Origin of the sequence: Streptomyces sp. Rer75 (assembly GCF_013414305.1) — a bacterium.
In the GTDB taxonomy this organism is placed as follows: domain Bacteria; phylum Actinomycetota; class Actinomycetes; order Streptomycetales; family Streptomycetaceae; genus Streptomyces; species Streptomyces himastatinicus.
In genome coordinates, this window is sequence record NZ_CP058693.1 from 5,009,403 (window position 1) to 5,235,003 (window position 225,601).

Annotated in this window: 211 protein-coding genes, 4 tRNA genes, 2 pseudogenes and 1 riboswitch (2 of these 218 only partly in view); of the genes and pseudogenes, 113 read left to right on the forward strand and 104 right to left on the reverse strand. The window is 71.1% G+C overall.

Translation table 11 applies throughout. The features are described from left to right. Both HYQ63_RS21175 and HYQ63_RS21180 read left to right on the forward strand, forming a co-directional pair. Positions 1-25: the 3' end of an SSI family serine proteinase inhibitor gene (locus HYQ63_RS21175; protein WP_179935372.1), read on the forward strand. It extends 425 nt beyond the left edge of the window; the window shows 25 of its 450 coding nt (coding positions 426-450); its start codon lies beyond the left edge, outside the window; its stop codon occupies positions 23-25. Positions 26-237: 212 nt separating this feature from the next. Beyond that, positions 238-4,638: a PAS domain-containing protein gene (locus tag HYQ63_RS21180; protein WP_179935373.1), complete on the forward strand. Its 4,401-nt coding sequence runs from the start codon at positions 238-240 to the stop codon at positions 4,636-4,638. A gap of 126 nt (positions 4,639-4,764) precedes the next feature. Here HYQ63_RS21180 and HYQ63_RS21185 read toward each other — a convergent pair whose 3' ends face one another. The 8 genes from HYQ63_RS21185 to HYQ63_RS21220 form a co-directional block, all read right to left on the reverse strand. Next, a complete protein-coding gene (locus HYQ63_RS21185) occupies positions 4,765-6,417 on the reverse strand; it encodes a long-chain fatty acid--CoA ligase (protein WP_179935374.1) in 1,653 nt (550 codons plus the stop codon). Positions 6,418-6,569: 152 nt separating this feature from the next. After that, on the reverse strand, positions 6,570-7,100 hold the full coding sequence (locus HYQ63_RS21190; RefSeq protein WP_179935375.1) for a SigE family RNA polymerase sigma factor: 531 nt from the start codon (positions 7,098-7,100) through the stop codon (positions 6,570-6,572). 189 nt (positions 7,101-7,289) lie between these two features. After that, positions 7,290-8,138, reverse strand: coding sequence for a DUF1906 domain-containing protein (locus HYQ63_RS21195; RefSeq protein ID WP_179935376.1), 849 nt, complete (start codon positions 8,136-8,138; stop codon positions 7,290-7,292). A gap of 53 nt (positions 8,139-8,191) precedes the next feature. Next, positions 8,192-9,358 (reverse strand): lipid-transfer protein, encoded by a 1,167-nt coding sequence (locus HYQ63_RS21200; protein ID WP_179935377.1) that lies wholly within the window; start codon positions 9,356-9,358, stop codon positions 8,192-8,194. Then, the gene (locus tag HYQ63_RS21205; RefSeq protein WP_179935378.1) at positions 9,355-9,774 is read right to left on the reverse strand and encodes a MaoC family dehydratase; all 420 of its coding nucleotides are present in this window, start codon (positions 9,772-9,774) and stop codon (positions 9,355-9,357) included. Before HYQ63_RS21205 ends, HYQ63_RS21200 begins: the two co-directional genes overlap by 4 nt. Further along, positions 9,771-10,949 carry an acyl-CoA dehydrogenase family protein gene (locus tag HYQ63_RS21210; protein ID WP_179935379.1) on the reverse strand — a complete coding sequence of 393 codons (1,179 nt, stop codon included), beginning with the start codon at positions 10,947-10,949 and terminating at the stop codon, positions 9,771-9,773. Before HYQ63_RS21210 ends, HYQ63_RS21205 begins: the two co-directional genes overlap by 4 nt. Then, on the reverse strand, positions 10,949-11,926 hold the full coding sequence (locus HYQ63_RS21215) for a bifunctional MaoC family dehydratase N-terminal/OB-fold nucleic acid binding domain-containing protein (protein ID WP_257231996.1): 978 nt from the start codon (positions 11,924-11,926) through the stop codon (positions 10,949-10,951). The genes HYQ63_RS21210 and HYQ63_RS21215 overlap by 1 nt, the downstream gene beginning before the upstream one ends. Continuing rightward, complete coding sequence (locus HYQ63_RS21220) at positions 11,923-13,203, reverse strand: acyl-CoA dehydrogenase family protein (protein ID WP_179935380.1); 1,281 nt, start codon at positions 13,201-13,203, stop codon at positions 11,923-11,925. The genes HYQ63_RS21215 and HYQ63_RS21220 overlap by 4 nt, the downstream gene beginning before the upstream one ends. A 382-nt stretch (positions 13,204-13,585) precedes the next feature. Here HYQ63_RS21220 and HYQ63_RS21225 point away from each other — a divergent pair, with 382 nt between their 5' ends. Continuing rightward, positions 13,586-14,515: a bifunctional DNA primase/polymerase gene (locus tag HYQ63_RS21225; RefSeq protein WP_257231997.1), complete on the forward strand. Its 930-nt coding sequence runs from the start codon at positions 13,586-13,588 to the stop codon at positions 14,513-14,515. A 67-nt stretch (positions 14,516-14,582) separates the two neighbouring features. Continuing rightward, positions 14,583-15,457, forward strand: a protein-coding gene (locus HYQ63_RS21230) for an IS5 family transposase (protein WP_373689008.1) whose coding sequence is annotated in 2 segments (ribosomal slippage) — positions 14,583-14,976 and positions 14,976-15,457 — 876 coding nt in all. Because the reading frame shifts where the segments join, the coding sequence is not laid out codon by codon here. Positions 15,458-15,478: 21 nt separating this feature from the next. On the opposite strand, the gene HYQ63_RS21235 is transcribed toward HYQ63_RS21230, so the two are convergent. Beyond that, complete coding sequence (locus HYQ63_RS21235) at positions 15,479-16,048, reverse strand: TetR family transcriptional regulator (RefSeq protein WP_179935381.1); 570 nt, start codon at positions 16,046-16,048, stop codon at positions 15,479-15,481. Between the two features lie 126 nt (positions 16,049-16,174). Here HYQ63_RS21235 and HYQ63_RS21240 point away from each other — a divergent pair, with 126 nt between their 5' ends. Together HYQ63_RS21240 and HYQ63_RS21245 are read left to right on the forward strand one after the other, a co-directional pair. Continuing rightward, positions 16,175-17,077, forward strand: a complete 903-nt coding sequence (locus tag HYQ63_RS21240) for an SDR family oxidoreductase (protein ID WP_179935382.1) — start codon at positions 16,175-16,177, stop codon at positions 17,075-17,077. Between the two features lie 267 nt (positions 17,078-17,344). Next, the gene (locus tag HYQ63_RS21245) at positions 17,345-17,656 is read left to right on the forward strand and encodes a hypothetical protein (RefSeq protein WP_179935383.1); all 312 of its coding nucleotides are present in this window, start codon (positions 17,345-17,347) and stop codon (positions 17,654-17,656) included. A 105-nt stretch (positions 17,657-17,761) separates the two neighbouring features. On the opposite strand, the gene HYQ63_RS21250 is transcribed toward HYQ63_RS21245, so the two are convergent. Then, on the reverse strand, positions 17,762-18,235 hold the full coding sequence (locus HYQ63_RS21250; RefSeq protein WP_179940348.1) for an ArsI/CadI family heavy metal resistance metalloenzyme: 474 nt from the start codon (positions 18,233-18,235) through the stop codon (positions 17,762-17,764). A gap of 78 nt (positions 18,236-18,313) precedes the next feature. Between HYQ63_RS21250 and HYQ63_RS21255 the strand changes: the two genes are divergently transcribed. From HYQ63_RS21255 to HYQ63_RS21265, 3 genes are read left to right on the forward strand one after another with little or no spacing between them, the layout of a single operon-like run. Next, positions 18,314-18,733, forward strand: a complete 420-nt coding sequence (locus HYQ63_RS21255) for a helix-turn-helix transcriptional regulator (RefSeq protein ID WP_179935384.1) — start codon at positions 18,314-18,316, stop codon at positions 18,731-18,733. Further along, on the forward strand, positions 18,733-19,857 hold the full coding sequence (gene arsB, locus HYQ63_RS21260; protein WP_179935385.1) for an ACR3 family arsenite efflux transporter: 1,125 nt from the start codon (positions 18,733-18,735) through the stop codon (positions 19,855-19,857). Before HYQ63_RS21255 ends, arsB begins: the two co-directional genes overlap by 1 nt. Next, entirely contained in the window at positions 19,850-20,269 is a 420-nt protein-coding gene (locus tag HYQ63_RS21265; RefSeq protein WP_179935386.1) for an arsenate reductase ArsC, read from the forward strand. The genes arsB and HYQ63_RS21265 overlap by 8 nt, the downstream gene beginning before the upstream one ends. A gap of 246 nt (positions 20,270-20,515) precedes the next feature. On the opposite strand, the gene HYQ63_RS21270 is transcribed toward HYQ63_RS21265, so the two are convergent. Together HYQ63_RS21270 and HYQ63_RS44835 are read right to left on the reverse strand one after the other, a co-directional pair. Then, positions 20,516-21,754 (reverse strand): hypothetical protein, encoded by a 1,239-nt coding sequence (locus HYQ63_RS21270; RefSeq protein WP_179935387.1) that lies wholly within the window; start codon positions 21,752-21,754, stop codon positions 20,516-20,518. Between the two features lie 506 nt (positions 21,755-22,260). Beyond that, positions 22,261-22,341, reverse strand: a pseudogene (locus HYQ63_RS44835) (XRE family transcriptional regulator); the annotation flags it as partial. Between the two features lie 207 nt (positions 22,342-22,548). On the opposite strand from HYQ63_RS44835, the gene HYQ63_RS21275 reads away from it, so the two are divergent. From HYQ63_RS21275 to HYQ63_RS21290, 4 genes are all read left to right on the forward strand, one after another. After that, positions 22,549-23,091, forward strand: a complete 543-nt coding sequence (locus HYQ63_RS21275) for a hypothetical protein (RefSeq protein ID WP_179935388.1) — start codon at positions 22,549-22,551, stop codon at positions 23,089-23,091. A 139-nt stretch (positions 23,092-23,230) separates the two neighbouring features. Beyond that, complete coding sequence (locus HYQ63_RS21280) at positions 23,231-23,479, forward strand: helix-turn-helix transcriptional regulator (RefSeq protein ID WP_009716589.1); 249 nt, start codon at positions 23,231-23,233, stop codon at positions 23,477-23,479. Next, complete coding sequence (locus tag HYQ63_RS21285) at positions 23,476-24,003, forward strand: hypothetical protein (protein ID WP_179935389.1); 528 nt, start codon at positions 23,476-23,478, stop codon at positions 24,001-24,003. The genes HYQ63_RS21280 and HYQ63_RS21285 overlap by 4 nt, the downstream gene beginning before the upstream one ends. A 94-nt stretch (positions 24,004-24,097) precedes the next feature. After that, positions 24,098-24,310 (forward strand): hypothetical protein, encoded by a 213-nt coding sequence (locus HYQ63_RS21290; RefSeq protein WP_246097813.1) that lies wholly within the window; start codon positions 24,098-24,100, stop codon positions 24,308-24,310. 626 nt (positions 24,311-24,936) lie between these two features. Here the strand turns inward: HYQ63_RS21290 and HYQ63_RS21295 are convergent. From HYQ63_RS21295 to HYQ63_RS21350, 12 genes are all read right to left on the reverse strand, one after another. Beyond that, positions 24,937-25,353, reverse strand: a complete 417-nt coding sequence (locus HYQ63_RS21295) for a hypothetical protein (protein ID WP_179935390.1) — start codon at positions 25,351-25,353, stop codon at positions 24,937-24,939. A 280-nt stretch (positions 25,354-25,633) separates the two neighbouring features. After that, the gene (locus HYQ63_RS21300; RefSeq protein ID WP_179935391.1) at positions 25,634-26,740 is read right to left on the reverse strand and encodes a site-specific integrase; all 1,107 of its coding nucleotides are present in this window, start codon (positions 26,738-26,740) and stop codon (positions 25,634-25,636) included. Continuing rightward, a complete protein-coding gene (locus HYQ63_RS21305) occupies positions 26,740-26,949 on the reverse strand; it encodes a helix-turn-helix domain-containing protein (protein WP_179935392.1) in 210 nt (69 codons plus the stop codon). The genes HYQ63_RS21300 and HYQ63_RS21305 overlap by 1 nt, the downstream gene beginning before the upstream one ends. 2 nt (positions 26,950-26,951) lie before the next feature. After that, positions 26,952-28,331, reverse strand: a complete 1,380-nt coding sequence (repSA, locus tag HYQ63_RS21310) for a replication initiator protein RepSA (protein ID WP_179935393.1) — start codon at positions 28,329-28,331, stop codon at positions 26,952-26,954. Further along, positions 28,306-28,491, reverse strand: a complete 186-nt coding sequence (locus tag HYQ63_RS21315) for a hypothetical protein (protein ID WP_179935394.1) — start codon at positions 28,489-28,491, stop codon at positions 28,306-28,308. The genes repSA and HYQ63_RS21315 overlap by 26 nt, the downstream gene beginning before the upstream one ends. A 90-nt stretch (positions 28,492-28,581) precedes the next feature. Next, the gene (locus HYQ63_RS21320) at positions 28,582-28,905 is read right to left on the reverse strand and encodes a SpdD-like protein (protein ID WP_179935395.1); all 324 of its coding nucleotides are present in this window, start codon (positions 28,903-28,905) and stop codon (positions 28,582-28,584) included. Positions 28,906-28,926: 21 nt separating this feature from the next. Further along, entirely contained in the window at positions 28,927-29,082 is a 156-nt protein-coding gene (locus tag HYQ63_RS21325) for a hypothetical protein (protein ID WP_179935396.1), read from the reverse strand. 14 nt (positions 29,083-29,096) lie between these two features. Beyond that, a complete protein-coding gene (locus HYQ63_RS21330) occupies positions 29,097-29,288 on the reverse strand; it encodes a mobile element transfer protein (RefSeq protein WP_179935397.1) in 192 nt (63 codons plus the stop codon). A gap of 1 nt (position 29,289) precedes the next feature. Further along, a complete protein-coding gene (locus tag HYQ63_RS21335; protein ID WP_179935398.1) occupies positions 29,290-29,484 on the reverse strand; it encodes a hypothetical protein in 195 nt (64 codons plus the stop codon). Positions 29,485-29,507: 23 nt separating this feature from the next. Continuing rightward, on the reverse strand, positions 29,508-30,188 hold the full coding sequence (locus tag HYQ63_RS21340) for a DUF2637 domain-containing protein (protein WP_179935399.1): 681 nt from the start codon (positions 30,186-30,188) through the stop codon (positions 29,508-29,510). A gap of 84 nt (positions 30,189-30,272) precedes the next feature. Then, entirely contained in the window at positions 30,273-31,625 is a 1,353-nt protein-coding gene (locus HYQ63_RS21345; RefSeq protein WP_179935400.1) for an FtsK/SpoIIIE domain-containing protein, read from the reverse strand. A gap of 2 nt (positions 31,626-31,627) precedes the next feature. Beyond that, positions 31,628-31,975, reverse strand: a complete 348-nt coding sequence (locus tag HYQ63_RS21350; RefSeq protein WP_179935401.1) for a hypothetical protein — start codon at positions 31,973-31,975, stop codon at positions 31,628-31,630. A gap of 425 nt (positions 31,976-32,400) precedes the next feature. Between HYQ63_RS21350 and HYQ63_RS21355 the strand changes: the two genes are divergently transcribed. Continuing rightward, entirely contained in the window at positions 32,401-33,444 is a 1,044-nt protein-coding gene (locus HYQ63_RS21355) for an XRE family transcriptional regulator (RefSeq protein ID WP_179940350.1), read from the forward strand. On the opposite strand, the gene HYQ63_RS21360 is transcribed toward HYQ63_RS21355, so the two are convergent. The 5 genes from HYQ63_RS21360 to HYQ63_RS44840 all read right to left on the reverse strand — a co-directional run bounded on the left by HYQ63_RS21360 (position 33,428) and on the right by HYQ63_RS44840 (position 38,257). Beyond that, positions 33,428-34,222, reverse strand: a complete 795-nt coding sequence (locus HYQ63_RS21360) for an NUDIX domain-containing protein (protein WP_179935402.1) — start codon at positions 34,220-34,222, stop codon at positions 33,428-33,430. The two genes, HYQ63_RS21355 and HYQ63_RS21360, sit on opposite strands and share 17 nt — an antisense overlap. A 510-nt stretch (positions 34,223-34,732) precedes the next feature. Next, entirely contained in the window at positions 34,733-36,871 is a 2,139-nt protein-coding gene (locus HYQ63_RS21365) for an SIR2 family protein (RefSeq protein WP_179935403.1), read from the reverse strand. Positions 36,872-37,091: 220 nt separating this feature from the next. After that, positions 37,092-37,382: a hypothetical protein gene (locus HYQ63_RS21370; RefSeq protein ID WP_179935404.1), complete on the reverse strand. Its 291-nt coding sequence runs from the start codon at positions 37,380-37,382 to the stop codon at positions 37,092-37,094. 268 nt (positions 37,383-37,650) lie between these two features. After that, on the reverse strand, positions 37,651-37,965 hold the full coding sequence (locus HYQ63_RS21375; RefSeq protein ID WP_179935405.1) for a hypothetical protein: 315 nt from the start codon (positions 37,963-37,965) through the stop codon (positions 37,651-37,653). Between the two features lie 13 nt (positions 37,966-37,978). Next, entirely contained in the window at positions 37,979-38,257 is a 279-nt protein-coding gene (locus HYQ63_RS44840; protein WP_257231999.1) for a hypothetical protein, read from the reverse strand. A 79-nt stretch (positions 38,258-38,336) separates the two neighbouring features. Between HYQ63_RS44840 and HYQ63_RS21380 the strand changes: the two genes are divergently transcribed. Next, complete coding sequence (locus HYQ63_RS21380) at positions 38,337-39,092, forward strand: GntR family transcriptional regulator (protein ID WP_179935406.1); 756 nt, start codon at positions 38,337-38,339, stop codon at positions 39,090-39,092. Positions 39,093-39,238: 146 nt separating this feature from the next. On the opposite strand, the gene HYQ63_RS21385 is transcribed toward HYQ63_RS21380, so the two are convergent. Together HYQ63_RS21385 and HYQ63_RS21390 are read right to left on the reverse strand one after the other, a co-directional pair. Next, positions 39,239-39,325: transfer RNA gene (locus HYQ63_RS21385), tRNA-Ser, on the reverse strand. A 39-nt stretch (positions 39,326-39,364) separates the two neighbouring features. After that, entirely contained in the window at positions 39,365-40,939 is a 1,575-nt protein-coding gene (locus HYQ63_RS21390; RefSeq protein WP_179935407.1) for a S1C family serine protease, read from the reverse strand. A 218-nt stretch (positions 40,940-41,157) separates the two neighbouring features. On the opposite strand from HYQ63_RS21390, the gene HYQ63_RS21395 reads away from it, so the two are divergent. The 3 genes from HYQ63_RS21395 (at position 41,158) to HYQ63_RS21405 (ending at position 43,945) form a co-directional block, all read left to right on the forward strand. Then, entirely contained in the window at positions 41,158-41,991 is an 834-nt protein-coding gene (locus HYQ63_RS21395; RefSeq protein WP_179935408.1) for a glycerophosphodiester phosphodiesterase, read from the forward strand. Positions 41,992-42,131: 140 nt separating this feature from the next. Beyond that, on the forward strand, positions 42,132-42,797 hold the full coding sequence (locus tag HYQ63_RS21400) for an ATP-binding protein (RefSeq protein WP_373689129.1): 666 nt from the start codon (positions 42,132-42,134) through the stop codon (positions 42,795-42,797). Between the two features lie 179 nt (positions 42,798-42,976). Continuing rightward, complete coding sequence (locus HYQ63_RS21405; RefSeq protein ID WP_179935409.1) at positions 42,977-43,945, forward strand: DUF5926 family protein; 969 nt, start codon at positions 42,977-42,979, stop codon at positions 43,943-43,945. A 371-nt stretch (positions 43,946-44,316) separates the two neighbouring features. Here the strand turns inward: HYQ63_RS21405 and HYQ63_RS21410 are convergent, their stop codons facing one another. Then, positions 44,317-44,991 carry a bifunctional DNA primase/polymerase gene (locus tag HYQ63_RS21410; RefSeq protein ID WP_179935410.1) on the reverse strand — a complete coding sequence of 225 codons (675 nt, stop codon included), beginning with the start codon at positions 44,989-44,991 and terminating at the stop codon, positions 44,317-44,319. A 574-nt stretch (positions 44,992-45,565) separates the two neighbouring features. Between HYQ63_RS21410 and HYQ63_RS21415 the strand changes: the two genes are divergently transcribed. From HYQ63_RS21415 to HYQ63_RS21425, 3 genes are all read left to right on the forward strand, one after another. Beyond that, positions 45,566-47,152 (forward strand): PP2C family protein-serine/threonine phosphatase, encoded by a 1,587-nt coding sequence (locus HYQ63_RS21415; RefSeq protein WP_179935411.1) that lies wholly within the window; start codon positions 45,566-45,568, stop codon positions 47,150-47,152. A 131-nt stretch (positions 47,153-47,283) separates the two neighbouring features. Next, positions 47,284-48,792, forward strand: coding sequence for an aminopeptidase P family protein (locus tag HYQ63_RS21420; protein WP_257232001.1), 1,509 nt, complete (start codon positions 47,284-47,286; stop codon positions 48,790-48,792). Between the two features lie 151 nt (positions 48,793-48,943). Continuing rightward, positions 48,944-50,506: a PLP-dependent aminotransferase family protein gene (locus HYQ63_RS21425; RefSeq protein WP_257232002.1), complete on the forward strand. Its 1,563-nt coding sequence runs from the start codon at positions 48,944-48,946 to the stop codon at positions 50,504-50,506. Here HYQ63_RS21425 and HYQ63_RS21430 read toward each other — a convergent pair. After that, on the reverse strand, positions 50,493-50,996 hold the full coding sequence (locus HYQ63_RS21430) for an ATP-binding protein (protein ID WP_179935413.1): 504 nt from the start codon (positions 50,994-50,996) through the stop codon (positions 50,493-50,495). The genes HYQ63_RS21425 and HYQ63_RS21430 overlap by 14 nt on opposite strands. 201 nt (positions 50,997-51,197) lie before the next feature. Here HYQ63_RS21430 and HYQ63_RS21435 point away from each other — a divergent pair, with 201 nt between their 5' ends. From HYQ63_RS21435 to HYQ63_RS21475, 9 genes are all read left to right on the forward strand, one after another. Beyond that, positions 51,198-52,010 carry a hypothetical protein gene (locus HYQ63_RS21435; protein WP_179935414.1) on the forward strand — a complete coding sequence of 271 codons (813 nt, stop codon included), beginning with the start codon at positions 51,198-51,200 and terminating at the stop codon, positions 52,008-52,010. A 95-nt stretch (positions 52,011-52,105) separates the two neighbouring features. Further along, on the forward strand, positions 52,106-52,849 hold the full coding sequence (locus HYQ63_RS21440; protein ID WP_179935415.1) for a YcnI family protein: 744 nt from the start codon (positions 52,106-52,108) through the stop codon (positions 52,847-52,849). A gap of 135 nt (positions 52,850-52,984) precedes the next feature. Then, on the forward strand, positions 52,985-53,644 hold the full coding sequence (locus HYQ63_RS21445; RefSeq protein WP_179935416.1) for an SCO family protein: 660 nt from the start codon (positions 52,985-52,987) through the stop codon (positions 53,642-53,644). Then, positions 53,641-54,105, forward strand: a complete 465-nt coding sequence (locus HYQ63_RS21450; protein WP_179935417.1) for a copper chaperone PCu(A)C — start codon at positions 53,641-53,643, stop codon at positions 54,103-54,105. The genes HYQ63_RS21445 and HYQ63_RS21450 overlap by 4 nt, the downstream gene beginning before the upstream one ends. A gap of 6 nt (positions 54,106-54,111) precedes the next feature. Next, a complete protein-coding gene (locus tag HYQ63_RS21455; RefSeq protein ID WP_179935418.1) occupies positions 54,112-56,211 on the forward strand; it encodes a copper resistance CopC/CopD family protein in 2,100 nt (699 codons plus the stop codon). After that, complete coding sequence (gene efeB, locus HYQ63_RS21460; RefSeq protein ID WP_179935419.1) at positions 56,208-57,503, forward strand: iron uptake transporter deferrochelatase/peroxidase subunit; 1,296 nt, start codon at positions 56,208-56,210, stop codon at positions 57,501-57,503. The genes HYQ63_RS21455 and efeB overlap by 4 nt, the downstream gene beginning before the upstream one ends. A gap of 78 nt (positions 57,504-57,581) precedes the next feature. Continuing rightward, a complete protein-coding gene (gene pheA, locus HYQ63_RS21465) occupies positions 57,582-58,517 on the forward strand; it encodes a prephenate dehydratase (RefSeq protein ID WP_179935420.1) in 936 nt (311 codons plus the stop codon). A gap of 618 nt (positions 58,518-59,135) precedes the next feature. After that, the gene (gene serS, locus HYQ63_RS21470) at positions 59,136-60,413 is read left to right on the forward strand and encodes a serine--tRNA ligase (RefSeq protein WP_179935421.1); all 1,278 of its coding nucleotides are present in this window, start codon (positions 59,136-59,138) and stop codon (positions 60,411-60,413) included. Continuing rightward, positions 60,410-61,219 (forward strand): HAD family hydrolase, encoded by an 810-nt coding sequence (locus HYQ63_RS21475; RefSeq protein ID WP_179935422.1) that lies wholly within the window; start codon positions 60,410-60,412, stop codon positions 61,217-61,219. The genes serS and HYQ63_RS21475 overlap by 4 nt, the downstream gene beginning before the upstream one ends. Before the next feature lie 76 nt (positions 61,220-61,295). On the opposite strand, the gene HYQ63_RS21480 is transcribed toward HYQ63_RS21475, so the two are convergent. Together HYQ63_RS21480 and HYQ63_RS21485 are read right to left on the reverse strand one after the other, a co-directional pair. Beyond that, positions 61,296-61,745 carry a phospholipase gene (locus HYQ63_RS21480; RefSeq protein ID WP_179935423.1) on the reverse strand — a complete coding sequence of 150 codons (450 nt, stop codon included), beginning with the start codon at positions 61,743-61,745 and terminating at the stop codon, positions 61,296-61,298. A gap of 264 nt (positions 61,746-62,009) precedes the next feature. Beyond that, positions 62,010-63,032, reverse strand: coding sequence for an Lrp/AsnC family transcriptional regulator (locus HYQ63_RS21485; protein ID WP_179935424.1), 1,023 nt, complete (start codon positions 63,030-63,032; stop codon positions 62,010-62,012). A gap of 136 nt (positions 63,033-63,168) precedes the next feature. On the opposite strand from HYQ63_RS21485, the gene HYQ63_RS21490 reads away from it, so the two are divergent. The 4 genes from HYQ63_RS21490 (at position 63,169) to HYQ63_RS21505 (ending at position 67,296) form a co-directional block, all read left to right on the forward strand. Further along, entirely contained in the window at positions 63,169-64,713 is a 1,545-nt protein-coding gene (locus HYQ63_RS21490; RefSeq protein WP_179935425.1) for an MFS transporter, read from the forward strand. A 161-nt stretch (positions 64,714-64,874) separates the two neighbouring features. Continuing rightward, positions 64,875-65,585: a FadR/GntR family transcriptional regulator gene (locus HYQ63_RS21495; protein WP_179935426.1), complete on the forward strand. Its 711-nt coding sequence runs from the start codon at positions 64,875-64,877 to the stop codon at positions 65,583-65,585. A gap of 38 nt (positions 65,586-65,623) precedes the next feature. Further along, on the forward strand, positions 65,624-66,946 hold the full coding sequence (locus HYQ63_RS21500) for an MFS transporter (RefSeq protein WP_179935427.1): 1,323 nt from the start codon (positions 65,624-65,626) through the stop codon (positions 66,944-66,946). A 125-nt stretch (positions 66,947-67,071) separates the two neighbouring features. Continuing rightward, entirely contained in the window at positions 67,072-67,296 is a 225-nt protein-coding gene (locus tag HYQ63_RS21505) for a hypothetical protein (RefSeq protein WP_179935428.1), read from the forward strand. A 15-nt stretch (positions 67,297-67,311) separates the two neighbouring features. On the opposite strand, the gene HYQ63_RS21510 is transcribed toward HYQ63_RS21505, so the two are convergent. From HYQ63_RS21510 to HYQ63_RS21525, 4 genes are read right to left on the reverse strand one after another with little or no spacing between them, the layout of a single operon-like run. Further along, the gene (locus HYQ63_RS21510) at positions 67,312-68,037 is read right to left on the reverse strand and encodes an ABC transporter permease subunit (protein ID WP_179935429.1); all 726 of its coding nucleotides are present in this window, start codon (positions 68,035-68,037) and stop codon (positions 67,312-67,314) included. A gap of 14 nt (positions 68,038-68,051) precedes the next feature. Continuing rightward, positions 68,052-68,978, reverse strand: coding sequence for an ABC transporter ATP-binding protein (locus HYQ63_RS21515; protein WP_009716558.1), 927 nt, complete (start codon positions 68,976-68,978; stop codon positions 68,052-68,054). Then, positions 68,975-69,877 (reverse strand): ABC transporter permease subunit, encoded by a 903-nt coding sequence (locus HYQ63_RS21520; protein ID WP_179935430.1) that lies wholly within the window; start codon positions 69,875-69,877, stop codon positions 68,975-68,977. The genes HYQ63_RS21515 and HYQ63_RS21520 overlap by 4 nt, the downstream gene beginning before the upstream one ends. Next, positions 69,867-70,889, reverse strand: coding sequence for an ABC transporter ATP-binding protein (locus HYQ63_RS21525; RefSeq protein WP_179935431.1), 1,023 nt, complete (start codon positions 70,887-70,889; stop codon positions 69,867-69,869). The genes HYQ63_RS21520 and HYQ63_RS21525 overlap by 11 nt, the downstream gene beginning before the upstream one ends. Positions 70,890-71,003: 114 nt before the next feature. On the opposite strand from HYQ63_RS21525, the pseudogene HYQ63_RS21530 reads away from it, so the two are divergent. Further along, positions 71,004-71,939, forward strand: a pseudogene (locus HYQ63_RS21530) (alpha/beta fold hydrolase); the annotation flags it as partial. A gap of 55 nt (positions 71,940-71,994) precedes the next feature. On the opposite strand, the gene HYQ63_RS21535 reads toward HYQ63_RS21530, so the two are convergent. The 4 genes from HYQ63_RS21535 to HYQ63_RS21550 all read right to left on the reverse strand — a co-directional run bounded on the left by HYQ63_RS21535 (position 71,995) and on the right by HYQ63_RS21550 (position 75,279). Further along, the gene (locus HYQ63_RS21535) at positions 71,995-72,558 is read right to left on the reverse strand and encodes a hypothetical protein (protein WP_179935433.1); all 564 of its coding nucleotides are present in this window, start codon (positions 72,556-72,558) and stop codon (positions 71,995-71,997) included. A gap of 175 nt (positions 72,559-72,733) precedes the next feature. Beyond that, the gene (locus HYQ63_RS21540; protein ID WP_179935434.1) at positions 72,734-73,324 is read right to left on the reverse strand and encodes a hypothetical protein; all 591 of its coding nucleotides are present in this window, start codon (positions 73,322-73,324) and stop codon (positions 72,734-72,736) included. 6 nt (positions 73,325-73,330) lie between these two features. Next, positions 73,331-74,239: a zinc metalloprotease HtpX gene (gene htpX, locus HYQ63_RS21545; protein WP_179935435.1), complete on the reverse strand. Its 909-nt coding sequence runs from the start codon at positions 74,237-74,239 to the stop codon at positions 73,331-73,333. 131 nt (positions 74,240-74,370) lie between these two features. Continuing rightward, positions 74,371-75,279, reverse strand: a complete 909-nt coding sequence (locus HYQ63_RS21550) for an LLM class flavin-dependent oxidoreductase (protein ID WP_179935436.1) — start codon at positions 75,277-75,279, stop codon at positions 74,371-74,373. Positions 75,280-75,389: 110 nt separating this feature from the next. Between HYQ63_RS21550 and HYQ63_RS21555 the strand changes: the two genes are divergently transcribed. After that, a complete protein-coding gene (locus tag HYQ63_RS21555; protein ID WP_179935437.1) occupies positions 75,390-76,271 on the forward strand; it encodes a Cof-type HAD-IIB family hydrolase in 882 nt (293 codons plus the stop codon). Between the two features lie 52 nt (positions 76,272-76,323). Here the strand turns inward: HYQ63_RS21555 and HYQ63_RS45670 are convergent, their stop codons facing one another. From HYQ63_RS45670 to hisC, 6 genes are all read right to left on the reverse strand, one after another. After that, positions 76,324-77,169 (reverse strand): hypothetical protein, encoded by an 846-nt coding sequence (locus HYQ63_RS45670; protein WP_179935438.1) that lies wholly within the window; start codon positions 77,167-77,169, stop codon positions 76,324-76,326. A gap of 329 nt (positions 77,170-77,498) precedes the next feature. After that, positions 77,499-79,184 (reverse strand): GAF domain-containing sensor histidine kinase, encoded by a 1,686-nt coding sequence (locus HYQ63_RS21565; RefSeq protein ID WP_179935439.1) that lies wholly within the window; start codon positions 79,182-79,184, stop codon positions 77,499-77,501. Positions 79,185-79,254: 70 nt separating this feature from the next. Further along, a complete protein-coding gene (gene cydD / locus HYQ63_RS21570; protein WP_179935440.1) occupies positions 79,255-82,902 on the reverse strand; it encodes a thiol reductant ABC exporter subunit CydD in 3,648 nt (1,215 codons plus the stop codon). Between the two features lie 28 nt (positions 82,903-82,930). Further along, positions 82,931-83,932, reverse strand: a complete 1,002-nt coding sequence (cydB, locus tag HYQ63_RS21575) for a cytochrome d ubiquinol oxidase subunit II (RefSeq protein ID WP_179935441.1) — start codon at positions 83,930-83,932, stop codon at positions 82,931-82,933. A 25-nt stretch (positions 83,933-83,957) separates the two neighbouring features. Beyond that, a complete protein-coding gene (locus tag HYQ63_RS21580; RefSeq protein WP_179935442.1) occupies positions 83,958-85,544 on the reverse strand; it encodes a cytochrome ubiquinol oxidase subunit I in 1,587 nt (528 codons plus the stop codon). Positions 85,545-85,774: 230 nt separating this feature from the next. Next, a complete protein-coding gene (hisC, locus tag HYQ63_RS21585; RefSeq protein ID WP_179935443.1) occupies positions 85,775-86,854 on the reverse strand; it encodes a histidinol-phosphate transaminase in 1,080 nt (359 codons plus the stop codon). A gap of 403 nt (positions 86,855-87,257) precedes the next feature. Here hisC and HYQ63_RS21590 point away from each other — a divergent pair, with 403 nt between their 5' ends. The 3 genes from HYQ63_RS21590 to HYQ63_RS21600 all read left to right on the forward strand — a co-directional run bounded on the left by HYQ63_RS21590 (position 87,258) and on the right by HYQ63_RS21600 (position 90,763). Continuing rightward, the gene (locus tag HYQ63_RS21590) at positions 87,258-88,319 is read left to right on the forward strand and encodes a LacI family DNA-binding transcriptional regulator (protein WP_179935444.1); all 1,062 of its coding nucleotides are present in this window, start codon (positions 87,258-87,260) and stop codon (positions 88,317-88,319) included. Between the two features lie 272 nt (positions 88,320-88,591). Beyond that, complete coding sequence (locus HYQ63_RS21595; protein ID WP_179935445.1) at positions 88,592-89,704, forward strand: metallophosphoesterase; 1,113 nt, start codon at positions 88,592-88,594, stop codon at positions 89,702-89,704. A 189-nt stretch (positions 89,705-89,893) separates the two neighbouring features. Beyond that, complete coding sequence (locus HYQ63_RS21600) at positions 89,894-90,763, forward strand: hypothetical protein (protein ID WP_179935446.1); 870 nt, start codon at positions 89,894-89,896, stop codon at positions 90,761-90,763. Here the strand turns inward: HYQ63_RS21600 and HYQ63_RS21605 are convergent. Further along, complete coding sequence (locus tag HYQ63_RS21605) at positions 90,760-91,293, reverse strand: TIGR03086 family metal-binding protein (protein WP_179935447.1); 534 nt, start codon at positions 91,291-91,293, stop codon at positions 90,760-90,762. The two genes, HYQ63_RS21600 and HYQ63_RS21605, sit on opposite strands and share 4 nt — an antisense overlap. A 116-nt stretch (positions 91,294-91,409) precedes the next feature. Continuing rightward, entirely contained in the window at positions 91,410-93,173 is a 1,764-nt protein-coding gene (gene thiC, locus HYQ63_RS21610; RefSeq protein ID WP_179935448.1) for a phosphomethylpyrimidine synthase ThiC, read from the reverse strand. After that, positions 93,166-93,282: riboswitch (TPP riboswitch) on the reverse strand. Its footprint overlaps the gene before it by 8 nt. A gap of 69 nt (positions 93,283-93,351) precedes the next feature. On the opposite strand from thiC, the gene HYQ63_RS21615 reads away from it, so the two are divergent. Beyond that, positions 93,352-94,803 (forward strand): YibE/F family protein, encoded by a 1,452-nt coding sequence (locus HYQ63_RS21615; RefSeq protein ID WP_179940354.1) that lies wholly within the window; start codon positions 93,352-93,354, stop codon positions 94,801-94,803. 36 nt (positions 94,804-94,839) lie between these two features. Here HYQ63_RS21615 and HYQ63_RS21620 read toward each other — a convergent pair whose 3' ends face one another. From HYQ63_RS21620 to HYQ63_RS21630, 3 genes are all read right to left on the reverse strand, one after another. Beyond that, complete coding sequence (locus HYQ63_RS21620) at positions 94,840-95,274, reverse strand: SsgA family sporulation/cell division regulator (protein WP_179935449.1); 435 nt, start codon at positions 95,272-95,274, stop codon at positions 94,840-94,842. A gap of 393 nt (positions 95,275-95,667) precedes the next feature. Next, entirely contained in the window at positions 95,668-95,880 is a 213-nt protein-coding gene (locus HYQ63_RS21625) for a DUF5326 family protein (protein ID WP_179935450.1), read from the reverse strand. A 150-nt stretch (positions 95,881-96,030) separates the two neighbouring features. Continuing rightward, positions 96,031-96,348, reverse strand: a complete 318-nt coding sequence (locus HYQ63_RS21630; RefSeq protein WP_179935451.1) for a cupin domain-containing protein — start codon at positions 96,346-96,348, stop codon at positions 96,031-96,033. A 66-nt stretch (positions 96,349-96,414) separates the two neighbouring features. On the opposite strand from HYQ63_RS21630, the gene HYQ63_RS21635 reads away from it, so the two are divergent. The 5 genes from HYQ63_RS21635 (at position 96,415) to HYQ63_RS21655 (ending at position 100,153) form a co-directional block, all read left to right on the forward strand. Then, complete coding sequence (locus tag HYQ63_RS21635; protein WP_179935452.1) at positions 96,415-96,795, forward strand: phage holin family protein; 381 nt, start codon at positions 96,415-96,417, stop codon at positions 96,793-96,795. Between the two features lie 24 nt (positions 96,796-96,819). Beyond that, positions 96,820-97,356 carry a low molecular weight protein-tyrosine-phosphatase gene (locus HYQ63_RS21640; protein WP_179935453.1) on the forward strand — a complete coding sequence of 179 codons (537 nt, stop codon included), beginning with the start codon at positions 96,820-96,822 and terminating at the stop codon, positions 97,354-97,356. Next, positions 97,353-98,486: a cystathionine gamma-lyase gene (locus HYQ63_RS21645; protein ID WP_179935454.1), complete on the forward strand. Its 1,134-nt coding sequence runs from the start codon at positions 97,353-97,355 to the stop codon at positions 98,484-98,486. The genes HYQ63_RS21640 and HYQ63_RS21645 overlap by 4 nt, the downstream gene beginning before the upstream one ends. 221 nt (positions 98,487-98,707) lie before the next feature. After that, positions 98,708-99,604 carry a LysR family transcriptional regulator gene (locus HYQ63_RS21650; RefSeq protein WP_179935455.1) on the forward strand — a complete coding sequence of 299 codons (897 nt, stop codon included), beginning with the start codon at positions 98,708-98,710 and terminating at the stop codon, positions 99,602-99,604. A gap of 60 nt (positions 99,605-99,664) precedes the next feature. Continuing rightward, on the forward strand, positions 99,665-100,153 hold the full coding sequence (locus tag HYQ63_RS21655; RefSeq protein WP_179935456.1) for an NUDIX domain-containing protein: 489 nt from the start codon (positions 99,665-99,667) through the stop codon (positions 100,151-100,153). Positions 100,154-100,203: 50 nt separating this feature from the next. Here HYQ63_RS21655 and HYQ63_RS21660 read toward each other — a convergent pair whose 3' ends face one another. The 3 genes from HYQ63_RS21660 to HYQ63_RS21670 form a co-directional block, all read right to left on the reverse strand. Continuing rightward, positions 100,204-101,088, reverse strand: coding sequence for a pyridoxamine 5'-phosphate oxidase family protein (locus HYQ63_RS21660; RefSeq protein ID WP_179940355.1), 885 nt, complete (start codon positions 101,086-101,088; stop codon positions 100,204-100,206). Positions 101,089-101,196: 108 nt separating this feature from the next. Continuing rightward, positions 101,197-102,768, reverse strand: a complete 1,572-nt coding sequence (locus HYQ63_RS21665; RefSeq protein ID WP_179935457.1) for a globin domain-containing protein — start codon at positions 102,766-102,768, stop codon at positions 101,197-101,199. A gap of 350 nt (positions 102,769-103,118) precedes the next feature. After that, complete coding sequence (locus HYQ63_RS21670) at positions 103,119-103,751, reverse strand: HAD family phosphatase (RefSeq protein WP_179935458.1); 633 nt, start codon at positions 103,749-103,751, stop codon at positions 103,119-103,121. 106 nt (positions 103,752-103,857) lie between these two features. On the opposite strand from HYQ63_RS21670, the gene HYQ63_RS21675 reads away from it, so the two are divergent. After that, positions 103,858-104,394: a DUF2269 domain-containing protein gene (locus HYQ63_RS21675; protein ID WP_179935459.1), complete on the forward strand. Its 537-nt coding sequence runs from the start codon at positions 103,858-103,860 to the stop codon at positions 104,392-104,394. Then, entirely contained in the window at positions 104,391-104,849 is a 459-nt protein-coding gene (locus HYQ63_RS21680; protein WP_179935460.1) for a GNAT family N-acetyltransferase, read from the forward strand. The genes HYQ63_RS21675 and HYQ63_RS21680 overlap by 4 nt, the downstream gene beginning before the upstream one ends. A gap of 14 nt (positions 104,850-104,863) precedes the next feature. On the opposite strand, the gene HYQ63_RS21685 is transcribed toward HYQ63_RS21680, so the two are convergent. Next, on the reverse strand, positions 104,864-106,246 hold the full coding sequence (locus HYQ63_RS21685; RefSeq protein WP_179935461.1) for a serine hydrolase: 1,383 nt from the start codon (positions 106,244-106,246) through the stop codon (positions 104,864-104,866). 55 nt (positions 106,247-106,301) lie between these two features. Between HYQ63_RS21685 and HYQ63_RS21690 the strand changes: the two genes are divergently transcribed. Beyond that, complete coding sequence (locus tag HYQ63_RS21690) at positions 106,302-106,724, forward strand: MerR family transcriptional regulator (protein WP_179935462.1); 423 nt, start codon at positions 106,302-106,304, stop codon at positions 106,722-106,724. Positions 106,725-106,755: 31 nt separating this feature from the next. Continuing rightward, positions 106,756-107,094 (forward strand): thioredoxin, encoded by a 339-nt coding sequence (trxA, locus tag HYQ63_RS21695; RefSeq protein ID WP_306664834.1) that lies wholly within the window; start codon positions 106,756-106,758, stop codon positions 107,092-107,094. 54 nt (positions 107,095-107,148) lie between these two features. On the opposite strand, the gene HYQ63_RS21700 is transcribed toward trxA (HYQ63_RS21695), so the two are convergent. From HYQ63_RS21700 to HYQ63_RS21710, 3 genes are all read right to left on the reverse strand, one after another. Further along, positions 107,149-107,796 (reverse strand): class I SAM-dependent methyltransferase, encoded by a 648-nt coding sequence (locus tag HYQ63_RS21700; RefSeq protein WP_179935463.1) that lies wholly within the window; start codon positions 107,794-107,796, stop codon positions 107,149-107,151. Positions 107,797-107,872: 76 nt separating this feature from the next. Further along, positions 107,873-108,475: a bifunctional 2-polyprenyl-6-hydroxyphenol methylase/3-demethylubiquinol 3-O-methyltransferase UbiG gene (locus HYQ63_RS21705; protein WP_179935464.1), complete on the reverse strand. Its 603-nt coding sequence runs from the start codon at positions 108,473-108,475 to the stop codon at positions 107,873-107,875. A gap of 129 nt (positions 108,476-108,604) precedes the next feature. Continuing rightward, a complete protein-coding gene (locus HYQ63_RS21710) occupies positions 108,605-109,162 on the reverse strand; it encodes a winged helix-turn-helix domain-containing protein (RefSeq protein ID WP_373689131.1) in 558 nt (185 codons plus the stop codon). A 61-nt stretch (positions 109,163-109,223) separates the two neighbouring features. Between HYQ63_RS21710 and def the strand changes: the two genes are divergently transcribed. Then, positions 109,224-109,832, forward strand: coding sequence for a peptide deformylase (gene def / locus HYQ63_RS21715; protein ID WP_179935465.1), 609 nt, complete (start codon positions 109,224-109,226; stop codon positions 109,830-109,832). On the opposite strand, the gene dnaB is transcribed toward def, so the two are convergent. Beyond that, positions 109,799-111,289, reverse strand: coding sequence for a replicative DNA helicase (gene dnaB / locus HYQ63_RS21720; protein ID WP_179935466.1), 1,491 nt, complete (start codon positions 111,287-111,289; stop codon positions 109,799-109,801). The two genes, def and dnaB, sit on opposite strands and share 34 nt — an antisense overlap. Before the next feature lie 460 nt (positions 111,290-111,749). Here dnaB and HYQ63_RS21725 point away from each other — a divergent pair, with 460 nt between their 5' ends. Next, positions 111,750-113,090: an MATE family efflux transporter gene (locus tag HYQ63_RS21725; RefSeq protein WP_179935467.1), complete on the forward strand. Its 1,341-nt coding sequence runs from the start codon at positions 111,750-111,752 to the stop codon at positions 113,088-113,090. Positions 113,091-113,263: 173 nt separating this feature from the next. Here the strand turns inward: HYQ63_RS21725 and rplI are convergent, their stop codons facing one another. The 4 genes from rplI to rpsF form a co-directional block, all read right to left on the reverse strand. After that, positions 113,264-113,710, reverse strand: coding sequence for a 50S ribosomal protein L9 (gene rplI, locus HYQ63_RS21730; protein ID WP_123102847.1), 447 nt, complete (start codon positions 113,708-113,710; stop codon positions 113,264-113,266). 18 nt (positions 113,711-113,728) lie between these two features. Then, positions 113,729-113,965 (reverse strand): 30S ribosomal protein S18, encoded by a 237-nt coding sequence (gene rpsR, locus HYQ63_RS21735; RefSeq protein WP_003978893.1) that lies wholly within the window; start codon positions 113,963-113,965, stop codon positions 113,729-113,731. Between the two features lie 96 nt (positions 113,966-114,061). Further along, positions 114,062-114,646 carry a single-stranded DNA-binding protein gene (locus tag HYQ63_RS21740; RefSeq protein WP_179935468.1) on the reverse strand — a complete coding sequence of 195 codons (585 nt, stop codon included), beginning with the start codon at positions 114,644-114,646 and terminating at the stop codon, positions 114,062-114,064. Positions 114,647-114,723: 77 nt separating this feature from the next. Continuing rightward, positions 114,724-115,014, reverse strand: a complete 291-nt coding sequence (gene rpsF, locus HYQ63_RS21745; protein WP_123106135.1) for a 30S ribosomal protein S6 — start codon at positions 115,012-115,014, stop codon at positions 114,724-114,726. A gap of 229 nt (positions 115,015-115,243) precedes the next feature. On the opposite strand from rpsF, the gene HYQ63_RS21750 reads away from it, so the two are divergent. The 3 genes from HYQ63_RS21750 (at position 115,244) to HYQ63_RS21760 (ending at position 117,907) form a co-directional block, all read left to right on the forward strand. Then, a complete protein-coding gene (locus HYQ63_RS21750) occupies positions 115,244-115,561 on the forward strand; it encodes a hypothetical protein (protein ID WP_179935469.1) in 318 nt (105 codons plus the stop codon). A 117-nt stretch (positions 115,562-115,678) separates the two neighbouring features. Next, a complete protein-coding gene (locus HYQ63_RS21755; protein ID WP_179935470.1) occupies positions 115,679-116,797 on the forward strand; it encodes a peptidoglycan bridge formation glycyltransferase FemA/FemB family protein in 1,119 nt (372 codons plus the stop codon). Between the two features lie 78 nt (positions 116,798-116,875). Continuing rightward, positions 116,876-117,907 carry an alanine racemase gene (locus tag HYQ63_RS21760; protein WP_123106129.1) on the forward strand — a complete coding sequence of 344 codons (1,032 nt, stop codon included), beginning with the start codon at positions 116,876-116,878 and terminating at the stop codon, positions 117,905-117,907. 34 nt (positions 117,908-117,941) lie between these two features. Here HYQ63_RS21760 and HYQ63_RS21765 read toward each other — a convergent pair whose 3' ends face one another. After that, complete coding sequence (locus tag HYQ63_RS21765; RefSeq protein ID WP_179935471.1) at positions 117,942-119,429, reverse strand: glycosyltransferase family 87 protein; 1,488 nt, start codon at positions 119,427-119,429, stop codon at positions 117,942-117,944. 206 nt (positions 119,430-119,635) lie between these two features. Further along, entirely contained in the window at positions 119,636-122,311 is a 2,676-nt protein-coding gene (locus tag HYQ63_RS21770; RefSeq protein ID WP_179935472.1) for a transglycosylase domain-containing protein, read from the reverse strand. Between the two features lie 357 nt (positions 122,312-122,668). Here HYQ63_RS21770 and HYQ63_RS21775 point away from each other — a divergent pair, with 357 nt between their 5' ends. The 3 genes from HYQ63_RS21775 to HYQ63_RS21785 all read left to right on the forward strand — a co-directional run bounded on the left by HYQ63_RS21775 (position 122,669) and on the right by HYQ63_RS21785 (position 125,960). Continuing rightward, positions 122,669-123,379, forward strand: a complete 711-nt coding sequence (locus HYQ63_RS21775) for a PadR family transcriptional regulator (RefSeq protein WP_179935473.1) — start codon at positions 122,669-122,671, stop codon at positions 123,377-123,379. 50 nt (positions 123,380-123,429) lie between these two features. After that, a complete protein-coding gene (locus tag HYQ63_RS21780) occupies positions 123,430-124,512 on the forward strand; it encodes an inositol-3-phosphate synthase (RefSeq protein WP_179935474.1) in 1,083 nt (360 codons plus the stop codon). Positions 124,513-124,622: 110 nt separating this feature from the next. Next, a complete protein-coding gene (locus tag HYQ63_RS21785) occupies positions 124,623-125,960 on the forward strand; it encodes an MFS transporter (RefSeq protein ID WP_179935475.1) in 1,338 nt (445 codons plus the stop codon). Between the two features lie 18 nt (positions 125,961-125,978). Here the strand turns inward: HYQ63_RS21785 and HYQ63_RS21790 are convergent, their stop codons facing one another. Beyond that, complete coding sequence (locus HYQ63_RS21790) at positions 125,979-127,469, reverse strand: CCA tRNA nucleotidyltransferase (RefSeq protein WP_179935476.1); 1,491 nt, start codon at positions 127,467-127,469, stop codon at positions 125,979-125,981. Between the two features lie 179 nt (positions 127,470-127,648). Between HYQ63_RS21790 and HYQ63_RS21795 the strand changes: the two genes are divergently transcribed. The 7 genes from HYQ63_RS21795 to trxA (HYQ63_RS21825) all read left to right on the forward strand — a co-directional run bounded on the left by HYQ63_RS21795 (position 127,649) and on the right by trxA (HYQ63_RS21825) (position 137,403). After that, positions 127,649-129,985, forward strand: a complete 2,337-nt coding sequence (locus tag HYQ63_RS21795; protein WP_179935477.1) for a DUF6049 family protein — start codon at positions 127,649-127,651, stop codon at positions 129,983-129,985. A 48-nt stretch (positions 129,986-130,033) separates the two neighbouring features. Then, positions 130,034-132,382: a murein biosynthesis integral membrane protein MurJ gene (gene murJ / locus HYQ63_RS21800; protein ID WP_179935478.1), complete on the forward strand. Its 2,349-nt coding sequence runs from the start codon at positions 130,034-130,036 to the stop codon at positions 132,380-132,382. Positions 132,383-132,492: 110 nt separating this feature from the next. Then, positions 132,493-134,229 (forward strand): protein kinase family protein, encoded by a 1,737-nt coding sequence (locus HYQ63_RS21805; protein WP_179935479.1) that lies wholly within the window; start codon positions 132,493-132,495, stop codon positions 134,227-134,229. A 38-nt stretch (positions 134,230-134,267) separates the two neighbouring features. Then, positions 134,268-134,957, forward strand: coding sequence for an RNA polymerase sigma factor SigM (gene sigM / locus HYQ63_RS21810; protein ID WP_009716495.1), 690 nt, complete (start codon positions 134,268-134,270; stop codon positions 134,955-134,957). Next, positions 134,954-135,922, forward strand: a complete 969-nt coding sequence (locus HYQ63_RS21815) for a hypothetical protein (RefSeq protein ID WP_179935480.1) — start codon at positions 134,954-134,956, stop codon at positions 135,920-135,922. The genes sigM and HYQ63_RS21815 overlap by 4 nt, the downstream gene beginning before the upstream one ends. Positions 135,923-136,078: 156 nt before the next feature. Continuing rightward, positions 136,079-137,032 (forward strand): thioredoxin-disulfide reductase, encoded by a 954-nt coding sequence (gene trxB / locus HYQ63_RS21820; RefSeq protein WP_179935481.1) that lies wholly within the window; start codon positions 136,079-136,081, stop codon positions 137,030-137,032. A 41-nt stretch (positions 137,033-137,073) separates the two neighbouring features. Then, on the forward strand, positions 137,074-137,403 hold the full coding sequence (trxA, locus tag HYQ63_RS21825) for a thioredoxin (protein ID WP_009716492.1): 330 nt from the start codon (positions 137,074-137,076) through the stop codon (positions 137,401-137,403). Positions 137,404-137,466: 63 nt separating this feature from the next. On the opposite strand, the gene HYQ63_RS21830 is transcribed toward trxA (HYQ63_RS21825), so the two are convergent. From HYQ63_RS21830 to rpmH, 9 genes are all read right to left on the reverse strand, one after another. Further along, on the reverse strand, positions 137,467-138,084 hold the full coding sequence (locus tag HYQ63_RS21830; protein WP_009716491.1) for a GNAT family N-acetyltransferase: 618 nt from the start codon (positions 138,082-138,084) through the stop codon (positions 137,467-137,469). Positions 138,085-138,420: 336 nt separating this feature from the next. Further along, complete coding sequence (locus tag HYQ63_RS21835; RefSeq protein ID WP_179935482.1) at positions 138,421-139,566, reverse strand: ParB/RepB/Spo0J family partition protein; 1,146 nt, start codon at positions 139,564-139,566, stop codon at positions 138,421-138,423. Continuing rightward, positions 139,563-140,654: a ParA family protein gene (locus HYQ63_RS21840; protein WP_179940361.1), complete on the reverse strand. Its 1,092-nt coding sequence runs from the start codon at positions 140,652-140,654 to the stop codon at positions 139,563-139,565. Before HYQ63_RS21840 ends, HYQ63_RS21835 begins: the two co-directional genes overlap by 4 nt. 248 nt (positions 140,655-140,902) lie before the next feature. Next, complete coding sequence (gene rsmG, locus HYQ63_RS21845; protein ID WP_009716488.1) at positions 140,903-141,616, reverse strand: 16S rRNA (guanine(527)-N(7))-methyltransferase RsmG; 714 nt, start codon at positions 141,614-141,616, stop codon at positions 140,903-140,905. A 117-nt stretch (positions 141,617-141,733) separates the two neighbouring features. Continuing rightward, entirely contained in the window at positions 141,734-142,243 is a 510-nt protein-coding gene (locus HYQ63_RS21850; RefSeq protein WP_009716487.1) for a R3H domain-containing nucleic acid-binding protein, read from the reverse strand. A 15-nt stretch (positions 142,244-142,258) separates the two neighbouring features. Beyond that, positions 142,259-143,398, reverse strand: a complete 1,140-nt coding sequence (gene yidC / locus HYQ63_RS21855; protein WP_179935483.1) for a membrane protein insertase YidC — start codon at positions 143,396-143,398, stop codon at positions 142,259-142,261. A 3-nt stretch (positions 143,399-143,401) separates the two neighbouring features. Further along, the gene (gene yidD, locus HYQ63_RS21860; protein WP_009716485.1) at positions 143,402-143,719 is read right to left on the reverse strand and encodes a membrane protein insertion efficiency factor YidD; all 318 of its coding nucleotides are present in this window, start codon (positions 143,717-143,719) and stop codon (positions 143,402-143,404) included. Beyond that, a complete protein-coding gene (rnpA, locus tag HYQ63_RS21865; RefSeq protein WP_009716484.1) occupies positions 143,716-144,099 on the reverse strand; it encodes a ribonuclease P protein component in 384 nt (127 codons plus the stop codon). Before rnpA ends, yidD begins: the two co-directional genes overlap by 4 nt. Before the next feature lie 24 nt (positions 144,100-144,123). Then, complete coding sequence (gene rpmH / locus HYQ63_RS21870; protein WP_003956500.1) at positions 144,124-144,261, reverse strand: 50S ribosomal protein L34; 138 nt, start codon at positions 144,259-144,261, stop codon at positions 144,124-144,126. A gap of 434 nt (positions 144,262-144,695) precedes the next feature. Between rpmH and dnaA the strand changes: the two genes are divergently transcribed. The 11 genes from dnaA to HYQ63_RS21925 all read left to right on the forward strand — a co-directional run bounded on the left by dnaA (position 144,696) and on the right by HYQ63_RS21925 (position 159,317). Then, the gene (gene dnaA / locus HYQ63_RS21875; protein WP_179935484.1) at positions 144,696-146,672 is read left to right on the forward strand and encodes a chromosomal replication initiator protein DnaA; all 1,977 of its coding nucleotides are present in this window, start codon (positions 144,696-144,698) and stop codon (positions 146,670-146,672) included. Positions 146,673-147,581: 909 nt separating this feature from the next. After that, positions 147,582-148,712, forward strand: a complete 1,131-nt coding sequence (dnaN, locus tag HYQ63_RS21880; RefSeq protein WP_123102369.1) for a DNA polymerase III subunit beta — start codon at positions 147,582-147,584, stop codon at positions 148,710-148,712. Between the two features lie 112 nt (positions 148,713-148,824). Next, complete coding sequence (gene gnd, locus HYQ63_RS21885) at positions 148,825-149,703, forward strand: phosphogluconate dehydrogenase (NAD(+)-dependent, decarboxylating) (protein WP_179935485.1); 879 nt, start codon at positions 148,825-148,827, stop codon at positions 149,701-149,703. 50 nt (positions 149,704-149,753) lie between these two features. Beyond that, positions 149,754-150,905 (forward strand): DNA replication/repair protein RecF, encoded by a 1,152-nt coding sequence (gene recF, locus HYQ63_RS21890; protein WP_179935486.1) that lies wholly within the window; start codon positions 149,754-149,756, stop codon positions 150,903-150,905. Further along, entirely contained in the window at positions 150,902-151,426 is a 525-nt protein-coding gene (locus tag HYQ63_RS21895) for a DUF721 domain-containing protein (protein ID WP_009716477.1), read from the forward strand. Before recF ends, HYQ63_RS21895 begins: the two co-directional genes overlap by 4 nt. A gap of 367 nt (positions 151,427-151,793) precedes the next feature. Continuing rightward, a complete protein-coding gene (gyrB, locus tag HYQ63_RS21900; RefSeq protein WP_179935487.1) occupies positions 151,794-153,824 on the forward strand; it encodes a DNA topoisomerase (ATP-hydrolyzing) subunit B in 2,031 nt (676 codons plus the stop codon). Positions 153,825-153,868: 44 nt separating this feature from the next. Then, complete coding sequence (gene gyrA, locus HYQ63_RS21905; protein ID WP_179935488.1) at positions 153,869-156,481, forward strand: DNA gyrase subunit A; 2,613 nt, start codon at positions 153,869-153,871, stop codon at positions 156,479-156,481. Between the two features lie 3 nt (positions 156,482-156,484). Then, the gene (locus tag HYQ63_RS21910) at positions 156,485-157,315 is read left to right on the forward strand and encodes a DUF3566 domain-containing protein (protein ID WP_257232005.1); all 831 of its coding nucleotides are present in this window, start codon (positions 156,485-156,487) and stop codon (positions 157,313-157,315) included. Between the two features lie 71 nt (positions 157,316-157,386). Next, positions 157,387-157,460 (forward strand) — tRNA-Ile (locus HYQ63_RS21915). 179 nt (positions 157,461-157,639) lie between these two features. Then, a complete protein-coding gene (locus tag HYQ63_RS44040) occupies positions 157,640-157,774 on the forward strand; it encodes a DLW-39 family protein (protein WP_003958712.1) in 135 nt (44 codons plus the stop codon). A gap of 142 nt (positions 157,775-157,916) precedes the next feature. After that, positions 157,917-159,317, forward strand: a complete 1,401-nt coding sequence (locus HYQ63_RS21925; RefSeq protein ID WP_257232007.1) for a hypothetical protein — start codon at positions 157,917-157,919, stop codon at positions 159,315-159,317. A gap of 51 nt (positions 159,318-159,368) precedes the next feature. Here HYQ63_RS21925 and HYQ63_RS21930 read toward each other — a convergent pair whose 3' ends face one another. Next, positions 159,369-160,937, reverse strand: a complete 1,569-nt coding sequence (locus tag HYQ63_RS21930) for a serine/threonine-protein kinase (RefSeq protein ID WP_179935490.1) — start codon at positions 160,935-160,937, stop codon at positions 159,369-159,371. A gap of 48 nt (positions 160,938-160,985) precedes the next feature. Further along, positions 160,986-161,531 (reverse strand): DNA-binding protein, encoded by a 546-nt coding sequence (locus HYQ63_RS21935; RefSeq protein WP_179935491.1) that lies wholly within the window; start codon positions 161,529-161,531, stop codon positions 160,986-160,988. A gap of 118 nt (positions 161,532-161,649) precedes the next feature. Here HYQ63_RS21935 and HYQ63_RS21940 point away from each other — a divergent pair. Beyond that, positions 161,650-161,722, forward strand: a tRNA-Ala gene (locus HYQ63_RS21940). Positions 161,723-162,084: 362 nt separating this feature from the next. Then, the gene (locus HYQ63_RS21945) at positions 162,085-163,230 is read left to right on the forward strand and encodes a two-component system response regulator (RefSeq protein WP_179935492.1); all 1,146 of its coding nucleotides are present in this window, start codon (positions 162,085-162,087) and stop codon (positions 163,228-163,230) included. Positions 163,231-163,324: 94 nt separating this feature from the next. On the opposite strand, the gene HYQ63_RS21950 is transcribed toward HYQ63_RS21945, so the two are convergent. Beyond that, the gene (locus HYQ63_RS21950) at positions 163,325-164,050 is read right to left on the reverse strand and encodes a DUF5324 family protein (protein WP_179935493.1); all 726 of its coding nucleotides are present in this window, start codon (positions 164,048-164,050) and stop codon (positions 163,325-163,327) included. 283 nt (positions 164,051-164,333) lie between these two features. Between HYQ63_RS21950 and HYQ63_RS21955 the strand changes: the two genes are divergently transcribed. Next, positions 164,334-164,867 (forward strand): peptidylprolyl isomerase, encoded by a 534-nt coding sequence (locus HYQ63_RS21955; RefSeq protein WP_179935494.1) that lies wholly within the window; start codon positions 164,334-164,336, stop codon positions 164,865-164,867. A gap of 94 nt (positions 164,868-164,961) precedes the next feature. Continuing rightward, the gene (locus HYQ63_RS21960; protein ID WP_179935495.1) at positions 164,962-165,840 is read left to right on the forward strand and encodes a rhomboid family intramembrane serine protease; all 879 of its coding nucleotides are present in this window, start codon (positions 164,962-164,964) and stop codon (positions 165,838-165,840) included. A gap of 298 nt (positions 165,841-166,138) precedes the next feature. Here HYQ63_RS21960 and crgA read toward each other — a convergent pair whose 3' ends face one another. Next, on the reverse strand, positions 166,139-166,396 hold the full coding sequence (gene crgA, locus HYQ63_RS21965; protein ID WP_179935496.1) for a cell division protein CrgA: 258 nt from the start codon (positions 166,394-166,396) through the stop codon (positions 166,139-166,141). 145 nt (positions 166,397-166,541) lie between these two features. Between crgA and HYQ63_RS21970 the strand changes: the two genes are divergently transcribed. The 6 genes from HYQ63_RS21970 to HYQ63_RS21995 all read left to right on the forward strand — a co-directional run bounded on the left by HYQ63_RS21970 (position 166,542) and on the right by HYQ63_RS21995 (position 171,072). After that, a complete protein-coding gene (locus tag HYQ63_RS21970) occupies positions 166,542-167,312 on the forward strand; it encodes a DUF881 domain-containing protein (protein WP_179935497.1) in 771 nt (256 codons plus the stop codon). Between the two features lie 21 nt (positions 167,313-167,333). Beyond that, complete coding sequence (locus HYQ63_RS21975; protein WP_179935498.1) at positions 167,334-168,017, forward strand: class E sortase; 684 nt, start codon at positions 167,334-167,336, stop codon at positions 168,015-168,017. A gap of 84 nt (positions 168,018-168,101) precedes the next feature. Beyond that, on the forward strand, positions 168,102-168,278 hold the full coding sequence (locus HYQ63_RS21980) for a hypothetical protein (RefSeq protein ID WP_179935499.1): 177 nt from the start codon (positions 168,102-168,104) through the stop codon (positions 168,276-168,278). Further along, positions 168,275-168,925, forward strand: a complete 651-nt coding sequence (locus tag HYQ63_RS21985; protein ID WP_063734566.1) for an aminodeoxychorismate/anthranilate synthase component II — start codon at positions 168,275-168,277, stop codon at positions 168,923-168,925. Before HYQ63_RS21980 ends, HYQ63_RS21985 begins: the two co-directional genes overlap by 4 nt. Next, positions 168,922-170,298: a class E sortase gene (locus HYQ63_RS21990; protein WP_179935500.1), complete on the forward strand. Its 1,377-nt coding sequence runs from the start codon at positions 168,922-168,924 to the stop codon at positions 170,296-170,298. The genes HYQ63_RS21985 and HYQ63_RS21990 overlap by 4 nt, the downstream gene beginning before the upstream one ends. A gap of 33 nt (positions 170,299-170,331) precedes the next feature. Then, the gene (locus tag HYQ63_RS21995) at positions 170,332-171,072 is read left to right on the forward strand and encodes a class E sortase (RefSeq protein ID WP_179935501.1); all 741 of its coding nucleotides are present in this window, start codon (positions 170,332-170,334) and stop codon (positions 171,070-171,072) included. Positions 171,073-171,163: 91 nt separating this feature from the next. On the opposite strand, the gene pknB is transcribed toward HYQ63_RS21995, so the two are convergent. The 6 genes from pknB to HYQ63_RS22025 form a co-directional block, all read right to left on the reverse strand. Next, entirely contained in the window at positions 171,164-173,143 is a 1,980-nt protein-coding gene (pknB, locus tag HYQ63_RS22000) for a Stk1 family PASTA domain-containing Ser/Thr kinase (RefSeq protein WP_179935502.1), read from the reverse strand. A gap of 171 nt (positions 173,144-173,314) precedes the next feature. Then, positions 173,315-174,787, reverse strand: a complete 1,473-nt coding sequence (locus tag HYQ63_RS22005) for a penicillin-binding protein 2 (RefSeq protein WP_179935503.1) — start codon at positions 174,785-174,787, stop codon at positions 173,315-173,317. Next, positions 174,784-176,211, reverse strand: a complete 1,428-nt coding sequence (locus HYQ63_RS22010) for an FtsW/RodA/SpoVE family cell cycle protein (protein WP_179935504.1) — start codon at positions 176,209-176,211, stop codon at positions 174,784-174,786. The genes HYQ63_RS22005 and HYQ63_RS22010 overlap by 4 nt, the downstream gene beginning before the upstream one ends. A gap of 22 nt (positions 176,212-176,233) precedes the next feature. Beyond that, positions 176,234-177,811 carry a PP2C family serine/threonine-protein phosphatase gene (locus tag HYQ63_RS22015; protein ID WP_179940365.1) on the reverse strand — a complete coding sequence of 526 codons (1,578 nt, stop codon included), beginning with the start codon at positions 177,809-177,811 and terminating at the stop codon, positions 176,234-176,236. A gap of 75 nt (positions 177,812-177,886) precedes the next feature. Beyond that, positions 177,887-178,408 carry an FHA domain-containing protein gene (locus HYQ63_RS22020; protein ID WP_179935505.1) on the reverse strand — a complete coding sequence of 174 codons (522 nt, stop codon included), beginning with the start codon at positions 178,406-178,408 and terminating at the stop codon, positions 177,887-177,889. A 10-nt stretch (positions 178,409-178,418) separates the two neighbouring features. Then, positions 178,419-179,246 carry a DUF3662 and FHA domain-containing protein gene (locus tag HYQ63_RS22025; RefSeq protein WP_179935506.1) on the reverse strand — a complete coding sequence of 276 codons (828 nt, stop codon included), beginning with the start codon at positions 179,244-179,246 and terminating at the stop codon, positions 178,419-178,421. Between the two features lie 308 nt (positions 179,247-179,554). Between HYQ63_RS22025 and HYQ63_RS22030 the strand changes: the two genes are divergently transcribed. After that, positions 179,555-179,641 (forward strand) — tRNA-Leu (locus HYQ63_RS22030). Between the two features lie 395 nt (positions 179,642-180,036). Here the strand turns inward: HYQ63_RS22030 and HYQ63_RS22035 are convergent. Further along, a complete protein-coding gene (locus HYQ63_RS22035; RefSeq protein WP_179935507.1) occupies positions 180,037-180,690 on the reverse strand; it encodes an FMN-dependent NADH-azoreductase in 654 nt (217 codons plus the stop codon). Positions 180,691-180,809: 119 nt separating this feature from the next. Between HYQ63_RS22035 and HYQ63_RS22040 the strand changes: the two genes are divergently transcribed. The 4 genes from HYQ63_RS22040 (at position 180,810) to HYQ63_RS22055 (ending at position 184,170) form a co-directional block, all read left to right on the forward strand. Next, positions 180,810-181,190 carry a helix-turn-helix domain-containing protein gene (locus HYQ63_RS22040; RefSeq protein ID WP_179935508.1) on the forward strand — a complete coding sequence of 127 codons (381 nt, stop codon included), beginning with the start codon at positions 180,810-180,812 and terminating at the stop codon, positions 181,188-181,190. Positions 181,191-181,352: 162 nt separating this feature from the next. Then, a complete protein-coding gene (locus HYQ63_RS22045; RefSeq protein WP_179935509.1) occupies positions 181,353-182,798 on the forward strand; it encodes a DUF2252 domain-containing protein in 1,446 nt (481 codons plus the stop codon). 39 nt (positions 182,799-182,837) lie between these two features. After that, the gene (locus HYQ63_RS22050) at positions 182,838-183,773 is read left to right on the forward strand and encodes a hypothetical protein (RefSeq protein WP_179935510.1); all 936 of its coding nucleotides are present in this window, start codon (positions 182,838-182,840) and stop codon (positions 183,771-183,773) included. A 43-nt stretch (positions 183,774-183,816) separates the two neighbouring features. After that, complete coding sequence (locus HYQ63_RS22055; RefSeq protein WP_179935511.1) at positions 183,817-184,170, forward strand: rhodanese-like domain-containing protein; 354 nt, start codon at positions 183,817-183,819, stop codon at positions 184,168-184,170. Positions 184,171-184,172: 2 nt separating this feature from the next. On the opposite strand, the gene HYQ63_RS22060 is transcribed toward HYQ63_RS22055, so the two are convergent. From HYQ63_RS22060 to paaA, 6 genes are all read right to left on the reverse strand, one after another. Continuing rightward, positions 184,173-185,327: an acyl-CoA dehydrogenase family protein gene (locus HYQ63_RS22060; protein WP_179935512.1), complete on the reverse strand. Its 1,155-nt coding sequence runs from the start codon at positions 185,325-185,327 to the stop codon at positions 184,173-184,175. Between the two features lie 158 nt (positions 185,328-185,485). After that, complete coding sequence (locus tag HYQ63_RS22065; RefSeq protein WP_179935513.1) at positions 185,486-186,595, reverse strand: 2Fe-2S iron-sulfur cluster-binding protein; 1,110 nt, start codon at positions 186,593-186,595, stop codon at positions 185,486-185,488. Beyond that, complete coding sequence (paaD, locus tag HYQ63_RS22070; protein ID WP_179935514.1) at positions 186,595-187,110, reverse strand: 1,2-phenylacetyl-CoA epoxidase subunit PaaD; 516 nt, start codon at positions 187,108-187,110, stop codon at positions 186,595-186,597. Before paaD ends, HYQ63_RS22065 begins: the two co-directional genes overlap by 1 nt. Then, on the reverse strand, positions 187,104-187,805 hold the full coding sequence (gene paaC, locus HYQ63_RS22075; protein WP_179935515.1) for a 1,2-phenylacetyl-CoA epoxidase subunit PaaC: 702 nt from the start codon (positions 187,803-187,805) through the stop codon (positions 187,104-187,106). The genes paaD and paaC overlap by 7 nt, the downstream gene beginning before the upstream one ends. Further along, a complete protein-coding gene (paaB, locus tag HYQ63_RS22080) occupies positions 187,802-188,098 on the reverse strand; it encodes a 1,2-phenylacetyl-CoA epoxidase subunit PaaB (protein WP_123101151.1) in 297 nt (98 codons plus the stop codon). The genes paaC and paaB overlap by 4 nt, the downstream gene beginning before the upstream one ends. Beyond that, positions 188,095-189,051, reverse strand: a complete 957-nt coding sequence (paaA, locus tag HYQ63_RS22085; protein WP_179935516.1) for a 1,2-phenylacetyl-CoA epoxidase subunit PaaA — start codon at positions 189,049-189,051, stop codon at positions 188,095-188,097. Before paaA ends, paaB begins: the two co-directional genes overlap by 4 nt. A gap of 258 nt (positions 189,052-189,309) precedes the next feature. On the opposite strand from paaA, the gene HYQ63_RS22090 reads away from it, so the two are divergent. Next, positions 189,310-189,990, forward strand: coding sequence for a DUF5819 family protein (locus HYQ63_RS22090; RefSeq protein WP_257232008.1), 681 nt, complete (start codon positions 189,310-189,312; stop codon positions 189,988-189,990). Positions 189,991-190,034: 44 nt separating this feature from the next. Further along, entirely contained in the window at positions 190,035-191,234 is a 1,200-nt protein-coding gene (locus HYQ63_RS22095) for an HTTM domain-containing protein (protein ID WP_257232638.1), read from the forward strand. Positions 191,235-191,296: 62 nt separating this feature from the next. On the opposite strand, the gene HYQ63_RS22100 is transcribed toward HYQ63_RS22095, so the two are convergent. Next, a complete protein-coding gene (locus tag HYQ63_RS22100) occupies positions 191,297-192,190 on the reverse strand; it encodes a sigma-70 family RNA polymerase sigma factor (protein ID WP_179935519.1) in 894 nt (297 codons plus the stop codon). A gap of 153 nt (positions 192,191-192,343) precedes the next feature. Here HYQ63_RS22100 and HYQ63_RS22105 point away from each other — a divergent pair, with 153 nt between their 5' ends. Next, positions 192,344-193,519 carry an alkene reductase gene (locus tag HYQ63_RS22105; RefSeq protein WP_179935520.1) on the forward strand — a complete coding sequence of 392 codons (1,176 nt, stop codon included), beginning with the start codon at positions 192,344-192,346 and terminating at the stop codon, positions 193,517-193,519. Positions 193,520-193,614: 95 nt separating this feature from the next. Next, a complete protein-coding gene (locus tag HYQ63_RS22110; RefSeq protein WP_179935521.1) occupies positions 193,615-194,391 on the forward strand; it encodes an RNA methyltransferase in 777 nt (258 codons plus the stop codon). Here HYQ63_RS22110 and paaN read toward each other — a convergent pair. Beyond that, positions 194,388-196,109: a phenylacetic acid degradation protein PaaN gene (paaN, locus tag HYQ63_RS22115; RefSeq protein ID WP_179935522.1), complete on the reverse strand. Its 1,722-nt coding sequence runs from the start codon at positions 196,107-196,109 to the stop codon at positions 194,388-194,390. The two genes, HYQ63_RS22110 and paaN, sit on opposite strands and share 4 nt — an antisense overlap. 134 nt (positions 196,110-196,243) lie before the next feature. Between paaN and HYQ63_RS22120 the strand changes: the two genes are divergently transcribed. Further along, a complete protein-coding gene (locus HYQ63_RS22120) occupies positions 196,244-197,785 on the forward strand; it encodes a 3-hydroxyacyl-CoA dehydrogenase (RefSeq protein ID WP_179935523.1) in 1,542 nt (513 codons plus the stop codon). A gap of 2 nt (positions 197,786-197,787) precedes the next feature. After that, on the forward strand, positions 197,788-198,384 hold the full coding sequence (locus tag HYQ63_RS22125) for a TetR/AcrR family transcriptional regulator (protein ID WP_179935524.1): 597 nt from the start codon (positions 197,788-197,790) through the stop codon (positions 198,382-198,384). A 29-nt stretch (positions 198,385-198,413) separates the two neighbouring features. Here the strand turns inward: HYQ63_RS22125 and HYQ63_RS22130 are convergent, their stop codons facing one another. Next, positions 198,414-198,902 (reverse strand): Lrp/AsnC family transcriptional regulator, encoded by a 489-nt coding sequence (locus tag HYQ63_RS22130; RefSeq protein WP_009716435.1) that lies wholly within the window; start codon positions 198,900-198,902, stop codon positions 198,414-198,416. Positions 198,903-199,083: 181 nt separating this feature from the next. Between HYQ63_RS22130 and pdhA (HYQ63_RS22135) the strand changes: the two genes are divergently transcribed. From pdhA (HYQ63_RS22135) to HYQ63_RS22180, 10 genes are all read left to right on the forward strand, one after another. Then, complete coding sequence (gene pdhA, locus HYQ63_RS22135) at positions 199,084-200,211, forward strand: pyruvate dehydrogenase (acetyl-transferring) E1 component subunit alpha (RefSeq protein WP_179935525.1); 1,128 nt, start codon at positions 199,084-199,086, stop codon at positions 200,209-200,211. Continuing rightward, the gene (locus HYQ63_RS22140) at positions 200,208-201,242 is read left to right on the forward strand and encodes an alpha-ketoacid dehydrogenase subunit beta (RefSeq protein WP_179935526.1); all 1,035 of its coding nucleotides are present in this window, start codon (positions 200,208-200,210) and stop codon (positions 201,240-201,242) included. Before pdhA (HYQ63_RS22135) ends, HYQ63_RS22140 begins: the two co-directional genes overlap by 4 nt. Continuing rightward, positions 201,242-202,585, forward strand: coding sequence for a dihydrolipoamide acetyltransferase family protein (locus HYQ63_RS22145; RefSeq protein WP_179935527.1), 1,344 nt, complete (start codon positions 201,242-201,244; stop codon positions 202,583-202,585). Before HYQ63_RS22140 ends, HYQ63_RS22145 begins: the two co-directional genes overlap by 1 nt. A 32-nt stretch (positions 202,586-202,617) precedes the next feature. Then, positions 202,618-203,436 (forward strand): NTP transferase domain-containing protein, encoded by an 819-nt coding sequence (locus tag HYQ63_RS22150; protein ID WP_179935528.1) that lies wholly within the window; start codon positions 202,618-202,620, stop codon positions 203,434-203,436. A 353-nt stretch (positions 203,437-203,789) separates the two neighbouring features. Next, the gene (locus HYQ63_RS22155; RefSeq protein WP_179940367.1) at positions 203,790-205,310 is read left to right on the forward strand and encodes a molybdopterin molybdotransferase MoeA; all 1,521 of its coding nucleotides are present in this window, start codon (positions 203,790-203,792) and stop codon (positions 205,308-205,310) included. Then, the gene (locus tag HYQ63_RS22160) at positions 205,307-206,365 is read left to right on the forward strand and encodes a TrkA family potassium uptake protein (RefSeq protein WP_179935529.1); all 1,059 of its coding nucleotides are present in this window, start codon (positions 205,307-205,309) and stop codon (positions 206,363-206,365) included. Before HYQ63_RS22155 ends, HYQ63_RS22160 begins: the two co-directional genes overlap by 4 nt. 10 nt (positions 206,366-206,375) lie before the next feature. Further along, on the forward strand, positions 206,376-207,353 hold the full coding sequence (locus HYQ63_RS22165) for an NAD(P)H-quinone oxidoreductase (RefSeq protein WP_179935530.1): 978 nt from the start codon (positions 206,376-206,378) through the stop codon (positions 207,351-207,353). Positions 207,354-207,522: 169 nt separating this feature from the next. Beyond that, the gene (locus HYQ63_RS22170; protein WP_179935531.1) at positions 207,523-208,005 is read left to right on the forward strand and encodes a hypothetical protein; all 483 of its coding nucleotides are present in this window, start codon (positions 207,523-207,525) and stop codon (positions 208,003-208,005) included. A 161-nt stretch (positions 208,006-208,166) separates the two neighbouring features. After that, the gene (locus HYQ63_RS22175) at positions 208,167-208,733 is read left to right on the forward strand and encodes a bacterial proteasome activator family protein (RefSeq protein WP_179935532.1); all 567 of its coding nucleotides are present in this window, start codon (positions 208,167-208,169) and stop codon (positions 208,731-208,733) included. Positions 208,734-208,914: 181 nt separating this feature from the next. Further along, complete coding sequence (locus HYQ63_RS22180) at positions 208,915-209,820, forward strand: NAD(P)-dependent oxidoreductase (protein WP_179935533.1); 906 nt, start codon at positions 208,915-208,917, stop codon at positions 209,818-209,820. A gap of 88 nt (positions 209,821-209,908) precedes the next feature. Here HYQ63_RS22180 and HYQ63_RS22185 read toward each other — a convergent pair whose 3' ends face one another. Continuing rightward, positions 209,909-211,597 (reverse strand): protein kinase, encoded by a 1,689-nt coding sequence (locus tag HYQ63_RS22185; protein WP_179935534.1) that lies wholly within the window; start codon positions 211,595-211,597, stop codon positions 209,909-209,911. A gap of 310 nt (positions 211,598-211,907) precedes the next feature. Here HYQ63_RS22185 and HYQ63_RS22190 point away from each other — a divergent pair, with 310 nt between their 5' ends. After that, positions 211,908-213,503, forward strand: coding sequence for a protein kinase (locus HYQ63_RS22190; RefSeq protein WP_257232010.1), 1,596 nt, complete (start codon positions 211,908-211,910; stop codon positions 213,501-213,503). A gap of 121 nt (positions 213,504-213,624) precedes the next feature. Here HYQ63_RS22190 and HYQ63_RS22195 read toward each other — a convergent pair whose 3' ends face one another. Together HYQ63_RS22195 and HYQ63_RS22200 are read right to left on the reverse strand one after the other, a co-directional pair. Further along, complete coding sequence (locus tag HYQ63_RS22195; RefSeq protein WP_179935536.1) at positions 213,625-214,662, reverse strand: phosphotransferase; 1,038 nt, start codon at positions 214,660-214,662, stop codon at positions 213,625-213,627. 83 nt (positions 214,663-214,745) lie between these two features. Next, complete coding sequence (locus HYQ63_RS22200; protein WP_123106691.1) at positions 214,746-215,402, reverse strand: response regulator transcription factor; 657 nt, start codon at positions 215,400-215,402, stop codon at positions 214,746-214,748. Between the two features lie 324 nt (positions 215,403-215,726). On the opposite strand from HYQ63_RS22200, the gene pdhA (HYQ63_RS22205) reads away from it, so the two are divergent. The 5 genes from pdhA (HYQ63_RS22205) to HYQ63_RS22225 all read left to right on the forward strand — a co-directional run bounded on the left by pdhA (HYQ63_RS22205) (position 215,727) and on the right by HYQ63_RS22225 (position 221,316). Beyond that, positions 215,727-216,890: a pyruvate dehydrogenase (acetyl-transferring) E1 component subunit alpha gene (pdhA, locus tag HYQ63_RS22205; RefSeq protein WP_123106692.1), complete on the forward strand. Its 1,164-nt coding sequence runs from the start codon at positions 215,727-215,729 to the stop codon at positions 216,888-216,890. A gap of 1 nt (position 216,891) precedes the next feature. Further along, positions 216,892-217,872 carry an alpha-ketoacid dehydrogenase subunit beta gene (locus HYQ63_RS22210; protein WP_179935537.1) on the forward strand — a complete coding sequence of 327 codons (981 nt, stop codon included), beginning with the start codon at positions 216,892-216,894 and terminating at the stop codon, positions 217,870-217,872. 22 nt (positions 217,873-217,894) lie between these two features. Next, entirely contained in the window at positions 217,895-219,289 is a 1,395-nt protein-coding gene (locus tag HYQ63_RS22215; protein WP_179935538.1) for a dihydrolipoamide acetyltransferase family protein, read from the forward strand. Between the two features lie 75 nt (positions 219,290-219,364). Beyond that, the gene (locus tag HYQ63_RS22220; RefSeq protein ID WP_179935539.1) at positions 219,365-220,024 is read left to right on the forward strand and encodes a GntR family transcriptional regulator; all 660 of its coding nucleotides are present in this window, start codon (positions 219,365-219,367) and stop codon (positions 220,022-220,024) included. Next, a complete protein-coding gene (locus tag HYQ63_RS22225) occupies positions 220,021-221,316 on the forward strand; it encodes a nitrate/nitrite transporter (protein ID WP_179935540.1) in 1,296 nt (431 codons plus the stop codon). The genes HYQ63_RS22220 and HYQ63_RS22225 overlap by 4 nt, the downstream gene beginning before the upstream one ends. Before the next feature lie 29 nt (positions 221,317-221,345). On the opposite strand, the gene HYQ63_RS22230 is transcribed toward HYQ63_RS22225, so the two are convergent. Beyond that, positions 221,346-222,170, reverse strand: a complete 825-nt coding sequence (locus HYQ63_RS22230) for a maleylpyruvate isomerase family mycothiol-dependent enzyme (RefSeq protein WP_179935541.1) — start codon at positions 222,168-222,170, stop codon at positions 221,346-221,348. A 236-nt stretch (positions 222,171-222,406) separates the two neighbouring features. Here HYQ63_RS22230 and HYQ63_RS22235 point away from each other — a divergent pair, with 236 nt between their 5' ends. After that, positions 222,407-224,227 carry an NHL domain-containing thioredoxin family protein gene (locus HYQ63_RS22235; protein ID WP_179935542.1) on the forward strand — a complete coding sequence of 607 codons (1,821 nt, stop codon included), beginning with the start codon at positions 222,407-222,409 and terminating at the stop codon, positions 224,225-224,227. 19 nt (positions 224,228-224,246) lie between these two features. Here the strand turns inward: HYQ63_RS22235 and HYQ63_RS22240 are convergent, their stop codons facing one another. After that, positions 224,247-225,074, reverse strand: coding sequence for a helix-turn-helix transcriptional regulator (locus HYQ63_RS22240; RefSeq protein WP_179935543.1), 828 nt, complete (start codon positions 225,072-225,074; stop codon positions 224,247-224,249). 111 nt (positions 225,075-225,185) lie between these two features. Beyond that, positions 225,186-225,601, reverse strand: the 3' end of a protein-coding gene (locus HYQ63_RS22245) for a C40 family peptidase (RefSeq protein WP_257232011.1). It continues 577 nt past the right edge of the window; only the last 416 of its 993 coding nucleotides appear in the window; its start codon lies beyond the right edge, outside the window — the gene reads right to left on this strand; the stop codon is at positions 225,186-225,188.

Genomic DNA, 225,601 nt, shown 5'->3' on the forward strand with positions numbered 1-225,601 from the left:
CGTTTTGCGTCTGCCTGGGAGCTGACCTGGGGATTGGGCCGGGAGTGTGCGGCGGAGGGGGCCGAGAGGTTTGTCCGGGCGTGCGCCGAGACGTGCACGTCGTGCTGCGACCTCCCTCTCATCTACCGCCGCGCCCGCCCTTGGTGCCCGTAGACTCCCCTGAGACACTCCACGGACGGGCGGCACAATGACCGCGGGTGTCAGCAAGGTGCGGTAAGTCAGGGAGGAAGCGTCGTCGTGAGCAGCAGGCCATCCCGAGGCGCTGCTCGCCTCGCAGCGATACTCGACGCCCTTCCCGACGCGCTGCTGTTGGTCAACTGCAACGGCACGATCGTCAACGCCAACCACATCGCGCTGGAGTCCTTCGAGACGCCGGGCACCGCGCTCGTGGGCCGTGGTCTGCTCGACCTCCTCCCCTCCTTCGATCCCAATCGGATCCCCGGGTCGATGCGCAGGCCCGCGGACGCGGAACGGACCAGCGGCACCAAGCCGACCCGGATGATCGCGCGGCGCACCGACGGGACCCAGGTCCCCGTTGAGGTGACCAGCGCGAACGTGGAGGACGGGCGGACTCCGTACGCCGATCAGTACAGCTATACGGGCGACGAGCTGCTGATGCTCATCGTCCGCGACCTGACCGGGACGCTCGACACCGAGGCCGAACTCGCCCGCCAGCAGCGCCAGACCGAGATGATTCTGCGCGCGGCGGCGGAGGGCGTGGTCGGCGTGGACACCGAGGGCAAGGTGGTCCTCGTCAACCCGGCCGCGGCGCAGATCCTCGGTTTCCGGGCCAGTGACCTGGGCGGTCAGGAACTTCACTCTCTTGTACACCACTCGCGCCCGGATGGTTCCCCCTTCCCGTACGAGGAGTCCCCGCTCGCCGACACCCTGCGCTCCGGCCGCAAGCACCGGGTGCGCGGCCAGGTGCTGTGGGCCAAGGAGGGGAGCGCGGTACCGGTCGACCTGACGACCGCGCCCGTACGGGACGGCGAGCAACTCGTCGGCGCCGTCATGACCTTCACCGACCGGCGCGCCGAGGAAGCCCTCGTCTCGAAGCACGCCGAGGAGGTGGAGAGCCTCACGGCGCAGCACGGCAAGGAGCTGGAGGAGCTCCGCGACGAGCACGCCAAGGCGATGGAGGAGCTTCAGGCGCAGCTCGACCGGGAGCGGCAGACGTACGCGGAGCGGCTGGACGCCCTCGCCGCCCGCAACGGCCAGCTGCTCGCGGTGCTCGACCAGTCGCTGCGCGGTCCGCTCCAGGAGCTGCGCAGCGAACTCGGCGTCCTGGCCGACGACCCGGCCGGGCAGCTGTGGCCCGAGGCCAACCAGATCCTGCACCACCTGGCCGCCGGGTACACCCGGATGACCACGCTCGTCGACAACGTCCTGAGCTATCAGCGGCTCGACGCGGACGGCGAACCGCTGGCCCGGTGCGCGGTCTCGATGGACGAGGTCGTGGCGGCCGGTGTGGAGGGCGCGGTCGAGCTGATCGGCCCGGGGCGCGCGCAGTTCGCCGTGCACGCCCCGCCGATCGAGGCCGAAGTGGACCCGCAGCGGGTGGCCCAGGCGCTCGCCCATCTGATCGCGGACGTGGCCGGGGTCGACTCGACCGGCAAGACCGCCTCGGGCGGGGGCGGCGCGTCCGGGGACTCGACGATCGTGGTCGCGGCGGCGCAGCGCGGCAACGTCGTACGGTTCGAGGTCCGCGGTCCGTACGCGGGCGGCGACCCGGTGCACGAGCCGATCGTGCGCGGGATCGTGCGCCGCCACGGCGGTGTGCTCCAGACGCACGAGATGCCGGGCATGGGCGGGCACGCCTATGTCCTGGAGGTGCCGATCTCGGCGGCGGCCGCGGACCAGGAGCGCGCGAAGGCCGACGCCCAGGCGGCGTCCGGGAGCGCGGACGGCACGCAGGGTACGCAGGGCCAGGGCACCTCCGGCGGCGGAACCGGCGCGTCCACGAGCACGTCCGGCGGCGGTGCGGACAGCGATCCGAACGGCGCCCCCGGCTCCGGCGATCCGCAGGGCGGCGGCCCGGCGGCGGACACGAGCGGCGCGCAGAACCGTTCCGTATCCACCGCGCTCCCCGCGGAAGCCGGTGCCGATCCGCAGCAGCAGAACGCGCCGGGCGAGCAGGACCAGCCGCGGCCGACCGGGCGGCGCCGGGCGCGCCCGGCGCCCGACGAGGCCCCCTCGGCGGTCGCGGGCGACGGTACGGACGGCCAGGGCGCCGGTGCCGGTCCGCACGGTGCGCAGGGTTCGCACGGTGCGCAGGGTCAGCATGGTCCGCAGCCGGTCGGCCCCGCCGCGATGGGCGTCGTACCGCCGCAGGGCATGGCCGCTCAGCCGCAGCCCCCGGCCGCGGGCGGTCGGCGGCGCGGCTCCCCGGCCCAGGAGGCCGGGGGTCCGTATCCGGCCCAGTCCCAGCAGGGTGGCCAGGTCGGAGGCCGCTCCCCGTTCGCCCTGCCTCCGGCGGCGGCCGACGCGAACGGTCAGGGCGCGGCCGGTTCTGGCGAATCCGCCATGCCCGCGCTCCCCGCCGCCCGCACCCCGGAACAGCAGCAGCCCGCGTGGGGCGACGCGCCCCAGGACTCCACCGAGGGCGAGCAGGCGGGCCAGCCCACCGGGCGCCGCCGCGCCCGGCGCCCGCTGTCCGAGGCGCCGAACCGGTCGGTGCCGGAGCAGGGTCGGCCCCAGCCTCAGTCCCAACCGCAACGCCAGGCGCAGCCGCAGCCCCAGCCGCAGCCCGCGGGGGAACCCGGCGTGGCACGGTCCCCGTTCGCGCTGCCGCCGGCCGCGGCCGACCGGGCCCAGCCCGGTGCGCTGCCACCCGAGCTGGGCCCTGCGGGGCCCGCCGGGCTGGTCCCGGCGCAGCCCGGCGGCCGCGACCCGCGCATCGGCGCCCCACAGGCGCAGGCCCAGCCGCAGGGCGGTGGCCTGGCCGTACGGGGCGAGCCCGTGCCCCCGGGCGGCACCGCGCGGGGCGGACGCTGGCCGTCCAGTCCCGGTCAGAGCCCGCAGCAGGCCCCGCAGGCACCGGCCCAGCAGGGCCAGAACCAGGGGCAGGGCGGGCCGCAGGCGCCGCGTCCGGGCACGGCCGGGCCGGGCGCCGGACCAGGTGCCGGTACAGGTGCCGGGCCGGGCGCCGGTACAGGTGAGTCCGCCATGCCGTCGCTCCCCGCCGCCCGCACCCCCGAACAGCAGCAGCCCGCCTGGGGCGAGGCCCCGCAGGACTCCCTCGGCGGCCAGCAGGCTGCCCAGCCCACCGGGCGCCGCCGCGCCCGGCGCCCGCTGGCCGAGGAGCAGCCGGAGCCCGCGCCCGGGGCACAGCCCCCTCCGCAGCAGCTGCCTCCCGAGGCGCCGCGCACCGCACCGCCCCAGGGTCCGCCCCAGAACGCACGCCAGGCCCCCCAGGCTCCTCAAAGCCCTCAGCAGGGCGCTCCGCAGGGCGCGGACACCACTCAGGGGCGCGCGTTCAGCGTGCGCACGCTGGGCCAGGGGGTGCCGTTCGCGCAGCAGGTCAGCGAACACCAGCGCACTCCCCAGCCGCAGCAGCCCCAGACGCCTTCCGGTGGTACGTCCACCGCGGGGTCCGGCAGGCGGCGCAAGCTGGCCGCCCGGCCCGACATGGCGAGCCAGAACACCTCGGCGGAACTGGAGCCCGCAGGCACCCGCGCCCACCCCCAGGCCCCGGCACAGGCCCCCGGCCAGGCCGGGCCCCCGCCCGGAGCACAGCCGCGCACCCAGCCCGGCCCGGGGCCGCAGCCGCCCCGCCCGGCCTCGCCGCAGAGTTCGGGGCGCGCCTTCGCGATCGGCGCGCCGGACGAGGGCGCGGAGGGGCCGGAGCCGCTGGACGGGCCCAACGGGGCCATCGAGATCGTCGACGACCGCACCCCGCCGCCCGACGACGAACTGCCCCCGGAGCCGCTGGACAACCCGCGCCGCCTCCTGGTGTGGCCCGCGCCGGACATGTCCACGCAGCAGGCGCTGAGCGACCGCGGCTACCGCCCGGTGATCGTGAACTCCCGTGAGGAGGTGGACGCGCAGATCGCCGCGTATCCGGCGGCGCTGTTCGTCGACCCGCTGACCGGGCCGATCACCCGGACGGCGCTCCAGTCGCTGCGGGCGGCGGCGGTCGCCGCCGAGGTGCCGGTGCTGGTGACGGCGGGTCTCGGCCAGGCGACGCGGGAGGCGGCGTACGGGGCCGACCCGGCCGTCCTGCTCAAGGCGCTCGCCCCGCGCGACAGCGAACAACATCCGCCGCGCGTCCTGCTGATCGAGGAGCACGAGCCGATCGCGGCGGCGCTGACGGCGGCGCTGGAGCGGCGCGGCATGCAGGTCGCCCGGGCCGCGACGGACGCGGACGCGGTGGCGCTCGCGGGACGTATGCGGCCGAACCTGGTGGTGATGGACCTGATGCAGGTACGCCGCCGCCGGGCCGGGATCGTCGACTGGCTGCGCGGCAACGGGCTGCTCAACCGCACCCCGCTGGTCGTCTACACCTCCGCGGACATCGACCCGGCGAACCTGACGCGGCTCAGTTCGGGCGAGACGGTGCTGTTCCTCGCGGAGCGCTCGACGAGCGCGGAGGTGCAGGCCCGCATCGTCGACCTGCTGGCGAAGATCGGCACCAACTGAAGACCCGGCAGCACCTGAAAACCGGCTGACGGCGCGGAACCGGCGGGAGACGCGGAGTCGGCGGGAGGCGCGGAACCGGCGGGAGGCGCGGAGCCGGCCGAGGAGAACGGCCGTCGGCGCACGCCCTCAGTCGAGCGTGGTCACCTCCAGCTCCCCGTCCGCGTACCGCTTCCGGATGACCTTCTTGTCGAACTTCCCGACGCTCGTCTTCGGCACCTCCGGGATCAGGGCCCAGCGCTCCGGCAGCTGCCAGCGCGCGATGCGCTGGGCGAGGAACTCCCGCAGCCCCGCGTAGTCCACGGTGGCGCCCTCCTTCAGCACCACCGTGGCGAGCGGGCGCTCGTCCCACTTCTCGTCGGGCACCGCCACCACCGCCGCCTCGGCGACCTCCGGATGGCCCATCAGGTGGTTCTCCAGCTCGACCGACGAGATCCATTCGCCGCCCGACTTGATGACGTCCTTCGCCCGGTCGGTCAGGGTCAGATAGCCGTCCGGGGAGATCGTGCCGACGTCGCCGGTCTTCAGCCAGCCGTCCTGGGTGAACTTGTCCTCCGGCCGCATGGGCTCGCCCGCCGCCCCGCCGTAGTACGCGTCCGCGATCCACGGTCCGCGCACCTCCAGCTCGCCGACCGCCTGCCCGTCCGGGGGCACGACCGCGCCGTCGGGCGCGATCAGCCGGTACTCCACGGAGGCCGGGAACCGGCCCTGCGTCACCCGGTACGGCCACTCCTCCTCCGCCGTGAGCCCGGCGGGCGGATGGGCCATGGACCCGAGCGGCGACAGCTCCGTCATGCCCCACGCGTGCACGACCCGGATGCCGTGCCGCTCCTCGAACGTCTTCATCAGGGACGGCGGACAGGCCGACCCGCCGATGTAGACATGGGTGAGGCTCGATACGTCCCGTGGCGTGGTGTTGAGTTCGGTGAGCAGTCCCTGCCAGATGGTGGGGACAGCGGCGGCGAGGGTGGGCCGGGCGGCCTCGATCATGTCGGCGAGCGGCGCGGGCTGGAGGAAGCGGTCGGGCATCACCATCGAGGCGCCCGCCATGAACGCGGCGTGCGGAGTACCCCACGCGTTCGCGTGAAACATGGGCACCACGGGCAGCAGGGTGTCCTTCGCGGACATCCCGAAGGCCTCGGCGCTGTTGACCTGCATCGAGTGCAGATAGATGGAGCGATGGCTGTAGGCCACGCCCTTGGGGTCGCCGGTCGTGCCGGAGGTGTAGCACAGGGCCGCGGCCCGGCGCTCGTCGGTCACCGGCCAGGGGTAGCGCTCGGGACGGCCCTCGATCAGTTCCTCGTAGTCGTGCACGCCGGCCCGGCACCCGTCCAGCACGGAACGGTCGCCCGGCCCGGTGACGACGATGTGCTCCACGGAACCCAGCTCGGGCAGCAGCGGGGCGAGGAGCGGCAGCAGCGAACCGTTCACCACGATCACGCGGTCGGCGGCGTGGTTGATGATCCAGGTCAGCTGGCCGGTGGGCATCCGGAGATTGAGGGTGTGCAGCACGGCGCCCATGGAGGGGACCGCGAGATAGGCCTCCAGATGCTCGCAGTTGTTCCACAGGAGCGTGCCGACGGTCTGCCCCTGCTCGACCCCCAGCTCGTCGCGCAGCGCGTTCGCCAACCGGGTGGCGCGCAGGCCCACATCGTGGAAGCTACGGCGCTGCGGCTCGCCGCCACCGGTCCAGGTGACCACCTGAGCCGTGCCGTGGGCCAGCGCTCCATGCTCGAGGATGCGGGTCACGGTCAGCGGTACGTCCTGCATCGTGCTGAGCACCGTGGCCTCCAGGGTTTTACGGTTACGCGCGGGTAGTCCGCCGATTGTGCAAGCGACCGGCCGGTATGTCACTACCCAGCTTGGCCCCGGAGACCCCCGGTTCCCTGGAACACCTCGCCCCGGCGCCCCCGTCGCCGTCGGAGCGCTCGCCGTCAGGCCGCGCGGCACACCTCGGGGTCCTCGCGGAGCTTGCCGAGGGCGCGGGAGACGGCGCTCTTGACCGTGCCGATGGACACCCCGAGCACCTCCGCCGTCTGGGCCTCGCTCAGGTCCTCGTAATACCTGAGGACGACCATGGCCCGCTGACGGTCCGGCAGCCGCAGCACCGCGCGCCACATCATGTCGCGCAGGACCTGCTGCTCGGCGGGGTCGGGGGCGGGGACCGGGTCCGGCTCGGGCAGCTCCTCGCACACGAACTCGTCGACCTTGCGCTTGCGCCACTGGGAGGTCCGGGTGTTGACCAGCGCCCGGCGCACATAACCGTCCAGCGCCTTGTGGTCCTCGATCCGCTCCCACGCTATGTACGTCTTGGTCAGCGCGGTCTGGAGCAGATCCTCGGCGTCACAGGCGTTGGGCGTCAGCGAGCGGGCGGTGCGCAGCAGCATCGGCCCCCGGGCCCGTACGTACGAGGTGAACGACGGGAACGCGGCGGGGGAAGCCCCTGGGCACACGGTCGTGGTCATGTCCCAACGCTAGGGAGTGAGCGGCTCACCGCGGATCGGCCACAAGTGCCGAAGCCGAATCAGCCTGAGGTTGTAGGGGTAGGGCTGGCAACACCTCCTGCGGATGGAGAGGGTGGGACTTCCGTCAGGGTTGTGCCGTCAGGGTCATGCCGGAGAGGGCCCTCCTCCGGCCGACGGTCCGCCGACGGCTCAGCTGATGATCGCGACCGGCGCGTCCACCTTGTTGCGGTCGATCTGGAGCGTCCGGCCGCCGTGCTTCTCCTTCACATTGCCCACGTACTGATGGATACGGCGGTGCGGATGCCAGGCCGTCTTGGCCAGCACCGGCTCACCGGCCAGCGCCGCCTTCCCGTTCCAGCGCGCGAACCACATCACGGAGGGGAGATCACGGACCCCCGCCTTCCGGGACTTCTCCAGATGGCGCACCCCTGACTCGGCGCTGCTGTAGAAACCGGGGAAGAAGCCGTGCGACCGCACCTCGCGGTTCCAGCCGCGGATGAAGGAGAGCGTGGTGGCCGCGCAGCTCGCCTTCCCCTGGTCGTACGCCTCCATGTCCAGATAGAGCGCGCTGCGCTTCTTCATCGCCAGCGCCTTCGCGCGGGCCACCGCGTCCTTCCCCTCCTTGCGCCCCTGTGCCCAGGGCGTGCTGCCGATGGCGACGTGCTTCTTGTTCTTGTTGCGGACGCAGGGGGACTGGGACCCCACGAAGATGGGCAGCACATGCCACCCCATGCTCTTCACCCCGCGCATCCAGGAGACGCTGAGGTTGGGCTGGCTGGGGCAGGCCCGGCCGCGGCCCGCGTAGTAGACGCCGACGGCGCGGTACCGGGAGACGTTCCACGCGCGCAGGGCGGCGAGCGTGGGGGCGTGGCAGGTGTCGAAGCCCCAGCCCTGGAAGACCTTGGCGCCCAGGGGACGGGGGTCGGGGAGAGCTTCCGCCGAGGCGGAGGCGGGACCGCTGATCGAAGTGGCCAGCACCGCGATCAGACTGGCAGCCCAGCCCATGAACATCCATCTGCTCTTCTTTCCTCGGTTCATATGAGGAGTGAATGTGGACACCGGACGGCCGGGGCCGCAGACACGCGCGTGGTTCAGCCGTCTGCGCCGAGGAGAAGCCCGGATGTCGGTACCCCGGTGCCCGCGGTGACCAGTGCACGGGCGGCGTGCGGCACCTGGTTGACGGCGGTGCCGCGTATCTGGCGGACGGCCTCCGCTATTCCGTTCATCCCGTGCAGATAGGCCTCGCCGAGCTGACCGCCATGGGTGTTGAGCGGCAGCGCGCCCTCGGCGACGCATCCGGCCGCCTCGCCCCGCCCGCAGAAGCCGAACTCCTCCAGCTGCATCAGCACGAACGGCGTGAAGTGGTCATAGAGGATGGCCACATCGATGTCCGCGGGGGTCAGCCCGCTGCCGCTCCACAGCTGCCGCGCGACCACGCCCATCTCCGGCAGCCCGGAGAGATCGTCCCGGTAGAAGCTCGTCATCTGCTCCTGCGCCCGGCCCGAGCCCTGCGCCGCCGCCGTGATCACGACGGGCGGGCGCGGGAGATCGCGGGCCCGCTCGACGCTGGTGACCACGATCGCCTGGCCGCCGTCCGTCTCCTGACAGCAGTCGAGCAACCGCAGCGGCTCCACGATCCAGCGGGAGGCGGCATGGTCGGCCAGGGTGATCGGCTTGCCGTGGAAATACGCGGCCGGGTTGGTGGCGGCATGACGGCGGTCGACGACGGCCACCTGACCGAAGGCCTCGGGCGTCAGACCGTAGGTGTGCAGATAGCGCTGCGCGGCCATGGCGACCCAGGAGGCGGGGGTGAGCAGACCGAAGGGCAGCGACCAGCCGAGCGCCGCGCCCTCGGCCGACGGCTCGCGGTGCTGCACCCCGGATCCGAAGCGGCGCCCGGAGCGCTCGTTGAACGCGCGGTAGCAGACGACGACCTCGGCCACCCCGGTGGCGATGGCGAGCGCGGCCTGCTGCACGGTGGCGCAGGCGGCGCCCCCGCCGTAGTGCACCCGTGAGAAGAACGTCAGCTCGCCGATGCCGCATGCCTGGGCCACGGTGATCTCGGGGCTGGTGTCCATGGTGAAGGTGACCAGCCCGTCGACCTCGGCCGGGGCGATCCCCGCATCGTCCAGCGCCGCCCGGACGGCCTCGGCCGCGAGTGTCAGCTCGCTGCGGCCGGAGTCCTTGGAGAACTCGGTGGCGCCGATGCCCACGATGGCGGCCCGCCCTCCGAGCCGGTCCGGTCGGCGGGCGCTCATCGGACCGCTCCGGTCGGGGAGCCGATGGGCAGCTCCACGGTGACCGTGCCGGTCACATGGCGGCCAAGGGCGTTCGTCCCGGTCACCGCGACCTCCGCCGTGCCGTCGGCGACCGAGGTGACCTCGCCGGTCAGCACCATCTCGTCCCCGGGATAGTTGGGGGCACCGAGCCGGATGGCAACCTTCCGGAGGCGGACCCGCGGCCCGAAGTGGTCGGTGATGTACCGCCCGACCAGGCCATTGGTGGTCAGGATGTTCATGAAGATGTCCGGGGAGCCCTTCTCCCTGGCCGCCTCGGCGTCGTGGTGCACATCCTGGTAGTCCCGTGAGGCGAGGGCGCCGGAGACGATGAGCGTCCGGGTGATCGGGATGCGCAGCGGGGGCAGCGACTCGCCCGCACGGACCGTGACCGTCATGCGGCCGCCTCCTCCGTGAGCAGGGTGCCCAGCTCGGCCAGCAGGGCGGGGGCGGGACCCAGATACGCGTCCAACTGCCGCCCCCACAGGAAGTGCCGGTGCACCGGGTGCTCCACGTCGGCGCCGATCCCGCCGTGCAAATGCTGCCCCGCGTGGACGACCCGCCTGCCCGCCTCACAGGCCCACCAGGCGGTGGTGAGCGCATGGGTGGCCGCGGGCAGATGCTGGTCGTGGCGCCAGGCCGCCTCGTAGGCCGTCACCCGGATCGCCTCGGTGTCCATGTGGGCATCCGCCGCGCGCAGCAGCACGCCCTGCTGGGCGGAGAGCGGGCGCCCGAACTGCTCGCGGACGGAGGTGTGGTGGACCACCCGCGCGACCGATCCCTGGCAGACGCCCGCCTGCAACCCGGCGAAGGCGGTACGGGCCCTGCCGAGCACATCGGCCCAGACGCCGTCGTCGCCGAGCGGCTCGGCGGGTGCGTCATGGAGCCTGAGCCGCCCCGCCGCCCAGGGGGCGGTGGTCTCAACGGATTCGGTCCGGACGGGGGCTTCGGTCCGCACGGGCGCGCCGGAGGTGTGCGCGGCAGGGCTGGGCGGGGCGGAGGCAGGCGGGGCTGAGGTGGTCGGGGCAGGGGCAGGCGGGGCTGAGGTGGTCGGGGCTGGGACCGTCCGGGTCTCGACCAGGAAGCAGCGGGTGTGCCCCTCCGCCGTGAGCGCCGGGACCAGCACATGGGTCGCCGCCCGCAGCCAGGGGACCACCGGGAGCGTGCCGGTCAGCACCCACCCCTCGGTGGTCTTGCGCGCCGAGGCCGTCGGCCGTGAACTGGCCCGGTATGCGGCCGTCGCCACCGCCGTACCGTCCCGCAGGGCGGGCAACAGCCGCGCGCGCTGCTCCGCGGTGCCATGGACGGCCACCGGCAGCACGCCGTACGCACAGCTCGCCGCGAGCGGCACCTGGGCGGTCACCCGGCCCTGCTCCTCCAGCAGCAGCACCAGACCGACCAGGCCGATCTCCTCCACGGCGGCGGGCAGCCCCGCCGCGCAGAGCGCCTTCCACAGCTCGGCGTCGACACCGGTGCCGAGCGCCGACAGCCGCTCATGGGTGGACAGATCGCCGAAGATCTCCGCCGCCAGGTCCCGGGCGGCCTGCTGCTCCGGGGTGGGCGTGAAGTCCATCAGGCCACCGCCCCTCGGAAGACGGGCAGCTCCAGCTCCTCGTCGGCCCGCAGGAACTCCAGCTCGACGGGCATCCCGATGCGCACCTTGTCGTACGGCACCCCCGTGATGTTGCTGACGATGCGGACCCCCTCGGCCAGCTCGATCAGGCCCACCGCATACGGCGGATCGAAGGCGGGGAAGGGCGGATGGTGCATGACCACATAGCTGAAGACCGTGCCCGCGCCGGACGCCGCGACCGTGTCCCACTCCGGCGAACCGCAGCCGCCGCACCCCGGCAGCCAGGGGAAGCGGAGGGTCCCGCACCCGGTGCAGCGCTGGATGAGCAGCTGGTGGGCGGCGACTCCCTCCCAGAACCCCGCGTTGTCCCGGTTGATGACGGGACGCGGGCGCCTCGCCTTGGGCTCCTGCTTCGCTTTCTGCTTCGGCTTCTGATCCGGTTCCGGCTTCGGTTCCCGCTTCGGCTTCCGCCGCACCGGTGCGTACTTGAGGATGCGGAAGCTATGCGTCCCGACCAGCTCACCGCCCGCCCGGATGTCCATCCGCGTGGTGACGAAGTGGCCCGTGCCCAGCTTGGTGGTCTTGCGCGGCGACACCGACTCGATCACCGCGTCGAAGGTGATCCGGTCTCCCGGGCGCAGCGGCCGCAGATACTCCTGCTCGCAGTCCGTGGCGACGACCGCGGTGCAGCCCGCCTCGTCGAGCAGCGCCAGCAGTTCGTCATACGCCTCCGACCGGGCCGAGCCGCCGGGGTGTCCGCCGAGCCCGCCCATCGTCCACGCCTGGAGCATCGTCGGCGGTGCGATGCCCGGATAGGCGGGGTTGGTGTCGCCCATTGCCTCGCACCAGTGCCTGATCATGGGCTCGTTGACCGGGTCCCTGCCCTCGCCGCCGCTCGCCGCCACTCGGCCCTCGTACGCCCTCAGCCTCTCGTACAACTCCTCCGGCTCGGCGCTCATCGCCGCCTCAGCTGTCATCGCCGCCCCCGCCGCATGCCGAGCCGCATCGTCGCCACGATCTCCCTCTGCACCTCACTCGCCCCGCCCCCAAAGGTGTTGATCTGCGCGGCCCTGTTCATCCGCTCCAACTCGCCGTCCCCGAAGGCTCCCGGCGACCCCGACCGGATCACTCCCGCCTCTCCCGCGATTTCCTGACATAGTGAATACACCGCGACCGCGCTTTCGGTTCCGGCGAACTTGACGCCGCTCGCGTCGCCCGGGCTCAGCGTCCCCGCCCCCACGTCCCCGACCAGCCGCCAGTTGAGCAACCGGGTCGCCGCCAGCCGGGCGTGCGCCTCCGCCAGCCGGGCCCGTACCCAGTCCTGGTCGGCGGGGCGGGCCCCGGTGTCCGGGTCGGGGGTACGGGCGTGGGCGAGGACGGCCTCGTAGAAGTCCTCGGCCTGCATGCCGATGGCGGCGAGCGCGACCCGCTCGTGGTTGAGCTGAGTGGTGATCAGCCCCCAGCCGCCGTTCTCCTCGCCGACGAGATGGCTGGCCGGGACGCGGATCGCGTCGTAGTAGGTCGCGGTCGTGGTCAGGCCCGCGACCGTCTCGATCGGCGTCCAGGAGAAGCCGGGGGCGTCGGTCGGCACCAGGATGATCGAGATGCCCTTGTGCTTGGGCGCCGCCGGGTCGGTGCGGCAGGCGAGCCAGATCCAGTCGGCGTTCTGGGCGTTGCTGGTGTAGGTCTTGGCGCCGTCGATCCGCCACGATTCGGCGCCCGCCCCGCCGGGACCGGCACCGGGACCGGCATCGGCACCGGGACCGGGATCGGCGCCGAACCCGGTCCGGTGCTCCTCGTTCCGCCCGCTTCCGTTCGCCCCGTTCACCTCGCGCACGGCCTTCGTACGCAGCGAGGCGAGGTCGGTTCCGGCCTCAGGTTCCGAGTAGCCGATAGCGAAGACGATCTCCCCGCTGAGGATGCGCGGCAGAAAGAACCGCTTCTGCTCCTCGGTGCCGTACCGCATCAGGGTCGGGCCGACCGTGTTGAGCGTGACCATGGAGACCGGCGCGCCCGCCCGGTACGCCTCGTCGAAGAAGACGAACTGCTCGTCGGGGCCGCGCCCTTGGCCGCCGTACTCGACCGGCCAGCCGAGGCCGAGCAGCCCGTCGGCGCCGATGCGCCGCAACAGCCGCCGCTGGGCCGCCGGGTCGCCGGGCAGGGCCGCACGGATCTCCGGCGTGATCAGCTCGCGGAAGTAGGCGCGGAGTTCCTCGCGCAGCTGCCGCTGGCGGGGTGTGGGGGCGAGGTGCATGAGCAGCGGACTCCCCTGGGCTCGACGGTGTCGTACGACCGCACGGGAAAGCTTTCTGACTATCCGTCAGATAAATTGACGCTGTCAAGCGCTGGCAAGCACGACCGCGCGGCGGCACCGAAGCGCCGCCGCGCGGTCGTAAACGACCTCACCCGTCCCGTTCACTCAATGAATCACCACTACTCACTCGTGCCGGTCATGCGCGAACACCTGCCATGACGGAAAGTTGCCCACGCATCGGCAGACGAAGCGCACCGAACGACGTATTACCACGCAAGCATGATGAACTCCGTTCAAACCCTCGACGCGCCCTCGCGCCCCGGACTGCCGCGACACGCCGACCCCCTTCCCCTTATCGGACAGTTGTCCGAAAATGGAGGACATGGCGAACACCGCACTCGCCCACGCTCTCGCCGCCGCGGCCCATGGCTTCCGCGTCATCCCACTGACCCGCGCGAAGCTGCCCGCCGTGCGCTCCCCTCACCACCACGACCCCGTACCCCTGCCCTGCCGCGGCGCCTGCGGGCGGCTCGGCCACGGCGTCCACGACGCGTCCGCCGACCCGGAGGCGATCCGGGCGCTGTTCGCCGCCGCCCCCTGGGCCACCGGCTACGGCATCGCCTGCGGCTGCGCACCGCACCACCTCATCGGCGTCGACCTCGACCTCAAGCACGAACCGCGCGTCGACGGCGCCGCCGCACTCGCACGGCTGGCCCGCCGGTACGCCTTCACCGTCCCCCGCACCGTCACCGTGCTCACCCCCGGCGGCGGGCGCCACCTGTGGCTGTGCGGGCCGCCCGGGCTCGCCGTCCCCAACTCCGCGGGCCGGATCGCCCCCGGCATCGACATCCGCGGGACGGGCGGCTATCTCGTCGGCCCCGGCTCGGCCACCTCACGCGGCCGCTACCGCCTGGCGCCCGGCTCCCCCGCCTGGCGCCCCGCCCCCGTCCCACCCGAGCTGCTCAGCCTGGTGCAACCCCCGGTGCGTACGCCGCCGGAGCGGGCGACGGCCCGCCCGAGTGCCGCCGGAACGCCGGGGCGCGACGCCGCCCTCGTACGGTTCGTCCGCGAATCCCAGGAGGGGCGGCGCAACGACCGGCTGTTCTGGGCCGCCTGCCGTGCGTACGAGGCGGGCGCGGGGGACGCACTGGCCCCGGCCCTCATCGAGGCCGCGCTCCACACCGGCCTGACCCGGCGCGAAGCGGAGGCCACGGTCGCCTCCGCGGCCCGTAGCACCACTGGCACCACTGGCAGCACCGGCAGCACCGGCAGCACCGGCAGCACCGGCAGCACCCTGCCGCCGGTCGCATGACCGCCGCATGGATGTGCCGCTAGGGTCTGTTGCGAAAGTGGATCTTGTTCGTTGATGATCACTTCCTGTGGGACGTGGGGATCTGACGAACGGCCAGTGGGCCCGGCTTGAGCCTCTGCTGCCGACGGGCATCAAGCCGGGGCGGCCGCAGGTGTGGACGCGGAGGCAGCTGATAGACGGCATACGGTGGCGGACCCGGACCGGTGCTCCCTGGCGGGACGTGCCCGAACGTTATGGGCCGTGGGACCGGGTCTATGACCTGTTCCGGCGCTGGCAGCGGGACGGCACCTGGGCAAGGATCCTCACCCAGCTCCAGGCCGAGGCGGACGCGAAGGGCCTGATCACCTGGGAGGTCAACGTCGACTCCACCGTCTGCCGGGCTCATCAGCACGCCGCGGGAGCGGCGAAAAAGGGGACCTCCAGAAGGAACCGCCCGGCGGGATCTTCGTCGAGCCGGCCGACCACGGCCTCGGACGCTCCCGCGGCGGACTGACCAGCAAAATCCACCTTGCAGTCGAGCAGGGGCAGAAGCCCTTGTCCCTCGTGATCACGGCCGGGCAGCGGGGCGACTCCCCGCAGTTCGAAGCGGTCCTGGAAGCCATCCGGGTTCCGAGGCTGGGGCTCGGCAGGCCGCGCAAGCGCCCGGACCGGGTGCGGGCCGACAAGGCGTACGATTCCCGCGGCAATCGCTCCTACCTGCGCAGACGCGGGATCAAAGCCACCATTGCGGTTCCGGCGGACCGAGTCCGCAACCGCCTCAAGCGTGGATCGCGTGGCGGGCGGCCGCCGAAGTTCGACAAGGACGACTACAAGCAACGGCACGCGGTCGAGTGCGGGATCAACCGGCTCAAGCGGCACCGGGCCGTTGCCACTCGGTACGACAAACTCGCCGTCCGCTACGAAGCGACAGTGCTGGTCGCAGCCATCAACGAGTGGCTGTGACCAGCACTTTCACAACAGGCCCTAGTCGTCGGTCGCGGTCGCGGCCTTGAGGTGGTCGAGGGAGTCCTGGATGACGTCGGCCAGCGTCCGCCCGCCGGGCTCGCCGATCCAGCGCTCGAACGCGATCTTGAAGACCGCGATCCCGGCCTCGGCGGCCAGGCTCGCGGTCGGCTCCGTAACACCGCGCCGACGTAGCGCCTCGGCCGTCGCGGAAGCGAGCGCGGCGAGCTTCAGCAGTTCGCGTTCCTGAAGTCCGGCGTTCGCGGTGATCACGGTCTGGCGTTGCCGGGAGAACTCGCGACGCTCCTCGAATCGGGCGGAGATGGCCTGGAGAGCCGCGGCCACCGCATCGAGAGGAGCCGTGGTTTCGGGCGCGCCGACGATGGTGTTCACGCAGGTTTCGAGCAGCTCGTCCTGGCCCGAGAACAGCACTTCGCGCTTGTCGGCGAAGTGGCGGAAGAACGTCCGCTCCGTGAGGCCCGCCCGGTTGGTGATCTCCGCAACCGTCGTCTGCTCGAATCCCCGCTCGACGTAGAGCTCCAATGCCGCCCGTTGAAGTCGCTCACGCGCGCCCGGCTCCCATCGACCCATGGCCTCGATCCTACGTGATGACAGCGACTGACATCGCAGTGGTACGCTGCCGATGACAGTGACTGACATCGACTTGTCCGGACGCGCCCTGCGCCGAGGACGGGCCACCACTGGGAGATCTCACTGATGCGTGTTTTCGTCACCGGCGCGTCCGGTTTCATCGGCTCCGCCGTCGTTCCCGAACTCCTCCGCGCGGGCCACCGGGTCCTCGGACTCGCCCGCTCGAACGCCTCGGCCGAGGCCATCGCCGCAGCCGGCGCCGAGGTGCACCGCGGCGCCCTCGACGACCCCGACAGCCTGCACGCGGGCGCCTCCGCGGCGGACGGGGTCGTGCACCTCGCGTTCATCCACGACTTCTCGGACTACGAGGGCGCCGTCAAGGCCGATCTACGCGCCATCGAGACCTTCGGCGCCGCGCTCGAGGGGACCGATCGCCCCCTCGTCGTCGCCTCCGGCCTGCTCGGAATCGCCCCGGGACGGGTGGCGACCGAGCGGGACCGGCCCGACCTCTCGACTGCGGGCCCCCGGGAGGCCAGCGCGCGGGCGGCACTGGACCTCGCCGAACGCGGCGTCCGCTCATCCATCGTGCGTCTCGCGGCGTCCGTCCACGACGAGGGCGACCACGGCTTCGTCCCCAGGCTGATCGACATCGCCCGCGAGAAGGGCGTCTCCGGCTACATCGGCGACGGGACCAACCTCTGGCCCACGGTCCACCGCCTCGATGCCGCGCGGCTGGTCCGGCTTGCCGTGGAGAAGGCCCCGGCGGGATCGGTACTGCACGGCACCGCCGAAGAGGGCGTACCGCTGCGCACCATCGCGGAGGTGATCGGCCGTCACCTCGACCTGCCGGTGGTCTCCATACCCGCCGAGGAGGCGGACGCGCACTTCGGCTGGCTGGCCCGCTTCCTCGCCGCAAGCGTCGCGGCGTCCAACGCCCTGACCCGCGACCTGCTGGACTGGCACCCGACCGGCCCCGGCCTCATCGACGACCTCGACCAGGGCCACTACTTCGGAACCCGGAGCACCTGACCCGACGCCTCCGCCACATGCGGGTGGGGCCTCCGGTCTTCTGGCCCCACCCGCATGTCGCGTACGGAGCCACCCGCCCTCGTCCGAGACCCGCCCAGGCCGTCCCCCAGAGCACGCACCTGGTCTCCGATGGCGTCGACTTCTGCGGCGGACAGGACGCACGCGCAGAGCCCTTCGACCCTCACCGCACTCACGTGAGCCGTGAGTGCCCGTCAAGCGACGGTCGCTAGCAATGGGTCAGGAGGCGGTTGGCGTCTCCTCCGGATCGTGTCTGAGCAGGAGGCAACGATGCGTCGTATCGGGCTTGTCGCGGCGTCGGTGATGGGTGCAGTGGCCCTCGCCCTGTCGTCCGCGGGGTCGGCCGCGGCCGCCGAGGGCACCTTGACCGTCGGCCTGAACACGTACACCAACCCGAGTGGCTGTTACACGACGAACGTGTGGCCCATGTTCGTGGTGAACCACACCAACCAGACCGCCAGCGTCTTCGACCTTCCGAACTGTCAGGGGCACCGAATCGCTCAGGTCGGGCCGAACCAGACCCGCACGTTCGAGTTCGGCACCAGCGTCTCCATCCCCTGACGTGCGACAGCGGACATGCGGAAGGGGTGCCCCTCGACTCGGGGGGCACCCCTTCTGACCAGCTACGTCGCTGACCTCGGCGTTGCTGCGCGGCCTCGCTGCGGCTCAGGAGCCGCACGCGCAGCCTGCTGCGGCTACGGCGCCTTCCGAGGCGGGTTGGTCCGTGCGGCAGGTGCCGTCGGCATCGGTGGCTGCGCTCTTGCCCATCTGGTCGGCGTCGCCCTTGACGACGTAGACCTCCCAGGGTTCCTTGCCGGGGCCGTGGACCCAGACCTTGTCCTGGAGGGCGTAGCAGCAGGAGGTGTCGTTCTCCTCGAACGTGGCGAGCCCGGCGACCTTGAGCCGGTCGGTGGCGGCATTGACCTGCTCGGTGGAATCGACCTCGACGCCGAGGTGATCCAGACGAGTTTCCTGGCCTGCTTCGCCTTCGATCAGGACGAGCTTCAGCGGCGGCTCGGTGATCGCGAAGTTGGCGTATCCGGGGCGGCGCTTGGCCGGCTCGACGCCGAAGAGCTTGGAGTAGAACGCCACTGAGGCGTCAAGGTCGGGCACGTTCAAGGCGAGCTGCGCGCGGGACATGGCGGTCTCCCGTCTGGCTGTATCGATCTCTTTCAATACAAGCTTGCGCCTTGGATCGAAGAACGTCAACATAGAAGAATGTCGAAACAAGAGCTTGCGGTGCTCGGTCAGGACAGCGTGCTCGGTCAGGACAGCGTCGACGGCTGCTGCCCCGGCCTGCTGACCGCCCCGATGGACGAGGCGCAGTCCGTCGAGCTGGCGAAGGTGTTCAAGGCGCTGGGTGATCCGATCCGGCTGCGGCTGCTGTCGATGATCGCCTCGCGGGCCGGAGGCGAGGTCTGCGTCTGCGACCTCACCCCCGCCTTCGACCTCTCCCAGCCGACGATCTCCCACCACCTGAAACTGCTGCGACAGGCCGGGCTGATCGACTGCGAGCGCCGGGGCACATGGGTCTACTACTGGCTGCTGCCGGAGATGACCGACCGGCTCGCAGGAATCCTCACCCGACCCGCCGGGCAGCCGCTGCCCGAGCCCGCCGGTACGGCGGACGGCATCTGATGGCCGCCGACTCCACGACCGCGTCCCCCACCGCCCCGGTCGCCGCGCGCCTGTCGTTCGTGGACCGGTTCCTCGCGGTATGGATCCTGCTCGCGATGGCTGCCGGACTCGGCCTGGGACGGCTCGTTCCGGGCCTGGGCGACGCCTTGGCGAAGGTGACCGTCACCGGCGTCTCCCTGCCCATCGCGCTCGGCCTGCTGGTGATGATGTATCCGGTGCTGGCCAAGGTCCGCTACGACCGCCTCGACACGGTCACCCGGGACCGGCGCCTGCTGATCCCCTCGCTCGTCCTCAATTGGGTCCTGGGCCCGGCGCTCATGTTCGCCCTCGCCTGGCTCCTCCTGCCGGACCTGCCGGAGTACCGGACGGGCCTGATCATCGTCGGCCTGGCCCGCTGCATCGCCATGGTCATCATCTGGAACGACCTGGCCTGCGGCGACCGGGAAGCCGCCGCCGTCCTCGTCGCCCTGAACTCCGTGTTCCAGGTGATCGCCTTCTCCGCGCTCGGCTGGTTCTACCTCACCGTGCTGCCCGGCTGGCTCGGCTTGGAACAGACCGGCCTCGACGTCAGCGTGTGGGAGATCGCCCGCAGTGTCCTGATCTTCCTCGGCATCCCCCTGGTGGCCGGGTTCCTCACCCGGCGCCTCGGCGAGAAGGCCAAGGGCCGCGCCTGGTACGAGACGACGCTCATCCCGCGCATCGGGCCGTTCGCCCTGTACGGGCTGCTGTTCACGATCGTCGTCCTGTTCGCACTCCAAGGCGATGCGATCACCTCGCAGCCGATGGACGTGGCCCGGATCGCGGTACCGCTGCTGGTCTACTTCGCCGTGATGTGGGCCGGGTCCATGGCGCTGGGCAAGGCCGCGGGCCTGGACTACCCCCGCGCGACCACGCTGGCGTTCACCGCCGCGGGCAACAACTTCGAACTCGCCATCGCCGTAGCCATCGCGACCTTCGGCGCCTCCTCCGGACAGGCCCTGGCCGGAGTCGTCGGCCCGCTCATCGAGGTCCCCGTACTGATCGGCCTCGTCTACGTGGCCCTGGCCGCCCGCCGCTACTTCCCGCCGTCACCCACCGTGGCCGCCGACCCCAGGCCCGCCCAGGAAGGTCCCGCCCGTGCCTGACTCCCAGAGGCCGTCCGTGCTGTTCGTCTGCGTCCACAACGCGGGCCGCTCCCAGATGGCCGCCGCCTTCCTCACCCACCTCGCGGGCGACCGCGTCGAAGTCCGCTCCGCCGGTTCGGCACCCGCCGAGCACGTCAACCCCGCCGTGGTGGAGGCGATGGCTGAAGTCGGCATCGACATCGCCGCAGAGATCCCGAAGGTGCTGACCGCCGAAGCCGTGCAGGCGTCGGACGTCGTCATCACCATGGGCTGCGGCGATGCCTGCCCGTACTTCCCCGGCAAGACGTACCGGGACTGGAAGCTCAACGATCCAGCCGGGCAAGGTGTTGCCGCGGTACGGCCCATCCGCGACGAAATCCGGGCCCGCATCGAAAGCCTCGTCAGCGAACTCATCGCAGGAGGCCGCGGGTAAGCCCTCGCGCCGAGCAGGGCGGTGCCAGGAGCGGGCGGCGGCCACGGGCCGAATGAGCAGATCGAACGAGCCTGTTGGACGCTGACGCAGAGCCTGACGAAGCGTGACATCGGCCCAAGAACACGCCGCCCGCGTCGGGGCACCGCCTACCAAGGAGAGGTCGTCGCACGGGGCTGCGGTGAAGTCGTCCGGGCCCCGCACGCGCTCAGGCGCGACACACGTACCCAGGCGTCGACCGCTTGTTCCTCACTGGCGTCCGTCGCTCTTTATCAGAGGATCACTTCGCGCAGGCAGCGCGTCGGAGGACCCGCCGCTCATGCGCAGCCGCTCGACCAGGAGGGGCAGCCCGACGACGACTACCAACCACACCTGCACGTAGAGCCTGTCGCCCTCCATCGCCACCGGGTGGGCTGCGGACGTCAGCAGGCCCGTACCCCCCACGGCGATCAGGCAAAGCGCGATGGGCACCGAGCGGCTCATCGCGCCCCAGACGCCGAAAACCAAGAGCAAGAGCAGAGAGGGAGCCAATGCCTCTCTCTGTAGCCACTGCCACCAGTAGTTGGCATCAAGCTGGACCAGCAGCCGCCATGGGTTGGTGACTTCGGAATAGGTCCAGTGGAGGGAGAAGGTGTCCTGGAGCGAAGCCTCCAATCCGGGCAACCGGAGCACCCTGCTCATCGCAAAGGCGGCCAGGGACTCGAAGAGCGAGACGATGAGCAGGCAGCGCGTGCCCTTGTGCCGGGCCTGTGGAACGAACATCAGCGCCATGACACCCGCCACCACCAGGCATGGCCCTACCAGGACGAAGCTTGAGTACTTGACCGCGAAACCCAGCGCGAAGGCCCCCACGGACAGCAGAGCCCCCGCCACCGACCGCCCCTGGCACAGCCACACCGCACCGAGCAGCATGGCCACCATGAGGGCAAGCACCGGACCTTCCGTCATAGGCCGACTGCCCCACAGCCCTATGGGCGTGACGTAGTACAGGCACTGACCGAGCCATGCCACCGGAGGCGGTGCACGCAGCGCGCGCAAGAGCACCAGGACCAACAGCCCTCCGAGCGCCGTGAAACCCAGGGCAACGGCCGTCAGCCCCGCCTTGGCCCCCAAGAGCCAGACGAACGGTGCGGCCAGCAGTGGATAGGCGGGACGAGCGTGAAAGAGCGCCTCGTACCGCGGATTGCTGGGGTTAAGGCCATCCGCATACTGAGCCAGGCAGTCCTGGAACTCATGACGGCGCACCGGGGCCCGGAACTCGACCTGATGCAGCATGCGGTTGCGCTGAAGCATCGCCGCGGTGTCCGCGCAGTAGGCCCGCAGCGCTTTGTCCTGGGCTTTCCGGTAGGGGGCGCCCAAGAACTCGTACGCCGAGCGAGCGTAGCGGTATGAGTCATTGGCGAAGCGCGTGCTTGGATAGGCGAAGACGTGCAATAACACGAATACGACGACCGTCAGTAACGGGATGATCTTGCGTATTCGACCCATGACACACACCCTAAATGCGGACAAACCAGGCAACATCTCGAGTCGTCCACCAGGGTCTTCCTTCGGATCCGAACCAGGCTGCATCGGTAGTCGCAGGGGCCGCACCAGAGGCGCACCAAAAGGAGCAGTCGACCACGGCGAACAGCGGTGACACGACCCCGGCCACAATCACTGCCAACTGCTCGTTTCCGCAGGTCAGAGACCAGACCTACGCTCAAGCAGCGGGGATTCCCAATCTCAGGTCCCGCTTCTTGCTCGGAGATGGCGCGGAGCTGGCACAGTCCAGGCAGAAGAGGGAGCCGGGCCAGGGAGAGCAGTCAGCCGACCCCGCGTCGCCAAGAGAAAGCAGGGAGATCTCGGAACGTATCCGAGGCTCCCTGCTGTACTGCACATGGCTGCCAGCCAGAACCCGCGGTGACAAGTCGACCGGGCGTTCCTCTGAGGGTGCTACTCAGGCGTTTCCAAACGGTGCCCGCGGCTGGTCGCCACGCGCAGCACGTCCCGCAGTGGAGGACCGGAGCCAGATAGGCGCCCACACCGTAGACGTGTCCGTTTGCGAGGAGTTCGTTGTCCGCCCGGTAGATCGCCCTGCGCTACGCGATCGAGCGGGGCCTGCTCACCGTCAACCCGCTGAGCCGGATCGACAGGGACCCGCCGGAGACGGACGACGAGGTGGACTTCCGCTACGTTCCCGGCCCGGAGCTGATGCGAGAGCTACTGGAGGCCGTGAGGGGCCAGGGGCCACGTGGGGAACACCTTCACGCGTTCTTCGGGTGCCTGTACTACGCGGGGATGTGCCTTCCGAGGCGGCCGCGCTGACTAAGCGGGACTGCAAACTACCGGAGTCCGGCTGGGACGAACTGATCCTCGCGGGGAGTCGGCCGGAGGTGGGATCCGGGTGGACGGACGACGGCAAGTCGTACGAGGTGCGGGGGTTGAAGCGACGAGCCCAGAAGACCACCCGGCCGGTGCCTATTCCGCCCGTGCTCGTGCAGCTGCTGCGCTGGCACCTGGACACGTACGGGGCCGCCCCGGACGGGCGGCCGTTCCGTGCTGTGCGCGGTGGTCGGGTGCGCTCGACGGAGTACACGGAGGTCTGGCAGGAGGCCCGGCGCGCGGCTCTTCCGGCGGCCGAGGTCCATACGCCGCTCGCCGAGGTGCCGTACGCGGCGCGGCACGCGGGTATCTCGCTGTGGATCAAGGCGGGCGTGGATCCGGTAGATGTCGCCCGGCGAGCCGGGCACAGCATCGCCGTGCTCTGGAAGTTCTACGCGAGGCTGCTACGGGGGCAGCAGAACCGAGCGAACCAGCTGATTGATGATGTGCTCAACCTTTGACAACAGATGTGATTGAGCGCTCCGGTCGGCCCCTGAGCGCTTAGTTGGCCTGGCTGAGCGCAGAGGTGACCCGACGACCCCCCTCAGGGAGCGCCGTCGATGGTTGCAGCTCTCCGACGAAATGTAGTACTCCTTATACATGAGTGAGCAGGTGCACAACCGACTGGCCATGGTGCGCGCTGAACGGAAGGTGTCGCGGCAGCGCCTGGCCGAGGTGGTGGGGGCGCATTACCAGACCATCGGCTACATCGAGCGAGGACAGTACAACCCGAGCCTCGACCTGGCACTGAAGATCGCGAAGTTCTTCGAGCTGCCGGTTGAGGCGCTGTTCTCCCTCGAACCGTTCCGGCCACTCACGGATGAGATCTACGGGAGGAAAAGGTCATGACGACGGCACTGACGCGCTACGACCGCAGCATGCTGCGGCTGATGAACGACCGCAGGGGACGGCCGCTGTACGCCACAGCCGCGCGTCGGCACCTGGCCGTCTCCGCGCATCTGATGCTGACGGCGGCCATCGGCGGACTCATGACCTACTTCTACCTCGCGGAGGGGGAACCGATCTGGGCCCTCATCGTCGTGGCGGTACTGCTGCTGCCATGGATGGTCGCGACCGGAGTGATCAATGCCGCTACCCGTGGTCTGCTCGAACTGCGCGAACGAGCGCTGGACGAGCGGCAATCAGCGGAACGCGTTCGGGTGCAGGCCCGCGCCCACCGGGCTATGACCCTGCTCCTTGCCGCAACCGCCGCTGGTCTGTTGATCACGGGTGCGGCCGCTGACGAGGCTCCCACGGCGTATGCGGCACCGGCGCTCATCGCGGTCCTTGCAGTGCACTGGCTGATGCCCTTGTGGGTGGCCGGCCTGATGGCTCAGGACGAGCCAGCCGAAGACGACGGCCTCGCGGCCTGAGTACTTACTGTCCACGCTCACGCCAACGCAGTGAACGTATTGTGTCGGCCTTCACATGCGTACCCGGGGCAGCCGCGTGGGCAGGCATTGCCCCATGTCGACGTACGTGCCCTCTCCTGACGAAGTCGCCGCCGCACAGACGCCGAAGGGCGGCTGGACGAAGAAGCAACTCGCCGAGTGGGGCGTGCCGTGGCCACCGCCGCAGGGTTGGCGCAAACACCTTGATGCGAAGTGGCGAGGCGAAGACGTGCCGCCGCTGGAGATTCCAGAGACGCCGGAGACGCCTGACCAGGACACCTTGTTCTGAGGCAGCGCCAAGCCGAGGCCACGTCAGTGTTGCGCTGCGCTGACATGAAGAAGTTGCGGCCCCCCTACGAACACTGGCTCGCCAGCCACGAGGGCATCGACCAAGCGTCAGGATCGGACTGGACGAGCTGATCATCGCGCGGGTTCGGCCGTAAGTAGAAGCCGGTTGGACGAGCGACGCCGAGCCGTGCACAGTGCCGGTGCCCGCCTGGCCACAGGTTGGCCGCACGCGCTGGTCAACGCTGGGATTCAGGTGGGACAGGGTGAGACAGGAAGCAGGTGAGAGGGGGCTCCGGATTACCCGGAACCCCCTCTCACTTGCGCTTTTCCTACTGCGCGGAGGCTGAGGGATTTGAACCCTCGGTGACATCGCTGCCACGACGGTTTTCAAGATCTCTCGACGGTTTGCCGGGCCGGACGCTCCGCCGCAGGTCAGACGCGCGCAAGCATCCCGGCGGAACCGTCCTCATCGTCATCGTGCCCGCTACGTGCCCCAGGAACGGAGTCGTGCCCGCTGAGCCAGGAGTCGGCCGCTTGCCGAGGTGCCAGAAAGACCGCCACCATCTACCTGGCCGGGCTCCTCATCGCAGGCATCTTCCTCTGGTCCGCCCGGTGATCCAGTCGGGACTACGATCTGGCGATCTCTTGCCGGAGCTGGTGGGTGAAGCGACGCAGGAGGTCCAACGTCTCTCGGAACTCGGCCCGGCGGTCGTCCCTGCCGTCGGTGGGCCGGGTGCTCCATACCCGACGCGCGAGGGCATCGGCGAGATCGACGGTGTCGTTGGAGCAGAGCAGGTAGAGGGCTGAGCGTGCTTCCTGCAGCCGGTTCGCCAACTCGTTGGCTCCCGGACCGTCGTCACTCAGCTGTGTTTCCTTCAGGTAGTCCAGTAGCTGAACTACAGCCGTGTTGAAGCCGATCCCGGCTTTGAGCTTCTGTTCGCGGAGCCACATGCGGTCCTGTCGGCGCGCGGTGAACCACGACCCGAACACCACCCCTATGAGGCCGATAGCGGCCCCGATGGCCACGGACAGTATGTTCTCCACGGTCAGCTCCCCCCGACATACAGCGACGCCAGGTTTCAGAGGCCGTCGGAGGCGCCGCACCCGATGAGCGCGCTCACATGCCAAGGGTTCGGTGATCCGAACGAAACGGCCTCGTCAGTGCGATGCATATCGGAACCGGTGATCCCCCGCACTGCGGCGGCCCTGCCAGCGGCAGGAGCGGACAGCAAGATCACCGGCCCATGTCCCCAAACTGGTCAGCACCCGGGGCAGCAGCAGCCTAGCTCGATGCCACCAGCCCGACAGCGGATTTTCCGCAGCCTCACGTCTCGTCCAACCACTCGTCCGCAGCAGCGGCCACCTGGTCATCGCGTCCGGCGACCGGTCGGGCGTAGTGCCGTGTGGTGACGCTCGCGTTGGAGTGGCCGAGCCGGTGGGCAGCGGTCATCACGCCGTACTGGTCGGCGACCCACGTTCCGTGTGAGGCGCGCAGGTCATGTGGGGTCACATCGGTCAGTCCGGCGGCCGACACGGCAGGGTCGAAGTACGCCTTGCGCCACTGGTTGTAGCGCAGCGGCTTGCCACCGGGCGTCGTGAACAGGAGCGCGTCATCTCCGCCGCGCAGGGTCTCCAGATGTCGCCCGAGCCGCTTCGCGAGCGACGGGCCAACTCGCAGGAGCCGCTTCTGGTGGGACTTCGGTGTGTCGAAGACCAAGGCGCCGTTGGCCTCCGCCAGGTTCTCATCGACCAGGACGAAGCCGCCGGGCACATCGATGTCCACGCGGCGGAGGGCGAACGCCTCACCGACGCGCAGTCCCGCGTACGCGAGGAGCGCGATCAACAAGTCATGCGGCTTGGCGGCACTCCGTACGATCCGGGAGGCTTCAAGCGGCGTGAGGATGTGCGGCTCGGTCTGCGGCATCCGAGGCAGCTTCACGCCACGGCACGGCGTCTGCGGGATCATGTCGTTGTCGACAGCCGCCCTCATGATCTGCGACAGGACCCGGTACGCCTGCCGGATACGTGAAACGCTGAGCCCCTTGGTCTTCATCGCACCGACCCACTCAGCGATCGTGATCGGCCGGAGGGTCGACAGTTCGCGGTCCCCGAGAGCCGGATTGATCAACGAGTTGATCAGCGAGCGGTACGAAGCCTGAGTCTTGTGCTTGAGCTGCGGCGAGACGGCAGCGAGCCAGCGGGCCGACCAGTCACGCACGGTCGTCTGTCCCTCAGCCGGATCGAGCCAGCGATCCTCTTCTATCTCGATGCGCTTCCGCATCAGCCAGCGATCAGCGTCCGTCGACGTCGCGAAGGTGCGATCCGCCGGACGCAGGACACCGTCAGGCCCCGGATACCGAGCCTGGAACCGGCCGGAAGGCAGCTTGCGGACGCGTCCGAAGTTCCGGCGGGACTTTCGCTTGCCAGCCATCAGGCAGCCCTCCTGAGCCCTGTCGACCGAAGGGCGATCGGTTCCACGGTGTTAGCGCCCACGAACGCCTCTACGGCGCTTTCAGGTATGCGGACGTGCCGACCGACCTTGACGAAGGTGATGCGGCGTTCCTCGATGAGTCGGCGGGGGAAACGGACGCTCGTACCAAGCCGCTCCGCGACCTCGTACACGGTGAGGAGTCGGTCCATGGTCACCCCTCCCCCTCGTTCGCCAGCGCCTCACGAGCTGTCTCGCGGTTGAGTTGCAGGTCGCGTTGGATGGTGGCGGCGAGAGCGGATTCGCCAGGGGTGTGGCCGTGTCCGGCGTACTGCCAGTCGGCCAGGACGAGAACGGTGTCCGGCTCAACGTCCTCCAGCCCGAGGGCGGCGGTCTCCTGGGCGGCCCGGTAGTCGGCGCGTGCCTGGCGCAGGGCACCCAGGGTGGTGGAGTAGCGGCGGGACTTGGAGGAGAAGTGGCCCCGGAAGCCGAGCATGTGCGCCCAGGCCCACAGGCGGCGGTCAGGGTAGAGCGGGTCGAGCCACTTGCAGGCTTCGATCAGGCGACGGGTGTGGTCGGGGACCTGGTGGCGGTCGAGTTCGGAGAGTTCGGCAATGCGGCGGTCCACGGTGCCGGTGGTCTCGGCGGCTTTGGTGGCGTACTTGGCGACGTAGGAGGCGACCGCCTGTTCAGTGATGTCGGAGCCGTCCCCGAACGCCTTCACGGGCCGTACGTCGAGCTGGGCGCCCCAGCGGAAGGTACGGGCGGGCTGATCCTCGGCGGCCGGGACCGAGACGGAGGTGTAGGCGTGCGTGGCGGCGGCGTGGATGGCATCGGTGAGGAGCCGCACGGTGGCCCAGGACGGTGGCTCGGTGTTGGGCCCGCCGGGGCCGTCGAGGCGGATGACGGCGTGGAAGTGGATGGCGCCGCGCTTCTGGAACTCGGCGACCTTGCCGTACGAGAGGCGGGCGCACCCCTTCAGCTCTCGCTGGGTGATGCCGGCACGGGCGGCGATCTCGCGGCGTAGCCGGTTGGTGAAGCGCTGCCAGAGCTGTCCCGCGTGGTTGTTGAACAGCACGGCGCCCGCGTAGTCGTAGGTGGCCGGATCGAGAGCGGTGCCCAGCTCAAGTGCGTCTGGAGCGTGGTGGGTACCGCAGCGGCAAGCGCCACGGTCCGGGCGGTTGTGGACCGGGCCGAAGGAGGGGGCGGTGAGGGTGGCGAAGACGCGGGGGTGGTTGCGGACGGTGGCGCGGATGTCTCGGCGGTCGTCCCCGGCCAGGCCAGCGCGGATGAGGTGGTAAGTGTCACCCGCGTAGGTCCAGGCGCAGGCAGGGCAGCGGGAGGCGCGACGGTTGCCGCAGGCGACGCGGAGCCGTCCGCCCGGCTCGTCAGCGGTGGTGTAGTGGTGCAGCGTGGCACCGCTCGTCTTGTCCTTTTGGGTCACCCGGCCGCGCAGGTGGATGGGGTCGGCGCAGCCGCCGGTACGGCGGATCTGGTCTTCCCAGCGGGAGTGGTCGGAGGCCGAAGCCACCCTCAGCAGGTCGCCGAGGGTGGTCGGGTCGAGCACGTCAGACACGGGCGCCCTCCTGGTCACGACGGACGATGCGGGTGCCGGTGCCGTGGCAGGCCGGGCAGTCGGCAGCGATGGTGTGAAGGTGGCCGTACTGATCGCGTCCGCCGGTAGTGATCGCGGCGGAGGCGAAGCCGTCGCAGTTCGGGCAGCTGCGGGGCGTCGGGCCGGTGCGCTGCGGCATGCTGGGATTTCCTTCCGGTTCAGTGGATCGGACAGGGACGGCGCCCGGGCGGCGGATGCTTGGCGGTATCGGAGCCGCCCGGGGGCCGGTTCAGCGACGCTTGGTGTCGGAGGCGAGCAGGGAGCGCAGGACGACGGCGCAGACGGCGGCCGAAGCGCCGGTCACGGCGACGGCCAGGAGCATGGAGACCAGCACGGCGCCGACGACCAGGACCACGGCCGTGCCGCCGCCGACAAGGGCCATCGCGGTGCCGGGCGTGAGCTGCACGACCGGCCGGGTAGAGGCCGGGGCGTTGGGCGTGGGCGGCGGGGCCGGAGTGCCGGGGGTGATGGTGGTCGGCTGGACGACGGTCGGCGTCTGCGGGGTGACCAGGCCGGTGGGCTGGGGCATGGTCGGGTGCTTGGGCCGGAGCATGGGCGGTTCTCCCTTCAGGGGTTACTTGACGGCGGGGTCGATGACGGAGGCCAGGAGGCTGTCGGCGAGGAGGTAGCCGCCGAGGAGGAGTACGGCGATGAGCCACCAGGGCGGACGGATGAGCTTGACGCCGAGCCAGCCGACGACGATCAGGGCGAGCCAGAGCGGGACGTCCATGGCAGAACCTCCGGTCAGTTGATGCGGCAGCGGTGGGTGCGGGCGGCGAGCTGGGCGGCGGAGCGGCTGGAGTAGTCGGCGGACCAGCCGCAGCGGTCGTTGGTGCACACGGCGGCGTGCACGGTGCGGCCGTGCCGGTCGCGGTGGGTGCCGATCTGCACCGGGCCGATCCGCATCACCGAGTGGAAGTGGTCGCGTGCGGGCATCTCAGTCGGTCTCCGTTCGTGTGGCCGTCGGGTCGGGGAAGCTGGCGCGGATACCGGCAGCGGTGGCCGGGTCGGTGGTGCGCTGGGCGGCTTCCTCGGCGAGCAGGTGGGCGAGGAGGGGCCGGTCGGCGGCTGCCATCTCGCGGGCGCCGTCGAGGTAGTCGGCAGCGGTCAAGTCAGCCGGGTCGCGGGTCATGGGGCGTCGCTTCCTTTCGGGAGTCAGGCGAGCTGGGCCGCGATGGCGTCGGCGAGCTGGGGCGGCACGCCGAGACGGCCGCGGAGGGTGTCGGTGTCGATCGGGACCCCGGTGCGGGCGTGGTGGTCGTCGGCGACCTTGCGGGCGTGGTCGACCAGCGCGGCCGGGACCGGCGCGACGGGAGCAGCGGGCGGGTCCGGGATGGGCTGGGGCTCGGAGGCGGGAGGCGCGGCCGGTTCCTCGACGTCGGCCACCGGCGCGAGTGCGGGTTCGGCCTTTTGGTCGTCCTCGACGGCCGGGGGCTGGGGTGACGAGTCGGGGTGCGCCGACGCTTCCGGCTCCGCGTGAGCGGTGGTGTGGGCAAGGAGAGTTCCGCCCATGAAGGCGAGGGCGGGCCAGGCGGCGACGAGGATGCGCAGCCAGGCGGGGACGCGGTGCATGTCAAGGAGCCCGGCGGTGGCGACGTTGGCGCCGAGGGAGGCGGCCAGGGCAATGAGGAACCAGCACCAGGCCAGCCGGGTGGGTCCGCCGGTGCGCAGTCGTCGCCAGGCGGCGACCAGGAGCAGGTCGACGCTGATCGGGTAGGCCCAGGCTTTCCAGCCGTCCTGTCCGGCAGCGGCGGCCAGATCATGCAGGTGGGCGAAGGACAGCGCCCCGGCGATGACGGCTTGGACCAGGACGGCGTCGACACGCGGGCGGGCCATCACGGGTTCCTTCCTGTCGTCGGGCATGGGAGGGGTAGGGACCTGGCGCGAAGACGGTCACGCCGACCGGAGAAGAGGTGAGAGTCAGGCGGTGGCGGGGGCTGTCTTGGACAGCCGGTCCCAAGCCGAGGGCACCGCTGCGGTGGCGGGCTGGAAGGCCGCCAAGGCGGGCACGTCAGGGGTGCGATGGGCGTGCTTGTTGCAGATGTTCACGGCCTCTCGCAGCGAGGTGTGCGGGGCCCGGATGCGGTGCCAGCCGCCGGTCGAATCGCCTGCGATGGCCAGGCCGCGGTTCTCGGCCGGGATCTGAATCGCGGCCAGCACGGCGTCGGGGGCGATGTCGCCGAAGGCCATGTTGGCGGACGTTTCATCGTTGACGCGGTGGGCGGTGCGCCCGGTCAGCTGGGCGCGGAGCATGGTGATGCCCTTGCCGAGTTCGGAGCCGAAGCGCTGCCCGCAGATCTCCAGGTAGATGCCGGACGCGCGGCCGAGCTGGGCCAAGCGAGCCAGGGCAGTGATGATCCGATCCCGGCGCCTCTCCTCATCCTTGGTGGCGTACAAGGCGAGTTCGGCGACCTCGTCGACCAGGACCACGACCGGAACGGGCCGGATGTCCTCGGGCAGGTCCCAGATGTCGGCGGCGATCTCCGCATCCGGCACGGCGATGCTGATCCTCTGCTCGGCCCGGATGAGCTGGTACACCTCCTCCATGTGCGTCACCAGCGCCTCCAGCAGTTCCAGCGCGGTGTCGGCGTTGTCGGCGAGCGCGGAGAACCTTCGGGCCAGCGGGAACAGCTCCACGCCCTGCTTGCAGTCGATGCCGACCAGGGCGACATGGTGCGGGGCGAGCCCGGCGACCAGGTTGCGCTGGTAGACGGACTTGCCGGACTCCGTAGCCCCGAGGGTCAGCCCGTGGGGGACGGCGCGGTAGTCGCGGTAGTGCACCGAACCGTCCTCGCGCAGGGCGACCGGGATGCGCATCGGCCGGGTATCGAGCCGGGCAGGCATCTGCACCCGCTTGAGCACGTCGTAGCCGGTCATCCGCACCTCCACCACACCCGAGCGGATCTCACGGGAGGTGACCCCGTACAGGCCGAAGGAGTGGCGGAGCCGGTCGGTAGCGGCGGCGACGTCGAAGGTGTCCTGTCCAGGCTTGAGCTTGAGCCGCAGCACCAGGCCGGTGCGGGTCGGACGCAGACGAAGGATGCGCGGCGGACGGGACTCCGGCACCTCCCGACCAGTCATCCGGGCCAAGGCCAGACGCCAGCGGGCGGGCGGGACGGTCAGCCCGCAGGCGTCCATGACCGAGGCGTAGCGGACCAGGACCCGCACGGTGGCGAAGGTGACGCCGAGGGAAAGCCAGTACCAGGCGGGGCGCCGCCACCGCAGGAGACCCGCAGCAGCGACGACCACCACAGCGACCATGAGCCAGGTCATGATCAGGCCGCCTTCGCGCCCGAGGCGGCGAGGGAGGTGACCGCGACGGCGCGGAAAGCGATCCCGTGCCGCTTCTGACCGTTGAACTCGTTCTCCCATGGCCGGGCGATCAGGCCCGTGAGCGCGACCGGGGTGCCCATGGCCAGGTCACCGGAGATGCCGGTCTCCGGGACGGCGACGGACAGGATCTCGACGTCGTCGTTGGCCGCGAACATCACGTCCACGGTCATCAGCTTCACACCGTCCGCGTCCAAGGCGATCTCACCGGTACGGCGGTCACGGATCTTCGGCTGGGCGGGCTTGGCGACCATCACGGTCGCGGCGGACGTGTCGACGGGAATCTGACGCATGATGGATGTCCCTTCAGGGGCGGGAGCGGCGTACTTGCTTGGCGGTGGGTCGCCGCTCCTGAACGTTGATTGAATGCCGCAGCAAACCTGCGGAGTGTTCGCGCTTCCAACTGGTGCGCACCAGAAGGTTGCATCTGGTGCGCACCAGATGTCAAGCATCGTCGTTGGTCCGGCGTCTCAACTCGCCTGACTGCGACAGTTCCAGGGAAGCGCGCCGAGCAACGTCCCGGTAGACAACAGGGGTTAACAGCGGACCCGTTAACCCCTGCCGACCTGGGCCGATGTAAGGCATGCTGCTGTTACGGCTCAACACCCCCGACGCGGAGCGGCAGTACGCGATGAGTGGACTCAAAGCAGCGAGGACGGCACGGGCGTGGTCACAAGAGCGTCTTGTGCGGGAGATCGAACGTCATGCGCGCCAGCACATGATCACCGTCGCCTCAACCGCGAGTTTGCGAGTGTACGTATCCGAGTGGGAGAACGGCCGACGGACGATCTCCAGCCACTACGCCAAGATCCTCCGCGCGTTGCTCGGGATCACCGACGACGAGCTGGCGGGCGGATCACAGTCGCCTCTGGCGCTCGCCACGGCTGACGGGTACGACGAGCTGATAGGCCGGATCGACGAGGCCAAGAACGTCAGCCTGACGATGGTCAAGACGTTCATGGACCAGACCGAACTGCTCCGGACCATCGACCGGCAGATGGGCGCCGCCAGCCTGGTCGACCAGATGACTTCACACCTGACACGGCTGGAAGACGCCCTCACCTTCGCGGTACTCCCGGACACCCGACGCCCGGTCGCCCTGGCTCTGGCCGGAGCAGCCACCTTGGCGGCTTGGCAGGCCCTTGACGTCGGAGCCGTGGAACGAGCCTGGCGTCACTACGAGCTGGGGAAGCGCGCCGCCCAGGAGGCCGAGGAGCCCATGTACCTCGCGCACGCCACCGCCGAGCAGGCATACGTGCTGTGCGACGCCGGACGTCCTGAAATGGCGGTGCATCTGGTTCGAGACGCACAGCGTCTCGGCGGAAAGGGCATGTCTCCGCGCCTCAGGGCTTGGCTGTACGCGGCCGAGGCGGAAATCTGTGCCCGAGCTGGGCTTCAGACCGAGTGCCAGCAGGCTCTTGAGCTCGCGATGCGACACCTGCCCGCAGGAGAAGACGCCCGCGACCCGGACATGCTGAGCATCTTCCTGAACGAAGGCCACCTCACCAGGTGGCGCGGGAGCGCTCTCGCCCTGATCGGCGACGCGGGAGCAGTGGACAGCCTGTACGCCGCACTGGAGACGACCGACCCCACGTTCATCAGGTCCTCGGCCGGGCTCCACTGCGACTTGGCCCAGGCCCACCTGGCCCGCGGCGAGCACGACCAGGCGCAGAAGCACCTACGGCAAGCCCAGCTGGTGGCAAGCCGCACCAAGTCAGTGCGTCACAGGCGCCGGATCGAGCAGCTCACTCAGCGGCTGTAGGCGACGCGCCGGCACCCCGTGAAGCGAGCACATGCAGGAGGGCGACCAAGGTGCCGGACCCCATCAGCTCACCACGAGCCATCAGCCCGGGAACGTCGGACAGAGGCACCCAAGCGATGTGCCCGGCCTCTTCCAGATCGGTCGGCTCGCCAACGAGCTTCGCCCCCTGACCGACGAAGATCTCGTGCGGCGAGTCGACCATGCCGACCATGGGCTGGTAGGTGACCACATGCTGCAAGGCGTCCGGCCGCCAGCCAGTCTCTTCCTCAACTTCGCGCAAGGCGGCCTGAAGGGGCTCCTCCCCCGGATCGACGATGCCGCCCGGCAGCTCCCAGCCGAAGGCATCAGGGACGAAGCGGTACCGCCACATCATGAGCACCCGGTCCTGGTCATCGATCACGGCGGCGATGGCCACATGGTGCAGCTTGACGACGTGGTGCTCGAAGCGCTTCACGCCGGGAGGTTCCACGTCGACGAGGTTCAGCTTCACCCATCGGTTGTCATACACCGTCCGCTCACCGTGGATCTGCCAGGGTTCGACATCTGCCGGCGCTTCAGTGGTCACTGACCGATCCGGGACCCGGTAGGAGCTACGACCGTGCACCTCGACGACGCCCTCAGCAACGAGCTTGGCCAGCACCTGACGCAGGGCCGTACGGCCGATCTCCAGATCCTCCGACAGCGTCCGCTCGGACGGGAGCTTGGAACCTGGCGAGTACTTGCCCGCAGCGATCCACTCGCGAATCGTGAGGTAGACCCGCTCCGACTTCGGTCCCATCCGGTGAGCACGCTCCTGCCGTCGTTGGTTTTAGTTGCGTACGTAGCTAAAACCAGGGTATCCGCGTGCCTACTCACGTGAGTAGGCATCGACCGACCAAGGCGATCAACCAGGCGATCAACCAGAGCGCGGTAGAACTTTCCCTACTCGATCAAGGCGGCTCGCTCCGCTCCCCGCGCGCAGGCCCGGCCCCCGGCCGGGCCTGCGCTCCTGTCTCCGCCCCGCTCCAGCCCGGCCGCCGCCCGTGCCGCGCTCACAGCAATCAGCCGCCTGAGGTCAGAGAGGGGGTACGTCGTGGCTGGGGCGGTCGGCTCCACGGCTTTAGGCAGCCACTTTGGGGCGAGCCTCTAAGATCATGGCCCCAACGTCGTGCTTTAGCGGGCAGGTCCACAGACTGCCCGACGCGCTGGAAGCTTACGGGGCCATGATCTCTCGCCCCAAAGCAGCTCCAGCCCAAAGCCGCTCCGCCGACCTAATTGGGGAACGAGATCAGGCCAATCACCCGCACGGTCAATAATGCTTTACCTTTAGACCCTTCCAACGCTCGAATTCATTTGCGATTTCCGCCAAGCTTTCATCTACAGTAGGCTGCCTCAGCTTGATGAGCGCCGCCCTGCTCGCCACACTGCACAACGAGTTCATGAATTCAGAATCCATGACTAGCGATAGGCGATCTCGGCCAATCGAATGATCAACCCACAAGAGTCCAGCCATCACGATTCCCCTAAACACACTTGCCGAGGAGTTTGCGTAGCGAACATTTTCATTGAAGCATTCTTCATTTAGTTCAAAAGATCGCGAGTCGACATTTATCCACAGGCTCGTTTCACCATCCTGAAGCGTCATCACGATAATCCTGGGTTTGCTCTTACGCATCCACTTGGAAGCCTCTTCGATTACCAAGTTCAAAAACTCTGGGTTCTTGCCATCGATGATCTCTTGCGCTACTTCCTCTTCTCGTTTGTAACCTATCTGACCATTTCGCTTCCGGAAAAAGTTCCACACAAAGTCGAACGGGGCTTGCAGAATGTTAACCATGCCTTGCAAGCTAGCTTCAATCAGATATTCCTCTTGATGCCTTCTTGTATCCGCTCCGTAAACAGTCCACGTTTCTTCAGAAAATAGACGCTCATCGGAATTGAAAGCCCTACGAACGATATCCGCGTAAGCCTTACTGAAGTAAATAAGAGACGGCCGATCGAGTAGAATCTCGGCGATCACCTCATCTGCTTTTTCGCCAAGACCGGTCAGTGATCGGTCAGCCTCGATACTGATGGCACGATCCAGGAATACCCGAGTTCGGGAGGTAAGCAGAACACAACTGCTCCACGTGCGAAAGACGTCAGGCTGAGTCTCCGCCCCTGGAGGAACCTGGACGCGAAGCGCATGCGATACCTCTATTGGTTGTTGTTTCGCACCTTCCTTCGTTCCATCACTCGAAAATGGCACTAGCGTCTTCTTGCTGGCTGTTCCCGTAAGTTTCGACCAAACGAATCTTCCATCGGCGTCTGTCCCGATCCGAGAAACGAGAGAGGCACGTTCCTGACAGGAAGACATAACTCGGCATATGACACCGCCGGGGCCGCCCACCTCCTTCCACTCCTTCGACGGAATGCTGCATCTTGCCTCTGGTGGGAAGGTTGCAGGAAGCAAAATTCTATGCACTCCTGCATGGCCCATAATTAGCGCTGTCTCTTTTGCCCGTTTCTCGTGGTAATCATGCAATTGGCCCAGTCTCTCTCTCACTTCAGCTGGAGGCGGACCCCCGCGAAGATCTAGGAGGGCTTGGCCGAGCGCCCACTCACGAGTTTCTGGTTCGGGACTCACGGGAAGCTGAAAAAGGACCGGTTGAATTCCCATGTGCTGAAGGCGATGCGTTATAACCGGATCGGTATATTCATCTGATCCGAGGAGGCTGAACACGCCATTTTCCTGAAGATCTGACCGACTCCGCAACAAAAAAGCTCTAATATCGATATCTGCCCTACTGTGGCCGTATCCTACGAAAAGAAGCGCCCTGCGGCCAATACACTCATTCAACTTACCGACTACCTCAGTTACCCGGTCGGCGTAATGCCTGTCGGTGAAAATGCAGCTCGAAAAATCAGGGAGCTTGCCGTGTATATGCTCGATTGGAGGGTCTGCATCCAACCTCCACTTCTCAGCCACCCGATGAAGTTCAATAAATTCGTCGAAAACAGTATCCATGTTGACCGTTACTATGCGACTCGGTCTTACCGAGTAGGCGAGCGCAACATAAGGAAGATGCGGCTCAATGCTCCCGTTGAGAAAACCTTTCCGGGTGTCGTTATTCCATTTACTTAGGAGGCGCAGGAGTTGCTGGTATGAGGCAGGTTCGTAATCTTCTAGAATTTGCATCATCTCCAGCTCTGATGCACCCGTTGCCAGCTTTTCTCGAATATCCACTCCGTGCCGTCTAAAGGCATCTTCCTGACGGCGCAAGAAGTCACCCCAGGCAGGCGCGCCAAGAAGCCTGGATAGCCCATTACCGAGAAATATAGCGAGGTTGTCGCTTCTGGCTGCATCAATCAAATCTGCATGCCGGGATACCTCGTTAGCTGGCTTCCACATCGCCTGTGCCCCCATCAAATCAGGAACGCCCTTAATTCCTACGGTAGTCACAGCCACCGATCTCGCATCTTGGGAACCGTCCACCTGCCCGAGAGCTTCTCGCCCCTGTAGGACGGAGAGGATGCACAGCCCTCCCAGCGTCCTCTGTCGTGCCCGTTGGGTGCCCGATCGGGCGGTTAACTCAGCCGACCCTGCGGTCGCCAAGAGAAAGCAGGGAGATCTCGGAACGTATCCGAGGCTCCCTGCCGTACTGCACACGGGCGTTCCGCTGAGGGGGCTACTCAGGCGTTACCAGACGGTGCCCGCGGCTGGTCGCCACGCGCAGCACGTCCCGCAGTGCGCCAGCCAACTGCGCGGCGACGAGCTTCAGTTTCTCCGGGTCTTCAGTCTCATCGTCGAGTACCTCAACTGTCTGCCCGAGCAGTTCGGCCGCCATCCCGAGTTGCACCGCCTCGATATGGTCCGCCAAGCGGGACATGTAGCCCTCCCGGTCGTCGGTGTCCAGGTAGCACGGCTTGCCCTCTGGCCCAGCCCACGGGAGAAGCCTCAGTTCGTTCTGTGCCGTCATTCCTGCGTCTGCCTCTCGGTGGGTCTCGCTACTGGATGTCGGCGCGCCGCCGGGTGCCCAGTCGCTCATTTCTTCGCCTCTGCTGGTCGGGCCTGGCCGGACGCCGAGTGACACGGGCAGTCACACGCCTCGTAGATCAACGGCACGTCGACCGGTGCTGGAGATGGAGAGGACTCCGCGCAAGCCTGGTGCGTGCCGATCCGGCAGGCGGGCGAGCGGTAGGGGACGGCCGAGGCGGCCGGGCGGTGGGTGTGCTGTCGAGAGGGCATCAGCAGACCCCCAGGAGAGCCGACCGGGCCTCGGTCGACAGATGGGGAGCAATGACAACCGTCGGGTGCTTTCGTGCGCGCCTTTCCCAGGCCAGCACGTACGGGCGGACGAGCGCGATTTCCTCGCCTGCGAGCGAGTAGCGGTGCCTCGCCCAGTCGGTGGCCCGCTCCAGGATGAGCGTCGGTTCGTCAGCGCGCGCAGAGCAGGCGGGAACGACCGGCGGCCGGGAGGGCGTTAAGGGGCGGCAATGCCTGCCCTTGGAGAAGTGCCGCGCCCTGGTGAGGGAGAAGGCACGGCGGATACGGTTGAGCACGCTGAATCAGCTCCTATCGCTGATGGCTCGGTCCCCCGACATCGCCCGTCGTGGGGACCGGTTTTTCTACGACCGCCCGGAGAGTGCGGCCGTTCTGGCAGCTGGCGAGGAGCCCGAACCGATCGGCCTCGGCCACCGCCGCCAGGACCTCCTTCCATGTCTCGGCGGAGAGTGATTCCGGCACCTCCGCTTCGACCGATGTGAATCGGGCGTACTCCTCCACGCGCGTGGGGAGCCCGACGGCGGACAGCCGGGCGGCGATGGCCGCCGCGCTAACTCCCGAAGCGGGCACAGGGCAGCCTCCGTCAACTGGCGATCACTTTCAGTAAAGCTAGTTAACTAGATTAGAGCTAGTGGACTAGATTTTCCATATGCCTGAGCAGCCGCCCTATCTCCGCGTCGCCGACGAACTCCGGCGGCGGATCGCGGAGCACGTATGGGAGCCGGGGGACCGCCTGCCGTCCCGCGCCCAGATCGGCCAGGAGTGCGGGGTGGGCGAGAACGTGGTCCGCCGGGCACAGGAGCTGCTGATCTCCCAGGGCGTGCTGGAGGGCCGAGCCGGATCGGGCACCTACGTCGCCGAGCCCCGGCAACGGGTGCGGGTCGTCCGGTCATCGGCGCGCGAGCAGCCTGAAGGGTCGCCGTTCCGCGCGGACATGAAGGCCGTCGGCAAGCACGGCGACTGGGAAAGCCGAACCGACGCGAAGGTGCCAGCCCCAGCGGACATCGCGGCGCGGCTCGGTATCGCCGAGGGCGAGTTGTGCGTCCGGACGTCGTACGAGTTCCTGGCCGACCGCAGGCCCGTGCAGCTGTCGACGAGTTGGGAGCCGTACGACCTCACCGCAGGCACGCTCGTCGTCCTCCCCGAGGGAGGGCCGCACGCCGGGGCGGGAGTTGTGAACCGCATGGCCGCTATCGGAATCACCGTCAGCCATGCCGTAGAGCAACCGGAACCCCGGCAGGCGACCGCCGAGGAAGCCTCGCTTCTTGGCATCCAGAAGGCCGCTCTCGTCACGCACATCCGGCGGACGTACTACAGCGACCAGGGGCGGCCCGTGGAGACGGCGGACATCGTCGTACCCGCCGCTCACTGCGAGATCGTGTACGAGATTCCGATCAATCGGTAGTCGGCAAGGGCCCTCTCAGCAGGTGTCCGGCCGTGCCCCTTCCGTGCCCGATCGGTGGGGGAATCACAGGAAGTGGCGGTGCCCGGCGGGCAGCCCGCATGGCAACGGCCCCCGACCGTCATTCCTGGTCAGGGGCCGTTAACCTGCGGAGGCTGAGGGATTTGAACCCTCGGTGACATCGCTGCCACGACGGTTTTCAAGACCGTTCCCTTAGGCCGCTCGGGCAAGCCTCCCCGCGCCACCTTTGGTGGCGCGGGGATCAGCCTAGCGTGTCAGCTGTCTCCCTTGCGCTGCCCCAGGGTGACGTCGACCGTTGACGTCTTGCCGTCGCGCTTGTAGGTGAGGGTGACCTTGTCGCCGGGCTTGTGGGTCCAGATCTCGCTGATCAGGGTCGGGCCGCTGTCGATCACGGTGTCGTCGAGCTTGGTGATCACGTCGCCGGACTTGAGGCCCGCCTTGGCGGCCGGGCCGCCGGGGACGACGGCGGGGCTGCCGCCGGCGCCGTTGGCGGCGATGGTGGCGCCCGCGCTGGTGTCCTTCATGCTGACCGTGGCCTCGATCACCGGGTAGACCGGCTGACCGGTCTTGATCAGCTGCCGGGCGACGTTCTTCGCCGTGTTGATCGGGATGGCGAAGCCGAGGCCGATGCTGCCGGACTGCTGGGACTCGCCGAGGCCGCTGCCGCTGCCCGCGGACTGGATGGCCGAGTTGATGCCGATGACGCCGCCGTCCGCGTTGAGCAGCGGGCCGCCGGAGTTGCCGGGGTTGATGGAGGCGTCGGTCTGGAGGGCGCTCATGTAGGAGGCGCTGCCACCGCCGCCGTCGCTGGAGGCGACCGGCCGGTTCTTGGCGCTCACGATGCCGGTGGTGACGGTGCCGGAGAGGCCGAAGGGGGCGCCGATGGCGACCGTGGCGTCGCCGACGACGACCTTGTCGGAGTCGCCGAGCGGCAGCGGGTTGAGCTTGGCGCCGGAGGCGTTCTTGAGCTTGATGACGGCGACGTCGTAGCCCTGGGCCTTGCCGACGACCTCGGCGGTGTACCGCTTGCCGTTGGAGAAGGTGGCCGTGAGCTTGCCGTTGTCGGCGGCGGAGGCGACGACGTGGTTGTTGGTGAGGATGTGGCCCTGCTTGTCGTAGACGAAGCCGGTGCCGGTGCCGCTCTCACCGTTGTTGCCCTGCGCCTCGATGGTGACGACGCTGGGGAGGGTCTTGCCCGCGATGTTGGACACGGAGCCGGGGGCGCGGCTTCCCGCCTTCGGGTTGCCGACGGCGGAGACGGTGGTGGTGTCGCCGCTGTCGTTCTCCCGGTCGGCGGCCCAGAAGCCGACGCCGCCGCCGATGCCGCCCGCGACCAGCACGGCGGCCAGGACGGCGGCCACGAGCCCGCGCGGCTTGCGCTCAGGCGTACCGGGAGGGGGCGGTACGGGGGCGGTTCCCCACGGGCCGCCGCCCTGGCCGCCGGCGCCGGGGCCGACCGGGCCGCCCGGCTGTCCGCCGTCGGCGGGCCACTGCCCGGCGCCGGAGCCGGGGGCGCCGTAGCCGGGGGTACCGCCGGGGTCGCCCGCACCGGTCGACGCGAACGCCGCCGGGGGCTGGGTGGGGGCCGGGGGCTGAGCCGGAGGGGTGGGGGACGGCGCCGGGTCGCCCGCCTTCGCCATCTGGTCCGGGGCCGGGCTTATCGGCGCGTCCGGCGCCTCCGGCCGCGCGTCCGGCGCGTCCGGCTTCGCGCCCGCGGTGGGCTCGAAGTCCGGGGCGGGCGGCACCGCGGGGTTAGGGTGCGGCGCCGGAGGGGCCGGTTGCGGCCCGGCCGCAGGCGGTACGGCAGCGCCCTCGTTCTCGGTGCTCACAGCTGTCTCCTCAGGTGCACGACAGTTTTTCCATGACGGCCCACGCGTACGTATTACCGTTGTCAGCTTTTCCCACAGCGCGTCAGACCGCCGTAAGGAGCGGCGGCCGTGTGGACTACCACCCTTTATCCCGGACAATTCGCCCTATCGCCATTCCGGGCAACGGCCGGAAGAGGAACCTTCCACCGATGGACACCGGGCGGTGGCACCATAACGCGGTGACCTATGCGCGTTCTGACCGGGACATCCGCCCGGGTCCGCACACCGTGTCCGTCGTGGCCCACCGCGGGGCCTCCGAGGACGCGCCGGAGCACACCCTGGCCGCGTACCGCAGGGCGATCGAGGACGGCGCCGACGCCCTCGAATGCGATGTCCGGCTGACCGCCGACGGTCACCTCGTCTGCGTCCACGACCGGCGCATCGACCGCACGTCCAACGGCCGCGGCGCGGTCTCCGGGCTGGAGCTGGCCGATCTCGCGGCCCTCGACTTCGGCTCCTGGAAGGGGCAGGCCACCGACAAGGAGGCGCCGGACCGGAGGAGCCGCGACAGTACGTCCGTCCTCACCCTCGAACGGCTGCTGGGGCTGATCGCCGACGCCGGACGCCATGTCGAACTGGCTATCGAGACCAAGCACCCCACCCGCTGGGCGGGTCAGGTCGAGGACCGGCTGATCCAGCTGCTGCGCCGGTACGGGCTCGACGCGCCGCCGCCCGGCGAGCCGCCGTCCGTGCGCGTGATGAGCTTCTCGGCGCGCTCGCTGCACCGGGTGCGGATCGCGGCGCCGGCCATCCCCACCGTCTATCTGATGCAGTTCGTCCTGCCGCGCCACCGGGACGGGCAGCTCCCGCCGGGGGTGCGGATCGCGGGGCCCAGCATCCGGATCGTGCGCAACCACCCGACGTATGTGGCGCGACTCCAGCGCGCGGGGCACCGAGTGCACGTGTGGACCGTCGACGAACCGGCCGATGTCGAGCTGTGCGTGCGCTTGGGCGTCGACGCACTGATCACGAATCGCCCCAAACAGGTACTGTCCCAACTCGGACGCTCATAGTGGGCATTACAAGGCGTGCACCGGCGCGTTCGTTACGTATTCGATCGTGACGAGTGCGTCACACGATGCCACTTGGCCGGTTTCCGCTCCAGCCCATCGGGGCATCCATCCCCTGGCGTGGGGCTAAGGAGGTCTCGGGGGTGGCGTTGGTGGTGGCACAGAAGGTGCCGACGTCGTCGACCATGGCCGTACCCCATGGTCCTGCGGGCGTCCGCGCGGCAAGACAGTGGATGCGCGGCGATTTGGGCAGGACTGGGGTATCGGATTCGGTCATAGACGACGCAGTGTTGATCCTTTCGGAACTACTCAGCAATGCGTGGCGGCATGGCAGCCCATGGCGCTCCGGCCCTGGCGGCGGGACGGTTCTCGCGGCGTGGAGCGTCGATGAAGACGATCGGGTGACGGTCGAAGTCACCGATGGCGGTGGCCCCACAAGACCACTTCCGGCCAAACCTTCCGTGACGGCCCGCGGTGGCCGTGGGCTGAACATCATCAGGTCCCTGGCCGACGAGTGGGGCGTGCGGGACGGCAGGGGCGAGGTCACCGTCTGGGCCCTCCTCCCGGCCGACGCCGGCTTCTCCGGCCGGGTCATGTTGCCGACCGGCCTCGGCGCGGAGCTGCGCGCGGAGCTGGAGCCCGGTCTCCGTACGAACGGCGGCGCGAAGAGCGGCGCGAACGGCGGCGCGAAGAGCGGCGCGAACGGCGGCGCGGGCGCCGGTGCAGGTCTCGTGGCGAATATCGACACGAACATCGATCCTGATTTCGATCGCGAGCTGGGCTTCGCCGATCTGGACGAGCTGGCGTGACCGACGCGGCGCATCTGGCCGACGAGGTTCGGCCGAAGGGCTAGGCTCCCGCCCGTACGCGTAGCCGTACGACGACGTACGCGCCGATACGAGCCCGTAGCCGATACGAGCACATCTCGAGCCGCATCCGAGCCGTACGCACGAGCCCTGAGCCGCCACGATCGGGAGACAGCCACACCATGGCCAAGAAGCGCCGCCCCCAGACGAAGGCCGCAGGACCACGGGGCGCCACGGGCGACATCCCCGTGGTCGGTGCGCGGGAGCCCTGCCCGTGCGGTTCGGGCCGCCGCTACAAGGCCTGCCACGGCCGGGAAGCCGCCCACGCCGTCACCGAACTGGTGCAGCGGCCCTTCGAGGGGCTCCCCGGCGAATGCGACTGGGTGGCGCTGCGCGAGCTGGTGCCCGCCGCGACCGTCCGCCTGGCCCTCGCCGAGGGGCTGCCCGAGGGTGTGCCGTCCGTCACCCTGGCGACCGTGCTGCCGATGGCCTGGCCCGCGCTGCGCCGGGACAGCGGCGCCGTGCTGCTCGGTCTCCAGAACGACACGGCCTCCGGCGACCTCAGCCGCGATCTGGCCGACACGCTGCGGCGCGCGCTGATCGCCGAGCCCGGCACGCCGGTGTCGGCCCAGCGGGCACCCGGCGACGGTCCGCGCCTACAAGATCTGCTCGACCCGAAGGGCGCTTTCACGCCGACCCTGCACGAGGGGTTCGAGTTCTGGCTGGAGGACGCCGCGAACGCGACCGGGGAGGTCGCCGCGTCCCTGGAACGGGCCAATGCCGCCGCGATCCCGACCGCCCGGCTCACCGGTGTGGAGGCCGCCTACTGGTGCGAGACGCCGGAGAAGAACCACCTGCGCTGGGTGATGCCCCACCCCGAGGAGAAGCTGCTCGACGCGCTCGCACGGCTGCATGCGGCGGGGGCGTCCTCACTGGGCGAAGGCACCCGTCTGGTGGGCTCTTTCCGGGCCCACGGGCTCACCGTGCCGGTGTGGGACCTGCCCCGCGGCATGGGCGCCGAGGAGACCGAGAAGCCGGCCGCGGAGCTGGCGGAGCGGCTGGGCGAGGCCCTCGCCTCGGACGAGCCGCTCACCGCCGAACAGCGGCGCGCCCGGGGTGGTCTCACCAACCGTCAGGTGACGCTCAGCTGAGCACCCCGGCGGGTAGACCGAGCGGTCGAGAGGCGTGACCCTGCTCACAACTCGCGGTTACGCCCTGGAAATACGCGTCCGGAAATCCGCGATCGAATTTGCTTAGGGCCGATCTCTTGTTACGGTTCTAAAAGCCCGGTCGCTGGTGCATCCCCCGTCGCCAGCGACCGGGCGCTTCCATGTCCGGAACCGGAACGCACGGGTCCGGTACGGCCCAACGGGCCGCGGCGGCGCGGGAGTTGCCCCTGCCGCGGACAGGGCCTCGGATCGGCACCGGGCCCCCGAAGATCACCCGAACGCACGACACGCGGCGAGGCCGTGGGCCGCGCCGCGTGTGCAGATGCATCGGATGGTGCGAGGGACGTCCCGGGTCAGTACGCGAGCCGGCTGCCCCCGTCGGGCGCGCTGCTGCTCGCCTCGACGAGCGCGTCCACCACGGTGGCCACCTCCGGCAGCCAGGGCCGCCCGCGGCGGCGCTGCGGCGCGCGCTCCCAGCGCACCCGGCCCAGCCCGGTCTGCGACGGCGGCAGCACCAGATAGCCGCCCTCTCCGTGGAACCGCAGCGAGCTGGGCACCCAGTCCTGGCGGTTGAGGAGCTCCCCCAGCTCTTCGAGGGAGTACGGGGCCACCAGCAGCGACCAGCGGGTGGGCGTGGCGACCACCGGGCCGAGCCGGACGCCCGCCCGGTCGAAGGCGGCCAGCGCCCGGGCCCCGGCGACTGCGGGCAGGCTGAGCGCGCACGGGGCCGTGCCGCCGGTGGCGAGGAGGAGCGGCGCACCGGGGCGGTTGGTCCACCACCAGCGCACCATGCGCGGATCCGTAGTGGCCGCGAGGAGAACGGGGTCGAAGGGGTGGGCGCCCGGCACCGCGCAGTCCGGGTCGGGACAGCCGCACACCCGCATGCGTCCGCCGCCGGATTGGAGGCCGATGCCCGGCAGGACGGGCCACTGCCACTCGGTGGCGCAGGTGAGCGCCGCGCGGAGCAGCGGCGAGCGTGCGCCGCGCCGCAGCGAGAACTTGCGTCGCCTTCCGAGGATCTCGCGCATGAGCGCTCGTTCCTTTCCGTTAACGCCGAGGGCTGTATCCGTTCGCACTACATGGCACTTCACATGGCACTACGTGGCGCTGCCGGGCGTCGTTCGGCCACTCACAGCACGTGGATCACAAGTCACTGCGCGTACAAGGCAGCGCATCACGCCGCGGGCCGAGCGTGGAACGTGGCGAGGGGTGGCGCGCGCATGGCGCTTACCGTCCTGGGTGGTGCGTTTCCTCGCCACTCGGGGAGGGGCGCGGCCGTTGTGGTCTATGACGCCTGGACCGGCCACGGGGTTCCGGGGCGGTCCGATCTGCCCCAGGCCCTCTCCGAATGTGTACCCGCCGCGATGGAGACGACGCGCTGTCGAATGACGTCAGTCGACCTCAAATTGACAGCGTAACGACTTTTTTTCAGCCAAGTTCAATTCCCCACAGACACTAACAAGACCACCGGGACAATGCTGGACATCGCCTCTCCCGTGCGTGTACATCTGGAGACAGTAGCGGCACAGTAGCGGCGCAGCATGACAGGGGGTTTGCGATGCTATTGAGCAAGCTGGGCGCGACGGGTGAAGGCAGCGGTCCATGAACTCGCCCCATCCGCCGAAAGTGGCTGGAATCGATTCTTCCCTCCCCGCACCCACGCAAACTGCCGACCCCATCGGCCAGCCCCTCGCCGCGCCCGAACCCGGTGTTCAGGACCGGCTCGCCGGGTGGGTCTCGGACCTCACGACGCTTCACGAACTCACCGAGCGGCTGGTCCACACCAGCACCCTCGATGAGGCGCTGAGGGAGCTGCTGCGCGCGGGCGCCGCGCTCGTGGGCGCGCAGCGCGGGCTGGTCGCGCTCGAACCGGCGGACGGACAAGGCCCTGTGACCACCGTCGGCCTCGGCCTCGGCCGCGCCGACCTCGGTCAGATCGAGACGATCCCGGGCAGCTCCACGCCCGGCGGCCATCTCCTCGACGGGCTGCCCGAGCCGGGCGGCAAGCGGCGCGCCGATGTCGCCCACCCCGACATCGCGGGCGAGACCGGTCTCCACCCACGCCACCGCGAGGTCGCCGCACGCCTCGGCTTCGCCGCCAGCTACGCGGTCCCGCTGGACCCGTTGCCCGGCCCCGGCCCCCGCCCCGGACTCACCACCGTCCCCGCCCCCGCCGCCGAGGACGCGTCCCCGGGCGCGGGCGGCCGTACGGCGCCTGGCGCGGGGCAGGGCGCCGCGCAGGCCCCCGCCCCGGCCGGTGCCCCCGGCATGGCGGGCGTGCCCGCGGGGCGCCTCGGCGCGGTCGCCTGGCTCTACGACGAACCGGCCGAGCCCGAGGAGCACCAGCGTCATCTGGTGGCCCTGTACTGCCGTTACGCCGCCGCCCACATCACCCGGCTGATCGAGCTGGCCCGCGCCCGCGCCACCGTGGCGACCGTCCGGGAGGAGCTGCTGCCCACCCGGCTGCCGCGGCTTCCCGGGGTGCGCCTGGCCGTGCGCCACCGCCCCGGCCCGCGGGGCGGCGGGGACTGGTACGACGCGCTGCCGCTGCCGGACGGCGCCCTCGGCCTCTCGGTCGGCGCGGTCACCGGTTCCGGGCCCGGCACCATCGTCGCGATGGGGCGGCTGCGGGCCTCGCTCCGCGCGTACGCCGTGATGGAGGGCGAGGATCCGGTCGCCGTGCTCTCCGATCTGGAGCTGCTGCTGCGGCTCACCGAGCCCGCCCGCTCCGCGACCGCCCTGTTCGCCTACTGCGAGCCCGGGGCGCGCCGGGTGCTGCTGGCGGGGGCGGGGCACTGTCCGCCGCTGATCACCGGGGAGCGGCGCACGGAGTTCGTGGAGACCACGCTGTCCGCGCCGCTGGGCATGCTCTCCTGCTGGGAGGCGCCGAGCGTGGAGATCGAGCCCGCCTGCGGAGAAACGCTTTTGTTCTACAGCGACGGGCTGCTCCACCGCACCGGTGAGCCGATGGACCGGGCCTTCGCGCGGCTGCACGCGGCCGCGGCGGGCGCCCCCAGGGCGGTGCGCGCCGATCCGGACGCCTTCGCGGACCATGTGCTGCTGGCGATGTTCCCCGGCGACAGCGGCGAGCCCGGCGAGACCCGTGACGCGGGGAACGGGCCCCGCGCGGGGATGGGCGGGGAGGACGGCGGGGAGGACATCGTCCTGCTCGTCGCCCACTTCGACTGAGCGGCGGCCGATCGAGCGGCCCGTCCAGCGGCCCCCTCCAGCGACCCCTCCAGCGACTGATCAGCGGCTGATCGGGCGGCTGATCAGGGGTGCCCATAACGTCTCCCGGGGCCCGTATCCCCGGACCTACCATGGGAGAGGTCCAGTTCGAGGAGGATGACGTGACCGAGGAGCCCACTCCTGACGCCCTGGAGACCCCGGAGGCCGAGGGGCAGCCCATCAAGCAGCGGAAGAACGGCCTCTACCCGGGCTTGTCCGACGAGCTTGCCGAGAACATGAAGTCCGGCTGGGCGGACACCGAGCTGCACGACCTGAGCCCCATCGAACAGGCCCCGAACACCGCCCGCCGCCGCGCCGCGCTCTCCGCGCGCTTCCCCGGCGAGCGCCTGGTCATCCCCGCGGGCAACCTCCGCACCCGCTCCAACGACACGGAGTACAGCTTCCGCGCCGCGACCGAGTACGCGTACCTCACCGGCGACCAGACGGAGAACGGCGTCCTGGTGCTGGAGCCGGACGCGGGCGGCGGCCACAAGGCGACCGTGTACCTCCTGCCGCGCTCCAACCGGGAGAACGGCGAGTTCTGGCTGGACGGCCAGGGCGAGCTGTGGGTCGGGCGGCGGCACAGCCTCGGCGAGGCCGAGCGGCTCCTGGGCCTGCCCGCCAAGGACGTGCGCGAGCTGGCCGACCGGCTCGGCGCCGCGACCGGCCCGGTGCGCGTCGTGCGCGGCCATGACGCGGGGATCGAGGCGGCGCTGACCGACAAGGTCACCGCCGAGCGCGACGAGGAGCTGCGGGTCTTCCTCAGCGAGCAGCGCCTGGTCAAGGACGACTTCGAGATCGCCCAGCTCCAGGCGGCCGTCGACTCGACCGTGCGGGGCTTCGAGGACGTCGTGAAGGTCCTCGACAAGGCGGAGGCGACCTCCGAGCGCTACATCGAAGGGACGTTCTTCCTGCGCGCCCGCGTCGAGGGGAACGACGTCGGCTACGGCTCGATCTGCGCCGCCGGTCCGCACGCCACCACCCTCCACTGGGTGCGCAACGACGGCCCGGTCCGCTCCGGCGACCTGCTCCTCCTCGACGCCGGGGTCGAGACCACCACCCTCTACACCGCGGACGTCACCCGCACCCTGCCGGTCAATGGCAGCTACAGCCCGCTCCAGCGGAAGATCTACGACGCGGTGTACGAGGCGCAGGAGGCGGGCATCGCGGCGGTCAAGCCGGGCGCGAAGTACCGCGACTTCCACGACGCCGCCCAGCGCGTCCTGGCCACCAAGCTCGTCGAATGGGGCCTGGTCGAGGGCCCGGTCGAGCGCGTTCTGGAGCTGGGGCTCCAGCGCCGCTGGACGCTGCACGGCACCGGCCACATGCTCGGCCTGGACGTGCACGACTGCGCCGTGGCCCGCACCGAGACGTACGTGGAGGGCACGCTGGAGCCCGGCATGTGCCTCACCGTCGAGCCCGGCCTCTACTTCCAGCCGGACGACCTGACCGTGCCCGAGGAGTACCGGGGCATCGGGGTCCGGATCGAGGACGACATCCTCGTGACGGAGGACGGCAACCGCAACCTGTCGGCGGGGCTGCCGCGGACCGCCGATGACGTCGAGGCGTGGATGGCCCGGATCATCGGCCGGCGGAGCTGAGACGAGGCGGGACCTCGACGCAGCAGGACCCTGGCGGGGGAGCGGCGGGCGCGCCGCTCCCCCGCCGTCGTTGACCGCCTGTCGTTGATCGCCCGTCGTTGGCCGCCTGTCATTGGCCGCCTGTCATTGACCGCCGATAGGGTGCGTGTCCATGGCGGAATCATGGGTCAATTCGGCGGAGGCCCTGGGCAGTGATCTGCATCTGGAGCTGGCCGCGGCGGGCGGCCGCCGCGGCGCCCTGATGCGCGCGCTGCGGGACGCCATACGAGGCGGGCGGCTCGCTCCCGGCACCCGGCTGCCGCCCTATCGCTCGCTCGCCGCCGACCTCGGCATCGCCCGCAACACGGTCGCCGCCGCGTACGCGGAGCTGGTCGCCGAGGGCTGGCTCACCGCCCGCCAGGGCTCGGGCACGCGCGTGGCGCCCCGGGCCGACCCGCCCCCGGCCCGGCGCACCCGGCAGTCCGCGGCGCGGGCGGACGGCAGCCGGACCGGCGGCCACCAGCCCCCCGTACGCACCGGGCGCGCCCCGGAGGACGCCCCGCGCCCCGTCCACAACCTGCTCCAGGGCAGCCCGGACGCCGCCGCCTTCCCGCGCACCGCCTGGCTGGCCTCGACCCGGCGCGCGCTGACCGCCGCGCCCAGCGAGGCGTTCGGCCCCGGTGATCCACACGGCCGCCCCGAGCTGCGCCGCGCCCTGGCCGACTACCTCGCCCGGGCCCGCGGCGTGCGCACCGACCCGGACCGGATCGTGATCTGCTCGGGCTTCGCGCACGCCCTGCGGCTGCTGAGCGGAACCCGCGCACTGCGCCACAAGGCGGCCGTCGAGGCGTACGGCCTGGACTTTCACCGTTCGCTGCTGGCCGACGCCGGAATCCGGACGGTGCCGCTCCCGCTGGACGAGGACGGCGCCCGCACCGAGGAGCTGGCCACCCGCCGGGAGCTGCGGGGCGTGACGACCGTGCTGCTCACCCCCGCCCATCAGTTCCCGACCGGTGGACCGCTGCATCCGGAGCGGCGCGCCACGGCCGTCGACTGGGCGCGGGCGCGGGGCGGGCTGATCGTGGAGGACGACTACGACGGGGAGTTCCGCTACGACCGGCGGCCGGTGGGCGCCGTCCAGGGCCTCGACCCCGACCGCGTGCTGTACGTCGGCTCGGTCAGCAAGAGCCTTTCGCCCGCGCTGCGGCTGGGCTGGATGGTCCTGCCGGACGCGCTGGTGGACGAGGCGCTGGCCGCCAAGGGGGAGCGCGAGGGGTGGGTGAGCGCCCTCGATCAGCTGACGCTCGCGGACTTCCTGGAGTCCGGCGGCTACGACCGCCATGTGCGCCGGATGCGTCAGCGCTACCGGCGCCGCCGCGACCAGCTGGTGGCCGCCCTCGCCGAGCGCGCCCCGCACATCCGGGTCTCCGGCATCGCCGCCGGGCTGCACGCGGTCCTCGCGCTACCGCCCGGCACCGAGCGTTCCGCCGTGCGGGCCGCCGCCCGCCAAGGGCTCGCCCTCGACGGGCTGGCCGACTACCGCCACCCCGATGCCGTCGGCCCGGCCCCTGAGGGCCTGGTGGTGGGATATGCGACCCCGCCCGACCACGCATTCGCGGGGGCCTTGGAGGCGCTGTGCCGGGCGCTGCCCGACGGCGCACCGGGGGCCGACGGCGCCCGGGGTGCCGGTTCGGCGAGGACGACGAGGCGGGGTTCTCCGCTCACGACGCTCTGAGCAGCGAGTCCTCGCGCCACTTGAGGATCTTGTCGAAACTCACCACCACCCCGCCGCGGCCCGGTCGGTCGCGGTAGCGGACGTGGTCGGTGAGGGCCTCGATGAGAAAGAGCCCCCGCCCGTGCTCCGCGTGCGCGGGAGCCGGACTGTGCGGGTGCTGCGGCCTCGGCGCCGATGCCGGACGCCGCTCGCTCCGGGTGCGCGATTCACGGCGCACGGTGCCCCGGCGGGCGAAGCCGGGACCCGAGTCGGTGACCTCGATGCGGCAGGTGTCGCCGTCGATGAAGGCCGTGACGCGGTAGTCCCCGCCCGTACCGTCGCTGCCGCCGTGCTCCACCGCGTTCGCGCATGCCTCGGAAAGGGCGACCGACAGGTCGTAGGAGATCTCCGGATCGACTCCGGCCGTCTCCATGGTGCCGAGGAGCAGTCGTCGTGCGAGCGGAACGCTCGCCGCCTCGCGGGGCAAATGGAGTGACCACCAGATGCTCATGCTCCAGCCTCCCGGCCGCGGCTCGACATACCGTTACGTATTGCCTGGGTCCATGGTCCGTAAGCGTCCGATTGACGTGACTCCGCTCATTCGGCGGACGCGCGCGGTAGGCGCACCGGTGTATAGGCCTGTCCCGGTGTGCGCCGGTACGCCCTACCCGCCGTAGGGAACGCGTTTACCCAGTGGGATGATGGCGCGGCCATGGCTTCCCCTGTCGCCCGTGCGGGTGCCGATCTGCGCATGTTGCGGGCCGCGGTGTTCACCGCGGTCTGTGTCGTGCTGTCCGCGGCGGGGCATGTGCTGGCGTCCTGTGCCACCGTGCCGCTGTGGACGCTCGGCGTGGGCGCCGCGGCGATGTTCGCGGTGGCGCTGCCGCTGGCCGGGCGGGAGCGGTCGCTGCCCGGGATCGCGTCGGTGCTGGCCCTGGGGCAGCTCGCGCTGCACTCCCTCTTCGGCTACGGGCAGCAGGCGGCCGCCGCAGCGGAGGCCGCCCACCGCGCGGACGCCGCCGACGGCCGCGTCATCGGCATGGCGGCGAAGCTGCTGTGCACCACGCTCCCCGGCCGCCTCGACGCGGCCACGGCGCACCGGATCGTCGCCCGGTCGGGCATCGACCCGTCGTCCCTGCACGCCGCGCCGTCCACCGCGACGCCCGACCCCGCGCACCCCATGGGCCTGACGGCCCTGCTGCCGTCGCTGCCGATGACCCTGGGCCATCTGCTGGCCGCGCTCGCCGTCGGCTGGCTGCTGCGCCGCGGCGATCAGGCCGTGTGGCGGGCGGTACGGCTGTCGCTGGACGGGGCGCGCGGGGTCGCGGAGGCGGCGCTCGTACGGTCGCTGCGCGCCGCGCTGGGCCTCGTACGGACGCTGCTCACCGGGCTCATGGACGCCGCGTCCGGCGCCGCGCCGCCCCGCCCGCGCACGGACGGGGCGGACGAGGGCGGGGCGACGGCCGTCGCCCTCCAGCACAGCGTGATCCGGCGGGGACCGCCGGCTTGCGACCTCGCGGCCTGAGCGACGCGACACTCCTCCAGCGGGACCGGAGGGTGGCCGCGCCGGAGCCGCACGCGCGCCACCCCACCGATCACTCCTCATCTGGAGCGTTTGACATGAACGCCAAGCGTCGTCGCCGTCTGCCGGTTCTCGGAGGTCTCACCGCGGGCGCCCTGGTGCTGCTCGCGGGCCCCGCCTTCGCGCACGTCACCGTGCAGCCGGAGCAGGCCGAGAAGGGCGGCTACAGCACCGTCGACTTCAAGGTGCCCAACGAGCGGGACGACTCCTCGACCGTCAAGCTCGAGGTCAACCTGCCCACCGACCATCCGCTCGCCTCCGTGATGCCCCAGCCGGTGCCCGGTTGGGACGTGAAGGTCACCAAGTCCAAGCTGCCGAAGCCCATCGAGACGGACGACGGCAAGGTGACCGAGGCGGTCACCAAGATCACCTGGACCGGCGGCACGATCGATCCGGGCATGTTCCAGCAGTTCCCGGTCTCGGTCGGCCCGCTGCCGGAGGACGCCGACCAGCTCGCCTTCAAGGCCCTCCAGACGTACGACGACAAGCAGGTCGTGCGCTGGATCGAGGAGCCCGAGAAGGGTGCGCCCGAGCCCGAGAACCCGGCGCCGGTCCTCAAGCTCGCCGACGCGGCCGAGGGCTCGCACGGGCACGGCTCCGCGGGCGCGGGCGACGCCGAGGGGACGAAGGCCACGGCGTCCGGCGACACGGCGAAGACCGCGTCGGAGTCGGGCGGCGACGGCACCGACACCACCGCACGGGTGCTGGGCATCGCGGGCATCGTCATCGGCGCCGCCGGAGTCACCTTCGGTGTCCTCGCGGGCCGCCGCCGCTCCGCCTGACCAGCCGGTACCCCGCGTGACGGCACGGCGTGTCCGCGCGTCCCGACCCGGCGCCGCGGAACGCCCGGCGGCGGGCCGCGGACCCGCCGCCGTCACGCACCACCGATCCAACGATCTCTTTTGGAGAACAGCTCCATGCGCACCAAGATCCTGGGCTCCGCCCTCGTCGTCGCCGCAGCGCTCACCCTCACCGCCTGCGGCTCCGGCGACGGCGGTGACAAGGGGAACAGCGCCGCCAGCGTCTCGGGCGGCCGGAAGACGGGACAGGCGATCGTCCTGAACAACGACGCCAAGACCAAGCCCGACCTGGTCCTCACCAACACCGAGGGCAAGAAGTACGACCTGCTCAAGGAGACCAAGGGCCGCCCGACCCTGGTCTTCTTCGGCTACACCCACTGCCCGGACGTCTGCCCCCTGACCATGAGCAACCTCGGCATCGCCGTGTCCAAGCTGTCCAAGGCCGAGCGGGAGAAGCTGCGGGTCGTGTTCGTCACCACCGACCCGGAGCGCGACACCCCGGAGCGGATGCGCAAGTGGCTGGACGCCCAGGGCGGCAAGGATTTCGTCGGGCTGACCGGCGACTTCGACACCATCCAGGCCGGGGCCAAGCCGCTCGGCATCTTCATCGAGAAGCCGAAGAAGGAGAAGGACGGCAGCGTCCTCGTCAACCACGGCGCCCAGGTGATGGGCTTCTCGCCCAAGGACGACAAGGGCCACTGGATCTACACCACGTCGACCTCGCCCCAGCAGTACGCCAAGGACCTCCCGAAGATCATCAAGGGGGAGAACCCGTGACCGCGCGGCACCGGGCCGCCGCCGCGGCCGCCCTCGCCCTCGGACTGACCGGCACGCTCACCGCCTGCGGCGGCGACGACGGCGGCGGGGACCGCCCCGAGCTGTCCGTCGGCGGCGCGTACATCCCGCGGCCCGCGATGGCCGACATGGCGGCGGGCTTCCTGACCGTGACCAACAAGGGGGGCGGCGCGGACAAGCTGACGTCCGTCACCACCCCGCTCGCCCGCGACGTCACGATGCACACCACCAAGGGCACCCAGATGAAGCAGGCCGGCTCGCTCGACGTGCCCGCGAACGGCGAACTGAAGCTGACCAGCGGCGGCGATCATCTGATGCTGACAAAACTGGTCCACCGCCCGAAGGTCGGTGAGAAGGTCGAATTCACCCTGCACTTCGCCACCTCCGACCCCGTCACGATCAAGGTCCCGGTCGAGCCGACGACGTACCGTCCCAAGGACTGACAGCCGATGCCCTCGCTGACCTCCCCGACCGCCCGGCCCCGGTCCGGTGCCCGGACCTCCGTCACCGCCCGGCGCCTGCTGTCGGTCCTCGGCACGCTGCTCGCCGCGCTGCTGTGCGCGCTGAGCTTCGGCGCCGGGCCCGCGTCCGCGCACGCCGCGCTCGCCTCCACCAGCCCCGGTGAGGGCGCGGTGGTGAAGTCCGCGCCGTCGGACGTCTCGCTCACCTTCACGGAGGGCGTGCTGCTCGGCCGGGACGCGGTGCGCGTCCTGGACCCCAAGGGCAAGCGCGTGGACGCCGGGAAGGCGGCACACGTGGACGGCAAGTCGTCGACCGCGTCGGTCGCGCTGCGCTCCGGGCTGTCCGACGGCACCTACACGGTGGCGTGGAAGGCGGTCTCGGAGGACAGCCACCCGGTGAGCGGCGCGTTCACCTTCTCCATCGGCGCCCCGTCCAAGACCTCGGTCAAGGCGCCGACGGGCGAGAGCGGCGACAGCACGGTCACGACCCTGTACGGCATCGGGCGGTACGCGGCCTACGGCGGCTTCGCGGCGCTGGTCGGCGCTTGCGTGTTCGCCGGGGTGTGCCGCTCCTCCCGCCCGGTCCGGAAGATCGCGGTCGGCGGCTGGGCGACGCTCTTCGGCGCCACCCTGATGCTGTTGCTGCTGCGCGGGCCGTACGCCAACTCCGAGGGGCTCGGCGCGGTCCTCGACCTCGGCGGGCTCGGCGACGTCCTCGACACCAAGCCGGGCGCGGCGCTGCTGGGCCGGCTGCTGCTGCTCGGCGTGGCCGCCGTCTTCCTGGCCGTGCTCTTCGGCTCGTACACCCGCCGCTCCGAGGCGCCGGAGGAAGACGCCAAGCGGCGCCAGGACCTCGCCTTCGGGCTCGGCTTCGGCGGCGTCGTCGTCACGGTCGGCCTCGCCGCGACCTGGGCGATGGCCGAGCACGCCTCGGTCGGTATCCAGCGGCAGCTGGCCATGCCGGTCGACGTGATCCACCTGGTCGCGGTCGGGGTGTGGCTGGGCGGTCTGGCCTCGCTCGCGGTGACGCTCCGCGCGGGCGTGCCGATCGAGCGGGCGGCCGTGGTCCGCTTCTCCCGGCTCGCCTTCGGCTCCGTCATCGCCCTGGTCCTCACCGGGCTGTACCAGTCGTGGCGGCAGGTCGGTTCCTGGAAGGCGCTGACCGGCACCGAGTACGGGCGATGGCTGCTGATCAAGGTGGCCCTGGTGGCGGTGCTCGTCGGCATCGCCGCCGTCTCGCGCCGCTGGACCGGCCGCCTGACGGACGCCGGGAGCGCGGAGAAGCCACAGGTGGCGGCGGAAGCGGAGGTCCGGACGGAGGCCAAGGCGGTGGTGAAGGAGCCGGTCCGCACCGGCGCCGCCGGAGCCGACTCCGGCTCGGACGACGGCTCCGGCGAGGGTTCCGGCGAGGAGTCCCACGCGGACTCCGCATCCGGTGACGCGGCCGCGTCCGGCGACGAGGACGGTGGCCCGGCGAAGGCCGGGGACAGTGCGGGGGCCGACGACGACCCCGTACGCACCGCCCAGCTCGCCCGCCAGCGCGCGGCCAAGGACAAGACCGCCGCCCAGCGGGAGCGCGACGCCGACCCGCAGCGCAGCGGACTGCGCCGCTCCGTGATCGCCGAGACCGTCGTGGCCGCCGTGCTGCTCGCGGTGACCACCGTCCTGAGCGGCACCCAGCCGGGCCGGGCGGAGACCGGGAAGCCCGCGGCCCCGGCCGCGGACCCCGGTGGGCTGAACGTCGATCCGGTGAGCGTGTCGATCCCGTACGACACCGGCCCCAAGAGCGGGCGCGGCAAGGCCATCGTCATGCTCGACCCGGCGCTGCCCGGCGACAACGCCCTCAACGTCTTCATCAGCGACTTCGCCGACCGCCCCATCGACGTGCCCGAGGTGAAGGTCTCCCTGACCCTCAAGCAGAAGGGCCTGGGCCCGCTGTCGATCCCCCTCAAGCACCGCTCCACCGGACACTGGAGCGCCCAGAGCGTGCAGCTCCCCATGGCCGGGAAGTGGCTGCTCTCCCTGACCGTACGCACCTCCGACATCGACCAGGTGACGGAGACCAGGAACGTGAAGGTCGCACAATGACCACTCGGCAGGCCCCGAAGGCCCCCGACACCCCCGAAACTCCCGAAACACCGCAGGACCAGCACACCGCCCCCGCCGGGGTGTCCCGGCGCCGCCTCCTGGGCACGGCCGGCGCCGCGGGCGCGGCCGGGCTCGTCGTCGGCGGGGCGGCCGGCGCGTACGCCGCGGAGGCGACGCGGAACACGCCCTCGCCGCTCAGTTCGGTCGGCTCCACGGCCGTCCCCTTCCACGGCAAGCGCCAGGCCGGGATCACCACCCCGCTCCAGGCCCACGGCCATCTCATCGCCTTCGACCTGGCGCCCGGTGCGAACCGCAAGCAGGCCGCCGCGCTGCTGCGCCGGTGGTCGAGGACGGCGCGCGAGCTGACCGAGGGCAAGGCCCCGGCGGACGACACGGGCATCGCGCTCGACGCCGGACCGTCGTCCCTCACCGTCACGTTCGGCTTCGGCCGCACCTTCTTCGCCAAGGCGGGGCTGAAGGACCGGCTCCCGGAGGCGCTCGCCCCGCTGCCCGACTTCGCCTCGGACGCGCTCGACAGGAAGCGCAGCAACGGCGACCTGTGGATCCAGATCGGCGCCAATGACGGACTCGTCGCCTTCCACGCGCTGCGCGCGCTCCAGCGGGAGGCCGGGGAGGTGGCCCGGCTGCGCTGGCAGATGAACGGCTTCAACCGCACCCCCGGAGCCACCGGCCACCCCATGACGGTGCGCAACCTGATGGGCCAGGTCGACGGGACGAACAACCCCAAACCGGAGGAGCCGGACTTCGACCGGCGGATCTTCGTACCGGACAGGGGGGAACCGGCCTGGATGGCGGGCGGCTCGTACGCCGTGGTGCGCCGCATCCGGATGCTCCTCGACTCCTGGGACAACCTGTCCCTGGAGCGGCAGGAGAAGGTCATCGGCCGCCGCAAGTCGGACGGGGCCCCGCTGTCCGGCGGCACCGAGACGACCCCGGTGCGGCTCGACAAGATGGGCGCGGACGGCGGGCTGGCCATCGGGGGCGCCGCCCACGTACGGGTCGCGGCACCCGAGTCCAACCAGGGCGCGGCGATGCTGCGCCGCCCGTTCTCGTACCACGACGGCTTCCGCGACGACGGGGCGCCGGACGCGGGGCTGCTGTTCATCGCCTGGCAGGCGGATCCGATGAAGGGGTTCGTACCGGTGCAGCGGAAGCTGGACCTCGGGGACGACCTGTCCCGGTTCCTGCGGCACGAGGCGAGCGCGCTCTTCGCGGTGCCGGGCGGCTGCGCCCCGGACGAGTACGTGGGTCAGGCACTCTTGGAAGGGTGAGCGAGGGATGACCAGCCTCGCCCCCGGCCGCCGCTGGGTATCGTGGCGGCTCTCATACGATCACAGGGAGCCACCGTGATGTCGGCCAGCCACTATGTCTACCTCGGCCCCGAGGGCACCTTCACCGAGGCCGCGCTGCGGTCCCTGCCGGAGGCTGCCACGCGCGAGCTGGTCCCGATGGTCTCGGTGCCGGCGGCGCTGGACGCCGTGCGCAGCGGCGCCGCGGCGGCCGCCCTGGTGCCCATCGAGAACTCGGTCGAGGGCGGGGTCACCGCGACCGTCGACGAGCTGGCCACCGGCGAACCGCTGATGATCTACCGCGAGGTGCTGCTGCCGATCAGCTTCGCGCTGCTGGTGCGGCCGGGCACCACGCTCGCGGACGTCAAGACGGTGACCGGGCACCCGGTGTCCCAGCCGCAGGTCCGCAACTGGCTCGCGGCGAACCTGCCGGACGCGCTGTGGGAGTCGGCGGCCTCGAACGCGGACGGCGCGCGGCTGGTGCAGGAGGGGCGCTACGACGCGGCGTTCGCGGGCGCGTTCGCGGGGCCGAAGTACGGCCTGGAGCCGCTGGTCACCGACATCCACGACGCGCAGAACGCGATGACCCGCTTCGTGCTGGCCGGGCGCCCGGCCCGGCCCGCCGCCCGGACCGGCGCGGACAAGACGTCCGTGGTGATCTGGCTCGGCGACGACCACCCGGGCGCGCTGCTGGAGCTGCTCCAGGAGTTCTCGGCGCGCGGCGTCAACATGATGCGGATCGAGTCGCGCCCGACCGGCGAGGGCATCGGCCGCTACTGCTTCTCGGTGGACTGTGAGGGGCACATCACCGACCGGCGGGTGGGGTCGGCCCTGATGGGGCTGAAGCGGATCTGCCCGAAGGTGCGCTTCCTGGGCTCGTACCCGCGTGCGGGGGTGGAGGCGGCGGACCTGGCTCCGCTGCGCGCCGGCACCTCGGACGAGGCGTTCGCGGAGGCGTCGGAGTGGCTGGCCCGCTGCCAGGACGGGCGGGGCTGAGCACGGGGCGCACGGGCGGGGCTGAGCACGGGGCGCACGGGCGGGGCTGAGCGCGGGGCGCACGGGCGGGGCTGAGCGCGGGGCGGCGGGCCCGTCAACCACGGGCCCGGGCGGCCGTCGCCAAAAGTTATCCACAGGCTCGGCTCCGCGCTGGGGACAAGTCGACAACACCAAACCGGCAATGTCGACACATCACCACAGTCACCTCATCGGCTCACAACACCGGACATTGCGCATCCGTCACCGCAATTCCATTGATCCGCTCTTTGGAGTGAGGGATTCCTCTCTCAATGCGTGTGTGAACGCGGTTCGATAGGGGAATCCATCGCCGAGCACTCGGCGGACCAAACGATCAACGCGACATCCACAGATCTCACACACAGGCTGTGGATAACTCATGGGTATCCCAACAGCCCTGTGGACAACGAACCGCCAACTCGCCCCGCACACACGGGAAGCCGGTCATCTCTTTGCCCCTTTTCGGGGAATGCGCACGCATTCCTTGACGCCGATCCCCACAGGAATTCCCAGGTTTTCCCACAGCCCTAAATGGGGGCAAAAAGGGGCACACCGGAATATCGCGTCGAGCCCCCGAGGTCACACCGGTAACCTGGGGGGGTGATTGACCTTCGCCTGCTCCGTGAGGACCCCGACCGTGTGCGCGCCTCCCAGCGTGCCCGTGGAGAAGACGTCGGCATCGTCGACGCACTCCTGGCAGCCGACGAGCGGCGCAGGTCCTCCAGCGTCCGCTTCGACGAGCTGCGCTCCGAACAGAAGTCGCTCGGCAAGCTCGTCCCCAAGGCATCCGGGGACGAGAAGGCCGAGCTGCTGAAGAAGGCGGGCGAGCTGTCCGCCGCGGTCAAGGCGGCCGACGCCGAGCAGGACGCGGCGGCCGAGGAGACCCAGACCCTGCTGCGCCAGCTGGGCAACCTCGTCCACCCGGACGTCCCCGTGGGCGGCGAGGACGACTTCACCGTCCTGGAGACGGTCGGCACCCCGCGCGACTTCGCGGCCGAGGGCATCACCCCCAAGGACCACTTGGAACTGGGCGAGCTGCTCGGCGCGATCGACACCGAGCGCGGCGCCAAGGTCTCCGGATCGCGCTTCTACTACCTCACCGGCGTCGGCGCGCTGCTGGAATTCGCCCTGGTGAACGCGGCGATGGCGCAGGCCACCGCGGCGGGCTTCACCCCGGTGCTCACCCCCGCGCTGGTCAAGCCGAAGGCCATGGAGGGCACCGGCTTCCTGGGCCAGGCCGCGGAGGACGTCTACCACCTGGACAAGGACGACCTCTACCTGGTCGGCACCTCCGAGGTCCCGCTGGCCGCGTACCACATGGACGAGATCCTGGACGCGGAGCAGCTGCCCCGGCGCTACGCGGGCTTCTCCTCCTGCTTCCGCCGCGAGGCCGGGTCGTACGGCAAGGACACCCGGGGCATCTTCCGGGTGCACCAGTTCGACAAGGTCGAGATGTTCGTCTACACGACGCCGGAGGAGGCCGAGGCCGAGCACCAGCGGCTGCTGGAGTGGGAGAAGCAGTGGCTGACCTCGCTGGAGCTGCCGTTCCGGGTGGTCGACCTGGCCTCGGGTGACCTGGGCTCGTCCGCGACGCGGAAGTTCGACTGCGAGGCGTGGATCCCGACCCAGGGGAAGTACCGCGAGCTGACCTCGACGTCCAACACCACCGAGTTCCAGTCGCGGCGGCTGTCGATCCGGATGCGCGAGGGCAAGCGGGTGCGTCCGCTGGCGACGCTGAACGGCACGCTGTGCGCGGTCACCCGGACCATCGTCGCGATCCTGGAGAACCACCAGCAGGCCGACGGTTCGGTGCGGGTGCCCGAGGTGCTGCGGCCGTTCCTGGGCGGGCGCGAGGTCCTGGCACCGGTCGCCCGGTGAGCGCCGGCGCCTTTCCGTACCGCCTGGTCGCGACGGATCTCGACGGCACCCTGCTGCGTCCCGACCACACCGTCTCGGCCCGTACCCGCACCGCGCTCGCCGCGGCCACCGAGGCCGGTGCCGCCCACATCGTCGTCACCGGGCGCACCGTGCCGGTGGCGCGGCACATACTGGACGACCTCGGTTACGAGGGGCTCGCGGTGTGCGGCCAGGGCGCGCAGCTCTACCACGCGGGCGAGCACCGGCTGCTGACCTCCGTCACGCTGGACCGCCAAGTGGCGATGCTGGCGCTGGAGAAGATCGCGGCGGAGACCGGTCCGCTGCTGCTGGCCGCGGCCCGCGACGGCCTCGACGGCCAGGTGCTGTTCGGCCCGGGGTACCGGGTCGGGCACGGGGAGATGCCGGTCACCTCCTTCAGCGACCTGGACGAGGTGTGGTCCGCGCCCATCAGCAAGCTCTACATCCAGCACGCCCAACTGGGCGATGACGCGCTCGCGGACGCCGCGCGGGCCGCCGCCGGGGGTCTGGTCGGCGTGACGATGGCGGGCGCGGGGCTCGTGGAGCTGCTGCCACTGGGGCTGACGAAGGCCACGGGCCTCTCGCTGGCCGCCCGCAGGCTGAAGGTGACGGCCGCGGACACCATCGCGTTCGGCGACATGCCCAATGACATCCCGATGTTCGGCTGGGCGAAGCACGGGGTCGCGATGGCCAACGCGCACGAGGAGTTGAAGGGCGTCGCCGACGAGATCACCGCCTCCAACGAGGAGGACGGCATCGCCGTGGTGCTGGAGCGGCTCCTCGGCTGAAGCCTCGGCGGATGACGCGTGACGGACGGGCGGCCCAGGCCCATGGCGGGCCGCCCGTCGTCATGCGGGGTCCGGCTCAGCCGAGGTTCTTCACGGCCTGGTAGTAGGTCCAGGCGGTGCCGTCGCAGGCGGTCTTCTTCGCACCGGTGTAGGCGGCGCACACCCGCTTGAGGTCCTCGTAGAAGGCGCTGTCGATACGGGCCTTGTTGGCGTCGAAGATGCCGAGTGCCTTGTGGTTGCGGTACCCGAAGTCATGGCGGGCGCACGAGGTCTGGAAGGGGAAGCCGAAGGGGTTGTCGGGCGAGGTGCTGCAATAGTCGGTGGACCAGTCGAAGGCGTACGCGGCCCACGCGGCCTGGTTGTTGCGGGCGGCGAGCCAGGCGTTGTAGCTGGCGGCACTGGTCTGGGTCCAGTTCGCGAGCACTTGCGCCTTGTCGGCGGGGACGGCTTGGGCGGGGGCGGCCAGGGCGACGGTGGCGGCTGCGGTGACGGCGGTGGCGGCAAGACTCGTGGCAAGACGACGCATGACGGTTCCCTCCGTTGAGTTGTGACGGCACCTCAAACCGCCCGCGTGCGGTGCGGGTTACGGGACGGTGTGAGGTGGCGCACACCCAGAGTTCGGCAGGTTCCTGACAAGCGTCAAGATCTGGACAGGCGTATGCATGAACAGAGTTCAACCAGCGGGGATTCGGAGGTTCCTCCAAGGAGGAGGGGAAAACGGCCAGTTCATGCAGGCAGTTCGGACGGCCGGTTCAGACGACGGTTCAGGCGGCCGGTTCAGTCGACCGGTTCAGGAAGGAAAGCGCGACGGGTCGTGCGGCGTCGGGGGCAGCGGCCCCGGCCCCTTGATCCGGCGGATGACCGGCGAGGTCTCCATGTGCCGCACGGCGGACAGCGCGGCGATCCGCGTCGTCAGATAGGTGTACAGCGCGGGGACGTCCTCGCACACCACCGTCGCCATCAGGTTGTTGGGCCCGGTGGTCGCGCACGCGAACGCGATCTCGGCGTGGTCCGCTAGCGCCTGACCCGTGGCGGCCAGATCGGACGGCGACACCGACAGCCAGAGCACGGTCGCCATGTTGAGTCCGAAGATTCGCTGGCGCTGATCGACGTCGAAGTACAGCGTGCCGTCTGCGCGCAGCGCGGCGAGCCGACGGCGCACCGTCGACTGCGACCAGCCGGTGGCGGCGGCGAGTTCGGCCAACGGCGCCCGTCCGTCGCGCGCGAGGACCGCCAGCAGCTTCCGGTCCTCGGCGGTCAGGGGCCCGGCGGAACCCGCGGACCCCTCGGAACCGGCTGAACGGTCCGACTCGGGCACGGCGAGCCGTGCCACCTGATCGGGGCTCAGCACACCGGACTTGTTCACCAGACCCAGCGGACCGCCGAAGAACTGATGCAGGACACAGCGCGCGCTCACCCCCACCACCCGGGGCGTATGGGGCAGTTTGCGCAGCAGCAGCGCATCGCTGTCCTGGCCGGACGCCGCCCGCGTCGTCGCGACGACCTCGGTGCCGTCGGACAGCACATGCACCCAGGAGGTGTCGGTGCGGCGGGCCAGCGCCTCGGCGACCGGCACCGCGGCGTCCGGCAGGCACTGCACCCGCACCATCCACACCACCTCGCCGACCGCCGCCGGGTCGGTGAGGCCCAGCACCCGGACCGCCCCCGTCGTCCGCAGCCGGGTGTAGCGACGGGCCACGGTCTGGTCGGAGACGCCGAGCACCTCGGCGATGCGGCTGAAGGGGGCGCGGCCGTCGAGCTGGAGGGCGTGCACCAGTGCCCGGTCCAGCTCGTCGTACGCGTCGGATTTCACCGCTCAAAGCTAACCGGCGTCGATTTATGCCACCAGGCCCGGTTCCGGCTGGAGGTGAAACCGGTGCGGTGGCGACCGTGAGGGCCACGGGGCAGCGGCGTCGGGCCGGCCCCCTGGTGCCTCTCGGAGATTCCCCATGCGCAGCACATGGTGGCCACTGGCCGCCATCACACTCGGCAACTTCATGCTGCTGATAGACGTGACCATCGTGAACACCGCGCTGCCCCAGGTGGCGCACGGACTGGACGCGTCCTTCACCTCCCTCCAGTGGGTGATGGACATCTACGCGCTGGCGCTCGCCGCGCTGCTCATGGTGGCCGGGTCGGCGGCGGACCTCTTCGGCCGTCGGCGGCTGTATCTGCTCGGCCTCACCGTCTTCGCGCTCTCCTCGCTGATCTGCGGGCTCGCCCCCGACGCCGGGGTGCTGATCGCCGCCCGCGCGGTCCAGGGCATCGGGGCGGCGGCCATGTTCGCCACCAACACCCCGCTGCTGATGGCCACCTACTCCGGGCGCGCCCGCGGCGTCGCCTTCGGGGTGTGGGGCGGTACGAGCGGGGCGGCCGCGGCGGTCGGCCCGGTGCTGGGCGGGGTGCTCACCGAGTACGTCGACTGGCGGGCCATCTTCCTGGTCAACCTGCCGCTGACGGCGATCGCGGTGTGGATCACGCTCCGTACGGTCGGCGAATCGCGCGGTGCTCCGGGAGCGCGCATCGACTGGCCGGGCGCCGTCTCCTTCACCGTGTGCGCCGGTGCGCTGACGTACGGGCTGATGCGGGGCGGCGAGGAGGGCTGGTCCGACACCCGAGCGGTCGTCGCCCTCACCGGTGCCGCGCTCGCGCTGATCGTCTTCATCGTGGTGGAGCGCGGCGCCCGACAGCCCCTGCTCGACCTGCGGCTGCTGCGCCGCCCGTCCTTCGCGGTGCTGATGGCGGCGGCCCTGCTGCTCCAGGCGGCGGCCTTCCCCTACCTCACCTACGCCGGGCTGTGGCTCCAGTCCGTGCTCGACATGAGCCCGGTACGGGCGGGGCTCGCGGTGACACCCATGGCGGGCGTCGCCCTGGTCGTCGGCGCGGCGGGCGGGCGCCTGCTGGAGAAGGTCGCGCCGGGGCGCACGCTCGGCGGCGGACTGCTGCTCGTGGGCGCGGGCGCGCTCGTCAACGCCACGCTGGTGGACGCCTCTTCGCACTGGGCGGCCCTCGCCCCGGGCCTGGCGCTGTCGGGCCTCGGCATCGGCCTCGCCATGCCCGTCCTGGTCTCGGCGGCCCTCGGCGCCGCCCCGCCGGAGCGGGCGGGCATGGCCAGCGGCGCGGTGAACACCTTCCGCCAGCTGGGATACGCGCTCGGCATCGCGGTCCTGGGCACGGTCTTCTCGGCCCGGGTACGGGACGCGGTCAGCGACAGCGGCGCCATCCCGCCCCAGTCCTCCGGCCGGGCGGCCGACGCGATCACCGGCGGCCACGCCGACGCCGTCATCGCCGCCGCCCCACCGGACCACGCAGCCGCGGCCCGCACGCTGGTCCACGAGTCGTTCGCCGTCGGCCTCGACCGGATCTTTGTGATCTCCGGCATCACGGCCCTGGCGGCGGGCCTCCTCGTCCTCGCCGTCGTCCGCGGCCGCCCGAAGCCCCCGGCACCGGAGCGACAGCCCGGCCCGTCCCCGACCGAGCCGGTCGCGGCGTAGTCGGTAGGCGCCTGATCGGCCGGCCGGCGCCCGCTCGTGGGGGCCGGCCGGCCTGGCGCGGTCGCGGACGGAGAGTTAGATGGCATAGGCAACTATGTTGTAGGATGACTGGGCAACCGGTTGAGTCGTAGGAAAGCAACGGAGACAGGGAGCCCCAGGACATGGCCTTGCGTGCCGCCGGGCGGCAGTCGCTCGTCGACACCGTCGTGGAGCAGCTGCGTGCGCAGCTCGCCGAGGGCGAGTGGAGGGTCGGCGATCGCGTTCCGACCGAGCACGCGCTCGCCGAGCAGCTCCAGGTCGGCCGGAACACGGTCCGTGAGGCGGTTCGGGTCCTCGTGCATGCCGGAATGCTCCAGTCCAGGCAGGGCGAGGGCACCTTCGTGCTCTCCACCACCGACCCGGCCGAGGTCATGCGGGACGTACGGCGCGCCGGGATCCGGGACGTACTGGAGCTGCGCATCGCGCTGGAGGCCGAGGGCGCCCGGCTTGCCGCGCTCCGGCATGGGCCCGATGACCTGGAGCGGATGCGCGCGGCGCTGGCCTCGCAGGCGGCCCTGGAGGACGCCGAGGGGCAGCCGGAGTCCGGCAGCCATGAGCTGTACGCGGCGCATGACGTCGCGTTCCACACCGCCGTGGTCGACGCCGCGCACAACGCCGCGCTGAGCGCCACGTACGGCTGGTTCAGCAGCTCGGTGCGCGAGGCGCTGGTGGCGTCGCTCGGCGACCGCGAGATGCCGCGCATCGTGCCCGGCGACCACCACGCCCTCATCGACGCCATCGCGTCGGGCGACCCCGTGGCGGCCGAGGACGCGGCGCGGGCCCTGCTGGAGACGCCGAAGCGCGCCGTCGAGACGTTGCTCGACGCGGGCTGACCCACCCCCACCCCCTGTACCACCGAACGGAGTTCTCCTTGTCACGCCCGCACACCCCCGGCCCCGAAGCCGAGGCCGAGCCGCTGCTCGTCGACGCCGAAACGGATCTGCGGCCGACGCCGGAGGTGACCGCCGCCCGGCGTACGCTGCGCGCCCACCCGGCCCTCGTCCTGGTCGGCATCGTGCTGGCGTCCCTCAACATGCGTGCCTCGCTCGCCGGGGTCTCCCCGCTGCTGGGCGAGATCAGCGGCGACTTCGGGCTGAGCGCGACCATGGGCAGCCTGGTGACGACCATTCCGCTGATCTTCATGGGGCTGGCCTCGCCGCTCGCGCCGCGGCTGGCCCGGCGCTGGGGCACCGAGACGGTGCTGCTGGCGGCGCTGGTGCTGCTGGGCGCCGGGGTCCTGCTGCGCGTCGCACCGCCGCTGGTCGCGCTGTTCACCGGCTGTGCCCTGGTCGGCAGCGGGATCGCGCTGCTCAACGTGCTGATGCCGGGCCTGATCAAGCGGGACTTCCCGGACCGTGCGGCGGCGATGACCGCCCTCTACACGACCGCGATGATCGCCGGAGCGACCACCTCCGCCGCGGCCGCCGTCCCGCTGGAGAACGCGCTCGGCGGCTGGCGCGGCTCGCTCGCCTCCTGGTCGCTGCTGGCCGGGGTCGCGGCGCTGCTGTGGATCCCGCAGGCGGTGCTCGCCCGGCGCGGTACGCACCCCGGCCGGGCCGCGGCGACGCCGGTCCGGACGGGGAACAGGACCGGGGACGGCAAGGGGAGCGGGGACGGCCGGGCGCTGTCCCGTTCGCCGCTGGCCTGGCAGGTGACGCTGTTCATGGGGCTCCAGTCGCTGATCGCGTACGTCACCATCGCCTGGATGCCGACGATCCTCACCGACCACGGCATGGCCAAGGCCACCGCCGGCCTGGTCTTCGCCTTCAGCACGCTGGTGCAGATGGCCGGTTCGTTCGTGGTGCCGCTGCTGGCCGGGCGGATGCGCTCGCAGCGGCTGCTCGCGGTCGCGGTGGCCGGGCTGATGGCGTCCGGGATCGCCGGACTGCTGGTGGCGCCGGTGCCCGGGGCCTGGGCGTGGGCGACGCTGATCGGTGTGGGACAGGGCGGTTCGGTGGGGCTCGCGCTCACCATGATGGTGCTGCGGACCGGCGATGCCCACACCTCGGCGCGGCTGTCGGGGATGGCGCAGACCTGGGGTTATCTGCTGGCCGCTGCGGGCCCGCTGGCGCTCGGCGCGGTGCACCAGGCCACCGGCGGCTGGACGCTGCCGATCGTGCTGATGCTCGCGGTGTGCGCGGCGCTGGCGCTGCTGGGCCTGGGTGCCGGGCGCGACCGCAAGATCGCGGCCTGACGCCGGCCCAACGGCGCCGCCGCGTCCCCGCGTTCACAGCTCATCCGCAGGCGGCGCAGGGGAACCGGACAACTCCGGCCGTCACGCTCGCTGTCATCGGGTAACGGCGAGGATCGGAGGACGAGATGAACGGCAGGGACGTGACAGGAACGCGGTCGTGGCGGCGGATGCTGCGGGCGCCGTGGATCGTGGCCGGTGCGGTCGCGACCGTACTGCTCGGCTCGTCCGCGTCCGTGGCCTCGGCCCTCGACCAGGCCAATGCCGCCCCCGGACACACCGTGGCGGCGGTCGTCACGCCGACCGCCGCCACGGGGGATACCGGCCGCTTCGTCAACCGCTGGCGGCCGTAGGTGCCTTGAGGACGCTCACTCCTCCCCGGCGAGGGTCAGGGAGCGCATCTTGTGTCCCGCGTACCAGGTGGCGGCGCCGGTCACGACGATCAGCAGGATCACACCGGTCGTGAGGCCCACGTCCGAGGTGACCGTCTCGTCCGTGATCTTCTGGGCGATCGCCAGCGACCACTGCTGGACGCTGAGGGTCTTGGCCCCGGCCACCAGACTGCCGAAGAAGGTTTCCCAGACCAGGGCGTAGACCAGGCCGAACACCACCGCGTGCCGGGTGATGGTGCCCAGCAGCAGGAATATGGCGCTGTAGGCGATGGACGCCACGGCGGCGGCCACGGCGTAGCCGACCGCCATGTTGTGCGCGTTGCCGTTGAGGATGAAGCCCGCCAGCAGCGTGGGCACGGCGGCGAAGGCGACCGTGACACCGATCGCGACGATCAGCTTGGTGACGATGATCGTGGGCCGCTTCACGGGCTTGGCCAGCAGATAGATGACCGAGCCGTCGTCGATCTCCGGGCCGATCGCCCCGGTCCCGGCGATCACGCCGATCAGCGGAACCATGGTGGCGATCGCGAAGCCGCCCAGCAGGGAGTTGGCGGTGGCGTCGTCGACGCCGGTCAGCAGCCGTACGGCGAGCGAGATGACCACCAGCAGCGCGGGCAGCAGGAAGAGGATCATCGCGCGGCGGCGGCCGAGCAGGGCCCGGTAGGTGAGCCGGGCGACGGTGGGATGGTAGAGCGCGGACATCGCAGGGGCTCCTTTCAGGCCGCGACGAGGTAGGAGAACACGCTCTCCAGGGACTCGTCGGAGGGCGAGACCGTGAGGAGCCGGATGCCCTGTTCACGGGCCACGCGGGGCAGCAGTTCGGTGAAGCGCGTGAAGTCGACGGCCTGGATGTGCAGTCCGCCGTCGGCGCCGTCGCTCGCGTCCACCTGGATGCCGGTGGTCGACGGGTCGGCGATGAGGGCGGCGGCGAGCGCGCGGTCGTCGCTGGACCGTACGAGATAGCGGTGCGGACGGTCCGTCATCAGCCGTCGGATCTTGCGGAAGTCGCCGGAGGCGGCGTGCCGTCCCGCGACGATCACCTCGATGTGCGCGGCCAGTTGCTCGACCTCCTCCAGGATGTGCGAGGAGAACAGCACCGTACGGCCCTCCGCGCCCATCCGCCGCAGCAGTTCCATCAGCTGCATCCGCTGGCGCGGGTCCATGCCGTTGAACGGCTCGTCGAGGAGCAGCACCGACGGCTCGTGGACCAGGGCGGAGGCCATCTTCACGCGCTGCCGCATGCCCTTGCTGTACGTGGAGATCTTGCGCGACCCGGCGTAGTCCATCTCGACGGTGTCGAGCGCCTTGCGGGCGGCGGCGCGGGGGTCGGGCAGCCCGTGCAGCTCGGCGTTGGCGATGACGAACTCGCGGCCGGTGAGGAAGTCGTACATCCCCTCGCGCTCGGGGACGATGCCGATGTGGCGGTACGCCTGCTCGTTGCGCCAGATCGCGGCGCCGTCGAGGGTGACGCTCCCGGTGGAGGGGGCCAGGAAGCCGCCCATCATGTTGATGAGGGTGGACTTGCCCGCGCCGTTGGGGCCGAGGAGCCCGGTGACCCCGGGGCCGATGGTCATGGTCACGTCGTTGACGGCCACGACGTTCCCGAACCAGCGCGAGACGTTGTCGATGGCGATCGTGGTCACAGCCCGACCTTTCGGTAGCGGCGCATGAGCAGCCCGAACGAGCCGACGATCAGGCCGAGGAGGACGAGGACGTAGACGGCGCCGGGCCCGGCACCCGGGCCGAAGCCGCCGGGGAACGAGGAGTCGGCGCCGAGGAACGCCGTCTGCACCCCGTCGATGATCGTGATCGGCGAGAACAGCCCGAGCCAGCGCACCACGCCGGTGGAGTCCTGCTCGAACGCGATGGCCTGGACGGTGGACACCGCGCCGTAGGAGATGGTCAGGACGGCGATGACGGCGGCGACGCCGAAGCCGCGCCGCGGGGTGACCGCGGCGATGACCAGACTGATGCCGGCGAAGAGGAGCGAGAGCAGACCCACGGAGACCAGTCCTTGCGCGAAGCCCTTCGTCTGGTCGGCGAAGTCGAGCTTGGCGAGCAGGGCCCCGGCGTACAGGATCACCAGGGGTGCGGCGGTGATCAGGAAGAGGGCGGAGGCCATGGCGCCGAACTTGGCCACCACGTAGTCCACCGTTTCGATGGGACGCGAGAAGTAGAGCGGGATCGTCTTGAACCGCAGATCGCGGGAGACGGCCTGCGGCGCCTGGGCGGCGATGTAGAGGCCGATGACCGCCTGAAGCATGATCGCGTAACGGGTGTACTCGACCGGGAGCTTCTTGAGGTCCGTGGCGATGGCGACCGAGACGATGATCGCCGCGGGCACGCACATGACGGCGAACAGCAGCATCGGCGCGACCTTGGACTTCGCCGAGCGACCGAGGCCGTAGGCGCCGCGCAGGCTCTGGGCGAAGAGCGAGCGGCGGGCGTAGGCCCGGCCGAGCCGGGGGCCCTCGTAGTGGCGGTAGCCGATGTTGTGAATGACGTCGGCGCGCTGTTGCTGGGGCACGGTCTCAGACGGCATCGACGGCACCTCCGTTTCCGTTGCCTTCGCTGTCGCTTTCGCTGTCGGAGCTGAAGATCTCCGCGATGCGGTGGCGGCGCTGTTCCATGCGGACCAGGCCGAGGCCGAGACCGGCGATGGCGTCCCGGACCGTGTCGTACGTCTCCTCGCCCGCGACGTCCACGAGCAGTAGGTGGTCGGAGGCGGGCGCCCCGTCCGCGCCGCGGCGCGCGGGCGAGGCGGTGAGCCCGGCCCGGTCGAGTGCGGCGCGCAGCGCGGCGGTGCCGTCCGGGTGCTCGTCGGTGTCGGTGACCTCGACCGCGAGGGAGGCCGTCACCTGAGTGAAGTCGCTGGTGGAGCTGGAGCGCAGCAGCTTGCCGCCGTCGATGACCACCACGTGGTCGCAGGTGCGCTCCAGTTCGCCGAGCAGATGCGAGGTGACCAGGACCGAGATGCCGAAGTCGGTGTGGATACGGCGGATCAGGCCGAGCATGTCGTCGCGGCCGACCGGGTCGAGGCCGTTCGTCGGCTCGTCCAGCAGGACCAGCTTCGGGTCGTGCACCAGCGCCTGGGCGAGCTTGACGCGCTGCTTCATGCCGGTCGAGTAGCCGCCGATGGGGCGATATCGCTCCTCGTACAGACCGACGTGGCGCAGCGTGTCGGCGGTGCGCTCGCGGGCGGCGGACGGCGGCAGCCCGGACATGCGCGCCATGTGGACGACGAACTCCGTCGCCGACACGTCGGGCGGCAGGCAGTCGTGCTCGGGCATGTAGCCCACGCTCTCGCGGATGGCACTGCCCTCGGTGGCCACGTCGAGGCCGAGGACGGCGGCGCGGCCCTCACTGGCGGGGGACAGCCCGAGCAGGATCTTGATCAGAGTCGACTTGCCGGCGCCGTTGGCACCCACCAGGCCGGTAACGCCCGGTGTGATGTCGACGGACAGCCGGTCGAGTGCGGTGACCCTGGGGAACCGCTTGCTCAGGCTTTCGGTGGCGATCACAGTCACGTGTTCGACGGTAGTGGTGTGAGCCACAGCCCACGTCACCCCAGACGGCTGGATTTCCCTACTCCTCGGGTCTGACACGCCCGTAGGGGGAAGGCCGACCCTGGGACGGAGGAGACCCCGTCTCCGGAAGGGGAGGACGCCATGACGGACGGCGTGACGGACGGCACGAGGGGCGGGATCGCGGGAGCGGCCGAGCGCACGGTCCATACGGACGGCGTGGAGCTGTGCGTCGCCGAACTGGGCGACCCGGCGCGGCCCACGGTGGTGCTGCTGCACGGCTATCCGGACAGCAAGGAGGTGTGGGCCGCGGTCGCGTCCGGGCTCGCCGCGCGCTGGGGCTTCCATGTCGTCCTGTACGACGTCCGCGGCTGCGGCCGCTCGACGGCCCCGGCGCCGCTGCGCGGCGGCTTCACCCTGGAGAAGCTGACCGATGACTTCCTGGCGGTGGCCGACGCCGTCAGCCCGGACCGGCCGGTGCATCTCGTCGGCCATGACTGGGGGTCGGTGCAGGGGTGGGAGTTCGTCAGCGTGGGGCTCACCGAGGGGCGGATCGCCTCGTTCACCTCGCTGTCCGGCCCGTCGCTCGACCACTTCGGGCACTGGGTCAGAAGGCGGCTGACCCGGCCGACCCCGCGCCGGGCCGCCCAGCTGCTCGGCCAGTCCGCCCGGTCCTGGTACGTGACCGCGCTGCACCTGCCCAAGATCCCCGAGGCGCTGTGGCGTGGCTGGCTCGGCAGGCACTGGCCCCGGCTGCTGGAGCGCATGGAGCGGGTGCCGAGCGACGGCTATCCGACCGCGTCGCTGCCGGATGACGCCGCCCACGGCGCCTGGCTGTACCGCGACAACATCCGGAAGCGGTTCCTCCGGCCCCGCAGCGCCCCGTACGCCCATGCCCCGGTCCAGCTGATCGTCCCCACCCGGGACCCGTTCCTGTCGGTGCGGCTGTACGACGAGCTGGAGACCTGGGTGCCCCGGCTGACCCGGCACACCCTGGCCGCCCGGCACGGAATGCCGCGCTCCCGCCCCGGTCAGCTCACCGCGTGGATCGGCGAGTTCGTCACCTCGGTCGAGGAGGGCGCGTCGGTCGAGGAGGGCGCGTCGGTCGAGGCGGAAACGGGGCCGCCGGGCGGGGTCACGCCCGGGCGGCGTCCGGGGCGAGACGGGCCCGGGCGCGCTCCGGGTAGCGGGCGGTGAACAGGGCGGGCAGGACGAACCCGGCGGCCTGCACCGCCAGCGGCACCCAGCTGTCCAGACCGGCGGCCACCGAGGCGGCCAGCGCCGCGGCGGTCAGGGTGAAGGCGACCGCCCAGACCGAGGAGATCACCACGTTGATCCGCCGGAACACCGCGGTGTGCCACACCTCGCGCGGCGCCTGCCGCCGGGCGATACCGGTGGTGAAGGGGTGTCCGATCACGAGCGTCGCCCAGGCGGTGACGGCCAGCCAGCCCATCGCCAGCCCTCCGCCGTAGTCCTTGAGGCCGCTGTCGGGGCGGGCGAAGGCCCAGGCGGTGAGCGCCGCGAAGAACAGCACCGTGCTGGCGTCCAGGATCAGGGCGTCCGCGGCCACCCCCTCCCTGCGGCACTGGATCAGCAGCCAGCCGCCCAGCACCAGCCCGGCCAGCGCGCCCCACTGCCAGCCCAGCATCGCCACGACGGAGAAGGCGATCCATGGGGCGAAGCCACGCAGGTAACCCATGTCCGCTCCCCCTCGATCGCTCGGTCCCGGTGAGCACGCCGCCGTGCGGCTGTAAGCGCGCGTGCCCGCGACCAGCACGAAAAAACCCACGTCGTGGGCCCGCCGCAGGAGCCGCCCTTGAGCCACTCGCCCGCGCCGAGTTGGAGCACGTCGTCGCCGAGGGGCTACGGAAGCGTCAGGTGTGGAGCCCGGGCGCGCCCCACACCGGGAACCACCGGCTCAGGTCCTGCTCGATCCGCAGATCGTCCCCGAGCAGCGCCCGCACCTGGAGTTCCAGCGCGTTGTCCCGCTTCTCGGCGGCGCCCGGCAGCGGTGCGAAGGGGTAGAACGTACCGCGCTTGTACAGATAGACGAGCGCGAGCGAACGCCCCGCCGCCTCGTGGAACCCGAGCAGCGAGCACAGCAGCTGCGGGCCGAACCCCCCGTCCTGGAGCAGCGTGTTGACCGCGTGCAGGTCGTTCACCAGGGCCGCCACGTCGTCCGGCGGCTGCCGGGCAAGCAGCCAGGTGTAGCCGTATCCGTCCTGGCTGAACTCCACCGGCACCCCGCCCCGGTCGGTGTCGGCGTCCAGCAGTTCCCGTACGTCGCTCTGGAGGCGGCCGAAGGCGCCGCCCTCGACGCTGGCGAAGCAGACCGACCCGAGCCCCGTCGGGGTGAACCCGGCCCCCGCCTCCAGGGTGACCGCGGCCGACGGCAGCCCGAAGAGCTGGTCGAGGTCGGGCCGTACGGGCTTGCTGCGGCCGAGGATGACGTCGAGGAGTCCCATGCGCCCTCAGCCCCTCCCCGGCCGGCCCAGCTGGGCGGAGATGCGCCCGAGCTGCCCGAGCCGCTGCTCCAGCGTCGGGTGGGAGGACAGCAGGCGGCTGAAGCTCTGCCCGGAGAGCGCGGGGGCGAAGAAGAAGGCGTTGAACGGCTCGGCCTTGCGCAGATCGCGGGTCGGGATGCGGGCCATCTGCCCGGTCACCTTGGTGAGGGCGGCGGCGAGCGCCGAGGGACGGCCGGTCAGCAGGGCACCGGCCCGGTCGGCGGACAGCTCGCGGTAGCGGGACAGCAGCCGGGTCAGCAGAAAGCTGATCGCGTACACCACGGCGCTGACCAGCGGAATCAGCAGGACCGCGATGCCCACGTTGTTGTTGCGGCTGCCGCGGGACAGCCCGCCCCACAGGGCGGCCCGGGTCATGATGCCCGCCAGCACGCCGAGGAACGAGGCGATGGTCATGACCGCCACGTCGCGGTGCGCGACATGGGACAGCTCATGGGCGAGGACGCCCTCCAGCTCGTCCGGTTCCAGCCGCCGCAGGAGCCCCGTCGTCGCGCACACCAGCGCGTTCTTCTGGCTGCGGCCGGTCGCGAACGCGTTCGGCACATCGCTGTCGGCGATCGCCACCCGCGGCTTCGGCATGTCGGCCAGCGCGCACAGCCGGTCCACCACGCCGTGCAGCTCGGGCGCCTGCTGCGGGGTGACCTCCCGGGCGCCCATGCTGAACGCCGCGATCTTGTCGCTGAACCAGAACTGCGCGATGAACAGCCCGCCCGCGATGAGCAGGATCAGCGGCCAGGCACCGCGTAGCAGCGCGATCAGCACACCGACGAAGACCACGTAGAGCAGGCCGATGAGGAACATGGTCACGACCATGCGGGTGGTCAGCCCACGGTCGGGGACGTAGCGGGTATGCGGCATGGGTGCCTCCACAGTCACTGCGGCAGCGGGAGCCTCTCTACCCGATTCTGCTCCTCATTCCGGCCTTCGCGGCATCTGCGGCGCATACGACATAACGGAACGCGGTGTCCCCCGCGGCCTCGGAGCGCGGTTCAGAGGTCCGCGACCCGCTCGGCGCCCTCCGTGGCGATCTTCTCGAAGACCGCGGGGTCGGCCTCGAAGACCGAGCCGGCGATCGGCCAGTGCAGCACGATCTCGTCGATGCCCAGCCGCGCGTGCTCGCCCGCGAAGTCGACGAAGGCATCCACCGAGCTGAGCGGACGGGTCCCGTCCGGGGTGAAGCCGGTGAGCAGGATCTTGTCCGGCTCGTCCGCCCGCCCGGCGTCGGCGCAGGCCTTGCCGAGCCGCTCGACCTGGCGGCCGATGGCGGCCAGCGAATCGGCGGGCGTCCCCGTCTCGAAGAGCTTCGGATCGCCCGTGGTCACCCACGCCTGCCCGTACCGCGCCGCGAGCCGCATCCCGCGCGGGCCGGTGGCCGCGACCGCGAACGGCAGCCGGGGGCGCTGCACACAGCCGGGGATGTTCCGCACCTCGCGCGCGCTGTAGTGCTCGCCCTCGTAACTCACCACGTCGTGCGTCAGCAGCCGGTCGAGCAGCTCGACGAACTCGCCGAACCGGTCCGCCCGCTCCCGCGGCGTCCACGCCTCCTCCGCGCCGCGCAGCAGCGCCGTCGCGTCGAAGCCGGACCCTCCCGCGCCGATGCCGAGCGTGACACGCCCGCCGGAGATGTCGTCCAGCGAGATCAGCTCCTTGGCGAGCGTCACCGGGTGCCGGAAGTTGGGGGAGGTGACCAGCGTGCCCAGCCGCAGCCGGGAGGTCGCCGCAGCGGCCGCCGTCAGCGTCGGCACCGCCCCGAACCAGGGCCCGTCACGGAAGCTGCGCCAGGACAGGTGGTCGTAGGTGTACGCCGCGTGGAAACCCAGCTCCTCGGCGCGCTGCCATAGCTCCCTGCCGCCGTCGGCCCAGCGGTGGACGGGCAGGATCACGGTGCTCACTCGCATGGCGTCGAGCCTAAGCGCTGCATCTGACAGCCGCGCCCTCCGGCCGCCGCGGTGGGAGCGGACCCCGGTCGAGCGCCCTTCCCTCACCGATGAGCGGCCCATACGGGAGGATGGTGGCCGTGACCCCAGCCATCGAGCAGCCCGAGAACCCGGCCCCTGACCGTTCCGCCTCCGCCACACCCCGCCCCCGGCTGATCGCCACCGACCTCGACGGCACCCTGCTGCGGGACGACAAGACGGTCTCGGACCGCACCGTCGAGGCCCTCGCCGCGGCCGAGCGGGCGGGCATCGAGGTGTTCTTCGTCACCGGCCGCCCGGCCCGCTGGATGGACGTCGTCAGCGCCCATGTCCACGGACACGGCCTGGCGATCTGCGCGAACGGCGCCGCCGTGGTCGACCTGCACCAGGGCGGGCTGCTGGTCGAGGTCCGCCCGCTGGCCGCCGGCCCGGCGCTGGCCGTCGTGGAGGCGCTGCGCCGGGCCGCCCCCGGCACGTCCTTCGCGGTCGAGCGCAGCGGCGGCATCTTCTACGAGCCGGAGTACCCGCCCTTCCACCTCGACCCGGGCGCGATCATCGCCCCCGCCGAGAAGCTGCTCGACGACGGCTTCCCGCACGCCGACGCCCCCGTCCTCAAACTGCTCGCCCACCACAAGGAGCTGGCTCCGGACGCCTTCCTCCAACTGGCCCGCACCGTCGCGGGCGAGCACGGCGCCTTCACCCGCTCCAGCCCGTCCGCCCTGCTGGAGGTCAGCGGGCCGGGGGTCAGCAAGGCGTCCACGCTGGCCCGGTGCTGCGCCGAGCGCGGCATCGCCGCGGAGGAGGTCGTGGCGTTCGGCGACATGCCCAACGACCTGGAGATGCTGACCTGGGCGGGCACCTCGTACGCCATGGCCAACGCCCACCCGGACGTGCTCGCCGCGACCACGCACCGCACCGGCGCCAACACCGAGGACGGCGTCGCCGCCGTCATCGAGCGGATCCTGGCGCGGTGAGAACGACACCGCCCCCGGCCGCACGGCCGGGGGCGGACTCGCCTGACCCGGTTTACCAGAAGAAGACCAGGTAGCCGTTGCCACCGGCGGTGCCGGGAGCACCGGGACCACCGGGGGTGGTGCCGCCGGTGCCGCCGGTGCCGCCGTCGCCGCCCACGCTGCTGTTGGTCGGGGGAAGCCCCACGATGCCGTCGACGGCGTCCCCGCCCTCACCGCCCGTGGCGCCGCTCTCACCGTCCTCACCGGTGCGGTTCACCGCGTAGAGGCTGTTGCAGGCGCCGGTGCCACCGGCGCCGCCGGCGCCCGGGGTGCCCACGGCAGCCGTACCGCCGCCACCGCCCGTGCCGCCGATGCCGCCGCCCGCGATGAGCTGGGTGCCGCTGAGGGAGGCCACGGTGGTCGCGGAACCGGTACCACCGGTACCGCCCGCGCCGCCGGGGTTGCCACCCGCGGGGCCACCGGGCCCTGCGGTACCGGCGGTGCCGCCGGTACCCAGGTCCACCGTGTAGATGGCGAACGGCGTGACGGGGAGGACGCACCAGGTGAAGCCGCCGGCTCCACCACCGCCACCCGTGCCGCCGGCGCCGGCCAGCGTCGCGCTGGCGCCGCCGCCACCGCCGCCGCCACCGCCGCCCGCGCCCCAGGCCTGGACGTGCACCGAGGTGACCCCCGGAGGCGCCGTGAAGGTGCCGTCCGCGGTGAACTCCTGCACCCCGTGGATGACGGACGGCGGCCTCGGCGGCAGGGGGTGACCGCCTCCGGTCATCGTGGTGTCATCCGCCTGGGCGGGCGCCATGGTCAGCAGCTGGCTGGAGATGGCAGCCGCGGTCGCGACAGAGGCGAAGAAGACCCGGCGGCGCGTCCGGGATCGCTGAGGAGTAGGGCTCTGGCTGTTCACGTCATGACTTCCTTCCCCGCGGAGCTGTCGCGGAGTGTGCAGGGATACGAAGGACCGAGACGGCCCGCGAGGCTCATCCCACCCGCGGGTTCGGCGCCGCGCATTCTGACGGGCCGATAATGGGACCGCGTAGGTGAGGACTTGGGCCGCCCGGGCGACGTACGCCCCTAGGGGGTGTCTTGTCGATCAGGCCGGATCAGCGAGCGGCGTCTGGTGCGGTAGCTCGCAAGCCGCGTGAGGAGAGCGCAGCGGCGCTGCGCGCGACGAGCGCGGGGCCGCGAGGTGCCGTGCCAAGCGCCGCGAGCCCGGCATGATCGGCACGACACCCCCTACAACGGCACCTGCCACACCACCGTCGTACCGCCCCGGCCCGGCTCTTCCCCCGGCCCGTTCTCCACCCCGTCCTCCGCGCCGAGGCCCGGCCCGTAGGTGCTCGACCCGCCCAGCGCCTCCGCCCGCCGGGCCAGGTTCGCGAGCCCGCTGCGCCGCCCGCCCGCGGGAACGCCCACCCCGTCGTCCGCGACCGTCAGCCGCACCGCCGGACGTCCGTCGTCGAGCCGCGCCGTCACGTCCACGACCACCTCGATACGCGCCGCCCGGGCATGCCTGAACGCGTTGGACAACGCCTCGCGCAGAGCCGCGATGAGGCTGTTTCCGGCCGGTTCGCCGACCCGGCTGTCGACCGGGCCGATAAAGCTGAGCGACGGCTGGAAGCCGAGCGGCACCGCGGCCGCCCCGACCTCCCTCAGCACCCGGGTGCGCAGCCCCGACGGTGCCACCTCCGGGCCCTGCTGGAGCGCGAAGATCGTCGTCCGTATCTCCCGGATGGTGGCGCCCAGTTCATCGGCGGCCCGCTCGACCTGCTCCGCCACCTCCGGCGCCTCGGCGTGCCGCAGCGCGCTCTCCAGCAGCATCCCCGTCGCGAACAGCCGCTGGATGACCAGGTCGTGCAGATCGCGGGCGATCCGGTCCCGCTCCTCCAGCACCGCCAGGCGCTCCCGGTCGCGCTGCGCCTCGGCGAGCACGAGCGCGACCGCGGCCTGCGCCGCGAATTGGAGGGCGAGCCTGCGCTCGGTCGCGGTGAAGGGCCGGGCGCCGGGGGCGCGCGGGGTGGCCAGCACGCCCAGCACCCGGTCGCCGCCGCTCAGCGGCAGCATCATGCTCGGCCCGTAACGGCCCAGGACCCCTGCGGTCAACCGGGGTTCGGCGGCCGGGTCGTCGACGAAGACCGGCTCCCCGGCCAGCAGCCGCGGCACGGCCGGAGATCCGGCCGGGACGACCGTGCCGAGCAGCGCGGCGCCCTCCGGAGGGTGCGCGGCGTCCACCGCCACGATCTCCAGCCCGCCGCCCTCCTCCGGCACCAGCACGAAGCCCGCCGCCGAACCGGCCAGCTGACGAGCCTTCTCCGCGACCACCACCAGCGCGTCCTCGGCATCGCCGGACAGCAGGGAGTGGGTGACGGCCACCGAACCGTCGATCCACCGCTCGCGCTGCCGGGTCGCCTCATGGAGGCGGGCGTTGCCGATGGCGATCCCCGCCTCCGTCGCCAGCACCTTGACCACGTGCAGATCGGGCACGCTGAACTCCCCGCCGTCCCGCTTCTCGGCGAGGCACAGATGGCCGAAGACCTCGTCCCCCACGCGGATCGGCACCCCGAGGAAGGACCGCGGCAGCGGATCGGCCGACAGCAGCCCCGCCCCCGCGGACCGGGCGCTGACCAGCGCGCCGCACCGCTCCCGGTCCGCCTCGGTCACCCCGTACGTGATGACGTCGGCGAGCCCCTGCCCCGCCGCGTCGTTCACGCCGATCGCCGCGCACCGGGCGCCCGCCAGCTCGGCCGCGGTCTCGGCGATCCGGTCGAGGACCACGCGCAGCTCCAGACCGGTGCCGATGGAGCGCATCGCCTCCAGCAGCCGCGGCACGCGCGCGGTCAGCTCGGTGGACAGCCCCTGGAGCCCTCGGGTCGCCTCCGCGGCGACGTCCAGGGGGTCCGGTGTGGGTACCGAGGCCGCCATGGTCCGAGCGTAATGAATGGCTTTTGCCCGGGAAAGCGGAGGTTGTGCCGCCGGGAGGCGCCCGCCGCCGTCAGACGGGGGCGCCGGAGCGCAGCGGCAGCGCCGCGTCCACGTGCCGCGGCCCGGCCTCCGCGGCCTCGCGCTCCAGCATCCGGCGGAACGGCCCGTCCACCGCGGCCAGTTCCCCGTACGTGCCGCGCTGCACGGCCCGGCCGCCGTCGAGCACGATCACCTCGTCGACCGCCTCCAGGCCCGCGAGGCGATGGGTGATCAGCACCGTCGTACGGCCCCGGGTCGCCGTCAGCAGGTCGGCGGTCAGCGCGTCGGCCGTCGGCAGGTCCAGGTGTTCGGCGGGCTCGTCCAGCACCAGCACCGGGAAGTCCGCCAGCAGCGCGCGGGCCAGCGCGAGCCGCTGCCGCTGACCGCCGGAGAGCCGCGCGCCCAGCTCGCCGACGTGGGTGTCGAGACCGTCCGGCAGCCCGTCCACCCACTCCAGCAGCCGGGCGGCGGCCAGCGCCGTACGCAGCTCGTCGTCGCTCGCGCCGGGGCGCGCGAGCCGCAGGTTCTCCCGCAGCGAGCTGTCGAAGATGTGCGCGTCCTGGGCGCACAGCCCGACCAGCCGCCGCACCGCGTCCCCGTCCACGGCCGTCGCGTCCCGGCCCGCCAGGGTGTACGTACCGTCCTCGGCGTCCAGGAAGCGCAGCAGCACCTGGGCCAGCGTGGTCTTGCCGGAGCCGGACGGGCCGACGACCGCGACCCGGCGGCCCGGGTGCAGCTCCAGGTCGAACCCGTCCAGCGCGCGGGTGCGCTGCCCCGCGTGGCGCGCCGACAGCCCGCGCACCACCAGCGGAAAGGCCGACCGGGGCGGCTCCTCGGCGCCGCCGTCCCGTACCGGAAGCGGCGCGTCGATCACCTCGTACACCCGCTCGGCGGCCCGCCGCACCCGCTGCCGGTGCTGCACCGCGAGCGGCAGCCCGGCGACCGCCTCGAAGGCGGCCAGCGGCGTCAGCACCACGGCGGCAAGCCACACCCCGTGGATCCGCCCGTCGGCCACCGCCCCGACCCCGGCCCACGCCGCGACGGCCACCGTCAGACCGCACACCAGCGCCGACAGCCCGGCGCCCGCGCCGGTGGCGGCGGCGCCCCGCCGGGCGATCCGGGTGAGCACCCCGTCGGCCCGGCGCACCGCGTCCAGCCGACGCGGCAGCGCGCCCGCGACCGTCAGCTCGGCAGTTCCGGCCAGCAGATCCACCACCTGCGCCGACAGCGCGCCGCGCGCGGGCGACAGCCGGCGCTCCGCGCGCCGGGCGAACGCGCCCGACACGGCGGGCACCCCGGCCCCGGCCACCAGCAGCCCGACCGCGAGCACGGCCCCGGCCTCGGGCAGCACCCAGGCGGTGAACCCGACCGAGGCGGCGCTCACGACGAGCGCCGCGCCGACCGGCAGCAGCCAGCGCAGGAAGTAGTCCTGGACGGCGTCCACGTCGGCCACCAGCCGGGAGAGCAGATCCCCGCGCCGGGTCTCCTTGAGCCCCGCGGGCGCCAGCCGCTCCAGCCGCCGGTAGACGGCGACCCGCAGCTCGGCCAGCACCCGCAGCACCGCGTCGTGCGAGACCAGCCGCTCGGCGTAGCGGAAGACGGCCCGGCCGATGCCGAACGCCCGGGTCGCGGTGACCGCCACCATCAGGTACAGCACCGGCGGCTGCTGGGACGCCCGCGAGATCAGCCACCCGGACACGGCCATCAGCCCCACGGCGCTGATGAGCGCGAGGCTCCCGAGCAGCAGGGCCAGCCCGAAGCGGCCCCGCCCACCCCGCGCGGCAGCCCGCACCCGGGCCAGCACGCCGGGCGCACCCGCTGCCCCGACGCCCGCACCGGCCTCGTACTCGCCGTCCGCCGCAGGGCGCACCGGGCCCGCATCAGGCCCGGCCGAGGGCACGGCGCCCGACACCGCCGCGGCCCCGCCGTCAGCGCGCCGGGCGGGCAGGGCCTCGGCGGGGCGTGCCGAGTCGGCGGGCTCGGCCCGGCCCGCGCCGACTCCGGGGTGGCCGCAGCCGGTCGCAGGCCCGGACGGGCCCGCGGCCCCCGGCAGGGGGATGACGCGGTCGGCCAGCGGGAGCAGCGCCGGGCGGTGGACGACCAGGAGGACCGTGCGGCCCTCGGCCAGCCGCCGCACCGCGTCGACGACGGCCGCCTCCGTCGCGCCGTCGAGGTTCGCGGTCGGCTCGTCGAGCAGCAGCACCGGGCGGTCGGCCAGGAAGGCGCGGGCCAGGGCGATCCGCTGGCGCTGGCCCGCGGAGAGGCCCGCGCCCATCTCGCCGAGCCGGGTCCCGGCCCCCTCCGGCAGCGCGTCGACGAAGCCGAGGGCGTCGGCCTGCCGCAGGGCGTCGCGCACCGCGGCGTCGTCGGCGTCGGGCCGCGCCAGCCGTACGTTGTCCGCGATGGTGCCCGCGAAGAGGTACGGGCGCTGCGGCACCCAGACGATCTGGCGGCGCCAGCTCTCGGGGTCGAGCGACACCAGGTCGTGGCCACCGGCCAGCACCCGGCCCTCGGACGGCTCCGCGAAGCCCAGCACGGCGTTCAGCAGGGTCGTCTTGCCCGCGCCGCTGGGGCCGGTGATCGCCACGGTCTCGCCGGGGCGGACCTCGAACGAGACCGGGGCCAGGGAGGGCGCGGCGCGCCCGGGGTGACGGACGGCCAGCCCGTCGACCGTGAGCGCCGCGTCCCGGGCGTCGGGCGCGGGCACCCCACCGGTGGCGGCCGGTACCCGCTCCAGCACGGCGAACGCCTCGTCCGCCGCCGCGAGCCCCTCCGCCGCCGCGTGGTACTGCGCGCCGACCTGCCGCAGCGGCAGATACGCCTCGGGCGCGAGGACCAGCACCATCAGCCCGGTGTACAGGTCCAGTTCGCCGTGGACGAGCCGCATGCCGATGCCGACCGCGACCAGCGCGACGGACAGCGTGGACAGCAACTCCAGGGCGAAGGAGGACAGGAAGGCCAGCCGCAGCGTCTTCAGCGTGGCCCGCCGGTAGTCGGCGGTGATGGACCGGATCGCGGCGGCCTGGGCCTTGGCGCGGCCGAAGACCTTGAGGGTGGGCAGTCCGGCGACGACGTCGAGGAAGTGGCCGGACAGCCGGGACAGCAGCCGCCACTGACGGTCCATCCGGGACTGGGTGGCCCAGCCGATGAGCACCATGAACAGCGGGATCAGCGGCAGGGTGACGACGATGACCACCGCCGAGACCCAGTCGGCGGTGACGATCCGGGCGAGCACCGCCGCCGGGACCACCACCGCGAGGCCCAGCTGGGGCAGATAGCGGGCGAAGTAGTCGTCCAGGGCGTCGATGCCACGGGTGGCGAGGGTGGTGAGTTCGCCGGTGCGCTGGGAGTCCAGCCAGCCGGGCCCCAGCCGTACGGCCCGCTCGAGCAGCCGCAGCCGCAGCTCCGACTTGACCGCGGCGCTCGCCCGGTGCGCGGCCAGTTCGGTCAGCCAGGAGACGGCGGCCCGGCCCCCGGCGACCAGCGCCAGCGAGATCAGCGGCGCGGTCAGGGCGCCGGTGCCCTCGTTCCGCTGGAACGCGCCCACCACGATCTCGGCGATGAGCATGGCCTGCGCGATGACGAGCCCGGCCCCGGCGAGCCCCAGCGCCACGGACGCCGCCAGGAAGAACCGGGTCGCCCGCGCGTACCGGAGCAGCCGGGGGTCGATTGGTTTCACGTGAAACACACCACCTGATACCCGTGCATCAGTGCGCGGCGGGGATGTGCTGGGTGCCGATGCGCTTGCGGAAGACCCAGTACGTCCACGCCTGGTAGGCCATGATCAGCGGCATCATGATGACCCCGACCCACGTCATGATCTTCAGCGGATAGGCGCTCGCGGCCGCGTTCGCCGCCGTCAGGCTCCACTTCGGGTCCAGCGAGGACGGCATGACGTCCGGGAAGAGCGCCAGGAAGAGCATCGCGACCGACGCCGCGATGGCCACCCCGGACAGGCCGAACGCCCAGCCCTCACGCCCCCGCGCGTTCATCACCAGGGCCGCGGCCAGCGCCGCCGCCACGAGGACCACCGCGGCCAGGCTGCGCTCGTTGCCGCTGTCGGACTGGGTCCAGCCGAGGAACAGCAGGGCGGCGACGGCCGCGACCGGACCGAGCCAGGCCGCGTACCGGCGCGACCGCGCCCGGATGTCCCCGGCCGTCTTGAGCGCGGCGAAGACCGCGCCGTGGAAGGTGAACAGCACCAGCGTGACGACGCCGCCGAGCAGGGCGTACGGAGTGATCAGGTCACCCAGGCCGCCCGTGTAGTTCTTGTCCGGGCCGATCGGCACCCCGTGCACCAGGTTGGCGAAGATCGCGCCCCACAGGAACGCGGGGAGCAGCGAGCACCAGAAGATCGTGTGCTCCCAGTTGCGCTGCCAGCGGTCCTCGGCGCGCTTGTGCCGGTACTCGAAGGCGACACCGCGCAGGATCAGACAGACCAGGATGGCCAGCAGCGGCAGATAGAAGCCGCTGAAGAGGGTCGCGTACCAGTCGGGGAAGGCGGCGAAGGTGGCACCGGCGGCCGTGATCAGCCAGACCTCGTTGCCGTCCCACACCGGCCCGATGGTGTTGATCAGCACGCGGCGCTCGGTGCGGTCCCGGGCGAGCAGCTTGGTCAGCACTCCGATGCCGAAGTCGAAGCCTTCGAGGAAGAAGTAGCCGGTCCACAGGAAGGCGATCAGCAGGAACCAGAAGTCGTGAAGGTGCATGAGTCTCTCCGACCGTCAGTGCGCTTCAGTACGCGAAGGTCAGCGGCTTGTCGGCGTCGTCCTCCGCGGCGGACCCGCCGCCCGGGCCGCCCGAGGGCAGCCGCAGCTTGGGGTCCTCGGCGGGCGGCTTCTCGTCGGTGTCCGGCCCGGCCTTGGCGTACTTGGCCAGCAGCCGCACCTCGATCACGGCGAGCACGCCGTACAGCAGCGTGAAGACGCCGAGGGAAATGAGGACCTCGGTCTGGCTCACCCCGGGGGAGACCGCGTCGGAGGTCTTCATCAGCCCGTACACCGCCCAGGGCTGGCGGCCCATCTCGGTGAAGATCCAGCCGAAGGAGTTGGCGATCAGCGGGAAGCCCATGGTGAGGATGCCGATCCGCCAGGACCACGTGGTGAGCAGCGGGCTCATCTCGCGCTTCTTGGTGATCATGAGCCGGGGCACCTCGTCCTCGGCGGTGCGGAAGGCGGGGTCGAGCCAGCGCTTCTTCCGGGTCGTCCACAGCCCGATGACACCGGCGGCGAACGAGGTCATGCCGAAGCCGATCATCAGCCGGAAGCCCCAGAAGGTCATGAAGATGCTGGGGATGTAGTCCTCGGGCTGGCCGCCGTAGGCGGCGGCCTCCTTCTGGGCGACGTCGTTGATGCCGGGGACGGCGTCGGTGAAGTTGCTGTGCGCGAGGAAGGACAGCGCCGCGGGGACCTCCAGCTCGACGCTGTTGTGCCCCTCGCTGACGTCGCCCACCGCGAAGACGGAGAAGGGCGCGGGCGCCTGGGTGTCCCACAGCGCCTCCGCCGAGGCCATCTTCATCGGCTGCTGCTCGAACATCACCTTGGCGAGCGAGTCGCCGCTGATCGCCGTGCCCAGTCCGGCGATGACGGCCACGATCAGACCGACCCGCAGGCTGGCCCGCATCGCCCCGATCTGCTTCTTCTCCTTGGCGCCGGGCTCCTCGCCGCGGAGCTGCTTGCGCTTGGCCCGCCACAGGTGCAGGGAGGCGATGCCGACGATGAAGGCGCCGCCGGTGAGGAAGGCCGCGGTGAGGGTGTGGAAGACCACGACCAGGGTGGTGTCCTGGGTCAGCACCGCCCAGATGTCGGTCAGCCGGGCCTTTCCGGTGGCCTTGTCGATGGCGTAGCCGGTCGGGTGCTGCATCCAGGAGTTGGCGGCGAGGATGAAGTACGACGACAGGACCGTGCCGAGCGAGACGATCCAGATGCAGGCGCAGTGGATCTTCTTCGGCAGCTTGTCCCAGCCGAATATCCACAGGCCGATGAAGGTGGACTCGAAGAAGAAGGCGAGCAGCGCCTCCATCGCGAGCGGGGCACCGAAGACATCGCCGACGAAGCGCGAGTAGTCGGACCAGTTCATGCCGAACTGGAACTCCTGGACGATGCCGGTGACGACGCCCATCGCGATGTTGATCAGGAAGAGCTTGCCCCAGAACTTGGTGGCGTGGAAGTACTTCTCCTTGCCCGTGCGCACCCAGGCGGTTTCCAGCCCGGCGGTGATCGCCGCAAGAGAGATCGTCAGGGGCACGAAGAGGAAGTGGTAGACGGTCGTGATCCCGAACTGCCATCGCGCCAGCGTCTCCGGCGCCAGAGCCAGCTCCACGTGAATCTCTCCTTACGGTCTTGCCGTGCCGCACGGTCGTGCCGCGCTGCTCCCCGAAGCGAGCTTGTGAACGTATTCACATTCACAAGCAATGATACGCACACGCCTTCGCCCCCTCCCACCTGGGGGTGGGAGGGGGCGAATGGGGCACGCTTGGGTATCCTTCGCCGCCTCGGGAGGGACCGACCGGCCCCTTGACGGCACGGGGCCGACGGCGCCGGGCGCCGCGCTCACAACTCCTTGCGGAACTCCTCGGCGGCCCGCAGGAAGAGGTCGTTCGCCTCCCGCTCGCCGATCGTCACGCGCGTCCCCTCACCCGGGAACGGCCGCACGACCACGCCCGCCGCCTCGCACGCCGCCGCGAAGTCCGCCGTGCGCTCCCCCAGCCGCAGCCACACGAAGTTCGCGTGCGAGTCCGGCACCGTCCAGCCCTGTCCGGTCAGCGCCCCGGCCACCCGCGCCCGCTCGGCGACCAGCGCCTCCACCCGGTCGCGCAGCGCGTCCTCGCTGTGCAGCGAGGCGACCGCGGCGTCCTGGGCGAGCTGGCTGACACCGAAGGGGACGGCGGTCTTGCGCAGCGCCGCGGCGACCGGCTCATGGGCGATCGCGAAGCCGACCCGCAGTCCGGCCAGGCCGTACGCCTTGGAGAAGGTGCGCAGGACGCAGACGTTCGGCCGGTCCCGGTAGAGGTCGATGCCGTTGGGGACCTGGTCGTCCCGGATGAACTCGATGTACGCCTCGTCCAGCACCACCAGCACATCGGACGGCACCCGGCCCAGGAACCGCTCCAGCTCCGCCCGGCGCACCACGGTGCTGGTCGGATTGTTGGGGTTACAGACGAAAATCAGCCGGGTGCGGTCGGTGATCGCATCCGCCATCGCGTCCAGGTCGTGGACCTCCGCGTCGGTCAGCGGGACCCGCACCGAGGTCGCGCCCGCGATCTGAGTGATGATCGGATATGCCTCGAAGGACCGCCAGGCGTAGATCACCTCGTCGCCCGGCCCGGCCGTCGACTGGACGATCTGCTGGGCCAGGCCGACCGAGCCGGTCCCGGTGGCCAGGTGCTCCAGCGGTACGTCGAAGCGGCTCGCCAGCTCGGCGATCAGCGCGGTGCAGGCGAGGTCCGGGTAGCGGTTGAAGGACGCGGCGGAGTTCGCGACCGTCTCCAGCACCCCGGCCAGCGGCGGATACGGATTCTCGTTGGAGGACAGCTTGAAGGACCGGGGGCCGTCCCCGGCGGCCGGCTTACCGGGCTTGTACGTCGGAATCCCGTCCAGCGCCGCGCGCAGCTTGGGGCTCTTCTCACTCACCGGCAGTCCTCCTCGGCCCTTCCCTTCGGCTCCGTGCGCAGGCTTCGCACACGGCAATACTGCACACCTTATGAGGATTGCCCGGCCCGGCGTACCCGCCGGAGCACCCCGCGTACCCGCCGGGGTCGCCCGCGTACCCGCCGGGGGAGCGCCCCGCTCATGTGCGCGCGCCGGTGGCGAGCGCCGTGGCGCGCATCCCTCGTGCAGGTGAGTTGAGACCTCTTCGAGACATCGAGCAATCGCCAGGTGTGGATATGCCAGGGGCGACCAGACCCCTCCCCTGGACCCCAACTAACTTACTTTCCAAGGGAATTGGGCAGAGCGCTCATGCAGAAACGTGCCTTCCGAATACCGATGGCGGAATCGCGCAGACCGGGTGCCCGGGCCCTACTATCGGCTGGCCATGACAGCAGCAGGGAAGCACCAGGTGAGCCGGTCGGCCGGCCGCCGGTTAGGCAGGGCGGGCATCCGGGACGTGGCCGCCGCCGCCGGGGTCTCGATCACGACCGTCTCCGACGCGCTCAACGGCAAGGGACGGCTCCCGGATGCCACCCGCCGCCACGTCCGCGAGGTCGCCGAGCGGCTGGGCTATCGCCCGTCCGCCGCGGCCCGTACCCTCCGTACCGGCAAGTCCGGCCTCATCGGCCTGACCGTGACCACCTACGGGGATGAACCTTTCACCTTCACCGAGTTCGCCTACTTCGCCGAGATGGCGCGGGCCGCGACCTCCGCCGCGCTGGCCCGCGGCTACGCGCTCGTCATCCTCCCCGCCACCTCCCGCCACGACGTGTGGTCCAACGTCGCGCTCGACGGCACCATCGTGATCGACCCGTCCGACCACGACCCGGTGGTCGCCGAGCTGCTCCGCCAGGGCCTCCCCGTGGTCAGCGACGGCCGCCCGGCCGGCACCCTCCCGGTGACCGCCTGGGTCGACAACGACCACGAGGCGGCCGTGCTCGGCCTGCTGGACCACCTCGCCGAGGCCGGGGCCCGCCGCATCGGGCTGCTCACCGGCACCAGCACCGACACCTACACCCGGCTGTCGACCGAGGCGTATCTGCACTGGTGCGAGCGGGTGGGCCAGGACCCGGTCTACGAGTCGTACCCGGCCCACGACCCCTGCGCCGGGGCCGTCGCCGCCGACCGGCTGCTCGCCCGGCCGGACCGCCCCGACGCGGTCTACGGGCTCTTCGACCCCAACGGCACGGACCTGCTCGCCGCCGCCCGCCGCTACGGGCTGCGCGTCCCCGAGGACCTGCTGCTGGTGTGCTGTAGCGAATCCACGGTCTACCGGACCACCGAACCGCCCATCACGACGCTCTCGCTCAAGCCGCGCCGGATCGGCACCGCCGTGGTGCAGCTGCTCATCGACGCCATCGAGGGGCTCGACAGCGACCGTCCCGTCGAGCAGGTGATACCCACCGAACTGATCGTGCGGACGTCGTCCCAGCGCCGTCCGAGGTGATCTGATCCCCCGCCGTGCCGCGGTTCCCCGCCGTCAGCCGCGGCGGAGGACCGTCCCGACTGCACCGATGAGGCTTGACCCGAGGAGGACTGGGGGCCGCTGGGCTTCCCCTACCGGGCCAATCCGGGATAAAAGACCGTCCAAGCGGGACCGAGCACCGATTGACGGCACCCTGGTGCGTCACAAGTCCTCACGGTCATTCCTATGATGGGCGGACGACACCGCGGACCGCCGTCGACCAGGCAAGGTCCACAAGGTGGCACGGCGGCGCGATGGTGGAGGGGTCGATGACTCAGGGGGCCGGTCTGGAAGCCACGGCAGGGACCACGGCGGCGGTGCCGCACGTGCCCGCGTACGGGGCGTCCACGCCGCCCGGTCCGGTGCCTCCCGCACCTGCGCCTGCCCCTATGCCCGACGGGTACACACCGACGGAGAAGCTGCCGGTGCTGGGCCCGGGACACACCATCGCGGACACCCGGCTGGTGCCCCCGCAGGACCGCCCGACGATCGCCCTCACCTCGGTGACCGACCCCGAAGCCGACCCGCTCGACGACGGCGAAGGGCCCGGCCCGCTGTACGTCGTGGGCGACGTCCACGGCTACCACGACGAGCTGCGCGAGGCGTTGGCCGCCCAGGGCCTGATCGACGACAAGGGCAGCTGGGCGGCCGGGAACGCCCGGCTGTGGTTCCTCGGCGACTTCACCGACCGCGGCCCGGACGGCATCGGCGTCATCGACCTGGTGATGCAGCTGTCCGCCGAGGCCGCCGCCGCGGGCGGCTACTGCAAGGCGCTGATGGGCAATCACGAACTGCTCCTCATCGGCGCCAAGCGGTTCGGCGACACCCCCGTCAACTCCGGGGCGGGCACCGCCTCCTTCCAGGCCGCCTGGCTGCTCAACGGCGGCCAGCGCACCGACATGGAGCGGCTGGAGGACCATCACCTCCAGTGGATGTCACGGCTGGACGCGATGGCCGAGGAGGACGGGCATCTGCTCGTGCACTCCGACACCACCGCCTATCTGGAGTACGGCGACTCGATCGAGGCCGTCAACGACACCGTCACCGAGACGCTCCAGCGCAGTGACGCGGACGAGTGCTGGGACCTGTTCCGCAAATTCACCAAGCGCTTCGCCTTCCGCGACGAGGACGCCGGACCGACGGCCGTGCGCGAATTGCTCGGCACCTACGGCGGGGAGCGCATCGTCCACGGGCACAGCCCGATCCCGTATCTGCTGGGCGAAGTCGGCTCGGAGGACGGCGAGGACGATGGCGCGCCCGCGGTCGAGGGCCCGCACGTCTACGCGGACAATCTCGCGGTCGCGATGGACGGCGGCATCACCATGGCCGGAAAACTGCTGGTCGTGCAACTGCCGCTGGGCACCTGAGGGTGATGCGGGCGCGCACGGAAGCGGACGGAGGGCCTCACCGGGGCTGAGCAAATCACGAAACTTGCTGTCACCTCGCGCCGGATCGGCTCTACCATCGGTTTATCCGTCGCAGGCTCTCCTCCGTTTCCGCCCGACTGCCCGGCGAAAGCCGGCACCAAGGCCCTACGGAGTATCGGGGGATGCACCATGAAAAGCGCTCCGCACCTGTTCGCCGAGGACCGCCCGGAGTTCGAGCGAGTTCTCGACGAGGTGCTGCGTACCGCGGACCGCCGACCGGATCTGAAGGGCATAGGACAGCGGCTCACCGCCGAGCAGCTGCGCACCATGGCGCTCAGCGCCTCGGCCGCCATCACCGCGTGCGCTGCCGCCGAATACCAGGATTACGTCGTCGCCCGCACCAGACTGCGCGAGCCCGCCCCGCCCCTGCCGATGCCCGGGGCGCCGGAGGACGACGGCGACCACGACCACTCCGCCGGATTCACCGGCACCCTCCTGGACGCCTCCGGAGCGGGGCTGGTCCCCATGCTCGCCGTGCTGGCCCCGGTGCTGGCCGGGACCGCCGCGATCATCTTCCTGCTCGTCGGCTACGTGCTGCACGTCCTGGACCCCGCGCCGTCCATCGCCCAGCCGATGATCACCGCGGGCTGGTTCTTCGCCGCGCTCACCGCCGCGGGCATCCTGCTCGCCGCCGTCGGCCTCCTCATCACCGCCCTGCGCAACGGCTCCAGCGCGATCCGCGGCGAGGCCCTGGCCGAGCAGCTGGAGGAGGTGGACCGCGCCAGAGAGGCATGGCGGCAGGCCCTGCTGGAGCGGGGCGTGCTGCCCTTTCTGCGCGAGGCGCTGACCAATCCGTCGGCCCCCGCGCCCTGGACCGCGCCGACGGGTTCCTCCTCGGCCTACGTCCCCGGGCGCACCGAAGCGGGCCGCACCCCCCACCTCGGCTACAGCCGCCCGGGCTTCAGCACGGACGACGAGGGCCCCAAGGCCCGCCCCCGCTACAGCAGCCCGGACTACACCAGCCCCGAATACGGCGGCCCGGAGAACCAGCCGGACTAGCCGGTGGCCCGCCCGGTGAGTGCCAGCACCCGCGCGAACGGATCTGCCCCGGGCCCCGGGTCGGTGCCGACCGCGAACGCCCCCGTGGCGCCGAGCCCCGGCCCCGCCGGGACCAGCCACTCCAGCGCCGCCTCGGTCAGCTCCTGATCGGGCGTGAACTCCGCGCCCCGGGCCCGCGCCAGGTCCCAGGCGTGCACATAGACATCACTCCAGCGGATCCGCACCGCCGCGTCCCCGCTCAGCTCGCCGACGACCGGATTCCGTACGGTCCGCCCGGGCACCCCCGGTAACCGGGCGGCCCTCTCCGCCCGCGCGGCCCACTCCGCCAACGTGTCCCCGGGCCCGGGGGCGACCTGCTCGTCCGTCAGGGCGGACACCAGATGCGCATGGCCCAGGAGGACGTGCCCCACCAGCTCCCGCACCGTCCACTCGCTGCACGGGGTGGCCAGCGCCCACCCGTCGTCCCCGATCCCGTCGAGGTGCTGGGCGAAGCGCTGGTTGGCGATGCGCAGTGCGCGCAGGTTGTCCATCGGCTGCTCCGGAGGGCTCGCGTAGGGGTTCCGTGACGGCCCCACCCAAGCACGAGCCCGCCGCCGCGACGAGGGGTCACGGCGGCGGGCGGTGTCCTGACGGCAGCGGTCCGGGGTCAGTCGGCGATCGGCAGATAGACCCGGTTGCCCGCGGCGGCGAACTCGCGGGACTTCTCCGCCATTCCGGCCTCCGCCTCCGCCTCGTCCATCGCGTCGCCGTGCTCGCGGCGGATGTCGTGGCTGATCTTCATGGAGCAGAACTTGGGCCCGCACATGGAGCAGAAGTGCGCCGTCTTGGCGGGCTCCGCCGGAAGCGTCTCGTCGTGGAACGAGCGTGCCGTGTCCGGGTCGAGGGCCAGGTTGAACTGGTCCTCCCAGCGGAACTCGAAGCGCGCGTCGGAGAGCGCGTCGTCCCAGGCCTGGGCGTCGGGGTGGCCCTTGGCCAGATCGGCGGCGTGGGCGGCGATCTTGTAGGTGATGACGCCGGTCTTCACGTCGTCGCGGTCCGGCAGCCCCAGGTGCTCCTTGGGGGTGACGTAGCAGAGCATCGCCGTGCCCCACCAGGCGATCATCGCGGCGCCTATCCCTGAGGTGATGTGGTCGTAGGCGGGCGCGACGTCCGTGGTGAGGGGGCCCAGGGTGTAGAAGGGGGCCTCCTCGCAGATCTCCTGCTGGAGGTCGACGTTCTCCTTGATCTTGTGCATCGGGACATGGCCCGGGCCCTCGATCATCGTCTGGACGCCGTGCTCCTTGGCGATGCGGTTGAGTTCGCCGAGCGTGCGCAGCTCCGCGAACTGCGCCTCGTCGTTGGCGTCGGCGATGGATCCGGGGCGCAGTCCGTCACCCAGCGAGTAGGTGACGTCGTACGCCGCGAGGATCTCGCACAGCTCCTCGAAGTGGGTGTAGAGGAACGACTCCTGGTGGTGGGCCAGGCACCAGGCGGCCATGATCGAGCCGCCGCGGGAGACGATGCCGGTCTTGCGGCGGGCGGTCAGGGGGACGTACGGCAGCCGTACGCCCGCGTGCACCGTCATGTAGTCGACGCCCTGCTCGGCCTGTTCGATGACGGTGTCCTTGTAGACCTCCCAGGTCAGCTCCTCGGCCTTGCCGTCGACCTTCTCCAGCGCCTGATAGAGCGGCACGGTGCCGATGGGCACGGGGGAGTTGCGCAGCACCCACTCGCGGGTGGTGTGGATGTTGCGGCCGGTCGAGAGGTCCATGACCGTGTCGGCGCCCCAGCGGGTCGCCCAGGTCATCTTCTCGACCTCTTCCTCGATGGACGAGGTGACGGCGGAGTTGCCGATGTTGGCGTTGACCTTCACCAGGAACCGCTTGCCGATGATCATCGGCTCGATCTCCGGGTGGTTGACGTTGACGGGCAGTACGGCCCGGCCCGCCGCGATCTCCTCGCGGACCACCTCGGGGGAGACGTTCTCGCGGAGCGCCACGTACTCCATCTCCGCGGTGACCTCGCCCCGGCGGGCGTAGCTGAGTTGGGTGACGGCGGCGCCGTCGCGGGCCCTCCGCGGCTGGCGCGGCCGTCCGGGGAAGACCGCGTCGAGGTTGCGCAGGCCGCCGCGGGGCGTGGTGTGTTTGATCCCGTCGTCCTCGGGCCGGGCCGGACGGCCGGAGTACTCCTCGGTGTCGCCGCGGGCGATGATCCAGTTCTGCCGCAGTGGCGCGAGGCCACGGCGGACGTCGGTTTCGATGTGGGGGTCGGTGTACGGACCGGACGTGTCGTACAGCGTCACGTCCTGGCCATTGGTGAGGTGCACTCGGCGAACCGGGACCTGGATGTCCGGGCGGGAACCCGTGACATATCCCTTATGCCAGCCGAAATCGGTAGCGTTTTCGCGCATGTGTGCATCCTGCTGAGTCATGAGACCCACTCCCTACGCCGGCATTACCCGGTAACAGGTTCAGCGGTCGGCGCAGCTGTCGCGTCAGCGCCCTCTCAGCCCGGTGCTCCGAGCTCCCGCGATTGCAAAGGTGCCCCCACGCTAACGGTTTCCCCATATACCTGAACAGGGGGCCCGCCTCTCTTGCGATGATGCGATGGTGACCGCGACACAGCAGGACCACCCGCCCGAGCAGCCCCACCCGTCCGGCCAGGCCCATGGCCACGGCCACGGACACAGCCATGCCCACGCGCACGGCCCGGCCGCACCCGTCTCCGCACGCCTCCGCAAGGTCATCGCGGCGGTGCTCATCCCCTTCGCCGTCGCCGTCGTCGCCGGGCTGGTCGCGCTGTGGCCGGGTGGCCCCGAGCACACCACGCAGGGCCGCAGCGGGCTCGGATTCGACCAGGAGACGGTCGCCGGGCGGGTGGTGAAGGTGGAGGAGATCAACTGCGCCGACGCCAACGCGCAGCCGCAGGCACCCACCGAACCGGGTCAGCAGGGCGCCGCCCCGGCACCCGGCGGCGCGACCGGCGGGGGCACGGGCGGGGCCACCGGAGGCGGGAGCGGCGGCTCCGGCGGCGGCAAGACCGTCTGTGAGAAGGCCACCATCGAGGTCACCTCGGGCAAGGACAAGGGCCGCACGTTCCCCGAGATCGTCCAGCCGAACGCCTCACGGAAGTTCAGCGCCGGGCAGGAGCTGAAGCTGGCGTACGCGCCCAAGGCGCCGAAGAACCTCCAGTACTCGATCTCGGACGTCGACCGCTCGTTCCCGATGGCCCTGCTCGCCGGGGTGTTCGCGCTCGTGGTCGTGGCCGTCGGCCGGCTGCGCGGCGTCTTCGCCCTGGTGGCGCTGGCCATCAGCTTCGGGGTGCTGACGCTGTTCATCCTCCCGGCGATACTTCAGGGCTCGAATCCGCTGGTGGTCGCGGTCGTCGGAGGCAGTGCGATCATGCTGCTGGCGCTCTATATGTGCCATGGGCTGAGCGCCCGCACCTCGGTCGCGGTGCTCGGCACCCTGGTCTCGCTGCTGCTGATCGGCGTGCTCGGCTCGCTGTTCATCGGCTGGGCGTCGCTGACCGGCAACACCGACGACCAGACCGGTCTGGTGCACGGCCTCTATCCCGACATCGAGATCAAGGGCTTGCTACTGGCCGGGGTGATCATCGGTTCGCTGGGTGTGCTGGACGATGTGACGGTCACCCAGACCTCGGCCGTGTGGGAGCTGCGGGAAGCGGACCCCACGACGAGCCGCCGCAAGCTCTACGCGGCCGCGATGCGCATCGGGCGGGACCACATCGCGTCCGTCGTGAACACCCTGGTGCTGGCGTACGCGGGCGCCTCGCTTCCGCTGCTGCTCCTCTTCTCGATCGCGGACAGCGGGGTGGGAACGGTGGCGACGAGCGAGATCGTCGCGGAGGAGATCGTCCGCACGCTGGTGGGCAGCATCGGACTGGTCGCCTCGGTGCCGGTGACCACGGCGCTGGCCGTACTGGTGGTCTCCGCGGACCACAGGCCGAACGGCGACGGGCCGAGCGGTGGGGCGAGTAGCGGCGGGGCGAGCGGGGGCGGACGGGGGCGCGGACGGCGCCGCCGGGCGCGGGCACGCTGACCGGCGCGTACGGGCACGTACGTACGCCTGCCGGCGCTACGCGTACCGGTCCTCGGCCAGGATGCGGTCCAGTTCGGCGTCGAGGTCGCCGACCGGGTCGCAGGCCGCGGGCTCCTCACCGAACGGGACGAGCCGGTCCGTACGGTCCAGGAAGGCCACCAGCGGCGCCGCCCCGGCCCGGAACAGGGCTCTCTCGGACCCCACCTGAAGTCTGATGAACACGTCCGAGAGCCCTTCGGGCGAGGCCGGTGCGATCCGCACATCGCCCTCGCCGGAGGGTTTGCTGAGCCCGTCCAGCAGCAGCTCACGGGCGAAGGCCCAGCTCACCGGCGCGTCGCCGGGCAAGTGGAAGGTGATCTCGACCGCGTAGGGATCGCCGCTGTCGTACGACAGCTCGACCGGGATCCGGAAGGACAGTTCCTGCGAGACCAGAAAGGTCATCGTCACTTCCGCCTGGACTGTGTCACGCATGTCACGCATCGTTCGCCGCCCCGGGTAGTTCAGACTTGGCCGACTCTGGAGCGTAGCGACTCGACTGCGGGGCGGAGTCGCTTTGCCTCATGTGAGGGAACGGAAATGGCCAGTGTTGCCGTGGTGGAACCCACGGGGCCGGGCGACGCCGGCCCGGTGCGCGGGCGATCAGGGCCGGTTCAGCGGCCGTGTCGATGTTCGCTGTCGTCAACAGGCACCCCCGGGGTGTTGTTGCGAGGCAGACGCCGAGATGGGGAACGTCGCGGACTCGCACTCTAACCACAGTGGTGCCGTGGGGCCGATGTTTGGCTCCGCGGTATCCCTCGCGCGGCGTACCCGCCGCGCGGGGCCGCGGGGTCACCGGCTCACCGGCCGCGGCTCACCGGCGGTGGGTCACCAGTCGCTGCGGGACGAGGAGGTGAACTTCCGTACGACGTAGATCAGACCGCCGATCAGCGCCACCAGCAACAGCGCCTTGAAGAGCAGGCCGATGACGAAGCCGACCACGCTCATGATCAGCCCGCCGAAGACGGCGAGGACGAGAACCGGCACCGCGATCCATGTCACCCACCACGGCAAGCCCTGGAATATGCCCTTCGCGGCCACTTTCGCTCCCTGCTTTCCCTGGCTGGATGGGACCGGTTCATGAACACCGGTCCCGCTGCCATCGATGCTAGGGCGGGCAGGAACCGGACGGACGGCTTCCATCCCCCGTCCGTCCCTGACCGGACCCGTAGGGGGACCGGAGCGCTCCCGTCAGCTTTCCGGGGGAGAGAACACCACCATGACCCGCAGGTCCTCGGTGATGTGGTGGAACTTGTGCGCCACACCCGCCGGTACGTACACCACACTGCCGCGCGCCACCTGGGTCGTCTCCATGCCCACCGTGATCGACGCCCGGCCGCTCATCACCAGGTACACCTCGTCCTGGCCGTGCGGCGCCTGCGGATCGGCCTGGCCCGCGTTCAGCGCGTACAGCCCGACCGACATGTTCCGCTCGCGCAGGAACTGTAGATACGCGCCCTCGTTCGCGGCCCGCTCCGCCTCCAGCTCGTCCAGCCGGAACGCCTTCATTCGCCTCTCCACCCCTGCCTGCCATGCCCCTGCCCATCTCCGAGCCTGTCTGCGACGATCTCAACCATGAAGAATTTGCTCGTCAAGACGCTCGCCAACGCCGGCGCCCTCGGCGTCGCCATCTGGCTGCTCAAGGACATCACGCTGACCGGTGAGAACACCGGACGTCAGACGATCACCCTCATTCTCGTCGCACTGCTCTTCGGCGTGGTGAACGTGGTGGTGAAGCCGGTCGTCAAGTTGCTGGCATTTCCGCTGTTCATCCTCACCCTCGGACTGATCACCCTGGTGATCAATGCCCTGATGCTGCTGCTGACCTCCTGGCTGGCCGGGAAATTGGATCTCAGCTTCCACGTCGAGGGCTTCGGCACGGCCTTCCTCGGTGGCCTGATCGTTTCCATAGTCGCCTGGGCGCTGCACGTCGTCCTGCCCGATGACAAGGACTGACCGCGGCCGGGGATGATGACAGGTATGAGAGCCCCGTCGCCCTATCGTGTGTGCTTCGTCTGCACCGGCAACATATGCCGGTCGCCGATGGCCGAATCCATCGTCCGCGCCCATGCCGGAGAGGCTGGATTCGACGGCCTCGTCGCGTGGGACAGCGCGGGCACCGGACCCTGGCACGAGGGCGACGGGGCCGACCGTCGCGCGATCGCCGTGCTCACCGACCACGGCTACGAGCAGGATCACGTCGCACGGCAGTTCCAGCCCGCGTGGTTCGCCGACCTCGATCTGGTGATCGCCCTGGACAGCGGCCATCTGCGGGAGCTGCGCGCCCTGGCGCCCACCCCGCGGGACGCCGCGAAGGTGCGGCTGCTGCGCGACTACGACCCGGATGCCGACCCGGACTCCCCGGGCGGCCTGGACGTACCGGACCCCTACTTCGGCGGGACGGACGACTTCGAAGAGGTCCTGGAGATGATCGAGGCTGCGAGCGGCGGACTGCTGGACGCGGTCGCCGAGGCCCTCGACGGCGCGTCCGTCGCGCCCGGTGAGGAGCGCGTATGACCGGCGACAGCACCCGGGCCGTCCGTGCCGGACTGCCCGAGCCCGAGCGTTACGAACCGGCGCTGCCCGGCCCCGTCTTCGCCGCGCACTACCACCTCCCCGGCGAGGCCTCCGGCCCCTTCACCTACGGCCGCGACGCCAACCCCACCTGGTCCCGGCTGGAGGAGGCGATCAGCGAGCTGGAGTCCCCGGGCGCCGACGCCGAGACCGTCGTCTTCGCCTCCGGCATGGGCGCCATCGCGGCCGTCCTCCTGTCCCAGCTGCGGCAGGGCGACACCGCCGTCCTGCCGTCCGACGGCTACCAGCTGCTGCCCGCGCTCGCCGAACGGCTGCGGAGCTTCGGCGTCCAGGTACGCACCGCCCCGACCGGCGGCGACGCCCAGCTGACCGCCCTGGACGACACCACCGGGCTGCTGTGGCTGGAGACCCCGTCCAACCCCGGCCTCGACGTGTGCGACATCCGCAGGCTCGCCGAGGCCGCGCACGCGCGCGGCGCGCTGGTCGCCGTCGACAACACCCTCGCCACCCCGATCGGCCAGCGCCCCCTGGAGCTGGGCGCGGACTTCTCCGTGGCGAGCGGCACCAAGGCGCTCACCGGCCACGGCGACGTCCTGCTCGGCTACGTCACCTGCCGCGATCCGGAGCTGGCCGCCGCCGTGCGTGGCTGGCGCAAGACCGTCGGCGCGATCCCCGGCCCCATGGAAGCCTGGCTCGCCCACCGCTCCCTGGCCACCCTCCCGCTGCGCGTCGACCGGCAGGCCCGGACCGCCCTCGCGCTCGCCGGGGCGCTGCGCGACCGGCCCGAGGTCACCGGGGTGCGCCACCCCGGGCTGCCGGGCGATCCGGCGCACCCGGTCGCGGCCGGGCAGATGCGCGGCGGGCGCTTCGGCTGTGTGGTCTCGTTCACCCTGCCCGGCAAGGAGCACGCAGAGCGGTTCCTGACCGCGCTGCGGCTGGTCGACGACGCCACCAGCTTCGGCGGCGTGCGCTCCACCGCCGAGCGGCGCGGCCGCTGGGGCGGCGACGCGGTGGCCGAGGGCTTCATCCGCTTCTCGGTGGGCGCCGAGGACCCGGACGATCTGATCGCGGATGTGCTGCGCGCGCTCGATGAGGCGCGCGACGGCGGCTGAAGGCGGCCGAAACTCGCCCTACGGCTTGCGCGCGGGTACGCCTGACGGGCGTCTCAAGCCTCCCCCCTCGTGGCTTGAGACGCCCCGGTTCTTCGCGTGGAGAACCGCTTGAACAAGGCTAGTTGACTCAGCGTCAGTGTCCAATCACAGTAGCGACATGGACCTATCGGCATATTTATAGTTGGCATGCGGCGGGGGTGCGTCGAGGCGAGGGGAACCGCATGGATCTGGCCCTCTTACGCACGTTTGTCACGGTGCACCGCGCCGGGTCCTTCACCCGTGCCGCCGCGCTGCTAGGACTCTCCCAGCCCGCCGTCACCGGCCAGATCCGCACCCTGGAACGGCAGCTGGGACGGCCGCTGTTCCTCCGTACGGCGCGCGGCGTCGTCCCCACCACCGTCGGGGAGGAGCTGGCCCACAAGACCGCCCCGCACCTGGACGCGCTCGTGGAGATCACCGAGGCCGGTCTTGACGACCACTCCGCGCTGCGCACCCTGCACCTCGCCGGTCCCCCGGAGTTCACGGCGCTGCGCGCCCTGCCCGCGCTCACCACGCTCGTCACGCAGGGGCTCGCGCTGCGGTGCGCGTTCGGCAGCTCCGAGGAGCTGTTCAAGGGGCTCGGGTCCGGCCACCACGACCTGGCCATCAGCACCGCCCGGCCGCGCGGCCGGATGCTGGCCGCCACCCCGCTGTGCGACGAGGAGCACGTGCTGATCGCGTCCCCGCGCTGGGCGGCCCGGCTCGGCGGCTCCGCGGTCCTCCAGGTCAAGGGCGCGAGCGCGCTGGAGGCGCTGCCCGTGGTCGAGGTCCACGAGAGCCTGCCGCTGGTCAGCCGCTACTGGTCGGCCGTCTTCGACACCCGCCCGGTCACCTCCGGCACGGTCATCGCGCCCGATCTGCGGGCGGTGCTGGCGTGCGTCGCGGAGGGCGCGGGGCTCGGCGTACTGCCGCGCTACCTGTGCATGGACGCCCTCGACGCCGGGGAGGTGGTGGCGCTGCTCAACCCGCCGGTGCCGCCGCTGCGCACCTACTTCCTGGTGGTGCGGACCGGTGGGCTCGCGGTGCCGCACGTCGCCCGGGCGCACGAGTGGCTGCTGCGCGCCGCTGTCGACTGGTGAGCCCCTGTCGGCTGGTGAGTATGGGGTTTCAGCCGGGGACGGCTGCGGCAGATGTCCTGCATGACCGAACGACCCGTGGTCAAACGCACCGCCCGCGCCATCCTGCTCGACGGCGACACCGACCCGCGGATGATCCTGATCAAGCGGACCAAGCCCGGTCAGGAGCCGTACTGGATCACCCCCGGCGGCGGTGTGGAGCCCGAGGACACCACCGTCGTCCAGGCCCTGCACCGCGAGGTGGACGAGGAGCTGGGCGCGAAGGTGACGGATGTGGTCCCCGCCTTCGTCGACACCGTCCCGCACCCGGACGGGGGCGCGCCGGACGGCGTCAAGGTGCAGCACTTCTTCGTGTGCAGACTCGCCTCGATGGACCTCAGCAGGCGGCACGGCCCGGAGGTGGAGGAGCCCTGCGGGGAGTACGAGGTCGTACGGATCCCGTTCACCCGCGAGGGGATCGCCTCCGTCGGGATGGTGCCGCCGTCGCTGCGCGCCTATCTCGACGCCAACGTCGAGGGCGTGCTCGCGCTGCTCGCGGACGACCTCGGCTGACCTGTACCGACCTGTACCGACCTGTACCGATCAGTCTTGGTCAAGGCTGATCAGCGGAACCAGCCGCTGAACGGCTGCGGTCCCTTCTGGGCCGCCCGTCGGCGCGCGTCGGCGAGCACCCGCTCGGCCTCTTCCAGCCACTCCTCCGGACGCGCCGGTTCCGGCAGCTCCGGCCCCGGGGCAGCCGGCGGCCGGGGAACGGGAGCCGGGGCGGCCGATACCCGGGGAGGCGGCGCGGCCGGGGGCTCGGCAGGGGGCGTACGGCGTCCCTCGCGCGCCTCGGCGGCGGCGCCGAAGAAGTCGCCGCCCTTGCGCTTGACGTCGTCCGTCCCCCAGGCCCGGCCCCGCTCCGGCTCACGGGGCCGGTCGGTGCGCGGCCCGTCCCCGGCGCGGCCGCGCCCCCGCACGGGCACCTTCTGGAGATGCGGGATGTGCTTGGCGCAGTGGATGTACGCCTCCTCGACGGCCACCTCGACCCAGACGACCGCACGGCGGCCCGGCACCGGGTCGACCGGCAGGCCGGGGTGGCGGGCGCGCATCTCGTCGTCCTCGACCACCCGGGCCCGGCCGTTGACGTGCAGCCCGATGCGGTCGCGGAAGAAGTCGACCATCAGGATGCCGACGTGCGGGTTCTCCTCGATGTTGCCGAGGCTGGCCAGCACGCCGTTCCCCCGGTACTCGGGGTAGGCGAGGGTGCGTCCGTCGAGCACTCTGAGGAAGCCGGGCGGCCCGGCCCGGAAGGTGCTGTCGCACTCCCCGCGCCGGTCGGCGGTGGCCAGGAAGAACATCTCCTGGCGTCCGATGAACTCCCGCATCCGGACGTTGAGGTGGTCCAGCACCTGCTCGTCGTAGAAGCGGTCGGCGCGATCGGCCGTGCCCAGGCGCTGCTGGAGGAGATGCTCGCCGTCGCTCCCCGGACGGCCCGCGCGCTCCAAGCGCTCCGCACGGTGGCCGGGTGCCGCGGCAGCCGCCCGCTCGTGCCCGACGTCGTCCACAGTTCCTCGTTCCCGTTCTGCTGTCGCCGTCTGTCTGCTGCTTCCCGGCTACTCCGCCGCCGCCATCAGCTCTTCGATGGAGTCGTGCCGTATGCGGTGGGACGGGACGCCGACGTCCATCAGAGCGTCCACACCGCTGCGGATCATCCCGGGCGGGCCGGAGAGATAGGCATCGAACGCGTTCCACGGGCCGTATTGCCGCACGGCGTCGGGAAGTCTGCCGCTGAGCCCGCTCGTCGGCCCGTCGGAGACCACCGGCCGGACCGAGAGCCAGGGGTGCCGCTGGGCGAGCCGCAGCATGGTGTCGATGTCGTACAGGTCGTGGTCGCTGCGGGCGCCGTAGAAGACCTCGACCGCCCGCTGGCGGCCGTGCTCGGCGACGTCCTCGACCAGCGCCTTGATCGGTGCGATGCCGGTGCCGCCGCCCAGACACAGCAGCCCGTTGTCGGTCGAGTGGTCGACCGTCATCGAACCGGCGGGCGGGCCGAGCCGGATCACATCGCCGGGGCGTGCGCGGTGCACCAGCGCGGAGGAGACCCATCCGGCCGGTACCGCCTTCACGTGGAAGGACAGCAGCCCGTCGGCGCGGGGCGCGGAGGCGAAGGAGTAGTGCCGCCACACCCGCGGCCACCAGGGGGTCTCCACCGAGGTGTACTGGCCCGCGAGAAAGGGGTACGGCTGGTCCGGGCGGACGGTGACGACGGCGATGTCGGCCGTGCGCGGCTCGTGCCCGACCACCTCGGCCTGCCACCACGCGGGCGCGCGCAGCTCGTCCTCGGCCGCCGCGTCGATCATGATCTGCGAGATCGCGGTGTAGGCCCGGACCCATGCCGCCTCGGCCTCGTCGCTCCAGGTGTTGGTCGCGTACCGGGTGAGCGCGGCGAGCAGGCACTCGCCGACGGCCGGATAGTGCTCGGGCTGGGTGCCGTACTTGCGGTGCCCGCGGCCGAGCCGGGAGAGGAAGTCGCGGAGGATGTCGGGGTCGTCGATGAGCCGGGCCGCGGTGAGGATCGCCTTGAACAGCCGGTCGCGCTGGGCGTCCATGGCGGCCGGGAAGAGCGGCCGCAGCTCGGGGTGCTGGACGAAGAGCAGCGCGTAGAAGTACGAGGTGACCTTGTCGCTCACCGGCTCGATCTCGGCCATGGTGCGGCGCAGCAGGATCGCGTCGGGCGAGGCGGTCTCGGGAGTGGTGAAGACGGATTCGGCGGCGGGGCGCGCGCCCTGCGGGGCCGGTGCCTCGTCGGGGCGCTGGTGCTCCTCGCGCCCGGCCCCGGGCGGCACCGCGGACGCCGGCGGCACCGCGGACGCGGGGGCGACGGGGGAGGCGGGCGGCACCGCGGACGCGGGCGGTATGGGGGACGCGGGCGGCACCGCGGACGCGGGCGGTATGGGGGACGCGGGGGCCGGTGCGGGGGGCGCCGGGCGGCGCTCGGCCTCCGTACCGGCCGGGCGTATCGGGTTCACCGGGCGGTCGGCCGCCCGGTCGTCGGCCGCGCCGTCCGATGCGGGGGAACGGGGCTGGTCATCGGCCGGTTTCCTGCTCGGGGTGAACCAACCCCAGTCGCCACTGTTTCCCCCGCCGTCGTTACCGGCCGACGATGTGGTGGTCGGAGCGTCCATGGTTGCCTCGCCTCGAACATCTTTCTGTCGGTCTTCGCACTTCCGCTGGCGGAATGTGCCCGCAATTCCCCGCTCTGGTCGACTGGTTCACGTGAGATTGGTCCTGTCGGCCCGCTCCGTACTCAGTTCCGGGCAGCATGCCACGCTCCTTCCGCACCCCGAGAACTTCGCCCGAAGTCCGGGTAACAGGGGCTGTGTTCCCGATATGCTGGTTGGAGCGGGTTGCCCGTTGTGGTCCCGTCACGGCTTCGCGGGACGGAACTGACCCGACCCTACCGGGCCCGGTTGAATTCACAAGCCCCATGGATGACGCATCCGTTACACCCGGCAACTCACGTAATTACCCGTAGTTACGTGCAGTTACCCGCCAATTCGTAGGCCTCTCGGAGATCGTTACCGCTATACCGGCTGGATGCGATTTCGCTCACATGGTGATCCGCGTTCACCGCCACCGAGAAGGGCACCACCGCGAACAGCTCGGCATCCGACATCGAATCCCCATAAGCAACACAGTCCGCCCTGGTCAACCCGAACTTCCCACAGAGTTCATCGGCGATCCGCACCTTAGCGGCCGGGGTCAGGATGCCCGCGGGATCAAGCCGCTCCCGGAACGGCACCGACGGCCACGCCGACCCGTGCGCCGCGTCCGCGCCCCACTCCAGCAGCCGCTCCACGAAGAACCCGGGCGAGAGCGAAATCACGGCACACCGCTCACCGCGCGCCCGGATGTCCGCCCATACCTCCCGAATCCCCATCAGCCACGGCGCTCCCTCGAAAGCCGCCGCCACCTGCGCCTGCGTCAGCTCCCCCCACAGCGCACAGGCCCGCTCCGCGAACCGCGCCGTCGACAGCCCGCCCGCCGCGAACTCCCGCTCCAGCTCATCGATCTCCCGCTCCACACCGAGCTGACGCGATATCTCGACGGCCGCGGCCGAACCATGGATCAGCGTCCCGTCGAGATCGAACAGATGCAGTCTGGTCATGGAGACCGAGCGTAGGGCCAGCCGGGCACGCCCAGCCCCCGGGAGTAGCCGCGGATACTCCCGCCGTCAGACGCGGCGGCGGCCCGGGCGCGCGACGGTTACGCGCATGCAACAGCTGAAACGGCCCGCGCGCCGGGCCCTCCTCGTCGTGCATGTGGTCGTCTCCGTCGGCTGGCTCGGGCTGACGCTCGGCGTGTTGGCCCTGGGCATCGCCGGGGCCACGGCCGGGTCGGCCGAGGCCGCCGGAGGGGCGTACCGGTCGATGAACGTCCTCGGGGACTGGCTGCTCATCCCGATCAGCCTGCTCTCCCTGATCAGCGGGGTGGTGCTGTCCCTCGGCACGCCCTGGGGCCTGGCCCGGTACCGCTGGGTGTACGTGAAGTTCTGGCTGACGCTGGTGACCACCGCCGCGACCGCCTTCGCGCTGCGCGCCCGGATCGACGCGGCGATGGCCGACGTCGCGGCGGGCCGGGCGGTCGGCGCGGCCACCGATCTGATCGTGGCGCCGTCGGTCAGCCTGAGCGTCTATGCCTTCCTCACCGCCATCTCGGTGCTCAAGCCCTGGGGCATGACCGCGCGGGGGCGGCGGCTGCGCGGCCGTGGAGGGGCGGTGAGCGGCCGCCGCGTAGGCTCGCGGGTGTGACCGACTTCGAGATCCGGCGCGCGACCGCCGATGACATACCCGCGATCGTCGCCATGCTCGCCGACGATCCGCTGGGCGCCCGGCGGGAGTCGCCGGACGACCCGGCTCCGTACCGCGCCGCGTTCGAGCGCCTGGAGCGGGACCCCAACCAGCACCTGGTCGTCGCGGTCCGGGACGGGCGTACGGTCGGCACCCTCCAGCTCACCGTGGTGCCCGGGCTCTCCCGGCGCGGCGCCACGCGCTCGATCATCGAGGGGGTACGGATCCACGCCGACGAACGCGGCAACGGCCTCGGCACCGAGCTGATCGAGTGGGCGGTCGAGGAGTCGCGCCGCCAGGGCTGTGTGCTGGTGCAGCTCACCTCGGACGCGTCCCGCACCGACGCGCGCCGCTTCTACGAGCGGCTCGGCTTCGAGGCCAGCCACGTCGGCTTCAAGCTGCCGCTCGACGGCTGACCCGGGCGCCGCTCCTACCGCGGGCGCCATCCGTCCGGGTCGACGCCCCCGGGCACCGCGCCCTCCGGGGCGTACGGCTCCCGCGTCAGCACGAAGGTGCCGAGGTCGAGATGGCCGGGCGCGCCGTCCTCGCCCGCGACGATGCGCAGCGTCTCCCCCGCGTAGTAGCCGTCGAGGCCGGTCCAGGTGCCGTCCGGCCCGGCCCGGAAGCGCGAGGCGCGGCCCGTTCCGCCGACCGGCGACAGCTCCAGGCCGCGATCGGCGCGCAGCCGCAGCAGGAAGGGGGTCGGGCCCCAGTACCAGTGCCCGGTCAGCGCCAGCAGCGCCGGATCGGCCTCGGACAGCGGCCGCCAGGGGCCGGGGATCCGCGGCTCGTGCTCCGCCGTGATCCGTACGAGGTCGGCGGCGACGGTGGCGATGGAGGGCCCCGACGTGACGTTGGCCAGCGCGATCCCGGCCAGCCGGTCGTCCGCGCTGACCCACAGGGCGGCGAGGAAGCCGGGCATGGAGCCGACATGGCCGTGCAGGAACCGGCCCTCCCGGCGCGCCAGCTGCACCCCGAGGCCGTAGCCGCCGTCCCAGTCCCGGCCCTCGGGCGGGGCACCGGGCGCGCGCATCTCGGCGAGCGTCGCGGCGCCGAGCACCCGCTCGTCCCCGTCCAGCAGGAAGGCGGCGAAGCGGGCCAAGTCGGCGGCGGTCGACCACAGCTGTCCTGCGGGTGCCATCCGGCCGGTGTCCTCGGCGGGTTCCGGCAGCAGCACATCGGCCCAGGGGTGGACGGCCCAGCCCGCTGCGTGCGGGGCGCGCGGTGCGAGGGACGTACGCGTCATCCCCAGCGGCTCCAGCACCTCGCGGGCGAGGACATCGCCCCAGGCCGCGCCGCGCAGCCGCTCGACGAGCGCGCCGAGCAGGGCGAAGCCGGTGTTGGAGTAGTGGTGGCGGCGTCCGGCGGGGTGGACGAGGGGGCGCTCGCCGAAGAGATCCGCCGTGTCGGGGCGCAGCGCGCCCGGTGTGCGCTCCCACCAAGGACCGCGCGCCTCGGCAGCCAGCCCCGAGGTGTGGGCGAGGAGCTGGGCGACGGTGGCGCCCTCCGCCTCGGGCACCTCCAGGTGCTTGGCCAGCGGATCCCCGAGGTCCAGCAGCCCCTCGTCACGGAGCCGCATCACCAGCACCGCGGTGAACGTCTTGGTCAGCGAACCGATCCGGTACTGGGTGTCCGCGCCGGGCGTCTGCCCGTCCGTATCGCCCCGCGCCCCCGTCCACACCAGCTGTCCCTCCCGCACCACGGCCCCCACCAGGGAGGGTGCCCGGCCCTCGGACTGGCCGACGGCGATGCGGTGGAGCAGGGCGCGGCGGGTGGCGGGCAACAGCTCCGCGAAATCCTCGGGTGCGGTCATGCCCGCACCCTACGGTCTGGCCTTGACGTCGGGGGCAAGGTCTACGGTCGGGGCCATGCGGATCGGAGAGCTGGCCGAAAGGGCGGGTACGACCACCCGCACCCTGCGCTACTACGAGTCGATCGGACTGCTGCCCGCGCGGCGGTCCGGCAACGGGTACCGGGCGTACGACGAGGACGACCTCCGGCTGGTCCGGCAGATCCGCACCCTCCAGGACTTCGGCTTCGGCCTGGAGGAGACCCGGCCGTTCGTGGAGTGCCTGCGCTCCGGCCATCCGGCCGGTGACTCCTGCCCGGCGTCGCTGGAGGTCTACCGGCGCAAGCTGGCCGAACTGGACGACTGCATCGCGCGGCTGAGCGACGTACGGCGGCAGGTCGGAGCGCAGCTCGCCCGGGCGGAGCGGGCCCGGGCGGCGCTGGAGGCGGCGGCGACGGCGCCCGGCCGGGCGCCGGAACCGCGCTGCGAACTGACGCCGTAAAGGACATAGGCAGATCAAGGGGATGATCGAGATGACACGGACTCGGACCGGGGAAGTGCCCGCGGTCACGGACGCCACCTTCGCCGAGGAGGTGCGGACGGCCGGGCTGCCGGTGCTCGTGGAGTTCACCGCCTCTTGGTGCGCGCCCTGCCACATGATGGCGCCGGTGCTGGCGGAGATCGCCCGAGAGGAGGGGGACCGGCTGAAGGTGGTGCAGCTGGACGTGGACACCAACCCGGAGACGACGGTGGCGTACGGAGTGCTGTCGATGCCGACCCTGATGCTGTTCCGGGCGGGCGAACCGGTGCGGTCGATGGTCGGGGCCCGGCCCAAGCGGCGGCTGCTCCAGGAGCTGGCGGACGTGCTCTGAGCCACCGCCGGGCGGGCTCCGACTACGGCCTCGTCATGGCTTATGGCTTATGGCTTATGGCTTACGGGCCAGGAGAAAGGCCTGCGGCACCACTTCCCTGCCTTCCGGCTCGCGCACCTGCCGGGCCCGTACGGCGAATCCGGCCCCTTCGAGCAGCGCGGCGATCTCGTCGGGCGACAGCCTGCGGAAGTCGAGCGACACAGGGTGGCCGAACGGCTCGGCCAGGTGCAACGGTTCGTCGCCGACCTGGAAGGCGACCAGCAGATTGCCGCCCGGGGCCAGCAGCCGGTGGAACTCGGCCAGCACCGCGGGCAGCCGCTCGGCAGGGGTGTGGATGAGGGAGTAGTAGGCGACGATGCCGCCGAGGGCGCCGTCCGGCAGGTCCAGCCCGGTCATCTGCCCCTCGTCGAACCGCAGCTCCGGATGCTCCCGCCGGGCCACCGCGAGCATCCCCGGCGACAGGTCGACACCGAAGACGTCCAGCCCGAGGCTGTGCAGATACGCCGTCACCCGGCCCGGACCGCAGCCGAGGTCGGCGACCGGCCCGGCCGCCTCCCCCTCCCGCACCAGGTCGGCGAACGCGCCGAGCATGGCCCGGTCCAGCGGCTTGTCGTCCAGCGGGGCCTTGAACATCTCCGCGTAGTCGGCGGCGATGGTGTCGTAGAAGGTCCTGGTGGTCAGCAGATCGGTCGGCTCGGTCATGGACGAGGAGACTAACCGTCCGCGCTCGGTGCGGAGCGAGGTTTCGGACTACCGCAGGCGGACTACCCCCGGCGGACTACCGCAGGCGCCGGGCGCGCAGGACGGTGTCGTTCGTGTGGTGGGTGCCGGGCGGGGCGGGAGCGGTGCGCGGCCGGTTTTCATCGACCAGGACCGTCCAGTCGTGGCCGAGGAGCCCGGCGACCTCGCTCGGCTGGTAGTAGTCGCCGGGGACGACGCCGTTCTCCATGCGCGCGGGCACGTCGGCGAGGTCGTGGCCGACGAAGAGCAGGGTGCCGCCGGGCGCGACGGCGTCGAGCAGTCCGCGCAGCGCGGTGTGCTCCGGCTGGCGCAGGAGCGGGAAGTACTGGGCGGACACCAGGTCGAACGCGGCGGCCGGGGGCGGTGTGACGGCCAGGTCGGTCCGGGTCCACGCCACCCGCCCTGAGAGGTCCGGGGCCGTGGCGGCGGCGCGGTCCAGTGCGATCCGGGAGATGTCGATCGCGGTGACCTGCCATCCGCGCCGGGCCAGCCAGACGGCGTCGGCACCCTCACCGCATCCGACGTCGAGCGCCTGTCCCGGCGCCAGATCGGTGACTTCGGTGACGAGCACTCCGTTGGGGTTGCCGCTCATGAGCTGGTCGGCGCCGCGATACATGTCGTCCCAGAACTGTGCGTCCATCGGCTCTGCCTTCGGTAGGGGGCCGTGGCGCCGGTCGCCCACGGCTTGGTGCGCACACCGTCGCCGCATCCGTGCCTCCGTGACAAAGTTTTTCGCGGAAACGGCAAACTGCGGCGCACACCGCCCCCCTCAGCCCTCGTCCGCGCCCTCCGGGGCGTGGGGAAGCAGGGGGAAGAGCCGGGTGATGAGGGCCACCGGCCGGGCGCCCTCGGGCCGGGCCAGGGGGCGTTGTTCGCGGTCCTGGTACGGCGCGAGCGCGCGTCGGATGACGTCCGCGACCCGGCTCATCTCCTCGGGCGTCAGATAGGCGACGGCGCTGAAGGCTTCGTCGCGGCGCCATGCGGACGGCGCCTCGTCCCGCTGGGTCAGCCACCGCTGCCAGCTCTCGTCCTCCAGCCCCCGGGCCAGATCGCCGAACTGCTCCTCCGCGCTCCCGCCACCGGCCGCGGGGGTGTCCGCGGGGGTGTGCCGGCTCAGACGCCAGGGGCGCACTCGGCCCCCGCTGTGAGGGGCCTCTTCGATGTATCCGTGGCGTGCGAGCTGCCGCAGGTGAAACGAGCAGAGCCCGGAGCTGTAGCCCAGCCGGGAGGCGGCCTCGGTCGCCGTGACGGTGCCGACTTCGGCGAGCAGGTCGAGCAGGTCGGTGCGGACGTGATGGTCGCGCAGGTTGACGTCGTCTTCAGTCACTTTGCAAAGCCTGCTACTTTGCAAAGCACTTGGCAAGCAGTGCGCGAATGGGGAGACAACCATGGAACGGGGCTCGGTTCGCAGGATCACGGTGGTGGGCGAGGAGGTGCTGAGCCGTCCGTGCCAGGAGGTGACCGCGTTCGGAACGCCGGAGCTGTCGGCGCTGATCGACGACATGTTCCTCACCATGTACGTGGCCGACGGCGCGGGCCTGGCCGCCAATCAGGTCGGCGTCGACCTGCGGTTGTTCGTGTACGACTGCCCGGACGAGACCGGGGCCCGGCATGTCGGACACATCCTCAACCCGGTTCTGGACCTGCCCGATCCGGGTGACCGCCGCCTCGTCGACGACATCGAGGGCTGTCTGTCCGTGCCGGGCGCCGCCATGACGGTCCCCCGCACCGATCGCGCCGTCGTCCGCGGGTTCGACAAGGACGGCAACCCGCTCGTCATCGAGGGGCAGGGCTACTTCGCCCGGTGTCTCCAGCACGAGACCGACCACCTCATGGGCCACACGTACCTCGACCGGCTCTCGCAGCGGGACCGCAAGGACGCCCTGCGGCAGATGGACGAGCGCCGCGAGGACGTCTTCGCGCGACGCGCGCTCAAAGCCGCCGCTCTGCGGCCGGACCGGGCTCAGGTCTGCGCCATGTCCACGAAGCGCGAGTAGTGGCCCTGGAAGGCGACGGTGATGGTGGCCGTCGGACCGTTACGGTGCTTGGCCACGATCAGGTCGGCCTCACCCGCGCGCGGGGACTCCTTCTCGTACGCGTCCTCGCGGTGCAGCAGGATGACCATGTCGGCGTCCTGCTCGATGGAGCCACTTTCGCGGAGGTCCGAGACCATCGGCTTCTTGTCGGTGCGCTGCTCGGGACCACGGTTCAGCTGGGAGAGCGCGATCACCGGCACCTCCAGCTCCTTGGCCAGCAGCTTGAGGTTTCGCGACATGTCCGAGACCTCCTGCTGACGGCTCTCGGGGCGCCGGGCGCCGCCGGACTGCATCAGCTGGAGGTAGTCGATGACGACCAGCTGGAGATCGTTGCGCTGCTTGAGACGGCGGCACTTGGCGCGGATCTCCATCATCGACAGGTTCGGGGAGTCGTCGATGTACAGCGGGGCCTGGGACACGTCCGGCATGCGCCGGGCGAGCCGGGTCCAGTCCTCGTCGGTCATGCTGCCGGAGCGCATGTGGTGCAGCGCCACCCGGGCCTCGGCGGACAGCAGACGCATCGCGATCTCGTTGCGCCCCATCTCCAGGGAGAAGATGACGCTCGGCATGTTGTTCTTGATCGAGCAGGCGCGGGCGAAGTCGAGGGCGAGGGTGGACTTACCCATGGCGGGCCGGGCCGCGATGACGATCATCTGGCCGGGGTGGAGGCCGTTGGTCAGCGAGTCCAGGTCGGTGAAGCCGGTGGGCACGCCGGACATCTGGCCGCTGCGCGAACCGATCGCCTCGATCTCGTCGAGCGCGCCCTCCATGATGTCGCCGAGCGGCAGATAGTCCTCGCTGGTCCGCTGCTCGGTGACGGCGTAGATCTCCGCCTGGGCGTTGTTGACGATCTCGTCGACGTCCCCGTCCGCCGCGTATCCCATCTGGGTGATGCGGGTGCCCGCCTCGACCAGCCGCCGCAGCACGGCGCGCTCGTGGACGATCTCCGCGTAGTACTCGGCGTTGGCCGCGGTGGGGACCGACTGGACCAGGGTGTGGAGGTACGAGGCGCCGCCGACCCGGGCGATCTCGCCGCGCTTGGTCAGCTCGGCCGCGACCGTGATCGGGTCGGCCGGCTCGCCCTTCGCGTACAGGTCCAGGATCGCCTGATAGACGGTCTCGTGGGCGGGACGGTAGAAGTCGTTGCCCTGGAGGACCTCCACCACATCGGCGATCGCGTCCTTGGAGAGCAGCATGCCGCCGAGCACGGACTGCTCGGCGTCGAGGTCCTGCGGCGGGACCCGCTCGAAGCCGGACCCCTCCCACGAGCCGCCGTCGCGTCCCCGGTCGTGCTGATCGTCGCGCCCCCGGCCGCCCTCACCGCGGCCGCCGCCGTCGCCACGGCGGAAGCGGGGGGACGGGAACTCGGCCGGGCCGGAGTCCGCCCATGGGTCGTCCATGGGCTCGGGCACGCTCACCCCGCCACCTCCTCCCGTCCGCGGTGCGGAACTCGCCGCGACGTCCTCAGTCTTACGGCACGGCTATGACAAACAGGGCGCCCGACTTCCGCTCACGACGCGTCGAGTTCTGGTGGATTCGAGGCCGGAACAGATGGCGGGCGCCGGACAACGGTAGGCCCGTCGGGGCTACCGGCCAACTCGGTTATCCACAGGGCATGTGGATGATGCGATCCATCCTGTGGAGAAGTCGCGCGAACCTGTGCACGGGCCGGGGGACAGCGCTGTGGACAAACACACAATCACCCCAGAGACGCCGCGCTGACCTGCGGTTTCTCTATCCAAGGGCTGTGCAGAAGAAAAACTTCCACACCCGATGCAAGATCACGACAAACGGCGCAGAGGCGAGTGTCGCGAGCGCCGCCATGTAAGGACTGCACCGGTCTTGTGTCTCTTACCTGTGGAAGATTAGATTGCCCCCATGACACAGGCCCCCGCGAGCGCCCGGAGCACCGTCCGTCGGCATGACCGCGAGATCATCGCCCTCGCCGTACCCGCCTTCGGCGCCCTCGTGGCGGAACCCCTCTTCGTCATGGTCGACAGCGCCATCGTCGGCCATCTCGGCACCCCGCAGCTCGCCGGTCTGGGCGTCGCCGCCGCCCTGCTGACCACCGCGGTGAACATCTTCGTCTTCCTCGCCTACGCCACCACCGCCGCCGTGGCCCGCCGGGTCGGCGCCGGTGACCTCCCCGGCGCGATCCGGCAGGGCATGGACGGCATCTGGCTGGCCCTGCTGCTCGGCGCCGCCGTCATCGCCGCCGCCCTCCCCACCGCACCCGGCCTCGTCGACCTCTTCGGCGCCTCCGACACCGCCGCCCCCTACGCGGTCACCTATCTGCGCATCAGCGCCCTCGGCATCCCCGCGATGCTCGTGGTGCTCGCCGCCACCGGGGTGCTGCGCGGCCTCCAGGACACCCGTACCCCGCTCTACGTGGCCATCGGAGGCTTCACGGCCAACGCCGCGCTCAACGCGGGCCTCGTCTACGGCGCCGGGCTCGGCATCGCGGGCTCCGCCTGGGGCACGGCGATCGCCCAGTGGGCCATGGCCGCCGTCTACCTCGCGGTGGTCGTCCGGGGAGCCCGGCGCCACGGTACGTCGCTGCGTCCCGACGCCGCCGGGATCCGGGCCTGCGCCCACGCCGGGGCACCGCTGCTGGTCCGTACGCTCTCGCTGCGCGCCGTGATGCTGATCGCGACGGCGGTGGCGGCCCGCCTCGGAGACACCGAGGTCGCCGCCCACCAGATCGTGCTGACCCTGTGGACCCTGCTGGCGTTCGCGCTGGACGCCATCGCCATCGCGGGTCAGGCCATCATCGGGCGCTATCTGGGAGCGGAGGACGCCGCGGGGGCCCGCGCCGCCTGCCGCCGCATGGTGCAGTGGGGCATCGTCGCGGGCATCGTGCTCGGCCTGCTGGTCATCGCCTCCCGCCCGCTGTTCATCCCCCTGTTCACCACGGACCCCGAGGTGAAGGACGCCCTGCTGCCGGTGCTGCTGGTGACGGCCCTCGTCCAGCCCGTCTCGGGTGTGGTCTACGTCCTCGACGGGGTGCTGATGGGCGCGGGCGACGGTCCGTATCTCGCGGGGGCCATGATCGTCACGCTCGCGGTCTTCGCCCCGGTCGCGCTCCTCGTCCCCGCATGGGGCGGGGGACTGACCGCCGTGTGGTGGACCATGGCGCTGATGATGGCACTCCGGCTGGCGACCCTCTGGCTGCGCGCCCGCTCCGGGCGGTGGATCGTCACCGGCGCGACCCGGGCCTGAGCCGCACGGCGGGACGGGCCACGCAGCGGGACGGTCCGCACGCCGGGGCACGCCGCACGGCGGGCGAGTCACACAGCGTGACGGGCCACGCAGAGGAGCCCCACACAGCGAGAAGGGCCGCACCCCCGTGGAGTGCGGCCCTCTCACATGCACAGGCTCAGCGGAGCACTGCGTCAGGCGGCGACGACCTCGACGCCGACCTTCGCGGCGACCTCGGCGTGCAGCCGGACCGACACCTGGTGCGCGCCCAGGGTCTTGATCGGCTGCTGCACCTCGATACGGCGCTTGTCGACGTCCGGGCCACCCGCGTCCTTGATCGCCGAAGCGATGTCGGCCGGGGTGACGGAGCCGAACAGCCGGCCGGCGTCGCCGGCGCGGGTCTTCAGCTGGACCTTGACGCCCTCGAGCCGCGCCTTGACCTCGTTGGCCTGCTCGATCGTGGCGATCTCGCGGATGCGACGACCGCGGCGGATCTGCTCGACGTCCTTCTCGCCACCCTTGGTCCAGCGGATCGCGAGACCACGCGGAACCAGGTAGTTACGGGCGTACCCGTCGCGGACGTCCACGACGTCACCGGCAGCGCCGAGGCCGGAGACCTCGTGGGTGAGGATGATCTTCATGACTCGGTCACCCTTCCCTTATCGCGCGGTGGACGTGTAGGGCAGCAGCGCCATCTCACGGCTGTTCTTCACGGCCGTGGCGACATCGCGCTGGTGCTGAGTGCAGTTGCCGGTGACCCGGCGGGCACGGATCTTGCCGCGGTCGGAAATGAACTTCCGCAGCAGGTTCGTGTCCTTGTAGTCGACGTAGGAGATCTTCTCCTTGCAGAACACGCAAACCTTCTTCTTAGGCTTGCGAGCAGGCGGCTTCGCCATTGTCTCTCTCCAGTGTGATCAAGAAGTTTGTGCTGGTCGCCCAGACCAGGCAGGGCGATGTTTCACGTGAAACCGCGTGAAACAGCGCGCCGTGACCTAGAAGGGCGGCTCGTCCGAGTAGCCGCCGCCGCTGCCGGAGCCACCGCCCCAGCCGCCGCCACCGCCGCCCTGGCCGCCACCGGCCGGTGCGCCGGTCGCCCACGGGTCGTCGGCCGGAGCGCCGCCGCCCTGCTGCTGACCGCCGCCGGGGCCACCGCCCCAGCCGCCGCCACCGCCCTGGCCGCCACCGCCGCCGTAGCCACCCTGGCCACCGCGCCCGGTGGTCTTGGTGACCTTGGCCGTGGCGTTGCGCAGGCTGGCACCGACCTCGTCGACATCCAGCTCGTAGACCGTGCGCTTGATCCCCTCACGGTCCTCATACGACCGCTGCTTCAGCCGGCCCTGCACGATGACGCGCATACCGCGCTGAAGCGACTCGGCCACGTTCTCCGCGGCCTGCCGCCACACCGAGCACGTGAGGAAGAGGCTCTCGCCGTCCTTCCACTCGTTGGTCTGACGGTCGAACGTACGAGGAGTGGACGCGACACGGAACTTCGCGACCGCCGCACCGGAGGGGGTGAAGCGCAGCTCGGGGTCGTCGACGAGATTGCCGACGACCGTGATGACGGTCTCGCCTGCCATTGGGGAACCTCTCGGCGGGTACTGCTGGGCTGCTTGCTACTCGTTGCGATCCCGGTGACCGTTGAACGCTTACGCGGTCAGTGGGTCTCGGGACGAAGGACCTTGGTCCGGAGGACCGACTCGTTCAGGTTCAGCTGGCGGTCGAGCTCCTTGACGACCGCGGGCTCAGCCTGCAGGTCGATGACCGAGTAGATGCCCTCGGGCTTCTTCTTGATCTCGTACGAGAGACGACGACGCCCCCAGGTGTCGACCTTCTCGACCTTGCCGTTGCCCTCACGGATAACGGAAAGGAAGTTCTCGATCAGCGGGGAGACAGCACGCTCCTCGAGATCGGGGTCGAGGATGACCATCACCTCGTAGTGACGCATGTGGAACCCACCTCCTTTGGACTCAGCGGCCACGGTCGTTCCGTGGCAGGAGGGTCGTGATGCGTTGTGCCGCGGCGTCTGTGCAGACACCACCGCAGACCGTACACAGTACCCGCCTCCTGCCTCCCGCTTGAAATCCGGGCGTCTTGGCACGCAATCTGTACACATCGGGTGTGAGCGGCGTTACAGTTCGCCGCCCTGCCTATATGTGCCTACCTGGAGGTGCCCCATGGCACAGGCAGCACGACCGCAGCACGGACTGCTCTCCTTCCTGGACACCGATGGCAAGTCTCATCCCGTCGAGAACGCCATCGCCGTGGCGACGCTGCTGATCGGTTTGATCTCCTTCGTCACGGCCTACTTCCCCGGCCTCCACCTGGTCAGCTCGTGGACCGGGCTGATCGGGATGCTCGGCGGGGCATGGGGCCAGCTGATCTCCGCGACCACCGGAGAGCGGTTCCTGCTGATCATCGGGCTCGGTGCATCGGGCGTCGGCTTCTACCTCGGGATGGCGCACGGCGGGCTCTTCGGCGGGCTGCTGGGCTGACTCCCCGAGGGCGGGTTGGACCCAGGCCCAAACGGGGCACGCCCCGGTCGCAGTAGGCTTCGGCGCGAGAGCCGGAGCCCCGACCCTGGGGACAAACCTGCCGAGGAGCGCCCCGCAATGAGCCTGACCCTGAGGACGATCAGCCGAGAGCAGCATCTGGCGTACATCCAGAGCCTGCCGTCGGCAAGCCACATGCAGGTCCCGGCATGGGCTGACGTCAAGTCGGAGTGGCGCTCGGAGAATCTCGGCTGGTTCGACGCCACCGGCCAGCTGGTCGGCGTCGGCCTCGTCCTCTACCGCCAACTGCCCAAGATCAAGCGGTATCTCGCCTACCTCCCCGAGGGCCCGGTCATCAACTGGTACGCGCCCAACCTGGAGGAGTGGCTGCGCCCGATGCTCGCGCATCTCAAGCAGCAGGGCGCCTTCTCCGTGAAGATGGGCCCGCCGGTCATCATCCGCCGCTGGGACGCCGCCGCGATCAAGTCCGGCATCCAGAACCCGGATGTGAAGCGGCTGCGGGACGTCGAGGCCACCCACATCGAGCCGCGGGCCTTCGAGGTCTCCGACCGGCTGCGGCGGATGGGCTGGCAGCAGGGCGAGGACGGCGGCGCGGGCTTCGGCGACGTCCAGCCGCGGTACGTCTTCCAGGTGCCCCTGGAGAACCGCTCCCTGGAGGACGTCCACAAGAGCTTCAACCAGCTGTGGCGCCGCAACATCAAGAAGGCCGACAAGGCGGGCGTCGAGGTCGTCCAGGGCGGCTACGAGCACCTGGGCGAGTGGCAGCGGCTCTACGAGATCACCGCGGAGCGCGACCACTTCCGGCCCCGCCCGCTCAGCTACTTCCAGCGCATGTGGACGGCCCTCAACACCGAGGACCCCAACCGGATGCGGCTGTACTTCGCCATGCACGAGGGCGAGGCGGTGGCCGCCGCCACGATGCTGGTCGTCGGCGGCCACGTCTGGTACTCCTACGGCGCCTCCGCCAACCACAAGCGCGAGGTCCGGCCCTCGAACGCGATGCAGTGGCGGATGCTCCGCGACTCGTACGCGCTCGGCGCTACCGTCTACGACCTCCGCGGCATCTCGGACTCGCTCGACGAGACCGACCATCTCTTCGGCCTGATCCAGTTCAAGGTCGGCACCGGTGGGCAGGCTGCCGAATACCTCGGCGAGTGGGACTTCCCCCTCAACAAGCTGCTCCACAAGGCGCTCGACATCTACATGTCCCGCCGCTGACCCTGTTTTCCTGATCCCCCGCAAAAGCTGCATACCTCGAATACACCGCGGCAACGAGAAAGGTTCCGGGACCGGCCAATGGCGCTCACCCTCTACGTCGACACCGCGCGCTGGCGGGCGCACCAGCAGATGGTCATCCAGCAGTTCCCGGGGATAGTCCCGGTCTGCAAGGGCAACGGCTACGGCTTCGGCCACGAACGGCTGGCCGAGGAAGCCGCCCGCATCGGCGCCGACGTCCTCGCCGTGGGCACCACGTACGAGGCCGCCCGGATGAAGGACTACTTCAGCGGCGACCTGCTCGTCCTCACCCCCTTCCGCCGCGGGGAGGAGCCGGTGCCGCTGCCGGACCGGGTGATCCGGTCGGTCTCGTCCGTCGACGGCGTCTACGGCCTGGTGAACGCGCGTGTCGTGATCGAGGTCATGAGCAGCATGAAGCGGCACGGCGTCACCGAGGAGGACCTGCCCAAGCTGCACGCCGCGATAGAGAATGTGCGGCTTGAGGGGTTCGCCATCCACCTCCCGCTCGACCGGACCGACGGCATCGACGCGGTCGAGGAGGTCATCGGGTGGATGGACCGGCTGCGCGCGGCGCGGCTGCCGCTGCACACCATGTTCGTCAGCCACCTCAAGGCGGACGAACTGGCGCGGCTACAGCAGCAGTTCCCGCAGACCCGGTTCCGCGCCCGCATCGGCACCCGGCTGTGGCTGGGCGACCACGAGTCGACGGAGTACCGGGGCTCGGTGCTCGACGTCACCCGGGTCGCCAAGGGCGAACGCTTCGGCTACCGCCAGCAGAAGGCCGCCTCCGACGGCTTCCTGGTGGTCGTCGCGGGCGGCACCTCCCACGGCGTCGGCCTGGAGGCGCCCAAGGCGCTGCACGGGGTGATGCCCCGTGCCAAGGGGGTCGCCCGCGCCGGTCTCGCGACCGTCAACCGCAACCTCTCGCCCTTCGTCTGGGCGGGCAAGCAGCGGTGGTTCGCCGAACCGCCGCACATGCAGGTGTCCATCCTGTTCGTGCCGGGCGATGTCACCGCACCGCAGGTGGGGGATGAGCTGGTGGCCCATCTGCGCCACACCACCACGCAGTTCGACCGCCTCTTCGACCGCTGAGCCCCGTCGCCGCAGGTGGGCTCCCGCGGGGAGCTCACCTCCGGCCGGTGCCCCAGTCCGTGAGCGCCGCGCCCTCGTACTGCGCCGTGCGCCGCGCCTCTCCCAGCACGAACGCGTCCGGCGCCCGGTCGAGTACGCCGCCCGACGGGTCGTCCGAGCCGTCCCGGCGCACCGGATCCCGGTCCGGCACCAGCGCGTCCCGCACGACCATCGCGCACAGGAAGAGCGTTCCCGCGAAGTGCAGGGCGGTCGCGAGCTGGTAGCCCTCGGGAGGCAGCCCCCGGTGCTGATCACCGCTGTTGGTGTACGCGAGGTACATCCAGATCCCGAGGAAATACATCACCTCGCAGGCCTGCCACACCAGGAAGTCCCGCCAGCGGGGCCGCGCCAGCGCGGCGAGCGGGATCAGCCACAGCACGTACTGCGGTGAGTAGACCTTGTTCGTGAGCACGAAGGCCGCGATGACCAGGAAGGCGAGCTGGGCGAAGCGCGGCCGGCGCGGGGCGCACAGGGCGAGGGCCGCCACTCCGGCGCAGGCCAGCACCATGAGGATCATGGCGTAGGTGTTGACGTCGTCCATGGGGTTGCCGGTGCGCTGCGAGATGATCAGCCAGAGCGACCCGAAGTCGACCGGGCGTTCCTCACTGAACGTATAGAACTGCTTCCACCCCTCGCGGATGTGCAGCCCCCCGCCCTGCGTAGTGATCATCACGGGCACGTTCACCACCAGCCAGGAGGCCGCCGCGCCGCCCGTCGCCGCCCAGAAGGCGCGCCACCGGCCCGCGCGCAGGCACAGCACCAGCAGCGGGCCGAGCAGCAGCACCGGGTAGAGCTTCGCGGCCGTCGCGAGGCCGAGCAGCACACCGGCGGCCACAGGGCGGCTGCGGGACCACATGAGCATGGCGGCGGCGGTGAGGGCGACCGCGAGGAGGTCCCAGTTGATCGTGGCGGTGAGCGCGAAAGCGGGGGCCAGGGCGACGAGCAGCGCGTCCCAGGGGCGGCGGCGGTGCGTACGGGATACGCAGACCGCGATGACCGCGGTGCAGGCCATGAGCAGGGCCGTGTTGGCGAGCCAGTAGACCTGTTCGCGGGTCTGGAGGTCGCCGCCGTGCGGGGTGAGCCAGGAGGCGACCTCCATCAGGAGGCCGGTGAGGACCGGGTACTCCAGGTACTCCATCCCACCGGAGACGCTGTCCGGTATCCGGTTGAAGTACGGGACGAGGTCGTTGGCGAAACCGCGGCCGTTGTAGAGGTGCGGTATGTCGGAGTAGCAGGCGTGGGTGTACTGGGCGGTGGCGCCGTAGAACCAGCCGCCGTTGTAGCAGGGCAGCTTCTGCACCATGCCCAGGGCGAACATTCCGATGGCGACGAGCGCGATGATCCGCACCGGGGTCCACCAGCTCGTGCCCAGCAGCGCCCGGCGCCCGACCGGGCCGCCGATAAGCTCGCTGCCGGCCGCGGCGACCGAATCCTCCGTGGTCGGCCGTACGGGCTGGGCCTGTGGGTCCTCGCGCACGCTCATGGGGCCCATCCTGCCGTACGAGCCGGGCGGGAGGAGTGAGGACCGCCTCAGCGGCCCGCTGAGCGCCCCGGAACGCCCGGGCAGTCCCGGGGCCGCCCGGGCGTCCGGAAGACGCCCAGAGAGCCGCAGGGGCCCCCGAACGGCGGCGGCCGCGCCGGAGCGGGATGCTCCGGCGCGGCCGCCGATCGCTGTGCGGGATGTCGGGACTACTCGTCCTTGCGGGAGCCGGACGGGCCCCCGAAGAGCCCGCCGCCGGGTGGCTCCGTGGTCGGCGAGGGCGAGGGTTCGCCCGGGCCGCCGCTGGGGCCTGCGTTCTCGCCGCCCTGGTTGTCGCCACCCGCGTTCTCGTTGCACGAGAGATCCAGCGGATCACACGACTGCGTGGGGCTCGGGCTGCCGGAGGGCGTCTGGGACGGCGTCTCGGACGGCGTCTGCGACGGGGTCTGGGACGGCGTCTGCGTCGGCTTCTGGGTCGTCGGCGTGGGGCTCGCGTTCTCGCCGTAGACCTTGTCACCGATCGGCGTGGCCGCCGGGAAGTCCTTCGCCGGCTGGCCCGCCATCGCCTTGCGCATGTAGTCGGCCCAGATCTCGGCGGGGTACGACGCACCGTGGATGGACTCCTGACCGCCCACACCGCGCATGGAACGGAAGACCTGCCGCTTGGCCTGGTCGTTCACCCGCCACATGCCGATCGACGTGGACAGCTGCGGGGTGTAACCGGAGAACCAGGCCGACTTGTTCTGGTCGGTGGTTCCGGTCTTGCCCGCCGCCGGGCGGCCGATCTGCGCCGAGGTGCCGGTGCCGCGCTCGACGACGTTCTTCAGCACGTCGGTGACGTTGTCCGCCACGTTCGCGTCGAAGGCCCGCTTGAGCTTGGCCTCGTCCTCGTGGTTGTAGATCTCGCCGTCCTTGTCCTCGACCCGCTCGACCGAGTACGGATCGGCCTGCTGGCCGCTGGCCGCGAAGGTCGCGTACGCCCCGGCCAGCCGGATGGCGCTGGGCTGGGAGGTGCCGAGCGAGAACGTCGGGGTGATCTCGGCCAGCTGGTCCTTGCTGAGGCCCGCGTCCAGGGCGGCCTCCCGCACCTTGTCGGTGCCGACGTCCATGCCCAGCTGGATGAAGGGCGTGTTCACCGAGTACTGCATCGCGGTGCGCAGGCTGATCTTGCCCTTGTCCTCGTCACCGTCGTTCCTCTGGTGCCACTCCTTGTTGTTCTTGTCCGTCCAGACGGAGCCGTCGTAGTCGCGCAGGGTCAGCTTGTTGTCACCGTTGTAGACACTCGACGGGGAGACCTTGGTGCGTTCCGAATCCGGTTGGTCACGCGGACCGTTGCGGTCCCGGACACCGTCCCTCATCGCCGCGGCCAGCACGAAGGGCTTGAAGGTCGAGCCCACCTGGACACCGGTGTAGTCCGCGTTGTTGCGATAGTGCTCCAGCGCGTCCTTGCCGCCGTAGATGGCCTTGATCTTGCCCGTCTTGGGCTCCACCGAGGCACCGCCGAACTGCACGTACTTGTCCACATCGCGCTGTTTCGGCTTGATGTTCTCCTTGGACACCTTCTCGACCGTGTCCTTCAGTTGGCTGATTTTCTTGCGGTCGAAGGTGGTGTGGATCTGATAGCCGCCCTTGTCCAGCTTCGCCTGGGAGATGCCGGTCTTGGCGACGATGTAGTTGTCGGCGAGCTCGGTGAGATAACCGATCTGGCCCTGCTTGTTCGTCGCCACCTCCGGGCTCTTCACCCGCGGGAAGCCCTTATCAATCCAGTACTGGGCCTTGGCCTTGGTCAGCCGGCCCACCTGGACCTCCCGCTTGAGGATCCACTCCCAGCGCGCCGTGGCCCGCTTGGTGTTGGCCTCCGCGCTCGCGGACGGTCCGTAGCCGCCGTTCGGGTCGTACAGGTTGGGCCCGTTGAGCGTCGAGGCGAGGAAGGCGCTCTCGCTCGCGTTGAGCTGCGAGCAGTCCTTGTCGAAGTACGCGCGGGCCGCCGCCTGACAGCCGTAGGCACCGCGACCGTAGTACGCGGTGTTGAGGTACCCCTGGAGGATGTAGTCCTTGCTCTTGGTCGAGCCGACCTTGACGGAGATGAACAGCTCCTTGAGCTTTCGCGTCACCGTCTGGGACTGGTCGAGGTACGTGTTCTTCACGAACTGCTGGGTGATGGTCGACCCACTCTGGGTCGCGCCGCCCCGCGCCATGTTGACGACGGCGCGCGCGATACCCATCGGGTCGACGCCCGAGTCCTGGTAGAAGCTGGCGTTCTCGGCGGAGATCACCGCGTCCTGCATGTCCTGAGGGATCTTGTTGAGCGGCACGATCTGACGGTTGAGATCACCGCCGCCCGAGACCACCATCTGCTTGCCGTCGCCCCAGTAATAGACGTTCTTCTGGGCCTTCGACGCGGCCTGCTCGGTGGGGACGTCCACGATCATCCACCCGATGCCCACGGCACTGACCAGCGCCGCGAAGAAGAAGATGAAGGTTCCCGTGACGAGCCGCCAGGAGGGCACCCAGCGGCGGAAGCCCGTCTTACCCGCGCGCGGGTAGTCGATGAACCGCTTCTTGCCGGGCGGCCCGTCGCCGCCCGCGCCCCGGCCGCGGCCACCGCCGGTGGCCCGCCGACCACCACCGTGGCCACCGCGACCCGCACCACCGGCGGCCGGATCGGGTGCTCTTCTCCGGCCGCCACCGCTGCGTTGCGCGGCGCGGCGGGCCTCGGCCCTGCCGCCGTGGGAACGCTCTTCCCCAAACGATGCCGAGCCCGACTCGGCGGCGGCGTTGTGCGATGGTGCTGCGCGACGGCCGGACGACTGCTGTCCGGCACGCCGGGCCGCTGCTCGGCCGCCGCCCTGGGGCTGCGGCGGCTTGCGACGGTGCTCGCTCATGGAACGACTACTCCTCGGGCAGGCGCTATCGCCTGAAAGCGGCAGGTGGCTTCCGGTCCCCCCGATGTGCAATCCGGCCACACCTGGCAACCGGACGCACTGCCTCCGGGACGAGGACGCAGGACAGCGTCACACGGTTCCCTTTGGTCTGCATGGCGAACAGAGTACGCACGGCCAAATCTTGTCTCCTCGGCGCCTTCACTCCATAACGGTCCGGTTGAGTCCCACGAACCGGTGATGTGACGCCGTTCACCGTGGTCGCTCTTGTCCCACCGGGACCACGGTCCTATCGTCTTGATGTATCGAGTCGATACATCAGCTCGGCATAGTGGCCCCAGGAGACGGGAGAGGCAGGCGATGAGCAGACGCTCCGGCATCCTCGAGTTCGCCGTCCTCGGCCTGCTCCGCGAGTCCCCGATGCACGGATATGAGCTGCGAAAGCGCCTCAACACCTCGCTCGGGGTGTTTCGTGCGTTCAGCTACGGCAGCCTCTATCCCTGCCTCAAGACGCTGGTCGCCAACGGCTGGTTGATCGAGGAGCCCGGGAACGCCTCCGAGGAGGCCGTCGCGGCCACCCTGGCCGGCCGCCGGGCGAAGATCGTCTACCGGCTGACGGCGGAGGGAAAGGAGCGGTTCGAGGAGCTGCTCTCCCACACCGGCCCGGACGCATGGGAGGACGAACACTTCGGCGTCCGCTTCGCCTTCTTCGGACAGACGTCGCGGGACGTACGGATGCGCGTGCTCGAAGGGCGGCGCAGCCGCCTGGAGGAACGCCTGGCAAAGATGCGGGCCTCCCTGGCCCGCACCCGCGAGCGGCTGGACGACTACACCCTCGAGCTCCAGCGGCACGGCATGGAGTCGGTGGAGCGCGAGGTCCGCTGGCTGAATGAGCTGATCGAGAGCGAGCGGGCCGGGCGCGACCAGCGCGACGAGCCCGCCGGGCAGGACCGGACGCCTGAGAAGGGGCCGGACCGGTCGCCGGAGCAGGACCGGTCAGGAGATGCGGACGGCCTGCCCCGGCACCGGGGTGGTTCCCGGCCGGACCCGTCCGATGACACCGCCAAGTGAGGCCCCGCACCCCGCAGGGCTTCGTCGAGTACACACAGGGAGCAACCGGAATGGGTTCGGTTCGTGTAGCCATCGTCGGTGTGGGCAACTGTGCCGCGTCGCTGGTGCAGGGCGTCGAGTACTACAAGGACGCCGACCCGGACACCCGCGTGCCGGGTCTGATGCATGTGCAGTTCGGCGACTACCACGTCCGTGACGTGGAGTTCGTCGCCGCCTTCGACGTGGACGCGAAGAAGGTCGGGCTGGACCTCGCGGACGCCATCGGCGCCAGCGAGAACAACACCATCAAGATCTGCGACGTACCGTCGACCGGTGTCACGGTCCAGCGCGGCCACACGCACGACGGTCTCGGCAAGTACTACCGGCAGACCATCGACGAGTCCGACGAGGCCCCGGTCGACGTGGTCCAGATCCTCAAGGACAAGCAGGTCGACGTTCTGGTCTGCTACCTGCCCGTGGGCTCGGAGGACGCCGCCAAGTACTACGCCCAGTGCGCCATCGACGCCAAGGTCGCCTTCGTCAACGCGCTGCCGGTCTTCATCGCCGGCACCAAGGAGTGGGCGGACAAGTTCACCGAGGCGGGCGTGCCGATCGTCGGTGACGACATCAAGTCGCAGGTCGGCGCCACGATCACGCACCGGGTGCTGGCGAAGCTGTTCGAGGACCGGGGCGTCATCCTGGACCGCACCATGCAGCTGAACGTCGGCGGCAACATGGACTTCAAGAACATGCTCGAGCGCGAGCGCCTGGAGTCCAAGAAGATCTCCAAGACGCAGGCCGTCACCTCGCAGATCCCGGACCGTGAGCTGGGCGCCGACAACGTCCACATCGGCCCGTCGGACTACGTGGCCTGGCTGGACGACCGCAAGTGGGCGTACGTCCGCCTCGAAGGCCGCGCGTTCGGCGACGTCCCGCTGAACCTGGAGTACAAGCTCGAGGTGTGGGACTCCCCGAACTCCGCGGGCGTCATCATCGACGCGCTGCGTGCCGCCAAGATCGCCAAGGACCGTGGCATCGGCGGCCCGATCCTCTCCGCCTCCTCGTACTTCATGAAGTCGCCGCCGGTGCAGTACTTCGACAACGAGGCCCGGGAGAACGTGGAGAAGTTCATCAAGGGTGAGGTCGAGCGCTGAACCATGGCGCTGCACTGCGACGGTGCGCCGTGAGGCGCTGATCTCCGCCGCTTGATCACGGGCCTCCGGGAATCCCCCCGGAGGCCCGTGCGGTGTGTGAAGGTGGCGTCATGCCCGTTGTGCGTGATCTCCGCGTGCTGCTGCAACTGCGCGACTTCCGCCATCTGCTGGCCGTCCGTCTGCTGTCCCAGTCCGCCGACGGCGTCTACCAGGTCGCGCTGGCCACCTATGTGGTCTTCTCCCCGGAGAAGGAGACCTCCGCCGCGGCCATCGCCTCCGCCATGGCCGTCCTGCTGCTCCCCTACTCCCTCCTCGGTCCCTTCGCCGGTGTACTGCTGGACCGCTGGCGCCGCCGCCAAGTCCTGCTCCACGGCAATCTGCTGCGCTCCGGGCTGGCCGCAGGAACCGCGGTGCTGGTCCTCGCCCAGGTGCCGGAGTGGCTCTTCTACGTCTCCGCCCTGTCGGTGACGGCGGTCAACCGCTTCGTGCTGGCCGGCCTGTCGGCCTCGCTGCCGCGGGTGGTGGACAGCCAGGAACGTCTGGTCATGGCCAACTCCCTCTCGCCGACCGCGGGTACGCTCGCCGCCACCGCGGGCGGCGGTCTGGCGTTCGTGGTCCGGCTCTCGGGCCCGGGCGGCTCCTCTTCGGACGCGCTGGTCGTCCTGCTGGGCGCCGCGCTCTACCTCGTCGCCGGGCTCTCGGCGCTCCGCATGCCCTCCGGCCTCCTGGGGCCCGACCCGGCGGCCCTGCAACCGCACCTCGGGGCCGCCCTGGTGAGCACGGTCCGCGGGCTCGTCGCCGGGCTGCGCCACCTCCTGCACCGCAGGGACCCCACCATGGCCCTGACCGCGATGACGCTGATGCGCTTCTGCTACGGCGCCCTCACCGTCACGGTGCTGATGCTCTGCCGGTACGCATGGGCCGACACCGAGTCGGGCGGGCTGGCGCTCCTCGGCATTGCGGTCGGTGTCTCGGGCGCGGGCTTCTTCGCCGCGGCGGTGATCACCCCATGGGCGATCGGCCGGCTTTCCTCGCTCGATGCCTCCCGGCCGGACGGTCAGCTCCACTGGGTGATGGTGTGCGCGGCAATCGCGGCCGTCCTGGAACCGGGCCTGGGGCTCCCCTTCGAACCCGCCCCGATACTGGTTGCCGCCTTCGTGCTCGGCCTCATCACCCAGGGTGCGAAGATCGCCACCGACACCGTCGTCCAGTCCGCGATCGAGGACGACTTCCGTGGACGGATCTTCTCCCTCTATGACGTGCTCTTCAACGTCGCCTTCGTGGGAGCCGCGGGGGTGGCCGCCCTGATGCTGCCGCCGGACGGGACATCGGCCGTTCTGGTGACCGGAGTGGCACTGATCTACGCGGCGACCGCCGTCCTGCTCATGTTTCACGTGAAACACCGCCCCGGGAAACGCACGGGGGCCGATGTTTCACGTGAAACGTGACGCGCCGGAGGCGCGGCGTCAGTCCTGAGACTGAGCTGCCCACCACTCCTTGAGCGCCTCGACGGCAGCGTCCCGGCCCATGGGCCCGTGCTCCAGCCTCAGCTCCAGCAGATGCTTGTACGCCTTGCCGACCTCAGGGCCCGGAGCGATGCCGAGCACCTTCATGATCTCGTTGCCGTCCAGGTCCGGACGGATCGCCTCCAGCTCCTCCTGCTCCTGGAGCCTCGCGATCCGCTCCTCCAGACCGTCGTACGCCCGCGAAAGCGCCATGGCCTTCCGCTTGTTGCGCGTCGTGCAGTCCGAGCGGGTCAGCTTGTGCAGCCGGTCCAGCAGGGGCCCCGCGTCGCGCACATAGCGCCGCACGGCCGAGTCGGTCCATTCGCCCGTGCCGTAACCATGGAAGCGCAGATGCAGCTCGACCAGCCGGGAGACATCCTTGACCAGCTCATTGGAGTACTTGAGCTTCGTCATCCGCGACTTGGTCATCTTGGCGCCCACCACCTCGTGGTGATGGAAGGAGACGCGGCCGTCCTTCTCGAAGCGGCGCGTCTTCGGCTTCCCGATGTCATGCAGCAGCGCGGCCAACCGCAACACCAGATCCGGCCCGTTCTCCTCCAGGTCCATGGCCTGGTCCAGCACGGTCAGCGAGTGCTCGTACACATCCTTGTGCCGGTGGTGCTCATCACGCTCCAGCCGCAGCGCGGGGAGCTCCGGCAGTACGCAGTCGGCGAGCCCGGTCTCGACCAGCAGCCGCAGCCCCTTCCGGGGGTGGGCGCCCAGGACCAGCTTGTTCAGCTCGTCACGCACCCGCTCCGCCGAGACGATGTCGATCCGTCCGGCCATCGCCTCCATCGCGGCGACCACCTCGGGCGCCACCTCGAAGTCGAGCTGGGAGGCGAACCGCGCCGCGCGCATCATCCGCAGCGGATCGTCGGAGAAGGACTCCTGCGGGGTCCCCGGGGTGCGCAGCACCCGCGCGGCGAGATCTTCGAGCCCGTTGTGCGGGTCGATGAACTCCTTCTGCGGGAGCGCCACCGCCATGGCGTTGACCGTGAAGTCCCGGCGGACCAGATCTTCCTCGATGGATTCGCCGTAGGACACCTCGGGCTTCCGGGATGTCCGGTCATAGGCTTCCGACCGATACGTCGTGATTTCGATCTGAAAACTCTGATGTGCCCCGTTGTCGCCCGGACCTTCCTTCTGGCAACCGACCGTGCCGAAGGCGATACCCACCTCCCACACGGCGTCCGCCCAGGGCCGGACGATCTTCAGCACCTCGTCGGGGCGGGCGTCCGTCGTGAAGTCCAGATCGTTACCGAGGCGGCCGAGCAGCGCGTCCCGCACCGATCCGCCGACCAGGGCCAGGCTGAACCCCGCCTGCTGAAAGCGTCGGGCAAGGTCGTCGGCGACGGGAGAGACCCGCAAGAGTTCGGCCACGGCACGGCGCTGCACCTGGTTGAGCTCATTGGTCGACTGCGGGGATCGGCTGTCATTGTTGGCGTTCGGCACAACAGAACAGGGTACGTGGCCGCGCGCCCCGGGGCCTCCACGTTGATCGTCGGTTCCATCACGGTGACGATCTTGTGGAGCCGTCCACAGCACTTCGCCACAGCGGGCATCGTTACCATTCGTGGACGCACATTGCGACGACCACTGACGATCACAGACGACAAGGGACGGGCGAGCGCGTGGCCGATGCGGCAGACCTCCGGGAGACGACGTCCTCTCGCGCCCGTCGATGGCTACGGCGGACCGGGGCGCTGCTCGCAGCGGCGCCGGTGCTCGCGGGCGTACTACAGGTCCCGGCGGCGCCCGCCGTCCATGCGGCGGCCAAACCCACCGGCTCGCGCTCGGTGGACGTCGACATCACCTCGCTGACGCCCACCGCACCGACCAAGAGCGACACGCTCACCGTCAGCGGCACCGTCACCAACGACAGCGGTTCGACGGTCTCCGGTGCCCATGTCGGCCTCCGCGTCGGCCCCACCATGGAGGGCCGCAACGCCATCGACGGCGCCGCCCGGCGGACCGGCTACCAGCAGGGCGCCGACGGCAACGAGATCGGCGGCAAGTACACCGAGAAGATCGGCAAGCTGGGGGCGGGGGTCAGCCGGGACTTCACGCTCTCCATACCGGTGAACGAGCTGCACCTCGGGGAGAACGGCGTCTATCAGCTCGGTGTCTCCCTCACCGGTCAGTCCCGGAGCCGCCCCTGGCAGCAGGTGCTGGGCATCGAGCGCACCTTCCTGCCCTGGCAGTCGAGCTCGCCGGCCAAGAAGACCCAGCTCACCTATCTGTGGCCGCTGATCTCCACGCCCCATGTGACATCGCGCACCGATGCGGACGAGGACCGGACACCGATCTTCCGGGACGACCGCCTCAAGGCGGAGCTGGCCCCCGGCGGCCGGCTCCAGCAGATGGTCAGCCTGGGGAAGAACCTCCCCATCACCTGGGTGATCGACCCCGATCTGCTCGCCACGGTCGACGCGATGACGCGGGAGTACGAGGTCCAGAACCGGCACGGGGACGGCACGACAACCGGTCGCGGCCAGACGGTCGCCAAGCGGTGGCTGAACGACCTCCAGAAGGCCGTGGAGGGCCACCAGGTGGTCGCCCTGCCGTTCTCCGACCCCGACATCGCGTCGCTGGCCCACCACGGCAAGAACGTCCCCGGCGCCCTGAGCCACCTCCGGGACGCCACCGAGCTGGCCTCGACGACCGTGCAGACGGTCCTCGGGGTGAAGCCGCGCACCGACTTCGCCTGGCCGGCCGACGGCGCGGTCGACTCCTCGATCGTCGACGTCGCCACCTCCGCGGGCGCCCACAACGTCATCGCCCGGAGCGACAGCCTCCGGGAGACCGGCAACCTCTCGTACACCCCCACCGCGGCCCGGCAGATCGGCGGCGGCAATACGGCGGTGGTCGCGGATGCCCGGCTGTCCACCGCCTTCACGGGCGACATGTCCAAGGCGGACAACTCCACGCTCGCCATCCAGCGGTTCCTCGCCCAGAGCCAGATGATCAACCTCCAGTCGCCGGACAGGCAGCGCAGCATCGTGGTGGCTCCGCAGCGCATCCCCACCACCAGCCAGGCGCAGGCGATGGCGGCCGCCCTGGACGGCCTGTCCGGGGAGTGGACCCAGCTGATGAACCTGGGGGAGGCTGCGAAGGCCAAGCCCGACCCGAACGCCACCCAGCGCGTGCCGAGCACACGCCTGTACCCCGGTTCGCTCCGCCGCCAGGAGCTGCCGACCCGGGCGTTCGAAAGCGTCTACAAGACCCAGTCCACGCTCAACAAGTTCGAGAAGATCCTCACCGCCAAGTACCGGGTGGTCACCCCCTTCGGCAACGCGATCCGGCGCGAGATGTCCACCTCGTGGCGGGGTAACGGACTGGGCGCCACCCACTTCCGCGACGGCGTCCAGCGTTATCTGGAGGGGCTGACCAAGAAGGTGCGCCTGATCCCGAAGACGGACATGACGCTGTCCGGGCGGAGCGCGACCATCCCGGTGACCGTGCAGAACAACCTGGTGCAGGGCGTCCGGCTGCGGCTGGTCCTCAAGTCCCAGCAGGGCAACCGCCTGGCGGTCAGCGAGCCCCAGGTGGTCAACGTCGAGGGCGGGCACAGCCAGTCCGTGAAGTTCGGGACGACGGCCAACGCGAACGGTCCGGTGTGGGTGTCGGCCCAGCTGGTCACGCCGGACGGGCAGTCCTACGGCGACGAGATGCTGTTCGAGGTGAATGTCACCGAAATCACATCGACCGTCATCCTCGTGATCGCGGGCGGTGTGCTGCTGCTGGTCCTCGCCGGGATCCGGATCTACCTCCAGCGCAAGCGGGCCGCCACCGCCAACGGCGGCGACGAGGACGCACAGGAGGAAGAGGCCGACGAGGCCACGGACGCGGAGAGCGACGGAAACGACCCCGCCCCCGCCCTCGTGCCCGAGCAGCCGAGTGACCCGGCGCCGGACACCGGTTCGCAAAGCGCCGGGGCGTCCGGCGCGGGTGAGAAAGTGGACCATTGAGCAATTCCGGGGCCGGTCGGCCGCAGCGGACGATGAGGTGGGGTAGCGATGAACGCGCCGTATGACGGTGAGAGGCGGATGCCACCGCCTTCCCCCCACGCGCCCCAGGAACCCCACGGACAGGAACCGCACCAGAACGATCCGTACCTGGGCGACGGCTCCCAGGCACCCGCGAGCGATCCGCGCCAGGACTACGGGCAGTACTACGTGCAGGACCCGTATGGCGACGACCCGTACGCGACCGGCAGCTTCACGCCGTACCCCTATCCGACGCAGGACGCGTACGGCCATGACCCGCTGACGGATCCGCTGTACGACCGGCACGGGCCCCAACAGGGCGGCTATCAGCAGCAGACGCCGTACCAGCAGCAGCCCGCCGCACCGCAGGGCGCCGACCCGCGGGCGTGGCCGGTGGCACCCGGCTCCCAGGAGCCGGTGCAGCAGTACGCGGCCGAGCCCACCGCCCCCGGATACGGCGACCAGGGCGGCTACGGGACGGGGGAGCAGCCGCAGCAGGACGCCTTCGCGCACCTCTACCGCGACCAGCAGCAGCCCTACGACCCGCGGCGCTCCCAGGGGCATCCGCAGGGCGCCGCCCAGGGCTATCCGCCGGTGCCCCCGCCGGGCCAGCCGCCGGTACCCGGGCCCGCACGGCACGAGTCCGCGCCTCCGTCGGCCGGCGCTCCCACGGTGGCCGCGCCGGTGGTGAGCCCCCCCGAGGCCGAGGAGCAGGCCGAGGCCCCGCCGAAGCGCTCCGGCGGCCGTGCGGCGAGCCTGCTCCAGTCCAGCGCCCTCATGGCCGCCGGCACCCTGGTGTCCCGGCTGACCGGCTTCCTCCGGCAAATGGCGATCGTCGCGGCCCTCGGCGCCGCGTCCCTGGGCCAGACCTACGCGGTCGCGTATCAGCTGCCCGCGATGATCTACTTCCTCACCGTCGGTGGCGGCCTGAACTCCGTCTTCGTCCCGCAGCTCGTGCGCGCGATGAAGGAGGACAAGGACGGCGGCATCGCCTACGCCAACCGTCTGCTCACCCTGGCGATGGTCGCCCTCGGCAGCCTGGTCGCCCTGTCCATGTTCGCGGCCCCGGCACTGATCCGGATGCTCTCGCCGTCCATTGCGGCCGATCCGCCCGCCAATGAGGTCGCGGTCGCCTTCGCCCGCTACTGCCTGCCCACCATCTTCTTCATGGGCGTGCACGTCGTGGTCGGCCAGATCCTCAACGCCCGCGGCAAGTTCGGCGCGATGATGTGGACCCCGGTCCTCAACAACATCGTCGTCATCGCCACCTTCGGCCTCTTCATCTGGGTGTTCGGCACCTCAAGCACCTCCCAGATGGGCGTCACCACCATCACGGATGAGGGCATCCGGCTGCTCGGCATCGGCACCCTGCTCGGTCTCGCCGTGCAGGCCCTGGCCATGTTCCCGTACCTCCGGGCCTCCGGCTTCCGCTTCCGTCCCCGCTTCGACTGGCGGGGGCACGGCCTCGGCAAGGCCGCCAAGCTCGCCAAGTGGACCGTGCTGTTCGTGCTCGCCAACCAGGCGGGCAACATCGTGGTGACCCAGCTCGCCACCGCGGCCGGATCCGACGCCGAGAACATGGACGCCCCCGGGGCCAGCTACGTCGGCTACACCAGCGCCCAGCTCATCTGGAACATGCCGCAGGCCATCGTCACCGTCTCGGTGATGGCCGCCCTGCTTCCCCGGCTGTCCCGGTCGGCCCACGACGGCGACCCCGGGGCGGTCCGCGACGACATCTCCCAGGGCCTGCGCACCTCCGCCGTCGCCATCGTTCCGCTCGCCTTCGGCTTCGTGGCGCTCGGCGTCCCCCTGTGCACCCTGCTCTTCGGCACCTCGGGCACCGCGACGGCGCAGAACATGGGCTACATCCTGATGGCGTTCGGCCTCGGGCTCATCCCGTTCTCAGTGCAGTACGTCGTCCTGCGCGGCTTCTACGCCTACGAGGACACCCGCACCCCCTTCTACAACACGGTGATCGTCGCCGCCGTCAACGCGGCCGCCTCCGCGCTCTGCTATTTCGTTCTCCCGACCCAATGGATCGTGGCGGGCATGGCCGCCTCCTACGGCCTGGCGTACGCCGCCGGCGTGGGCGTGGCCTGGAAGCGACTGGGCAACCGGCTGGGCGGCGACCTCGACGGCCGTCGTGTCGTGCGCACCTACACCCGCCTGGTGGGCGCCAGCATTCCCGCCACTCTGCTGAGTGGCGCGGCGGCTTATGCCATCACTCAGGCATTGGGTTCCGGCATGTCCGGTTCCCTAGCCGCATTGGCGGGCGGAGGTCTCGTTCTTATCGCGGTCTTCTACATTGCTGCGAAACGGATGCGCATTGAAGAGCTGACGGCCATGGTCGGTATGGTGCGCGGACGACTCGGACGCTGATCATTGAGCACAACCATCGTCCGCCATCGCGTGTCGTGCATAGCGGCGGACTGTGGGCACAATTGTCTTGGCTCGGAGTAGGCGCAACGGATGGGGAGGCAGGAACGACGGTGGCGGAACGGAGCACGGCTGCCGTCGACGTGGCCGACAGCGACGGCGAGGAGTCGCTGACCGCCGAGGCGGGAAAGGCCACGGCCGACGGGGCGGGGACGCAACAGAAGGCCGGTAAGGAAACAGAGGCCGCAGGCAACCGGGACAAAGGTGCCGCGGCCGATGTAAATCCCCCCGAGCTGCACAGCGGCCACAAGCTGGCCAGACGCTACCGTTTGGAGGAGTGCGTCACCCGACTGGACGGATTCAGCAGTTGGCGTGCGGTGGACGAGAAATTGCGCCGGGCCGTCGGCGTTCACGTCCTGCCCGCCGACCATCCGCGGGCCCGTCCGGTGCTCGCCGCCGCCCGCTCGGCGGCGCTGCTGGGTGACCCCCGCTTCGTCCAGGTACTCGACGCCGTCGAGGAGAACGACCTCGTCTACGTCGTCCATGAATGGCTTCCCGACGCCACCGAGCTGACCACCGTGCTCGCGTCGGGGCCGCTCGAGCCACACGACGCCTATCAACTGGTCAGCCAGGTCTCCCAGGCCATGGCCGCCGCCCACCGTGAGGGCCTGGCCCATCTGCGGCTGAACCCCGGCTCCGTGCTGCGCACGGAATCGGGCCAGTACCGCATCCGCGGCCTCGCCGTCCTGGCCGCCCTGCGCGGCATCAGCTCCGAACACCCGCAGCGCACCGACACCGAGTCGATCGGCGCGCTGCTGTACGCCGGGCTCACCCAGCGCTGGCCGTACGACCAGGACGCCCACGGCCTCTCCGGGCTGCCCAAGGGCGTCGGCCTGATCGCCCCCGACCAGGTCCGCGCGGGAGTCCACCGGGGCCTCTCCGAGCTGGCGATGCGGGCGCTGGTCAACGACGGCGCCACCGCCTCCCGTCAGGACCAGCCCTGCACCACGCCGGAGGAGCTGTCCAAGGCGGTCGCGGCCATGCCGCGCATCCGGCCGCCGGAGCCCGCCTTCACGCCCTCCCCGGCGTACCAGCGCACGAACTACCAGCAGGGCTACGGCCAGCCGCCCGCCCACGGTGGCTCGTCACGCACGATCGGCCCCGCCGCGGCCCCCATGCCGCCACCGGCTCCCCTTCAGAGCCGTACCGGCAAGGCCCTCAAGTGGACCGTCTCGGCCCTGCTGATCGCGGCCCTCGGCCTCGGCAGCTGGCAACTCGCGGACACCCTTCTGAAGGAGGAGAACAAGCCGGACCCCGGTAGTTCCACCAGTGAGAAGGACGACGAAAAGCCCGGTCAGGTTGCCAGCAAGCCGATCCCGATCGAGGACGCCGTCGAGTTCGCCCCGGACGGCAGCGCGCAGAACGCCGACGAGGCCAACCTCACTCACGACGGGAAATCGTCGACTGCCTGGCGTACCAATAGCTTCATCGACGGCCCTCAGCTCGCCCCGAGCATCAAGCAGGGGGTCGGCATCGTCTACGACCTCGGCTCGGAGCAGAAGATCAGTGGCGCCTCGCTCTCGCTTCGGTTCGGCGGCCCCTACACCGAAGTCTCGCTGTACAGAACGGATTCCCTCACACCATCCGCGTCGGCAGGGGACCCTGTCGGCTCGTTCACGAAGCTTGCTTCGGGCAAGACGTCGTCCACAACGTCCGATCTGAAGGTCAAGGGCACCAAGCAGAGCCGCTACGTCCTCGTCTGGGTGACCGCGATGCCGAGTGCACCAGGCGACGAGTACAGCCGAGCTGGTCACAAGCAGGCCATCACTGAAGTGAAGTTCACCGGCTGACCCCAGGGCAGCCGGCCGACCGGGGAGGGGGCTCAACGTTGGACGACGCCACCATCGGCGGAGCAAGCGACGGCGAGCTCCTTGCCCAGCACGTGGCCGGCGATCCGCATGCCTTCGGTGAAATCGTGCGACGCCACCGCGACAGACTCTGGGCGGTGGCGCTGCGCACCCTCGGCGACCGGGAGGAGGCCGCCGACGCGGTCCAGGACGCGCTCGTCTCCGCCTACCGCGCCGCGCACACCTTCCGGGGCCAGTCCGCCGTGACGACCTGGCTCCACCGCATCACGGTCAACGCGTGTCTGGACCGGGCGCGCAAGGCCGCCTCCCGTCGCACCTCCCCCGTCGACGACACCGAGCGGCTCGAGCAGCTTCTGGAGCCCCATGAATCGGCCGCCGCGCCCGCCGAGCGCGGTGATCTCCATCGCGAGCTGCTGGGGGCGCTGCGCACCCTTCCGCCCGAGCAGCGCGCCGCCCTGGTGCTGGTCGACATGCAGGGGTATCCCGTGGCGGAGGCCGCCAAGGTCCTGGACGTCCCCACCGGCACCGTGAAAAGCCGCTGCGCGCGGGGGCGCGCCCGGCTGCTGCCACTGCTCTCGCATCTCCATCCGAACGGGCGGGGTAGCGTCCCCTCCGGCGGGGGAAGGAACCGGTCGCAGGGGACATCCGTCCCACCGGCGGCAGGACCGACTGACACAGATGCCGTGAAGGGCGGAGGTGGGCGAGCGTGACATCCTCGACGGACACGGACGAGCACCCGGAAGTCGCGGAGATCTCCGCACTCACCGAAGGTCTGCTCTCTCCGTCCCGCACCGTCGATGTGCGCACGCACCTCGCCACCTGCGGGCTGTGTGCCGATGTACAGACGTCCCTGGACGAGATCCGCTCGACGCTGGGCACTCTCCCGGGGCCGGTGCGGATGCCCGATGACATCGCCGGCCGGATCGACGCCGCGCTCGCCGCAGAGGCCCTCCTCGACGCGACGGCTCCTGGCGACCGCGCCTCGGTTTCACGTGAAACCGAGGACGCTGACTCCGCAGGGCATGTTTCACGTGAAACCGAGCCCGCGGCCGCCCCCTCGGCCTCCGCGACGGAGGGCAAGCCCTCCCCGGCCGTGGACCGGCCCGCAGGGCGTCCGCGTGCCGCCACCGGGCCGGGGCGCAAGAGCACTCCCCGCACCGGCGCAGGGGCCCGTGGGGGCCGCTCCCGGCGCTGGCCCAAGGTGCTGCTCGGCAGCGCGTGCGCCGCTGCCGTGATCGGCATCGGCACCCTCTTCTTCCCGAGCGGCTCCGACCACGACAACGGTGGCCCCGGCACCACGGCCCACGCGGACCCCAGCTCCACGGCGAAGTCCACCCTCTCCGAGGGGACCCTCAAGGGCCGGGTGCAGGAGATGCTCGCCGACCAGAAGACCACCCCGTCGCGCGGTGTCACCACCCAGAACACTCCGGATATGCCGCTGCGCGCGGACGACCCGGTGGTTCCGTCCTGCGTCCAGCGCGGGACCGGCCGCTCCGAGCCGGTTCTCGCCGCGCAGCAGGACACCTACGATGGCAAGACCGCCTACGTCGTCGTGATGCCGCACCGCTCCGACAGTTCGCTCGTCGACGCCTTCGTGGTCGACGCCTCCTGCGTCTCCGCCTCCCACGCCTCTCCCGGGAAGCTTCTGGTGTCCCGTACGTATCCGCGAGGCTGAGGCACAGCCCACAACCACGGCCCGCCTGGCAGCGCGCGGGAATGCCGGACCCGTAGGATCCGTTGGGTGGGATGGCAGCGGGTTCTCCGGACATCCGGGGAGTGCGCCGCCGTCCAGTCAGGCAGTCGGCAGTCGGCAGAGACAAGGAAGACATCCGTGAGCGACGTCCGCAACGTGATCATCATCGGTTCCGGGCCCGCGGGCTATACGGCCGCGCTCTACACCGCCCGCGCTTCCTTGAAGCCGCTGGTCTTCGAAGGATCCGTGACCGCCGGTGGTGCCCTGATGAACACCACCGACGTGGAGAACTTCCCTGGCTTCCGCGAGGGCATCATGGGCCCTGACCTCATGGACAACATGCGGGGGCAGGCCGAGCGCTTCGGCGCCGAGCTGGTCCCGGACGATGTGGTCGCGGTCGACCTCAGCGAGGACATCAAGACCGTCACCGACTCCGCCGGTACGGTGCACCGCGCGAAGACCATCATCGTCAGCACCGGCTCCCAGCACCGCAAGCTGGGGCTGGCCCGTGAGGACGAGCTGTCGGGCCGTGGCGTCTCCTGGTGTGCCACCTGTGACGGGTTCTTCTTCAAGGACCAGGACATCGCCGTCATCGGCGGCGGTGACACCGCGATGGAGGAGGCGACCTTCCTGTCGCGGTTCGCCAAGTCGGTCACCGTGGTCCACCGCCGGGACACGCTGCGGGCCAGCAAGGCGATGCAGGAGCGTGCCTTCGCCGACCCGAAGATCTCGTTCATCTGGGACAGCGAGGTCACGGAGATCCACGGCGACGGCAAGCTCTCCGGCCTCACGCTGCGCGACGTCAAGAAGGACGAGACCTCCGAGCTGCCGGTCACCGGTCTGTTCATCGCGATCGGCCATGACCCGCGGACCGAGCTGTTCAAGGGCCAGCTGCACCTGGACGACGAGGGCTACCTGAAGGTCGAGTCGCCCTCCACCCGCACGAACCTCCCGGGCGTCTTCGCCGCGGGTGATGTCGTGGACCACACCTACCGTCAGGCGATCACCGCCGCCGGTACCGGCTGTGCGGCCGCCCTGGACGCCGAGCGCTTCCTCGCCTCCCTGGGCGACGGCGAGGACGCCACCGTCTGAATCCGCTTCCGTCCCTGCATCAACGATTAAGGAGAAACATCATGGCCGGTGCCACGGTCACCGTGACAGACGCCGACTTCGAGGAGACCGTCCTCAAGAGCGACAAGCCGGTACTCGTCGACTTCTGGGCCGCGTGGTGCGGTCCGTGCCGTCAGATCGCCCCCTCCCTGGAGGCCATCGCCGCCGAGCACGCCGACAAGATCGTCATCGCGAAGCTCAACATTGACGAGAACCCGGCCACGGCTGCCAAGTACGGCGTGATGTCCATTCCGACGCTCAACGTCTACCAGGGCGGCGAGGTCGCCAAGACCATCGTCGGCGCCAAGCCGAAGGCCGCGATCGAGCGCGATCTGGCCGACTTCATCGGCTGAGCCACCCGCACCGACGAAAGGGCTGCCCGAGAGGGCAGCCCTTTCGCGTTTCACGTGGAACTCTCAGAGCGGCCGAAGCGCCGGCTCCTTCTGGACCGCACCGAGCAACCGGTCCAGCGCCAGCTCGACGTCCTCCTTCCAGGAGATCGTCGTCCTCAGCTCAAGCCGCAGCCGGGGATAGCGCGGATGCGGCCGCACGGTCTTGAACCCCACCGCCAGAAGGTGATCAGCGGGCAGCACACACGCCGGTTCCTTCCAGGTGGCATCCCCGAAGGCCTCGATCGCCTTGAAGCCCCGGCGGATCAGATCCTTCGCGACGGTCTGCACCATCACCCGGCCCAGCCCCTGGCCCTGGTATCCCGGCATGAGCCAGGCGGTCATCAGCTGCACGGCATCCGCCGCGACCGGGCTCGTCGGAAAGGCCGTGGAGCGCGGCACATACGCAGGCGGCGCGTAGAGCACGAAGCCCACCGGCACCTCATCGACGTAGACCACCCGGCCGCAGGATCCCCACTCCAGCAGAACGGCCGAGATCCAGGCTTCTTTCTCCAGCTCCGGACGTCCGGCCCTTACCGCAGCCTCGCCGCTGACCGGGTCGAGCTCCCAGAAGACACATGCGCGACAGCGCTTGGGGATGTCCGGGAGGTTGTCCAACGTGAGCGGTACAAGCCGACGCCCCATGAAGCCAGTCCCTCACTTCCGTGGCCAGCCGCGGCACGGGCGGCTGACAGCGCACTACGCTCCCTGATCAGACTACCGACGAAACCGCCGACAGCGCCCAGGCCCAACCCTGTGGCCACCAGTCCGGTGCGGCTCACCGATCGCATGGCCCTGCCCTCCGCATGAGGTGCCTCCCATGGATCCGCCCTATCTGATCGCATCGTATCCGTGCGGACATTGCACCGATACCGCCCTTGAGCAAAGAGCGGGTCGTGTTCCGATGTCATCGGAACACGACCCGCCCCTGCGGCGCTTTCCCACGGCTTCGGAGCGTGGCCGAGCCGTACGGTCAGCGCCTCATCCGTCCTCGTCCGCCGCCTGGTCCTCGGCGGACAGCGGCTGCTCCAACACCGGTCCTTCGCCCGGAGCCAGGGTGCCGAGGATCCGCTCCAGATCGTCTATCGAGGCGAACTCGACGACGATCTTTCCCTTCTTCTGACCGAGGTCGACCTTCACCCGGGTCTCGAAACGGTCCGACAGCCGGGACGCCAGATCCGTCAGCGCGGGGGACACCCGGGTACCGGCCCGCGGCCCCTTCGCCTTGGGAGCACCGCCCGACCGCGATCCCATCAGGGTGACGATCTCCTCGACGGCCCGCACCGACAGCCCCTCGGCCACGATGCGGTGCGCCAGCCGGTCCTGTTCCTCCGCGTCCTCCACGGAGAGCAGGGCCCGGGCGTGGCCCGCGGAGAGCACGCCCGCCGCGACCCTGCGCTGGACGGAGGGAGAGAGCCTCAACAGCCGCAGCGTATTGGAGACCTGGGGGCGCGAGCGCCCGATGCGGTCCGCCAGCTCGTCATGCGTGCAATTGAAGTCCTTCAGCAACTGGTCGTACGCCGCGGCCTCTTCGAGCGGGTTGAGCTGTGCCCGGTGGAGGTTCTCCAGCAGCGCGTCGAGCAGAAGCTTCTCGTCGTCGGTGGCCCGGACGATGGCGGGGATCTTCTCCAGCCCCGCCTCACGGCAGGCCCGCCAGCGCCGCTCACCCATGATGAGCTCATAGCGCTCCGGCGCCAACTGCCGCACCACGACCGGCTGGAGAAGGCCGACCTCCTGGATCGAGGTGACCAGCTCGGCCAGGGCGTCCTCGTCGAACACCTCGCGCGGCTGACGGGGGTTGGGCGTGATGAAGTCGAGCGGCAGCTCGGCGAAGTGCGCCCCGGCCACCTCGTCCACCGTGGGCGCCGGCGCGGCCTCGGGCTCCGGCTCCGGCGGGGCGGGCGGCTCGGTTTCACGTGGAACGCTCTGCGTGGACAGAGCGGCCACCTTGGCCGCCGCCACCCCGCGCTCCTGGGTGAGCACCGGGACCGCGGTCGGTGAGGTCGAGCCCCCTGAGTTGGTGGCCGTCCCCCCGCCCGTCGCGGGTCCGGCGTTGTCGGCCCCCTTCGGCGCGGGAGGAATCAAAGCACCGAGCCCACGGCCCAGTCCTCTGCGTCGCTCACTCACTGAATCCCCTCCTGCATGCTGTGCTGGTCGTGCTGGCTGATCTCGGGCATGGGCAGGGCATGAGCGTGCTGAGCGTCGTACTGCACGTTGACCCCGCGAAGCGCGATCTCCCGGGCCGCCTCAAGATAGGAGAGCGCACCACTCGATCCCGGGTCATAGGTCAGAACCGTCTGCCCATAGCTGGGGGCCTCGGAGATGCGCACCGATCTCGGGATACTCGTCCGGAGCACCTCACCTCCGAAGTGGCTGCGGACTTCGTCCGCCACCTGGGAGGCCAGCCGGGTCCGGCCGTCGTACATCGTGAGCAGAATCGTCGAGACATGGAGCTTGGGGTTGAGATGACCCCGCACCAGGTCGACATTGCGCAGGAGCTGCCCGAGCCCCTCCAGAGCGTAGTACTCGCACTGGATCGGGATCAGCACTTCCGCCCCGGCCACCAGCGCATTGACCGTCAGCAGCCCGAGCGAGGGCGGACAGTCGATGAGGATGTAGTCCAGTGGCTGCTCATAGGCCTGGATGGCTCGCTCCAGCCGGCTCTCCCTCGCCACCAGGGAGACCAACTCGATCTCGGCACCGGCGAGGTCGATCGTGGCCGGGGCACAGAACAGCCCCTCCACGTCCGGCACCGGCTGCACCACATCGGACAGCGGCTTGCTGTCGACCAGAACGTCGTAGATCGAGGGGACTTCGGCGTGGTGGTCGATCCCCAGCGCCGTCGAGGCATTGCCCTGCGGGTCGAGGTCGATCACGAGGACTCGTCCGCCGTGCAGGGCGAGAGACGCCGCCAGATTGACCGTGGTCGTGGTCTTTCCGACCCCGCCCTTCTGGTTGGCGACCACCATCACCCGGGTCTGCTCCGGCCTGGGCAGTCCCTCACCAGCCCGGCCAAGGGCTTCCACCGCCAGTTGAGCGGCACGGCCAATAGGGGTGTCGTCCATCGGGGGCGGAGTTTCACGTGAAACGTCCTCCCCCGCCGATTCGGTACGGGGGCCGGGGACCGGATCGGTCATCGGCCCCGCGATGTTGGCGTCGGACCGCAAGGATTCACTCTCCTCGACATCAGGCTCGCGATGCACAGAGCCTGCCATGCTTTGGGGGTTGTGAACCAGCGAGGCCCGTCCTCCTGTGGATGAATCCACGTCTTTACGGGGGCGGCGGTCGCGGGGCAGAGCCGCCGCACGACCGCGACTGATGATTCCATGCAGCAGGGAGCGACGTTTCACGTGAAACACGATGCACGGACAGGCCCGTTGTTCTGTCGCGACACTCCGGTATGCGTAGTTTAGGCAGCTTGTATGGAGCACCCCGTCAGGCCGGTCGGCCTACGTCGGAGGGCTCAGGGACGACGCCGCGGCGCCTTACGCGCCGCCTTGGCGCGCTTCGCGGCGAAACGCACACCGCCCGGGCTCTCCCCGACCTCGACCCGCACCACGGTGGACAGCGGATCCACGATGCCCTCGCCGACATGCAGCACCGAGGTGTCCACCACACCGAGCTTGCTCAGCGCCGCCCGGGCGTGCTTCAGCTCCTCCTCGGCCGTGTCGCCCTTCAGCAGCAGCATCTCTCCGTACGGCCGCAGCAGTGGAACCCCCCAGCCCGCCAGCCGGTCCAGCGGCGCCACCGCCCGAGCCGTGACCACATGCACCGGGGGAAGCTTCCCCAGGACCTCCTCGGCCCGGCCGCGCACGACCGTGACATGCTCCAGGCCCAGCAGCTCCACCACTTCCCGGAGGAAGTTCGTACGGCGCAGCAGCGGCTCCAGCAGGGTGATCCGCAGATCCGGGCGGGTCAGGGCAAGCGGAATGCCGGGGAGCCCGGCGCCCGAGCCCACATCGCAGACGGTGACGCCCTCGGGCACCACCTCGGAGAGCACGGCGCAGTTCAGCAGATGCCGCTCCCACAGCCGCGGCACCTCACGCGGGCCGATCAGCCCGCGGGTCACGCCCACATCGGCCAGCAGCTCGCCATACCGAACGGCCTCCGGGAAGCACTCACCGAATACATCCCGAGCCTCCTCGGGCGCCGGGGGGAGCTCCGCTGCTTCCGTCACGGGAACCGTCCTTCCGTACCGAGCACTGTGTTGAACGCTGATGCTGATGTAAGGCTGACAAGATTCGGCCCCGCCTGCGCACAGGCGGGGCCGGGTAGACCATGAGGCCGGGCCTGGTCAGGCCGGGAGAACGACCACACAGCGCTGGGGCTCCTCGCCCTCGGACTCGCTGTGCAGTCCGGCTGCGGCCACCGCGTCGTGCACCACCTTGCGCTCGAAGGGCGTCATCGCCTTGAGTTTCACCGGCTCGCCGGTGCCCTTCGCCTCTTCCGCGGCCTTGGCGCCCAGCTCGGTCAGCTCGGCACGCTTACGGGCCCGGTATCCGGCGATGTCGAGCATCAGCCGGCTTCGGTCGCCGGTCTCCCGGTGCACCGCGAGCCGGGTCAGCTCCTGAAGGGCCTCCAGCACCTCGCCGTCGCGGCCGACCAGCTTCTGGAGGTCACGGCTGGTCGACTCGCTGATGATCGACACCGCTGCGCGGTCGGCCTCGACGTCCATGTCGATGTCACCGTCGAGGTCCGCGATGTCCAGCAGACCTTCGAGGTAGTCGGCCGCGATCTCCCCTTCCTGTTCGAGGCGGGTCAGGGTGTCGACACCCTCGGCGGCGGGGGTGGTGCCTTCCGTCACGGATGGACTCCTTCGTTACTTCTTGGACGGGTGCTTGGGACGCTGCTGGCCCTTGCGCTGCCCGGACTTCGTGTTCCGGGAGCCGGAGGCCGAGCCGCCGGCCGGCTTGCCGCCCTGCGAGCCCTTCTTCTCCGCCGCGCTCTGCTGCGTCTGCTTTTGGTCGGCCTTGGTCACCTTCGCCGTGGAGCCGGACTGCGCCGTCGCCTTGCTGTGGCCGTGGCCGCCCGCAGTGGTGCGCTGCGACTTGGTCTGCCGCTTGGGCTGCTGGCGGTTGGCTCGGGCGGTCTCGGCGGCCTCCTTGGCGGCGACCTCGGCCGGCTCCTCCTTCAGCTTGCCCTTGGCCCGCAGCCGCTCCTGGCGCGCCTTGAAGGCGACGCTGCCCGGGGTCGGGTTACGGCGGATGACGAACATCTGCTGGCCGAGGGTCCAGACGTTGGTGGTCAGCCAGTAGACGAGGACACCGACGGGGAAGTTGATGCCGAAGACGGCGAACATGATCGGGAAGACGTACATCAGCATCTTCTGCTGCTGCATGAACGGCGTCTTCACCGTGAGGTCGACGTTCTTGGTCATCAGCTGGCGCTGGGTGAAGAACTGCGACGCCGACATCAGCACGATCATGGTGATCGTCACGACCCGGACGTCCGTCAGCGACGCGCCGAGGGACTCGACCTTCGAGGCGGAGTCCAGGAACTTCACGGACAGGGGGGCGCCGAAGATGTGCGCGTTACGGGCGCTGTCCAGCAGCGACTGGTCGATGACGCCGACCGTCTTGTTGTTCGCGATGTGGTTGAGGACCTGGTAGAGCGCGATGAAGAACGGCGACTGCGCCAGAATCGGGAGACAGCTCGAGAGCGGGTTGGTGCCCGTCTCCTTGTAGAGCTTCATCATCTCTTCGGACTGGCGCTGCTTGTCGCTCTTGTAGCGCTCCTGGATCGCCTTCATCTTCGGCTGGAGCGCCTGCATGTTCCGCGTCGCCTTGATCTGCTTCACGAAGAGCGGGATCAGGCAGATACGGATCAGTACCACCAGCGAAACGATGGACAGACCCCACGCCCAGCCACTGTTCCGTTCAAAAATGAGGCTGTAGAACGAGTGGAACTGGACGATGATCCAGGAAACTACGTCATAAAGAGGACCGAGGATCGTGTCCACGAATCAGGCTCCTTGGGCGTTGGGCTGGGTCTCGGGCTGTGCGGCAGGTTCCACAGCGGAGTGCCCGCCGAAGCGGTTCCGCAGCCGCTGGTGCCACACCGGATGCTTCCGGGGCGGCACGTGGTCGACGCCACCTAGCGACCATGGGTTGCAGCGCAGGATGCGCCACGCCGTCAGCGCCGTTCCTTTTACCGCGCCGTGCCGGTCAATGGCCGTGTAGCCATAGTGCGAGCACGACGGGTAGTACTTGCAGACCGGTCCCAACATGGGGCTGATGGTCCACTGGTACAGCTTGATCAACCACAGCAGCGGGTACTTCATCGCGGCACCCCTCCCAGTAGCCGCTGCACTGCGGTGTCGAGGTCGCGGGCCAGCTGGTCGTGACCCGCCTCACCCGCACCGGGCAGCGCCCGTACGACCACAAGGCTACCTGCGGGAAAATGATCGAGACGGTCCCGCATGAGATGGCGCAGTCTGCGCTTCACCAGATTGCGGACGACGGCACCGCCGACCGCCTTGCTGACGACGAAACCCGCACGCGCCGGGGGAGCACTCTCCCCAGGTGCGTGCGGGTCCGTGTTTTTGCTGGTGAGGCCGCTGCGAAAGTGCACGACAAGAAGCGGGCGACCCGCCCTGCGTCCTCGGCGTACCGCGGCCGCGAAGTCCTGGCGCCGCCTCAGCCGATGCTCGGTAGGCAGCACGTCATGGACCTTGGGTCAGGCTGCTCAGGCCGACAGGCGGGCGCGACCCTTGCTACGGCGGGACGCGAGGATCGCGCGGCCGGCACGGGTGCGCATACGCAGCCGGAAGCCGTGGGTCTTCGCGCGGCGGCGGTTGTTCGGCTGGAAGGTGCGCTTGCTCACTCGGGGGCTCCAGAAATGAATCGGGTAGTGGCGGTACATCGCCTGGCTGTCACCGTGCGCCCACGAGTAGCTCGCAATACGCCCGAGTGCACCGCTTCACGATCACGGATCATGAAGCCCGTGACCCTTGCCCATCGGAGGCAGGCGGCAGCAGCCATCGACAACTCGACCTGGTTACGGTACGCGCGGTTACGCCATCCGGTCAAACCGACAGACGGCCCGGACGGCGCCCCACTCGTACCACCCGCGGGGGCAAGGGAACGACCGGCGACACCACATGGCACATTTGTACACACCCTGTGGACAACGACTTGAACCCTGAACCCCGGCCTGACTACCGTGGCCAGGCTCCGATTCCTTCCCACCCGTCCCGAGAACCACCTTTCGTGGGACATGTCGGCGTCCCCCACCCAGCGAGTGAGAGAGCGTGCCCTGTGGCTGACGTACCTGCCGATCTTGCCGCAGTGTGGCCACGCGTGCTCGAACGGCTTCTGGGAGAAGGCACGGGTCAGGGAGGACAGGGCGTCGAGGCCAAGGACGAGCACTGGATCAAACGGTGCCAGCCCCTCGCACTCGTCGCCGACACCGCCCTGCTGGCCGTCCCCAATGAATTCGCCAAGGGCGTACTGGAGGGCAGGCTGGCCCCGATCGTCAGCGAAACGCTGAGCCGGGAGTGCGGCCGCCCGATCCGCATCGCGATCACCGTCGACGAGTCGGCGGGCGAGCCGATCGTCCCTCAGCAGATGCAGCGCGACAGCCGGGACGGCTATGAGAATCGCCGCGACGGTTACGAGAGCCGGGACGGTTACGAGAGCCGGGACGGTCGCGACGGCTACGAGAATTACGAGAGCCGCGACGGCTACGGCCGCCAGGCGCCCGACGAGCTGCCGACCGCCCGCCCCGCGTACCCCGGCTATCAGCAGCCGCGCCCCGAGCCCGCCGCCTGGCAGCGGCCCCATGACGACTACGGCTGGCAGCAGCCCCGGCTCGGCGGCTTCCCCGAGGCCGATCCGTACGCGTCACAGCACTCCTCGTCCGGCTACGACCAGCAGCCGTACGACCAGCAACAGCGCGGCGACTACCGGGGCCCGGGCACGGAGCGCCCCGGTCCGGGCGCACCCGGGGGAGCCCAGGGATCAGGCGGTCCGGGTGGTCCAGGCGGTCCGAGCGGTCCGGGAAACCACGGCGGCCCCGGAGGGCACGGAGGGCCTGGTGGCCCCGGCGGCGTGCCCGAGCGTCCGCCGTACGAGCAGCAGCGCCACGATCTCCCCGACCCGCTGGAGCGCGCCCGCGGCGGACCGCCCGTCCTGCCCTCGCAGACCGGCGCCCCCGGCCCGCTCGCCGCGCAGCCCGCGCCCGCGTCCGGCCCCGGTGAGCCGACCGCCCGGCTGAATCCCAAGTACCTTTTCGACACCTTTGTCATCGGCGCCAGCAACCGCTTCGCGCACGCCGCGGCGGTCGCGGTCGCCGAGGCGCCGGCCAAGGCGTACAACCCGCTCTTCATCTACGGGGAATCGGGGCTCGGCAAGACCCATCTGCTGCACGCCATCGGGCACTACGCCCGCAGCCTCTACCCGGGCACCCGGGTGCGCTACGTGAGCTCCGAGGAGTTCACCAACGAGTTCATCAACTCCATCCGCGACGGCAAGGCGGACGCGTTCCGCAAGCGCTACCGCGACATGGACATCCTGCTGGTCGACGACATCCAGTTCCTGGCGAGCAAGGAGTCGACGCAGGAGGAGTTCTTCCACACCTTCAATACGCTCCACAACGCCAACAAGCAGATCGTGCTCTCCTCCGACCGGCCGCCCAAGCAGCTGGTCACCCTGGAGGACCGGCTCCGCAACCGGTTCGAGTGGGGTCTGATCACCGATGTGCAGCCGCCGGAGCTGGAGACGCGCATCGCGATCCTCCGCAAGAAGGCGGTGCAGGAGCAGCTGAACGCGCCGCCGGAGGTGCTCGAGTTCATCGCCTCCCGGATCTCCCGCAACATCCGGGAGCTGGAGGGCGCGCTGATCCGCGTCACGGCCTTCGCGAGCCTGAACCGGCAGCCGGTGGACCTCGGTCTCACCGAGATCGTCCTCAAGGATCTGATCCCGGGCGGCGAGGACGCGGCCCCGGAGATCACCGCCACCGCGATCATGGCGGCGACCGCCGACTACTTCGGGCACACGGTGGACGACCTGTGCGGCGCCTCGCGCAGCCGGGTCCTGGTCACGGCGCGGCAGATCGCGATGTACCTGTGCCGTGAGCTGACCGACCTCTCCCTGCCCAAGATCGGCGCGCAGTTCGGCGGCCGGGACCATACGACCGTGATGCACGCGGACCGCAAGATCCGGGCGCTGATGGCCGAGCGGCGCTCCATCTACAACCAGGTCACCGAGCTGACCAACCGCATCAAGAACGGCTGAGCGGGCCGCAGAGGCACCGCAGCGGCAGCCCGTACGGACACGCGCGGAGACACGCGCTGAGACGACCGCAAAGGCACCGCAGAGACATCTCAGAGCCACGGCAGACACGGACAAGGGCGCTCCGGGACGGACAACTCCCGGGGCGCCCTTCGTCGTTCGGTCTCCCCTGCTGTTCGATTCCATGCTCCGACAGGGCAGTTCTCCACAGATCCACAGCGGATGGACCGTCCACACCTTGGGGACTTCTCCGTTGTCCCGAAACCGTCCACAGGCTTGGGGTGCAGGATGGGATCAGTCGAGGTCAGCCGGGTGTGGAATTGTGGTCAACGAGAGTCCACAGACTGTGGACGAACGGATTGCCCACAGGCCGTGCTTCGAGTTGTCCACCGGCCGCCCACAGCCACAGGCCGGTTGCCCACAGCTTCTCCACACGCCTGTCCACTGTTCGGCAACGAAACGGTCACTCTCACCGGACCGAGTGAAAGGCGTCACACCAAGGAGCCGGGTTGGGCTGTGGGGAAGGTGGGTAAAACTGGGGACGCCGCTGGGGAGAACCGGGTGTCTCCTGTGCATCGCGTGTGCAGAACTTTCCGGCGTCCACAGAACGACTGAGTTGTCCACGGGCGCCACCCACAGGACCGGTGGACAAAAAACCCTCGCTGACCTGCGCAAAGTCAGTTTTCCACGGTTTCCACAGGCCCTACTACTACGACCACAGAGTTAGAGCGGGGAAATCGCTTCGAAGTGGGGCCTGTGCACAACTTCGGGCCGGGCCGCCCGACACGTCTCGCACCGACTTGACCCCGAGCCGCGCCGACTGTCAGCGGCGTGCGTCAGACTGGTCTCCGGCACATCAGCCGACGACGAAGGCCAGCAGGGCGAGCCAGCAACAGCAGGAGGCGGTTTCCGGTGAAGATCCGGGTGGAGCGCGATGTACTCGCGGAGGCAGTGGCCTGGACAGCCCGCAGCCTCCCGGCCCGTCCGCCGGTGCCCGTCCTCGCGGGCATCCTGCTGAAGGCGGAGGAAGGCGCTCTCAGCCTCTCCGGCTTCGACTACGAGGTCTCGGCCCGCGTCTCCGTCGAAGCCGACGTGGAGGACGACGGCACGGTCCTGGTCTCCGGCCGCCTCCTCGCCGACATCTGCCGCGCTCTCCCCAATCGCCCTGTGGAGATCTCCAGCGACGGCGTGCGCGTGACCGTCGTCTGCGGTTCGTCGCGCTTCACCCTCCACACACTGCCTGTGGAGGAGTACCCGGCGCTGCCGCAGATGCCGACCGCGACCGGCACCGTCCCCGGTGAGGTCTTCGCCGCCGCCGCCGCCCAGGTCGCCATCGCGGCCGGCCGGGACGACACCCTGCCGGTGCTCACCGGTGTGCGGATCGAGATCGAGGGCGACACCGTCACGCTGGCCTCCACCGACCGCTACCGGTTCGCGGTCCGCGAGTTCCTGTGGAAGCCGGAGACGCCGGACGTCTCCGCCGTCGCGCTGGTCCCCGCCAAGACGCTGCTGGACACCGCCAAGTCGCTGACCAGCGGTGACACGGTCGCCCTGGCGCTGTCCGGCTCGGGTGCGGGCGAGGGGCTGATCGGCTTCGAGGGCGCCGGGCGCCGTACGACCACCCGGCTGCTCGAGGGTGACCTGCCGAAGTACCGCACGCTCTTCCCGACCGAGTTCAACTCCGTCGCGGTGATCGAGACCGCGCCCTTCGTGGAGGCCGTCAAGCGTGTGGCGCTGGTGGCCGAGCGGAACACGCCGGTGCGGCTCAGCTTCGAGCAGGGCGTGCTGATCCTGGAGGCCGGTTCCAGCGACGATGCACAGGCTGTGGAGCGCGTCGACGCCCAGCTCGACGGCGACGACATCTCCATCGCCTTCAACCCGACGTTCCTGCTCGACGGGCTCAGCGCGATCGACTCGCCGGTCGCCCAGCTGTCGTTCACCACGTCGACGAAGCCCGCCCTGCTCAGCGGCAAGCCCGCCGTGGACGCCGAGGCGGACGAGGCGTACAAGTACCTGATCATGCCGGTCCGGCTGAGCGGATGAGTGGCTGAGGACCGAGCGAATGAGCGGGTGTAGCCAACATCTGTGCGGACACCCGCGGGCGTAGGCTCGGTCTCGGGTACGAACCGCACTGACTACGGCATAAGGATCATTGATGGACCTCGGTCTCGTCGGCCTCGGCAAGATGGGCGGCAACATGCGCGAGCGCATTCGCCGCGCAGGCCACACCGTCATCGGATACGACCGCAACCCGGACGTCGCCGATGTTCACAGCCTCGGTGAGCTGGTGAGCAACCTCAAGGGTCCGCGGGTGGTGTGGATCATGGTTCCGGCCGGTGTCGCGACCCAGACCACCATCGACGAGCTGGCCGAGCTGCTGTCGCCCGGCGACATCGTCGTGGACGGCGGCAACTCCCGCTGGACGGACGACGAGAAGCACGCCGAGGAGCTGGGTGCCAAGGGCATCGGCTTCGTCGACTGCGGTGTCTCCGGCGGCGTCTGGGGCCTGGAGAACGGCTATGCGCTGATGTACGGCGGTGCGGCCGAGCATGTCGCCCAGGTCCAGCCGATCTTCGACGCGCTCAAGCCCGAGGGCAGCGCCGGCGCCGTCCACGCGGGCAAGGTCGGCGCGGGCCACTTCGCCAAGATGGTCCACAACGGCATCGAGTACGCGATGATGCAGGCGTACGCCGAGGGCTGGGAGCTGCTGGAGTCCGTGCACTCGGTCACCGACGTGCGCGAGGTGTTCCGCTCCTGGCAGGAGGGCACCGTCATCCGCTCCTGGCTGCTGGACCTGGCCGTCCGCGCACTGGACGACGACGAGCACCTGGCCAAGCTGCGTGGATACGCCGAGGACTCGGGCGAGGGCCGCTGGACCGTGGAAGCCGCGATCGACAACGCGGTGCCGCTGCCCGCGATCACGGCATCCCTGTTCGCCCGCTTCTCCTCGCGTCAGGACGACTCCCCGCAGATGAAGATGATCGCCGCGCTGCGCAATCAGTTCGGCGGTCACGCGGTCGAGAACACCAAGTAAGCAGCACCTCAAGGGTGTAGTACTGCCGGGGGAGGTCGGCGCAGCCCACCATGCACGTCACGCATCTGTCGCTCGCCGACTTCCGCTCGTACGCCCGGGCCGAAGTCGCCCTGGGCCCGGGCGTCACCGCCTTCGTCGGGCCCAACGGCCAGGGCAAGACCAATCTGGTCGAGGCCGTCGGCTATCTCGCCACCCTCGGCAGCCACCGCGTCTCCTCGGACGCCCCGCTGGTGCGGATGGGCGCCGAGCGGGCGGTCGTCCGGGCCGCGGTGGTCCAGGGGGACCGGCAGCAGCTGGTCGAGCTGGAGCTCAACCCCGGTAAGGCCAACCGCGCCCGCATCAACCGGTCCTCGCAGGTCAGACCGCGGGATGTGCTCGGCATCCTGCGCACGGTGCTGTTCGCGCCTGAGGATCTGGCCCTGGTCAAGGGCGATCCCGGTGAGCGCCGTCGCTTTCTCGACGAGCTGATCACCGCCCGTGCGCCGCGCATGGCCGGGATCCGCTCGGACTACGACCGGGTGCTCAAGCAGCGCAACAGCCTGCTGAAGACCGCGGCGATGGCCCGGCGGCACGGCTCACGCGGCGGAAGCGGCGGCAGTGGTGACGCGGCGCTGTCCACCCTCGACGTGTGGGACCAGCACTTGGCCCGGACCGGCGCCGAGCTGCTCGCCCAGCGCTTCGATCTGATCTCCGTGCTCCAGCCGCTCGCCGACAAGGCGTACGAGCAGCTGGCCCCGGGCGGCGGCCCGATCCTGCTGGAGTACCGCGGCTCCGCCGGTGAGGACCTGACCGCGGCGGGCAGCCGCGAGGAGCTGTACGAGCGGTTGCTGGCGGCCCTGGCGGACGCGCGGAAACAGGAGGTCGAGCGCGGCGTCACGCTGGTGGGACCGCACCGGGACGACCTCGTCCTCAAGCTCGGGCGGCTTCCGGCCAAAGGCTACGCGAGCCATGGCGAATCCTGGTCGTACGCCCTCGCGCTGCGTCTGGCCTCGTACGACTTGCTGCGCGCGGAGGGCGCCGAACCCGTCCTGGTGCTGGACGACGTCTTCGCCGAGCTGGACTCCCGGCGCCGGGAGCGGCTGGCCGAGCTGGTCGCCCCCGGTGAGCAGGTGCTGGTCACCGCGGCCGTGGAGGAGGACGTCCCGGAGGTGCTGGCGGGCGTGCGCTACGCGGTGGCCGAGGGCGAGGTGCGGCGGGTATGACGGATCAGCCCCCGAAGAACCCCGAGCCCTCGGGCGTCGACCTGGCGCGCGTCGCGCTGCGCGCCGCCAAGGAGCAGGCGCGGGCCCGCGGCGCGGCCGCCCAGCAGAAGAAGCAGGCGCGTCGCGGGGGCTTGCGCTCCGGCGCGCGCGCCGATGGGCGCGACCCGCTCCCGCTCGGGGCGGCGATCAACCGGCTGATCACCGAGCGCGGCTGGGAGGCACCGGCTGCGGTCGGCGGGGTGATGGGGCGCTGGCCCCAGATGGTCGGCCCGGAGGTCGCCCAGCACTGTGAGCCGCAGCGGTACGACGAGGACGCCCGGGTGCTGACCGTGCGCTGCGACTCCACGGCGTGGGCGACCCAGCTGCGGCTGCTCGCACCGCAGCTGGTGGCCCGGCTGAACGCCGATCTCGGGCAGGGCACGGTGCGGTTGATCAAGGTGCTGGGCCCGGGTGGACCGCCCCGGCGCTACGGTCCGCTGCGCTCCCCCGGCAGCACCGGCCCCGGTGACACCTACGGCTGACCGCGCGCGCCCGCAGGGCCCGTACGGACCGCCCCGGGAGTCGCCCCGGGGGTCGCTCCGGGCCCGCCCCTGGGCCCGTATGGACGCCTGAGCACAGGGTGACGGCTGAGACCCCGGTCACGGTAGCCGGTGGTTGACAGCTCGAAGCGCTGAGTGGCGGTGTGAGCCTCTTGGAGCCCGTCCCCGCATATGGGGAGTCGCTGGCGACCGGTTCAGGGCGGCACATGCGGACTCAGGCGCCAGCAAGCCCCCATTCTTGTCGGCGCTACCGGTAGACTGGGCGAGTACACCGTCGCCGCTGGCGCACCGAGCGCTTGCGGACACATGTTGAACGACGCAGCCGCTCCTGCCTGCCCGGAGACGGCATGTGCTGTGCCAGAAAGGGCGCTTCGTGGCCGATTCCGGCAACCCCATCGAAAACATCACGTCCATCCCCGACGGCGAGGCTCTGGCTCCGCCGTCGTACGACGCCAGTGCGATCACCGTCCTGGAGGGGCTGGACGCGGTCCGCAAGCGACCCGGTATGTACATCGGTTCCACCGGTGAGCGCGGCCTGCACCACCTCGTCCAGGAGGTCGTCGACAACTCCGTCGACGAGGCCATGGCCGGTCACGCGGACACTATCGACGTCACGATCCTCCCCGACGGCGGGGTTCGCGTCATCGACAACGGCCGCGGGATCCCGGTGGGCATCGTCCCCTCGGAGGGGAAGCCGGCCGTGGAGGTCGTGATGACCGTCCTGCACGCGGGCGGCAAGTTCGGCGGCGGCGGCTACGCCGTCTCCGGCGGTCTGCACGGCGTCGGCGTCTCCGTCGTCAACGCCCTGTCGACGAAGGTCTCGGTCGAGGTCAAGACGGACGGATACCGCTGGACGCAGGACTACAAGACCGGCGTGCCGACCGCGCCCCTGGCCCGGAACGAGGCCACGGAGGAGACCGGCACGGCGGTCACCTTCTGGGCCGACGGGGACATCTTCGAGACCACCGAGTACTCGTTCGAGACGCTGTCCCGGCGCTTCCAGGAGATGGCGTTCCTCAACAAGGGCCTGTCGATCTCGCTGACGGACGAGCGCGAGGCCCATGTGGACGAGGAGGGCAAGCCGCTCTCCGTGCGGTACCACTACGAGGGCGGCATCGTCGACTTCGTCACGTACCTCAACTCCCGCAAGGGCGAGCTGGTTCACCCCACGGTGATCGGCTTCGAGGCCGAGGACAAGGAGCGGCTGCTCTCCCTCGAGATCGCGATGCAGTGGAACACCCAGTACTCCGAGGGTGTCTACAGCTTCGCGAACACCATCCACACCCATGAGGGCGGTACGCATGAGGAGGGTTTCCGGGCCGCGCTGACGTACCTGATCAACAAGTACGCGCGCGACAGGAAGCTGCTCCGCGAGAAGGACGACAACCTCACCGGTGAGGACATCCGCGAGGGCCTGACCGCGATCATCTCGGTCAAGCTGGGCGAGCCGCAGTTCGAGGGCCAGACGAAGACGAAGCTGGGCAACACCGAGGCGAAGACCTTCGTCCAGAAGATCGTCAACGAGCACCTGACCGACTGGCTGGACCGGAACCCCAACGAGGCGGCGGACATCATCCGCAAGGGGATCCAGGCGGCGACGGCCCGGGTGGCGGCCCGCAAGGCGCGCGACCTGACCCGCCGCAAGGGGCTGCTGGAGACCGCGTCGCTGCCGGGCAAGCTGAGCGACTGCCAGTCCAACGACCCGTCGAAGTGCGAGATCTTCATCGTCGAGGGTGACTCCGCCGGCGGTTCGGCCAAGTCCGGCCGTGATCCGCAGTACCAGGCGATCCTTCCGATCCGAGGCAAGATCCTCAACGTCGAGAAGGCCCGGGTCGACAAGATCCTCCAGAACAACGAGGTCCAGGCGCTGATCTCGGCCTTCGGCACCGGTGTGCACGAGGACTTCGACATCACCAAGCTCCGGTATCACAAGATCATCCTGATGGCGGACGCCGATGTCGACGGTCAGCACATCAACACCCTGCTGCTGACGTTCCTCTTCCGCTTCATGCGTCCGCTCGTCGAGGCCGGGCACGTCTTCCTCTCCCGCCCGCCGCTCTACAAGATCAAGTGGGGCCGGGACGACTTCGAGTACGCGTACTCGGACCGGGAGCGGGACGCCCTGATCCAGGCCGGCCGCGAGCAGGGCAAGCGCATCAAGGACGACTCGGTGCAGCGCTTCAAGGGTCTGGGCGAGATGAACGCCGAGGAGCTGCGCGTGACCACCATGGACCTCGACAGCCGGGTCCTCGGGCAGGTCACGCTGGACGACGCGGCGCAGGCCGACGACCTGTTCTCGGTCCTGATGGGCGAGGACGTCGAGGCCCGGCGCTCGTTCATCCAGCGCAACGCCAAGGATGTCCGCTTCCTCGACATCTGAGTCGGCCACCCGCAGCCGCAGACGACAGAAGGACTTGACCAGCAATGGCCGACGAGAACAACCCCACCACGCCCGACGAACTCGCCGCGGGCGCCGCCATGCGCATCGAGGCGGTCGGCCTCGAGACCGAGATGCAGCGCTCGTACCTCGACTACGCGATGAGCGTCATCGTGAGCCGTGCGCTGCCCGACGTCCGGGACGGCCTCAAGCCGGTGCACCGGCGCGTGCTGTACGCGATGTACGACGGCGGATACCGCCCCGAGAAGGGCTTCTACAAGTGCGCCCGCGTCGTCGGCGACGTGATGGGCACGTACCACCCGCACGGTGACTCGTCCATCTACGACGCCCTCGTGCGGCTGGCCCAGTCGTGGTCCATGCGCATGCCGCTGGTCGACTCCAACGGCAACTTCGGCTCCCCGGGCAACGACCCCGCGGCGGCCATGCGGTACACCGAGTGCAAGATGGCCCCGCTGGCCATGGAGATGCTCCGGGACATCGACGAGGAGACCGTCGACTTCCAGGACAACTACGACGGCCGTAACCAGGAGCCGACGGTCCTGCCGGCCCGTTTCCCGAACCTGCTGGTCAACGGCTCGGCGGGGATCGCGGTGGGCATGGCCACCAACATCCCGCCGCACAATCTGCGCGAGGTCGCCGAGGGCGCCCAGTGGTTCCTGGCGAACCCGGAGGCGACCCAGGAGGAGCTGCTCGACGCCCTGATCGACCGGATCAAGGGCCCGGACTTCCCGACCGGCGCGCTGGTCGTGGGCCGCAAGGGCATCGAGGAGGCGTACCGCACCGGCCGTGGCTCGATCACGATGCGCGCGGTCGTCGAGGTCGAGGAGATCCAGGGTCGGCAGTGCCTGGTGGTCACCGAGCTGCCGTACCAGGTCAACCCGGACAATCTGGCGCAGAAGATCGCCGACCTGGTGAAGGACGCCAGGATCGGCGGCATCGCGGACGTCCGCGACGAGACCTCGTCGCGCACCGGCCAGCGCCTGGTCATCGTGCTCAAGCGGGACGCGGTCGCCAAGGTCGTCCTCAACAACCTGTACAAGCACACCGATCTCCAGACGAACTTCGGCGCCAACATGCTGGCGCTGGTCGACGGCGTGCCGCGGACCCTGTCGCTGGACGCGTTCATCCGCAACTGGGTCACCCACCAGATCGAGGTCATCGTCCGCCGGACGCGCTTCCGGCTGCGCAAGGCCGAGGAGCGGGCGCACATCCTGCGCGGCCTGCTCAAGGCCCTGGACGCGATCGACGAGGTCATCGCGCTGATCCGGCGCAGCGACACGGTCGACACCGCGCGCGGCGGCCTGATGGAGCTGCTGGAGATCGACGAGATCCAGGCGAACGCGATCCTGGAGATGCAGCTGCGGCGGCTGGCCGCCCTGGAGCGTCAGAAGATCATCCAGGAGCACGACGAGCTTCAGGCGAAGATCAATGAGTACAACGCGATCCTCGCCTCGCCCGAGCGGCAGCGGCAGATCATCAGCGAGGAGCTGACCGCGCTCGTCGAGAAGTTCGGCGACGACCGGCGCTCCAAGCTGGTCCCCTTCGACGGCGACATGTCCATCGAGGACCTGATCGCCGAGGAGGACATCGTCGTCACGATCACCCGCGGCGGCTATCTGAAGCGCACCAAGACCGAGGACTACCGCTCGCAGAAGCGCGGCGGCAAGGGCGTGCGCGGGACGAAGCTGAAGCAGGACGACATCGTCGACCACTTCTTCGTCTCGACCACCCACCACTGGCTGCTGTTCTTCACCAACAAGGGCCGGGTCTACCGGGCCAAGGCGTACGAGCTCCCGGATGCGGGCCGTGAGGCGCGCGGCCAGCACGTCGCGAATCTGCTGGCGTTCCAGCCGGACGAGCAGATCGCCCGGATCCTGGCGATCCGTGACTACGAGGCGGTGCCGTATCTGGTGCTGGCCACCAAGTCGGGCCTGGTGAAGAAGACGCCGCTGAAGGATTACGACTCGCCGCGCTCCGGCGGTGTGATCGCCATCAACCTCCGGGAGATGGAAGACGGCCGCGAGGACGAACTGATCGGCGCCGAGCTGGTCTCCGCCGCGGACGACCTGCTGCTGATCAGCAAGAAGGCGCAGTCGATCCGGTTCACGGCGACCGACGAGTCGCTGCGGCCGATGGGGCGCGCGACCTCGGGCGTGAAGGGCATGAGCTTCCGCGAAGACGACGAGCTGCTCTCGATGAATGTCGTCCGGCCCGGTACGTTCGTGTTCACCGCCACCGACGGTGGGTACGCGAAGCGTTCGAACGTCGACGAGTACCGCGTCCAGGGTCGCGGCGGCCTCGGAATCAAGGCCGCCAAGATCGTGGAGGACCGGGGTTCGCTGGTCGGAGCGCTGGTGGTCGAGGAGAGTGACGAGATCCTCGCCATCACGCTCGGAGGCGGTGTGATCCGTACACGGGTCAGCGAGGTCAGGGAGACGGGCCGTGACACCATGGGCGTCCAACTGATCAACCTGGGCAAGCGCGATGCCGTCGTCGGCATCGCCCGGAACGCCGAGGCCGGTCGTGAGGCTGAAGAGGTCGAGGACGTCATCGAGACCGCGATCGAGGCAGCCGAGGAGGCCGCGTCCGAGGCGGCCGGGGGCACGCCGCCCCCGGCCGACGAGACCACCGAGGAGTAAGTCGTGAGTGGAGCCACGGGCGGAGCGGGTGGCGGCGCGGGAGCCGAAGGGCGTCCGGGATCGAAGACCCCGCCCTCCGCGGGCGGTGCGTCCGCCGCGAAAGACGCCCGTGGCCCCGCCGCCGACTCCCAGGGCGGAGCCGACTCCCACGGGGGCACGGTGACGGACACCCGGAAGCTGCGTCCCGTGCCCGCCTCGGACCCCCAGCCCGAGCAGCAGCCCGAGCGGCACGCGTCGAGCCCGCTGCCCAGTGAGCGGTCCGCCCAGCCGCAGCCCGAGCGGCCGTACCACCCGCCGCAGGCCTACGCGCCGCCGCCCGGCGGCTCCGCGGCCGCGTCCGGCCGCGGAACCTCCGCGCAGCCCGCCGTGCCCGGGCAGCCCGGGCAGCAGCCCCACGGGGCGGCGGCGCGCCGTCCGGGCACCGGCACGGGCGGCGGTGCGCCCGCAGCGCGTCCGGCGCCGCGTACGCGCAAGGCGCGGCTGCGGGTCGCGAAGCTCGACCCGTGGTCGGTCATGAAGGTCAGCTTCCTGCTCGCGATCGCGCTCGGGATCTGCACGGTGGTCGCGGCGTCGGTGCTGTGGATGGTCATGGACGCCATGGGCGTCTTCAGCGCGGTGGGCGGGACCATCAGCGAGGCCACGGAGGGGCAGCAGGGCGGCGGCTTCGATCTGGAGTCGTTCCTGTCGCTTCCCCACGTCATGACGTTCACCTCGGTGATCGCCGTGATCAACGTGGTGCTGGCGACCGCGCTCGCCACGCTGGGCGCGTTCATCTACAACCTGTCGGCGGGCTTCGTGGGCGGCGTGGAGCTGACGCTCGCCGAGGACGAATAGCCGAGCGGGGACGGCCGCCGTTACCGATTTTGGGACTGGGCAGGTGGTGCGCTAATCTTTCGGTGCAGCGCGGGGCTATAGCTCAGACGGTTAGAGCGCTTCCCTGATAAGGAAGAGGCCACAGGTTCAAGTCCTGTTAGCCCCACCGGCGCGATCAGCCTGGACGGAGATACTCCGTCCAGGCTGATTCATTTGGGTGCCCGGCGAGTTGATGACCGGATACCGCCCGAGCGATGCCGAGCATAGGTCACCGAACGGTATCGATCGGTGTGTATCATCGGGCGCCAGAGGTCCCCTACGTCAAGAAAGAGACGAGGTAGCGCGGTGAAGAAGCTTCTCCTGGTCGCACTGGCCGCCATCGGCGGGCTCCTCGTGTACCGCCAGATCCAGGCGGATCGCGCCGAGCAGGATCTGTGGACGGAGGCGACCGACTCCGTGCCCGCAGGTTCGGGTGTGTGACCCCCACAGTCCCGTTACGAGGGCCCCGATCGCTGCAGCGGTCGGGGCCCTCGTCTTTACTCTCGCAAATGAATCGCTTGCATAAGCAAATGTGACGTGCTGGTCGACCGGTATGCCGACCGGTCCGACGAGGGGGGACGCGATGAAACACCGCAGCAGGGACAGGGCCGGTCTCACCGCGGTGGCGGCGCTGTGCGCCGTGGCGGTGGCGGTGCAGATCCCGGTCGCGGCCGCCGACAGCCCCACGGGGGCCCGGGAGTACGGGGTCCAGGGCACCCCGGTGCACGGCGCCGGGAGCGGCGCGGACGCCCCGTCCCTGAGACCCGGCCGGACGTACGCGGACCGGCTGGGTCCCGGCGAGAAGCGGTTCTACGGCGTCGACCTCGACGCGAAGTCCGCCGCCTACGTCTCGGCGGTCGCCGCACCCCGGCCGGGCGCGGGCGTCGTCTCGTACCGCGACGGCGTCACGGTGACGCTGAAGAACCCCGCGGGCGGGATCTGCGACACCGTCCCCCGGCGGATCGAGACGAAGGGGGTCGCCTATCCCCTCGCCGACTACGTCACCCGCCAGACCGGCTCGGGCTCGGTGGCCTCCTGCCGCGCGGCGGGCCGGTATCTGGTCACGGTGGAGCGCCAGGCCGGCTCCGCGGACCCCGACAGCTGGCCGCTGGAGCTGCGGCTGATGGTGGAGCCGCCGGTGAAGGGCGGCTCCACGGAACAGGCTCCGGAGGGCAGTTGGCACGCCGAGCCGCCCCAGCCGCCGTCCGGCAGCGCCAGGCCGCGGCAGGGCGGCCGGGGCTTCGCCGACGCGCCGCTGGTGTCCACAGGGGTGTGGCAGGACGACTTCGAGCCGGGGGAGACGCACTTCTACCGGGTTCCCGTCGACTGGGGACAGCAGATATCCGCCATCGCCGAACTCCCCGCAGACGGGGCGGACAAGAGCACCTCTCTGCTCCACCAGGCGATCGCCATGCGCGCCTACAACCCGGCGCGGGGACTGGCGAAGCGGGGCACCGCCCTGGCCCAGGAGGGCGAGCGGCCGCAGACCGGGGTCAGCACCGCCCCGGCGGCGTACGGGAACCGGTACGCGAAGGCCGACTACTCGGTGCGCGCCATGAGCCTCACCGGCGGGTACTACCTGGCGGTCACGCTCAATCCCCCGAATGTGGAACCCCACTTGGACCGCACGGTTCCGGTGACGTTGCGACTGCGGGTCGCGGGCACAACGCATGACGGCCCGTCGTACGCCGGGAACGCGGTCAAGGCGGGCTTCGGGCTCACCGACGCCGAGAAGCAGGAGGCCCGCAAGGCGGCCTCGCCGATCCAGCCCGACCCCATGGGCCGCCCGGCGGGCGAGCACCGCGCCACGCTCCAGACGGTGGCCTACACGAGCTTCGGGACGGGCTCGCTGCTGCTGATCGGGCTGGGTGTGTGGATCCTGACCGCCCGGCGCCGCGCCGCGGCGGACGGTCCGGGGGACGGGGCGGAAACGGCGGATCCGACGACCGGACAGCACCGGTACGGCCCGCCGCCCGCCTGGTAGTCCAGCTCGCTGGTTCAGTCCGGTGTTCAGCCCGCTGGTCGGTCTGCTGGTTCAGCCTGCGGCGACCAGTGCCCCCGCCCCCACGGCGAAGCACAGCACCGCGACGATCAGGATCAGGACCGTCGTCTTCCGGGACGGCCCCCGCCGCCGCGCGGCGGGGGTGGGAACCCGGGGGCGCTGAGCGGTGTATGCACGGGTGAGGGGGTAGTCACGCGGCGCCGACAGGGGCGCGGCGGCGGGCACGGGCGTGGGAGTGGGGGCAGGCGTATGAAGGTGCGCGGGCTGGGGCGATGGGTCCGGCTGTCCGGGCTGTTGTGGGCCCTGTGGCTGGTGTACGGGCGGCTGGGGCGGCTGCGGGAGCGGCGCCCCGGTCGACGGGGTCGGCGGCTGCTGCGGGGGCTGAGGGTGCGGTGTCGGCGGCTGCTGGGGCGGCGGTGTGTGCGGGGGCGGCGTCCCGGGAGGCGCCGGGGGAGGCGATATCTGCGCGGGCGGCGTTCGCGGCTGCGGCGTCTTGGGGTGCGCTGTCTGCGGGTGCGGCGTTCGCGGCTGCGGCGGGGGGAGGGTGAAGCTGCCGGTGTCCGACATCGAGGTCGGGGCGGGCTGCTCGGCTGCGGGCGGCCGGGCGTCTGGTTCGGCGGCGGGCTCGGCGGGTTCAACCGGCTTGGTGGCGGGCGGCGAGGGGCGCGGCACCGTTCCGTTGTCCTCGGGAGGGTCGGCCTTCGCATGACGGCGGCCCGGCCGGGCCGGACCGTGCGGGCCGAATCCGGTCGGCAGCGGTCCGAGATGGTCGAAGACCTCGATCACCTCGTCGTCGAGGTCGCCCTCGGGCAGCATCTCGACCGCCGACACGAGCGCCTTGCGCGCCCCCGTCGCGGAACGGAACCTGTCCTCCGGGTCCGGCTGAAGCAGCCCGGCTATCACCTGCCACAGCGGCTCGGGCACGCCTTCGGGAGCGTGCGGCACGCCGTGCTCGCCGAACAGCTTCACGATCGCTTCCCCGTCGGGCTTGTGCCCGCGGAGCAGATAGAGCGTCACCAGGCCGACCGCGAACAGGTCGGCGGGGAAGTCCGGTTCCTCGCCCATCATCTGTTCGGGTGCGAAGTAACCGGGCGTGCCCATCACGTAGTTGGCCTCGGTGAGGCGGGGCTCGCCTTTGGTGAGCGCGATGCCGAAGTCACCCAGCCGGACATGGGGCCGACCCGTTCCGGTGGCCTCCAGCAGGATGTTCGCGGGCTTGATGTCCCGGTGGACCACGCGCTCCTCGTGGACCGCGGCCAGCCCGGAGAGCAACTGGTCCAGCAGGGTGCACACATAGCGGGGTGGCAGGGGACCGTAGTCGCCGATGAGATGTGCGAACGAGCCGCCGGCAACCAGGTCCATGGTGAACAGCACCTTGTCGTCGTCCGCCGCCCAGCTCGCCGGTGCCAGCACATGGGGGTGGTCGATCCGCAGGGCCTGCTCCCGTACGAAGCGCAGGAGCGTATGCGCGTCGCGTTGCTGAAGCACCTTCGCCGCGACGTAGCGGCGGCGGCGATGGTCCCAGACCCGCCATACGGCGCCCACGCCTCCGCGCCCGATCGGGTCCACCAGTTCGTACCGGCCCGCGAAGATCTCACCCATCGCGCCGTGCCCGCCCCGTCATCGACTCGTCAGCAGTCCATCAGCCCGTCAGCTCTGGTGCGCCTCGTAGTGCGCGACCGCCTCGGCGGTCCGCCCGGCGCCGTACACACGGAGGAACTCTGCCAGCTCGGGATGGGTGTGGGCGAGGGAATCCGCCGCATCGATGATGTCCCCGGCGGCGGCCACGGACCGCAGCAGCGACTGGATTTCGCGGACCACGCGCCGCACGGTCGGGGCCCCTGTGCTGGCGGCGGTCTGGGTGGAGTTGAGGACCGACCCGCCGGCGGTCTTCTTGATTTCCTCCATGCGCTCCGCGGCCTCGGCGGCGCTCACCCGGCCGTCCGCCGCCTGGCTGGAGAGTTCCTGGAGCGCCTGCACCCGCTGGACCACCGCCGGATTGCCGATCTTGGCGCGCTGGCCGCTCATGAGCTGGGACAGCATGGGCGCGGAGAGCCCGAGGACGGCGGCCAGGCGCGCCTGGTTGAGGCCGAGATCGTCGATGAGACGGCGAAAGAGCGCCCCCAGCGGTTCCCCGTACCAACTGCGCTGCAGCTCTCGTGCGCGCGCGGTGGCATCCTGCTGTGTTGCGTCCATCTCGCTCTCCCCTTCGCTTCGCTGCCGCGAATCTTGCGTGGCATCCTACGGAGAGCGGTACCCGCGAGCGATACCCGGTCGGGAAAGGCCGCCGGTACCGGGTATCCTGATCGGCGAAGGGGCCTTAGCTCAGTTGGTAGAGCGCCGTCTTTGCATGGCGGATGTCAGGAGTTCGACTCTCCTAGGCTCCACTCTATGAGAGGTCTCCTGACCTGCAAAAATGCAGGTCAGGAGACCTTTTTGCATGGGCGCCGTCAGCACCGTGTCCACACCGTGCCGATACGGCATCGCCCTGTCGTCCCGCCCGTCACGCGCATCAGGAAACGGGACAAGAGTGATGGAACGGCTGGAACGTCCGGCGGTCCGGTGCGGGGCGGCGGGCGTCTCGCGTGCGTCGGCGAACAGCGGATCGGGCGATCTGTAAGAGAAGTGGTGTTGCCGCTCCCGGCATTGGCCCGCGCAACACCTCCCCGATGCCTCACGCTGTCCCACAACTCGGGCAAGCCGCCCGGGAATCGTCTGATCGGCGCGAGTCGCCGCACAGGGGGACGTAATGGGTGAACTGCATCCACTGGGGGATAACCTGCCCGAGGAGTGCCGGGCGTTCGCCGTGGAGCTGCGGAAGCTCTTCGACGGACTGGGGGTGTCGGTGCGCCGGTACGCCGCACGCAGGTTCCGGGACCCCAGCACGATCTCGCGCTATCTGAGCGGTACGAGAGTCCCGCCGTGGGAGTTCGTGGTCGACCTGCTGGCGGATATCGCGGAGTGCCGGGGCTCCGCGGCCACCCCGGCCGCCATCGAGGTGGTGCGGGAGCTGCACCGGGCCGCGGTGCGCACCAGCGGATCCCCGGGGCACGCCCTGGAGATCCTTCAGATTCAGCTGGCCGACGCGGACCGGGAGGCGCGGCGTTCCAGCGTGCACGAGGACGCGCTGGGCGAGGCGCTGCTCGACCGCCGGCACCGGATCGCCGACCTCGAGGTGCGGCTGAGCCAGACCGAAGCGGCATGGGCGGCGGAGCGGGCCCGCGCGGACGACCTGGAGCGGAACTTCCCGGATCACCAGGAGCTGGTCAAGGAGCGGGACCGGCTGCGGCAGGAGGTGCACCGGCTCACCGAGGAGCTGGAGGAGGTGCGGCAGCTGGGGCGGCTGGCGGAGGACCGCTGCCAGATGCTGGAGCGGCAGCTGGCCATGGTGGAGTCCCAGCGGATGGCGGCGGTCCCGCGGCAGGACGAGGAGCCCGTCGTGCCCGCGGGTCCGGCCGTGCCCGAGCCGTGCGCCGGGCCGCGGCCCAAGATCCTGGTGGTCGACGACCAGCAGAACAACCTGCTGGCCATGGAGGCGGTGCTGGCCACCCTCGACCAGGAGCTGGTGACCGCGACCTCAGGGCAGGAGGCGCTGAAGGCGCTGCTGGACCACGACGACTTCGCGGTGATCCTGCTGGATGTGCAGATGCCCGAGATGGACGGCTACGAGACGGCCGCCCACATCAAGCGGCGCCCGCGCAACCGGGACGTGCCGATCATCTTCCTCACCGCGATGGGCGCCGATCCGGAGCACACCTCGCGCGGCTACGCGGCGGGGGCGGTGGACTACATGGCCAAGCCGATCGACCCCTGGGCGCTGCGGGCCAAGGTCTCCGTCTTCACCGAATACTTCCTGGAGCGGCGCCGCTACAGCGAGCGGGAGGCCAAGGAATGAAGCCGAGGAGTGGCGGGCCGAGGGGCGGAAGGACCCGTGGTCCTCCGCCCCTCGGCCGGGTGCGACGAAGGGTGTCAGCGCTACGACGAGGGCGTCAGCGCTGCTCGTCGTCCTTCCCGGCCTCGGCCTCCGCCTGCTTGGCCTGCACCTCGGGGTCGAGGGTGCTCTTGTCGCTGCCGTCCACCGCGGCCAGCCGCTCGCGGTCGCCCACCTCGGTCGCCGCCGGGGGTTCGACCAGCCAGTCGGGGTTGGCCTGCCGGTCCCACCACTTCCAGGCGGCGAAGACACCGGCGCCCACCAGGCTGACGAAGGTGGCCCGCTTGGCGACGCGGCCCATGCGGGCCCGGCGGCGCCGCTTGCGGGCGAGCTTCTCGATGTCGGCCGCCGTCACATGGGTGCGCAGCGCCGCGACGGCGGCGCCCGCCCGCGTGACCGCCTCCTCGCGCACCGGACCGGCGGCCGCGCGCGCTCCGGCCACCGCGTGCTCGACGCGCGGCCCGGTGTAGTCGGCGGCCTGCCGCGCGGCCTTGCGGGTCCGTTTGGCGGCTCGGGTGGCGGCCGCGTCCACCTTGGGCGGCAGGGTGCCGCGGGCCTGGTTGAGCCGGGGTGCGACATGCGCGTGGTACTGGCTGCCGGCGGCGCAGCGGGCCTGGTGCGCGGCGCTGGAGACCTTCGGTGCCAGCCGTACGCGGGCTTCGTGCGCGTAATGCGTGGCGGTGTCCTTGGCCGTGCCGGCGTAGGGCGCCACCGCCTCCGCGGCGTGCAGGACGCTGTCCTTCGCGGTGCCGGTCGCGGCTCGCACGCTGTCAATGCGGGTCACGGGATCCTCCTCCTCGGTGGCGTGGTGATGCTCCGGGGTGCAGAGTGCTGAGCTGCATGTGCGCAGTTTCGTGTTTCCATCCGAAGAAAGATCATGCCTGTTTGTGGAGATCATGCCCGTTCGCAGTCCATGCGGCATGCCTGAACCGGCATCCGGGTCATAGGGGAGATTCTCCCGGAAAACGCGCGGAATGGCGCGCCGCGTGCGCCTTCGGCGGCTACTCGTCGCACTCGGGTCCGTGCGAGGATCAGGGCAAGGAAGCGAAAACGATGGAAGGTAGATCGTGGCCGAGCAGCTGTACGCCACCCTCAAGACGAACAACGGCGACATCGTGGTCCGGCTGCTGCCGAACCACGCCCCCAAGACCGTGAAGAACTTCGTGGAGCTCGCCGAGGGCACCCGCGAGTGGACCCACCCGGCCACCGGCAAGAAGGCCGCGGAGAAGCTCTACGACGGCACCGTATTCCACCGCGTGATCAGCGGTTTCATGATCCAGGGCGGTGACCCGCTGGGCAACGGCACCGGCGGCCCCGGCTACGAGTTCGGTGACGAGTTCCACCCGGACCTGGCCTTCAACAAGCCGTACCTGCTGGCCATGGCCAACGCCGGCCCGGGCACCAACGGCTCGCAGTTCTTCATCACGGTCGCCCCGACCACCTGGCTGACCGGCAAGCACACCATCTTCGGCGAGGTCGTCGACGAGGCCAGCAAGAAGGTCATCGACACCATCGCGGGTGCCGCGACCAACCCGCGCACCGACCGCCCGCTCCAGGACGTCGTGATCGAGTCCGTCGTCGTGGAGACCCGGGAGGGCTGAACCCCGCACGGGAACTCCGCGCCCCGCTTGTCCGTGTGAACAAGCGGGGCGGGGGAACGCGCGCAAGTCTGCGGACAGGGGGCGAAGGGACACCATGGAGGACCAGGCGGTCTGCTGTTACCGGCACCCGCAGCGGGAGACCGGCATCAGCTGTACCCGCTGTGAGCGCCCGATCTGTCCGGAGTGCATGATCAGCGCCTCGGTCGGGTTCCACTGCCCGGAGTGCGTGCGCGGTGGTGCGTCCGCCCCCGGTGAGCCCCCGGGGCCCCCGCGGCGCGCGTCCGAGCCGCGCACCATAGCCGGCGGCACGTACACCGCCGATCCGCGGCTGGTTACCAAGATCCTGATCGGCCTCAACGTCGCCGTCTGGCTGGCGGTGCTGGGGACCGGCGACCGGCTGGTGGACGACTTCGACCTGGTGGGCCGGGCCTACAACCCGGGCACTGCCGACATCGTGGGCGTCGCCGAGGGGCAGTGGTACCGGCTGCTGACCGCGGCCTTCCTGCACCAGGAGCCCATGCACATCGCGTTCAACATGCTGTCCCTGTGGTGGATCGGCGCGCCGCTGGAGGCCGCGCTCGGTCGCGCCCGCTACCTCACGCTCTATGTGCTGTCGGGGCTCGGCGGCAGCGCGCTGTCGTATCTGCTCGCCGCGCAGAACCAGCCCTCGCTCGGCGCCTCCGGCGCGGTCTTCGGCCTGCTGGGCGCCACCGCCGTGCTGATGCGCCGGCTCAACTACGACATGCGCCCCGTCATCGCGCTGCTCGTGCTGAACCTCATCTTCACCTTCGGCTGGTCCGGGATCGCCTGGCAGGCGCACGTCGGCGGCCTGGTGGTCGGCACGGTGGTGGCGTACGCGATGGTGCACGCCCCGCGGGAGCGGCGCGCCCTGGTGCAGCGGGGCGCCTGCGCCGTGATGCTGCTCGCGATCGTCGCGACGGTGTGGGTCCGTACGCTCCAGCTCACCGGCTGAGCGCCACACTCAGCTCCCCGCGGCGTTCTCGGGTCGTCTCGGGCGCGCTCGAACGGGGTGGGTTCGGTCAGTTGTCCACAGCACGTGGTGGATCTTGCGCACCCTGTGGAGAACATCTGTGCGTTACCGTACTGACCTGCGTTTTCGCAGGAAGAAGCCGGTGTGAGCGATCGAACGCGGTCGTTCCATCAGTCACACCGGCGTCAATGCGGCGGAGGTTATCCACAGATCTTCTGAGTTTTCCCCGCCTGTGGATAACCCTGTGGACAGGCGCTGCGGGCAGCCCCGCGGAGCGGGTCTACTTCCACTGGGTGGAAACGACGAACCCCGCGGCGATGAAGCCGAAGCCGACCACGATGTTCCAGTTGCCCAGGGACTTGACCGGCATGTCCCCCGTCGTCACGTAGAAGAGGACGATCCAGGCGAGGCCGATCAGGAACATCGCCAGCATCAGCGGGGCCACCCACCGGCGGCCGCTGCTCAGGCTGATGTTGGTTGCCTGCTTCGCCGGCGGCGGCGTGAAATCGTCCTTCTTGCGGATCCGTGACTTCGGCACGAGGAACTCTCCTGTCGATGCGCTGCGTGACCGCGCGGGGATGTGTACGGACGGCGCCGGGGCGGGACGGTGAAGGGGACCACTTCCCTCCCCCACACGTCAGTTAGCGTAGTCCTTCCGCGGCGTCGTAAGGAGTAAGGGTACGTTGAGCAATTCCGCTGACTCCCCCACCCCGGCGTCACGCCGTCCCCGGTTCCGGCCCGTTCGGCTGCTGACCGGCGCCGTCTTCGCGCTGGCCGGGATCATCTTCTGGACCAGCTTCAACACGGCCCAGGGCACCGACATCCGCAGCGACGAATCGATGCTGCGGCTGTCCGATCTCATCCAGGAGCGCAGCCGCAAGAACGGTGCCCTCGACGAGAGCGCCGCCAAGATGCGCTCCGACGTCGACGCCCTCGCCCGCCGCGACAACGGCAGCACCAAGGCCGAGCAGCGCAAGCTGGAGGCGCTGGAGAAGACCGCGGGCACCCGGGGGCTCAGCGGCTCCGGCCTCACCGTCACCCTCACCGACGCCCCGCCGAACGCCACCCCCAAGATCCCCGGCGTGCCCGACCCGCAGCCCAACGACCTCGTGATCCACCAGCAGGACCTCCAGGCCGTGGTCAACGCGCTGTGGCAGGGCGGCGCCAAGGGGATCAAGGTGATGGACCAGCGGCTGATCTCCACCAGCGCCGTGCGCTGCGTCGGCAACACCCTGATCCTCCAGGGCCGGGTCTACTCCCCGCCCTACAAGATCACCGCCGTGGGTGACCGGGACCGGCTGAGCACCGCGCTCACCGCCTCCCCCGCCATCCAGAACTACCGCTCCTACGTCGAGGCGTACGGCCTCGGCTGGAAAGTCGACCAGCACGACACGGTGACTCTTCCCGGCTACTCCGGCACAGTGGACCTGCACCAGGCACAGCCCGTCCCGTAGCCGCGTGCCGATGGGGGGCCGATGAGGATCCGGCTGGTCATCAGGACGCTCAGTGAGCTGTGCGTCACCGCGGGCACCCTGATCCTCCTCTTCGTGGTCTATCTCCTCTACTGGACCTCCGTCCGCGCCGACCAGGCCATGGACGGCGAGATCGACCACCTCCAGGACCGCTGGGCCGCGGGGCCGGTCGCCGCGGCCGACGCCGACCGGCCCGCGCCGCGGCCGCGCCCCTACGAGGGCGGCAGATCCTTCGCGATCATGTACATCCCGCGCTTCGGCGCCGACTGGGCCAAACCCGTCCTCCAGGGCACCTCCACCGCCACCCTGCGCAAGGGGCTCGGGCACTACGCGGGCACCGCCCGGCTCGGCAGCACCGGCAACTTCGCCGTCGCCGGGCACCGCCGCACCTACGGCGACCCCTTCAAGGACTTCCCCCGGCTGCGCCGCGGCGACGCGGTGGTGCTGTCCGACGGCACCACCTGGTACACGTACCGCATCACCGGGCAGCCCTACCGCACCCTGCCGACCGACGTCGGGGTGCTCGACCCGGTGCCGCGCGCCTCCGGCTTCCGCGGCCCCGGCCGCTATCTGACGCTCACGACCTGTGAGCCGGAGTGGGGGCACAGCCACCGGCTGATCGCCTGGGCGCACCTCGACGCGACCCAATCCGTTGCCCAGGGCAAGCCCAAGGCTTTGTACGGCTGACCCTCCGGGCCCACCCCCGGACCTTTACTCTGGTCCTGCACTCCGGTGCTGCAATCGACTTCGTCATCGGTGAGTAGGGACGGCATGTACGGCTGGATCTGGCGGCATCTGCCGGGCAACGCATGGGTGCGGGCGGCGATTTCGCTCGCGCTCGTGCTGGCGATCGTGTTCGTGCTCTTCCAGTACGTCTTCCCGTGGGCGGAGCCGCTGCTGCCGTTCAACGACGTGACGGTCGACCAGGGAATGGCGGGTCCCCGATGAGCGCGCGCGTCCTGGTCGTCGACAACTACGACAGCTTCGTCTTCAACCTCGTCCAGTACCTCTACCAGCTCGGCGCCGAGTGCGAGGTGGTGCGCAACGACGAGGTCTCCCTCGCGCACGCCCAGGACGGCTTCGACGGCGTGCTGCTCTCCCCCGGCCCCGGCACCCCCGAGAAGGCGGGCGTCTGCGTCGACATGGTGCGGCACTGCGCGGACACCGGGGTGCCGGTGTTCGGCGTCTGCCTGGGGATGCAGTCCATGGCCGTCGCCTACGGCGGCGTCGTCGGCCGCGCCCCGGAACTGCTGCACGGCAAGACCTCGCTGGTGACCCACGAGGGCGCGGGCGTCTTCAGCGGGCTGCCGTCGCCCTTCACCGCCACCCGCTACCACTCCCTCGCGGTCGAACGGGGCACCGTTCCCGACGCGTTGGAGATCACCGCCTGGACGGAGACGGGCATCGCCATGGGGCTGCGCCACCGCGAACTGCGGGTCGAGGGTGTCCAGTTCCACCCCGAATCGGTCCTCACGGAATGGGGCCACCGCATGCTCGCCAACTGGCTGGTGGAGTGCGGCGACACGGACGCGATAGAGCGGTCGACGGGGCTCGCCCCGGTGGTCGGGGCGGTCGGCGGCAAGGCCGTCGAGTGACCGCACCGCGCCCGGGGCGCGAGGGCGCGGCCCAGGGCGCCCCGGAATCCGCCGCGGGCGCCGCACCGGCCCCCGAGCCGCGGCCCACCGGGCGCCGCCGCCGCGCCCGGCCGACGGCCGAGGACGAGCGCCCCGAGGAGGCGGCCGCACCGCCCACCGGGCGGCGGCGCGCCACCGCCCCCGGCAGCGCCCCCGGCGGCAGCGTCCCCAACGGCAGTGCTCCCGGCGGCAGTGCTCCCGGCGGCAGCGCGAACGCGGCCGAGACGGCGGTCCTGGCCCCGGTGACCCCGGCCCCTCCGGCGGCTGACGCCGCTCCGGAGGCCCCCGCGGGGGCCGCGGCGGAGGACGACGAGACGGTGGCGCTGCGGGCCGTGACCGCCCGTGCGGCGCCCGCCCACGACCGGACCGTGCCGCTGCGCACGGTCGAGCCGGGCCGTACGGCGAACGGGACGGCGAACGGGGCGCCGGACCGGGCGCCGGGCCGGGCCGAGGGCGAGACGCCGCCCACCGGCGGCCGTGCGGCCCGCCGCAAGGCGGCTCAGGAGGCCGCGAAGCGCGGCGGACGGCACGGTGCCCGGGCGCGCGGCGGTTCGGCCGTCAGAGGGGCCACAGGCGCTTCGGGGGCGGGCCCGTCGGACGCGGAGGCGCGGCCCCGCACCCGTATGGAGGCCAAGCGCGCCGCCCGGGCGCGCAAGGACAGTCCGGGCGTGGTGGCGAGCCGGGTGGTCGGCGAGGTGTTCATCACCCTCGGTGTGGTGATGCTGCTCTTCGTGACGTACCAGCTCTGGTGGACCAACATCCTGGCGCACCAGCAGGCGAACGGTGCGGCCGGTGATCTCCAGAAGAAGTGGGACACGAAGGGCGCGGACCGCGATCCGGGCGTGTTCTCCCCCGGCCAGGGGTTCGCGATCATCTACATCCCCAAGCTGGACGTGAAGGCCCCGATCGCAGAGGGGATCGACAAGCACAAGGTCCTCGACCGCGGGATGGTCGGCCACTACGCCAAGGGCAAGCTGAAGACCGCGATGCCGTGGGACAAGAAGGGCAACTTCGCGCTCGCCGGGCACCGCAACACCCATGGCGAGCCGTTCCGCTACATCAACCGCCTCAAGCCCGGCGACAAGATCGTCGTCGAGACGCAGAGCCGGTTCTACACGTACGACATGACCAGCATCCTGCCGCAGACGTCCCCCTCCAACACGGGCGTCATCGGCCCGGTGCCGCCCGGCTCCGGCTTCACCAAGCCCGGCCGGTACCTCACGCTGACGACCTGCACACCCGAGTTCACCAGCACGTATCGGATGATCGTCTGGGGCAGGATGGTCGACGAGCGGCCGCGCAGCGAGGGGAAGCCGGACGCACTGGTCGAGTAGGACCGGGAAGATCCAGAAAAGGGGTACGACGCGGTGGCACGGACCGACCACGACCAGCGGCAGGGCCGGGACCCCGCCCCGCCCGCCACGCCGACCCGCCGCTCAGGCCGCGGACGGATCGCGGCGGCCATCGGGGTGCTGGGCGAGCTGCTGATCACCGCGGGGCTGATCCTGGCCCTCTTCGTGGCCTACTCGCTGTGGTGGACGAACGTCCTCGCCGACCGCGAGGCGAAGAAGCAGGGCGACCAGGTGCGCAAGCACTGGGCCGACCGGGGGCCGGGCAGGCTCGACACCAAGGACGGCATCGGTTTCCTCCACGTCCCGGCCATGGGCGACGGCGAGGTGCTGGTCAAGAAGGGCACCTCGGCCAAGGTCCTCAACAACGGTGTCGCCGGGTACTACACGGAGCCGATCAAGTCCGCGATGCCCTGGGCGAAGTCCGGCAACTTCTCGCTGGCCGCCCACCGGGACGGGCACGGTGCCAAGTTCCACGGCATCGACAAGATCAACGCCGGTGACGCGGTGGTCTTCGAGACCCGGGACACCTGGTACGTCTACAAGGTCTACGCGACGCTGCCCGAGACCTCGAAGTTCAACGTGGACGTGCTGAAGCCGGTCCCGAAGGAGTCGGGCAAGAAGAAGGCGGGCCGCTACATCACCCTCTCGACCTGCACCCCGGTCTACACCTCGCGGCACCGCTACATCGTCTGGGGCGAGCTGGAGCGCACCGAGAAGGTCGACGCGGACCGCACGCTCCCCAAGGAGCTGCGCTGACGTACATCCCTCCGCACCACGGGGAAGCCCCCGGCGCCCTCTCCCGGGCGCCGGGGGCTTCCCCGTGCGGTGGTGCCGTGCGGACGGCGCGCTAGCCGAGGCCCCCGAAGAAGCCTCCGTCGTCGTCGCCTCCGCCGCCGTTGCCCTTGACCGTGACCAGGTTCACCGACTGGCCCTTGGGCACCTGGGTGCCGGCGCCGGGGTTGCTGGCGACCACGGTCGCGTTGTCGTCCTGCGGGCCCTGGATGTTGCCCACGTTGAGCCCGAGGTCCTGGAGGGCCTTCTTGGCGTCCTTGAGCTTCTGGCCGCCCAGGTTGGGCACCGGGACCTGCTCCTGCTGGTCCGGGGCCTTGGCGACGGTCAGGTTGATGACGGAACCGGGCGCGGCCGTACCGCCGCCCGCCGGGTCCTGGCTGATGACCGTGCCGGCCTGGGCGTCGGCGCTGTCCTGCTCCGTCGACTCGACCTTGAAGCCCTGCGCCTTGAGGGTGGCCTCGGCCTCCGCGAGCTGCTTGGTGGTCACGTCGGGGACGGGGACCTGCTGCTGCGGCGTGGCGACGGTCAGGGTGATCGAGGTGCCCCGCGGGACCTTCTTGCCGACGTCCAGGCTCTGGCGGGTGACCTTGCCCGGGGTCTGGTCGGACTCCTCGGTCTCCTTCTGGACGTCGAAGCCCTTGGCCTCCAGCGACGCCTTCGCCGACGTGAACTGGACGTTGAGGACGTCGGGGACCTCGATCTTCTCCGCCGGCTTCTTGCCCTTCGACATGGTCAGCTCGACGGTGCCGTACCGCTTGATCTCGCCGCTCTCCGGGTTCTGCTCACAGACGGTGTTCTTCGCCTGCTCGCAGAACTTGGAGCCGACCTGCTTGACATCGAAGTCGCCGTTCTTCCCCTGGGCGGTGGCTTCCTTGAGCGACTTTCCGGCCAGCGACGGCACCGGGACCATGTCGTCGTTCTTGCCGCCCTTGAAGATCGACTTCCCGATGAAGATCGCGCCGACCAGCACCAGGACGCCGGCGACCACCAGCAGGATCGTCGAGAGGTTGCTCTTCTTCTCCGGGCCGCCCCGGCGGCGCTCCGGCCGCTCGTCGTAGCCGAAGCCGCCGTCGTCGTCCCGCATCGGGGGCAGCATCGAGGTCGCCGGACCGGAGTCCTGCGGCCGCAGCATCGTCGTGGGCTGGTCGTCCGAGCCGTAGCCGACCGCGCCCAGCGCGGCGGTCGCGGCGACCGGCTGGCCCTCGAGCGCCGCCTCGATGTCGGCGCGCATCTCGTCGGCCGACTGGTAGCGGTAGTCGGGGTCCTTGACCAGGGCCCGCAGGACGATCGCGTCCATCTCCGGGGTGATCTCGGGGTCGTACGTACTCGGCGGCTGCGGCTCTTCCCGCACGTGCTGGTAGGCCACGGCCACCGGGGAGTCCCCGACGAACGGCGGCCGCACCGTCAGCAGCTCGTACAGCAGACAGCCGGTGGAGTACAGGTCGCTGCGCGCGTCGACGGTCTCGCCCTTGGCCTGCTCGGGGGAGAGGTACTGCGCGGTGCCGATGACGGCCGCCGTCTGCGTCATGGTCATACCGGCATCGCCCATGGCCCGGGCGATGCCGAAGTCCATCACCTTGACCTGGCCGCTGCGCGTGAGCATCACGTTCGCCGGCTTGATGTCCCGGTGGACGATGTTGTTCCGGTGCGAGTACTCCAGGGCCTGGAGGATCCCGACCGTCATCTCCATCGAGCGCTCGGGGAGCAGCTTTCTCCCGGAGTGGAGCAGCTCACGCAGAGTGGAGCCGTCGACGTACTCCATCACGATGTACGGGATAGAGACACCGTCGACGTAGTCCTCGCCGGTGTCGTAGACCGCGACGATCGCGGGGTGGTTGAGCGAGGCTGCCGACTGGGCCTCTCGGCGGAACCGGGCCTGGAAGGACGGGTCGCGGGCGAGGTCCACCCGGAGCGTCTTCACGGCGACAGTACGGCCGAGGCGGGTGTCGTGCGCGAGGTAGACCTCCGCCATCCCACCGCGGCCGAGCACCGAGCCCAGCTCGTACCGGCCGCCGAGGCGACGCGGCTCTTCCATAGCTACTCCAGCCCTCTTCCGTCATTCCCGGCTGCACCCTGTGTGGGGGGCCGGCGAAGTGCTGCTCGCGCATACGGTACCCGGCACGCCTTACGGGACCCGGCCTCGGCCGATACTTGATACCGGACCGGTACGACGACGTGCGGGATTGGTATCAGGGCGTGACCGGCGTCACTTGTCGCGCTCGCTGTCGAGTACCGCCTTCATCACATCCTTGGCGATCGGCGCCGCCAGCTTGCCGCCCGCGATGTCGTCGCGGAGGGTGTCGGAACTCTCCACCACGACGGCGACCGCGACCGGGGAACCCTCGTCGGTCTTGGCGTACGAGATGAACCACGCGTACGGGTTCTCGCTGTTGTCGACGCCGTGCTGCGCGGTACCGGTCTTGCCGCCGACCGTGGCGCCCGGGATCTGGGCGTTGGTGCCGGTGCCCTCCTTGACCACGGTCTCCATCATGTCCTGGAGCTTGCCCGCGTTCTCCGAGCTGAGCGGCTGGCTCATCTGCTCCGGGCTGGTCTGGTCGACCGTGTTCAGGTTGGGGGCGCGCAGCGAGTCGATCATGTACGGCTTCATCAGCTTGCCGTCGTTGGCGATCCCGGCGGCGACCATGGCCATCTGGAGCGGGGTGGCGCGGGTGTCGAACTGACCGATCGACGACAGGGCGTTGCCCGGCCGGTCCATCTTCTCGGGGTAGACGCTCTCGGCGGCGCGGACGGGCATGAAGACCTCGTCGTTGAAGCCGAACTTCTTCGCCTCCTCCAGCATCTTGTCCTTGCCCAGGTCGTCACCGAGCTTGCCGAAGACGGTGTTGCAGGAGTAGCGCAGGGCCTGCCGCAGGGTGGCGTTCTCGCAGGGGATGTTGCCCTCGTTGCGCAGGGGCTGGGTGGACAGCGGCAGCCGCCACGGCAGCGGCGAGTCGGTCGCGCCGTCGATGTCCGTGTACTTGCCGTTCTCCAGCGCCGCCGCGGCGGTGACGACCTTGAACGTGGAGCCGGGCGGGTAGGTCTGCCGCAGCGCCCGGTTCAGCGTCGGGTTGTCCTCGTCGACCTCACCCTGCATCGCCTTCCAGGCCTCCGCGTCGCTCTTCGAGCTGCCCGCGAACTTCGACGGGTCGTAGCTCGGGGTGGAGACGAGGGCGAGGACCTTGCCGGTGCGCGGGTCGAGCGCGGCGACGGCGCCCTTGTTCTTGCCGAGGCCCTTGTAAGCGGCCTCCTGGGCCTTGGTGTTCAGGGTGGTGATGACGTCACCGCCCTTCGGCTTCTTGCCGGTGAACATGTCGACCGTCCGGTTGAAGAACAGCCGGTCGTCGTTGCCGGTGAGGATGCCGTCCTCGAGGTTCTCGATCTGGGTGGAGCCGTACGCCTGGGAGGCGTACCCGGTGACCGGTGCCCACATCGGACCGTTCTTGTACGTGCGCTTGTACTTGAAGTCGACCCCGTCGGTCTCCTTCGACCCGGTGATCGGGCGGCCGTCGACGATGATGTTGCCGCGCGGCTGGCTGTACTGGGCGATCGCGACGCGGCGGTTCTGCTTGTGGGTCTTGAGGCCTTCCGCCTGGACGTACTGGATCCAGTTGTCCCGCACCAGCAGGGCGAGGACCAGGAGGCCACAGAAGATCGCGATTCGGCGCAGGGGCTTGTTCACGGTCGGACCACCTGAGTCATCTCGGCGTCAGTGGACGGGGCAGGCGCGGGCGCCGGCCGCCGGGCGGTGTCGCTGATCTTGATGAGGAGCGCGACCAGCGCCCAGTTGGCGAGCACCGACGAACCGCCGTACGCCACGAACGGCATCGTCATACCGGTCAGTGGGATGAGGCCCATCACACCGCCCGCGACGACGAAGACCTGGATGCCGAACGCGGCGGACAGGCCCGCCGCCAGCAGCTTGCCGAAGGGGTCCCGGGCGGCCAGGGCGGTGCGCATGCCGCGCTCCACGATCAGGCCGTACAGCAGGAGGAAGGCCATGGTGCCGGCCAGCCCCAGCTCCTCGCCGACGGTGGCGAGGATGAAGTCGGAGTTGGCCGCGAAGCCGATCAGGTCGGAGGCGCCCTGGCCCCAGCCGGTGCCGGAGACGCCGCCGGAGCCGAAGGCCATCAGGGAGAGGGCGATCTGGTCGGTGGTCGCCCAGCTGGGCCGGGGCGTGTCGTAGACGGCGAACGGGTGCAGCCACGCCATCACACGGACCTTGACGTGCGACTCGAACGAGGCGACGCCGACCGCGCCGACCGCGGACATCAGCAGGCCGAAGACGATCCAGCTGGTGCGCTCGGTCGCCACGTACAGCATGACGACGAACAGGCCGAAGAACAGCAGCGAGCTTCCGAGGTCGGTCTCGAAGACCAGGATCAGGATGCTCATGGCCCAGACGATCAGGATCGGACCGAGGTCACGGCCGCGCGGCAGGTACAGCCCCATGAAGCGGCGGCTGGCCAGCGCGAGCGCGTCCCGCTTCACCATGAGGTAGCCGGAGAAGAAGACCGCGATGATGATCTTGGCGAACTCGCCGGGCTGGATGGAGAAGGAGCCGACGGTGATCCAGATGCGTGCGCCGAACCGGGCCGGGAAGAACATCGGCAGGATCAGCAGGATCAGCGCAGCGATCATGGAGATGTAGGTGTACCGCTGAAGGATCCGGTGATCCTTGAGGAGGATCAGGACGGCCACGAACAGGGCCACGCCCATCGCCGAGTACATCAGCTGGTTGGGCGCCGAGGGGGCGTAGGTCTGACCGATCTCATCCGCTCGCACGGCCAGCCGCCTCGACTGGTCCAGCCGCCAGATGATCACGAGCCCGAGGCCGTTGAGGAGCGTGGCGATCGGCAGCAGCAGCGGATCGGCGTACGGGGTGAACTTGCGCACCACGAGGTGGCCGACGCCCGCGAGCAGGCCGAGTCCGATGCCGTAGCTGAGCATGCCCGAGGGCAGCTCGTCGCTGAGCGCCAGGCCCGCGTTGGCGTACGCGAAGACCGGAATGATCACCGCGAACACCAGCATGGCCAGCTCGGTGTTGCGGCGGCTCGGCGGACCGGCCGTACTGATCGTGGTCGTGTTGGTCGTACTACTGCTCATGGGTGGGCGGCCCCTAACGGCTTCACGGCTGGGTGCTGCTGCACTGCGGGACCAGCTCCTTCTCCTGCTCCGAGAGGGTGGGACCCGGCTTCGGAGTGGGAGAGGGCGACGCCGTGTTCGTCGGCGTCGGTGTGGCCTTGGCAGCGCGCAACCCCGTCGCGCTCTGACTCTGCTGCGGCGTGCTGCCGCTGCTACCTGTCTTGCCTCCGGATCCGCCGCCGGCCTGCCCCTTGCCGCCGGTGAGGTCCTTCTGGCTCTCCTCGGCCTTGCGCTGTGCGTCAGCCTTTCTGCAGGCGCTGGCGAGAGTGGCGAGATCCTTCGTCTTGTCCTCGGCCTGGCCGAGCCCGCTGACCGCGATGGTGTCCTCCACGCGGCTGCGCTGGTCGGTCGGGAGGTACTTGAGTTCGATCTCGCGGTGGTCCTCATGGACCTTGTTGAGCTTGATCCACGCGAGGTCCTGACTGATGCCCCGGTAGATCGCGACATGGTCTCCGTTGGAGCCCACGTAGTACTGCGTCTGTGTCCACTGATAGCCGCTGTAGAGCCCGCCGCCGATCACGGCGAGGCCCAGTGCGATGAACAGCGACCGCTTGACCCAGGTCTTACGGCCGCTCTTCTTGGTGTAGTCGCCGTCCGCGTAGGCCCCGTAGCTGCCCTCGACGGGCGGCCCGCCGAGGCCGGGGTCGCCGCTGCCGGGTGGCCCGAAGCCGCCCGGTGCGTCGCTCTGCTGCGGTACGGGACGGTTCCGGCCCAGCTCGGCGGCGCGGCCCGCCGGGGTGTTGCCGGCGCCGCCGTCCCCGAGGGGGACCTGGTTCTCGGCCACCGCGCCCACGATCACCGGGGTGTCGTTGAGCTGGCCGGCCAGGGTGTCGCCGCCGTCCACGTCGAGGACGTCGGCGACGATGCAGGTGATGTTGTCGGGGCCGCCGCCGCGCAGCGCGAGCTGGATCAGCTCCTGCACGGTCTCGTGCGGTCCCTGGTAGCTGGCGAGGGTGTCCTCGAGGGTCTGGTGGCTCACGACGCCGGACAGGCCGTCGGAGCAGATCAGATAGCGGTCGCCGGCCCGGACCTCACGGATGGACAGATCGGGCTCGACGTGGTCGCCGCTGCCGAGCGCGCGCATCAGCAGGGAGCGCTGCGGGTGGGTGCCCGCCTCCTCCTCGGTGATGCGGCCCTCGTCGACGAGCCGCTGCACCCAGGTGTGGTCCTGGGTGATCTGGGTGAGCACGCCGTCGCGCAGCAGATACGCGCGCGAGTCGCCGACGTGCACGAGGCCGAGCCGCTGGCCGGTCCAGAGCAGGGCGGTGAGCGTGGTGCCCATGCCCTCCAGCTGGGGATCCTCCTCGACCATGACGCGCAGCTGGTCGTTGGCCCGCTGCACGGCACTGCCCAGGGAGGTCAGGATGTCCGACCCGGGGACGTCGTCGTCGAGCTGGACCAGGGTGGAGATCACCTCGGAGCTGGCGACCTCGCCGGCGGCCTGGCCACCCATGCCGTCGGCGATGGCGAGCAGCCGGGGACCGGCGTAGCCGGAGTCCTCGTTGCCCTCCCGGATCATGCCCTTGTGGGACCCGGCGGCGAAACGCAGTGACAGACTCATGCGCACCTCGCCCGTCGGCTCCGGGTACAGCCCCTTGCCAACCACGCTGCCCACCCTCCGGTCGTCATGGTCCTACTACTTCCGCAGCTCGATGACGGTCTTGCCGATGCGGATCGGTGCACCCAGCGGAATCGGTGTCGGTGTGGTGAGTCGGTTCCGCTCGAGATAGGTGCCGTTGGTGGAGCCGAGGTCCTCGACGATCCACTGGCCGTCACGGTCCGGGTAGATCCTGGCATGCCGGCTGGAGGCGTAGTCGTCGTCCAGCACGATTGTTGAATCGTGCGCACGACCGAGAGTGATGGTCTGCCCCTGGAGCGCGACCGTGGTGCCGGTCAGCGTGCCCTCGGACACCACCAGCTTGGTGGGGGCCCCACGGCGGCCGCGGCCCGAGGGCTGCTGGCGCTGCTGGGGCGGTGCGGCCTGCTGTTGCTGCCGCTGCTGCTGCGGCCGGTCGGGGGCGCCACGGCGCGCCGAACCGCGCTGGGTCACGCGAGTCCCGAACAGGTCGCTACGGATGACCTGAACGGCCACGATGACGAACAGCCACAGTACGGCGAGGAAACCCAACCGCATGACCGTGAGGGTCAGCTCTGACATTGCCCCCGCTTCACCCTTCGGCTTGCCGGTAAACGATGGTGGTGCTGCCCACGACGATCCGTGAGCCGTCGCGGAGCGTAGCGCGGGTGGTGTGCTGTCCGTCCACCACGATGCCGTTCGTCGACCCCAGATCCTGGATGGTCGGCGGTGTTCCGACCCGGATTTCGCAGTGCCTGCGGGAGACACCGGGATCGTCAATGCGCACGTCAGCGTCGGTGCTGCGGCCCAGAACCAGGGTGGGCCGGGAGATCTGGTGGCGAGTGCCATTGATCTCAATCCAGCGCCGGGTCTGTGCCTGCGGCTGCGGGCCGACGCCCGCGCCTCCGCTCCGGGCCGCGGGGCGGGCGCCGGGAGGGGCGCTGGGCATGGGCGGCGCACCCGCGGGCTGGCCGTAGCCGCCGGGGCGCTGCTGCGGTGCCCCGCCGCGGGCCGGAGCCTGCTGGGCGGCCGGGCTCTGGGACTCGCTGGAGGCCAGCGTCCGGCTGCGCACCCGGTACAGGCCGGTGTCGAGGTCGTCGGCCTTCTCCAGGTGGACCTTGACGCCCCCCATGAAGGTGTACCGCTGCTGCTTGGCGTAGTCGCGGACCATGCCGGAGAGCTCGTCGCCGAGCTGCCCGGAGTACGGCGCGAGCCGCTCGTAGTCGCCGGTGCTCAGCTCGACGATGAAGTCGTTGGGGACGACGGTCCGGTCCCGGTTCCAGATGGTCGCGTTGTTGTCGCACTCACGCTGGAGCGCGCCCGCGATCTCGACGGGCTGGACCTCCGACTTGAACACCTTGGCGAAGGTGCCGTTCACGAGACCCTCGAGACGCTGCTCGAAGCGCTTCAGTACTCCCACGGGGCACCTCCTTCCTCAGTCGTGCTCAGTGTCGTCCTGGTACTGCTTACTGATCGTATCCACGCGTCGGGAAATCGGGTGGTTCCCCTTCCTGGCCCTGCGGAGCAGTGTCACCTCTCACAGGATCGTAGAGGTGCCCTCTGGACAGTGTCCCGCAACCGCGACGGAGCCCCTCCGGGCGGGGGCGTCGACAACGAGTGTGAATCCACCCTGCCCAGCGTGCTAGTGTTCTGGATGTCGGAAGGCGCCGCGGGGCGCCGGGCCGAAAGGCCCGGAAAACCAAGCGGTGAACGGAAGACAGCACCCATGCGCGGGTGGCGGAATAGGCAGACGCGCTGGATTCAGGTTCCAGTGCCCGAAAGGGCGTGGGGGTTCAACTCCCCCCTCGCGCACCAGTCGGAGCGGGCCTCTCCGGAGTGACGAAAGTCGCTCGGAGGGGCCCGCTTCGCGTATGGGGGCGGACGGTCGCGCAGGGGCGTCGGGCCGGTGTGATCCCGGCCCCCTCTCGGTTCGGGTTTCGGCTCCCCTTGTGTCCGACTTGTGCCTAGCTCGTGCACGGCTCGCGTCCGGCTCGACTTCGGCTTGATCCACCGCCAGTTCGGCTTGATCCACATCAGTTGCCCGCGGCTCGTCGCGGCACGCGTCCCGGCGCCATGCCGACCCGCGTCCCGGACAAACGGAAGCGGGGCCTCCCCGGGTGGGGCGGCCCCGCGGTTCCGTGACGGGGCGCGGATCGGTCCGCGGCGGCCGCGGGTCAGGCGGCGGCTGTGGATCAGGCGACGGCCGTGGCTCAGGCGGCGAAGCGGGTGGCGAGCTCCTTGGCCTTCGAGGCGGCGTCCTCGTGGGCCTTCGTCTTGGAGGCGTCCGACAGCTCGACCAGGTCGGCCATCGCCGGGTTGCTGCGGGCCATGGTGAGCTCCGGCACGACGAACTCGACGTCGAGGTTGAGCGCGTCCTTGAGTGCCTTCTCCAGATAGGTCGTGACGAACTCGTAGCTCTCCCGCGGCGTGCCCGGGCCGTAGCCGCCGCCCCGGCTGGCGACGACGATCGCCGGGGTGCCCGAGGTGGTGGTCTCCTCGGCACCGGAGGTGCGACCCATGATGATCACGTGGTCCAGCCACGCCTTGAGGGTCGAGGGGATCGTGAAGTTGTACATCGGGGCGCCTATGAGGACCACGTCGGCCCGCTCCAGCTCACCGGCCAGGGTGTCGCGCAGCGCGAAGGCGGCCTGCTGCTCGGGGGTGTGGCTCTCGGTGGGGACGAACCCGGCCTGGGCGGCGAGGCCGTCCAGGTGCGGCAGCGGCTCGGCGGCGAGGTCGCGGTAGATGACCGTGCCGTTCGGATGCTGGGCCTCCCACTCCTGCCGGAAGGTGGCGGTCACCGCACGGGAGGCGGAGGCCTCGCCGGGGAAGACGGACGTGTCGAGGTGAAGAAGCGTGGGCATGGGGGTGCCTCCGTGGACAAGCCGCTCCACTAAGGAGCGGGTGTTTTCTACGTACCTGCAATCGGCACAGTAGCTTACTTTTCTTTAGCACCAAACGAGAACGCAGTATCGTGTATTCCATGGCGGACGGAGACGGGCGCGAGGTCCACGACGAGCACGTGTGCAAGCGGGTCGACGGCTCGATGACCCGGGTCTTCGAGCTGTTCGGGAAGCGATGGACCGGGCTGATCGTGGCCGTTCTGACCGAGCAGGGGGCGTACTTCGCGGAGTTGCGACGGGCCATCCCGGGGATCAGCGAGCGGATGCTGTCGGACCGGCTCACCGAGCTGTCGGCGGCGGGGCTGGTGCTCCGGGAAGTGGACCCCGGGCCTCCGCTGCGGGTGGCCTATCGGCTGACGGAGGCGGGGAAGGCGCTGGAGCCCGCGCTGAAGGAACTCGCGCGGTGGGCGGAGACGTACCTGCCCGAAGGCGGCGGCTGCCCCGAGCAGTTCCGGTCCTGAGCAGGGACTTCGCCGGGTTCGCCGGGTCGGTTCGCCGGGCTCGCCGGAGTTTTCCACAGGCCCTGACGGGACGTGGGGGATCGGGGGTACGGTGCTGGTCGGTCGACGGTGAGTAGCCGTCGGACGTGCCGGTGACGTGCGAGAACGAAGCGGGGGGACGTGATGGGTGACGGCGCGGGTGTGGGCGGGGCGGCCCGGCGGCTGCCCCAGGTCCCGGGGTTCGCCGCCTGGCGCGGTGAGGGCCCCTCTCCCAAGCAGGAGGGGAAGGCGCTGCGGAAGCGGGTGCCGCGCTCGGCGCACGCCGCACTGCCGTCGCCCGGTCCCGGGCGGCCGGACGCGGTGGCGGCGGTCGAGCGGTCGAACGCCGGGCGGCTGCCGGAGCTGACGCCGATACGGGTGGGGCGGATGATCGCGGCCCCGTTCTCCTTCCTCCGCGGCTCGGCCGGGCTGATGGCGCACGACCTGGCGGGCACCCCGGTCACCGGCGTCGGCGCACAGCTCTGCGGTGACGCGCACGCTGCCAACTTCGGCCTCTACGGGGACGCGCGCGGCGGTTTGATCATCGACCTGAACGACTTCGACGAGACCGTCCACGGTCCGTGGGAGTGGGATGTGAAGCGGCTCGCGGCCTCGCTGGTGCTGGCCGGGCGGGAGGCCGGTGCCGACGAGGACTCCTGCCGGTCGGCGGCCCGTGACGCGGCGGGCGCCTACCGGCGCACGGTGCGGCTGCTGGCCAAGCTGCCGGCCGCCGACGCGTGGAACGCGATCGCGGACGAGGAGCTGGTCTCGCACACCGGTGCCCGGGATCTGGCGGGCACGCTGGAGCGGGTCGCCGAGAAGGCCCGGCGGAACACGAGCGCGCGCTTCGCCGCCAAGGCCACGGAGACGGTTCCGGGCGACGGGGGCTCCTCCGGCCGGCCCGTGGCCCGGCGCTTCGTGGACGCGCCGCCGGTGCTGCGGCGGGTGCCGGACGCCGAGGCGGCGGCGGTCGCGACGGCGCTCGGTGACTATCTGGGGACGCTGCCCGAGGACCGGCTGCCGCTGCTCGCCCGGTACGAGGTGCACGACGTGGCGTTCCGGGTCGTGGGCACGGGCAGCGTGGGGACGCGTTCGTATGTGGTGCTGCTGCTCGATCACCGGGGCGAGCCGCTGGTGCTCCAGGTGAAGGAGGCCCGGCCGTCCGCGCTGCTGCCGCATCTGGGGCGGGCCGGATTCGAGATACCCGACGTCGTCCACGAGGGGCGGCGGGTGGTGCTCGGTCAGAAGCGGATGCAGGTCGTCAGCGACATTCTTCTGGGCTGGACGACGGTGCTCGGGCGGCCGTACCAGGTACGGCAGTTCCGGAACCGCAAGGGGAGCGTCGACCCGGCGGCACTGGCCGCCGACCAGATGGACGACTACGGCCGGATGACGGGCGCGCTGCTGGCGCGGGCGCATGCACACAGTGCGGATCCGCGGCTGCTCGCCGGGTACTGCGGCAAGGGGGAGGAGCTGGACGAGGCGATCGCCGACTTCGCGGTGGCGTACGCGGATCGCACGGAGGCCGATCATGCGGAACTGCTGGCCGCGGTGCGTGCCGGGCGGATAGCGGCCGAGCCGGGGGTGTGAGGCTCAGGCACCGGGGGCCGCCCCACGTAGGCTGAGCGGGTGACGAACCGGGAAGCGCAGCAGCAGGCACAGCGGGCGGTGTCCGAGGCGGAGCCCCAGGAGGAATCTCAGGCACCGGCCGAGGCCCAGTCCGAGCAGGCCCAGTCCGAGCAGGCACCGTCCGAGGAGGCGCGATCCGAGGAGGCGCGGGCCGAGGAAGAGGCGCGGGCCGCCGAACGCCTTGAGCGGGCGGTGCGGGCGGCCGAGCAGGCGCTGATCGAGTTCGAGATCGCGGTGGAGACCTTCCGGGTCGAGGTGGAGAACTTCTCCCGGCTGCACCATCAGCGGCTCGGGCCGATGTACTCGCGCCTGGACGAGTTGGACGCGCTGATCGCCGAGGCGGTCGCGGCGCGCACCGGCGATCCGGAGGATCAGAGAAGGGCCCGCGAGGCGCGCGGACTGGTGCAGCCGATGCCCGGCGTGGAGGAGCTGTTCCACGGCTGGATCGACTCGGACGGTCTGTCGCCGGAGGCGTCCGCGATGCTCACCGAGCAGCCGGTGCAGCCGCCGCCGCGGGTGCGGCCGAGCGAGGAGGCCCGCCGGATCTACCGCGACCTGGCCCGCAAGGCCCATCCGGACCTGGCCGAGGAGGAGGCCGAGCGGGAGCGGCGCGGTGAGTTCATCGTGCGGGTCAACGCGGCGTACGCGGCCGGGGACGAGGCGGCGCTGCGGAAGCTGGCCGAGGAGTGGGAGGCCGGTCCGCCGCCGCCCGAGCGGCGGGCGAGCCGCAGCGAGGAGCTGTACGCCCGGCTGGAGTGGCTCGCCGAGCGCAAGGAGATGCTGGCCGAGGTCGCCTCCGAGCTGGAGTCGAGCGCGATCGGCGCGATGATCAAAATGGCGCCGGAGGATCCGGACCGGCTGCTGGACGAGATCGCCGAGCAGCTGCTCGCCCAGGTCTCCGAGAAGGAGGCCCGGCTCGCGGAGCTGGTGCAGTAGTAGGTTTTGCCGGGTTGCCGATGTCATGTGAGAGGTGTGTGTGATGCATTTTGCCCAGCTTCCCCAGGTGGAGGCCGCGGCGGTACCGGCCGATGGCTTTCTGCTGGACGTCCGGGAGGACGACGAGTGGGCGGCCGGGCACGTCGAGGGCGCCCTCCACATTCCGATGGGCCAGGTCGTGGCCCGGTTCGGTGAGCTGACCGAGTCGGTCGGCGAGGGGCACCGGGTGCATGTGATGTGCCGGGTCGGCGGGCGGTCCGCGCAGGTGACGCAGTATCTGGTCGCCCAGGGGCTGGACGCGGTGAACGTGGACGGCGGGATGCTCGCCTGGGAGGCGGCGGGCCGCCCGATGGTCGGCGGCCGCGACGGCACGGCCGACGGCGCCTTCGTGCTCTAGCTTCACGGGAGGGTATGGGCGGCGAGGAGTTCGCCGAGTTCCTCCTCGTGGGCGGCGGCCGACCCCAGGGAAAGCTCCAGCTGCTTGGCCCAGGCGTGATAGCGGTGCAGCGGATAGTCGGTGACCGCGCCGAAGCCGCCGTGCAGATGCTGGGCGGTCTGGACGACCCGGCGTACGCCGTCGGCTGCCCACATCTTGGCGACCGCCACGTCCCCGGCGACCGGCAGCGCCCCGTTCGCCGTCGCCTCCGGGTCCTTCTCGTCCCGGGAGAGCCGCCAGGCGGCCTGCCAGAGCGTGGCTTCCATGGCCCGCAGATCGATGTACCGGTCGGCGGTCTGGACGGCGACCGCCTGGAACGTGGCGAGCGGATGGCCGAACTGCTCACGCGTGGACGTGTACGAGCTGGTCAGGTCGAGCACCGCCGTGCCGACGCCCAGCGCCAGCGCACAGGTGCCGGTGGTGAGCAGCGCGCGCAGCCAGTCCCAGGCGCCGTCCGCGTCCAGCACCTCATGGGCGGCCGCCCGCACGCCGTCGAGCCGGACCTCGGCCAGCCGCTCGCCGCTGGTGGACACCTGGTCGTCCAGGCCGATGCCCGCCCGGTCGCGGGGGACAAGGGCGAGGAGTGCCGGTCCCGCGCCGGTGTGGGCCGGGATCAGCAGGTGGTCGGCCTCGGCGGCCCAGGGGACGGCCGTCTGCACACCGTCCAGCACCCAGTCGCCGCCGGTTCGGCGGGCCTGGACGGCGAGTTCGGCCGGGCCGTGGCCGGTGCGTCCGGCGGTGGCCACGGTGAGCACGAGGTCGCCGCGGGCGGCCCGGGGCAGCACGGCGGCGCACAGCTCGGGCGCGCCGTACCGCTGCACGGCGAGGGCGGCCGCGGCGGTCTCCAGCAGGGGCACCCGGGCCAGCACCTTCGCGGACTCGCGCAGCACCAGGCACAGCGCGAGGGGGTCGAGCCCGGAGCCGCCGTGGCGCGGGTCGAGGGTCAGCCCGAGGAGATCGGCGTCGGCGAGTCTGCGCCAGAGCGCGCGGTCGATGTCGTCGGCGACGGCGCCGGGGGTGAGGGCGGGGCTGGGCACGCCGTCCGGTGTGGTGGAGGAGAAGACGGCCTTCGCCGCCTCGACGGCCGCCTGTTGCTCCTCGGTGAAGGTGAAGTCCACTGTCCGTCCTCCCGCGCCGTTGAGCTTCGTCTGACGGCCCGTCAAGATAGAACAGGTTCTATAAGAAGGGAACGCCTACAAGAAGGGAACGCCCCGAACGCCCGCGCCGCGCCACCTCGCCCGCGTCGAGCCACCCCGCCCCGAGGGGCGGCGGCCGGTCAGCGGTCGAAGTCCAGCTCCACCCGCTCGCCGACCGGATGGGACTGGCAGGACAGCACATAGCCCGCCTCCACCTCGTCCGGCTCCAGCGCGAAGTTCCGGTCCATCCGGACCTCCCCGGAGACCAGGAATGCCCGGCAGGTCCCGCACACCCCGCCCTTGCAGGCGTACGGCGCGTCGGCGCGATTGCGCAGCACGGTCTCCAGCAGCGGTTCCCCGTCCCGCACCGGCCAGCTGCCCGACCGGCCGTCCAGGGTCGCCGTCAGCGTGCTGTGCGAGGGCGCGGCGGCCGGGCGGGGCGCGGAGGGGACGCCCTCGCCGGGCTCCGCCGCCACATGGAAGATCTCCTGATGGACCCGGCCGCGGGGCACCCCGAGTCCGCGCAGCGCCCGCTCGGCGGCCCGCACCAGCCCGTACGGACCGCACAGGAACCAGCCGTCCACCGAGCGCACCGGCAGCAGCGAGGGCAGCAGCCCGGTCAGCCGCTCCTCGTCCAGCCGCCCGGACACCAGCCCGGTCTGCTGCTCCTCCCGGGAGAGGGCACACACCAGCTGGAACCGGTCGGGCCAGCGGTCCTTGAGGTCGGCGATCTCCTCCAGGAACATCGTGGAGGCGGCGGTACGGTCGCTGCGGATCAGACAGAAGCGGGCCTCGGGCTGCCGCTCCAGCAGGGTGGCGGCGATGGACAGCACGGGTGTGATGCCGCTGCCGCCGACGACCGCGGCGAAGTGGCCGGGCCGGGGGGCGAGCACGAACCGGCCCGCCGGGGCCATCACCTCCACCACCTCCCCGACCGCCAGCTCCTTGAGGGCGTACGTGGAGAACGCGCCGCCCTCCACCAGCCGCACCCCGACCCGCAGCAGCTCGGGCCCCTCCGGGCCCGGGGCCGGGGTGCAGATCGAGTACGTACGCCGGATCTCCGCGCCGTCCGTGAACCGCCGCACCGCGATGTGCTGTCCGGGGACGAAGCGGAACGTCTCGCGCAGCGCGGGCGGCACCCGGAGGGTGACGGCCACCGCGTCGTCGGCGAGCGGGTCGACGGCCGCCACCCGCAGCGGATGGAACGCGCCGTGGTGGGGCGCGGCGACGGGCACCGCTTCCGCGGCCATCACAACTCCTTGAAGTGGTCGAACGGTTCGCGGCAGGTCTCGCAGCGGCGCAGCGCCTTGCACGCGGTGGAGGAGAAGCGGCTCAGCAGCGTGGTCTCGGTCGAGCCGCAGTGCGGGCAGCGCACCGTCAGATCGACGGGGACCGGCCCGCCCGCCGCCGCCCGCCGCGGCGCGGGCGGCGCTATGCCGGACTCCGCGAGCTTGCGGCGGCCCTCGGCGCTGATCGCGTCCGTCGTCCAGGGCGGCGCGAGCACGGTGCGGACCTCGACCTCGGCCACGCCCCGGTCGTGCAGCACCCGCTCGATGTCGGCGGCCATCGTCTCCACCGCGGGGCAGCCGGTGTAGGTGGGGGTCAGCTCGACCTCGACCCGTCCCGGTGCCAGGACCCGCAGCCCCCGCAGCACGCCCAGCTCGGCCAGGGACACCATCGGCAGCTCCGGGTCCGGCACGGATCCGGCCAGCCGCCGCAGCTCCTCTTCGAGTGCGGTGGGGGCGTGGGGCGCGGGCGTCACCATGCCGCCCCCGGGTGGCTGCGGTGCAGATGCTGCATCTGCGCGAGCATCGGGCCGAACGGCTCGGTGTGGATGCCCTGGCGCCCGGCCCCGGCCGCCCAGGCACCGCGCCGCGGCCCCTCGGGCAGGCTCAGGGTGGCACGGGTGAGGACGGCCGTGATGCGCTCCAGCCATGCGCCGTGCAGCGCGGACCACTCCACCTCGCACCCCTCGACCGGCTCGAACAGCTCGCCGGTGAACCGCCACAGCGCGTCCAGCCCGCGGCGCATCCGCTGATGGCTCTCCTCCGTGCCGTCGCCGAGCCGCAGCGTCCATTGCTCGGCGTGGTCGCGGTGGTAGGCGACCTCCTTGACCGCCTTGGCGGCCAGCGGTGCGAAGGGGCCGTCGCCGCGCGCCAGCTCCTCGTACAACAGCTCCTGGTAGGTGGAGAAGTAGAGCTGGCGGGCGATGGTGCGGGCGAAGTCCCCGTTCGGCTGCTCGACCAGCTGGACGTTGCGGAACGCCCGCTCCTCGCGCAGATACGCCAGCTCGTCCTCGTCGCCGACGAGGGAGAGCAGCACCCGGGCCTGGCCGAGCAGGTCGAGCGCGATGTTGGCGAGCGCGACCTCCTCCTCCAGCACGGGGGCGTGGCCCGCCCACTCCCCCAGCCGGTGGGAGAGCACCAGCGCGTCGTCGCCCAGGGCGAGGGCCGCGGTCACAGGTGCCGCACCCCCTCCGGGATCTCGTAGAACGTGGGGTGCCGGTAGGGCTTGTCGGCGGCGGGCTCGAAGAACGGGTCCTTCTCGTCCGGCGAGGAGGCGGTGATCGAGGCGGAGGGCACCACCCAGATCGAGACGCCCTCAGAGCGGCGGGTGTACAGATCGCGCGCGTTCCGCAGTGCCATCTCCGCGTCCGGGGCGTGGAGGGATCCCGCGTGGGTGTGCGCGAGACCGCGCCTGCCGCGGACGAACACCTCCCACAGCGGCCATGCGCCGTTTCCGTCGCCGCTCATGCCCGTGCCTCCCCCTGCTTGGCCGCGTACGCCGCGGCCGCCTCGCGCACCCAGGCGCCTTCCTCATGGGCCCGGCGCCGCTGGGAGATCCGCTGGGCGTTGCACGGCCCGTTTCCGCGCAGCACCTCGCCGAACTCGTCCCAGTCGATCGGGCCGAAGTCGTGGTGTCCCCGCTCCTCGTTCCACTTCAGATCGGGGTCGGGGAGGGTCAGGCCGAGGGATGCGGCCTGCGGGACGCAGATGTCGACGAAGCGCTGGCGCAGCTCGTCGTTGGAATGCCGCTTGATCTTCCAGGCCATCGACTGGGCGGAGTGCGCCGACGCGTCGTCGGGCGGGCCGAACATCATCAGCGACGGCCACCACCAGCGGTCCACCGCGTCCTGGGCCATGGCGTGCTGGGCCTCGGTGCCCCGGCTGAGGGCCAGCAGCAGCTCGTACCCCTGGCGCTGGTGGAAGGACTCCTCCTTGCAGATCCGGACCATCGCCCGTGCGTACGGCCCGTAGGAGCAGCGGCACAGCGGGACCTGGTTGGTGATCGCCGCGCCGTCCACCAGCCAGCCGATGGCGCCCACGTCGGCCCAGGTCAGCGTCGGGTAGTTGAAGATCGACGAGTATTTCTGGCGGCCCGAGTGGAGCTTGTCGAGCAGCTCGTCCCGGCTGGTGCCCAGGGTTTCCGCCGCGCTGTACAGATACAGGCCATGGCCCGCCTCGTCCTGGACCTTCGCCATCAGGATCGCCTTGCGCCGCAGTGAGGGGGCCCGGCTGATCCAGTTGGCCTCGGGCTGCATGCCGATGATCTCGGAGTGGGCGTGCTGAGCGATCTGCCGGACCAGGGAGGCCCGGTAGTCGTCGGGCATCCAGTCCCGCGGCTCGATGCGCTCGTCCGCGGCCAGGGCGGCGTCGAACACCGCCTCGTACGCCCCCGCCCCGGCATCCGCCGTCGTCGTCGTCATGCGAAGCCCCTTCGCCGTCCATCCCCGCCGTCCGTCCCGACGACCAGCCCGGCAACCAACCAACCGACCGACCGATCGTTCGGTTCAATGGTGTGCCGTAGGAACGTAGGGTGTCAAGCCTGTGGATAACGCTGAGGGTGCTGTGCCGGGAGGGCCGCATCGGTAGCGTGCGGGCGTAGGGACACCCACCGGGGGCCGTGGGCGCGCAGCCGTCCGGGCCGGGTGCGCAGACCTGGACCATCGGGAGTGGGGCGGGGCATGGCGGTAACGGAGCCGGATGAGCCGGACGACGAGGCGGCGGAACGGCTCGCCGCGCTCTCCCTGCCGTCACAGCTGATCATCGCGGTGGCGGTCGCCGCCGTCGCGGTCGCCGCGGCCCTTCACCTGGGTATGGCGTTCCTGAGCGTCGCGCCGCCCAATACGATCAGCAAGCGGCACGGTGCGGCGATGGACGACTACACCTACCCCGAATTCGAGCGGAACTGGAAGCTCTTCGCGCCCAATCCCCTCCAGCAGGACATCGCCATCCAGGCCCGGGCCGAGATACGCACCCCCGAGGGCGGCCTCGCGACCACCGACTGGACCAACCTCTCCGCCCAGGACGGCGCCGCCATCCACCACAATCCGCTGCCCAGCCACACCCAGCAGAACGAACTGCGCCGCGCCTGGGAGTTCTACGTCGGCTCGCACGACGCGCAGGAACGGCCGAACGGCACCCGCGGCAGCCTCTCCGAGCAGTACATACGCCGGATCGTCATGCTCCGCCTCGGCCCGGAGACGGACGGCGGCGAGGTGCAGCGCGTCCAGGTGCGGTCCGCGACCACGCAGCTCGCCGCACCGCCGTGGAGTGACGAGAAGACCGACACCAAGACGTTCTACCGGACCCTGCCCTGGTGGACGGCGACCGCAGCCGACGTTCCGGAGGGGGCGCGCCGGTGACGATATCCGCTGTCCAGACCGCCCTGGTGCGGGTCCAGGCCGCCATGGCGCGCGGCCACGCCCGCGTCACCGGATCCGCGCTCGGCCCCTACCAGACGGCCGTGGTGCGCATCGGCTTCTCCTTCACCTGGCTGCTCTTCCTGCTCCGCGAATGGCCCCACCGCCGCGAGCTGTACGGCCCCGACGGTCCCTGGAGCTGGGACATGGCCCGTCAGCTGATCGACGGCAACCGGGCCTTCACCGCGCTCATGTGGTCCGACAGCGGCCTGTGGTTCGAGACCGTCTACGCCCTCGCCCTCGTCTCGGCCCTACTGCTCCTGCTCGGCTGGCGCACCCGCACCATGTCCGTGCTGTTCATGCTCGGCGTGCTGTCTCTCCAGAACCGCTCCATCTTCATTGGCGACGGCGGCGACAACCTCATCCACCTGATGTCGCTCTACCTGGTGCTCACCCGGTGCGGCCAGGTCTGGTCGCTCGACGCCCGCCGCGCCGCCCGCCGCCCGGACGGGCAGGAGCCGCCGCGCGATACGACCGGAATCGTGCTGTGGACCGTCCTGGGGCTGGCCCTGGCCTGGGCCCAGCTGTTCACCGACGCCGGGCTGTCCCCGATCGCCGACGGCCCGCTCCCCGGACTGGGCTGGGCCACGGTCCTGTGGGGGCTATGGCTGGTCCAGGGCGGCTGGTGGCTCGCGCGCCGTTACGCACCGGGGGAGCCGCGCACCGTCCTGGACATGCTCGCCAACCTCGCGCACAACGGCGCCCTCGTGGTGATCATGGGCGAGGTCTGCCTGCTCTACGCCTCCGCCGGCTGGTACAAGGTCCAGGGATCGCGCTGGCAGGACGGCACTGCCCTCTACTACCCGCTGCACCTGGACTACTTCTCGCCCTGGCCGTCCCTGGCCGACGCGCTCGCGAGCAGCGGCACCCTGGTGATGCTGCTGACCTACGGCACGGTCATCGTCCAGGTCGCCTTCCCCTTCACCCTGCTGAACCGGCGAGCCAAGAACGCCATGCTGGTGTTGCTGATGCTGGAGCACATCGGCATCGCGGTCGCCCTCGGCCTGCCCTTCTTCTCGCTCGCCGCCATCGCCGCGGACGCGGTCTTCCTGCCGACCGCCTTCCTGCGCTGGACCGGCCGGAAGGCGACCCGGGCCCGCGACGGGCTGGCCGTGCGCGCCGTCCGCCTGCCTCGACAGCGGGCGGGGGAGGACGACGAGCAGCCCGCCCCCACGCTCACAGGCTGAACGCCCCGGCCCGCGCCGGTGCGTCAGCCATCTGCGTCAGCCGTCTGCGTCAGCCGTCCGCGTCAGCCGTCGAGGACGGCCAGCTCCAGCCCGCGGAGCCGGACCGGGTCGGCGATCACCTCGTACGTGGCGATCCGCCCGTCCTCGACCGTGAAGGTGAGGGCGAGCAGCAGCCGCCCGCGCGGCGCCACGACCACGCCCACCGACCCGTTCACCAGCGCCGGTGCGGCGAACCGCGCCCGGCGCCCGAGCACGGTGGTCTCCTTGGCGACCGTGCGCGCACCGCGGGACGTCGTCGGGACGCCCGGCGGGAGGGCCGCCCGGTCGGCGCGGCGTACGACGTCCGGGGCGAGCACCGCCAGCAGCGCCTCCAGGTCGCCGTCGCGCGCGGCGGCGAGGAAGGCGTCCACGACCCGGCGCTGCGAGGCGAGCCCGGCGGCGGAGACCGCGGGCGTGCCGCGCACCTTGTGCCGCGCGCGGCTGGCGAGCTTCTTCGCCGTCGCCGGGGAGCGCTCCACGACGGGGGCGATCTGGTCGAACGGCACGGCGAAGGCGTCGTGCAGGACGAAGGCGATCCGCTCGGCGGGTGCCAGCGTGTCCAGCACTACGAGCAGTGCGCGGCCGACCGAGTCGATCAGCACCGCTTCGCCCTCGGGGTCGCCCCCGCCGCCCGTACCGCCGTCGTCCCGGACCTGATGGGCGGGTTGCCGCTCGATCGGCTCCTCGCGGCGGGCGGAGCGCGAACGCAGCATGTCCAGGCACAGCCGGGAGACGACCGTGTGCAGCCAGGCGGGCAGGTTCTCGACCTGGTCGGCGTCGCTGCGGCTGAGCCGTAGCCAGGTCTCCTGGACGGCGTCGTCCGCCTCGCTGAGCGAGCCGAGCAGCCGGTAGGCGACCGCCCGCAGATGGCTGCGATGGGCCTCGAACCGTTCCGCCAGCCGGTCCTGCTCGTCCATGGGTCACCTTTCGCCTCCGTGCACCGTCACCGGGATGACGCGCGAAACGGGCCTGAGGTGACCGTATGCCGCCGCCCGTCCGCCCGTGACCGCGCCGCACGACACACGGCAGGAAGCCGGACAGCCAGGAAGCCATGAAGAGGGAGACAGGCCATGTACACCGCCGAGACCACCGACACCGCTGCCTTCACCGCCGACACTGCCGACGCCGCCGGCGCGACAGCCCTGGGACAGCCGCTGCTGAGCCCGGCGGACCTCGGCGCCTTCCGGCTGCCCAACCGGGTGGTGATGGCACCGGTCACCCGTGCCCGCGCCGCCGGTGACGGGCTGGTGCCGACCGCGATGCACGCCGCGTACTACGGCCAGCGGGCCAGCGCCGGGCTGATCATCGCCGAGGGGACCTGGGTCGGCGAGCAGGCGATCGGCTTCGTCAACGTGCCCGGCATCTACACCGAGGAGCAGGTGGCCGCCTGGCGGAGGGTCACCGGCGTCGTGCACGCGCTCGGCGGCCGCATCGTGCTCCAGCTGTGGCACACCGGTGCCGCCTCGCACCCCGACCACCTGGGCGGACGGCGGCCCGCCGGGCCCTCGGCGATCAATCCCCGGACGCGGTCCTTCACCTCCGGCGGGTTCAAGGAGACCGTCACGCCCCGGGCCATGACCACGGCCGATATCGCCGCCACGGTCGCCGACTTCGGCGCCGCCTCGGAGAACGCCCGGCGGGCCGGGTTCGACGGAGTCGAGATCGGTGCCCTCGGCTCGTTCCTGATCTCGCAGTTCCTCAACCCGCGGCTGAACCACCGGACGGATGCCTACGGCGGCGACCGCGCGGCCCGGAGGCGGCTGCTGCTGGAGATCGTCGACGCGGCCGCCGTGCCCTGGGCAGGACGGGGGGTCGGGGTTCGGCTGGGGCCGTACTGGACGGATGGAGAGATGTTCCGGGCGGACGAGGAGACGCTCGCCGACTACGACGCGCTCGTGTCGGCGCTGAACGACCACCCGGTGGCCTATCTGCATCTGCGCGGGCGGGACCTCGCCGCACCGGACGAGGCTCCGGACGCCGGGGAGATCGCCCGGTACCGGCGGCGGTTCGACGGCCCGCTGATCGCCAACAACGGCTACGACCGCGCCTCGGCGAACGCCCTCATCGCCTCGGGGAACGCCGACGCCGTCTCCTTCGCCACCCACTTCATCGCCAATCCGGATCTGGTGGCCCGGTTCGCCATGGGCCGTGAGCTGGCGGCCGGTGACCGCGCCACGTACTACACCGGCGGGGCCGACGGCTATGTCGACTACCCCGTCAGCGACTGGCGGGACGGCCTCCGATAGGCCCTGGATGACGGCCCCGGACGACGGCCCGGGGCCGGGGACCGGATCGTCGGTGAACTGCCTGGTCACGGCCCTGGCCCCCGTACGCTGAGGGGATGACTGAGGACCAGGCCACGCTCGCCGAGCGGCAGTGGCGCGAGACGGCCCCCGAGACCGTGCTGCTGGACGGCTTCCATGCGCTGAAGCATGCGCTCCGCTTCGGCGCCGAGGTGCAGGTCGCGGTCACCAGCGATAAGGCCGCCGCGGTGGAGCTGGCGGCGGAGCTGGCCGGTGACCTCACCGAGGTGATCAAGGATCTCCTGGTGGAGGTGCCGGACCAGACCCTGCGCGCCCTCGTCCCCCGGGTGCACCCCACCCGCGTCGCCGCGCTGGCGGTCAGGCGCGGGCGGCAGGGGAATCTGGACGCCCTGGCGCGGCAGCCGAGGCCCGCACCGGTCGTCGTCCTGGACAACCCCCGCAACCTCGGGAACGTCGGTGCCGTGGTCCGGCTCGCCGCCGGGTTCGGGGCCGCGGGAGTGGTCACCACCGGGGACATCGACCCCTGGCACCCGAACGCCGTGCGCTCGGGTGCGGGCCTCCACTTCGCCACCGCGGTCGAACGGCTGCCGTCCGACGCCCTCCCACCGGGACCGCTGTACGCCCTGGACGCGGAGGGGGAGGACATCCGGTCCCTGGCCATCCCCGATGACGCCCTTCTGGCGTTCGGCTCCGAGCGCCACGGGCTCTCGCCCGAGCTGCGCAAGAGGGCCACCCGGCTGGTGGCCCTCCCCATGCGGCCACAGGTGTCCAGCTACAACCTGGCCACCAGCGTGGCCATGGCCCTGTTCCACTGGGGAGGACCTCCCGCGCACCCGCAGGACAGCACGGACTAGGCCGGGCGCCGCACCTCCACCATGCGGAAGCGGCTCGCCACGAACGCCCCGTCGCACAGCGCGGCGTTGGCCGACGGGTTGCCGCCCGTGCCGTGGAAGTCCGAGAAGGCCGCGGTCTGGTTCACATACACCCCGCCGGTCAGGTTCAGCGACAGCTGGGCGCACTCCTCCAGACACGCCTCCTCGATCAGCCGCTCCACCTCGGGCGACGTCGTGTACGCACCGACCGTCATCGCGCCCTTGTCCCGGGTGGTGCGGCGCAGCAGCGCGACCGCGTCCGCCGCCGAGTCGACCGCTACGGCGAAGGACACCGGGCCGAAGCATTCGGAGAGATAGGGCGCGTCCGCGTCCGCTCCCTCCCAGAACTTCCGCGCTCCATCTGCCTTCACCACCAGCGGCGTACGCACCGTGGCGTCCGGGAAGTCGGGGTGGGCCACCGTGCGGGAGGCGAGCGCGACCCCGCCGAGCCCGGGTGCGGCCTCCAGCCGCTCCCGCACCCGCGGGCCCACGATCGCGCCGAGCAGCGCGCTCGCCCGCGCGTCGTCGCCCAGCAGCCCGTCGACCGCCGCCGCCAGATCGGCCACCACCTCGTCGTACGACTTGGGTCCGGCGTCGGTGGCGATGCCCTCGCGGGGGATCAGCAGGTTCTGCGGGGTGGTGCACATCTGGCCGCTGTAGAGGGACAGGGAGAACGCCAGATTGGCCAGCATGCCCTTGTAGTCGTCGGTGGAGTCGATGACGACCGTGTTGACCCCGGCCTTCTCCGTGAAGACCTGGGCCTGCCGGGCATGGGTCTCCAGCCAGTCACCGAAGGCGGTCGAGCCCGTGTAGTCGATGACGCGGATCTCGGGGCGCACGGCGAGGACCTTGGCGATGCCCTCGCCCGTCCGCTCGGCCGCCAGGGCCACGAGATTGGGGTCGAAGCCCGCCTCCCGCAGCACCTCGCGCGCGGCCTGCACGGTCAGCGCGAGCGGCAGCACCGCCTGCGGATGCGGTTTGACCAGCACCGGATTGCCGGTGGCGAGCGAGGCGAACAGGCCCGGGTAGCCGTTCCACGTGGGGAAGGTGTTGCAGCCGATCAGCAGCGCGATGCCCCGCGGCACCGCGGTGAAGGTCTTGCGCAGCTCCAGCGGATCGCGCTTGCCCTGCGGCTTGGACCAGTCGGCGGCCCCCGGCGTGCGCGTCTGCTCCGCGAACGCGTACGCCACCGCCTCCAGACCGCGGTCCTGGGCGTGCGGGCCGCCCGCCTGGAACGCCATCATGTACGCCTGTCCGCTGGTGTGCATGACCGCCTGCGCGAACTCGTGCGAGCGGGCGCTGATCCGGGCCAGGATCTCCAGGCAGACCAGGGCCCGCACCTCGGGCCCGGCATCCCGCCAGGCGGGCATCCCCGCCCGCATCGCGGGCAGCAGCACGTCGATATCCGGGTGCGGATACTCCATGCCCATCTCGGCCCCGTACGGCGAGATCTCGGAGCCCGTCCAGCCGTCGGTGCCCGGCTGGTCCAGCTCCAGGCGCGTGCCGCGCAGCGCCTCGAAGGCGGCCTGGCCCTCGGCGACGCTCAGGCTGGTCCGCCCGCTCTGGCCCTCCCCGCCGTACGCCTTCGGATGCTCGGGGTGCGGGGACCAATAGGCGCGGGTACGGATCGCCTCCAGGGCCTGGTCGAGGGTGGGACGGTGCGTCTTCGTCAACTGGTCTGTGGTGAGTCCGGCGGTCACGGCTGACCAACTCCTCGTCGAGCTGGGATTGAGCTGGGCTGGAAGTGGCGACAGAGTTAGATTAACCGAACGATCGGTCGGGACAAGAGGGCCTGGCGGACCTGTGGATAACTTCGTCGAAAAGGATCAGCGGCATGACTGCGAGCGGCACGAGCGACCGTGGGATCCCGCGCACCGGCACCGTAGCCGTCGTCGGCACCGGCACCATGGGCCAGGGAATCGCCCAGGTGGCGCTGGTCGCCGGGCATCCGGTGCGGCTCTATGACGCCGCGCCCGGCCGCGCAGCCCAGGCCGCGGACGCCATCGCGGCCCGCCTCGACCGGCTGGTCGCCAAGGGCTCCCTCGCCGCGGCCGACCGCGACGCCGCCCTCGGCAGGCTCGCCGCCGTCGACCGCCTCGCGGACCTGGCCGACACCGAGCTGGCCATCGAGGCCATCCTGGAGGAGCTGGGCGCCAAGCAGCAGCTGTTCACCGCCCTCGAAACGGTTGTCTCGGACCGCTGTCTGCTCGCCACCAACACCTCCTCCCTCTCGGTCACGGCCGTCGCGGGCGCCCTGCGCCGTCCCGGCCGCCTCGTCGGCCTCCACTTCTTCAACCCGGCCCCGGTGCTGCCGCTGGTCGAGGTCGTCCGCGGCTTCGCCACCGACCGGGCCGCCGCAGACCGCGCGTACGAGACCGTCGCCGCGTGGGGCAAGACCCCGGTGCGCTGCGCCGACACCCCCGGGTTCATCGTCAACCGGATCGCCCGCCCCTTCTATGCGGAGGCCTTCCGGGTGTACGAGGAGGGCGGCGCCGACCCCGCCACCATCGACGCCGTCCTGTGCGAGTCCGGCGGCTTCCGGATGGGACCCTTCGAGCTGACCGACCTCATCGGCCAGGACGTGAACGAGGCCGTCACCCGATCCGTCTGGGAATCGCTGTTCCACGATCCGAAATTCACCCCGTCCCTCGCCCAGCGCCGCCTGGTCGACGCCGGGCTGCACGGGCGCAAGACGGGTCGCGGCTGGTACGACCACGCCGACGGCGCACCGCGCCCCCGCCCGCACACCGCCGAGCCGTGCGACGCCCCCGCGAAGATCGCCCTCCACGGGGAGCTGGGCCCCGCCGCCGGGCTCGTCCCCCTCATCGAGGAGGCGGGCATCGCGCTGGTGCGCGAGCCCGGGGCGGAGGCGGGGTCCCGCGGCTTCCTCGCCCTGCCCGACGGCACCCGGCTGTCCCTGACCGACGGATCCGCCGCCACCACGGCCCCCTTCGCCCCCGGCATCCGGTTCGACCTGGCGCTGGACTACCGCACCGCCACCCGCATCGCCCTCGCCCCCTCCGCGACCGCCGACCCCATGGCCACGGCCGCCGCGACCGGCCTCTTCCAGGCGCTCGGAAAGCAGGTGAGCGTGGTGGGAGACCTCCCCGGCATGATCGTGGCCCGCACCGTCGCGATGCTCGTGGACTTCGCCGCGGACGCCGTCGCCCGCGGGGTGGCGAGCGCCGGGGACATCGACACCGCCATGCGCACCGGCGTCAACTATCCGCGCGGTCCGCTGCACTGGGGGGACCAGCTCGGCGCGGGCTGGGTGCGCGATGTCCTGAAGAACCTCCACGACGCCTGCCCCACCGGCCGCTACGCCCCCGCCCAGGCCCTGATCCGGCGTGCCGCCACCGAGGGAAAGCTGCTCTAATCATGACCATGGTCAAGCGCGACACCTATACGCCCGAATCGCTGCTCGCGGTCGCCGTGGAGGTGTTCAACGAGCGCGGGTACGACGGCACCTCCATGGAGCACCTCTCCCGTGCCGCGGGGATCTCCAAGTCGTCGATCTACCACCACGTCAAGGGCAAGGAAGAGCTGCTCCGGCGGGCCATAAGCCGTGCGCTGGACGGGCTGTTCGGCATCCTCCAGGAGCCGGGGGCGCGCGAGGGCCGGGCGATCGAGCGGCTGGAGTACGTGGCCCGGCGCACCGCCGAGGTGCTGATGGAGGAGCTGCCCTACGTCACGCTGCTCCTGCGGGTCCGCGGCAACACGGACACCGAGCGGTGGGCCATGGAGCGCCGGCGGGAGTTCGACCACCAGGTCGCCGATCTGCTCAAGCGGGCGGCCGCCGACGGCGATCTGCGCGCCGACGTCGACGCGCGGCTGGCCACCCGCCTGCTCTTCGGCATGATCAACTCCATTGTGGAGTGGTACCGGCCCGGCCGGGGCGGGGCCGCGGGTGCCGAGGAGGTGGCCGAGGCCGTGGTCCGTACGGCCTTCGCGGGGCTGCGCGTCCCGGGCAACTAGGGGCCCGGCGGGACTTTGCGGACACCGCCCTAGACCTCCGGGTCCAGATCCGTTTCCTCGAAGACCAGCAGGGTGCGGGTGCTCAGCACCTCGGGGATGGCCTGGATCCGGGTGAGGACCAGTTCGCGCAGCGAGCGGTTGTCCTCGGTGTGTACCAGCAGCAGCACATCGAAATCCCCGCTGACCAGGGCGATGTGGGCCGCTCCCGGCAGCATCCCGAGCTGTTCGCGCACGGTGCGCCAGGAGTTCTGGACGATCTTCAGCGTGATGTACGCGGACGCCCCCTGCCCGGCCCGCTCCTGGTCCACCCGGGCGCTGAAGCCCCGGATCACCCCGTCGTCCAGGAGCCGGTTGATCCGGGCGTAGGCGTTGGCGCGGGAGACGTGCACCTGCTCGGCCACGGACCGTATGGAGGCCCGGCCGTCCGTCCGGAGCAGTCGCAGGATGTCACGGTCGATGGGGTCCAGGGGGCGCGCGGGAGGTTTGCCGCCCGGATTGGCCATCTGTTCGTCCTGCATACCGCCCCGCCTCCCCTTCATGGACGTCCTGTCTTCATCTCAGGCTGTGCAGAACCGTTTGTCCACAGGCTCGGGTCGCCTGTAGCCAAAATGCGTCAACGACCGAACAATCGGTAGGTGAGGGCGATGCCGTACGGCACGCCCCGCCCTCCAGCAGTCTGCCCGCCCAGGAGGTCGTGTCATGACGGTCCTAGAGCAGCCCGGCGCCTACCACCCCACTCCCCCGCCCGCCTGGCGGCCCCGCACCGACGCCGCACCGCTGCTGCCCGACCCCGAGCCGTACCGCCTGCTGGGCACCTCCGCCGCCGCCGATCTCGCCCCCGACCTGCTGACCAGGCTCCACCGGGAGCTGGTGCACGGCCGCCGCTACAACGCGCAGGCCACCGCCCTCACCCGGCAGGGCAGGCTGGCCGTCTACCCCTCCTCGACCGGGCAGGAGGCCTGCCAGGTGGCCGCCGGTCTGGTGCTGGAGGAGCGCGACTGGCTCTTCCCCAGCTACCGCGACACCCTGGCCGCCGTCGTCCGCGGGCTCGACCCCGTCCAGGCCCTCACCCTGCTGCGCGGCGACTGGCACTCGGGCTACGACCCCCGGGAGCACCGGGTCGCCCCGCTGAGCACCCCGCTGGCCACCCAGCTGCCGCACGCGGTCGGCCTGGCCCACGCCGCGCGCCTCAAGGGCGACGACGTCGTGGCGCTCGCCCTGGTCGGCGACGGCGGCACCAGCGAGGGCGACTTCCACGAGGCGCTCAACTTCGCGGCCGTCTGGCAGGCCCCCGTCGTGTTCCTGGTCCAGAACAACGGCTTCGCGATCTCCGTCCCGCTCGCCAAGCAGACCGCCGCCCCCTCCCTGGCCCACAAGGCGGTCGGCTACGGGATGCCCGGGCGGCTTGTCGACGGCAACGACGCGGCCGCCGTCCACCAGGTCCTCGGCGAGGCCGTCCGCCGGGCCCGCGGCGGGGGCGGCCCCACCCTGGTCGAGGCCGTCACCTACCGGATCGACGCCCACACCAACGCCGACGACGCCACCCGCTACCGCTCCGACGCCGAGGTCGAGGCATGGCGGGAACACGACCCGATCGCGCTCCTGGAGGCCGCCATGCGGGACCGCGGGCTGCTGGACGACGACGGCCTCCAGGCCGTGCGCGACTCCGCCGAGCGGCTCGCCGCCGATCTGCGGACCCGCATGCACCAGGACCCGGTCCTCGACCCCTTGGAGCTGTTCGAGCACGTCTACGCCGAGAAGACCAGCCAGCTGCGGGAGCAGGCGGCGCAGCTGCGGGCCGAACTCGACGCCGAGGGGGAGCGATGACCACCGCCACCGAGCGCAAGCCCGCCACCATGGCCCAGGCCCTCGGCCGGGCGCTGCGCGACGCCATGGCCGCCGATCCGGCCGTCCATGTCCTCGGTGAGGACGTCGGCACCCTGGGCGGCGTCTTCCGGATCACCAGCGGGCTCGCCGAGGAGTTCGGCGACGACCGCTGTACGGACACGCCGCTGGCGGAGGCGGGGATCCTGGGCACCGCCGTCGGCATGGCCATGTACGGGCTGCGGCCCGTTGTCGAGATGCAGTTCGACGCCTTCGCCTACCCCTCCTTCGAGCAGCTCGTCAGCCATGTCTCCCGCATGCGCAACCGCACCCGGGGCGCGGTGCCGCTGCCGCTGACCGTGCGCGTGCCGTACGGGGGCGGCATCGGCGGCGTCGAGCACCACAGCGACTCCTCCGAGGCGTACTACATGGCCACCGCCGGTCTCCACGTCGTCGCCCCGGCGACCGTCGCCGACGCGTACGGGCTGCTGCGGGCCGCCATCGCCTCCGACGATCCGGTCGTCTTCCTCGAACCCAAGCGGCTGTACTGGTCCAAGGCCGACTGGGACGCCGACCACCCGGCCGACGTCCCGCCGATCGGGCGGGCGGTGGTCCACGCCGGGACCGGCGGGGGCCGCAGCGCCACGCTGATCTCGTACGGGCCCTCCGTCCCGGTGTGCCTCGAAGCCGCCGAGGCGGCGCGGGCCGAGGGCTGGCGCCTGGAGGTCGTGGACCTGCGCTCGCTCGTCCCCTTCGACGACGAGACCGTGTGTGCCTCCGTGCGCCGGACCGGGCGCGCGGTCGTCGTCCACGAGGCCGCCGGTTTCGGCGGCCCCGGCGGCGAGATCGCCGCCCGCGTCACCGAGCGGTGCTTCCACCACCTGGAGGCGCCGGTGCTGCGGGTCGCCGGGTTCGACATCCCGTATCCGCCGCCGATGCTGGAGCGGCACCATCTGCCCGGCGTGGACCGGGTGCTGGACGCCGTCGCCCGGCTCCAGTGGGAGTCGGAGTGGACCGAGGGGAGCGCGGTCTGATGGCTGTCGTGCGGGAGTTCACGCTGCCCGACCTGGGGGAGGGGCTCACCGGGGCGGAGATCGTGCGCTGGCTGGTCCAGGTCGGCGACGTGGTGACGGTCGACCAGCCGGTCGTGGAGGTCGAGACCGCGAAGGCCATGGTGGACGTGCCGTGCCCGTATGCCGGGGTGGTGACGGCGCGCTTCGGGGAGGAGGGCACGGAGCTGCCGGTGGGTGCGCCGCTGCTGACGGTGGCGGATTCCGGTGTGTCCGGTGAACCGGGTGCGGGTGGTGGTTCCGCCGGGGAACCCGGCACGGAAGCCCCCGCGTCGTCCGGCGGACCGGGGGCGGGGGGCGGTTCCGGCAATGTGCTCGTCGGCTACGGCACGGCCGCCCCCGCCGAGCGGCGGCGCCGGGTGCGTCCTGCCCGGGTGAGTCCTGCCAACGGAGAGGCGGCGGCCACGACCGCGGAGGGCCCCGTTCCGGTGATCTCTCCCCTGGTCCGGCGGCTTGCCCGTCAGCACGGCATCGATCTGCGGCAGCTGGTGGGCTCCGGGCCCGAGGGCCTGATCCTGCGCGCCGACGTCGAGCGGGCCATCCCCGGCACCGCAGAGCCGGTGAGCGAGGAGCGCGAGGAGCGCGTGGAGCGTGAGGAGCGTGAGGAGCGCGGGGAGCGCGGGGAGCGCATCCCCCTGCGCGGGGTGCGGGGCGCCGTGGCCGACAAGCTCGCGCGCAGCCGCCGCGAGATCCCCGACGCGACGTGCTGGGTGGACGCCGACGCGACCGAATTGCTCGCCGCCCGCACGGCCATGAACGCAGCCGACGGCCCCAAGATCTCCGTGCTCGCCCTGCTGGCCCGCATCTGCACCGCCGCCCTCGCGCGCTTCCCCGACCTGAACGCCACGGTGGACATGGAGCGCCGTGAGGTGGTGCGGCTGGGCGGGGTGCACCTGGGGTTCGCGGCGCAAACGGACCGCGGTCTCGTCGTCCCCGTCGTCCGCGACGCCCACAGGCGCAGCGTCGAGGGGCTGGCCGCCGAGATAGCGCGGCTGACCGAGGCCGCGCGAGCGGGCGCGCTGTCCCCCTCCGACCTCACGGGCGGCACGTTCACGCTGAACAACTACGGCGTGTTCGGGGTCGACGGCTCCACGCCGATCATCAACCACCCCGAGGCCGCCATGCTCGGTGTCGGGCGGATCGCCCCCAAGGCGTGGGTGCACCACGGCGAACTGGCGGTCCGCCACGTCGTGCAGCTGTCGTTCACGTTCGACCACCGGGTGTGCGACGGCGGGACGGCGGGCGGGTTCCTGCGGTATGTGGCCGATTGTGTGGAGCAGCCCTCGGTGCTGTTGCGGGGGCTGTAGGGCGGGTCCGTCCCAGCGGCCATACTCGGAGGGTGACGTATGACGCGGTGATCCTGGCCGGGGGTGCCGCCCGGCGGCTCGGCGGCGTGGACAAGCCCGCGCTCCGCGTGGGCGGACGTGCCCTCCTGGACCGGGTGCTGGGGGCGTGCCGGGGAGCCGGTCGGACCGTGGTCGTCGGCCCGCGCCGCCCCACCGTACGGCCCGTCCGCTGGGCGCGGGAGGAGCCGCCCGGGGGCGGGCCGGTCGCGGCCGTCGACGCGGGCGTACGGGGGACCACCGCCCCCGTCGTCCTCCTGCTCTCCGCCGACCTGCCGTTCCTCACCGGGGAGACCGTGCAGGCCCTGCTCGCCGGGCTCGGACAGGCCGACGGCGCCGTGCTCACCGATCCGGACGGGCGCGAGCAGCCCCTCGTCGCCGCCTACCGCGCCGAACCGCTGCGGCGTGAGATCGCGCTGCTCGCCACCGAGCACGGCGGCCTCGGCGGGCTGCCGCTCCGGCTGCTCACCGGCGAGCTGAACCTCCACCACATCCGGCATGCCACCGCGTCCTTCGACTGCGACACCTGGGAGGACATCACGACAGCCCGTGCGCGCATCAGGGAGCATGGACGCGTGCTGGAAGAATGGATCGCCGCAGTCAAAGCGGAACTCGGGATCGACCTCGATGTCGACACCGCCGCCCTCCTCGACCTGGCCCGGGACGCCGCGCACGGTGTCGCCCGGCCCGCCGCCCCGCTGACCACGTTCCTCGTCGGCTATGCCGCCGCGCAGCAGGGCGGCGGTCCCGAGGCCCTGGCCGACGCCAGCCGCAAGGCGGCTGCCCTGGCGGCGCGTTGGGCTGACGAGGAATGACGCGACGGGACCCCCGTTCCGGGGATGCCGACAGGCTCGACCGCCAGGTCGACGAGGCCCTGGCCCTGGCCAACGAGAAGGCCACCACCCAACGGGCCTCGCCACCCCCGGACGTGCCGGACCCCGAGCTGGGCTGGCCCCCGCCGAGCGTGGCGCGCACGATCCGCCACGGCGCCCCCGAGCCCAAGGAAAGGCCCAAGGAGAGGCCCAAGGAGGCGTCCAAGGAGAGGCCCAAGGCGGCGCCCAGGGACGAGCCCGACGACGCGCTGGGCTGGCCGCCGCCGAGTATCAGGCCACCGGGCGGGGAGCCGCCGCACCCGGGAGGGGGCGGAGGGGCCGCGGGAGCGGGGTTCCTGGACACTGACGTATATGGGTGGCGCCATGGAGTTCCGGACGACTTCGCGCCTCCGGGCTCCCGGCGCCGTACCCATGCCGTCCCGGACCATGCGGTTCGGGAGGGTCCTGCCGTCCAGAACCCTCGTCCCGGAGGCCCCGCACCCGCCGCCGCCCCCGACGCACACCGGGACGGGACCGCACCCGAGAACCCCACACCCGCCGACACCGCACCATCCGAGGCCCCCCTGACTTCCTGGCCCGACGCCCGCCGCATCGCCGCCCGCGCCCCCGCCAGGGCCGTGGCCAAGGCGGCGCCCGTCCTGCGGGCGCTGGACGACGCGCTCGGGCACGTCCTCGCCGAACCCCTCACCGCGCTGACCGACCTGCCGCCGTTCGACACGTCCGCCATGGACGGCTGGGCCCTCGCCGGGCCGGGTCCGTGGCGGCTCACGATGGGCCGGACGGGGCGCGGGATCCTGGCGGGGACCGGCGCGGTCGAGCCGTTGTCCGACGGGCACGCCGTGCAGATCGCCACCGGGGCCCGGATCCCGCCCGGCGCCACCGCCGTGCTGCGCACGGAGTACGGCGCGGACACCGGCGACGGCTGGCTGTACGCGGCGAAGGCGCCGCAGCCGGTCGGCTTCGGGCAGGACATCCGCCCCCGCGGCCAGGAGTGCCGCAGCGGCGATCAGCTGCTGCCCGCGGGCACGCGGGTCACCCCCGCCGTGCTGGGGCTCGCGGCCGCCGCCGGGTACGACGAGCTGGCGACCGTGCGCAGGCCGCGGGTGGAGGTGCTGGTCCTCGGGGACGAGCTGCTGCACCGGGGGCTGCCCCGCGAGGGCGGCATCCGGGACGCGCTGGGGCCCATGCTGGGGCCGTGGCTGCGGGCGCTGGGCGCGGAGGTGTCGGGCACCCGCCGGGTCGCCGACGAGGCGGACGCGCTGTACGCGGCGATCGACGGCTCGTCGGCGGACCTCGTCGTGACGACGGGCGGCACCGCGGCGGGCCCGGTGGACCATGTGCACCCCACGCTGTACCGGCTGGGGGCGGAGCTGCTGGTGGACGGGGTGGAGGTGCGGCCGGGCCATCCGATGCTGCTGGCCCGCCTCGCGCCCGAACGGCATCTGGTCGGCCTGCCGGGCAATCCGCTGGCCGCCGTATCGGGGCTGCTGACGCTCGCGGAGCCGCTGCTGCGGACGCTGACGGGCCGCCCCGGGCCCGAGCGCCGCCCGGCCCCGCTCGCCGAGGCGGTGAGCGGGCATCCGCACAACACCCGGCTGGTGCCGGTGACGTTCCGGTACGACGAGGCGCGGCCGCTGCGCTTCAGCGGTCCGGCGATGCTGCGCGGCGTCGCGGTCGCGGACGCGCTCGCGGTGATCCCGCCGGGCGGGGCCGGGCGCGGCGCGGAGGTCGAGGTGCTGGAACTCCCCTGGTCGAACGGGATCGGCGGGACCGGCGGGGCCGGCGGCACCGGCGGTCCCGGTGGCAGCGGCCAGGATGACGACGACGGCATACGCACCCAGGAGGGCCACGCGTGAAGCTGCCCAGTCATGACGCGGCGGCCCGTACGCCACCGGAGGACACGGGTCACCGTGTCCACCTGCCGCGCTACCCGGACGGCCCGCTGCGCCAGGTGGGCCGCCGGCTGCTGCTGGCGCTGCTCGTCCTGGTGCTGACGGTCCTGATCGTCTACATGGACCGGACCGGCTACCACGACAACGCCGACGACAATGTCGACTTCCTCGACTCCGTCTACTACTCCACCGTGACGCTGTCCACGACCGGCTACGGCGACATCGTCCCGCACAGCGACAGCGCCCGGCTCACCAACATCCTGCTGGTCACGCCGCTGCGCGTGCTGTTCCTGATCATCCTGGTCGGCACCACGCTCGAAGTCCTCGCCGAGCGCACCCGCGAGCAATACCGCCTGAACCGCTGGAGGTCCGCCTTGCGCGATCACACCGTCGTCGTCGGCTTCGGCACCAAGGGCCGGTCCGCCGTCCAGACGCTCTGCGCGGGCGGGCTGCCCAAGGGCCGGGTGGTGGTGGTCGATCCGAACCACAAGGTGATCGAGTCCGCGAACTCCGAGGGGTTCGCGGGCGTGGTGGGGGACGCGACCCGCAGCGATGTGCTGCTGCGGGCGGAGGCGCAGCGGGCCCGCCAGTTCGTGATCGCGACCCAGCGGGACGATACGGCGGTGCTGGTCACGCTGACCGCGCGGCAGCTCAACAAGGGCGCGAACATCGTGGCGGCGGTGCGCGAGGAGGAGAACGCGCCGCTGCTGCGCCAGTCGGGCGCGGACGCGGTGATCACGAGCGCGAGCGCGGCGGGGCGGCTGCTGGGGCTGAGCGTGCAGTCGCCGACCGCGGGGGCGGTGATCGAGGACCTGATCCAGCAGGGCAGCGGTCTGGACCTGGTGGAGCGCACGGTGGTGAAGGCCGAGGTGGGCAGGTCGGTGCGGGACACGGACGACCTCGTGGTGTCCGTACGGCGCGGGCACCGCCTGCTGGCGTACGACGACCCCGACGCGAGCCCGTTGCAGGCCGCCGACCGGCTGATCACCATCGTTCGCGCGCCGACGCCCCAGGAGTAGCCTCGCGGCCATGCATGCGATCACCATTCCTGAACCCGGCGGTCCCGACGCGCTCCAGTGGACGGAGGTGCCCGATCCCGCGCCCGGCGAGGGGGAGGTCCTGGTCGAGATCGTGGCCAGTGGCGTCAACCGCGCCGATCTGATGCAGCGGCAGGGCCACTATCCGCCGCCGCCCGGCGCCCCCGAATACCCCGGCCTGGAGTGCTCGGGCCGGATCGTGGAGCTGGGCCCCGGCGTCAGCGGCTGGACGGTGGGCGACGAGGTGTGCGCCCTGCTGGCGGGCGGCGGGTACGCCGGGAAGGTGGCGGTCCCGGCGGGCCAGCTGCTGCCCGTGCCGGAGGGCGTCGATCTGGTCACCGCCGCCGGGCTGCCCGAAGTGACCGCGACCGTCTGGTCGAACGTCTTCATGATCTCCCATCTCCGGCCGGGCGAGACTCTGTTGGTGCACGGCGGGTCGAGCGGCATCGGCACCATGGCCATCCAGCTCGCGAAGGCGGCCGGGGCGCGGGTGGCGGTCACGGCCGGGTCGGCGGAGAAGCTGGCGGCCTGCCGGGAGCTGGGTGCCGACGTACTGATCAACTACCGCGAGCAGGACTTCGTCGAGGAGGTCCGCGCGGCCACCGACGGCGCCGGGGCGGACGTCATCCTGGACATCGTCGGGGCGAAGTACCTGGCCCGGAACGTGGACGCGCTGGCCGTCAACGGACGGCTCGCGATCATCGGTCTCCAGGGCGGGGCGAAGGCCGAGCTGAACCTGGTCAAGCTGCTGGCCAAGAGCGGCGCGGTGATGGCCACCGGGCTGCGGGGCCGTTCGCTCGCCCAGAAGGCGGCGATCGTCGCGGCGGTACGGGAGCACGTCTGGCCGCTGATTGGCAGCGGCCGGGTCCGCGCGATCGTGGACCGTACGCTCCCGATGCGGGAGGCCGCGGAGGCGCACCGGCTGCTGGAGTCCAGCGGGCACGTGGGCAAGGTGCTGCTGACGGTCTGAGGGCGTACCCGGGTCCGGGCGGGGCCCGCCATGGCCTGATCGGCCGCGCCCGGAATGCCCGTCTCGCCCGGTCATGTGACGCTCATCCCGTGAGGCGCGTCAGGCGTGCGAGACGCCTGAGATGTGTGAGGCGTCTGAGACGATCGCCCGGCACGGGAGGGTGACGACCGTGAACCCCGCACTCCGCACGTTGCCCGCGGCGTCCCTGCTGGCGGGTGCCGCCCTGCTCGCCGCCCCGCAGGGGGTGGCGCGCGCCGACGACGGCGATCTGGCGGGGACCCGGGCCGGGGAGGGCCGGGCCCACCCCGGCCGGACCGCGGCGCCCACCCCCTCGCCGGACCCCTCGGCCGACACCGCGCGGCCTTCGCGCACCCCGCCCGACCCGAGCGGTCGGCCGAGCGGGCGGGACCAGGCCGACCCGCGCCCGTCGCTGGTTCCGGACTGGACGCCGTCGTCGCTTCGGCTCCCGCATGAGCAGGAGCGGCGCGGGGCGGGGGAGCTTCCCCAGGATGATCGTCCGTACGCCACCGAGCGGACCGCCGCGTCGCCCGGGGACCGGGCGACGCGGGTGCTGCCGCTGGGCACCGGGCTGGCGCTGAGCGGCCTGGGGCTCGGCCTGGCCTTCCTCGGCCTGCGGCTACGGCGCCGCTGAGGGCGCTGCGGGGACGCGGAGCGGGCGCGGCCGGGACGCGGAGCGGGCGCGCGGCGGGAACACGGCCGGGGCGCGGAGCGGATGCGGACCGTCCGGGGCTCCCCGGGGCCCCGGACGACCCACAGCCTCCCCCGGAGGTGGCGGTACGGAACAATGGGGGTATGAACCAGCCGATGAACGAACGATCGCAGGAGAGCCCGCACGTCCTGGTCGTCGGTCCGGACGGCATGGCGCTCGGCGGTGTCACTCCTGGCGATGGCAGTGGTGACGACGAGTCGCGCGAGGTTCCCGTGACGGACATGGTCGAACAGCCCGCGAAGGTCATGCGGATCGGGAGCATGATCAAGCAGCTGCTGGAGGAGGTCCGCGCCGCACCTCTCGACGAGGCGAGCCGTGCCCGTCTCAAGGAGATCCACGCCAGTTCGGTCAAGGAGCTGGAGGACGGTCTCGCCCCCGAGCTGATCGGGGAGCTGGAGCGGCTGTCGCTGCCCTTCACCGAGGAGACGGTCCCGACCGAGGCGGAACTGCGCATCGCCCAGGCGCAGTTGGTCGGCTGGCTGGAGGGGTTGTTCCACGGCATCCAGACGACGCTGTTCGCCCAGCAGATGGCGGCCCGCGCACAGCTGGAGCAGATGCGCAGGGCGCTGCCCCCGGGCGTCGGCGGCGGTGAGGACGGCCAGGGGATGGGTCCGGAGCACGGCGGCGCCCGCTCGGGCCCGTACCTGTAGCGGAGGCGCGCGCCCCGCGCCGACCACCTGACCCCGAACGGCGGGCCGCCCCGGGACCCAAGGGTCCGGGGCGGCCCGCCGTTCGCGCGGCTCCAACCGGCCACGCGGCGCGAAGTGGCCCATGCCCGCGCCCCCTCATTGGCCCCTGACAGTGGTCCGGCCGTTCCCTACGCTCGACCGCATGCGCATTTTCCTCGCCGGGGCCTCCGGCGCCGTCGGCCGTCTCCTCGTCCCCCTGCTCGTCGCGGCCGGGCACCAGGTCACCGGAACCGCCCGTACCGCCGGGGGCGCGGAGCGGCTGCGCGCCCAGGGGGCCGAGGCGGTACCGCTCGACGTCTTCGACGCCGCGAGCGTGGAGCGGACGGTCGCGGACGCCGCCCCGGACGCGGTGATCCACCAGCTGACCGCCCTCGCGGGCGGCAGCCGCGCCGAGAACGGGCGGATCCGCCGGGAGGGCACCCGGCACCTCGTGGACGCGGCGCGGCGCGCCGGGGTGCGGCGCATCGTCGCCCAGTCCATCTCGTGGGCGTACGCACCGGGCACGACCCCGGCCACCGAGTCCACCCCGCTGGACCTGGCGGCCCCGCCGCCGCGCGCCGCCATGGTGGGCAGCCTGCGGGCGCTGGAGGAGGCGGTGGCCGGGATCGAGACGCATGTGGTGCTGCGCTACGGCACGTTCTACGGCCCGGGCACCTGGTACGCGCCCGGCGGGGCGCTGGACGCCGTACTGCGCGGCGCGCCCCTGGAGGGCCCCGGCGCGCCGCCGGGGGCGGCGATGGTGGGTCAGGCGGTGCCGAACGACGCGATCAGCTCGTTCGTCCATGTGGCGGACGCCGCCCGGGCCGCGGTCGCCGCGCTGGGCTGGCCGAGCGGCGCGGTGAACGTGGTGGACGACGAACCGGCGCCCGCCCGCGACTGGCTGCCCGCGCTCGCCGCCGCCCTCGGCGCCCCGGCCCCGGCGCCCGCCGCCACCCCCGACGCGGAGGGCTGGGAGCGCGGCGCCGACAACACGCTCGCCCGCCGCCTGGGCTGGAGCCCGGAGCACCCGACCTGGCGCACCGGCTTCCACCACCAGCGGCAGCCATGAAAACGGCGTAGCCGGACCGCTTCCGTCCGGCTACGCCGCCGAGCCCTGGAGCCCACGCGTCGGGCGCCCAGCTAGGCGCGCCCACATGTCAGTCGTCGGGCATACCCGTGGAGACCGTCAGCTCGATGGTGTCCGTCTTCGGGTCGTACGGCTCGTAGTTGCGGTACGTGTAGTTGAGGACCGTGCCCTTGCCCCAGAGATTCTCGTCCTGGGTCGTGACGCGGTACTTCCAGCCCGCGGCCCGGATGCACTTCTTCACCGAGTCGACGTAGAGGTTCTGGAAGTCGGGCACGCTGTACGTGCCCTCGTCATCGCTGTTCTCGTAGGCGTCCGTGCACTTCTCAGGGTCGATCGTCTTCGTCTTGTCGCCCATGCGGAAGCCCGCGGGTTTCGTCGACGCGGGGGCGGAGGTCTTCTGGCCGCCGCCGCCCTTGCTCTCGTCCTTCTTGTCGCCGTCGCCGCCGCTGAGGGCGACGACCAGGACGACGCCGAGGACCGCGATCGCGGCCACCACGGCGGAGCCTATGATCACGCGCTTGTTGCTGTTGCCACCGCCCGGGGAGCCCGGCGAGCCCGGGGCACCCGACGACGGGGACGGAGCCGGGCTGGGCGAGATGTTGTACGGCGGCGGGGTGCTCGGGCCGTGGCCGCCCTGGTACGGGGACGCGGGGGCGGCGTACGGCTGCTGGCCCACCGGCATGGTCGGCGGCGGCGGGGTGGACGGGCCGAAGGCGCCGTACTGCCCCGCCCCGGCCTGCGGCTGGTACGGCGTCTGGACGCCGCCGGGGCCCGGCCCGGGGGTCTGCTGGTCGACGGGCGGGAAGACCGCCGCGCCGACGCCGGAGCCGCTGCTGGCGGGCGGGCCGCCGCTGATGATGATCGGGGAGGCGCCGGTCTGGCCGGTGCGGGAGACGCGGGCGCACTCGTCGCGCATGGCCTCGGCGGTGGGGAAGCGCTCGTTCGGGTTCTTCTTCAGAACGCGGGCGACCAGCGCGTCCACCGCGGGCGGGATGGACTGGTTGATCGAGGAGGGCGCGACCGGCTCCTCCTGCACGTGCGCGTACGCGATGGCGAGCGGCGAGTCGGCGTCGAAGGGGAGCCGCCCGGTCAGCAGCTCGAAGAGCATGATGCCGACCGAATAGAGGTCGCTGCGGGCGTCCACGCCGCGGCCCAGGGCCTGTTCGGGCGAGAGGTACTGCGGGGTGCCGACGACCATGCCGGTCTGGGTCATGGAGGTGACCCCGGACTGCATGGCGCGGGCGATGCCGAAGTCCATGACTTTGACCACATTACGCTTGGTCATCATCACGTTACCGGGCTTGATGTCGCGGTGAACCAGCCCCATTTCGTGGCTGATCTCCAGCGCCGCCAGAACATCACCGGTGATTTTCAGCGCCTTTTCGGTCGGCATCGCGCCGTATTGCCGAACGTCGGCGTCGAGGACGGAACGCAGGGGAAGTCCCTCGACGTACTCCATGACGATGTACGGCATGAGCGCGCCGTCGAGGGAATCCTCGCCGGTGTCGAAGACCGAAACGATATTGGTGTGCGTGAGTTTGGCCACCGCCTGGGCCTCGCGGCGGAAGCGCTCGCGGAAGGACTGCTCGCGTCCCAGCTCCGTGTGCAGCGTCTTGATGGCGACCTGGCGGTCCAGCACGGAGTCGTAGGCGAGGTGCACGGACGCCATGCCGCCTTCGCCGAGCAGGTCACGCAATTGGTAACGGCCGCCGGCCAGGGAGCTGCCCTGGTAGCGGCCCGGTGCGCCGTGCTGGCTCATGTTGTTACTTCCCCCTCGGCGCACTCCCGCTCAACCCGCACGTTTCGACGCCATGATCTTCGTGTTCCGGATATCGTGGCCAAGTCTGCCCCAGGCCACGGACACGTCAAGCCACGTGCCCGTTCCGTGACCGGATGCTCAAGAACCCGTCACGCGATTTGCAACACTTCACCGTCAACAGGTTTGATGGCCGGTCCATCACGAACCGATGCGCGGCGCGAAGGCTGTAGCGTGCCTAGCAGGAACCGTACCGCCCGCGGGCGGGGCGATCTCGACCAGACCCCCACCTAGACCGAGACGGCGAGGACCGATGGCACAGACCCAGAGCGCCCAGGGGCCCTCCGAACCTGACGCTACCGGGTCCGGAATGTCTGATGTGCCCGAGGCGTGGGGAAACGGTGGACTGGTCGGCGATGGCCGCTACCGTCTCACCGGGCGCCTGGGCCGCGGCGGCATGGCGGAGGTCTTCGCCGCCGAGGACATCCGGCTCGGCAGAACTGTCGCGGTGAAGCTGCTGCGCGCCGACCTGGCCGAGGACCCGGTGTCCAAGGCCCGCTTCACCCGCGAGGCACAGTCCGTCGCGGGGCTGAACCATCACGCGGTCGTCGCGGTGTACGACTCCGGCGAGGACGTCGTCGGCCCGAACACCGTCCCCTACATCGTGATGGAGCTGGTCGAGGGCCACACCATCCGCGATCTGCTGCTGAACGCCGAGGCTCCGCCGCCGGACCAGGCGCTGATCATCGTCTCGGGGGTGCTGGAGGCGCTCGCCTACAGCCACCAGCACGGCATCGTGCACCGTGACATCAAGCCCGCGAACGTGATCATCACCAAGAGCGGCGCGGTCAAGGTGATGGACTTCGGCATCGCCCGCGCCCTGCACGGCGTGCAGTCCACCATGACCCAGACCGGCATGGTCATGGGCACGCCGCAGTACCTCTCGCCCGAGCAGGCGCTCGGCAAGGCCGTGGACCACCGCTCCGACCTGTACGCGACCGGGTGTCTGCTGTACGAACTGCTCGCGCTGCGCCCGCCGTTCACCGGCGAGACTCCTCTTTCGGTCGTTTATCAGCACGTTCAGGACAATCCCGTACCACCGTCCGAAATTTCGGGCGGCACGGTTCCGCCGGAGCTGGACGGCCTGGTGATGCGCTCGCTCGCCAAGGACCCGGACGACCGGTTCCAGAGCGCGGAGGAGATGCGCGGACTGGTCCAGTACGCGCTCCAGATGCTCCAGGAGGCGGGCGGCCACACCGGGGTCTGGAACACCGGCCCGGTCACCCAGCACCTCGGCGGCGCCACCCCGGCGATGGGCGTGGCGGGCACGACCGCGATGCCGCACCCGGGGCACGGCGACACCTCCCAGCAGCCGATGGTCGCGCCCGGCGCGGGGAACGGCGGCGGGTACGACGGCGGTTACGACGGGGGCTCCGGCCGGGGCCGCCGGGGTGGCCGCGGCAAGCTGTGGCTGATCGCGGCGCTCGCGGTGATCGCCGTGGCGGTCGGGGTCGCGTTCGCGCTGGACCTCGGCGGCAATGACGACAAGGGCAAGCAGCCGAAGAAGAACCCGACGGCGACGCAGCAGAAGGAGACGAAGGAGCCGAGCGAGGAGCCGACGGAGGAGACGACGGAGGCCCCGGAGACCGACGACTCCACCGGCGGTACGGGCGACTACACCCCGTCCCAGGACCCGACCAGCCCCTCGTACACCGGGCAGCCCACCGACCCGGGGGTGCCGAACCAGCCGACCGGCGGCCCGACCGACGTCCCGACGGACCCGCAGACCACGCCGTCCGACGGCAGCAGCCCGACCACGCCGCCCGACGACGGCGGCGAGACCACGCCGCCGGACGACGGTGGCGAGGACCCGCCGACCAGCCTCCCGTCCGACGACAGCCTCGGCTGACCGGACGGGACCGGACCGGACCGGACCGAATCAAACCGGGTCCGCTGAACGAACGCCGACTGCCCCGGCCCCGCGCGAGCGGCGCCGGGGCAGTCGCATGAGGTGCGGGAGCGCGCGGCCCTCAGCCGCAGAAGGCGTCGCGGACCGCCTCGTACTCCTGCGTCCACCACACCACCAGCGCCGCCGCGGCCGGGAACTGCGGATCGGCGCGGTGGTCGCCGCGCTGGTAGTGCCAGCGCAGCATCCAGAAGTCGTTGAGCCGCTCCCACCACACCCGGTGCACGGCCGCGGCCATCTCGTCGGTCCCGGCGCCCGCCATGCGGCGGTAGGCCCGGGCGTAGGACCGGACCTTGGTCAGCTCCAGGGTGCCGCCGGGCCGTACGAAGAAGATCGCGGCGGCGCGGACGGCCTCCTCGGCGCGCGGCTGGACGCCCAGCCGGTCCCAGTCGACGATCGCGGCGGGTTCCGTATCGCGGTAGAGCAGGTTCAGCGGGTGGAAGTCGCCGTGCACCCAGCCGGTGGCCGGGATCGCGTCCGCCTCCGGCCGGCGGTGGGCGTGCCGCTCCAGCAGCGCGCGGCGCTCGGTCAGGCGGTGCTCGGCGAGTTCGTCGAAGGTGTCGCGGGGCCGGTGGCCGCGGACCCGCGCCAGCAGCTCGTCGATGAGGGCGTAGGTGTCCTCGGGGTCGGACGCGGGCTCCGGCGGCTCGCGGTCGCTGGTCCCGGCCCGCATGACCTGCTCCAGGCAGGTGTGGACGAACCCCAGCAGGCCGCCCAGCCGCCAGCACTGGGGTGTGGTCAGCGCGGCGCCGTCGCGGTGCCGTCCGTCGACCCAGGGGTGGAGGGCGTAGCAGCGGCCGCCGATGACGGCGACCGTGCGGCCGTGGGCGTCCGGGACCGGCGGGGCGACCGGCAGGCCGAGCGCGCCCAGCCGCTGGGTGGCCCGGTGCTGGCGGGCGATGGCGGTGCGGTCGCCGTCGAGGTGGTGCTTGAGGAAGAACCGGCCGCGGGTGGTGGCGAGCCGGTAGCCGCGGTTGAGCAGGCCCTCGGTGACGGGGTCGCAGGACACCGGCTCACCGGCCCGGTCGTAGCGGCGGAGCAGGGCGCTCAGGGTTTCCCCGTCGGGAGCGGCCTCGGCGAGGTGTACATGTGAGCGCGGCACCTGCCAGATGTTAGATCACCCGACGTCACGGACCGTGCGGGAGTTGACGCGGCAGGCCGAATGGTGCTTGGGGGCAACACCCCCTAGTTCTTCTGGGCCTGCATCCGGGCCACGAAGGCGGCGGCCTGCGAGCGGCGCTCCATGCCGAGCTTGGAGAGCAGGCTGGAGACATAGTTCTTGATCGTCTTCTCGGCGAGGTGCAGCCGCTCGCCGATCACCCGGTTGGTCAGCCCCTCCCCGATGAGCAGCAGGATCCGGCGCTCCTGCTCGGTGAGGGAGGCGAGCCGGTCGTCGGGCTTGGCGGCGCCGCCGCGCAGCCGCTCCAGGACCCGCGCGGTGGCCACCGGGTCGAGCAGCGAGCGGCCCGCGGCCACGTCCCGGACGGCGGCGAGCAGTTCGCTGCCGCGGATGTCCTTGAGCACGTAGCCGGACGCGCCCGCCATGATCGCGTCGAAGAGGGCCTCGTCGTCGGCGAAGGAGGTGAGCATCATGCAGCGGATGGCCTCGTCGCGCGAGCGGATCTCCCGGCAGACCTCGACGCCGCTGCGGTCGGGCAGCCGGATGTCGAGCACGGCGACATCGGGGCGGGTCGCGAGGATCCGGGCGAGGGCGTCGGCCGCGGTGCCCGCCTCGCCGACCACCTCCATGTCCGGCTCGCTCGCCAGCAGCTCGCGCACGCCGCGTCGTACGACTTCATGGTCGTCAAGTAGGAAAATCCTGATTTTTCCTTCTTCGCGCACGGCTCCAGTCTCACATACGGAGTCTTCCCGTGCCCTTGGCCAGCGGGATAACGTGCGGAGGACCGACGGTCGGCGAGGCTGTGACCAGTGGATGTTCACCCAAGCGCGCGATTTACTTGGAAATCCAAGCAAAATTGCAGGTCAGGTGGGGTTTCGCAGAGATGCGGAGCACTGGGTAACGTGCCTTGTGCGGGGCCGACCGCCGGGAACCTGTCACGCCCGGACGGACGTTTCGTCGCACCCACCCCGTGCGTCGTCGTCGGACGGGCGAGCCGCAACTGGCCGCCGGCGGATCCCGGAGGCCGGACAGACGGAGGAGCACACGTGACCGTGGAGAGCACTGCCGCGCGCAAGCCGCGCCGCAGCGGAGCCAAGCGCAGCACCAGCGCGCGGAGCACGAAGAAGCAGTCGGCGGAACCGGAACTCGTACAGCTGCTGACCCCGGAGGGCGAGCGCGTCGAGCACCCCGACTACGCGATCGACCCGACCCCCGACGAGCTGCGCGGCCTGTACCGGGACATGGTGCTGACGCGGCGCTTCGACGCCGAGGCCACCACCCTTCAGCGCCAGGGCGAACTGGGCCTGTGGGCCTCCCTGCTCGGCCAGGAGGCCGCGCAGATCGGCTCCGGCCGGGCCCTGCACGACGACGACTACGTCTTTCCGACCTACCGTGAGCACGGCGTCGCCTGGTGCCGCGGGGTCGACCCGACGAACCTGCTGGGGATGTTCCGCGGGGTGAACCACGGCGGGTGGGACCCCAACAGCAACAACTTCCACCTGTACACCATCGTCATCGGCTCGCAGACGCTGCACGCCACCGGCTACGCGATGGGCGTGGCCAAGGACGGCGCGGACTCCGCCGTGCTGGCCTACTTCGGGGACGGCGCCTCCAGCCAGGGCGATGTCGCCGAATCGTTCACCTACTCCGCCGTCTACAACGCCCCGGTCGTCTTCTTCTGCCAGAACAACCAGTGGGCCATCTCCGAGCCCACCGAGAAGCAGACCCGGGTGCCGCTCTACCAGCGCGCCCAGGGCTACGGCTTCCCGGGCGTCCGGGTGGACGGCAACGACGTGCTCGCCTGTCTCGCCGTCACCAAGGCGGCGCTGGAGCGGGCCCGCACCGGCCAGGGGCCGATGCTCGTGGAGGCGTTCACCTACCGCATGGGCGCCCACACCACCTCCGACGACCCGACGCGCTACCGCTCCTCCGAGGAGCGCGAGCTGTGGGAGACCAAGGACCCGATCCTGCGGCTGCGCACCCTCCTCACCAACGAGAAGCTGGCGGACGACGCGTTCTTCGACGCCCTGGAGCAGGAGTCCGACGCGCTCGCCAAGCGGGTGCGGGAGGCGGTCCGGGCCATGCCCGACCCCGACGACATGGCGCTGTTCGAGCACACCTACGCCGACGGCCATGCGCTCGTGGACGAGGAGCGGGCGCAGTTCGCCGCGTACCAGGCTTCGTTCGTCACCGCTGAGGAAGGCATCTGACATGGCAGCCGAGAAGATGTCGCTCTCCAAGGCGATCAACGCGTCGCTGCGCACGGCGCTCGAAAGCGACCCCAAGGTCCTGATCATGGGGGAGGACGTCGGCAAGCTCGGCGGCGTCTTCCGCGTCACCGACGGGCTCCAGAAGGACTTCGGCGAGGATCGGGTCATCGACACCCCGCTGGCCGAGTCCGGCATCGTCGGCACCGCGATCGGGCTCGCGCTGCGCGGCTACCGCCCGGTGGTGGAGATCCAGTTCGACGGTTTCGTCTTCCCCGCGTACGACCAGATCGTCACGCAGCTCGCCAAGATGCACGCCCGGTCGCTCGGCAAGGTCAAGATGCCGGTCGTCATCCGCATCCCGTACGGCGGCGGCATCGGCGCGGTCGAGCACCACAGCGAGTCGCCCGAGGCGCTGTTCGCGCACGTCGCCGGGTTGAAGGTGATCTCGCCGTCCAACGCCTCCGACGCCTACTGGATGCTCCAGCAGGCCATCGGCAGCGACGACCCGGTGATCTACTTCGAGCCCAAGCGCCGCTACCACGACAAGGGCGAGGTCGACACCTCGGCGATCCCCGGCCCGCTGCACGCGGCCCGGGTGGTGCGGCCCGGCTCCGACCTCACCCTCGCGGCCTACGGCCCGATGGTGAAGGTCGCGCTGGACGCGGCCGCGGCCGCCGCAGAGGAGGGCAAGTCGCTGGAGGTCGTGGACCTGCGGTCGATGTCGCCGATCGACTTCGACACGGTCCAGCAGTCGGTCGAGCGGACCGGCAGGCTGGTCGTGGTGCATGAGGCGCCGGTCTTCCTGGGGACCGGATCGGAGATCGCCGCGCGCATCACCGAGCGGTGTTTCTACCACCTCCAGGCCCCGGTGCTGCGGGTCGGCGGCTATCACGCGCCGTACCCTCCCTCGCGGCTGGAGGACGAGTACCTGCCCGACCTGGACCGGGTGCTCGACGCCGTAGACCGTGCGTTGGCGTACTGAAGGGCTTGAGGAGATCGTGACGATGGCAGTCGAACAGCGCTTCCGTGAGTTCAAGATGCCCGACGTGGGCGAGGGACTGACCGAGGCCGAGATCCTCAAGTGGCTGGTGGCGCCGGGCGACACCGTGACCGACGGTCAGGTGGTCTGCGAGGTCGAAACCGCGAAGGCCGCGGTGGAGCTGCCCATCCCGTTCACCGGGGTGGTGCACGAGCTGCGCTTCGACGAGGGCACCACCGTGGACGTGGGCACGGCGATCATTTCGGTGGACACCGACCCGGGCGCCGGAGAAGCGCCCGCGCCCGCCGCCGCGCCGGAACCCGCCGCCGAGGCGCCCGCCGAGGCCGAACCGGAGGGGCGCCAGGCCAACCTGGTCGGCTACGGCGCCGCGCCCTCCTCCACCAAGCGCCGTCCGCGTAAGGCCCAGCCGGGGGCGCAGCGCCCGGCGGCCGGGGCACCCCAGGCCCCGGCACCCGCGCCCGCCCCCGCGGCCCCCGCCGCGCCGGTGCGCCCGGAGCCCGCCCCCGAGCTGAACGGCCACGCCGGGGCCGCCCGTCCGCTGGCCAAGCCCCCGGTCCGCAAGCTCGCCAAGGACCTGGGCATCGACCTGGCGACGATCACCCCGACCGGCCCGGGCGGGATCATCACCCGCGAGGACGTCCACGCGGCCGTGGAAGCCCCCGCGGCGGCCCCGGAGCCCGCCGCTCCGGCCGCGGGCGCGCGGGAGCGCAGGGTGCCCGTGAAGGGCGTACGGAAGGCCACCGCGCAGGCGATGGTGGGCAGCGCCTTCACCGCCCCGCACGTGACGGAGTTCGTCACCGTCGACGTCACCCGCACCATGAAGCTGGTCGCCGACCTCAAGCAGGACCCGGAGCTGGCCGGGCTGCGGGTGAACCCGCTGCTCCTGGTCGCCAAGGCGCTGCTGGTGGCGATCAAGCGCAACCCGGACGTCAACGCCTCCTGGGACGAGGAGAACCAGGAGATCGTCTACAAGGACTACGTCAACCTGGGCATCGCGGCCGCCACCCCGCGCGGTCTGATCGTCCCCAACATCAAGGACGCGGACGCCAAGACGCTGCCCCAGCTGGCCGAGGCCCTCGGCGACCTGGTGTCCACCGCCCGCGAGGGCAGGACCAGCCCGGCGACGATGACCGGCGGCACGGTGACCATCACCAACGTCGGCGTCTTCGGCATCGACACCGGCACCCCGATCCTCAACCCCGGGGAGTCGGCGATCCTCGCCTTCGGCGCGGTCAAGCTCCAGCCGTGGGTCCACAAGGGCGAGGTCAAGCCGCGCCAGGTGACGACCCTCGCGCTCTCCTTCGACCACCGGCTGGTCGACGGTGAGCTGGGCTCCAAGGTCCTCGCGGACGTCGCGGCCATCCTGGAACGCCCCAAGCGTCTGATCACCTGGGGTTAGGACGGAGGTACCCCCCGTCCGCATGGCGGACGGGGGATACTCAGGCATACCTGTTGTATCTATGCTGTGCGCATCATGAGTTCCGCCGATACGGCCACCAAGCCGCCGCCCGCCGCCGAACGCGTCTACACCCATGTCAAACAAGCCGTCCTGGAGCGCCGCTACGAGGGCGGCACGCTGCTGAGCGAGGGCGAGCTGGCCGAGGCCGTCGGGGTCTCCCGTACGCCGGTCCGCGAGGCCCTGCTGCGGCTGGAGGCCGAGGGGCTGCTGAAGCTCTACCCCAAGAAGGGCGCGCTGGTGCTGCCCGTCTCCGCGCAGGAGATCGCGGACGTGGTGGAGACCCGGCTGCTGGTCGAGCAGCACGCGGTCGCCAAGGTGGTGCCGGCCGGGGCGCAGCTGCTGGCGCGGCTGGAGGAGCTGCTGGAGGAGCAGAAGGGGCACGCGGCGACCGGCGACCTGGCCGCGTTCGCGGCCGCCGACCGCTGCTTCCACGCGGAGATCGTCCGCGCCGCGGGGAACACGATCCTGGCCCAGCTGTACGACCAGCTGCGCGACCGGCAGCTGCGGATGGGCGTGGCCACCATGCACGCCGAGCCCGGCCGGATCGCCAAGAACATCACCGAGCACACCGAGATCCTCGACGCCCTGCGCGCCGGGGACGCGATCTCGGCCGCCGGGTTCGTCCAGCGCCACATCAGCTGGGTGAACACCCTCGCGCGGGGAGACGTGCGATGACCACGGCCCGATTGCCCGGGGACCCGCCAGGGGGACGGCGTGCCGTCGCCATCTGGGGCCTCGGTGTCGCCGTCTACTTCGTCGCCATCGTCTACCGCACCAGCCTGGGCGTGGCCGGGATCGACGCCGCCGAGCGCTTCCACATCAACGCCTCGGCGCTGTCGACCTTCTCCATGCTCCAGGTGCTCGTCTACGCGGGCATGCAGATACCGGTCGGGCTGATGGTCGACCGGCTCGGCACCCGCAAGGTGCTGGCGCTGGGCATCGTGCTGTTCACCACCGGCCAGTTCGGCTTCGCGCTGTCCCACTCGTACCCCATGGCGCTGGGCTCCCGGGCGCTGCTCGGCTGCGGTGACGCGATGACGTTCATCAGCGTGCTGCGGCTCGGCTCGCGCTGGTTCCCGGCCCGCCGGGGGCCGCTGGTCGGGCAGATCGCCGGGCTGATCGGGATGGCCGGCAACCTGGTCTCCACGCTGGTGATCGCCCAGACCCTGCACAGCGTCGGCTGGACCCCGACCTTCGCGGGCAGCGCGGTCGGCGGGGTCGTCATCCTCGTCCTGGTGCTGCTCTTCCTCAAGGACCACCCGGAGGGGCACGAACCGCCGCCCGCACCTCGGACGGACAAGAGCTTCGTGCGCCGGCAGATCGCGGACGCCTGGCGCGAGCCCGGCACCCGGCTGGGCATGTGGACGCACTTCACCACCCAGTTCCCCGCCATGGTCTTCCTGCTGCTGTGGGGGATGCCGTTCCTGGTGGAGGCGCAGGGGCTGTCCCGCGGGACCGCCGGTGAGCTGCTGACGGTGGTGGTGCTGTCCAACATCGTGATCGGCCTGGTCTACGGGCAGGTCATCGCCCGCCACCACGCCGCCCGCACCCCGCTGGCCCTCGGCACGGTCGGCGCCACCGCGCTGGTGTGGGGCACGGTGCTGTTCTGGCCGGGCGACCACGCGCCGCTGTGGATGCTGGCCGTCATGTGCGCCGTGCTCGGCGCGTGCGGTCCGGCGTCGATGATCGGCTTCGACTTCGCCCGCCCCGCCAACCCGCCCGAGCGGACCGGAACCGCCTCCGGCATCGTCAACATGGGCGGATTCACGGCCTCGATGAGTACTTTGCTCGCCATCGGCGTACTGCTGGACATGACCGGTCAGGACTTCCGCATCGCCTTCGCGGTGGTGTTCGTGCTCCAGGCGCTGGGCGTCTCCCAGATCCTGCGGCTGCGCGGCCGCGCGCGCCGCCGGGAGCGCGAGCGCGTGGTCGCGAGCCGCGTCGAGGCGGTGCACGTACCGGCGTGAGGGTCCCCTTACGGATCATGGGGCCGGGGTCACGGGGTGATCGCGAAGTGGGCCAGGATGGCGTCGGCCAGCTGCTGGTCCCCCTCGACCTTCACCTGTTCGGCGACCGTGTCGGACCGCACCCGGCCGCAGGCGAGCCGCACGTACGTCTCCCAGTCCAGGGAGAGCGTGACGGACGGGCCCAGCGACACACTGCCGTCGATGGTGGCCCGGCCGTCCGCGTCCACCCGCACGGTGCGCATGAACTCCATCGGGCCGTTCACGTCGAAGACCACCGCCGACTGGGGCGCCGCGCCCGCGTCCTTGGCGACCACCTTCGGCAGCGCCGACAGCAGCACGTCCCGGGTGACGTACGCGCCCGGCGAGTCCAGGTTCCCGGGCTGGTTCAGCGCGCGCCGCAGATCCTGCTCGTGCACCCACACGTCGAAGGCCCGGCGGGTCAGGGCGTCTTCGAGGGACAGCTCGCCGCCACCGGGCCAGCGCACCATGGTGTCCGGCTGCCGCTTCTCGTTGCGCAGCTGGCGGGACCGCCGGATGACGGTGTACTCCAGCTCGGACGTCATCTCCGGCGCCGTGTGGCAGCGCCGCACATCGACCTGGACTTCCATGTAACGCGACAGCTCGCCGGTCATGTGGAACAGGTCGCGCGGCAGCGTGTGGATCGGGCGCGGATCGCCGAGCATCTCGCACTCGAGGCCGATCACGTGCGAGACGACGTCCCGCACCGACCATCCCGGGCATTCGGTGGCGCGGTTCCATTCGCTCTCCGCGAGCGGATTCACCAACTCCGATATGGCGTCGATGGAATGCGTCCAGGCGTCGATGGAGGTCTGAAGGCTGGGATGGACGGTCACGGGACCCCTCGGGCGGTTGGTACGCGGGCTGGGTGCAGGTGTGTGGCTTCAAGTTACGCTGCCCACGCGCGCGAGGGCAGTGCTTCGAGTCCGATCGTAGGCCCGGAACGGCGGCTTTCCTCGTGTCGGCGGCGGCCGTCCTCGGACCCCCGCACGCCGGACCGGGACGGACCGGGGCGAGCCGGTCGAACCGGCCCGGGGGAATGCCATCCGCCCAGCTGATGTTGGATGGGGATATGGCTCCACGTGCACGCGTCCGCGCCCCCGAGCTGACCGGCCGGGGCGGCTGGCTCAACACCGGCGGAAAAGACCTCACCCTCGCGGATCTGCGAGGCCGCATCGTCATCCTCGACTTCTGGACGTTCTGCTGTGTGAATTGTCTGCACGTCCTGGACGAGCTGCGCGAGCTGGAGGAGAAGCACCGCGACACCGTCGTGATCGTCGGGGTGCACTCGCCGAAGTTCGTCCACGAGGCCGAACACCGGGCCGTCGTGGACGCCGTCGAGCGCTACGGGGTGCACCACCCGGTCCTGGACGACCCGGAGCTGACCACCTGGAAGCAGTACGCGGTCCGGGCCTGGCCCACCCTCGTCGTCATCGACCCCGAGGGCTACGTGGTCGCCCAGCACGCCGGCGAGGGCCACGCCCACGCCATCGAGACCCTGGTGGGGCAGCTGGAGACCGAGCACGCCGCCAAGGGCACGCTCCGCCGCGGCGACGGCCCCTACGTACCGCCGGAGCCCGTCCCGACCGAGCTGCGCTTCCCCGGCAAGGCGCTGCTGCTGCCCGGCGGCACCTTCCTGGTCTCGGACACCACCCGCCACCAGCTGGTCGAGCTGGCGGCCGACGGCGAGATCGTGCTGCGGCGGATCGGCGCGGGCGAGCGCGGCTTCGCCGACGGACCGGCGGACCGGGCCCGGTTCAGCGAGCCGCAGGGGCTCGCCGCGCTGCCCGACGGCACGGTGGCGGTCGCCGACACCGTGAACCACGCGCTGCGCCGCTTCGACCCCGCGACCGGCGAGGTCACCACGCTCGCCGGGACCGGCCGCCAGTGGTGGCAGGGCTCGCCCGCCGAGGGGCCCGCCCGCGACATCGACCTGTCCTCCCCCTGGGACCTGGCCTGGTTCAATGGCCTGCTGTGGATCGCCATGGCGGGCGTGCACCAGCTGTGGACGTACGACCCGGAGGCCGGGACCGTACGGGCCGCCGCCGGGACCACCAACGAGGGGCTCGTGGACGGGCCCGCGGACCAGGCGTGGTTCTCCCAGCCGTCCGGGCTCGCCGCGTCCGGCGACCGGCTGTGGGTCGCCGACTCCGAGAGCTCCGCGGTGCGCTGGGTCGAGCGGGACGGCGACGGCTTCGCCGTCCGTACCGCCGTCGGCACCGGGCTCTTCGACTTCGGCCACCGGGACGGCGCCGCCGATCAGGCCCTGCTCCAGCATCCGTTGGGCGTCACCGCGCTGCCCGACGGCTCGGTCGCCGTCGCCGACACCTACAACCACGCGCTGCGCCGCTACGACCCGGCCACCGGCGAGGTCTCCACGCTCGCCACGGATCTGCGCGAGCCGTCCGACGCGGTGCTGGTCGACCAGGACATCGTGGTGGTGGAGTCCGCCCGGCACCGGCTGACCCGGCTGCGGCTGCCCGAGGAGGCCGTACGGGTGGAGGCGGTGGCCCACCGCACCCAGCGCGCCGCCACCGACATCGCCCCGGGCACGCTCCGGCTGGACGTGGTCTTCCAGGCGCCCGCGGGCCAGAAGCTGGACACCCGCTACGGCCCCTCCACCCGGCTGCTGGTCAGCTCCACCCCGCCCGGGCTGCTGGCGGGCGGCGAGGGCGCGGGCACGGACCTGCGCCGGGACCTGGTGCTGGCCGAGGGGGTGACCGAGGGCGTGCTGCACGTCTCGGCGATGGCCGCCTCCTGCGACGACGACCCGCAGAACGAGTACCCGGCCTGCCATGTGCACCAGCAGGACTGGGGCGTTCCGGTCCGGGTCACCGAGGGCGGCGCGGCCCGGCTGCCGCTGGTCCTGGCCGGGCTGGACGAGGAGAGCTGACGCGGGCCGTTCAGCCGGTTCAGTCGGGGCAGTTGGGGAGCTTCGTGTACTGCACCTGGTCATGATCGATCCGGATGGCCGGGACCCACATCCGCTCGCCGTCCCTTAAGACGCGGAACCACATGCTGCTGTGCCCGCCCGCCTCGTCGGTGACGGTCACGCCGTTGGCGATGCGGCAGTCGGCGCGCAGCACGTCGCCGTGCCAGGCCCGGCCCGTGATGTTGGAGGGGCGGTAGGCCAGGTACGGATCCTTGGCCAGGCCCAGGGAGCAGGCGCGGACGCGCTCGTCCCGGCAGCTCTTCTCGGCGTTGAAGACGGTGATCCGCGCGTTGCCCAGGGTCGCCGGGGGCTTGTCGTCGTCGGACGCCTGGAGGGCGAGGACGCCGGCCGTGGTCCCGGCGAGGACGGTGACCGTGCCCACCGCAGCGAGCGTGAGCCGCAGCCGTCGCCGGGGCGGCCGGTCCTCCGGCGGCGGGGCTGCGGGCTCGCCGCCGGAGTCCATTTCCACCACCGGTCCGGTGTCGGACTCGGCGGCGGCCTCGTTGGCCCGGTGGAGCAGCTTCACCAGCTCGGGCAGCCGGTCCTCGGCGGTGAAGGAGAGCTTGCCCCACTGGACCAGGAGCCGTTCGTCGGGCAGGCTCTGGCCGCGCAGATAGCGGGAGAGGGAGGAACGGCTGGCGGGCAGGCGCCCTTCGAGTTCCTTGAGGCTCAGGCCCAGTTCGCCGTGCATGTGGCGCAGTGCGGTCACGAATTCCCGTACCGGGCCGGACAGTTCCTCGGGAAGCGGGGCGAGCGGCTTTCGTCGTGGATTCTCGGACTGATTCGGATGCGCTGGCACGCTTCCCATTGGAGCATGTGGATCATGAACATGACGAGCGACACGTCCACACCCCCGAGGTGGACGTGCCGCTCGTGACAGGAACCGGATCGCTAGCGCATCGATTCGTGAACTTCCGGATCAGTCCGTGAACTTCAGCGGCCGGTAGGGCTTGTACTCGCTGCCCGGCTCCAGGCCATAGGTGCGGGTCGTGTGGTCCGTACCGAAGTCGCCGCGCTGCTCGTACGAGGTGTACGAGGTGTGGGCGTCGTTGTTCCACTTCTCGAACATCACGACATGGCGGGTGTTGTTGTTTCCGGCGGCGTCGATCAGCAGATCGCCCGGCCTGAGGTCGTTCACGGCGATCGGCTTGGTGATGCTGGAGCTGGTGAGGCCCACGGTGTTGGTGCCGGGGGCCTTCAGGCCCAGCGCCATGGAGACGTAGCCCGAGCAGTCCTGCCGGTAGCCGTCCTTCCAGATCTTGGCCTGGCTGTACGGGACCCGGCCGCCGCCGTTGGCCGTCAGCCAGGTGGAGGCCCGCTGGAGCGCCTCGGCGC

Excerpts from the sequence above, each read along its gene's own strand:
- HYQ63_RS21760 (WP_123106129.1), top strand. The coding sequence starts at position 116,876 with ATGGCGCTCACCCTCTACGTCGACACCGCGCGCTGGCGGGCGCACCAG.
- HYQ63_RS21690 (WP_179935462.1), top strand. The coding sequence starts at position 106,302 with ATGCGGATCGGAGAGCTGGCCGAAAGGGCGGGTACGACCACCCGCACC.
- gyrA (WP_179935488.1), top strand. The coding sequence starts at position 153,869 with ATGGCCGACGAGAACAACCCCACCACGCCCGACGAACTCGCCGCGGGC.
- HYQ63_RS21410 (WP_179935410.1), bottom strand. The coding sequence starts at position 44,991 with ATGCGCGAGATCCTCGGAAGGCGACGCAAGTTCTCGCTGCGGCGCGGC.
- HYQ63_RS21305 (WP_179935392.1), bottom strand. The coding sequence starts at position 26,949 with ATGGACCGACTCCTCACCGTGTACGAGGTCGCGGAGCGGCTTGGTACG.
- HYQ63_RS21200 (WP_179935377.1), bottom strand. The coding sequence starts at position 9,358 with ATGAGCGCCCGCCGACCGGACCGGCTCGGAGGGCGGGCCGCCATCGTG.
- murJ (WP_179935478.1), top strand. The coding sequence starts at position 130,034 with ATGAACGCGCCGTATGACGGTGAGAGGCGGATGCCACCGCCTTCCCCC.
- HYQ63_RS21670 (WP_179935458.1), bottom strand. The coding sequence starts at position 103,751 with ATGACCAGACTGCATCTGTTCGATCTCGACGGGACGCTGATCCATGGT.
- HYQ63_RS21190 (WP_179935375.1), bottom strand. The coding sequence starts at position 7,100 with ATGACCACGACCGTGTGCCCAGGGGCTTCCCCCGCCGCGTTCCCGTCG.
- HYQ63_RS21540 (WP_179935434.1), bottom strand. The coding sequence starts at position 73,324 with ATGGGACTCCTCGACGTCATCCTCGGCCGCAGCAAGCCCGTACGGCCC.
- HYQ63_RS21215 (WP_257231996.1), bottom strand. The coding sequence starts at position 11,926 with ATGACAGCTGAGGCGGCGATGAGCGCCGAGCCGGAGGAGTTGTACGAG.
- HYQ63_RS21635 (WP_179935452.1), top strand. The coding sequence starts at position 96,415 with ATGAAGAATTTGCTCGTCAAGACGCTCGCCAACGCCGGCGCCCTCGGC.
- HYQ63_RS21755 (WP_179935470.1), top strand. The coding sequence starts at position 115,679 with ATGAGCCTGACCCTGAGGACGATCAGCCGAGAGCAGCATCTGGCGTAC.
- def (WP_179935465.1), top strand. The coding sequence starts at position 109,224 with ATGGAACGGGGCTCGGTTCGCAGGATCACGGTGGTGGGCGAGGAGGTG.
- HYQ63_RS21255 (WP_179935384.1), top strand. The coding sequence starts at position 18,314 with ATGTCGAAACAAGAGCTTGCGGTGCTCGGTCAGGACAGCGTGCTCGGT.
- HYQ63_RS21420 (WP_257232001.1), top strand. The coding sequence starts at position 47,284 with ATGGGAGAGGTCCAGTTCGAGGAGGATGACGTGACCGAGGAGCCCACT.
- HYQ63_RS22055 (WP_179935511.1), top strand. The coding sequence starts at position 183,817 with ATGCATTTTGCCCAGCTTCCCCAGGTGGAGGCCGCGGCGGTACCGGCC.
- HYQ63_RS21205 (WP_179935378.1), bottom strand. The coding sequence starts at position 9,774 with ATGACGGTCACGGTCCGTGCGGGCGAGTCGCTGCCCCCGCTGCGCATC.
- thiC (WP_179935448.1), bottom strand. The coding sequence starts at position 93,173 with ATGACTCAGCAGGATGCACACATGCGCGAAAACGCTACCGATTTCGGC.
- efeB (WP_179935419.1), top strand. The coding sequence starts at position 56,208 with ATGACCACTCGGCAGGCCCCGAAGGCCCCCGACACCCCCGAAACTCCC.
- HYQ63_RS21785 (WP_179935475.1), top strand. The coding sequence starts at position 124,623 with ATGCCCGTTGTGCGTGATCTCCGCGTGCTGCTGCAACTGCGCGACTTC.
- HYQ63_RS21555 (WP_179935437.1), top strand. The coding sequence starts at position 75,390 with ATGGTGGCCGTGACCCCAGCCATCGAGCAGCCCGAGAACCCGGCCCCT.
- HYQ63_RS21925 (WP_257232007.1), top strand. The coding sequence starts at position 157,917 with ATGAAACACCGCAGCAGGGACAGGGCCGGTCTCACCGCGGTGGCGGCG.
- HYQ63_RS22100 (WP_179935519.1), bottom strand. The coding sequence starts at position 192,190 with ATGGACGAGCAGGACCGGCTGGCGGAACGGTTCGAGGCCCATCGCAGC.
- HYQ63_RS21655 (WP_179935456.1), top strand. The coding sequence starts at position 99,665 with ATGACCGAACGACCCGTGGTCAAACGCACCGCCCGCGCCATCCTGCTC.
- HYQ63_RS21640 (WP_179935453.1), top strand. The coding sequence starts at position 96,820 with ATGAGAGCCCCGTCGCCCTATCGTGTGTGCTTCGTCTGCACCGGCAAC.
- HYQ63_RS21630 (WP_179935451.1), bottom strand. The coding sequence starts at position 96,348 with ATGAAGGCGTTCCGGCTGGACGAGCTGGAGGCGGAGCGGGCCGCGAAC.
- HYQ63_RS21335 (WP_179935398.1), bottom strand. The coding sequence starts at position 29,484 with ATGACCCGCGACCCGGCTGACTTGACCGCTGCCGACTACCTCGACGGC.
- HYQ63_RS21360 (WP_179935402.1), bottom strand. The coding sequence starts at position 34,222 with ATGGGACCGAAGTCGGAGCGGGTCTACCTCACGATTCGCGAGTGGATC.
- recF (WP_179935486.1), top strand. The coding sequence starts at position 149,754 with ATGCACGTCACGCATCTGTCGCTCGCCGACTTCCGCTCGTACGCCCGG.
- HYQ63_RS21300 (WP_179935391.1), bottom strand. The coding sequence starts at position 26,740 with ATGGCTGGCAAGCGAAAGTCCCGCCGGAACTTCGGACGCGTCCGCAAG.
- HYQ63_RS21415 (WP_179935411.1), top strand. The coding sequence starts at position 45,566 with ATGAACTCGCCCCATCCGCCGAAAGTGGCTGGAATCGATTCTTCCCTC.
- HYQ63_RS21595 (WP_179935445.1), top strand. The coding sequence starts at position 88,592 with ATGGTGGAGGGGTCGATGACTCAGGGGGCCGGTCTGGAAGCCACGGCA.
- HYQ63_RS21605 (WP_179935447.1), bottom strand. The coding sequence starts at position 91,293 with ATGGACAACCTGCGCGCACTGCGCATCGCCAACCAGCGCTTCGCCCAG.
- HYQ63_RS21930 (WP_179935490.1), bottom strand. The coding sequence starts at position 160,937 with ATGGGTGAGATCTTCGCGGGCCGGTACGAACTGGTGGACCCGATCGGG.
- HYQ63_RS22010 (WP_179935504.1), bottom strand. The coding sequence starts at position 176,211 with ATGAGCAGTAGTACGACCAACACGACCACGATCAGTACGGCCGGTCCG.
- HYQ63_RS22210 (WP_179935537.1), top strand. The coding sequence starts at position 216,892 with ATGGCAGCCGAGAAGATGTCGCTCTCCAAGGCGATCAACGCGTCGCTG.
- HYQ63_RS21250 (WP_179940348.1), bottom strand. The coding sequence starts at position 18,235 with ATGTCCCGCGCGCAGCTCGCCTTGAACGTGCCCGACCTTGACGCCTCA.
- HYQ63_RS21980 (WP_179935499.1), top strand. The coding sequence starts at position 168,102 with ATGTACGGCTGGATCTGGCGGCATCTGCCGGGCAACGCATGGGTGCGG.
- htpX (WP_179935435.1), bottom strand. The coding sequence starts at position 74,239 with ATGCCGCATACCCGCTACGTCCCCGACCGTGGGCTGACCACCCGCATG.
- HYQ63_RS22175 (WP_179935532.1), top strand. The coding sequence starts at position 208,167 with ATGAACCAGCCGATGAACGAACGATCGCAGGAGAGCCCGCACGTCCTG.
- HYQ63_RS21705 (WP_179935464.1), bottom strand. The coding sequence starts at position 108,475 with ATGGACGCACAGTTCTGGGACGACATGTATCGCGGCGCCGACCAGCTC.
- arsB (WP_179935385.1), top strand. The coding sequence starts at position 18,733 with ATGGCCGCCGACTCCACGACCGCGTCCCCCACCGCCCCGGTCGCCGCG.
- HYQ63_RS22125 (WP_179935524.1), top strand. The coding sequence starts at position 197,788 with ATGACCATGGTCAAGCGCGACACCTATACGCCCGAATCGCTGCTCGCG.
- HYQ63_RS21495 (WP_179935426.1), top strand. The coding sequence starts at position 64,875 with ATGGCCTTGCGTGCCGCCGGGCGGCAGTCGCTCGTCGACACCGTCGTG.
- HYQ63_RS22240 (WP_179935543.1), bottom strand. The coding sequence starts at position 225,074 with ATGGGAAGCGTGCCAGCGCATCCGAATCAGTCCGAGAATCCACGACGA.
- HYQ63_RS21345 (WP_179935400.1), bottom strand. The coding sequence starts at position 31,625 with ATGACCTGGCTCATGGTCGCTGTGGTGGTCGTCGCTGCTGCGGGTCTC.
- HYQ63_RS21535 (WP_179935433.1), bottom strand. The coding sequence starts at position 72,558 with ATGGGTTACCTGCGTGGCTTCGCCCCATGGATCGCCTTCTCCGTCGTG.
- HYQ63_RS21280 (WP_009716589.1), top strand. The coding sequence starts at position 23,231 with ATGAGTGAGCAGGTGCACAACCGACTGGCCATGGTGCGCGCTGAACGG.
- HYQ63_RS22065 (WP_179935513.1), bottom strand. The coding sequence starts at position 186,595 with ATGGCCGCGGAAGCGGTGCCCGTCGCCGCGCCCCACCACGGCGCGTTC.
- HYQ63_RS22095 (WP_257232638.1), top strand. The coding sequence starts at position 190,035 with ATGGCGCGCGGCCACGCCCGCGTCACCGGATCCGCGCTCGGCCCCTAC.
- HYQ63_RS21430 (WP_179935413.1), bottom strand. The coding sequence starts at position 50,996 with ATGAGCATCTGGTGGTCACTCCATTTGCCCCGCGAGGCGGCGAGCGTT.
- gnd (WP_179935485.1), top strand. The coding sequence starts at position 148,825 with ATGGACCTCGGTCTCGTCGGCCTCGGCAAGATGGGCGGCAACATGCGC.
- HYQ63_RS21945 (WP_179935492.1), top strand. The coding sequence starts at position 162,085 with ATGGGTGAACTGCATCCACTGGGGGATAACCTGCCCGAGGAGTGCCGG.
- HYQ63_RS21750 (WP_179935469.1), top strand. The coding sequence starts at position 115,244 with ATGGCACAGGCAGCACGACCGCAGCACGGACTGCTCTCCTTCCTGGAC.
- HYQ63_RS21985 (WP_063734566.1), top strand. The coding sequence starts at position 168,275 with ATGAGCGCGCGCGTCCTGGTCGTCGACAACTACGACAGCTTCGTCTTC.
- rpsR (WP_003978893.1), bottom strand. The coding sequence starts at position 113,965 with ATGGCGAAGCCGCCTGCTCGCAAGCCTAAGAAGAAGGTTTGCGTGTTC.
- HYQ63_RS22020 (WP_179935505.1), bottom strand. The coding sequence starts at position 178,408 with ATGTCAGAGCTGACCCTCACGGTCATGCGGTTGGGTTTCCTCGCCGTA.
- pdhA (WP_179935525.1), top strand. The coding sequence starts at position 199,084 with ATGACGGTCCTAGAGCAGCCCGGCGCCTACCACCCCACTCCCCCGCCC.
- HYQ63_RS22110 (WP_179935521.1), top strand. The coding sequence starts at position 193,615 with ATGACTGAGGACCAGGCCACGCTCGCCGAGCGGCAGTGGCGCGAGACG.
- trxA (WP_306664834.1), top strand. The coding sequence starts at position 106,756 with ATGACACGGACTCGGACCGGGGAAGTGCCCGCGGTCACGGACGCCACC.
- HYQ63_RS21330 (WP_179935397.1), bottom strand. The coding sequence starts at position 29,288 with ATGCCCGCACGCGACCACTTCCACTCGGTGATGCGGATCGGCCCGGTG.
- HYQ63_RS21780 (WP_179935474.1), top strand. The coding sequence starts at position 123,430 with ATGGGTTCGGTTCGTGTAGCCATCGTCGGTGTGGGCAACTGTGCCGCG.
- HYQ63_RS22215 (WP_179935538.1), top strand. The coding sequence starts at position 217,895 with ATGGCAGTCGAACAGCGCTTCCGTGAGTTCAAGATGCCCGACGTGGGC.
- HYQ63_RS22130 (WP_009716435.1), bottom strand. The coding sequence starts at position 198,902 with ATGCAGGACGAACAGATGGCCAATCCGGGCGGCAAACCTCCCGCGCGC.
- HYQ63_RS21935 (WP_179935491.1), bottom strand. The coding sequence starts at position 161,531 with ATGGACGCAACACAGCAGGATGCCACCGCGCGCGCACGAGAGCTGCAG.
- paaD (WP_179935514.1), bottom strand. The coding sequence starts at position 187,110 with ATGGTGACGCCCGCGCCCCACGCCCCCACCGCACTCGAAGAGGAGCTG.
- HYQ63_RS21455 (WP_179935418.1), top strand. The coding sequence starts at position 54,112 with ATGCCCTCGCTGACCTCCCCGACCGCCCGGCCCCGGTCCGGTGCCCGG.
- HYQ63_RS21445 (WP_179935416.1), top strand. The coding sequence starts at position 52,985 with ATGCGCACCAAGATCCTGGGCTCCGCCCTCGTCGTCGCCGCAGCGCTC.
- HYQ63_RS21240 (WP_179935382.1), top strand. The coding sequence starts at position 16,175 with ATGCGTGTTTTCGTCACCGGCGCGTCCGGTTTCATCGGCTCCGCCGTC.
- HYQ63_RS21320 (WP_179935395.1), bottom strand. The coding sequence starts at position 28,905 with ATGCTCCGGCCCAAGCACCCGACCATGCCCCAGCCCACCGGCCTGGTC.
- HYQ63_RS21830 (WP_009716491.1), bottom strand. The coding sequence starts at position 138,084 with ATGGGGCGTCGGCTTGTACCGCTCACGTTGGACAACCTCCCGGACATC.
- HYQ63_RS21765 (WP_179935471.1), bottom strand. The coding sequence starts at position 119,429 with ATGAGCGTGCGCGAGGACCCACAGGCCCAGCCCGTACGGCCGACCACG.
- HYQ63_RS21235 (WP_179935381.1), bottom strand. The coding sequence starts at position 16,048 with ATGGGTCGATGGGAGCCGGGCGCGCGTGAGCGACTTCAACGGGCGGCA.
- HYQ63_RS21350 (WP_179935401.1), bottom strand. The coding sequence starts at position 31,975 with ATGCGTCAGATTCCCGTCGACACGTCCGCCGCGACCGTGATGGTCGCC.
- HYQ63_RS21315 (WP_179935394.1), bottom strand. The coding sequence starts at position 28,491 with ATGCCGCAGCGCACCGGCCCGACGCCCCGCAGCTGCCCGAACTGCGAC.
- HYQ63_RS21740 (WP_179935468.1), bottom strand. The coding sequence starts at position 114,646 with ATGGCAGGCGAGACCGTCATCACGGTCGTCGGCAATCTCGTCGACGAC.
- HYQ63_RS21550 (WP_179935436.1), bottom strand. The coding sequence starts at position 75,279 with ATGCGAGTGAGCACCGTGATCCTGCCCGTCCACCGCTGGGCCGACGGC.
- cydB (WP_179935441.1), bottom strand. The coding sequence starts at position 83,932 with ATGCACCTTCACGACTTCTGGTTCCTGCTGATCGCCTTCCTGTGGACC.
- yidD (WP_009716485.1), bottom strand. The coding sequence starts at position 143,719 with ATGAAGTACCCGCTGCTGTGGTTGATCAAGCTGTACCAGTGGACCATC.
- HYQ63_RS21220 (WP_179935380.1), bottom strand. The coding sequence starts at position 13,203 with ATGCACCTCGCCCCCACACCCCGCCAGCGGCAGCTGCGCGAGGAACTC.
- HYQ63_RS21210 (WP_179935379.1), bottom strand. The coding sequence starts at position 10,949 with ATGGACTTCACGCCCACCCCGGAGCAGCAGGCCGCCCGGGACCTGGCG.
- HYQ63_RS21405 (WP_179935409.1), top strand. The coding sequence starts at position 42,977 with ATGGCCAAGAAGCGCCGCCCCCAGACGAAGGCCGCAGGACCACGGGGC.
- pknB (WP_179935502.1), bottom strand. The coding sequence starts at position 173,143 with ATGGAAGAGCCGCGTCGCCTCGGCGGCCGGTACGAGCTGGGCTCGGTG.
- HYQ63_RS21510 (WP_179935429.1), bottom strand. The coding sequence starts at position 68,037 with ATGTCCGCGCTCTACCATCCCACCGTCGCCCGGCTCACCTACCGGGCC.
- HYQ63_RS21285 (WP_179935389.1), top strand. The coding sequence starts at position 23,476 with ATGACGACGGCACTGACGCGCTACGACCGCAGCATGCTGCGGCTGATG.
- HYQ63_RS21600 (WP_179935446.1), top strand. The coding sequence starts at position 89,894 with ATGAAAAGCGCTCCGCACCTGTTCGCCGAGGACCGCCCGGAGTTCGAG.
- HYQ63_RS21975 (WP_179935498.1), top strand. The coding sequence starts at position 167,334 with ATGAGGATCCGGCTGGTCATCAGGACGCTCAGTGAGCTGTGCGTCACC.
- HYQ63_RS22035 (WP_179935507.1), bottom strand. The coding sequence starts at position 180,690 with ATGCCCACGCTTCTTCACCTCGACACGTCCGTCTTCCCCGGCGAGGCC.
- HYQ63_RS22120 (WP_179935523.1), top strand. The coding sequence starts at position 196,244 with ATGACTGCGAGCGGCACGAGCGACCGTGGGATCCCGCGCACCGGCACC.
- HYQ63_RS22140 (WP_179935526.1), top strand. The coding sequence starts at position 200,208 with ATGACCACCGCCACCGAGCGCAAGCCCGCCACCATGGCCCAGGCCCTC.
- rplI (WP_123102847.1), bottom strand. The coding sequence starts at position 113,710 with ATGAAGATCATCCTCACCCACGAGGTCTCCGGCCTCGGCGCTGCCGGT.
- HYQ63_RS21325 (WP_179935396.1), bottom strand. The coding sequence starts at position 29,082 with ATGGACGTCCCGCTCTGGCTCGCCCTGATCGTCGTCGGCTGGCTCGGC.
- HYQ63_RS21435 (WP_179935414.1), top strand. The coding sequence starts at position 51,198 with ATGGCTTCCCCTGTCGCCCGTGCGGGTGCCGATCTGCGCATGTTGCGG.
- HYQ63_RS21590 (WP_179935444.1), top strand. The coding sequence starts at position 87,258 with ATGACAGCAGCAGGGAAGCACCAGGTGAGCCGGTCGGCCGGCCGCCGG.
- HYQ63_RS21895 (WP_009716477.1), top strand. The coding sequence starts at position 150,902 with ATGACGGATCAGCCCCCGAAGAACCCCGAGCCCTCGGGCGTCGACCTG.
- HYQ63_RS21675 (WP_179935459.1), top strand. The coding sequence starts at position 103,858 with ATGCAACAGCTGAAACGGCCCGCGCGCCGGGCCCTCCTCGTCGTGCAT.
- HYQ63_RS22090 (WP_257232008.1), top strand. The coding sequence starts at position 189,310 with ATGGCGGTAACGGAGCCGGATGAGCCGGACGACGAGGCGGCGGAACGG.
- trxA (WP_009716492.1), top strand. The coding sequence starts at position 137,074 with ATGGCCGGTGCCACGGTCACCGTGACAGACGCCGACTTCGAGGAGACC.
- HYQ63_RS21775 (WP_179935473.1), top strand. The coding sequence starts at position 122,669 with ATGAGCAGACGCTCCGGCATCCTCGAGTTCGCCGTCCTCGGCCTGCTC.
- HYQ63_RS21645 (WP_179935454.1), top strand. The coding sequence starts at position 97,353 with ATGACCGGCGACAGCACCCGGGCCGTCCGTGCCGGACTGCCCGAGCCC.
- HYQ63_RS21650 (WP_179935455.1), top strand. The coding sequence starts at position 98,708 with ATGGATCTGGCCCTCTTACGCACGTTTGTCACGGTGCACCGCGCCGGG.
- paaB (WP_123101151.1), bottom strand. The coding sequence starts at position 188,098 with ATGAGCGGCGACGGAAACGGCGCATGGCCGCTGTGGGAGGTGTTCGTC.
- HYQ63_RS22105 (WP_179935520.1), top strand. The coding sequence starts at position 192,344 with ATGTACACCGCCGAGACCACCGACACCGCTGCCTTCACCGCCGACACT.
- HYQ63_RS21370 (WP_179935404.1), bottom strand. The coding sequence starts at position 37,382 with ATGACGGCACAGAACGAACTGAGGCTTCTCCCGTGGGCTGGGCCAGAG.
- HYQ63_RS21270 (WP_179935387.1), bottom strand. The coding sequence starts at position 21,754 with ATGGGTCGAATACGCAAGATCATCCCGTTACTGACGGTCGTCGTATTC.
- HYQ63_RS22045 (WP_179935509.1), top strand. The coding sequence starts at position 181,353 with ATGGGTGACGGCGCGGGTGTGGGCGGGGCGGCCCGGCGGCTGCCCCAG.
- HYQ63_RS22225 (WP_179935540.1), top strand. The coding sequence starts at position 220,021 with ATGACCACGGCCCGATTGCCCGGGGACCCGCCAGGGGGACGGCGTGCC.
- HYQ63_RS22235 (WP_179935542.1), top strand. The coding sequence starts at position 222,407 with ATGGCTCCACGTGCACGCGTCCGCGCCCCCGAGCTGACCGGCCGGGGC.
- HYQ63_RS21195 (WP_179935376.1), bottom strand. The coding sequence starts at position 8,138 with ATGAACCGAGGAAAGAAGAGCAGATGGATGTTCATGGGCTGGGCTGCC.
- HYQ63_RS21425 (WP_257232002.1), top strand. The coding sequence starts at position 48,944 with ATGGCGGAATCATGGGTCAATTCGGCGGAGGCCCTGGGCAGTGATCTG.
- HYQ63_RS21340 (WP_179935399.1), bottom strand. The coding sequence starts at position 30,188 with ATGGCCCGCCCGCGTGTCGACGCCGTCCTGGTCCAAGCCGTCATCGCC.
- HYQ63_RS22190 (WP_257232010.1), top strand. The coding sequence starts at position 211,908 with ATGGCACAGACCCAGAGCGCCCAGGGGCCCTCCGAACCTGACGCTACC.
- HYQ63_RS22220 (WP_179935539.1), top strand. The coding sequence starts at position 219,365 with ATGAGTTCCGCCGATACGGCCACCAAGCCGCCGCCCGCCGCCGAACGC.
- pheA (WP_179935420.1), top strand. The coding sequence starts at position 57,582 with ATGTCGGCCAGCCACTATGTCTACCTCGGCCCCGAGGGCACCTTCACC.
- HYQ63_RS21440 (WP_179935415.1), top strand. The coding sequence starts at position 52,106 with ATGAACGCCAAGCGTCGTCGCCGTCTGCCGGTTCTCGGAGGTCTCACC.
- HYQ63_RS21725 (WP_179935467.1), top strand. The coding sequence starts at position 111,750 with ATGACACAGGCCCCCGCGAGCGCCCGGAGCACCGTCCGTCGGCATGAC.
- HYQ63_RS21685 (WP_179935461.1), bottom strand. The coding sequence starts at position 106,246 with ATGACCGCACCCGAGGATTTCGCGGAGCTGTTGCCCGCCACCCGCCGC.
- HYQ63_RS21665 (WP_179935457.1), bottom strand. The coding sequence starts at position 102,768 with ATGGACGCTCCGACCACCACATCGTCGGCCGGTAACGACGGCGGGGGA.
- HYQ63_RS21700 (WP_179935463.1), bottom strand. The coding sequence starts at position 107,796 with ATGACCGAGCCGACCGATCTGCTGACCACCAGGACCTTCTACGACACC.
- HYQ63_RS21355 (WP_179940350.1), top strand. The coding sequence starts at position 32,401 with ATGATCACCGTCGCCTCAACCGCGAGTTTGCGAGTGTACGTATCCGAG.
- HYQ63_RS22015 (WP_179940365.1), bottom strand. The coding sequence starts at position 177,811 with ATGAGTCTGTCACTGCGTTTCGCCGCCGGGTCCCACAAGGGCATGATC.
- HYQ63_RS22180 (WP_179935533.1), top strand. The coding sequence starts at position 208,915 with ATGCGCATTTTCCTCGCCGGGGCCTCCGGCGCCGTCGGCCGTCTCCTC.
- HYQ63_RS21620 (WP_179935449.1), bottom strand. The coding sequence starts at position 95,274 with ATGCGTGACACAGTCCAGGCGGAAGTGACGATGACCTTTCTGGTCTCG.
- paaA (WP_179935516.1), bottom strand. The coding sequence starts at position 189,051 with ATGACGACGACGACGGCGGATGCCGGGGCGGGGGCGTACGAGGCGGTG.
- HYQ63_RS21840 (WP_179940361.1), bottom strand. The coding sequence starts at position 140,654 with ATGGCAGGCTCTGTGCATCGCGAGCCTGATGTCGAGGAGAGTGAATCC.
- HYQ63_RS22040 (WP_179935508.1), top strand. The coding sequence starts at position 180,810 with ATGGCGGACGGAGACGGGCGCGAGGTCCACGACGAGCACGTGTGCAAG.
- HYQ63_RS21490 (WP_179935425.1), top strand. The coding sequence starts at position 63,169 with ATGCGCAGCACATGGTGGCCACTGGCCGCCATCACACTCGGCAACTTC.
- HYQ63_RS22165 (WP_179935530.1), top strand. The coding sequence starts at position 206,376 with ATGCATGCGATCACCATTCCTGAACCCGGCGGTCCCGACGCGCTCCAG.
- rpsF (WP_123106135.1), bottom strand. The coding sequence starts at position 115,014 with ATGCGTCACTACGAGGTGATGGTCATCCTCGACCCCGATCTCGAGGAG.
- HYQ63_RS21520 (WP_179935430.1), bottom strand. The coding sequence starts at position 69,877 with ATGCCGTCTGAGACCGTGCCCCAGCAACAGCGCGCCGACGTCATTCAC.
- HYQ63_RS22185 (WP_179935534.1), bottom strand. The coding sequence starts at position 211,597 with ATGAGCCAGCACGGCGCACCGGGCCGCTACCAGGGCAGCTCCCTGGCC.
- HYQ63_RS21290 (WP_246097813.1), top strand. The coding sequence starts at position 24,098 with ATGTCGACGTACGTGCCCTCTCCTGACGAAGTCGCCGCCGCACAGACG.
- HYQ63_RS21505 (WP_179935428.1), top strand. The coding sequence starts at position 67,072 with ATGAACGGCAGGGACGTGACAGGAACGCGGTCGTGGCGGCGGATGCTG.
- HYQ63_RS22145 (WP_179935527.1), top strand. The coding sequence starts at position 201,242 with ATGGCTGTCGTGCGGGAGTTCACGCTGCCCGACCTGGGGGAGGGGCTC.
- HYQ63_RS21380 (WP_179935406.1), top strand. The coding sequence starts at position 38,337 with ATGCCTGAGCAGCCGCCCTATCTCCGCGTCGCCGACGAACTCCGGCGG.
- HYQ63_RS21770 (WP_179935472.1), bottom strand. The coding sequence starts at position 122,311 with ATGAGCGAGCACCGTCGCAAGCCGCCGCAGCCCCAGGGCGGCGGCCGA.
- HYQ63_RS21480 (WP_179935423.1), bottom strand. The coding sequence starts at position 61,745 with ATGCGTCGTCTTGCCACGAGTCTTGCCGCCACCGCCGTCACCGCAGCC.
- HYQ63_RS21960 (WP_179935495.1), top strand. The coding sequence starts at position 164,962 with ATGGAGGACCAGGCGGTCTGCTGTTACCGGCACCCGCAGCGGGAGACC.
- HYQ63_RS21225 (WP_257231997.1), top strand. The coding sequence starts at position 13,586 with ATGGCGAACACCGCACTCGCCCACGCTCTCGCCGCCGCGGCCCATGGC.
- HYQ63_RS21565 (WP_179935439.1), bottom strand. The coding sequence starts at position 79,184 with ATGGCGGCCTCGGTACCCACACCGGACCCCCTGGACGTCGCCGCGGAG.